We start from the raw sequence: 227,594 nt of genomic DNA on the forward strand, positions 1-227,594 counted from the left end.
GCGCCGCGCAGGTGCATCCGCCGGTACGGGGCCGCCTGCGACACCGCCCAGCGTTCCACGGTCACCCCGGCCGGCAGGGTCACCGACAGGTTCTCCGCCGCCCGCCAGAAGTTCTGGGTGGCGTTGCCGCCGAACCAGGTGGCCTCGGCCCGTACGTGACCGTTGAGGTTCACGTCGTCGGGGGAGAAGCCGAGCCCGGCGACCTGGGTGAAGAAGCCCAGGTTGACGTCGGCGGTGTAGGTGCCGGGCTTGAACAGCACCGCGTACCGCTCCGGACCGAACTGGTTGGTCTCCTGACCGGCGAAGATCGTGTTCAGCCGGCTCTGGATGGTGCTGGTCGGCGTCGACGGGTCGAAGACGAAGGTGTTCGGCCCGAAGTTCGGGTTGCGCGGGTCGGTCGGCTCGACCGGGGTGCCGGTCACCGGCGGGGTGGTCGGCGGCGTGGTCGGCGGGGTGGTGCCGAACTCGCCGTACACCTGGAACTCCCACAATGAGTAGCCGTAGCCGGTGCCGCGGGTGGTGCCGTAGATCCGGACGTGGCGGCCGCTGCCGGTGACCGGGATCGTCTGCACGCCACCGGTGGCGGTGGTGGTCGTGTAGATCGTGGTCCAGGGCGCGGCGCCGGTCGGCGAGGTCTGGATCTGGAAGGCCCGGCCGTACGCCGCCTCCCAGCGCAGGACCACCTGGCTGAGGGCGGCGGTGGCGCCGAGGTCCACCGAGAGCCACTGGGGGTCGCTGAACGCGCTGGACCAGCGGGTGCCGGTGTCGCCGTCGACCGCCGCCGTGGCGACGAACGCGCCCTCGACGGACGAGGCGGTGGCCGGCTTGCCCTGGGAGAGCAGGACCGGCGCGGCCTGCGCGGCGGTCGGCCCGATGACGAACGGTACGGGCGCCAGCAGCGCGGCGACCAGGGCGGCGGCCACTGCCCATCTCGATCGGGATCGGGATCGGGATCGGGTCGAGGGTGTGCGGGTGGTGCGACGATGTACTTCCATTGGGCCCACCTGTCGGGGATAGGGCGCGGTGGGGCGGCCCAGTCGAGGCGTGGCAACGCCGGGCTGGGTGGGTACGGCCGGCCGCCGGGGGGTTCCGGCGGCCGGCCCGCGCCTGCGGGTTCTGACAGTGAGAGCGCTCTCCCGACGAGTGTTACGCCGCTGTTTCGGGCCGTCAAGACGCACGTCGATTCCTGCCTGGTTTGACGGCTAATCGGTTGATCGTCCCGCTTGGGCAAATTGGCAAGAATTGTCGGTAGCGATCTCTCGTGACGTGCCGACTTCCGGACTGACGGGGCCCACCGGGCCGACCGGGCGTGTCGTACACATCACGACGGCGGTACGCTTCCGGACGCGCGGTCGCTGATGCCCGCCACCCCGACGCCGCCCGGCGAGACGACACCCGCCGGACATCTGCGCACAGCGTGACGTTGGACGAGAATTCCAGAATCCGACAGGGTCGGCCCGTGGACCGATCTGGGAGAGAGACTAGCCTGATGGGCGTGACACGCCGCGCGAAAATCGTCTGCACGCTTGGCCCCGCGACTTCGACCCCGGAGCGCATCCGCGGTCTCGTGGAGGCTGGCATGGACGTGGCCCGGCTGAACTTCAGCCACGGCAGCCACGCCGACCATGAGCAGGTCTTTCACCTGGTCCGGCAGGCCGCCCAGGCCACCGGCAAGGCGGTGGCGATCCTGGCCGACCTGCAGGGCCCCAAGATCCGCCTCGGCAGGTTCGCCGACGGCCCGCACGAGTGGCGCACCGGTGACTCCGTGGTGATCACCGGTGACGACATCGTCGGCACCCGCGAGCGGGTCTCCTGCACCTACAGCAAGCTGCCCCAGGAGGTCCGTCCCGGCGACCGGCTGCTGATCGACGACGGCCGGGTCGCGGTCGAGGTCAGCTCGGTCGAGGGCAACGACATCCGGGTGCTGGTCACCGAGGGTGGCGCGGTCTCCAACAACAAGGGCGTCTCGCTGCCGAACGTCGCGGTGAGCGTGCCGGCGATGTCGGAGAAGGACGCCGACGACCTCCGGTTCGCGCTCGGCCTCGGGGTCGACATGATCGCGATGTCGTTCGTCCGCTCGGCCGACGACATCAAGCTGGCGCACAACATCATGCAGGAGGTCGGCGTCCACCGGCCGGTCATGGCCAAGGTCGAGAAGCCGGAGGCGGTGGACCACCTGGAGGCCATCGTCGCCGCGTTCGACGGCGGCATCATGGTCGCCCGGGGTGACCTCGGTGTCGAGCTTCCGCTGGACCAGGTGCCGCTGGTGCAGAAGCGGGCCGTGCAGCTCTGCCGGGAGAACGCCCGGCCGGTCATCGTCGCCACCCAGATGCTCGACTCGATGATCGAGAACTCCCGGCCGACCCGCGCCGAGGCCTCCGACGTGGCGAACGCGGTGCTCGACGGCGCCGACGCGGTGATGCTCTCCGGCGAGACCAGCGTCGGCAAGTATCCGGTGCTCACCGTGAGCACCATGGCGAAGATCGTCACCACCACCGAGTCCGGTTCGATCGGCGTGCCCCGGCTCCAGCACGACCCGCGTACGCACGGCGGCGCGCTCACCGTGGCCGCCTCGCAGATCGCCCGCGCCATCGGCGCCAAGGCCCTGGTCGCCTTCTCGCAGACCGGCGACACCGTGCGCCGGCTCTCCCGGCTGCACTGCGACCTGCCGCTGCTCGCCTTCACCCCGGTCCCGGAGGTGCGCGACCAGCTCGCCCTCGCCTGGGGCGTGGAGACCTTCCTGATGCCGTTCGTGCAGCACACCGACGACATGTTCCGCCAGGTCGACCAGGCCCTGCTCGGCCTCGGCCGGGGCAACCCGGGCGACTACGTGGTGATCGTCGCCGGCAGCCCGCCCGGCACCCCGGGCTTCACCAACACCCTGCGCGTACACCAGCTCGGCTCGCTCGTCGACGCGGCGGCGGCCCGCGCCCTGCAGTGACGTCCGGCGGGCCGGTCGGTGGACAGGTCGCGGTCGATCAGCTCCTTGAGGTGCTCGACCTGACCCGGATCGACGACATGACCTTCCGGGGGATGAGCCCACCGGTCGGCCCGCAACGGGTGTACGGCGGTCAGGTCGCCGGGCAGGCACTGGTGGCCGCCGGCCGGACCGTCGACCCGAGCCGGTTCGTGCACTCGCTGCACGGCTACTTCGTCCGTCCCGGCGACCCGGTCGAGCCGATCGAGTACGAGGTGGAACGGATCCGCGACGGCCGCTCGTTCTCGGTCCGCCGGTCGGTGGCCAGGCAGCACGGCAAGACCATCTTCTTCATGTCCGCGTCGTTCCAGCGGACCGAGGAGGGGCTCGACCACCAGGCCCCGGTCCCGCCGAACGTGCCCGGTCCGGACGAGGTGCCGACCATGGCGGACCGGCTGGCCCGCTACCCGGAACGGCTCGGCATCTGGTCGCTCATCCCGCGCCCGATCGACGTCCGCTACGTCGGCGAGCCCGGCTGGGTGCGCCCCGGCGACCGGCCGGCCGACCCGCACCAGCGGGTGTGGATGCGCCTGGACGGCAAGCTCCCCGACGACCCGCTGCTGCACGCCTGCGCGCTGACGTACGCCTCCGACCTGACCCTGCTCGACTCGGTGCTCTCGGTGCACGGTGAGGTCTGGGGGCCGGGCGGGGTGGTCGGCGCGAGCCTCGACCACGCTCTCTGGTTCCACCGCCCGTTCCGGGCCGACGAGTGGTTCCTCTACGACTGCTGGAGCCCGTCCGCCTCCGGCGCGCGGGGACTGGCGACCGGCCGGATGTTCACCGTCGACGGCCGCCAGATCGCCAGCTCGGTGCAGGAGGGCCTGCTCCGCCGGGTCGGCGCCTGACCGCTTCCGCCCCAGGTGACAGGGGGGTCGGCCGGTGCGGGATAAGCGTGGTTTCCGCCGGAAGTAGCACTCTGCGTGGCTTGGCACCCCCGGCACCGTTCACCGGGCGGAGCGGGGGCTAACCTTGCCGGCATGCGTCTCTCCGCACGGGTCGACTACGCACTGCGTGCCACGGCCGAACTTGCCGCCACGGCGGACGACACCGCCGCGGCGACCGGCCCCGCCCGACGCCCGACCCCGGTCACGGCCGAGCAGATCGCCCGCGCGCAGGAGATCCCGCCGAAGTTCCTGGAGAGCATCCTGTTGCAACTGCGCCGGGGCGGCATCGTGCACGCCCAGCGTGGCCCGGAGGGCGGCTACTGGCTGGCCCGCAAGGCGGCGGAGATCTCGCTCGCCGACGTGATCCGGGTGATCGACGGACCGCTGGCGCACATCCGGGGCCAGCGGCCGGAGGATCTCGGCTACCAGGGTGCGGCCCGCTCCCTACAGGAGGTCTGGATCGCGCTGCGGGCCAGCGAGCGGGAGATCCTCGAACTGGTCAGCGTCGCCGACGTGGCCAGCGGCAAGCTGCCCGACCGGGTCACCGAGCTGGTCAGCGACCCGAACGCCTGGACCTGAGGCACGACCCGCCGGCTTTCGCGCCGGGTGACGTCAGGCCGCCCGGACGTACTTCCAGTGGCCGTGGTCGGCGACCGCGAGCGGTTCGGTGTCGGCGAGGACCCGCTCCGGGCGCAGGAAGACCAGCGGCCCCTGACCCTTGCCGACCGGGGTGTCCGGATCCGGGCGGTCGTCGCCGGACGGGGTGGCGCGGTCGACGCCGGTCAGCACCGGACGACCGGTGCCGGGCTTCCAGGACGCTGTCAGTGCCATCGGATGCTCCATCCGTCGTGGGCCGGGGACCCGGGGCGGGCCACCCGCGACCGGGTCCATCACACCACCGCGCGCTGAGAGACACCTTCGTGAAACCTACGGGAATATTGAAGGTCGCGGAGCGCCCCGCTCCCGTCCGACGCGCGGGGGAGCGGGGCGGCCCGAGGATCAGGGCAGGGTGACGCCGTACGCGGCGAGGATTTCCTGGATCGGCTGGTAGTAGGTGGTGCCGCCGGAGGTGCAGTTGCCACTGCCGCCGGAGAGGATGCCGAGCACCACCCCGGTCCCGGCGACGTAGAGCGGCCCGCCGCTGTCCCCCGGCTCGGCGCAGATGTTGGTACGGATCAGGCCGTACACCGTGCCCTGGGCGTAGTTGACCGTCTGGTTGAGGGCGGTGACCGTACCGCAGCGGACGCCGGTGGTGGAGCCGCTGCGGCAGACGCTCTGCCCGACGTAGGCGTTGCCGACGCCGGGTGTCGGCAGCAGGCCGGGGTAGGTGTACGTGGCGATCGGGTGGAGCACGCCGTCGGTGTACCGGACCAGGCCGTAGTCGTTGTTCGGGAAGCTGCTGGCGACGCGGACCCCGAGCAGCGGCATCTGGGCACCGTTGGCGTACCAGTTGCCGCCCAGGATGATGCAGTGTCCGGCGGAGATGAAGTAGAGGCTGGCGCCCTTGCGGACGGTCGTGCCCAGCGAGCAGCGCCCGGCGGGGTTCTGGATGCCCTGACCACCGGCGATGAGGGTGGTCAGCCGACCCGGCTCGTGGCGGACGACCGCACCGGCGCGGGCCGCGGTCGCCCGCAGCGCGGCCACCCGGGCGGCGTCGACCGTGTCGTCGACGGTCAGGGTCATCGTCCCGGTGGCCGGGTCGAGGCCCCAGACCGTGCCGGTGGTGCGTGCCTCGGCCAGGGCCGCCGCCGCCCGCGCCGGATCGGCGGCGTCGGGGGTGGCGGGTCGGGCGTGGGCGGCCGTCGGGGCGGTGAGCAGGAGCGTCACCGTGAGCAGGGCGAGGAACGGGGAACGGCGCATGCGGACCTCCGCTGATCGACATCGATGGATGCGAGTACAGCATCCCCGTCGGTCGATCGACTAGCAATCATCCGGCCGATCCGGAGCACGATCACCGTCGCACATCGGGTCGACGGCGCCGGGTCAGTGGGCGGTCGGGAAGAGGGCGGGGGCGCCGGTGCTGGCCCGGACGGTCAGCCGGGGGTCGAGCAGGGTGCCGTCGGGCACCGGTGTGCCGGCCAGCTTCTCCATCAGCAGCGCCACCGCCCGTTCGCCGACCTCCTCCGCCGGAACGAGCACCGAGGTCAGCGCCGGGGCGGCCCGTTCGGCCAGCTCGTCCGGGCAGATCGCCACCACCGAAACGTCGCGCGGCACCGTACGACCCAGCGCCGGCAGCGCGGCCAGCACCTGTCCCACCGCCGCCTCGTTGTGCACCACCAGCCCGGACAGGTCCGGCTGACGGTCGAACAGGCCGGTCAGCTCCCGGCGTACGGAGTCGGCGTTCTCCTCGCACGGCTGGGCGGTCGCGGTCAGCCCGAGCCGCTGCGCGGTCTCGGTGAACCCGGCGCGGGTCCGGTGGGCGTAACCGGTGTCCCGGTCGTAGACCACCGCCGGGGCACCGAGCAGGGCGATCCGGTGGTGCCCGAGCCGGGCCAGATGCTCGACGCAGACCTGACCGGCCTGGTAGAAGTCGAGGTCTACGCAGGTCAGGCCGGTGGCGTCGGCGGGGAAGCCGATCAACACGCTGGGCCGCTCCAACCGGCGCAGCAGCGGCACCCGGGGATCGTGCATCTCCACGTCCATCAGGATCAGCCCGTCGACCATCGCGCTGGCCGCGATCCGGCGCAGCTCGGCCGGACCCTCGTCGGCGGTCATCAGCAGCACGTCGTGGTCGAACCGCCGGGCCGTGGTCACCACCGAGGTGGCGAACTGCATCAGCACCGGCAGGTGCATGCCCGCGCGCAGCGGCAGCACCAGGGCGATCACGTTCGACCGCCGGCTGGCCAGCGCCCGCGCCCCGGCGTTCGGGTGGTAGCCGAGCTTGCGCACGCTGGTCAGGACCCGTTCCCGGGTGGTCGCCGAGATGGCCCGCTTGCCGCTGAGCACGTACGACACGGTGCTCACCGCCACGCCGGCGTGCCGCGCCACGTCGGCGATGGTCACCATGTCCGGGCGCTTCGGCACGAGGTTCTGTTCGGACACTAGACGCCTCCGGCATCAGCCACGGACCGTCGACCGATCGTCGTGCTGGAAATTCAACCAGCTCACGGTAACGCCCGGGGTGTCGAACACGAGGTACAGGTCCCGTACCCCGGTCGCCGCGGCCGGCAGCCAGCGGCCGGTCACCTCGGCCCAGTCGCGTCGCCGGGCCGGATCCGGGTCGCGCAGACCCATCGCCGGCACCGGCACGGTCCCCACCACCGGCCCGTCGACCGGGTCGTCCAACCGCAGCGTGAGCCCCGCCGGTCCGGGCCGCCCGACCGGTTCCGGCCCGCGCGCGGACCCACCGGGTACGCCCGGCACCGCCCCGAACAGCTGCGGCGGTGGACTGGCGATCCGGGCGGTCAGGCCGGCGACCCCGGTGCCGAAGTCGACGGCGGCGAACCGGAGCCAGGCGCCCGCCTCGGTCGCCTCCACCGCGTCGCCGATCCCGCCGTCGGGCACCGCCACGATGCCGGCGTACTCGTCGTGGCCTTCGGCGCGCAGCGGGCCGCGCCGGGGATCGCGGGGACCGATCCGCTCACCGCGTACGGTCAGGGTGGTGCTGGCGAGCAGGTCCTGACTGGACCGTCCGACCGAGACGGTGTGCCGGGCCCGCTCCACCACGTACCGCCCCCGGGTCACGTCCCAGTGCGTGAGGTCGGCGGCGCGCAACGGCAGTCGTACGGTGGTCGTCTCTCCGGGGTCGAGGGTGACCCGGACGAACCCGCGCAGCTGGCGCAGCGGCTGCTTCACCCGCGAGCGCCGCTGCCGGGTGTAGAGCTGCACCACCTCGACGCCGGCACGGTCACCGGTGTTGGTCACCTCGACGCTGACCTCGACGGTCTCGTCCGGCTCCACCGCCTCGCGGTCGCACCGCAGACCGGTGTAGGCGAAGCTGGTGTAGCTCAGCCCGTGACCGAACGGGTAGAGCGGGTCGCCCCGGTAGTAGAGGTACGTCGCGTCGGTCGCGATCACGTCGTAGTCGAACAGGTCGGGTAGTTCGGTGGCGGACCGGTACCAGGTCTGGGTCAGCCGCCCACCGGGGTCGGTGTCGCCGCAGAGTACGGCGGCCAGCGCGTGCCCGTACTCCTGTCCGCCGTGCGCCGACCAGAGCAGGGCCGGCACATGCTCGTCGGCCCAGTTGACCGCGTACGGATATCCGCTGGTCAGCACGAGCACGGTACGCGGATTCACCGCCCGTACGGCGCGCAGCAGCGCCTCCTGCGCGGCCGGCAGGGTCAGGTCGAGCCGGTCCTCGGTCTCCCGCCCGTTGACCATCGGGTGGTTGCCGAGCACCACCACCGCCACGTCCGCGCCCGCCGCGAGGGTGGCCGCCGAGGCGGCGCCGTCCTCGACCGGCTCGACGGTGAACGGGGTCGCCGAGTCGGCGTCGGGGGCGTCGGCGCGCAGCACCCCGTCCGGGCCGACGGTGACGAACCGTTCGCCGGCCACGTGCCAGAACAGGGTTGTCCCGTCGCCCCGCTCGACCAGTCGGAACGTCTCCCGGACCAGCCAGCCGCCGGGACCGGGCCGATCGTTGACCAGGACGCCGGCCGGGTCGCCGCCGACGTGCCGGCCGTTGGCGACCGCACGCAGCGCCACCAGTCCGCGGCCCCAGTCGTACACCTCGAACCAGTTCACCGGCCCGGACCCGCCGCCGTCGGGCAGTCCGGACCCGCCGCCGGCCGGCCCGCTCCCGCCGGGGCCGTCGTCGGCGTCGCCGACCGGCCCGGGCGCGGCGTCGACGTCGACGGTCAGGGGTGCGCCGTCGGGGTCGATGGTGGCCCGCACGTAGCCGGCGTTCGACCCGGCCGGGCGCAGCGCGATCCGGTCGACGCCGGGGTGGTGGACGACGGCGTTGGCACCGAACCGCTCGGTCAGGCCGTCCAGCGCGGTCACCGCGTACGGCAGGGTGCCGCTGTACCAGTCGACGTGCAGGGTGCCGGCGAGCGGTCCGAGGACGGCGATCCGGGCGGTCCGGTCCGGGTGCAGCGGCAGCAGCCCGTCGTTGCGCAGCAGTACGAACGACTGCTCGGCGGCCTGTCGGGCCAGCCGCCGGTGGGCGGCGCAGTCGATGACCTCCGCGCCGATCCGGGTGTACGGGTTGCGCTCGGGCGGATCGAACTCGCCCAGCCGGAACCGGATGGTGAGCAGCCGCCGGACCGCGTCGTCCAGATCGGACTCGACCAGCAGTCCCCGGCGCAGCGCCTCGGTGAACCGCCAGCGGGACGGGGCGGTGTCGGTGTCGTCCTCGGTGACGTTGTCGACGCCGGCCCGCAGTGCGGCGGCGTACCCGCTCGGGTGGTCCGGCAGGTAGCCCTGGGCGCCGGCCAGGTTGGTCACCGCGCCCGCGTCGCCGACCACCACGATCTCGCCGGGGGCGCTGTCGCGCAGGTCCCGGTTCAGCAGCGGACTGAGGTGCGCCGGCCGCCCGTTGACCAGGTTGTACGACGCCATCACGGCCACCGCCGCACCGGTCGCGAGCGGGGCCCGGAAGGCCGGCAGTTCGTACTCGTGCAGGACCCGTGGCGGCAGGTTGCTGGAGCTGAGGCAACGGTCGGTCTCGTTGTTGTAGCCGAGGAAGTGTTTGAGGGTCGGCGCGGTCTTGAGGTAGTCGGGGTGGTTGCCGCGCAGCCCGGTGGCGTACGCGGTGCCGAGCAGCCCGGTCAGCCAGGGATCCTCGGCGTACCCCTCCTCGTTGCGTCCCCAGCGGGGGTCGCGCAGCGGGTTCACCACCGGTGCCCAGACGTTCAGCCCGATCCGGGCCGGGTCCTGCCGGTGCCGGGCGCGTACCTCGTCGCCGACCGCGTCGCCGACGGCCCGGAGCAGGTCCGGGTGCCAGCTGCTGGCGAGCCCGACGGCCTGCGGGAAGACGGTGGCCGGGCCGAGCCAGGCCAGCCCGTGCAGCGCCTCGGTGCCGGTGCGGAAGGTGGTGATGCCGAGCCGGGGGATGGGCGCCTGGTACTGGTGCAGCAGGCCGATCTTCTCGTCCAGGGTGAGTTGTCCGAGCAGGTCGGCGACGCGGGCGGGGAGGGGCCGGTCGGGGTCGCGGAAGTCCCGGCCGGGTGCGGTCCGGGCGGCGGGGGCGGCCAGGTCGGCGGGGACCCGCAGGCCGGCCGGGCTCGCCGGGACCGTCGGTCCGGGCAGGTCGGTGGGGACGGTGGGGACGGTCGGTTCGCCTCCGGCGGCGGGTGCACACACGGGTAGGGCCTCGCGCATGGTCGGCTGGCGCATGTCGATCACCTCTCGTGATCTGCGGGCGGCTCCACCGGCGCGGGCGGAACGCCTCGTGAGACCTCGGTTCGCGCATGGTGGGGTGGCGGTGTGGGGATCGGCCGCCAGCCCGGGAAGCTCGAAGCGCTTCGACGACCATGAGAAGACGTGCCCACCGGCACGCCGGACGCCGGGGCGTGGTGGCGGGGCACTTCGAGGCTTCCACCCGCCGCCGGGCGGGTCAAGGGATGACGTCGGTCGATCTGATCCGGGTCGGTCGGCGGCGGCATGGTTGTCGGGGGCGGTGGTTCAGGGCGGCGGGGCGGTGGGCAGCCGGCCGGCGTCGACCATGGCGAGGGCGCGGGCCGCGCCGCCGACCGCCGCCGCGCCCGGCCCGAGGGCGGAGGCGGCCAGCCGGGTGCCGCCGGCGTCCGGCGCCACCGTACGGGCGGCGAGTTCGGCCTCGGCCGCCGGCAACAGCCACGGGGCGAGGGTGACGAGGTAGCCGCCGAGCAGCACCACCTCGGGGTTGACCAGGTTGCCGAGCACGGCGATCCCGTGGCCGAGGTGCCGACCGGCCTCGGTGAGCGCGTCGAGTGCCGGCCGGTCGCCCTGTCGGGCCCGGCTGCGGATCCGTTCGACCTCGGGGGCGAAGTCGGTCACCGGCCCGTCCAACGCGGTGTCCGGCAGCACCCGTCGGATCAGCGCCGGGATGCCGGCCAGCGCCTCCAGGCAGCCGCGCCGGCCGCACGGGCAGTCCGGTCCGGTCGGGTCGAGGCAGAGGTGGCCGATCTCGCCGGCGAAGCCGCGTCCGCCGCGCAGCAGCCGACCGTCGGCCACCACCCCGGCGCCGATGCCGGCACTCGCGGTGAGGTGGACCAGGTTGGCGGTGCCGGCGTACGGGCCGTGCCGGAACTCGGCCAGCGCGGCGAGGTTGGCGTCGTTGTCGACCACCACCTCGAACGACGGCTCGCGCAGGGCCCGGCGCAGGTCGGCGCCGAGGGTGAGGTCCCGCCAGCCGAGGCTGGGCGCGACCCGGACGGTGCCGGCCCCGTCGATCAGCCCCGGTACGCCCACGGTGAGCCCGAGGACCTCCCGCCCCTGGTCGGCCAGCCGGGTGATCGCCCGGTTCGCCAGGGTGGCGATCGAGCTGACCGCCCGCGCGCCGGTGCCGCCGGCACCGGCGAAGGCCCGGCGCCAGCTGAGCAGTTCGGTCCCGCCGAGGTCGACCGCGACCACGGTGAGCTGGTCGGCGCCGACCTCGATCCCGATCGCCGCGTACGGCTCGCCGTCGAGGACCAGCATGGTGGCGGGACGGCCGATCCGGTTCTCGGTGAGGCCGGTCTCGCGCACCAGCCGTCGGTCGATCAGGTCGGCGACCAGACTGGACACGGTCGCCTTGTTCAACCCGGTCGAGGCGGCGATGTCCGCGCGGGAGCAGGGCGCGTGCGCGCGTACGTGACGCAGCACCACGGCGAGGTTGGTGGCCCGTACGTCGGCGAGGTCGGCCGGTTCGGCACCGGTCTGCATCGTGATCAAAGTCTTTCCCGCTCCCCGCGTGCTGGTGCGTGCTGCCCGGTCTCGGCCGGCCCGCGGCGGTGCACACATCATGCCGTACCCCGCCGGTGGTGGGCCATGTCGTGTCGGTCGACGCGCCGCGAGGTTCCCTTGTGGCAGCGGTCACCGTCGATTAACTTAGTTTAGTCACCCGACGAAATAACTCTACCTGTGCGTCGCTGTGCCGCACACCCACCGATTGAAGGGAGCGTGGCGTGGATCCAACGCATCCGATCGGGACCACCGACCGCCGCCGGTTCCTCACCCTGTTCGGTCTCGGCACCGCCGCGCTGGCCGGCGGCGGGCTGCTGACCAGCTGTAGCAAGGAAGCCGGCAGCCGGGGCAGCGCCACCAGGGCCGACGCGGTCAAGGGGGTACTGCCCAACTACAGACCGGTCGACCTGGTCAAGCCCGACATCCCCGGCGACGGGCCGATCCCGCAGGGCTTCCTCACCTATCCCCGCGACCTGGTCGTCTCGGTGCCGGCCAAGCCCGGCGCGGGCGGGCCGGAGATCAGGACGATGTCGCCGTGGTGGGGACCGACCCCGCCCGCGCTCGGGCGCAACTCCTACCTGGACGCGGTGAACGCCGAACTCGGCGTCCGGGTCAACCCGAGCCTCCAGGACGGCAACACGTACGCCGACAAGCTCAGCGCCGTACTCGGGGCGCGGGACGTACCGGACCTGCTGGTCGGGCCGAACTGGGAAATCGACAAGATCTCCCGGTTCTCGGACGCGGTGAAGGCGCTCTTCGAGGACCTGACCGACTACCTCAAGGGTGACGCGGTGCACGCGTACCCGAATCTGGCCGCGCTCTCCACCGGTGCCTGGGAGTATGCGGCCTGGGGTGGCCGGCTCTACTCGGTGCCGTTCCCGACCGACGGGCCGTTCGCGTACGCGATGTTCCACCGCAAGGATCTCACCGACGCCGCCGGGGTCGCGGCGCCGACCGGCACCGACGAGCTGTACCGGTTCGGGAAGGAGATGACCCGGGCCGACCGGGGCGTCTGGGCGTTCGGCAGCGTCTTCTCCATGGTGCAGCAGTACTTCGGCTGCCCCGGCCTGCAGAACGGCTGGCGGCGCAAGCCCGACGGCGGCCTGGTCCACAAGTACGAGCTGCCCGAGTACCGGGCGGCGCTGGAGTTCACCGCCCGACTGTTCGCCGAGGGGCTGGTGCATCCGGACACGGTGGCCAGCAAGGGCGCCGACGAGAAGCAGCTCTTCAACGGCGGCAAGATCCTGATGTACCAGGACGGCCTCGGTGCCTGGCAGGGGATGCAGGGCGAGCAGGTCAAGGTGACCCCGACGTTCAACATGCAACCGGTACCGCTCTTCGGCGCGGGCACCACCAAGCCGGTGGTCTGGGGCAGCGAGAAGCCGATCTTCTTCACCTTCGTCAGGAAGGGCCTGGGCAGGGCGCGTACCGAGGAGATCCTGCGGGTGCTCAACTGGGGTGCCGCCCCGTTCGGCAGCCGCGAGTACGAGCTGCGCGAGTACGGCGTGGAGGGCAGGCACTTCACCCGCGCCGCCGACGGCAGCCCGATCCCCACCGAGTTGGGCCGCAAGGAGAAGGCCTCCCAGTACGACTATCTCGGCGGCCGGGTGCCGGTCAAGGTGCGCAGCGGCGACACCCCGAACTACGTGCAGGACTACCTCGGCTACCTCCGGGCGACGATCACCCACCTCGAACCGGACCTGCTCGCCGGGATCAAGCTGGAACTGCCGGCGAACTACTCGAAGGTGCTGGTGCCCAGCGAAGACAAGATCAACGACATTCTCCGCGGCCGGCGCCCGGTCGGCGACATCGACCAGGTGGTGAAGGAGTTCCGGTCCGGCGGCGGCGACGAGGGCCGGGCCTTCCTGGAACAGGCCCTGGCCGACAACGGCCGATGAGCACGGACCTCGGCCGACAGCGGCGGCCGGACACGGGTACGGACCGACGCGGGCGACCGGGCCGGCGGGGCCTCGCCGACCGGCTGCGCCGGGACTGGCCGCTGCTGGTGATGGTCGCGCCGGCCGGGCTGCTGCTGCTGGTCTTCCACTACCTGCCGACGCTGGGCAACGTGATCGCCTTCCAGGACTACAACCCGTTCCTGGGCGACGACCCGCTCGGGGCGTTCCTGCACAGCGAGTGGATCGGCTTCGGCAACTTCGAGACCCTCTTCGGCGACCCCGCGTTCTGGGACGCGGTACGCAACACCCTCACCATCACCGCGTTCCAGCTCGTCTTCTTCTTCCCGCTGCCGATCCTGCTGGCGATCCTGCTCAACAGCGTGGTCTCCGGCCGGGTACGCGGATTCGTGCAGAGCGTCGTGTACCTGCCGCACTTCTTCAGCTGGGTGCTGGTGGTCACCTTCTTCGTACAGATGCTCGGCGGTGCCGGCCTGCTCGCGCAGGAGTTGCGCCAGGCCGGGTTCCAGCCGTGGGACGTGATGACCAACCCGGACACGTTCCTGGTGCTGGTCACGGCCGAGGCGGTCTGGAAGGACGCCGGCTGGGGCGCGATCGTCTTCCTCGCCGCGCTGTCGGCCATCGACCAGAACCTGTACGAGGCCGCCGCCGCCGACGGCGCGGGCCGCTGGCGGCGGCTGTGGCACATCACCCTGCCCGGTCTGCGCCCGGTGATCATCCTGTTGCTGATCATGCGGCTCGGTGACGCGCTCTCGGTCGGCTTCGAGCAGTTCATCCTGCAACGGGAGGCGGTCGGCCGGCAGGCCGCCGAGGTGCTCGACACCTTCGTCTACTACCAGGCGATCGTGCCCCAGCAGTGGGGACTCGGTGCCGCGGCCGGACTGTTCAAGGCCGCCGTCGGACTGGTCCTGATCCTGGCCGCGAACAAGGCTGCCCACCGGCTCGGCGAACAGGGGGTGTACGCGAAATCATGAGCGTCACGTCGACCCGGCACGGTGGACCGCCCCGGTCCGGTCCACCCCGGCGGCAGCGGTCCCGCAGCGGGCGGGGCCGCTGGCAGTGGTCCCGGAGCGGGCGGGACCGGCAGCGGTGGGAGCGGCGCCAGCGCGAGCGACGGGAGCGGGAGCGCCGGCCGGCCTGGGCCGAGCCGCCGACCCCGGTCGGCCGGTTCGGCAAGGGACTGCTGCTCACGCTGCTGGTGCTGGCCGTACTCGGGCCGATCTGGGCGGTGCTGGTGACCAGCCTCGCCTCCCGGGGCACGATCAACGAGGCGGGCGGCATCGTGCTCGTACCGCGCGAGATCGACATCTCCGCGTACGTGACGATCTTCTCCGGAGGTCAGGTCACCCGGGCGGTCTGGGTGAGCACCCTGGTCACCGTCGTCGGTACGGTGGTCAGCCTGGTGCTGACCGTGCTCGCCGCGTACGGGCTGTCCCGGCCGGACTCGCTGGCGCACCGGCCGCTGCTCTTCTTCTTCCTGCTCACCTTCCTGATCTTCCCCGGTCTGGTGCCCAGCTACCTGGTGGTCACCGGGCTGGGCCTGAAGAACAGCCTCTGGTCGCTGGTCCTGCCGAGCGCGATCAGCGTGTTCAACCTCGTGGTGATCCGCGCCTTCTTCATGAACGTGCCGGCCGAACTGGTGGACAGCGCCCGGATCGACGGGGCGGGGGAGTTCCGCATTCTCACCCGGATCATGCTGCCGTTGTCCCGGGCGGTGGTGGCGGTGATCGGGCTGTTCTACGCCGTCGGCTACTGGAACTCGTACTTCAACGCGGTGCTCTACCTGGACGACAACGACAAGTTCCCGATCCAGCGGGTGTTGCAGAGCTACCTGCTGGCCGGCCAGTCCCCGCACGTCACCGGCAACGTGCCGAACCTGCCGGGGATCAGCGCCTACCCGCCCTCGCTGGCGATCAAGATGGCGGTGGTGGTGGTCACGGTGGTCCCGGCGGTGGCGGTCTACCCGTTCGTGCAGCGCCACTTCACCAAGGGGGTGCTCACCGGTGCGGTCAAGGGTTGACCGCCGGGGCGGGTGGGACGGGGGCGGGGCGCCCCCCACCTGGGCACCCCGCCGGACCCGTGCCCTCGGGGTCCCAGTCGCCGAGACTCACCCCGTGAGCAGTGGGCCGACCGGCCAGCCGGTCTGTTCCGGTCCACTCGCACCGCCGAGCGGCCTGCCCTCTAGTTTCTTTGGTCTTCAAACAAACTGTCAATGCTTTGACAGCCATCAAAGCGTCGAACCAGCGCTTTCCTTCAGGTTCTCGTGGTGACAACTGATCACTACTTAGGTTGGGCACTAAACAAAGGGCGGGAGGCGATCGGATTGGCCGGGCCGAGGGGGATCGACGGGCTCTGTTACGGCGGGGACTACAACCCGGAACAGTGGCCGGCCGACGTCTGGACCCGGGACGTGGCGCTGATGCGGCAGGCCGGGGTCAACCTGGTCACCGTCGGGGTCTTCGCCTGGTCCCGGCTCGAACCGCAGCCCGGCCGGTACGCCTTCGACTGGCTGGACCGGGTGCTGGACCTGCTGCACGACGGGGGGATCCGGGTCGCGCTGGCCACCCCGACCGCGTCCCCACCACCGTGGTTCTCACTGGCCCATCCCGACGCGCTGCCGGTCACCGCCGACGGCGTACGGCTGCACCACGGCAGCCGGGACACCTACTGCGTGAGCGCCCCGGCGTACCGTGACGCCGCCCGGCGGATCGCCGCCGCGCTCGCCGCCCGCTACCGCGACCACCCGGCGCTCGCCCTCTGGCACGTGCACAACGAGTACGCCACCGACTGCCACTGTCCGCACGCGACCGAGGCGTTCCGGCGCTGGCTGCGCGACCGCCACCACGATCTCGACCGGCTCAACGAGGTCTGGAGCACGAGCTTCTGGAGCCAGCACTACGGTGACTGGGCGCAGATCTCCACTCCCCGGGCGACCCGCTACCTGGCCAACCCGGCGCACCTGCTGGACTTCCGCCGGTTCTGGTCCGACGAGTTGCTCGCCGCGTACGTCGAGCAGCGCGACCTGCTCCGCGCCGCCACCCCGGACGTCCCGGTGACCACCAACTACGTCTTCGGCGAGTGGGTGCCGGTCGACCACGCCCGCTGGTCGAGCGAGGTGGACCTGGTCGCGATCGACCACTATCCCTCGGTGGCCGACCGGGGCGCGGAGGAACAGATCGCCTTCGCCGCCGACCTGGCCCGCTCCTGGGCCCGCCACGTTCCACCGGCTCGGTCCGTTCCACCGGCCCGGTCCGTGCCGTCGGTCGAGACGGGAGCGGCCGCCGAGGCCGGCTCCGGGGTGCCGGTCGGCACGGGTGGGCCGGACTGGTTGCTGATGGAGAGCGCGCCGAACCTGATCTACACGCCGGGGCGGATGCACAGCCGGGAGCCGGGGCGGCTGCTCCGCAACAGCCTCGCGTACGTGGCCCGGGGGTCGCGGGGCGCGATGTTCTTCCAGTGGCGGGCACCGGCCGGTGGGGCCGAGCGCTTCCACTCCGCCCTGGTCCCGCACGCCGGGCCGGACAGCCGGGTGTTCCGGGAGACCGTCGAGCTGGGGCGGGTCCTGGGCGACCTGCCGGTGGCGGCGACCGGCGCGGTGCAGGCGCCGGTGGCGATCGGTTGGGACGCCGAGTGCTGGTGGGCGTTGACCGGCCCCGGCCTGCCCACCGACCGGCTCGACTACCTCGACGAGGTGCGTACGGCCCACCGGCTGCTCTGGCGGGCCGGGTTCGGCACCGACTTCGTCGGCCCGGCCCGGCTCACCCCGAGCGGTGGTCCGGATCCGCTGGCCGGGTACCGCCTGCTCGTCCTGCCCGCTCTCTATCTCGTCTCGGACGACACCGCCGCCCGGATCCGGGCCTGGGTCGCGGCCGGTGGTCACCTGGTGGTCGGCTACCTGAGCGGGATCGCCGACGAGCACGGCCGGGTTCGGCTGGGCGGCTATCCGGGCGCGTTGCGGGACGTGCTCGGCATCCGGGTGGAGGAGTTCCATCCGCTCCCCGACGACGAGCGGCAACCCCTCGTCACCGTCGAGCCCGGCGGTGACGGTGGTACGGGCGGGACCGGTCGACTGTGGACCGAGACGGTACGACCGGCCGGGGCGCGGACCGTGCTCGCGTACGGTGCCGGCCGGCTCGCCGGTCAGCCGGCGGTGACCCGGCACCGGTTCGGTTCCGGGGTGGCCTGGTACGTCTCCACCCGGCTCGACGACACCTCCCACCGGGGGTTGCTCACCCGTGCGGCCCGCGCGGCGGGGGCGGCGCCGACCTGTCCGACGGCGCCGGACGGGGTGGAGGCGGTCCGCCGCCGCTCGCCCGACGGCACGAGTTGGCTCTTCCTGCTCAACCACGACCCCGAGCCGCGATCGGTGTCGCTCGGCGGGACCCCGGTGACCGTGCCGGCCGGCGGCCACCTGGTCCGGCGGGAGAGCTGAGTCCGCGGCAGAACTGAAACCTTTAAATTCGGATCGGTCTATCTTGTAACCCGGTAGAGCGTTGTCCTACGCTCCAGGTGCGTACGGAGCCTCCGTCCTTCGTCGAAGCGGCCGTTGAACTGATCCAGTTTCGGCCGTTCCGCGGTGAGTTGAGCCGCCGGTCCGGGCAGGCCGGCAGCGCCCGTCCGGCCACCGGTCGGCGGCACCGCCGCGCACCCGTCCCCACGGAGTAGACAATGCCCAGCTCACGATCACGCTTTCCGTACCCGGCACGGGCCGGATCGGCGGGGCCGCGCTCCCGGCGTACGGCACTGCTCGCCGCCGTCACCGCCGGCACGCTCGCCTCCACCGTCGCGATGACCGCGGTGGTCGCCTCGGCCGCCGCCCCCGGTTGCCGGGTCGACTACCAGGTCACCAACCAGTGGCAGGACGGATTCGGCGCCGGGGTCACCATCACCAACCTCGGTGACCCGCTCACCGGCTGGACCCTCACCTGGTCGTACGCCGCCGGGCAACAGGTCACCCAGGCCTGGAACGCCACGGTGACCCAGTCCGGCGCGCAGGTCAGCGCCGTCAACGTCGGTTACAACGGGGCGATCGCCACCAACGGCACCGTCTCGTTCGGCTTCAACGGCTCCTGGACCGGTAGCAACCCGGTGCCGGCGGGTTTCGCGCTCAACGGCACCACCTGCACCGGTGGCGTCGCCCCGACCACCGGCCCGCCGCCGACCGCGACACCCACACCGACGGGCGTGCCGACCGGGACACCGAGCGGTACGACCCCGGCACCGACCACCGACCCGCCGCCGACCACACCGACCCAACCGCCGCCGACGACCCCTCCGGCGGGCGGGGCGAAGCAGGCCGAGGACCTGGACCGGGGCCTGGTCAGTGTCCGCTCCGGCAGCGCCAACCTGGTCTCCTGGCGGCTGCTCGGCACCGAGGGGCCGCAGGTCGCGTTCAACCTGTACCGGGGGTCGACCAGGTTGAACGGCTCACCGATCACCGGTGTCACGAACTTCCTCGACACCGGGGGAGCGGCCGGCACGGAGTACACCGTGCGGGCCGTGGTCGGTGGGACCGAGCAGGCCGCGTCCGCACCGGCGCTCCAGTTCGGCAACGGCTACCTCGACGTACGGCTCCAGGTGCCGCCGGGCGGGACCACGCCGTCCGGGGAGGCGTACACGTACTCGGCCAACGACGCCTCGGTCGGCGACCTGGACGGCGACGGCCGGTACGAGATCGTCCTGAAGTGGGACCCGTCCAACGCCAAGGACAACTCGCAGTCCGGGTACACCGGGAACGTCTTCGTCGACGCGTACACCCTGACCGGGACCCGGCTGTGGCGCATCGACCTCGGCCGCAACATCCGGGCCGGCGCGCACTACACCCAGTTCCAGGTGTACGACTACGACGGTGACGGGGACGCCGAGGTGGCGATGAAGACCGCCGACGGCACCCGCTCCGGCACCGGGCAGCTGATCGGCTCCTCCTCGGCCGACCACCGCAACGCAAGCGGCTACGTCCTGGCCGGGCCGGAGTACCTGACCATGTTCGACGGCCGGACCGGGGCGATCGCCTCGACGGTGGACTACCTGCCGGCACGGGGCACGGTCTCGTCGTGGGGTGACAACTACGGCAACCGGGTCGACCGGTTCCTCGCCGGCACCGCCTACCTGGACGGCCAGCGACCGTCCCTGATCATGTCCCGTGGCTACTACACCCGGACCGTGATCGTGGCCTGGGACTTCCGCAACGGCAGCCTGACCCGGCGCTGGACGTTCGACTCCAACTCCGCCGGCAGCCAGTACGCCGGCCAGGGCAACCACAGCCTGGCCATCGCCGACGTGGACGCCGACGGCCGGGACGAGATCCTGTTCGGCGCCATGTGCATCGACGACAACGGCAGCGCGCTCTGGAACACCGGACACGGTCACGGCGACGCCGCGCACGTCGGTGACCTGGACCCGAGCCGGGCCGGGCTGGAGTACTTCAAGGTCAGCGAGGACGCCAGCAAACCGTCGTCCTGGTTCGCGAACGCGCGTACCGGTCAGGTCCTCTGGTCCACGGCGGCGTCCGGCGACAACGGCCGGGGCGTGGCGGCGGACGTCCACGCCGGCAGCGCGGGGGCGGAGTCGTGGTCGTCGGCGGTCGACGGGCTGCGCAGCCCGAGCGGTGCGAACGTCGGCCGCAAGCCCTCGTCGGCCAACTTCCTGTCCTGGTGGGACGGCGATCCGGTACGCGAACTGCTGGACGCCACCCGGATCGACAAGTACGGCACCGGTGGCGACACCCGGCTGCTCACCGGCAGCGGGGTGGCCTCGAACAACGGCACCAAGGCCACGCCCGCGCTCTCGGCCGACATCCTCGGTGACTGGCGGGAGGAGGTGATCTGGCGGACCACCGACAGTACGGCGCTACGGATCTACAGCACGCCGACGCCGAGCAACATCAGGATCGCGACACTGATGCACGATCCGCAGTACCGGGTGGCGGTCGCCTGGCAGAACACCGCCTACAACCAGCCGCCGCATCCGAGCTTCTTCATCGGCAACGGGATGGCCACCCCGCCCCAGCCCAACATCTACCTGCGCTGAGACGCCCCGGGGTATGCGGGCCGGTGCCCCGTCTTGCGGCGCACTAGCCGACCGTGAGACGGGGCACCTGGAAGCGATCCGCGTGCTCGGCCGTCCACTGGGCAAACGTGCGCGCCGGGCGACCGGTCACCCGCTCGACGGTGTCGACGACGGTCGTGGAGGCATCGCTGGGAGCGGCGTACCAGCCGACGACATATTCGGCGTCCGCCCGGGACACACCGGTTGCCACCAGCCTGTCGACGGCCTGCCCGTGCGTGATCGGAACGAGGGCGATGTCGCGGCGGATCGCTCGGGACAGGAGTGCGATCCGTTGGCGCGGGGTCAGCGACTCGGGCCCGGTGAGGTTGTAGGCACGCCCCGCATGGCCATCGTCGAGGAGCGCGACCGCTGCCACCGCCGCTATGTCGGCCTCGTGGACCAGCGCGCTGGGAAAGTCGTACGGCTCGCGTACGTTCCCCTCGTCTCGGATCGACTCGACCCAGTTCAACGTGTTGCACATGAACTCCTGCGGTTCCAGGCGGGTCCACTCCACACCTGAATCCGCCACCGCCTGCTCGACCGGCCCCACGCCACCACCCCACACGACGGTGATGCGCCGCACACCGGCACCAACTGCCCGACGTACCAGGTCGGACCCGACCTCGGCGAGCCCCGCCGTCACCGTGACATGCAACCGATCGACGCCATCGAGGGCGGCGTCCAACAACTCCGGTGCGGTGTGCGTGCCGGCCACCAGTTCCACTTCGGCCGGAAGACTCCGCGCGGCGGCAACCGGATCCCGCGTCAGTGCCCGAACGGGCTCTCCTCGGCGGACCAGCTCCGCCACCACATGTCGGCCGGTGTTCCCGGTGGCACCCGTAACCAGTGTCGTCACAGTCGGCCTCCCTTCCTTGCCGACGACGCTAGAACCTCAACTGCACTTATGGTCAAGGAGTCACCCGAAGCCCAACAACGACAGAAGACCCCCGGCCACACCACAAGGCGTGCCGGGGGTTCGTTGTCTCAGGGGGATTGATGCGCGGCGTACCGCGGGCGCAGTCGTACCGGACCGGGTAGGGGCCCACCCCACCCGGCCCGGTACGACACACACCGCGACATAACGCGACCCGTCCCGACCGCGCATGTCGAACCACCACCGGTGATAACACTAGGCGGGGTTACGGGGCGTGCCGGTGACAGCCACGTGAAGATGCTGTTTCGTGGCTACCGGGACGGAGTGTTCCCGGTCACTCGGGGCGGCGCAGCCCGTCCGCGACGTGTTCGGCGATCAGCTCGAACGAGCGGATCCGCTCGTCGACGTCGTAGACCATGGTGGTCAGCATCAGCTCGTCGGCCCGGGTCTGTTCCAGCAGGTCGGTCAGCTGCTTGCGGACCGTCTCCGGGCTGCCCAGCGCCTGCCCTCGCATCCGTTCCCGGCTGAACTGCCGCTCGGCCTCCGAGAACGGGTACGCGGCGGCCTCCTCGGGGGTGGCCAGCGGCTCCGGTCGCCCCGCGCGCAGCCGCAGGAAGGAGAGCGCGGCCGGTCCGGAGAGCCACTGCGCGTGCTCGTCGGTCTCGGCGCAGATCGCGTTCACCGCGACCATCGCGTACGGCTTGTCCAGCCACTGCGACGGGCGGAAGTTCTGCCGGTAGAGCGCCAGCGCCGGCAGGGTGTTGGTCGAGCTGAAGTGGTGGGCGAACGAGAACGGCAGGCCGAGCATTCCGGCGAGCTGGGCGCTGAAGCCGCTCGACCCGAGCAGCCAGATCGCCGGCATGTTCCCCCGGCCGGGGGAGGCGGTGATCGGGCCGGGGCGGTCGCCGGTGAAGTAGTTGATCAGGTCGGCGAGCTCCTGCGGGAAGTTCTCCGCCGACAGCCCCTCCATGGTGCGACGCAGCGCCAGCGCGGTCACCTGGTCGGTTCCCGGCGCCCGGCCGATGCCGAGGTCGACCCGGCCCGGATGCAGCGCCTCCAGGGTGCCGAACTGCTCGGCGACCACCAGCGGTGCGTGGTTGGGCAGCATCACCCCGCCGGAACCGACCCGGATGGTCGAGGTGGCGGCGGCCAGGTGGGCGAGCACCACCGGTGGGGCGCTGCTGGCGATGGCCGGCATGTTGTGGTGTTCGGCCACCCAGAAGCGCTGGTAGCCCAACTCCTCGGTGCGCCGCGCCAGGGCGGTGGTGTGCCGCAGGGCCGCACCGGCGGTGGTGCCGGCCGCGACCGGGGCAAGGTCAAGAACTGACAGGGGTACGTCGATCACACGCTCGATCAACAGTCGGGCCGCCCATTTTGTTCCAGTCGGTGGATCCGGTGAGCTTGCCCACCGCCCGCCCGCCGGTCCCGGCGTCGACGGTCGGTGCCGGTCAGCCGATCAGGGTCCAGAGGTGCTGGGCCGAGGCCGACTCGAACTCGCCCCGGGCGGCCTGCCTGGCCAGCTCCTCGCGGCTGATCCCCAGTTCGGCGAGCTGCCCGTCGACGAAGCGGTTCCAGTCCTCGTCGGCCTGGCGCCGCTCCTGCTCGTCACCTGTCATGCCCCGGACCCTACCGCCCCGGTACGACGGCCGGGGCGGGTGGTCGCGGCCCCCAGCGGCCGGCCGTACGGGCGGATCGCATTGATCAAGGTATGTGTGGAATGGGACGAGACATTGGATGTCTTCGGATCTGGGATGAGGTTGACGCGAGCCGGCCTCTCTGTTCGGCACCCGCCGTGCGGTCAATAGTGCGTACCACCAGGGCTTTCTTGCTGGCGGGTCGGCTTGCGTGATCTTGTGATGGGCGGATACCTCCGATGTCTGGCGGCCCAAAAGGTTGACAGAGTTGTTTCATGGTGTAAACATCGCCGTTATCTGAACTCGATGGAAATGGATTCGAGTAACTCGAATGAGGAGCGGAAGAAAATCGTCCAGCGTCGATAAGGCATTCGAGCTGATCGGCGCGGTCTCCGAGGCTGGCCGGGCCGGACTGACCCTCGGCGAGCTCGCCGAGGAGGCCGGCATCGCGCTGAGCACCACCCACCGCTACACCACCTCGCTGCTGGAACTCGGCGTCTTCGAGCGGGATCCGGCCGGCGCCTACCACCTCGGCGTGACCCTCATCGCGCTCGCCGGGCAGTACCTCGAAGAGGACGGTCTGCGCGCGGCGGCCCGGCCGTACCTGGTCGAGCTGGTCGAGTTGAGCGGCGAGACCGTGCACCTGGGCATCCCGGTCGGCAACCACATCGTCTACGTGGACAAGGTGGAGAGTGCCAAGTCCGTACGGCTGGTCTCCCGGATCGGCAGCCGGGTCGCGATGCACAGCACCTCGATGGGGAAGGCCGTGCTCGCCACGCTGGACGAACGGCGACGGGCGGAGATCCTCACCGGCCCGCTGCCGGTGCGTACCGACCGGACGCTCACCGGCGCGGCCCTGCTCGACGAACTCGACCTGGTCCGGGCCAGAGGGTTCGCGATCGACGACGAGGAGAACGAGGAAGGCGTCCGCTGTTTCGGCCTGCCGATCCTGAGCGCCTCCGGTCAACCGGTCGGGGCGTTCAGCGTGTCGGCCCCCGCGCACCGGTTCAGCATCGACGACTGCCATCGTCTGGCGCCGACCGCGCTGGCCATGGCGGTCAATATCGGTCGGCGAATCGGTTACCCGGCCCATCGTCGCCGCCCCGGCGGATTGGCGCCCACCCGACCGTCGGTGGAAAACGAACAACCCGACCGGCCGGAACCCCGCACCCGACCCGAAGGCCAACCCCGACAGGTTCGACCGAGCGTCGGCGAGAACGCCCGCTGACCCAGCCCAAGGAGTGGAACGGATGTCCACCGTCACATCGTCACCTGGTTCCACCCCGTCCACCGGTGCCGTCGCCCCGGACGATTCACGCATCACCGTGCACAATCCGGGCACCGGGGCCCGGCTCGGCGAGGTCGAGTCGGCCACCGAAGAACAGGTGGTCGCGGTGGTCGACGCCGCCCAGGCCGGCCAGCGGTCGATGGCCGCGCTGCCCGCGTACGAGCGGGCCGGGCTGCTGCGCCGGGTCGCCGACCTGATCGAGGCCGAACAGGAGAGCCTGGCCCGGCTGCTCGCCGCCGAGAACGGCAAGCCGCTGACCCAGACCCGGGGCGAGGTCGAGGCGGCGATCCGGATCTTCCGTGGCCACGCGGGCGAGGCGACCCGGCTCTTCGGTCGGCAGATCCCGCTGGACGCCGTACCCGGAATGGAGCGGCACCTGGCGGTGACGCTGCGCGAACCGCTCGGCGTGGTGGCCGCGCTGGTCCCGTTCAACTACCCGGTCGAGCTGTACGCGCACAAGGCCGCCGCCGCGCTCGCCGCCGGCAACGCCGTCGTCGTGCAACCGCCCGCGCGCTGCCCGCTCAGCCTGGTCCGGATCGCCGAACTGGTCGAACAGGCCGGCGCCCCCCGGCACGCGCACCAACTCGTCACCGGCGGGGTACGGGTCTCCCAACTCCTGGCCGAACTGCCCGGCATCGCGGCGGTCAGCCTCACCGGCAGCACCGCCGCCGGACGCGAGATCGCGCGCCGGGCGGCGACCACCCTGAAGAAGGTCTTCCTCGAACTCGGCGGCAACGACGCGCTGATCGTCTGCGACGACGCGGACGTCGACGAGGCCGCGAGCGCGGTGGTGCTCGGCCGGCTGGCCCGGGGCAACGGGCAGATCTGCTGCGCGGTCAAGCGGGTCTACGTGCAGGACGGGGTGCACGACGCGTTCGTGGCGGCACTGCTCGCGCAGACCGCCGAGCTGACCGTCGGCGACCAGCTGCTGGAGCAGACCGACGTCGGTCCGCTGATCGCCGAGACGGCCGCCCGGGGCGTGGAGGAGGCGGTCGGCCGGCTCGTCGACGACGGGGCCCGGCTGGTCACCGGGGGCGGCCGACGCGGTGCCTTCGTCGACCCGACCGTCCTGGTCGACGTGCCGCGCGACAGCCCGGCCCTGGCCTCGGAGATCTTCGGACCGGTGGCCCCGGTGGCCCGGTTCGCCGACCCGCTCGACGCGGTCGCGATGGCGAACGAGTCGCCGTACGGGCTGCACGCCGCCGTCTTCACCCGGGACATCTCCCGTGCCTTCACCCTGGCCCGCGCACTCGACGTCGGCGGGGTGCTGATCAACGGCTCGACCGCCGTACGGGCCGAGAACCTGCCGTTCGGCGGAACCAAGGACACCGGCGGCTACCGCGAGGGCATCCACGACAGCGCGCTGGACTTCACCCGGCAGAAGACCATCGTGGTGATGGAGGCGTTCGGATGAGCCTCGAACTGCGCGGCGTGCACAAGGACTACGGGGGCGTCCAGGTCCTGCACGGGGTGGACCTTGTCGGCCAGCCCGGCGAGGTGCTGGCGGTGGTCGGGGCGAACGGCGCCGGCAAGTCCACCCTGATCAAGATCCTGGCCGGGGCGCAGCCGATGAGCGCGGGCGAGATGCGCGTCGACGGCGAACGGGTCGACCTGCGCTCGCCGCACGACGCGCACGACCACGGCATCCGTACGGTCTACCAGGAGCTGAGCCTGGTGCCCGAACTGTCGGTCACGGAGAACCTGCTGATGGGGAACTTCCCCCGGCGGGCCGGCCTGATCGACTGGGCCGCCGCGCACCGCCGGGCGGCGGAACTGCTCGACTCGATCGGCTTCGGCGCGATCAACCCCCGTACCATCGCCGGCCGGCTCTCGGTGGCCCGGCAGCAGATGGTCGAGATCGCCAAGGCGCTGGTCAGCGAGCCGAAGGTGCTGGTGCTCGACGAGCCCTCCGCGGTGCTGGCCGGCAGCGACCTCGACTCGCTCTTCGCCCTGGTCCGGCGGCTGACCCAACGCGGCGTGCTGGTGATCTACGTCTCGCACCGGCTGGCCGAGGTGCTCGAACTCGCCAGCGTCATCGTGGTGATCAAGGACGGTCGGGTGGTGGCCACCACCCGACCCGCCGAGACCAGCGAGGACGAGCTGATCCGGCTGATGGCCGGGCGGCGGCTGGCCCAGATCTACCCGGACCGGCGCGAGGGGCGCGGCGCCCCCCGGCTGACCGTGACCGGGCTCGGCCGGCCGGGCGAGTTCGCCGACGTCTCGTTCACCCTGCACGAGGGCGAGATCGTCGGCCTGTTCGGCCTGGTCGGCTCGGGCCGCAGCGAACTGGCCCGGTGCGTCTTCGGCGCCGAGCGGGCGGCCACCGGGCAGGTCCGGGTGGCCGGCGGCGGGGCGGACTTCCGCACCCCGGCCGAGGCGATCGCGGCCGGACTCGCACTGGTCACCGAGGACCGCAAGCGCACCGGGCTGGTGCTCGACCTGACCGTACGGGACAACATCGCCCTGACCACGCTGCACCGCAACAGCCGGGTCGGCCTGATCGACCGGGCCCGGCAGGGCCGCGACGTGACCGCGATGGTCGACCGGCTCGGCATCCAGCCGGCGCACTGCGCCTCGATGGCGGTGGTCAACCTCAGCGGCGGCAACCAGCAGAAGGCGGTGCTGGCCAAGTGGCTGCTGGTCGGCCCCCGGGTGCTGATCCTCGACGAGCCGACCCGAGGGGTGGACATGGCCACCCGGGTGGAGATCTACCGCATCATCGACGACCTGGCCCGGTCCGGGTTGAGCGTGCTGCTCATCTCCTCGGACCTGACCGAGGTGCTCGGCGCCACCGACCGGGTGCTCGTGATGCGCCAGGGCCGGCTCACCGGCGAACTCGCCGCCGACCGGACCACCGAGGACGAGGTGCTCGGCCACGCGATCGGACCGGTCGCGGGCCGGACGGAGGAGACCGGATGACCGGGTACGAGGAGAGGGCATGACGGGGCAGCTCACCGGCACCGCGCCGGACACCACGACCACCGGCGGGGGACCGGCCCGCCGGCCGTTGCGGCTGGTGGTCAACGGCCGGGACCGTACGGTCGAGGCGGTGCTCGGCACGCTCGTGATCGCCCTGATCGTGGTGGCCGCCCTGACCTCCGACACGTTCTTCACCCAGACCAACCTGACCAACCTGCTCAAGCAGATGGTGACCACCGGGCTGCTCGCCTTCGGCATGCTGGTGGTCATCCTCACCGGCGGCATCGACCTCTCGGTCGGCTCGGTGGTGGCGTTCGCCGGCATCGTGGGCGCCGGACTGGTCTCGGGCCTGCCGATCCCGCTGGCGATGCTGGTCGGCATCCTGGCCGGGATCGGGTTCGGGCTGGTCAACGGCACCCTGATCGCCCGGTTCGGGCTGGCGCCGTTCGTGGTGACGCTGGCCGCGCTGACCACCATCCGGGGGTTGGCCTTCGTCTACTCCGAGGTGCCGATCGCCCCGGACGACCCGGCGTTCTTCACCCTCGGCTCGGCGATGGTCGGCCCGATCCCGCTGACCACGGTGATCATGCTGGCGGTCTTCGGTGTGGGCGGGGTGTTCCTGTCCCGTACCCCGGCCGGGCGGTCGATCATCGCGATCGGCGGCAACCCGGAGACCGTACGGCTGGCCGGCATCAACGTACGCCGGCACGTGATCCTCGCGTACACGATCAGCGGGGCCTGCGCGGGACTGGCCGGGGTGATCCTGGCCAGCCGGGTCGGCATCGCCCAGCCGAGCGTCGGCGTCGCCTTCGAACTGGACGCGATCGCCGCGTGCGTGATCGGCGGGGCGAGCCTGGCCGGCGGACGCGGTACGGCGAAGGCGACCCTCGGCGGTGTCGTCGTCCTCGCTCTGATCAACAACCTGCTGAACCTGTACGGCGTGCAGAGCTTCTGGCAGCAGGTCCTCAAGGGACTGATCATCATCGCGGTGATCCTGCTCCAGCGGGTCAACCGGGTACGTCCCTGATCCGGGGCGCCCACCACCACCCCACCCACCACACCACGGGAGATGTTGGCATGAACGCGAACAAGCTGCGCCGACTGCTGGTCACCGGCACCCTCGCCGCCGCCCTCGGCCTGACCGGGTGCTCCGACTCCGGCGGTTCGGGCGGGGACGGCGGGGACGGCTCGTACACGATCGGCGTCGCGAACTTCATGTTGAGCGGCCCCTACTTCAGCGGCATGGACAAGGCCATCGCCGCCCAGGCCGAGAAGAAGGGGAACGTCGAGATCATCAGCACCGACGCGAACGGGGACGCCGCCAAGCTCGCCGCCAACGTCGAGGACCTGCTCAGCAAGAACGTCGACGCGGTGATCATCTCGGGTGGACCGCTGGAGTCGGCCCCGGCCGCGCTGAACGCGATCAACGCGGCGGGCAAGCCGGTGGTGCTGGTCGACCGGAAGTTCCAGACCGGCGAGTACACCAGCTGGATCGGCCCGGACAACAAGGCGATCGGCGTACAGAACGGGGAGTTCCTGGCCGAGAAGCTGCCTGATGGCGGCAAGGTCGCCATCATCAAGGGTGGCCCGGCCGACAACAGCATCGGGCTGGCCCGGACCGACGGGGTGAAGTCGGTGCTCGGCGCCAAGCCGGGGATCACCCTGGTCGAGGCGCCGGACTTCGGCAACTGGGGCTCGGACGGCGGGCTGACCGTGATGGAGAGCCTGCTGGCCACCAACGGTGACCTGGCGGCCGTGTTCTGCGAGAACGACGCGATGTGCCTGGGCGCGCAGCGGGCGATCGCCGACGCGGGCAAGGACAAGCAGATCATCATCGCCGGTGTCGATGGTCAGGCCGAGGCGCTCAAGGCCATTCTCGACGGCACGAACTACCTGGTCACCGGCTTGAACGACGCCGACATCATCGGCAGCCTGGGGCTGGACCGGGCGGTCGAGATCCTGGGCGGCACCAAGACGGAGAAGGACACCGTGGTCCCCTCGCCTCGGGTGACCAAGGAGAACGCGGCCCAGTACCTCGACCCGAAGGGCGACTTCTGAGCGTACGAACACGTACCCGACCGGTTGGCCGGTCCCGCGTCTGCGGGGCCGGCCAACCGCGTGTCGGTCACCGGCGGCGAACCGGATCGGCCGCCGGAGGGGCCCGCTACAGCGACAGGATCCGGGTGACCAGGGTGGCGATGGCGAGGACCAGGATCGTGCCCGGCGCGGCGGCGCCCTTGGTGTCGCCGGCGCGCAGGTGCGCGATGATCGCGCCGACGAAGTAGAGGACGACGCCGATGGCAGCGGCGACACCGAGCGGCGCGAGGAAGATCCCGACGATCAGCCCGACCGCGCCGATGATCTCGATGATCGCCAGCGGCGGGTACCAGTTGAGGGGGACCTCGGCGGCGGTGAGGCCCTGGACGATCTTCTCGTCCTTGGTCAGCTTGCCCCAGGCGGACATCAGGAGCATGGCGGAGAGCAGGATCGCGAGGACGACGTAGGCGATGGACATGGTGCTCCCTGGGTGGATGTGCCGTCGAGGCTGGGAGTGGACGGGTGCCGGAACTGCGTTCGTCACCCTAGATAGATCGTTGGTTGATGTCAACGATTAGCCGCCTCTGACTATCGATGTGGCAGCACATGTCGGTGCGTGTGTCGACGGCCACGGGGTCCGACCGTCGGCGTCCGGCTACCGGGCGGGAGGCGCCACCATCGCCCCGAGCAGGGCGGAAAGCGCGACGCTGGCGAATCCGACCCGGGCGTCACCGGCGCCGTACGGCAACCAGACCGTGTCACCGTGCAGCAGACCGCCGCACGAGTAGACGACGTTGGGCACGTAGCCGTCGCGTTCGCTGTCGTCGGGACGGAGCAGCGCCCCCGGCAACTCGGCGATCACCCGCTCGGGGTGCGCCAGGTCCAGCAGCATCGCCCCGATGGCGTACTGGCGCATCGGACCGACCCCGTGGGTGAGGACGAGCCAACCGGCGTCGGTCTCGATCGGCGAACCGCAGTTGCCGACCTGGATCAACTCCCAGCCCCGGCGCGGACCGTGCAACGGCACCGGGGTCTGCCAGCGGTTCTCCGCGTCGAGCCGGGACAGGCCGATGGTCTCGCCGTCGGACCGGCACAACGCGAGCCGCCGACCGCCGACCGTACGCGGAAAGAGCGCGATGCCCTTGTTCCAGGCCGCCGGCCCGCGCATCGGGGTCACCTCGAAGTGCCGCAGGTCCTCGCTGCGCAGCATCCGCGCGGCGATGCTCCGACCGTCGTACGCGGTGTAGGTCGCCTGGTACGCCGCCGTCCCGTCGTCGTCGACCCAGCGGACGAACCGGGCATCCTCCATCCCGTTGCACTCGGCCGGGGTCGCCGGCCAGAGCACCCGCCGGTGCAACGGCACGTCGACCGGGAAGGTCATGGCGTAACTGGCGGTGATCGTGCGCCGGAGCTGTTCGAGGGTGCGGTGCGCGGTGGCCCGGGTGAGCAGGTCGGTGGGGAGCTCACTGAGGGCCCGTTCGAAGGCGTCGTCGTCGAAGCGTTCGGGCAGGCAGCCCAGCACGGTGGCGGAGACCTCGTCGTCCCAGCCCTCCTCGGCCAGCCCGGCGGCCAACAGGTCGCGCCGGTGCAGTGCGCTGGTACGCCGCCCGGTGACCAGCGGCCCGCCCCGGTCCGCGACGCGCAGCCCGGAGTCCGGCCCGAGTACGGCGCTGGCGAACCCGATCGAGGACAGGTGCCCCTCCCCGATCTGCCGCAGGCTGATCGCGACGCGCAGCTCACCGGGGCGAAGGCCGCTCTGGTCCGGGTGCGTGACCAGGGAGGGGTTGCACAGGGCGGCGGCTTCCACCGCGTACTCGTGGGAGAAGTAGGCGCCGACCAGCAGGCGGGCCTCGGGCGACAGCTCGCTGGTCCGGGGCACCCGGTGGTGGACCAGGTCGTAGTGGTGCCGGAAGGTGGACACGAGGTCGTGGTGCCGGTCGGCGAAGCGGAGCAGGGTCTGCCGCAGCAGGATGCCGGTCTCCTCGGCGCCGAGGGCGGCGATCCGGTCGATCAGGGCGTGGGCGCGGGTCCGGGCGAGGATGGCGTCCTCGCCCGGCACGAAGAGTTTCACGATGACCCGCGCGGGGTCGGGGTCCAGCGTGCCGCCGACCCGGGTGGCCAGGTCCCGCCCGGCCCGGGTCGGGGAGGTTGCCTCGGTCATACCCGTGCTCGGCCGTGTTGCAGGGTGGAGACGAGGGCGAGGGTGGACTCGGCGCCCTGGTTCAGGTTGGGGCCGTGCGGGGTGAGGCCGTCGTACCCGCCGCCGGTCGCCGGATCCCACATCGCGGTGCCGACGTCGTTCTCACCGAGGAACCAGGCGACCGCCTGCCGGACGCCGACCTCCCAGCCGGGATCGCCGGTGGCCGAGGCGGCGGTGGCGCAGGCGTCCGCGAGCGCGGCGACCTCGATCGGCTGCTGGTCGTGGCGCAGCCGGGGGCCGTGCCGCCGCCAGCCGTCGACCGGGATGACCGACAGCCGGCCGTGCCGCAGTTGCACCTCGCGCAACCAGGTCAGCATCCGCAGCCCGGCGGCGAGCCGGTCGGCGTCGCCCCGAAGCTGGCCGGCGGCGATGACCACCTCGGCCAGGGCGGCGTTGGCGTAGGTCAGCCGGGCCCGCGGCCATGGCCAGTCCGGGCTGTTCTGCGGGGTGCCGACGGCGGTGGCGGCATCGTCGAGCAGGCTGCCCGCCGCCCTGTGGTCCGGGTGACCGCGCAGCACCTCGGCGGCGCCGAGCCCGGCGAAGGCCATGGCGTGCGGGTCGGGCGAGCGCTGGGCGGTGCCGATGGTGAAGGCGACCAGCGCCTCCTCGCGGATCCACGGTGCCGGACTGCGGGTCGCCGCGGTGCCCAGACCCCACAGCGCCCGCCCCCACCAGTCGCCGACGCCGGCGCCGTCGGTCCAGCGCCGGTCGTGCCCCATCCGGTTGTGGAACGCGCCGTCACTGTCCTGCGCGTGGGTCAGGAACGCCAGGTAGCACTCCGCGAGCTGGAGCACGTCGGCGGACGGATCGGGTTCGCGGCTGGTGACCACGAGGCCGCGCGCGACGTCGTCGGTGCAGTAGCCGTGCTCGCGACGGGGGATCGCGTGCCGGGCGTGCTCGAACAGTCCGGTGTCGTCGGTCAACCGGGCCAGGTGGGCGAAGCTCGGCACCGGCACGCTGCCGGTCCGGGCCAGAGCGGTGACGTTGTGGTGACCGGGGTGGCCGGCACCGCCGGGTCCGCCGCCGGTGACGCGGGCGCCACCGCCGATGACGCGTACGCCGGTCACGCCGGCACCGGCGGTGCGGCCAGGACCGCCGGGTTGGCGGCCCGCAGCCCGGCGGCGAGCGCGGCGTAGCGGGCCGCCACGGCCGGCCACAGCAGGGTCGGTGTCAGGGGACCGGTCCGGCCGGCGAGGCTGCCGGACAGGCCCGGTTCGGTCAGGATCCGCCGTACGGCGGCCGCCATGGCGGCCGGATCCTGGTGGGGTACGAGCAGCCCCGGACCGTCGGTGAGCAGCTCGACCGCGTGCGGGAAGGGCGTGGCGACCACGGGCACCCCGGCGGCCACCGCCTCGATCAGCACCCCGGAGGTGACCTGTTCCCGCGAGTCGTACGGCAGCACCACCACGTCGGCGGAGCGGATCAACCGGCTCAGCGCCGCCTCGTCGCGGTAGATCGGCTGGTAGCGGACGGCGTCGGCGATGCCCAGCAGCGCGCCCAGCCGTTGCAGGCTGGTCCGGTACGCCTCCCCGTGCTGTTCGAGCACCCTGGGGTGGGTCTTGCCGGCCACCGTGTAGAGCGGGGACGGCGTGAGGTCACGCAACCGGGCCACGGCGCGCAACGCCCACTCGATGCCCTTGCCCGGCCCGATCAGCCCCCAGGTGAGCAGGTGCGGACGCGCGCCGGACGTGGTCGGTACGCCGGTGTGGTCGCCGGCACCGTGCGGGATCACCGTGATCTTCGCGGGGTGGACGGTGTAACCGATGAGCAGTCGGTCCCGGGCGGTCTCGGTCATGGTGACCACCGCGCCGGCCGCGGCCACGACCTCTTCCAGCGTCGAGCGCTGCCCGGCGGTGGGCTGGGCCAGCACGGTGTGCAGGACCACGATCGCGGGCCGGTCGAGTGCGCGCAGCAGCGGCAGCACCTGTGCGCCGTCGGTACCGGGGTAGATGCCGTACTCGTGTTGCACGATCGCGACGTCGAACGCGTTGAGCGCCTCGGCCGCGTCCCGCCACCCGGTGGGGTGCCGCGGGGACCAGGTGTGCACCACGCCGGGACCGGCGCGTTCGTCTTCGCCGGCGGCGATCACCCGGACGATTCCGCCGGGTTGGCCACCGGCGGTGAGCTGGGCGGACAGGGCCGAGTTGAAGGTGGCCAGTCCGCACTGGGTCGGTGGGTGGGTACTGAGGAAACCGTAGCTGGCGGCCATGTGTGGCGCCTTCCGGTCATCGGCCGCGCCGCGTGCACGGCGTCGGCCTCACGCGATAACGGCGCTCACCCGGCCAGCGTGTGTGGCGGGTGGAACGGGTGCACGACGACCGCCGCCTGCCTGGGGGCGCGTCTGCCGGGCACCTGGCCGGACTCTGTGGCGAGTTCCCGGCGGGTGGAGCCTATCAGCACTCTGCGTTACTGAATCAGGACGCGATCACTCGATCAGGGTGCGGTAGACGTCGAGGTAGTCCTGCACCATCCGGTCCGCTCCGAACCGGAGCCGGGCCCGGTCGCGGCAGCCGGCCCGGTCGATCGCGCCGATCCGCTCGACGGCCGCGACGGCCTGGTCCACGGTCTGCACCAGGTACCCGGTCACCCCCTCGTCGACGACCTCCGGCATCGACCCGCGCCGGTACGCGACCACCGGCGTGCCGCACGCCATCGCCTCCACCACCGACAGTCCGAAGGGCTCGGCGAAGGTGATCGGGTGCAGCAGGGCGGCGGCGCCGCCGAGGATCTCGCCGCGCCGGTCGGGGCCGACCGCGCCGAGGAAGCGGACCCGGTCGCCGTCGACGTGCGGGGCGACCCGCTCGGCGTGGTACCGCTCGTCCTGGACGATGCCGCAGATGGTCAGGGGCCGGCCGGCCAGCCGGGCTATCTCGATCGCGGTGTGGATGCCCTTGTCCGGATGGATCCGGCCGAAGGCGACCAGTCCGGGGCCGCCGTCGCCGACGAACGGAAACCCGTCCAGGTCGATCCCGTGCGGCACGGTGGCGACGTAGTCGAGAGCGGGGAACCGGTCGGCGTCGGAGATCGAGACGTACGCCGACCTCGCCCGCGCGTACGCGGGCACGATGCCGGCGCCGGAGAAGCCGTGGACGGTGGTGAGCAGCGGGGCGCGGCAGTGCTCGGCGAAGGCCAGCGGCAGCCAGTCCAGGTGGTTGTGGACCAGGTCGAACTCACCCGATCGGGCCAGCGCGTGGGCGACGTGCATCGCCTCCCAGACCCGCCCGTCGAGGTCCGGGTCGTCGGCGTACCCGCGCGGGCAGACACCGTCGAGGGTGGCCGAGGTGACCGAGTCGAGCGTGGCGAAGAGCGTCACGTCGACGCCACGGGCGACCAGTCCCTCGGCGAGCAGGCCGGTCACCCGTTCCCACGGCCCGTAGTGGTGTGGTGGCGTACGCCATGCCACCGGCCCCAGCAGGGCCACCCTCACCTGGTCGGCTGGTCGGCGAACTCGGCCGGGTCGAGGTTGAGCGTCGAGAGCAGACCGGAGTTGCGTACGGTGTCGATCCGGTCGGGCATCTCCTTGGCGACCCAGTCGGCCCGGTGGTGCTGGCCGCGCCGGCGCAACGCCTCAAGGATCTTGTCCTTGTCGATTTCCATGTCCTGCTCTCTTCACACGCCTAGTCGGTCGGGAAATGCCGATCGTGCCCCGGCCCGTGGGCCGGATGGTCGATCGCCGCCGGGCGGAACGGACTCCGGGGCGTCGTCGCCACGCCCCGCCCGTTTCGGGCCGTCGAGCGGCGACCACCGTTGATCGAAAGAGAGCTTGCCGCGCCGGTGGCCGGCTGGATCGCCCGCCCCGCTCGCGCCGGTCCTCGAAGCCGGTGGTCGGGTCGGGACCGTCAGCTGACCGGCCCGATGGCCGGATTCCCACGGCGGCGCTGCCCACTCTACCCCGAGGGGACCCGCCCGCTCGGAGTAGACCGCGTCCCCGGTGCGCGTGAGCGCGGTGCAACCGGCCCCGTCTGCGGCGGGGGAGTAAGTCCGACATTCGGCCGCACCCGGAGCACAACGGGCGGGAGTAGGCTTCGGGAGTTGCCCTGGACCTCGGCGCCTCGGGTTTCGCGGACTCCGCACACCGCCGCCGAAACGAAGGTCCCGCCATGACGCGAATTGTCAGTCCGGCGCGGTCGGCCGACAGCCGACCTGCTCCTCCCGTCGACGTCCGCCCCCGGCCGGTACGCCGTACCGGCACGCTGGCGCCCTGGATCGCCTGCGCGGTCGCCGCCGCGGTCCTGCTCCTGCTGATCTTCGTGCTACAGAACGGTCAGCCGTCGGAGGTGCGTTTCCTGGGCCTGCACGGCCGGTTGCCGATGGGCGTGGCGATGCTGCTGGCGGCCGTGGCCGGGGTGCTGCTGGTCTCCGTACCGGCCGTCGTCCGCCTCGTCCGGGCGCGTCGGTCGGTCGCACGGGTCGCCCCGGAGACCACCATCCCCGCCGAGCCGACCGGGCCGACCGCATGACCACCGTCGCGGACCGCAGGATCTGGACCTGCACCACCGAACCGGCACCGGCCCGGATCCGGCTCACCACGCCCCGGTCCGGTCGGGCAATGCTCGACGGGAGCTGGTGGCCCGGCTCCCGCGACCCGGTACGGGAACTCACCGGCCTGATCCTCGCGCTGACCGCCGAGCGGATCGGCCCGATCGAACGCGTCATGCTGGCCCCGGTCTCCTGGGACGGGCGACCCCGGCGGATCGGGATCGGTGACCGGGTGCTGCGGGTCGGCTGGTTCGCCACCCTCGACGCCGGTCTGATCATCCTCACCGGGCCGGGCGACCTCCGGATCGACCTGGCGGTGGTGCCGCCGCAGACCGCGTTCGCCGTCGCCACGGCAGCGATGCAGGCGGCCTCCGTCCCCGGCACCCGGCCACCGGGACCGCGAGGGGCCGGTACGCCGTCGCCGTCCCGAGCGGACGACAGCGGGAACGGCCATAATCGATCCCGACGGCACACCACCGCACCGGAGCCGGATCTGAGCCCGACCACGCCGTAGCGGCCGGACCGGACGGTGCGGGGGTCACGACCCCGGTACGACGTACCGGGGTGTGCGGCAGGCGACGAGGACGGGACGTACCGACGGTGGACGACGCGCAGACCAGTCCCGGCACCACCCAGGTCGGTTGCACCCTGACGCTCGACGTCACCGCACCGGCCGGGGTGGTGCTCCAGATCGCGCCCGCCCGCCCGTCCGCCGGTGACCTCGACGAGCACCTCGACATCGTCGGCGACACCGGGCCGGTGCACGCCACCGAACTCGCCGGACCGGTCGGCGGCCGCTCGCACCTGTTCCGGGCCGGGCCGGGAAAACTGACCGTCGAGTACCGGGCGACGATCAGCACCGGCGGCGGCCCCATCGGGCGGGTCGGCGACGCCGAGCGGGTGGAGGCGCTGCGGCCGAGTCGCTACTGCCCCTCCGACCGGCTCGCCGGCTTCGCCCAGAGCCACTTCGGCGACCTGCCCGGTGCCGGCCAGCGGGTACGGGCGATCACCGACTACGTCTGGCGGCACATCGCGTACGTCTCCGGGGCCAGCGGTCCGACCACCGACGCGCTCGACACACTGCTCGGTGGGCAGGGGGTCTGCCGGGACTTCGCGCACCTGGTCGCCGCGCTGTGCCGGGCGGTCGACGTACCGGCGCGGATCGCCGCCGTCTACGCCCCCGGTCTGTCCCCGATGGACTTCCACGCCGTGGTGGAGACCGACATCGACGGCCGCTGGCAGGTCTGGGACGCCACCCGGCTGGCCCCGCGCCAGAGCCTGGTACGCATCAGCACCGGCCGGGACGCGGCCGACATCGCCTTCTGCACGGTGATCGACGGTCGGCTCGACCTGGAGACCCTGGAGATCAGGGCGGTCTCCGGTGGCGACCTGTCGCTCGACGACCACGAACGGCTGGTCACCCTGGCCTGACCCGGCCGCCGACCGGGAACCGGGTGCACCCGGCGCGGGTCAGCGCACCCGGCCGACGCCCGCGGCGACCTTGAGTCTGGTCGACGGGGCGTCCCCGTCGGGCGCCCACTGTCGCAGGTCGACCACGCCGGGCGGCAGCAGGTCGAAGCCGTCGAGGAAGCGCTCGATCTCGTCGCGGCGACGGAACGTCATCGGTGCGGGGGAGTTCGCCGAGATCTCCTCCAGCTTCGCCCGGGCGGCCGGGTCGCTGCCGTCGAGGCAGAACTGCGAGATGCAGACGTGGCTGCCCGGTGCCAACCGCTCGCGGAACCGGGCGACCAGCGCGGCCGGGTTCTCGGCGTCGGTGACCAGGTGGAACAGGCCGATGAAGAGGACCAGCACCGGCTGGTCGAAGTCCACCAGGCGCTCGTCGTGCAACCGGTCGAGGAGCTGCTCCGGCTCGCGGACGTCCGCCCGGATCGAGACGACGCCGTCGTCGGTGGCGAGCAGGGCGTTGTTGTGCACGAAGACGATCGGATCGTTGTCGACGTAGACCACCCGGGCGTCCGGGATGACGCCCCGGGCCGCCTCGTGCACGTTCGGCGAGGTGGGGATGCCCGCCCCCACGTCCAGGAACTGCCGGATCCCGCGCTCGGCACACATCCGCGTCACCCGGAGCAGGAACCGGCGCTGGGCCCGGCCGAGCGCGGGCAGGTCCGGCGCCAGCGCGATCACCTGCTCGGCCGCCTCCCGGTCGACCGCGAAGTTGTCCTTGCCGCCGAGCACGTAGTCGTACGCCCGCGCGTGGCTCATCCGGGTGGTGTCGATAACGAACGGTGCGTGGCGCTGCTGGGTCATGCCGACTCTCCCCGTGACGATGGTCGCCCCGCTGGCGCGGCACCGATCCTAGTCGCGGGCCCCGGCGGTCGTGGCCCCGTTCTCCTCCATCGTGGACGGCTCTGCTCCGGCCGGCACCTGCACCGGTGGCGCCGACCGGTGACGCAGGTAGCGGACCAGTTCGACGGTGACCGTGACGGTCAGCGCGATGCCGAGCCCGAGCAGCAGGCCGCGCAGCGGGTCCTGTTCGAACGCCATTCCGCCGACGTAGCCGACCACGGCGGAGTAGACCGCCCAGGACCCGGCGGCGAGCGCGTCGAACAGGGCGAAGGCGCGGCGCGGGTAGCCGACCGCGCCCATGGTGAGCGTGATCGCGGTCCGGCCGCCGGGAACGTACCGGGCCACCACCAGGGCCAGGCCGCCCCGGCTCAGCAGCGCGGCACGGGCCCAGGCGAACGCGGCGTACCGGCGGGTGCCGGCCGGCAGCCGCGCGTCCAGCCGGGCGCCGGAGGCCCGTCCGATCAGGTACGAGACATGGTCGCCGACGAACGCCCCGGTGGCGGCGACGGCGATCACCGGCAGCAGGTCCGGCTCGCCGGTCGCGGCGAACACCCCGGCGGTGATGACGGTGGTCTCGCTCGGCACGACCGGGAAGAAACCGTCGACCACCGCCACGGCGAAGATCGCCACGTACACCCAGGGCGAGGTCATGGTCTGGTGGAGCAGGTCGACGACGGCGTCCATCATCGGTGGCCGGCCGGACGGGTGTTGCCGGATACGTTGGTCATGGCACGACCCTCGCCGCACCACGACGTCCACCGCATCCGACGGTGGTCAGTCGACGACCCCTACCTAAGTAGGGGGTCACCGGCGACGTTCGCGTCGGGGAGGGTGGACGGCGGCGGCCTACGCTGGGCCGATGACGCACCACCGCCGCGCGCTCGCCCAACTGCGCGACCGGTACGCGGCCCTGCGGGCGCCCGGCGGCCACCACCGGCTGGTCCCGTACGCGTTGGCGCTGGTGGTCTTCGCCGGCTCGTGGATGTCGGCCAGCGGCGACATCGGCGTCCGCTCGTCCTGGCCCGGCCCCGCCATCGCCGGCCTGGCCGGCGCCTCGGCCCTGGCCGCCGGGTTCGCCCGGGTACGACGGGGACCGGTCTTCGCCATGGCCGCGGTCGCCTGGATCGCGCTGGCCATGTGGCCGGCGCTCGTGGCCGCCTCCTACTACGCCGGGACGAGCCTGTCGCGTGACCGGATCAAGCTCTACCTGTTCGGGGCGGCGGTGGTCATGGGCCTGTCGATTCCGGTCGGCATAGCGGCCGGCGGCCAGCGTTACCTCACCACGGTCGCGACCGGGAACTTCCTGATCATGTGCGCGCTGCTGGTCGTACTGCCACTGCTCGGCGGGCTCTGGGTCAACGCCCGCCGGGAGGTGCTCGGCGCCCTGCGCAACCGGGCCGACCAGCTCGAACGCGAGCAGTACGCCCGGATCGAGCGGGTCCGGGCACAGGAGCGCAACCGGATCGCGCGGGAGATGCACGACGTCGTCGCCCACCGGGTCTCGCTGATGGTCCTGCACGCCGGAGCCCTGGAGGTCAACGCCCCGGACCCGCGCACCGCCGAGGCGGCGGCCCTGATCCGGACCACCGGTCGGGAGGCGCTGACCAACCTGCGGGACGTGCTCGGCGTACTGCGGTCGGCGCGGGCGGTCGAGGCGGTGCTCGCACCACCGCCGGCACTCGACGACCTCGACCGTCTGCTCGACGCCTCCCGCGACGTCGGGGTCCCGGTCACCCGGCACGACGAGGGCACACCCCGGCCGTTGCCGGTCGCCGTGCAACGCGCGGTCTACCGGGTGGCCCAGGAGGCCCTGACCAACGTGCACAAGTACGCCCCGGACGGCGCGACCGACGTACACCTGCGGTACCTGCCGGACGGGTTCGAGGTCGCCGTCCGCAACGCGCCGCCGAGCACGGTCGCCGTACCGCTGCCCGGTGCCGGGCTCGGCCTGGTCGGGCTCCGGGAACGGGTCGAACTGCTGGACGGGCGGTTGGAGGCCGGCGCCGAGCCGGACGGCGGGTTCACCGTCCGGGCCCGGATCCCGTACCCGGACCGGGAGGCGGCGTGATCCGGGTCCTGGTCGTCGACGACGAGCACCTGGTCCGGTCGGGGCTGCGGCTGATCCTGGAGGCGGCCGGTGACATCAGTGTGGTGGGCGAGGCCCGTGACGGTGCCGAGGCGGTCGAGGCCGTGGCCCGGCTCGGCCCCGAGGTGGTCCTGATGGACGTACGGATGCCCGGCGTGGACGGGCTCACCGCCGCCGCCCGGATCGGTGCCGCCCCGCACCCACCGAAGGTAATCATGTTGACCACCTTCGACCTCGACGAGTACGTCCACCGGGCACTGCGGGCCGGCGCGGTCGGCTTCCTGCTCAAGGACACCCCACCGACGGAACTGGCCGCCGCCGTCCGTACGGTCCACGCCGGTCACGCCATGCTCGCCCCGACGGTCACGATGCGGCTGCTCAGCTCGTTCGTGGAGCGGGCACCGGCCCGCGCCCAACAGGCCCGCGACCGGCTCGCCACCCTCACCGGCCGGGAACGGGACGTGATCGACGCGCTCGCTCGTGGACTGTCCAACGCCGGGATCGGCGGCGAACTGGGACTGAGCGAGGCCACCGTCAAGGCGCACGTCAGCCGGGCGTTGGCGAAGCTCGGTCTCGGCAACCGGGTCCAGGCGGCGATCCTGGTCCGCGACGCCAACGACTGACCGGACCAGCCGCGCGTCACCGCGTACGGTGCGGTTTGTTGGTGTGCCGTCTCGTTGACCGCCGGTCCTGTGGTCCGCCGGCCGCCGCGTCCGCCCGGCGGGCGTCGCCGGGCGAGCGGCCGATCACCTGCGGGTGGCTCTCGCCAGGCCCACCAGGTCCATCACGATCTGTCCGGATCTCCACCAGGAGGCGACCGGTACCGCGGAGACGAACGCCGCCGCGGGCATCGCCGCGATGCCGGACACGGCGAGCATGTCGACCGCGTACATTCCGGTGGCGGTCCCGAGCAGGATCAGCGCGCCGAGTCGTATCGCCATGCCGGTGGACAGTTGGCCTCGCCAGGTGACGCCGACCAGGCCGAGGAGACCGACCGGGACGAGGCTGGCCTTCCAGATCGTCTGGGTCAGGACGGGCATCGTCTCGGTGACCGATGTCATGCGGGTGGGAAAGGTGAGCATCGCGATTCCGCATGCCATGGCGGCGAGCATGAACGTCACCTCGAATGGACGCCAGCTCGTGGCGACCATCGAGATGACCCGGCGATCCCAGTCATAGTCCGATCGGGGCTGAGACGTTTTGGCGACACCGGATGATTCGGTGCGGGTGGCGTCCGGATCCGACGGTCGCCTTCCCGGCATCATCACCCGGTCGAAGGCATTATTGAAGGTCCGCTTGTCGTTCATGCCCACATCTCTCTGCTGGCATGGCCCGGTGCCGGTGAATGCGCTCGGTGGTTCGGAACGGGGTGGTCGCGCCCGATGGCGCAGAAGCGGGTGCGGTTGGTGCGGAGTCGGGTGACGGAGCCTTCTTGCTCCCGTACACGCCCCGGCGGGAGGCGGTACTGATACACGTGCGACCGAATCATCCATTCGACACCTGCGCCGAAATGTTCTGGTCGATCAAATTCTCGACGCGAACACGTACGGGCAGAGCACTGTGATGATCGCTAATGTGATTCTGAAGAAGTCATGGGCCCCACCTTCGGATGCGAATCTCCATTGCCGAGGTCTGGGGCAACGTCCACTAATGGACGCGACCACGGTATCCCGGCGCCGAGATTTCTGTCAAGACGCGTCGACGGATCGCGACTGGAAGGGGCCGTGCCCGGTGTACGGGAGGTATTGTCCTGCTGGAATGATCCCGATGTCGCTTCCCCCGGCGACATCTCAGAGTGTTCCCGGAAGGTGCGCAATGTCGACGTCTTCCCGGGCACGCTCGCGTTCGGCCCACCCAGCCGCGCGTGGCGCGGCGGAGGCAGAGCGGTGAGTGGATCCACCGACCGCTGGGTCCGGGCGCTCGGGCTGATCGCCGAACAACCCTGGTCGGACGACGGAACTCCCGGCATCACGCAGACGCTGTCCCGGATCTGCCGGGCCGCCGTGTACGCCCTCTCCGTGACCGGTGTGGGCATCAGCGTGCTGGCGCAGGACGGGACACCGAGCTACGCGGTCGCGTCCGACGAACGCACGTACCTGCTCGCGGAACTGCAGTTCACCCTCGGGGAGGGACCCGGTGCCGATGCCTTCGACACGCGCCGTCCGGTTCTGGTCACCGACCTGGCCGCCGCGGAGTCGGTCAGCCGGTGGCCCGGCTACGTCGCCGCGATGGCGGAGGGAGGCGTCCGTGCCGCATTCGCTCTTCCGCTCCAGATCGGTGCGGCTCGCCTCGGTGTCATGGTCCTCTTCCGGGAGCAGAGCGGTCCGATCAGCTCGGACACGCTGGACCAGGCGCTCACCTTCGCCGAGATCGTCATGATGACGGTGATCGACGGTCAGGAGAACGCCGCGCGAGGGGCCCTGGCACTCGGATTCGACGAGTCGCCGGGCTATCGGGCCGAGGTGGCGCAGGCACAGGGCATGATCATGGTGCAGCTCGGGGTCAGCATCGGCGAGGCGCTGATCCGTCTACGCGCCCACGCCTATGCCGAGGCACGTCCGCTGCACCAGGTCGCACGCGACGTCGTCGACCGCAAGCTGCGATTCGACGGGACCGGAACATGAACGACGGCACCTCACTATGGACAGGCATGGAGATGTCATGACCGCAGTCTCACCGCAACGACTCGCGACGGTGTTCGTCGAGGTCTCCGACACTCTCGTGGACGAGTTCGACCTCATCGAATTCCTCCACATGCTGACGATGCGGGCCGCCGAAATCGCCGCCGCCAGCGTCGTCGGTCTGGTCCTGGCCAACCAGCACGGGCAGCTCCAGTTCATGGCGGGCTCCCGGGAGGAGGCCCGACTTCTGGAGCTGTTTCAGCTACAGAACGACGAGGGCCCCTGCCTCGACGCGTTCCGGACCGGGGTCGCGGTCGTCAACACCGACCTGCACAGCGCCGTCGGGCGTTGGCCACAGTTCGCGCCGCACGCCGTCGCCGCCGGATTCCGTTACGTGTACGCCTTTCCGCTCCGCCTGCGTACCCAGGTGATCGGAGCGCTGAACGTGTTCGGCACGGACGACGGCAGGCTGCTCGGAGCCGACGACATCCCGATCGTGCAGGCGCTGGCCGATCTGGCGTCCATCGCCATCCTCCAGGAACGTTCCATCAGCCGGGGTGAGGAACTCACCATCCAACTCCAGAGCGCCCTCAACAGCCGGGTCGTCATCGAACAGGCGAAGGGTGCGATCGCGCAGAACAGTGGCGTCAGCGTGGACGAGGCGTTCAAACTGATCCGCGGTTACGCTCGATCGACCAACCAGCGGCTCGTCGACGTGGCCCATGCCATCGTCACCGATCTTGCCGGCATACCGGAATTCGCCCGCCCGACCAGGTGATACGCCGGTTCCGGGTCCGGTCGGCTCACTCGCCGATCGCGACGTGGAGTTCGTCGAGGTCCCGGCCGGCCGGATCGTCCAGGTAGCGCTTGCTGGGGAAGACGGGGCAGACGTCGCCACACCCCATCGTCACCAGTACGTCGGAGGACTCGGCGGTGGCGTGGTCGAGTCGCCGGGGGCTGTTGGCGGTGATGTCGATACCGACCCTCCGCTTCGCCGCCACGGCGACCGGGTTGATCCGTACGGCGGGTTCGCTGCCGGCGGAGCGGACCTCGACGGTGTCCCCGGCGAGGTGGCTCAGCCAGCCGGCGGCCATCTGGCTGCGGCCGGCGTTGTGCACACACACGAACCGGACCGCCCACACCGGGCCTGCGGTGACTTCGTTCGTGCGGCGATTGGTGTCGGTGATCGGACATCCGGACGTCGTCGGGCCGCACCCGACGCGACTCGGAGCCGGGTCGCGTCGGGTGGAAGATCACACATCGGCACGGACTCGACGGCGGTATTCGCTGAGAGTGATTGGGTAACCACGCTGCGCTCTTGTGGTACCCGACGTGCCCCCGGTGGGATTCGAACCCACACTGTCGGAGGTTTGAGCTCCGTTTCTCTACCGGTTGGAATACGGGGACGTTGCCACGGACCTGACGAGTAGGCCCGGTCTAGGGTACCCACTACGCTGATGTCGGCGACACCCGGCCGGGCGGGTGTCGGACAAGCAGCGCTGGGGGTAGAGGTTCGTGGCCGACACGCAGGCGGGTATCGAGCGTAGGCGGGTGCTGATCGCCGAGGATGAGGCGCTCATCCGGCTGGATCTCGCCGAGATGCTGGTCGAAGAGGGCTACGACGTGGTGGGGGAGGCGGGCGACGGGGAGACCGCGGTGCGCCTGGCCGAGGAGCTCAAACCCGACCTCGTCATCCTCGACATCAAGATGCCGATCATGGACGGGTTGGCCGCCGCAGAGCGGATCGCCGCCGGCCGGATCGCCCCGGTGGTCATCCTGACCGCGTTCAGCCAGCGTGACCTGGTCGAGCGGGCTCGGGCGGCCGGCGCGATGGCGTACCTGGTCAAGCCCTTCCAGAAGAGCGACCTGGTGCCGGCGATCGAGATCGCGCTGTCGCGCTACTCGGAGATCGCCGCGCTGGAGTCCGAGGTGGCCGGGCTGACCGACCGCCTCGAAATCCGCAAGACGGTGGAGCGGGCCAAGGGCGCGCTGATGACGACGTACGGCATGACCGAGCCGCAGGCGTTCAAGTGGATCCAGCGCACCGCGATGGACCACCGGATGACCATGCGCGAGGTCGCCGAGCGGATCCTCGCCGAGGGAACCGGCGGCGAGCCGGTCGAGCCGTCCGCGCCGGCGTGAGTCCTGCGCCCCGGCCGAAAGTATGTCCCGGTGACGCCGGGGGATCGTTCTAGGATCGGGCCATGTCCATCCATCGGCGGCTGGTCGCGGCTCTCGTCGGGGTGACCCTGCTGCTGTGCGGGTGCGACCGGCCGGCCGGGAACGGTCCCGACGGCACGGGCGACCTGCTCCGGCCGGACTGGCGACCGCTGGTCCTGCCGATGCCGGCGGGCCCGGCCGGGCGGCTGATGCTGCGTGACGCGGTGGCCTGCGCCGACCACTGGTACCTGGTCGGCGCGATCGGTGCGGCCGACGGGGCGACCCGGCCGGCGGTCTGGACCAGCACCGACGCGCGTACCTGGACCGTCGTGCGACTCGCCCCGAGCAGCTACTACGGCGAGCGGGCGATTCTCTACGCGGCCGGCTGCCTCGACGGCCGGGTCGCCGTCATCGGCGCCAGGGCGGGCGGTGCGCACGGCAACCCGCGGGTCCGAACCTGGCGTCAGGTGCCGGACGGCTCGCTGGTGGAGGTATCGGCCGAATTCGAACTCTACGGCGGACCGAGCGCGGTCAATGTCAGCCGGGTGGCCGGCGGCCCGAAGGGCTGGCTGATCGCCGGCGGCCGGGAGAGCGGCGCGGCGGTCTGGCGGTCCCCGGACGCGGCCGACTTCCAACTGGTCGAGGGGGCACCCGGACTGGCGAGCGACGCGCGCGTGCGGACGTCGGCGACGGACGCGCTCGCGGTCGCCGACGGCTGGCTGGTCGGTGGCAACGGTCGGGCGCAGGGCCGGCCGGACCACGATCCACTGGTCTGGACCTCCCCCGACGGCCTGGCCTGGAGCCGGATCGCCCTGCCGGCCACGGACGAGGACGAATCGGTGCAAAGGCTGGTCCGGGTCGGGGACTCGGTGCTGGCGCTCGGGCTGCGGGGCAGGACGTTCGGCGCGTGGCGGGTCGACGGCCCGGCCGGCGGTGACGCGGGTGGCTGGCGGGCCAGCGGGCGGTTCGGGGTAGCGGGCGCCGGTGCGGTCGCGGGCGTGGAGGCGGTCGCGACGTACGCCGGGCGTCTACTCGCCGTATCGGTCGCGGCCGACGGTCACCGATTGTGGAGTACGGACGGGGCCGCGCAGCGGTGGTCGCCGGTGGCGCTCCCGGTCGACCTGCCGCCCGGCGGGGACACTGCGGCGGCGGTGGCCGCGATGGCTGGCCAGGCAGTGATGGTTACCGATGACGGGCGGGAGGCCCGTGCCTGGTGGTCGGCGTTTCCGGTTACTCCTTGATCGCGACCGACAAACCTCGCGGCTATGACATCGGAGCGCAAAAGTTGCCACGCTACGTAACGGTTGAGTCAACGCGAGCGATCAGACCTACCGGCGAGTCGGGCCAGTGGGATAACGTCCCCGGCCAGACCGGGTGAACGGTCTCGTTCGGCGCTGTCGTGGCTCACCCGCCCGTGGCACCGGACTCGTGGATGGAGGAGGGGTTTCAGCCTTGAGGCAAAACTTCGTACGCGTCCTCGGCGGTGTCGCCATGGCGGCGGTGCTCGTCGGCGGCGCTACCGCGTGCAAGCAGGACGAGGGTTCGAGCAACGGCTCCGGTAGCCAGGCGTGCGACCTCAAGATCGGCTTCTTCGGCGCGCTGTCCGGTGCGGACGCCGGACTCGTGACGCCGATGAAGCAGGGCGCCGACCTGGCCGTCGAGCAGTACAACAAGGAAAACGCGGACTGCCAGGTGACGGTGGCCCCGTTCGACTCGCAGGGTAAGGCCGACCTGGCCGGCGGTCTGGCCACCAGCGCCGCCGCCGACGAGAAGATCGTCGGGCTGATCGGCCCGGCGTTCTCCGGTGAGAGCGAGGTCGGTCTGCCGATCTTCGAGCAGGCCGGGCTGGCGACCATCACGCCGTCCGCGACCCGTCCGAGCCTGAGCGACAAGGGCTGGAAGGTCTTCCACCGCGGCGTCGGTAACGACTTCTCCCAGGGTCCGGCGATCGCCAACTACATCAAGAGCGTTCTGAAGGCGGAGAAGGTCTTCGTCATCGACGACCAGTCGGCGTACGGTGCCGGCCTCGCCGACGAGGCGAAGAAGGTGCTCGGCCCGCTCGTGGTCAAGACCGACAAGGTCGTCGACAACGCGCAGGAGTTCGGTGCCCAGGTCTCCAGCGTGAAGACCAGCGGCGCCACCGTGCTGATGTACGCGGGTTACACCGAGGAGGCGGCGCCGTTCCTCAAGCAGCTGCGGGCCAACGGCTGGACCGGCACCTTCATCGGCGGTGACGGCATCAACGACGCGAACATGCTGTCGGTGACCGGCCAGAAGGACGTCGAGGGCACCATCTCCACCTGCCCGTGTGGCCCGGCCACCGCGGCCAAGGGCACCTTCGTCACCGACTTCAAGGCGAAGTACTCGGTGGACCCGGGTGTGTACGCCGACGTGTCGTACGACCTCGCCAAGATCTACCTTGAGGCGATCAAGGCCGGCAAGACCACTCGCGCCGACATCCAGACCTTCCTCAGCACCTACAACAAGGCGGGTTCGGCGTCCGGTGTGACGTACAAGTGGGAAGCGAACGGCGAGCTTGACCCGGCTCAGGTCAAGGTGTGGGCGTTCAAGGCCACCGCCGGCGCCTGGGCGCCGGATGTGGAGATCCCGAAGGGCTGACCCGATCAGGGCGCCAGGCGCGAACCGGATCGGTGCGTAACGAACCACAAATGGTGCTGGTGTGGCCGGCGAACGTTGCCGGCCACACCCGTATCACGCAACCCCTCGGAGCTTTGGTGGACTTTGCAGAACTTATCCGGGGTTTCCCGGAACTGACCACGACCGGGCTGGTCCAGGGCGCGATCTACGCGCTCATCGCGCTCGGCTACACCCTCGTGTACGGCGTCCTTCGCCTCATCAACTTCGCGCACTCCGAGGTCTTCATGATCGGCACCTTCGCCGCCGTGTGGACCTGGGGTTTCTTCGGGCTCACCAGTGACACTGATGCCCCCTCGGTTCCGATGGCGCTGCTGCTGATCGTGGCGGCGATTGTCGTGGCCGCGGCCTTCTCGGGCGGAACCGCCCTCCTGATCGAGGTGACGGCCTACCGGCCGTTGCGTCGGCGCAACGCGCCGCCGCTGGCCTTCCTGATCACCGCCATCGGCGCGTCGTACTTCCTGATGGAACTGTTGGGGGCGTTCACCCAGCGTCGTCAGATCGGTGCGCCGCGCCTGCTGCCGACCGATCCGATCATCAGTATCGGCGGCTTCCGGATCACTCCGGTCCAGCTGCTGACCCTGAGCGTGGCGATCATCATGATGGTCGGCCTGGACTTCTTCGTGAACAAGACCCGGTTCGGGCGGGGTATCCGGGCGGTGGCACAGGATGCGAACACCGCAGCTCTGATGGGTGTCAACAAGAGCCGGGTGATCGGCCTGGTCTTCGTGCTCGGTGGACTGATGGCCGGTGTGGCCGCGGTCTTCAGCGACATGAAGAGCGGCAACACCCGGTACAACATCGGCTTCCTGCTCGGGCTCAAGGCGTTCTCCGCCGCGGTGCTCGGCGGCATCGGCAACCTGCGGGGCGCCGCGATCGGCGGCATCCTGCTCGGGCTGGTGGAGAACTACGGCTCGGCGGTCTTCGGCTCGCAGTGGCGTGACCTGATCGCCTTCGTCGTACTGATCACGCTGCTGATGTTCCGGCCGACCGGCCTGCTCGGCGAGTCGTTGGGAAGGGCGCGGGCATGACCGACTTTCGAACCCGGTGGCACGAGGCCACCAGCCGGGTCGGCCACGTGTTCGACACGCTGCCCAAGCCCGTACGGATCATCGGGCTGCTGCTGTTCGTGGCCTTCCTCTACGTGCTGCCGAACAAGTCGTTCTACGAGTACCTGAACATCCCCGGCGTGTGGATCCCGCTCTACACCACCAGCAACGACATGGCCGCGGTGCTGTTCTACTGCGCCTGGATCGTGCTGCTGTCGCTCGGCCTGAACGTGGTGGTCGGCTACGCCGGTCTGCTCGACCTCGGCTTCTTCGGCTTCTTCGCCGTCGGTGCGTACACGGTGGCGCTGCTCACCTCGCCGGAGAGCAAGCTGATCACCGAGTACAACTGGCTGGAGAGCCCGTGGCCGTGGTTGGTCACGGTGCCGATCGCGGTCGCGCTGGCGCTGCTCTCCGGGGTGTTGCTCGGGGCGCCGACCCTGCGGCTACGCGGTGACTACCTGGCGATCGTGACCCTCGGCTTCGCCGAGATGATCCGGATCATCGCGAAGAACCAGGACTGGATCCTCAACGGTGACCGGGGTATCCCGCAGGTGGCGCACCCGCCGGGCAAGTGGTCCGACGGTACGCCGATCTTCGGGTTGGCGTTCAAGCCGTACTACTGGCTGCTGCTCACGGTGATCATTATTTCGATCTTCCTGATCCGGAACCTCTCCCGTAGCCGGGTGGGCCGGGCGTGGGTGGCGATCCGAGAGGACGAGGACGCGGCCGAGATCATGGGCGTGCCGACGTTCCGGTTCAAGCTCTGGGCGTTCGCGATCGGCGCGGCGGTCGGTGGACTCTCCGGGTCGCTGTGGGCGGGGCAGGCGAACTTCGTCAACTCCTCCACCTTCTCGCTGGAGAACTCGATCCTGGTGCTGGCCGCGGTGCTGCTCGGCGGTGCCGGCAGTATTCCCGGCGCGATCCTGGGTGGCTTCCTGGTGATCTACATCCCGGAGTGGCTACGGTCGGTCGGTGACGTGTTCGGTCTGCCGGAGACGGTCAACATCGCGGGTCGGGCGTACGACGTCAGCCCCACCTCGCTGCGCTACGTGTTCTTCGGGGCGTTGCTGATCATTGTTATGGTCTTCCGGCCGCAGGGCCTGTGGCCGAACCGGCGGCGTGCCGCCGAGCTCAAGGACCGGCAGAAGGAGGTGGCGGTCGTTGAGTGAGCCGCAGATGGGCAGTGAGCGGGACGTGACCAGCGAGCGCGATCTCGCCCCGGACGCCCGGGTCGAGGTGGGTTCCCCGCCGGAGTCCGGCGCCGGAGCCGACGCCGCGGCCGAGCCGGCGGCGCAGATTCCCGCCCCGCGGGCCGAGTCGTCGGGTCCGCAGGTGCCGCCGGTCGGCCGCGAGCCACTGCTGGAAGTGGACAACGTGACCCTCCGCTTCGGCGGTGTGGTGGCGCTGAACAAGGTGAACTTCACCCTCTACAAGGGGGAGATCCTCGGTCTGATCGGACCGAACGGCGCCGGGAAGACCACCTGCTTCAACGCCATGACCGGTGTCTACACCCCGACCGAGGGCGAGATCCGGTTCCAGGGCCGCAAGCTGAGCGGTCAGAAGCGTTTCAAGATCACCAAGCTGGGCGTGGCCCGTACGTTCCAGAACATCCGTCTCTTCCCGGAGATGACGGTGCTGGAGAACGTACAGGTGGGTGCCGACGCGCACCACAAGACCAGCGTGCCCAGCGCGCTGCTGCGACTGCCCCGGCACTGGCGTGAGGAGAAGCAGGGCCGGGAGAAGGCGCGTGAGCTGCTCGACTTCGTCGGGGTCAACAGCCACACCGAGAACCTGGCCCGCAACCTCTCGTACGGCGACCAGCGGCGGTTGGAGATCGCCCGCGCGCTGGCCACCGACCCGACCCTGCTCTGCCTGGACGAGCCGGCCGCCGGCTTCAACCCGGCGGAGAAGGAGGCGTTGCTCCAGCTGATCCGCAAGATCCGGGACCGGGGTGTCACGGTTCTGCTCATCGAGCACGACATGCGGCTCGTCATGGGCGTCACCGACCGGATCGTCGTGCTGGAGTTCGGCCAGAAGATCGCCGAGGGTACGCCGGCCGAGGTCCGCGACGACCCGAAGGTGATCGCGGCTTACCTGGGGGTGTCGGAAGATGCTGCTTGAGATCGAAAACCTGACCCTGCTGTACGGCCGGATCCAGGCGCTGCACGGGATCAGCCTGACCGTCGCCGAGGGCGAGATCGTGGCCCTGATCGGGGCCAACGGTGCCGGCAAGACGACCACCATGCGGGCCATCTCCGGCCTGCACTCGGTCGCCGGCGGGTCGATCCGGTTCGACGGCACCGACGTCACCAAGCTCCGGGCCGACCTGCGGGTGATCCGCGGCATCGGACAGTCGCCCGAGGGCCGGGGCGTCTTCCCCGGTATGACGGTGCACGAGAACCTGGAGATGGGTGCCTACACCCGGCGGGACAAGGCGGCCATCGCCGAGGACCTGGAGATGGTGTACGGCCTCTTCCCCCGGCTGCTCGAACGCCGCAAGCAGCCCGGCGGCACCCTCTCGGGTGGCGAACAGCAGATGCTGGCGGTCGGTCGGGCGATGATGACCCGGCCCCGGCTGCTGCTGCTGGACGAGCCGTCGATGGGGCTGGCGCCGAAGCTGATCCAGCAGATCTTCGAGATCATCACGCGGATCAACCAGCAGGGCACCACGATCCTGCTGGTGGAGCAGAACGCGCAGCAGGCGTTGTCCCGGGCACACCGGGGCTACGTGCTGGAGACCGGCCGGATCGTCAAGGAGGGTTCCGGGCAGGACCTCCTGCACGACCCGGCGGTCAAGGAGGCGTACCTGGGCGTGGCGTGACCCGCCCGCACGTCAGCGGCCCGACGCGGAAGCGTCGGGCCGTTGTCGTGTCCCCCGTCCCGTTCATCCGGTTCCGCAGCCGCGTGGGCTGTGGCCGGGATGTCGGTGGGCCCGACTAGAGTCGGTCAGGTGACCGACGCACCCCGCCTCCTGTTGTTGGACGGCCACTCGCTGGCCTACCGGGCCTTCTTCGCGCTGCCGGTGGAAAACTTCTCCACCACCACCGGACAGCCGACGAACGCGGTGTACGGCTTCACCTCGATGCTGATCAACGTGCTCCGCGACGAGCGGCCGACCCACCTGATCGTCGCGTTCGACATCTCCCGCCGGTCGTTCCGCACCGAGCGCTACGCCGAGTACAAGGCTGGCCGGGCCGAGACGCCGACCGACTTCCACGGCCAGGTGAGCCTGGTCAAGGAGGTGCTCGCCGCGCTGCAGGTGCCGGTGGTGGAGAAGGAGCACTACGAGGCCGACGACGTCATCGCCACCCTCGCCCGGCAGGGGCGGGAGAGCGGGATGGACGTGCTGATCTGCACCGGTGACCGGGACGCCTTCCAGTTGGTCGGCGACCAGGTCACCGTGCTCTACCCCCGCAAGGGCGTCTCCGACCTGGCCCGGATGGATCCGGCGGCGGTCACCGACCGCTACGGCGTCGGCCCGGAGCAGTACCGCGACCTGGCCGCCCTGGTCGGGGAGAGCAGCGACAACCTGCCGGGCATCCCGGGGGTGGGGCCGAAGACCGCGGCCAAGTGGATCAACCAGTTCGGCGGCGTGGAGGGCGTCATCGCCCGCGCCGACGAGATCAAGGGCAAGGCCGGCGAGAGCCTGCGTGAACGGCTCGCCGACGTGATCCGCAACTACGAGCTCAACCGGCTCGTCGACGACCTGGAGCTGCCGCTGGGCACGGCCGACGCCCGCTGGGCCGGCTGGGACCGCGAGGCGGTGCACCAGGTTTTCGACACGCTCCAGTTCCGGGTCCTGCGCGACCGGCTCTACCAGTACCTGGAGGCGGTGCAGCCGGAGGCCGAGGCCGGCTTCGAACTGGCCACCGAGGTGCTGGGCACCGGCGCGGTGGCGGCCTGGCTGGCCGAGCACGCGCCGGTGGGCGTACCGACCGGGATGGCCGTGGCCGGCACCTTCGGTCGCGGCACCGGCTCGTTGACCGGGGTCGCGGTGGCCACCGCGAACGGCGCCGGCGGTTGGTTCGACCCGGCCGCGCTCGATCCGGCCGACGAGGCGGCGGTGGGCGAGTGGCTGGCCGACGAGGCGCGGCCGAAGGTCCTGCACGACAGCAAACCGGCGTCGCTGGCATTCGCCGCGCACGGCTGGCAACTGCGCGGGGTCACCCGCGACACCGCGCTGGCGGCCTACCTGGCCCGGCCGGACCAGCGCTCGTACGACCTGGGTGACCTGGCCCTGCGCTACCTGCACCGGGAGCTGCGGGTCGACCAGCCGGAGTCCGGGCAGCTCACCTTCGAGGGGCTCGGCAACGACGGCGAGGTCGAGCAGAACCTGATGCTGCGGGCCGCGGCCACCCTCGACCTCGCCGACGCGATCGACACCGAGCTGGCCCGCGACGGCGAACTCTCGGCCCGGCTGCTGGCCGACGTGGAGCTGCCGCTGGTGCGGGTGCTCGGCGAGATGGAGCGGGTCGGCATCGCCGCCGACACCGACTACCTCTCCGAGTTGGAGGCGCACTTCGCGGGCGAGGTGAAGGCGGCGGCGCAGGCGGCGTACGAGGTGGTCGGGCGGGAGTTCAACCTCGGTTCGCCCAAGCAGCTCCAGGAGATCCTCTTCACCGAGCTGGGGCTGCCCAAGACGAAGAAGATCAAGACCGGCTACACCACCGACGCGGACGCGTTGCAGTGGCTCTACGCGCAGAACCCGCACCCGGTGCTGGGCCACCTGCTCCGCCACCGGGACGTGGCCCGGCTCAAGTCGACCGTCGACGGGCTGCTCAAGTCGATCTCCGACGACGGCCGGATCCACACCACCTACAACCAGACGGTGGCGGCCACCGGGCGGCTCTCGTCGACCGACCCGAACCTGCAGAACATCCCGATCCGGACCGAGGAGGGGCGGCGGATCCGGCGTGCCTTCGTCGTCGGCGCCGGCTACGAGACCCTGCTCACCGCCGACTACAGCCAGATCGAGATGCGGATCATGGCGCATCTCTCCGTCGACCAGGCGCTTATCGAGGCGTTCAACTCGGGCGAGGACTTCCACGCCGCCACCGCGTCGTTCGTCTTCCACGTGCCGGTCGCGGAGGTCACCGCCGACCAGCGCCGCAAGATCAAGGCGATGAACTACGGCCTGGCGTACGGCCTGAGCGCCTTCGGTCTGGCCCAGCAGCTCAACATCGCCCCGGACGAGGCGCGCGGCCTGATGGAGGAGTACTTCAGCCGGTTCGGGGGGGTCCGCGACTACCTCCAGGAGGTGGTGAAGCGGGCCGTGCGCGACGGCTACACCGAGACCATGCTGGGCCGGCGGCGTTACCTGCCGGACCTGGTCAGCGACAACCGGCAGCGGCGCGAGATGGCCGAGCGGATGGCGCTCAACGCCCCGATCCAGGGCTCGGCCGCCGACATGATCAAGGTGGCCATGCTGCACGTGGAGGCGGCGCTGCGCGACTCCGGCCTGCGCTCCCGGATGCTGCTGCAGGTGCACGACGAACTGGTCTTCGAGGTGTTCCCCGGTGAGCGGGAGCAGCTGGAGGAGCTGGTCCGGCGCGAGATGGGCAACGCGCACCCGCTCTCGGTGCCGCTGGAGGTCTCGGTCGGCGCGGGCCAGGACTGGAACAGCGCCGACCACTGAGCCGGCGCAGGCGTCACCTCAGCGGGTCGTGGCCCAGTTACCTCAGCGGATCGTGGCCCCAGTTCATCAGCGAGAAGCGCCACCGGGTGCGGCTGACGTCGCCCCGGGGGCGCTGCGCCATGTGCCGGTGCACGTACCCGACCACCTTGCGCATGTGCGCGTAGTCCCGGTCGGTCAGCTCCGCCCGCTTGCGGCGCAGCAGCGCGATGATCCGCCGTCCCGACTCGTGGCCGACCGACTCACCGCCGCCGCGGGAGTGCTGCCCGACCGCCTTGGAGTCGTCGGTCGCAAGCCACGTCTCCAGCTCACCGGGCTTCATGTTGACCGCGTCGGTGAAGTCCCGGTAGACGTCGGCCCGGTCGTCACCGTGGGGCACGACGCAACGCCCCCGGCTCGTGTACCGCCTCCGCGCCGGAGTCGGTCCGGACCCGGTACTGCGGCTCCTGCTCGCTGGCGTCGACCGTACGTCTGGCGGCTGTCGTCCGTTTTGTGATCTCCTCCTGGACGGTGCCGTACGCGGTACCGCCGTGGCTGCGCCAGCTCACCCGATCGCCCTTGTGCAGCTTCTCGTCCTTGTCCATGACCCGGTCTACCCGGCCCGCCGGGCCGAAAACCGGCAGCGGTGGCGGCGGGGAGTCAGGCCGTGACGGGCGGTTTGTCGCTGACGAAGATCGCCGTGCCGGGGAAGAGGCGGCCCCGCAGCGGGCTCCACTGCCCCCACAGTTGCTCGTGCCCCTGCGGCCACTCCGGTTCCACCACGTCACGCAACCGGAACCCGGCGCCGACCAACTCCCGGACCCGGTCGCCGAGGGTGCGGTGCTGCTCGACGTAGCTGGGCACCCCGTCGGCGTCCTGCTCGACGTACGGGCGCCGGTCGAAGTAGGAGTGCACCGCCTTGAGACCGCCCTCGCCGGGGTCGTCGAGGAAGATCCAGCGCATCGGGTGGGTGACCGAGAAGACCCACTGGCCGCCGGGGCGCAGCACCCGGAACACCTCCCGCATCACCGCCGCCGAGTCGGCGACGAAGGGCACCGCGCCGAACGCCGTGCAGACGATGTCGAAGGTGTCGTCGGCGAACGGCAGGGCGAGGGCGTCGGCCTGGACCAGCGGCACCCGTACGCCGGATGTGTCGGCCGCCCGGGCCGCGTGCCGCAGCATGCCGGCGGACAGGTCCAGGGCGACCGGCCGGGCTTTCTCGGTGGCCAGCCAGCGCGACGCGGACGCGGCACCGCAGCCGAGTTCGAGCACCCGGCGGCCGGGCAGTTCGCCGAGGAGCCGGGCGTCGGCCTCGCGCAGCCGCTCCGGGCACCAGACGAAGTCGACGTCGCCCAGGAATTCGCCGTGCTCGGCCTGGTAGTCGTCGGCGTCCCGGTCCCACCACTGCCGGCTCGCCCGGCGGGTCTCGATGTCGCTGACCGTGCGCCGGGTCACACCCTCGGCCTCGTCGTCACTCATCCCGGCCACGCTAGAGGCCGGGTAGGCGCACGTCGCGGGCGGCCTCGACGACGCGCCGCGCAAGCTCGCGAACGGGCGAGTTCCCGCGTCGTGGACGGCGTGTCGCATCAGGTGGCAGGAGGGCTTGCATGCTGTGGTAATGCGCACGGTAAGCTGTTCGATGCGCTCGCGGATCGTGTGCCTCGGCAGGGAGCAGGTCCGCGGTCGACGGGCATATCCCACGGTCTCACGCATGATCGTTAGGTGTGTACGGCGACGGATCCGCTGGCGCAAACAGGTCACTGCGACACAAACGCCTGCTGTGACACCCATCCGACCGGAGCAACCGCCCACATGACGAGCAGCATCGAGGCCCCCTCGAGCGCCAACCGGGTCACCCACGACGATCTCGGCTCCGAGGAAGCTTTCCTCGCCGCGATCGACGAGACCATCAAGTACTTCAACGACGGCGACATTGTCGAAGGCACCGTCGTCAAGGTCGATCGGGACGAGGTCCTGCTCGACATCGGCTACAAGACCGAGGGCGTCATTCCCTCGCGCGAGTTGTCGATCAAGCACGATGTCGACCCCGCCGACGTGGTCTCCGTAGGTGACCACATCGAAGCCCTGGTTCTCCAGAAGGAGGACAAAGAGGGCCGGCTGATCCTCTCGAAGAAGCGGGCGCAGTACGAGCGCGCCTGGGGCACGATCGAGAAGATCAAGGACGAGGACGGCGTTGTTCGCGGTTCCGTCATCGAGGTGGTCAAGGGTGGCCTCATCCTCGACATCGGCCTGCGGGGCTTCCTGCCCGCGTCGCTGGTGGAGATGCGTCGGGTGCGGGACCTGCAGCCGTACGTGGGCCGGGAGCTCGAAGCCAAGATCATCGAGCTGGACAAGAACCGCAACAACGTGGTCCTGTCCCGCCGGGCCTGGCTTGAGCAGACCCAGTCCGAGGTGCGCACCGAGTTCCTCAACAAGTTGCAGAAGGGGCAGGTCCGCAAGGGCGTCGTCTCCTCGATCGTCAACTTCGGTGCGTTCGTCGACCTCGGCGGCGTCGACGGTCTGGTGCACGTCTCCGAGCTGTCCTGGAAGCACATCGACCACCCCTCCGAGGTGGTCGAGGTCGGCCAGGAGGTCGAGGTCGAGGTCCTGGACGTCGACCTGGACCGCGAGCGCGTCTCGCTGTCGCTGAAGGCGACCCAGGAGGACCCGTGGCGGCAGTTCGCCCGGACCCACGCGATCCAGCAGATCGTGCCGGGCAAGGTCACCAAGCTGGTCCCGTTCGGTGCGTTCGTCCGGGTGGACGACGGCATCGAGGGCCTGGTCCACATCTCCGAGCTGGCCGAGCGCCACGTGGAGATCCCGGAGCAGGTCGTCCAGGTCGGCTCGGACGTCATGGTCAAGGTCATCGACATCGACCTGGAGCGGCGGCGGATCTCGCTCTCGCTCAAGCAGGCCAACGAGGGCTTCGTCGAGGGCGAGGAGCACTTCGACCCGACCCTCTACGGCATGGCCGCGACGTACGACAACGAGGGCAACTACATCTACCCGGAGGGCTTCGACCCGGAGACCGGGGAGTGGCTCGAGGGCTTCGACAAGCAGCGGGAGACCTGGGAAACCCAGTACGCCGAGGCTCGGACCCGCTGGGAGGCCCACACCAAGCAGGTGCAGACCTCCCGTGCCGCCGACGCCGAGGCCGCTGCCAACCCGACTCCGGTCAGCACCGGTGGCGGCGGGGCGACCTCCTCGTCCACCCCGGCACCGGCCCGTCAGGCCGAGGAGCCGGCCGGCACCCTGGCCACCGACGAGGCGCTCGCCGCACTGCGGGAGAAGCTCGCCGGCGGCAAGTGAGCCGACTCGCGGGTGAACCCACCCGCGAGTAGAACACACGCGGCGGCCCCGCCTTCCCCTCCGGGAAGGCGGGGCCGCCGCCGCATCCCCCCACCCCACCCCCACCCCCACCCCACCCCCACCCGGTTGATCATGAAGTTAGCGCAGGGTTTGCGGACCTGGGCCTGCGCTAACTTCATGATCAACGAGGCGGGAGACGGGGGCGGGGTGGGTGGGGTGGGTTGCTGGGGGGTGGGGTGGCGGGGTTGACTGGGTCCGTGTTGATGGTGGGACTCACCGGTGGGATCGGATCGGGCAAGAGTGTGGTGGCCACCCGGTTGGCCCAGCTCGGCGCGGTGCTGCTCGACGCCGATCGGATCGCCCGCGAAGTGGTCGCGCCCGGCACCGAGGGGCTGGCCGAGATCGTGTCGACCTTCGGCGACCGGGTGCTCGCCGCCGACGGCAGCCTTGATCGGGCCGCTCTCGGTGCGCTCGTCTTCGACGACGAGCCGGCCCGGCGAAGGCTGGAACGGATCACCCACCCGCGGGTCCGGGCCCGTACCGCCGAACTCGCCGCCGGGGCACCGGCCGACGCGATCGTGGTCAACGACGTACCGCTGCTGGTCGAGGCGGGGCTCGCGCCGACGTACCAGTTGGTGATCGTGGTGAGCGCGGACCGGGCCACCCGGGTCGACCGGCTGGTCCGCGACCGGGGGATGACCGTCGAGCAGGCGGAGCAGCGGATCCGGGCCCAGACCGGGGATCAGCAGCGGCGGGCCGTGGCGGACGTCGTGCTCAGCAACGACGGCGAGCTGACCGACCTGCACGCGAGCGTGGAAACGCTCTGGCGGGACCGGTTGGTGCCGTACGAGCGGAACCTGCGCGACCGGATCGCGGTCCGGGGCGGGACGGTGAAGCTCACCGAGGCCGACCCGGACTGGCCGGTGCAGTACGCCCGGCTCGCCGCCCGGATCCGGCACGCGGTACGCCCCGCCGACCTCCGGATCGACCACGTCGGCTCCACCGCGGTCCCCGCACTGGCGGCCAAGAACGTGATCGACATCCAGCTCACCGTCGAGTCCCTGGCCCAGGCGGACGCGCTCGCCGGGCCACTCGCCGACGCCGGCTTCCCGCGCTGTTCCGGCGACTGGTGGGACCAACCCCGGTACGCGGGCGGCGGCGCGCGGTGGGAGAAGCGGCTGCACGGCAGCGCCGACCCGGCCCGGCCGGTCAACCTGCACCTGCGGGTGGGTGGCTCGCCAGGGTGGCGTTACGCCCTGCTGATGCGCGACCACCTGTGTGCGGACGAGCAGCAACGCGCCGGTTACCTGGCGCTCAAGCGGGGGCTGGCGGCCGGCGGCCCGGACACGGCCAGCTACGCCGCGGCGAAGGAACCCTGGTTCGACAGCGAGCACCTCGAAGCCGAGCGGTGGGCCACCGCCACCGACTGGCGCCCCTGACTGAGCTCGCCGGTACCGCCGGTACCGGCGATGGTGGCGCAGCGGTGCCTCCGGTCGGGTCCGCGCAGGGGCACGGGCGGGTCAGCGCAGCGGCACGGTCGGCAGCTCCGGCACCGGGCCGGGGGCGAGATCCAGCTGGGCGAACGCGCCCGTACGGGTACGCAGCTCCAGTCGGCGCAGCAGCCCCGAACCGTCCACCCAGTAGCGCATCCGGGCCTGGCCCCGGCCGACCCGCGCCTCGGCCTCCTTCGGGACCTCGAACACCGTCACCGGCCGCTCGTCGAGCCGGTCCGGCCGCAGCCAGGTCGCCGAGTCGCGCAGACGTTGCACCGGTCCCAGCCCGGCACCGCCGATCGCCAGTGCCTCGTTCACCAGCAGGTCCAGGTCTGCCGCGCCGAGGGTGTCGGTCCGCCGCTGCCAGCTCAGGTGCTCCCACTCCCGGTCCCGGGGCGGGGGAAGCGGAGGCGGTACGGCACCCGCCGCGGCCGACCGGACCCGGGCGTCGGGGCCCGAGGGCTCGGCCGCCGAGCCGGGTGACTGCTCGGACGGGACGTCGCGTACGGCCACGCCGGCCCGGTTGGCCCGCATCAGGGTTCGTTCGCCCGGCCGGTCCAACTCGTGTACTGCGAGGTAGGCGACGCTCTCGGACCAGTCGACCCAGCCCGCCGCCCGGAAGTTGACCGCAGGCAGCTCGGGTACCGGCTGGGTGGTGGGCACCGCGAGGGTGATCTCCGCGCCGCCGAGCGCCCGGTTCGCCGACCGTACCCGCGCGAGTAGGTCGACCTCGGCCCGGCTGGCCGCCCGTGGCCGTACCGGTGCGCCGCCGAGCGCGGCGACGGCGGTCAGTTCGGGCTGCTCGGCCCGGTCGAAGTCGACCTGGACCGGCACGTCACCGGCGAGCAGTGCCTCGAACCGGTGCAGCCGCCCGTCGCGGTCCAGCCAGTACCGCACGGCCCCGCCGGCCAGCCCGCCGATCGACGACGCGGGGCTCACCCCGTCGGCACCGGGCTCCGGGCTCGCGTCACCGGGCTCCGGGCTCAGGGTGTCGGGCCGCCGGTTCTGGCCGCCGGCGTCGGGGTTGGTGGCGTCGGGGTTGATGGTGCCGGGGCTGATGGTGCCGGGGCTGATGGTGGCGGGGCTGATGGTGGCGGGATCCGGGGTCGGGGTGAGCGCGGGCACCGCGGGGCCGAGCAGGACGTCGACGGTTGTCCCACCGGCCCGGTCCCGGCCCAGCCAGCGGGCGGTGTCCCTGCCCAGGAGCGGTCCGGTCGGGTCTGGCCGGTCGGCGGCGACGGCGAAGAGCAGGGTGAGGAAGGAGTCGACCGCGGCGGGCACCGGCCCGCTGGTGACCATCCGGCGGACCCGCCAGCCGTCGGTCGGTGGGGTCACGGGTGGTGTCGGTGCCGGGTCCGGCGGCACCAGCGCCGGGCGCGGGCCGGGTCCGTCGTCGGTCCGGTCCGGCCCGGCCGACGGTTCCGGCCGGCTGAGCACCAGTCCGGGTACGGCCTGGAGCAGTCCCCGCTGGGTGCCGGCACCCGGACCGGCGACGTTCAGGTAGGCGAGCCCTCGTGGCCAGTCGACCGTGCCGGCGAGTTCGATCTGGGCGCCCGGGGTGCCGAGGGTGGCGTGGACGCCGACCCGTCCGGCCCGGTAGTTGGTGATTCGCATCGCCGCCAGCCGCTCCGCCTCGGCGGCGGTGAGCGCTCGGGCCGGGTCGGTCGGGCCGGGTGCGGCACAGGAGACCAGACCGGCGGCGAGGCCGGCGCCGGAGCCGAGTGCGAGGCAGCCGAGTACGCCCAGCGTCACCAGCCGGGCGCCCGCGGTGCCGCCGCGTCCGGGTCTGCCGACCGGCGGACCGAGCGGGATGCTCCGGGTGGGGGGTCGGCGGTCGGCGGTCGGTGGCGGCCCGGTGGCGGATCGTCGGCGCCCGGCGGGGGGCAACGAGGTGCTCACGCGTGGTTGAACGGCGAATCCGGGGCAAAGTGACGTACGGCCGTCGGGACGTGCCGGGATGCGAGGGGCGCTCGCGGCGGCCGGTCTGCGCGTTGGCGCGACCGCGTCGGGTGCGCACGCCGACGAGGGCCGGGGCTGCAACCACTGCGCCGGGTGCGACCGGCCGTTGTGGAGGCCTGGTCGCGAACCCGGTCGGCCGCCGCGAGCGGCCTACTCCAGAACGGTATCGCGGTGATCTCGACCACACAATGCGTATATCGAAGCCGATCGTGTACCCAGGGTTGCCCACCGTGGCGGTGACAACCGTGTCCACCAGGGCTGTCACACCTGCGGCGTACCGTTGTCGGCATGGCGCTCGACATCCCACGACTCGACGGCCGGTTTGAGGTCATCAGCGAATTCCGACCCTCCGGCGACCAGCCGACGGCGATCAACGATCTTGAGCAACGGGTCCGGCGGGGCGATCGTCATTCGGTGCTGCTCGGCGCCACCGGCACCGGCAAGAGCGCGACCACCGCCTGGCTGGTCGAGCGGTTGCAGCGGCCCACCCTGGTGGTCGCGCCGAACAAGACGCTCTGCGCGCAGCTGGCCAAGGAGTTCAGCGAGCTGCTGCCGAACAACGCGGTCGAATACTTCGTCTCGTACTACGACTACTACCAGCCCGAGGCGTACATCCCGCAGACCGACACCTACATCGAGAAGGACTCCTCGATCAACGAGGAGGTGGAGCGGCTGCGACACTCGGCCACCATGTCCCTGCTCACCCGCCGTGACGTGATCGTGGTGGCGACGGTGTCGGCGATCTACGGGCTGGGCACCCCGGACGAATACCTCGACCGGGCCGTCCGGATCAAGGTCGGTCAGGAGGTGGAGCGGGACAAGCTGCTCCGCCGGCTGGTCGACATCCAGTACACCCGCAACGACATGGCCTTCAACCGGGGCACCTTCCGGGTCCGGGGCGACACGCTGGAGATCATCCCGGCGTACGAGGAACTGGCCCTGCGGGTCGAGTTCTTCGGCGACGAGGTGGAGAAGCTCTACTACCTGCACCCGCTCACCGGCGAGGTGGTTCGCGAGGTCGACCACCTGCTGATCTTCCCCGCCACGCACTACGCGGCCGGTCCGGAGCGGATGGAGCGGGCGATCGCCGGCATCGAGGCGGAGCTGACCGAGCGGCTGGCCGACCTGGAACGACAGGGCAAGCTGCTGGAGGCGCAGCGGCTGCGGATGCGGACCAGCTACGACATCGAGATGATGCGCCAGGTCGGCTTCTGCTCCGGCATCGAGAACTACTCCATGCACATCGACGGCCGCGAGCCCGGCAGCCCACCGCACTGCCTGCTCGACTACTTCCCGGACGACTTCCTCACCGTCGTCGACGAGTCGCACGTGACCATCCCGCAGATCGGCGGCATGTTCGAGGGCGACGCCTCCCGCAAGCGGATGCTGATCGACCACGGTTTCCGGCTGCCCAGCGCCGCCGACAACCGCCCGCTGCGGTTCGACGAGTTCCTGGAGCGGGTCGGGCAGATGGTCTTCCTCTCCGCCACCCCCGGCAACTGGGAGATGGAGCAGGCCCAGGGCGAGTTCGTCGAGCAGGTCATCCGCCCGACCGGGCTGGTCGACCCCGAGGTGATCGTGAAGCCCACCAAGGGGCAGATCGACGACCTGATGCACGAGATCAAGCTGCGTACCGACCGGGACGAGCGGGTGCTGGTCACCACGCTGACCAAGAAGATGGCCGAGGACCTCTCCGACTATCTGCTGGAGCACGGTATCCGGGTCCGCTACCTGCACTCCGAGGTCGACACGCTGCGCCGGGTCGAGCTGCTGCGCGAGCTGCGCAAGGGCGACTACGACGTGCTGGTCGGCATCAACCTGCTCCGGGAGGGGCTGGACCTGCCCGAGGTGTCCCTGGTCGCGATCCTCGACGCGGACAAGGAGGGCTTCCTGCGCAGCGGCCGGTCGCTCATCCAGACCATCGGCCGGGCCGCCCGGAACGTCTCCGGCCAGGTGCACATGTATGCCGACAAGATGACCCCGTCGATGGCGAGCGCGATCGACGAGACCAACCGGCGGCGGGCGAAGCAGGTCGCGCACAACGAAGCCAACGGGATCACCCCCGAACCGCTCCGGAAGAAGATCCACGACATCCTGGACGACATCTACCGCGAGGCCGAGGACACCGAGAACACCCGGGTCGGCGGCGCGGTGCGGCAGCTCTCCCGGGGCAAGGCGCCGGTGCCGGAGACCCGGAGCAAGGGCGGCGGCAAGGCCGCCGGTCCGGTCCGGGCCGGCATGGCCCGCGCCGAGATGGCCCAGCTCATCCAGGAGCTCAACGACCAGATGCTGGCCGCCGCCCGGGAGTTGCAGTTCGAGTTGGCCGCCCGGATCCGGGACGAGGTGCAGGAGATGAAGAAGGAACTGCGCGGGATGGACGCCACCGGGGTGCAGTAGCGCGCGGGCGGGGAGACCGGATCAAACCTCGACGGTCTCCCCGTCGGCCACCGGCTGGTACGTCACCCCGGTCTTCGGGCCACCCCCGCCGACCAGCATCTGCACCATGTTCCGGCCGATGTCGCTCAACCCGCCGTCGTGCACCGGGATGACCCGCCCCGGCGCCACCGCGCGGACGTACTCGATCAGCTCGGCGGTCTTCGACCACGGTGCGTGGGCCGGCAACAGCAGGGTGCCGATCGGCCGGTCGGGTACGGTCAGCGCGTCACCGGGATGGAAGAGCTCACCGTCGACCAGGTAACCCACGTTGGTGATCCGGGGGATGTCCGGGTGGATCACCGCGTGGAGTTCGCCGTAGACGGCGATGTCGATCCCGTTGACCGAGAAGGTGTCACCCTCGCCGACCACCCGCAGCCGTTCGCCGAGCCCGTCCAGCTTCGCGCCGACCGCCCGGTTGGCGAAGACCCGCAGTTGCGGTTCCCGCTCCACCGCCGCCCGGATCCGCTCCTCGACGAAGTGGTCCTGATGCTCGTGGGTGATCAGCACGGCGTCCGCCCCGGCGAGCGCGTCCGGATCGCTGAACCCGCCCGGATCGAGCACCAGCGTGGTCCCGTCCTGCTCCAACCGGACGCAGGCGTGCCCCTTCTTGGTCAGTCGCATCGCTCTCCTCCGCCGACCTGGTCTGCCGCGGCGTACGCACCGGGCGTTGGTGGGATCCTTCGCCACACCGTACCGAGGGGGCGGGCGGCGGCGACGGAAATCGGTGGGCATCCCGGCCGCGCCGGCCTAGGCTGCCCGGTCGTGGACATCGAACCGAGCTGGCGGACGCTGACCGCCGAGGACCTGCCGGCGGTCGCCGCCCTCGCCGCGCGCTGCCTGGCCACCGACGGCGGGTTGCCCCTGGTGGCGCAACCGTCGTTCCTGGCCCGCCGGTTCGCCGCCGACGGCGGGGTGGCCCGGGGCGCGGTCGACGCGGCGGGCACGCTCGTCGCCGCCGGCGCGGTCCGACCGCAGGAAACCAACGGGGTACGCACAGCCGTCGCCACCGGCCTGGTCGACCCGACGCGACGGGGGCGGGGCCTGGGCGGCACCCTGCTCGACTGGCTGCTCGAACCGACGCGGGTCGGCACCGACCGGATCACGCTGGAGACCGAGGCGCTCACCGATCCGGCGCGGGCCCTGTTCACCGCCCGTGGCCTGCGCCAGACGTTCGCCGAGGACGTGCTCCGGTTCGACCTGGCCGGCACGCAACCGCCCCGGATCGACCTGCCGGCGGGGCTGACCGTACGGCCGTGGACGGCGGAGCTGGCCGACCGCTTCTTCGCCGTCTACCACGACGCGTTCGCGCAGCGGCCCGGCTTTCCCGGCTGGTCGGTCGGGCAGTGGGTGGAGTGGACCACCGACGACGAGGACTTCCGGCCGCAGTGGAGTCTGCTCGCCACCGACCCGACCGGTACCGACCTCGGCTTCGTCACCGCCGGTCTGGGCTGGATCGTGCAGGTCGGCGTACGACCGCAGGCGCGGGGCCGGCGGCTCGGCGCCGCACTGGTGGTCGAGGCGCTGCGCCGGATGCGGGCCGACGGCTCGGCCGAGGCGCTGCTCGACGTCAACGTGGACAACCCGGCGGCGCGCCTCTACCGACGTCTCGGCTTCACCGACCTGGGTCGCCGGGCCCGGTTCGAACCGGCCGGGTAGGACCACCGCCCCGACGCGGGGAGGTGTCCCGCACCACCGAATCCGGCAGCCAGCGGGCCCTTCCGCCCGCCCGCACGACGGGCGGTGTGGATGGGTGAGGATGTCGTTCCGGCTTGCTATGGTGTCGCCCGCCCGCATCCCCAGCGCTCGGGAGACCGCGTCCATGACCATCAACACCCACGTCACCGAATTCGCCGGCCGGCCGGTGGTCGACTTCGACCCGTCGGCGGAACTGCCGGCCGATCCGGCCACGGTGGCCTGGCGGCTGGCCGCCGACTACGACTCGTCCACAGGGGACTTCGCCGCCCTGGTCGAGCAGTTCCTCGCCAAGGTCGAGCCGGCCTCGGTCCAGGCCCTGATCATCGGCCAGTGGGGTTCCGCGTACGAGGAGGAGGCGCCGGTCGAGCTGCTGGTGGGGCTGGCCGGCCGGTTGACCGGACTGCGGGCCCTCTTCCTCGGCGAGATGACCTTCGAGGAATCCGAGATCTCCTGGATCAAGCAGACGGACGTGACGCCGTTGCTGGTCGCGTACCCGGAGTTGGAGACGCTGCGGGTGCGCGGCTCGGACGGTCTGGTGCTCACCCCGTCCCGGCACGAGGCCCTGCGTGAGCTGGCGTTCGAGTCCGGTGGCCTGCCGGCGACGGTGGTCCGCGCGGTCGCCGAGTGTGACCTGCCCGCGCTGACCCACCTGGAGCTGTGGCTCGGCACCGACGAGTACCTGGGTGACGCCGGAGTGGAGGATCTGGCGCCGATCCTGGCCGGGACCCGGCTGCCGGCGTTGACCTACCTGGGTCTGCGGGACGCGGAGATCGCCGACCAGGTGGCGGCGGCGCTGGCCGGGGCGCCGGTGGTGGCCCGGCTGCACACCCTGGACCTGTCACTGGGCATCCTCTCCGACGTCGGCGCGGCGGCGCTGCTGGCCGGGCAGCCGCTGACCCACCTGCACCGGCTCGACCTGCACCACCACTACCTCAGCCCGGAACTGACCGCCCGGCTGGTCGAGGAGCTGCCGGGGGTCGAGATCGACCTCTCCGACGCCAAGGAAGCCGACAGCGACGGCGACCGGTACGTGGACGTCGCCGAATGATCGGGCGGCACCTGACCGAGTTCGCCGGCCTGCCGGTGCACGAGTTCGACCCGGGCGCGACACCACCGGCCGACCCCTCGGCGGTCGCGTGGCGGATCGAGGCGTTCGAGGAGGACGGCAACTGGGAGGAAAAGCCCTCGCCCGCCTTCGCGCAGCGCTTCGAGCAGTTCCTCGAAGTGGTCGACCCGGCCTCGGTCACCGCGCTGGTGCTCGGCGCCTGGGGTTACGCCGCGTTCAACACGCCGCCGTACGCCCAGCTCTGCGCGGCGGCGGACCGGCTCACCGGCCTGCGGGCGCTCTTCCTCGGCGACATGCTGAGCGAGGAGTGCGAGATCTCCTGGATCAAGCAGACGGACGTGACGCCGTTGCTGGTCGCGTACCCGGAGTTGGAGACGCTGCGGGTGCGCGGCTCGGACGGTCTGGTGCTCACCCCGTCCCGGCACGAGGCCCTGCGTGAGCTGGCATTCGAGTCCGGTGGCCTGCCCGCGACGGTGGTCCGCGCGGTCGGCGAATGCGACCTGCCCGCGCTGACCCATCTCGAACTGTGGCTCGGCACCGACAACTACGGCGGCGACGCCACCGTGGAGGACCTGGCGCCGATCCTGGCCGGGACCCGGCTACCGGCGCTGACCTACCTGGGTCTGCGGGACGCGGAGATCGCCGACCAGGTCGCGGCGGCGCTGGCCGGGGCGCCGGTGGTGGCCCGGCTGCACACCCTGGACCTGTCCCTGGGCATGTTCGGCGACCGGGGCGCGGCGGCGCTGCTCGCCGGGCAGCCGTTGACCCACCTGCGCCGGCTCGACCTGAACCACCACTTCGTCACCGACGACCTGGCGGCCCGGCTGGTCGACGAACTGCCCGGCGTGGACGTCGACCTGACCGAGGGCAACGACGCCGACGACGAGGACGAGTACTACGTGGCGGTGGCGGAGTGACCACCGGCACGCACCGCCGGGCCGGGGCGCCATGACCACCGACGTACGCTCCGGGTCCGGGGCGGCATGACCGGCGGGACCCCGCTGGTCGTCGTCGGCAATCCGGACAACCGTCGGGTCGGGATGTTCCGGGCCGCCGCCGCGCACGCCTGGCCCGGCCCGGTCGAGACGCTGCCGTGGCGGCGGCTGGCGCAGGGCCCGGTCCGGCTGCCCGACGGGGCCGTCGTCCGGATCGACTCGCCCGGCGAGGAGCCGGAGGTCGACCGGCTGCTGCGCGGCGCCGACCGCCCGGCCGCGCACGGCGAGATCGGCGGCTCCGCAGCCTGGTACGCCGGGCTGCGGGCGGCCCTGGACCGTCTCGTCACCGCCGCCCGGGATGCCCGCGCGACCCTGCTCAACGATCCCGACGACATCGCCGTCATGTTCGACAAGCGGACCTGCCACGACCGGCTGACCCGGTCCGGCGTACCGGTTCCGGCCGCCCTGCCGGTGCCGCCGGCCGACTACGACGAACTGCGCGCGATGCTGCGTACCGCCGGCTGGGCGCGGGTGTTCGTCAAACCGGCGCACGGGTCGTCGGCGTCCGGCGTACTGGCCCTGGAGGTCGCGCCGGGGCGGGTGCAGGCGACCACCTCGGTCGAGCTGGCCACCGACGGGCGGCTGTTCAACTCGCTGCGGGTGCGCCGCTACCGGACCGAGCGGGAGGTCGCCGCGCTCGTCGACCGGCTCGCCCCGGACGGCCTCCAGGTGGAGCGGTGGTTTCCCAAGGCCGGGCTGGGCGGGCGCACCCTCGACCTGCGGGTGCTGGTGGTGGCGGGCGAGCCGGGTCACGTGGTGGTCCGGTCCAGCCGCGGCCCACTGACCAATCTGCACCTGGGCAACAACCGTGGCGACCTGGCCGAGGTCCGGGCGGCGATGGGAGAACCGGCGTACGGCGCCGCGCTCGCCACCTGCGTACGCGTGGCCGCCCGCTTTCCGGGCAGCCTGCACGCCGGGGTCGACCTGATGATCGGCACCGACTGGCGGCGGCATATGGTGGCCGAGGTGAACGCGTTCGGCGACCTGCTGCCCCACCTGCTCGACCGGGCGGGTCGGGACAGCTACGCCGCCCAACTGCACGCGCTGACCAGCGGGCGCTTCGACCGCTGGCGGGCCGGACGGCCCACCGGCCCGGCGGAGTCGCCGCTGGTGTCGACCACCGGCGGGAGGGGGCGGGTCGGATGAGGGACCTGATCGGCAGTCACGACCTGCTGTTCGTCACCCTGGACACGCTGCGCTACGACGTGGCGGCCGAACTCGCCGAGACCGGTCGGACCCCCAACCTGACCCGCGCGCTGCCCGGCGGGTGGGAGCGGCGGCACAGCCCGGCGAGCTTCACCTACGCCGCACACCAGGCGTTCTTCGCCGGCTTCCTGCCCACCCCGACCACCCCCGGCCCGCACCCCCGGCTGTTCGCGGCGGCCTTTCCCGGCAGCGAGAGCACCGGTGACGACACCTGGGTCTTCGACGCCCCGGACGTGGTGACCGGGTTGGCCGCCGCCGGCTACCACACGGTCTGCGTCGGCGGGGTCGGCTTCTTCAACCGCAAGCCGCCGCTCGGCGCGGTCCTGCCGGGACTCTTCGCCGAGGCGCACTGGGAACCCGAGTTCGGGGTGGCGGCACCGGGTTGTTTCGAGGCGCAGCTCGACCGGATCGCCACCGTCGTACCGGCCGTCCCCGAGGAACAGCCGCTGTTCCTCTTCGTCAACGTGGCCGCGATGCACCAGCCGAACCGGCACTACCTGCCCGGTGCCGAGCGGGACAGCCGGGACAGTCACGCCGCCGCCCTGGAGTACGTCGACCGCCACATCGGTCGGCTCTTCGCCCTGGCCGGCTCCCGTGGCCGCAACTGCCTGGTGGTGCTCTGCGCCGACCACGGCACCGCGTACGGCGAGGACGGCCACAGTGGACACCGGCTCGGCCACGAGGTGGTGTGGACGGTGCCGTACGGGCAGTTCGTGCTGGAGCCGGGCGCCTGGGGCAAGCCGGGGGACTGGGCGTGAACGAGGTGGACGGGCTGGACGGCTCGCCGTACCAGGGTTACCTGTACGCGTACCCGCACAAGACGGCGTACCGGCCGCTGCGGCCCCGGCCGGCGCTGCGCGACGTCTGGGCCGGTGAACGCACCGACGCCCTCTTCCTCTACCTGCACCTGCCGTTCTGCGAGATGCGGTGCGGCTTCTGCAACCTGTTCACCCGCGCCAACCCGCCGGCCGAGCAGGTCCGCGCCTACCTCGACCAACTGCGCCGCCAGGCCGACCGGGTACGTGACGCGCTCGGCGCCGACACCGACTTCGCCCGGTTGGCGATCGGCGGCGGCACCCCCACGTACCTGACCGCCGCCGAGCTGACCGAGATGTTCGACGTGCTGGCCGGGTTCGGTGCCCGGCTCGGTGCGGTGCCGATGGCGGTCGAGACGTCCCCGGCGACCGCGACGCCGGACCGGATCGCGGTGCTCGCCGAGCGCGGCACCACCCGGATCAGCATCGGGGTGCAGAGCTTCCTCGACGCCGAGGCACACGCGGCCGGCCGCCCGCAGCGCCGGGAGGAGGTGGAGCGGGCCCTCTCCACCATCCGGGCGCACCGGACGGTGGAGCTGAACCTCGACCTGATCTACGGAATACCGGGGCAGACGGCCCGGACCTGGGCGCAGTCGCTGACCGCCGCGCTGCACTGGCGACCGGAGGAGATCTTCCTCTACCCGCTCTACGTCCGCCCGCTCACCGGACTGGGCCGGCGCGGCGGCACGGCCGAGGCCGTGCACCCCGACGGCGCACCGGGCGGCCCCGCACCGCTGGACGGCGCACCGGGCAGCCGGGACGAGAGCTGGGACAACCAGCGGCTCGACCTGTTCCGGCAGGGCCGCGACACGCTCCGGGCGGCCGGGTACACGCAGCTGTCGCTGCGCCACTTCCGCCGGGCCGACCTGCCCACCGAGGACGGAACCGGTGCCGGCGCAACCGGTGCCGATCGCACCGGATCCGATCGCAGTGTGGCGGCGTCGGCCGGTGCCCGCCCCGACTACTGCTGCCAGGACGACGGCATGGTCGGGCTCGGCTGCGGCGCCCGCTCGTACACCACCGACCTGCACTACTCCTTCGACTACGCGGTCGGCATCGGGCAGGTCCGGGCCATCATCGACGACTACCTGCGCCGCCCGGCGAGCGACTTCGACGTCGCCGAGGTGGGCTTCCGGCTCGACGGGGTGGAGCAGCGGCGGCGGTGGCTGGTGAAGTCGTTGCTGCGGGCCGAGGGCTTCGCCCCGGTGGCGTACCGGGACCGGTTCGGCACCGCCGTCGGTGACGACTTCCCGCAGCTCGGCCTGCTCGCCGACCGGGGCTGGCTCGGCGGCGACCCGAATGGCGACGGCCGGCTGGCGCTGACCGACGCCGGGCTGGAGCGGGCCGACGCGATCGGCCCGTGGCTGGTCTCCGGTCCGGTACGCACCGCGATGGCGGAGTACGCACTCCGGTGAACCTCTCCGTCCTCTACCGTGGCCCGCTGGCGAGCTGCAACTACGACTGCCCGTACTGCCCGTTCGCCAAGCGCCGGGACAGCCCGGCCCAGTTGCGCGCGGACCGGGCGGCGCTGCACCGGTTCGTCGACTGGGTGCGACGCAACCCGGACGACGACCGGATCTCGGTGCTGTTCACCCCGTGGGGCGAGGGACTGACCCGGTCCTGGTACCGGGACGCGATGGTCGAGCTGTCCCGGATGGAACAGGTGGACCGGGTGGCGATCCAGACCAACCTCGCCGGCCGGGTGGAGTGGCTGGCCGACGCCGACCGGCGCGCGGTGGCGCTCTGGGCGACGTACCACCCCGACCAGGTACGCCGGGAGACCTTCCTGGGCCGCTGTGAGCGGCTGCGCGAGCTGGGGGTGCGTTACTCGGTCGGGGTGGTCGGACTGCCGGCCCACCTGGACGAGGCGCGGGTGCTGCGCGCCGCCCTGCCCGCCGAGGTGTACCTCTGGGTCAACGCCGCCGACGGCCTGTCGTACACCGAGGCCGAGGAGGCCGACTGGACGGCGATCGACCCGCTGTTCGGTTACAGTGTCCGGCCACACCCGTCGGCCGGTGCGCCGTGCCGGGCCGGGGAGAGCGTCATCTCCGTACGCGGGGACGGCGAGGTGCGCCGCTGCCACTTCGTCGACACCCCGCTGGGCAACCTCTACGACGGCTCGTACCGCTCGGCGTTGGGGCCGCGCCCGTGCCCTAACGCGGCCTGCGACTGCCACATCGGCTACGTCCACCTGCGAACACTGCCGCTGTACGAGGTGTTCGCAGGTGGGGTGCTGGAACGGATCCCGGCGCCGGGCGCGGCCGGTGCCCGGTGGGGCGTACCGGCCGGCGCCCTGCGCTGAGCCGCCGCCGATCAGGTCTGGACGAGCGGGGCGTACTCCTGCTCGGTCAGGCCGAAGGTCCAGGCCACCCCGCCCCGCGCGGTACGCGTCTGCGGCGGCACCCGCAGCCAGTAGGTGCGGCTGGTGCCGTCCGGCTCCGGGGTGGCGTTGACCACCTCGACCATCACCAGCGGCTCGTCCTGCGGCAGCTCGATCCGCCACAGCACCCCGAACTCGTCACGGTGGACCGCCCTCGCATTGCTGTCGCGCAGGTAGCGGTCGTAGCCGAAGTGTTCCAGCATCACCCGCCGGACCTCGGCGTTGCGCTCGGCCCGGATCCGCTCGACGGTCAGCCGGGGCAGCTCGGCGGCGACCTCGGCCGGGATCGGCATGCCCCGCCAGGCGTGCAGGCCGAAACCGTCCGGGTAGAGCAGCGCGGGCCCGTCGCCGTGGTGCAGCCGGCCGAGATTGTCCCGCTCGACCCGCACCGGCCGCTCGGTCAGGATCACCACCCGCTCGTACGGCCACCACCAGCCGGCCGCGCCGGACACCGAGGCCAGCCCGGTCAGCGTCGGCTCGTCGTCGAACGCGCTCAGCCAGGCCGCGTCGTGCTGGCCGAACACCACGTCGAGCAGGGCGGCTCGGGCCCGGCGGGCGAACGGCGCCGGCACCCCGTCGGTCAGCTCGTCGGTGAGCCGGGTGCGCAGCGGGGTGACCACCCGGTCGTTGAGCAGGTGCCAGGTGCGTTGCCCACCGGCCGCCCAGTGGGTCGCCCAACCGGTCGCCCCGAGTCGGGCGACCGCACCGGCCCGCGCCGCCGCCCACGGCGCGGTACGCAGCCGGGACCGGACCGAGCGGCCGGTGGCGGCCGGGGTCGGCTCGTACCCCTGGGCCCGCAGCGTCGCCACCACCTCGGCCAGTGCCCGGCCGACCGGGGTGGTGTCGTCGGGCCGGTCGGCCGGGTTGTCGGCCGGGGCGACGGGGGAGGGGGAGGGCCCGCCGGGCCCGGCGGCCCCGAACCCGCCGGGTCCGGCGGTGCCGGAGGAGGAATCGGTGAGCAGTGCCGCCGCGAGTGCCCCGGCGTACGGCGAGCCCAGCCAGAGCACCGTTTCGGGGGCGGCCAGGCCGGCGGCGGCGTACGCCTGCCGGACGGCGGCCTCGGCGGCCGGTCGGTCCGCCGGCCCGGTGCTCAGGCCCCGGGCCAGCCAGTTGTCGGCGACACGGGCCAGCCGGGCGGCGGTCTCGTCGAGCGCGCCGGTGGCCGGGTCGGCGGATGCTACGCGCCGGTCGGTGGTCGGGTCGGCGGACGCTGCGAGTCGGACGGTGGTCGGGTCGGCGGTGGTCGGGGGCGCGGCGGCGGTCGACGGTGTCGTGGTTGTCATCAGTCGGCCACCGGTCGCCAGCTGCCGGGCAGGTATTCGCGCTGGCGGACGACCCGGTAGGCGCCGGCGGGCAGCGGGATCGGGCCGTGCTCCTCGTGGCCGAGCCGGCCGTAGCCGTCGACCAGCAGGATCGTCGGCTCGGTCTGGTCGGGCAGCGTCCAGAGGCTGACGCCCGCGCCGCTGACCACGTGGGCGTGCCCGGTCGCCTCACCCCGGGCGAGGACCAACCGGCCCCGCGCGTCCCGGCCGGCGGGAACCAGCCCGGCCGGGACCTCGTCCGGGTCGATCGGATGGACGAGGACGTCGCCCTGTCGGTACATGCGTCGGCTCCCTCGGGTCGCTCGTGGACGACGAGAGGCTAGCGGTGCGGTACGACAGAACGCCTTCGGCTCAGGCCGGTACGTCGGTGAAGTGCTCGACCAGCGGGGGTGCGGCGAAGAACGGGCCGATGAGTCCGCGCCAGACGGTGAACCGTTCGGTGGCGCGGAAGTTCTCCTCGTGCGCCGCGACCGAGTCCCACTCGACCAGCAGCACGAACCGGGAGGGCGACTCCACACCCCGGGTCATCCGTACCGACCGGAGGCCGGGCGTGCTGGCGAGGACCTTGTGGCCCTCGGCGTACGCCGCGGCGAACTCGTCCTCACGGCCGGGAATGACCTCGATCAGCGCAACCTCAAGCACCATCGGGCCAGCCTCCCACGCCGCCACCCGTCGATACGGACCGGGGCCGGCGCTAGATCACCCATAACACCTAGCCTCCTAGGAAGCCCTACGGGGTGTGCGGTAAGCCCTACGGGGTGTGCGCCGGCCGGCAAGGGCGACAGGCGCCCGGTCGAGGGTGGGCAAGAACGCATCCGGCCGAGGTGCCCGATCGCTGCGGGATGGGGGATGATGGCGGCAAGGAGGGGAGTATTCCCTCGCGGCGGCGTCGTCAACACGGTTGTCCCCGGCTGGTCCGGTGGTCCACCCGGCCCGTCGGTCGGTGGCAGGCGGAGGTTTCCGGGTGCCACCGGTGGAAGAGACCTCCGACAGTCACCCAGGTTCGGCGACACCAGCCACGGCACGCCCGTACGGGTGTGCCGTTTCGGGTGTGCCGAGTGTCTGCCGGAGGAATGATTTGAACGTGTCCACCTGGGTGTGGGTCGTAACGCTGGTCGCGCTGGGTGTGGTGCTGGCGGTTGATCTGCTGATCATCGGGCGGCGACCGCACGAGCCGAGCATCCGCGAGTCCAGCCTCTGGGTCGGCTTCTACGTCGCCCTCGCCCTGTTGTTCGGCGTGGGGCTCTGGCTGACCACCGACCTCTCCACGGCGGGCGAGTTCTACACCGGCTGGCTGACCGAGTACAGCCTCTCGGTCGACAACCTCTTCGTCTTCGTGATCATCATGGGCCGCTTCGCCGTGCCCCGGGAGTACCAGCAGAAGGTGCTGCTCATCGGCATCGTGCTGGCGCTGATCATGCGGGGCGGCTTCATCGCCGCCGGCGCGGCCCTGATCTCCCAGTTCTCCTGGGTCTTCTACATCTTCGGCGCGTTCCTGGTCTACACCGCGATCAACTTCTTCCGGCAGGGCGAGCCGGACGAGGAGGAGTTCAAGGAGAACCTGCTGATCCGGTGGAGTCGTCGGGCGCTGCCGATCACCTCGGACTTCGCCGGCGGCAAGCTGACCGTACGGGAGAACGGGCGGCGGATGTTCACCCCGTTGCTGATCGTGATGATCGCGATCGGCACCACGGACCTGATCTTCGCCCTCGACTCCATCCCGGCGATCTTCGGAATCACCCAGAACCCGTACCTGGTCTTCACCGCGAACGTGTTCGCGCTGATGGGGCTGCGGCAGCTCTACTTCCTGCTCGGCGGGCTGCTCGACCGGCTGGTCTACCTCAACATCGGCCTCGCCGTGGTGCTCGGCTTCATCGGGGTCAAGCTGGTGCTGGAGGCGCTGGCCGACAACAACCTGCCGTTCATCAACGGCGGCGAGCACGTCGGCTGGGCACCGCACGTACCGATCTGGCTCTCCCTGGTGGTCATCCTCGGTACGCTCGGCGTCGCCACCGTGGCCAGCCTGATCAAGTCCGCCAGCGACCGGCGCAAGCAGCTCGCCGAGGCGGGGCACTAGCCAACCTCACTGGCACGGCCCGTCGGGCAACCGGCACGGCTCCGTCGGCACCTGCCGGCGGAGTAGCGGCCCCGCCCATCGACACCTGGTCACGCGGCACCCGCTGATCAGTCGGCGCAGGGCCGCACCCGGTGCACCCCGACCAGGGTGGCCTGCCGGTCCTCGGTCAGCGACTCCTCCAGCACCCGCCGCTGGCTGTACGAGGCGTGCAGCATCCGCCGATTGTCGCCGTAGCCGGGTTCGGCGGTGACGATGCCGATGTGGTGGATGTTGCAACCGGGGCGGGCGAACAGGTACAGGTCGCCGGGGCGTTCGGCACCGAGCGGTACGGGTGTGGTGGCGTTCGCCTGGTCGTCGGCGTCGCGCGGTAGCCGTACCCCGAACCGGCGCCAGGCCAGGTGCACCAACCCGGAGCAGTCGATGCCGTACGCGGACACCCCGCCCCAGAGGTAGACGACGTCGAGCAGGCGGGTCGCCACCGCGAGCACCTCGACCGCGTTCGGCGGTCGGTTCGGGATCGGGGCGAGGTGGTCGGCCGGCAGCCAGAGCGGGTCGTCGTGGCCGGGGGCGTACACCGGGCTCCAGCCGGCGCGGGCCGGGCCGGCCGGGGTCAACCGGGTGCCGAGGATGACACCGGGCAGGATCACGTCGCCGGCCGGGGCGACGTGCAGCGCGGTGGCGGTGGCGTCGACGACGACCGGCTCCCCGCCGACCGGGTCGGGCGCGGCGGGGGTGAGCTGTTCCACCGGCAGCCAGCCGGGATAGCCGCGGGGGTCGAGTTTGGCGGCGGGTTGTTCGGTCGCGATCAGGCGGGCCCAGCCGTCCGGCCGGATCTCCTCGATCAGCACCCGTTCGCCGAGCAGCAGTTGGCTGAGCACGCAGTCGCCGACCTGTTGGTCCGCGGTCATCGCCGAGATCCAGGCCGGAATGTCGGTGTTCCGGGGCGCCAGCGCCGGCTCGTCCACCGGCCGGACGGCCTCCGGACCGGCCCAGAGGGTGGCGACGGCCACCCGGACCACGGCCTCCTGGCCGGCCTGAAGTGTCAATCCAGCCTGCGGCATCAGCGGGGACCCACCTTCTCCCGGTCTTACCGGCCGACCCTACGGAACACCCCGAGGGGCGGCAACATGTGGTCGTGCGCAGTAGCGGTGGCGGTTCGCCGGGCCGGTCGTGCGCAGTAGCGGTGGCGGTTCGCCGGGCCGGACGGGCGCAGTAGCGGTGGCGGTTCGCCTGGCCGGATCGGACGGGCCAGTAGCGGTGGCGGTTCGCGGGGCCGGACCGGTCAGCCCAGGCCGCTGACGCCCAGGCCGGGTGTGTCGGGCAGGAGCACGCAGGCGCCCTCGTACCGGATGCCGCCCTGGACCGGCGAGGAGGCGAGCCACCAGGCGGCGTCCAGGTCGGAGACGGCGGTGGTGCCGTAGGCGGCGACCAGGCTGGCGGCGGCGCCGACCCCGATCTGGCTTTCCATCATCGAACCGACGATGGTGCCGATCCCGTGTGCGGCGGCCAGTTCGAGCAGGCCACGGGCGACGCCGAGGCCACCGCACTTGGCCAGCTTCACGTTGACCATGTCGGCCGCCCGCCGCTGGATGACGGCGACCAGGTCGCGGAGCCCGAAGACGGACTCGTCGGCGAGGATCGGGACGGTGACCCGGTCGCTGACCCAGGCGAGCCCGTCCAGGTCCCAGCGGGACACCGGTTGCTCGACCAGTTCCACGTCCAGGCCGGCGTCCTCGACGCCCCGGATGACCCGGACCGCCTCCCGTGGGGTCCAGCCCTGGTTCGCGTCGAGCCGGATCCGGGTGTCCGGTCCGGCCGCCGCCCGGACCGCCCGGACCCGGGCGAGGTCACCGGCGGCGTCCGCGCCCACCTTGATCTTCAGGACGGTGAAGCCCTCGGCCACCCGCCGGGTCGCGGCGGCGGAGAGGGCGCCGGCCTCGCCCGCGGCCAGGGTCACGTCGGTCGGTACCCGCAGGGTGGTGCCGCCGAGCAGCCGGACCAGGGGTACGCCGAGCCGGCGCGCGGCCAGGTCGTGCAGGGCGGTGTCGGTGGCGGCGAGGGCGGCCTCGTTGCCGGCGACCGCCCGGCGGACCTCGGCGCAGCGGGCGACCAGGTCGTCGGGATCCCGGCCGACCAGCAGCGGGGCGAGCATCTCGGTCACGCACGCCTGCGCACCGGCGACCGAGGCACCGGTCACCTGCCAGACCTGTGGCGCCTCGCCGAAACCGGACCGCCCGTCGGTGTCGACGACCTCCACCACCAGCGTCTCCACGGTGGTGGCCCGGCGCAGCGCGGTGACGAACGGGGTGTGCAGGGCGGCGGAGAGCCGGTGGGTACGGACCGAGGCGATGGCCATGCCCGGCACCCTATCGGCCGGCGATCACCGGCTCAGGCGTGTTCGCCCGGGGCGAGATCCCGCCGGCTGGCCCAGACCGTGGCGGAGACCCGGGCGATCAGCCGGCGGGCTGCCGCGTCCGTGTCGCCGCCGTCCGGGTCGGCGCTGGTGCAGACCACCACCGTGTACGGGGGCGCGTCGTCGGGGAAGACCACCCCGGCGGCGTGCCGGATGCCGCGTACCCAGCCGTTCTTGTGCGCGACCCGGGTGCCGGCCGGTAGTCCGGCGGCGAGGTCCTCCCGGCGTTCCTGGCCGAACAGGACCCCGAGCATCGTGGCGCAGGCCGCCGGGCTGCCGAGCGGGCCGGCTGTCCCGGTGCCGGGGGCGATGGTGCCGAGGGCGATGGTGGCGAGCAGGGCGGCCAGGTCGGCGGCGGTGATCGGGTTGTCGATGCCGGCCTCGCGGGCGGCGAAGTCCTCGATGCCGCGTCCGGTGCGGCTGTGCCGGGCACCGGCCAGTGCCCAGGCGGTGTTGACGGCGGGCAGGCCGACGTGGCCGAGGACCAGGTTGGTGGCCAGGTTGCTGGATCGGACGATCATGCGTTCGGCCAGCCAGCGCAGGGAGGCTTCGCCACCGACCCGGGCCCAGACGGCCGGGTCGTTGTCGTAGCTCGGGTCGCACCTGAAGCGCGCTGCGCCGGGTTGGGCGGAGTCGAACCCGTTCTCGACCGGGACCGGGGCGTCCGGGTCGAGGACGCCGGTGTCGGCCGCCCGGTAGAGGGCGGCGAGTACGGCGATCTTCATCGTGCTGGCCGCGTAGTGGGTCTGCTCCGGCAGCCGGGTGTACGCGGGCGCGGCGTCGAGCCGGCCCGCGTACACCGAGACCGTGCCGGCCGTTGCGGCCAGCTCACGGTCGAGCCTGTCCCAGGTCATGCCGCCGACCGTAGTCGATCCGCGGATCTTCCGGGGTGCGGTGTGTCGCCGGTCAGCCGGCGTGCTTGCGGCGGGCGGCGGCCCGACCGCGGGCGTTCTGGTCGAGGACGACCTTGCGCAGCCGGACGGCCGCGGGGGTCACCTCGACGCACTCGTCCTCCCGGCAGAACTCCAGGGCCTGCTCCAGCGACAGCTTGCGCGGCGGGATCAGCTTCTCCGTCTCGTCACTGGTGGAGGAGCGCATGTTGGTGAGCTTCTTCTCCTTGGTGATGTTGACGTCCATGTCGTCGGCGCGGGAGTTCTCACCGACCAGCATGCCCTCGTAGACCTCGCTGGTCGGTTCGACGAAGAGGGTGCCGCGTTCCTGGAGGTTCATCATCGCGAACGGGGTGACCACGCCGGCCCGGTCGGCGACCAGGGAGCCGTTGTTACGGGTACGCAGCTCGCCGAACCACGGCTCGTAGGACTCGAAGACGTGGTGCAGGATGCCGGTGCCCCGGGTGTCGGTGAGGAACTCGGTCCGGAAGCCGATCAGGCCACGGGCCGGGACCAGCCACTCCATCCGGATCCAGCCGGTGCCGTGGTTGACCAGTTGCTCCATCCGGCCCTTGCGGGTGGCGAGGAGCTGGGTGATCGCGCCGAGGTACTCCTCCGGGGCGTCGATGGTGAGCCGTTCGACCGGTTCGCAGGTCTTGCCGTCGATCTCGCGGGTGACCACCTGGGGCTTGCCGACGGTCAGCTCGTACGACTCGCGGCGCATCTGCTCGACCAGGATGGCCAGCGCCAGCTCGCCCCGGCCCTGCACCTCCCAGGCGTCCGGCCGTTCGGTCGGCAGGACCCGCAGCGAGACGTTGCCGATCAGTTCCTTGTCCAGCCGGTCCTTGACCATCCGGGCGGTGACCTTGGAACCCTTGACCCGGCCGACCAGCGGCGAGGTGTTGGTGCCGATGGTCATCGAGATGGCCGGCTCGTCGACGGTGATCAGCGGCAGCGGGCGCGGATCCTCCAGGTTCGCCAGCGTCTCGCCGATCATGATGTTGGGGATGCCGGCGACGGCGATGATGTCACCCGGTCCGGCCGATTCGGCGGGCTTGCGCTCCAGGCCGTCGGTCATCAGCATCTCGGAGATCCGGACCCGCTCGGTGGTGCCGTCGGTACGGCACCAGGCGACGGTCTCGCCCTTGCGGATGGTGCCCTCGCGGACCCGGCACAGTGCCAGCCGGCCGAGGAACGGCGAGGCGTCGAGGTTGGTGACGTGCGCCTGCATCGGGGCGCCCTCGGTGTACGACGGCGGCGGGATGGTGTTCAGCAGGGTGTGGAACAGCGGTTCCAGGGAGGTGCTGTCGCCGGGGACGGTGCCGTCGGCGGGCTGGGTCAGCGAGGCGACGCCGTCACGGGCGCAGGCGTAGATGATCGGGAAGTCGATCTGCGCCTCGTCGGCGTCCAGGTCGAGGAAGAGCTCGTAGGTGTCGTCGAGCACCTCCTTGATCCGGGCGTCCGGCCGGTCCACCTTGTTGATCACGAGGATGATCGGCATCCGGGCCTTGAGCGCCTTGCGGAGCACGAACCGGGTCTGCGGCAGCGGGCCCTCGCTCGCGTCGACCAGCAGGATCACGCCGTCGACCATGGTCAGGCCGCGCTCGACCTCGCCGCCGAAGTCGGCGTGGCCGGGGGTGTCGATGATGTTGATCACGACCGGGTCGGAGCCGTCCGCCGGCACGTAACGCACGGCGGTGTTCTTGGCGAGAATGGTGATGCCCTTTTCTCGCTCCAGGTCCATCGAGTCCATCACCCGGTCGGCCATCTCGGCCCGGGCGCTGAACGCCCCGGACTGCCGCAACATGGCGTCGACCAGGGTTGTCTTGCCGTGGTCAACGTGAGCGATAATGGCGACGTTGCGTAGGTCGGCGCGGGTCTGCATGACACTATCCTCCCTCCTCCTCCGCCGCCGTTGCGTCGGGGTCACCCCGGAGGTGGTCGGGATCTCCCCCAAACCGCTGTCATGGGGTTGTTCCGGACTGGCATGCTGGCCGGCGTGGTCCGGGGGTGGATATGCATACGGTGGTGACGCTGCTTGAGCAGTTGCCGCCGCTGCTCGTCTACCTGGTGGCGGCGGCGCTGGTCGGGGGCGAGACCGGGTTCCTGGTGCTGGGGCTGCTGGTGCCCAGCGAGGCCACCCTGCTGCTGGTCGGGTTCCTCGCCTACACCGGCACGCTGGACCTGGGTACCGCGCTGGTGGTGATGATCTCCTCGGCGCTGCTCGGCGACTCGGCGGCGTTCCGCAGCGGTCGGCGGCACGGGCCCCGGTTACGGGCCAGCAAGTGGGGTCAGCGGATCGGGGCGAAACGCTGGGCCAAGGCCGACGAGATGCTGGAGCGGCGGGCCGGGCGCGCGGTGCTGGTGGCGCGCTGGATCGCGTACGCGCGCACGCTGGTGCCCCGGCTCGCCGGCAGCGCGGGCATGCCGTACCGGCGGTTCGCCCCGTGGAACCTGGCCGGGGTGGTGAGCTGGGTCGGCGGCTCGATCCTGGTCGGCTACCTCGCCGGCGAGTCGTACGAGACTGTGTCCAGCTATCTGGGCAAGGCGACCACGGCGGTGCTGGTGCTGCTGGTCGCGGTGCTGGTGATCGTGCTCGGCGGGCGGTGGCTGGGTCGCAACCCCGATCCGGTGCGCGCACTGCTGGGGCGGGCCCGCGCGCTGCCGCCGGTGCGCTGGCTCGCCGGCCGCTACGGGGTGCTGTTCTTCCTGCTCGCCATGCACATCGGCCCCGGCTGGACCTTGTTGATCAACCTGCTGGCCGGGCTCGGCCTGCTCTTCGCCACCGGTCTGGGGTTGGCCTACCTGGTCGACGTGGTGGTCCACCAGAGCGGCCTGTACGTGGTCGACCACGCGATCGCGCAGTGGTTCGCCGAGCAGCGGGCCGCTGGTACGGCCGACGCGGCGATCACCGTGCTGAACGTGTTCCGCGGCTCGTTCCTGATCATCGCGGTGGCCCTGGTCGCGGTGCTGGTCGGCTGGCGGTCCCGGCCGTGGCAGGCGGACCTGGTCAGCGTGGTCGGCACGGTCGGGGCGTCGCTGCCGCTGGTGCTGCTGGCCCTGGTCGCGGACCTGACCCAGCCCGGTCAGCGCACGCCGGACGGGGCGGGTGCGGCGGTGGCGGCCTTCCCGAACCAGAACGCGATCGTCACCGCCAGCCTCTGCACGCTCGCCTGGTTGCTGGCCCGGCAGAACCGCTGGCCGTTCGCGGTGGCGGCGTGGACCGGGGCGGCGGTCGTGGTGCTCATGGTCGCGGCCGCGCGGCTCTACGTGGGGTGGAGTTCGGCCAGCGAGACGGTCACCTCGATCCTGCTCGGGGTGCTCTGGACGGCGGTGTTCATGGTCGCCTGGGCCACCCGCGACCGGGCCGTACGCGGGGCCTCACCACCGAAGCATCAACCGATCGGTTCGTGATCCGCACCCGTTGGACCGGCATTCGGTGCCGGTCGGAGCGTCCGATCGGCTGTTGATCCTTGTTAGGGTGCGGCTCGGACTCGACGGGGGAGGGCTCCGATGACTGTTCGGACACGGCGGATCGGGACGGTCGCGGCGGTGTTGTCGCTCGTCGTGGCGATGGCCGGGTGTGGCGGTGATCGGCCGGTGGCCGATCCGGTCGCCGCGTCCGCCGGTGCCGAGACCTCGGCCGGTACGCCGAGCGGGCCGCCGCCGACCGCGTCGCTCGCCGAGGGACTGGGCGCCGGCCCGACCCGGTCGGCGTCGCCGTCGCCGTCCCCGTCCAGGACGAGCGCCAAGCCCAAGCCGACGAAGTCGAAGGTGCCGCCGAAGCCGGTGCCGAAGAAGGACATCCCGCCGCCGCCGGCGGTCCGGCCCGCCCCGGCCGGCTGCACCGGCCCGAAGTACGTGGGCGAGCAGGCGAGCCGGGCCGAGGCCAAGGCGGCGCTGACCGCCGCCGCCGCCGTCACCTACTGGCCTACCTCGGCCCCGGAGATCAAGGTGCCGCTGGATCTGGTCAAGGCGATCGCCTGGCAGGAGAGCGGCTGGCAGTCCAACATCGAGGCCTGCGACGGCGGCGTCGGGCTGATGCAGGTGATGCCGGGTACGGCGGAGCAGGTCAACAACCGGTTCGGTCAGTCGTACGACATCCGCCGGTACCAGGACAACGCGAAACTCGGCGCCAACTACCTGGCCTGGTTGATCAAGTACCTGGGTGACCTGAGTGGGCTGGGTTACGAGGTCAAGGCTACGGACTGTGTCGATCATGTCGACCCGTGTCTGCTCAACGCGGTGATCTCGGCGTACAACATGGGGCCGGGAACGGTCCTGGCGCAGCAGCCCGACGGGACGTACGACCTCAGGGTCTCGAACATCCGTTACACCGACAACGTGCGGACGTTGATGACCGGGTGCGAGTGCCTCGGATTCTGATCCGTACGGCTTTCCCGGTTCACCGTCGCTTGTGATCGAACCGTTGATAGATCGACTGCCGGCAGTGTGTCGGCGGTTGATCTGACGCGCGCCTGACGGAAACTGACACCTATTTTCCCTGGTCGGTGGCGTGTGGACGACGATACGCTCAAGTCGGACAGGTTGGACGATCGGCACTGTCAATCCATTTCGGGTAAGACGCGCCGATAGGAGAAATTCAATGGCACTCTGGACCGACCTCGCCACCTGGCGTGGCCCGACCGTCAACTCCGGCGACGGTGACAGGAACCCCAACGAGGCCAGCGACCGGATGGTCGAACACCGAGGCATCGTGCTGCACATCGCCGAGGGCTACTTCGAGGGCACCATCGCCTGGCAGAAGAACCCGGCCGCCCGGGTCTCGTCACACTTCGTGATCGCGAAGGACGGCCGGATCGCCCAGATGGTGGACACCGACATCCGGTCCTGGGCCCAACGGTCCGGAAACCCCACGTGGCTCAGCGTCGAGAACGAGGGCTTCGTCCCGGGCGAACTCACCGCGCAGCAGATCGAGGCGAACGCCCGCCTCCTGGTACGCGCCCACCAGATCTACAACATCCCACTACAGATCGCCACCAGTCCCTCCGGGCGCGGTCTCGGCCACCACAGCATGGGGGCGGAGAACGGCGTCAACTGGGGCCACCCCCAGTGTCCCGGCCCCGCCATCATCGCCCAGAAGCCGGAGATCGTCTCCCGGGCGAGGGAGCTGAGCGGCATCGGGCCGGCACCCGTTCCGGTCCCGGAACGGCGCCGGCCCAGATGGATCATCGAACCCTAGGAGATCGACGACCAGAAAGGTACGTCCCATGTATCTCATCTCAAGCACCCAACAGAACCCCAACCCGGTCTTCCTCGTGCACGACAGCGGGAAGGTGCGGCACATCGGCCCGGTCGAGTTCAACTACCTGCGCTCCCTGGGCGGCGGCGCGACCGTACCGCTGCTGGTGGAGGGGGACGCCGACGCGTTCGCCCGGCTGCTCGCCGAGGCCCGCGTCTCGCAGGGCTACCTGCAGAACTGAACCGTGACCGGCGGGCAGCGCGCGGCCCGCCGGTCAGCGGTGCCGGGCCAGCCAGGCGTCCTCGGCGGCGTAGTCGAAGTAGTCGGTCCGGTACTTCGTCAGGTCGGTGAACACCGTCCGCCAGTCCCGGCCCCGGGCGGCGTCCACCAGCCAGCTCACCGTCTCCGGCAGCGCCCCGAGATAGTCGGTGACCGGGCGGTAGCCGAGCTGCCGCTGGGCCACGCTCATGTCCAACACCACCGGATTCGCCGTCGACCAGGGCGTCTCGCCCACCGGCGGTGCCGGCGAGGGCCCGTGGATCAGCACCTCGTCGGCCGAGTGGTCGAGCACGGAGTGGATGGCCGCGCCGATCTCCCGTACGGTCGGCGCCTCCGGATCGGCGGCGTTGAGCACCCGGGCGCCCGGCTCGGCGGCGGCCAGCCGGACCAACTCGGCCAGGTTGGCCGTCGAGACCGGGTGGAACCGGCTCTCCCCGCCGTACGCGAGCACCCGCGCCGGCCGGCCGTCCAGGGCCCGCTTGACGAAGTGCCACTCGCGCGGATGCACGGTGTGCGGGCCGTGGATGGCGCCGGCCCGCAACAGCGTGGTGGGCAGCAGTGCCCCGGCGGCGAGCAGTTCCCGCTCCAGGGCGGCCTTCCCGGCCGCGTAGTCGCCGGTGCCGGCGGCGGTGGTGGGCTGGGTCTCGGCGATCGGTACGGGGAACGACACCCCGTCGGCACCGAACCCCAGCCCCCGGTCGTCGAGGTAGACGGCGGCGCTGGAGACCACCACCGCCGAGCCGATCCGGTCGGCCAGCCCGATCAGTTGCCGGGCGTGCCGGGCGTCGTAGGCGACCGTGTCGACGACCAGATCGCACCCGTCGCCGACCGCCTCGGCCAACTCGTCGTCGTTCTCCCGGTCGAGCGGCACCGGGTGCACGAACCAGTCCAGCGGCCACAGTGGCCCGCCCCGGCCGCCCCGGGACCCGGCCCGCACCTGCCAGCCGTCGCGCACCAAGGCACGCACGGTCGCCCGGCCGACCTGGCCGGTCGCCCCGATCACCAACGCAGTCCTGTCCATGCGCCCACGCTAAACGCCCCCTCGGGCCGGTCGGCGCCCCTTCTGCCGACGGCGAATACGCCGACAGCTCAACCGGGTGCGACGATGCCGCCGGCGGTCGTCGCGCCGCTGTCCGCGAGCACCCCGGCTCGTCGGTCGGGCCCCTGCCCCGGCCCGGCGTCCGCGACGTCGCCCCGGTCGCCGCGTACCGGATCAGTGCAAGCGGCCGGGGTGACGGGTCGGGAGGATGCCCGAGTCAGTGGAAGCGGCCGGGGGCGACGTGTGTCGGGTCGATGCCCGGAGCGGGCGCGGCGGCACCGGTGGCCAGCGACGCGAGCAGGCGGCCGAGGCTCGGCGCGACCTGCATGCCGTACCCGCTCAACCCGGCCAGCCAGAGAAAACCCTCCGCGTCCGCGGACCGGCCGACCACCGGCACGTCGTCGGCCGCCGCCGTGCGCAACCCGGCCCAGGCGTGGTGCACCCGGCGGATGCGCAGGGTGGTCGCCTCCTCCACCCGGGCCGCCCCGACCGCGACGTCGAGGTCGTCGGGGCGGACGTCGCCGGGCGGGGTCGGGGTGGCGTCGGCCGGCGAGATCAGCAACCGCCCCGCCTCCGGTTTGAAGTAGAACGTCTCCGCCACGTCCGAGACCATCGGCCACCGCTGGGCGCTGACCCCGTCCGGCAGGTCCACCAGGAACGCCGTCCGGCGCAACGGGGTCAGGCCGACCGGACGTACCCCGGCCAGCTCGGCCACCTCGTCGGCCCAGGCGCCCGCGGCGTTGACCACCTGCCCGCCGGTGAACCGGCCGGTGTCCGTCTCCGCCCGCCAGCCGCCGACCACCGGAACCAGCCCCCGGACCCGGGCCGACCGCACCACCCGACCACCGCCGGCCCGGATGCCCCGCAGAAAGCCCTGGTGCAGCGCGTCCACGTCGATGTCCTGCGCCGGGCGGAGCATCGCCCGGTGGTAGCGGCCGGGGCGGACGACCGGGCAGTACGACGGCACCTCGGCCAGGTCGATCTCCCGGGCCGGGATCGGCGCGGCGAGTTCGTCGGCCAGTGCCGCGTCGAAGCTCGCGTCCTCGCCGGCTGGGCAGAGCGCCAGCACCCCGCGCGGGGTGAGCAGCGGGGCGGTGCCGAAACCCGGCGGCGGATCGTCCAGGAAGGACCGGCTGGCCGAGGTCAGCGCCCGCACCACCGGGCCGCCGTAGTACTCGGAGAAGAGAGCGGCCGAGCGGCCGGTCGCGTGGTAGCCGGCGACCGGCTCCATCTCCAGCAGGATCACCCGACCGTACGCGGCCAGGTGATAGCCCGCGCTGGCGCCGGCTATCCCACCGCCGATGATGAGGAAGTCAGCGTCCACGGCCGCTGACCGTAGCCGGTCAAGGCGGAGACGGCAATCAATGCTGAGACAGTTTCGGGTGTGATCGGGAAATCGGGGACCACCCTGAGTGGGATCAGGGATTTCCGGGTGTGATCGAGGGGTTCGCCCCGGAGGTTTCTGTTGGCGGACCAATCTACGGTGAAGCCATGGCGCAACGGGGGTGTGAGCATGGCGGACTGGTTGGCGCAACTCGGTGAACTTCCGGGAGCGCTCTACCTGACGGGGCTCGGCGTGATCATGTTGCTCGACGCCATCCCGTTGGTGGGCGTGCTGGTGCCCGGCGACATCGCGGTGCTCGCCGTGGTGGGCACCGGCCGACCGGGCGGACCCGCCGGTGCCTACCTCAGCGTGATTGCCGGCTGCGTGGTCGGCTGGTCGTTGAGCTTCCTCGCCGGTCGGCTCTTCGGCGACCGGATCCGGCGAGGTCGGATCGGTTCCTGGATCGGCGAGGCACGGTGGGCCGCCGCCGAGGGCATCCTGCACCGCGGTGGCGGCCGGATGGTGATGGTGGCTCCGTTCCTGCCGGTGTTCAACGCGTTGCTGCCACTGGCCGCCGGTGGCCTACGGATGTCCTACCGACGCTTCGTCGCCTGCGCGGCACTCGGTGCCGCCCTCTGGGCCGGGCTGTACGTGCTGCTGGGCACGGCGGCGAACTCACTCGGTGGACTGTTGCCCGGAGAGTCCTTCACGATGCTCGCCACGGTCGGAATCGGCCTGACCGTCGGCTGGGTCGTGCTGTACGGTGCCCGCCGCCGTTGGCTCAGCGCGGCCGGACATTCGCTGCCTGCGGACCCTTCTGCCCCTGGGTCACCTCGAACTCGACCTGCTGGCCCTCGTTGAGCTCCCGGTAGCCCTGGCTGTCGATGGCGGAGTAGTGGACGAAGACGTCCGGTCCTCCGCCGTCCTGCTCGATGAAGCCGAAGCCCTTTTCTGAGTTGAACCACTTCACGGTGCCGGTTGCCATCCAAATCTCCTTAACGGGTGTGCGACGGTGGTCGTCCCACACCTCACCGACACTAGCGTTCCGACCCGGTTGATGCGGCGCGAAGTCGCGGCTAGGCGACAGGTAGTCGATATCGGGGGCCCGAAGGGCCGGTCTACGGCATGCTGGACCGGTGACGAGACGGACGGCGGGCCCGCTAGCCGATCTCGAACGCAAGATCTCCGCGACGGATGCCGGCGGACTGGACCGGCTCCGGCTCGTCGAGGTGCCGTTCGTCCCCGAGGTACGCCTGCATCTGGCCCAGGACGCGATCGTCTGGTGGGCCAGGATGGAGGCCGAGGCCGGGGCGGTGCTGGCGCCGCCGTACTGGGCGTCGGCGTGGCCGGGCGGGCAGGCACTCGCCCGTTACGTGCTGGACCATCCCGAGGCGGTCACCGGTCTGCGCGTACTCGACCTGGCGGCCGGCTCCGGGTTGGCCGCGATCGCCGCCGGGCTGGCCGGGGCGGCGACGGTGACCGCGAACGACATCGACCCGTACGCGCTGGCCGTGATCGGGATGAACGCGCGGGCCAACGGGGTGCAGGTGCGCCAGGCCGACGGGGACCTGCTCGACGGCGACGGAATCGATGCGGACCTGGTCCTGGCCGGTGACGTCTTCTACCGTCGGGTGCTGGCCGACCGGATGCTGCCGTTCCTGGAGCGGGCCGCCGCGCGGGGTGCCCGGGTGCTGGTCGGCGACCCCGGGCGGGTCTACCTGCCGGCGGACCGGTTCCGGGTGCTGGCCAGCTACCACGGTTCGGCCAGCGACTCGGTCGAGGACGCGGAGATCAGTCGGATGGACGTGCTCCAGCTGCTGAGCTGACCGGGGGCAGGTCGAGAACCCACGAGTCGCCGTCGCGCCGGAAGCCGAGCCGGTCGTAGTACGGCGCCACCATGCCCGGCGGGCTGACCACCCGGCGGAAGCCCCGGTCGGTGAAGAGCCGGCTGCGCCGGTAGACGAACTCGCCCGGGGTGAAGTCCCGGAACCTCGGGGTCACGTAGTCCAGCACGATCCGGGCCACCTCGGGGTCCCGGCCGTCGACCAGCACCACCCCGACCACCTCGTCGGCGCGTACGACCAGGAAGGCCGTCCGGTCCGGTTCGGTGCCGTGCCACTCGAAGCCCGGGTTGAACCGGGCGATGTCGGCGCCGTGCACGCGCAGCGTGTGGGCCAGGAAGCCGTCCCCGGTGCCGACCTCGACGACCTGGTAGGCCCGTTCGTCGTGCCGGGTGGCGAGCATCCGGCGCAGGTACCAGATGTTGATCGCGGCGATCACCACGTTCAGCCCGACCCCCGGCCAGACCGCCAGGGCGGCGTTGTAGCCGATCAGCACCAGGGAGCCGACCAGGTTCAGCGCGCGCAGCCGCAGCACCCGGGTCTGCAACAGGGACCAGACCAGCACTGCGGAGCCGAGCCAACCGATGATGTCCAGCCATGTCACCCGGCGAGGGTAGCCCCTGGTCAGCCGGGCTGCCCAAATGCGGACGCCGGTCTCGGGTACCGGGTGGAGATCCTCTGGCGGCGGACCCACGCGCAGCGGCTCACCTCGGGCACCGCCATCCGGCAGGCGATCCGTACCGGGCAGCGGTGGGAGCACCTGGTGCCGGCCGCCGTGGCCGCGTACCTGCGCCGGTCGGCGGTGCCGGGGCCGGATCGGTGACACGCGCGGCCGTACGCTCGTCCGATGAGACGTACCACCGGCGATACCACCACGAGTATGGTGCTTCGTATGGCAGACAAGGTCACGTTGAGTCTGAACCCGGACACACTGGCCCGGGCGCGGGCCGCCGCCGGCCAGGAGGGGATGTCCCTGTCCGCGTGGATCGACCGGGCCGCCCGCCGGGAGGCGATGCGCGACGCCGCCCGCCGGCAGGACGAGTGGCTGGCCGCCAACCCGGACGTACGCGACGAGCTCGACGGGTTCGACCGGCTCGCCGACAACCTCGAAACGGGCTGGAATGACCTGGCCGAGGCGGCGTGAACCGCGGTGAGATCTGGACCGTCGGCGATCCCAGCCAGGTGCGTTACCGGGTGATCGTGCTCTCCGGTGACGCGCACAACGACCGGCCGAGCGCGTCGCCGTACTGTGCGCCGATCGTCCGCCAGCGCGGCTCGGCGGAGTTGCCGCCGTTCGTCGTACCGCTGGCCGAGACCGACCCGATGACCGGGGTGGTGGTGGTCAACCGGATGCGCCGGGTGCCGGCCGTCGCCGGGGTTGAGCGGGTCGGCATGGCCACCGGGGCGAGCATGTCCCGGATCGTCGAGGCGTTGAAGGACCTCTTCGAACTCTGACCCGGGACATGCCGCGTCGGACTACCAGCCGCGGGCCCGCCACTCGCCGAGCGCGGGACGTTCCGCGCCGAGGGTGGAGTCCCGCCCGTGTCCGGGGTAGAACCAGGTCTCGTCCGGCAGCCGACCGAAGATCTTGGTCTCCAGGTCGTTCATGATGCTGTCGAAGTGGGCCGGATCGGTGGTTTTTCCCGGGCCACCGGGAAACAGGCTGTCGCCGGTGAACAGGTGCGGGATGCCGGCCGGGTCGCTGTAGAGCAGGGCGATCGAGCCCGGGGTGTGCCCGACCAGGTGGATCACCTCCAGCGCGCAGCCGCCGACCCGTACGGTGTCGCCGTCGACCAGCGTCTCCGAGTCGATCGGCAGGCCCTCGGCGTCGGCGGTGTGGGCCAGGCTGATCGCGCCGGTGGCCGCGACCACCTCCTCCAGCGCCACCCAGTGGTCCATGTGCCGGTGGGTGGTGATCACGTGGCTGAGCCCGGTCTCGCCGGCCAGTTCCAGCAGCCGGGGCGCCTCGTTGGCCGCGTCGATCAACACCTGGTCGCCGGTGGAGCGGCAGCGGACCAGGTAGGCGTTGTTCTCCATCGGCCCGACCGACACCTTGGTGATGGTGAGGTCGTCCAGCTCCCGTACGTCGGGTGCGCCCCCGGGCGAGACATCTCCGCGGTAACTCATCTCGTACCTCTACATCCAGTCCGGTGGGGTGGGCAGGTGGCCGGTCGGGGTGACGGTGAGCCCGGCACCGGTCGACCGGCCGATCAACCAGCCGGCGAGCAGGTGCGCCGGGCCGGTGACGGTGGGTCCGGCCCCGGCCGGGCCGAGGGTCAGGGTGCGGCCGGCGTCGGTCGGCGCAAGCGTCAGCGGCGGTACGTCGTCCCGGGTGGCCAGGTCGCCGGCCGCCTCGTTCAGCAGCCGCTGGGCGAACCCCTCGGGCCAGTCGATCGGCTCGTAGCCGGCGGCGAGGTCGACGTGGTGCACCTCGATCTCGCGCAGCCGGGTCCAGACCAGCACCGCCGCCACCCGGTCGCCCCGGTGCGACTTCACCACCGCCGCCCAGGCGTCCACGGGCATCGCCGCACACGCCTCGGTGAACCGCTTGGCGCCGGCGCGTACGTCGTCCAGGTGCTCCTCGATCGGCCGGCCGGCGCCCGCCTCGATGTCGGCGTCGCGGGCCGCCGCGCTCGCGTACGGCGGGATGTTCCGGCCGGTACGGGCGGCGGTGAGCAGGTTCACCAGCGCGTCGCCGCCGCGGGCGAGGTGGGTCAGCACGTGCCCGCGGCTCCAGCCGGGCAGTCGCGACGGTTCGGCCAGGGTGGTTCGGTCGAGCGTGCCGGCGGTCCGGAGCAGCCGCTCCGTGGCGCGGTCCACCTCGGCGATCAGAACCAGAGGGTCAACGGTCACGTTTCGACCCTAGCCGTCCCGGCCCCGCCGGTGGCCATCGGCGGGGCCGTACCCGGAAATGGCTTTCGTTGGATCGCCGGCAGCCCTTACCGTTCGAGTTGAACGCGTCACCCGGGAGTCGGAGGGAGGTGGGGGCCATGCCGGTCGTCGTGCGCGTCTTCCGCATCCCGGTTCACCACTTCTGACAAGGGCTGACATGAGGTTCGATCTCGCGTCCCTGGGCTGGGACGCCGCGCAGGAGCGCGCGTACTCCAGGCATGACCTGCGGCCGGGCCGGGTGGTCCGGGTGGACCGTGGGGTGTGCGCCGTACTCTGCGCCGACGGGGCGTACCGGGCCAGTCTGGCCGGGGCGGTGCTCGCCCGTGCCGCCGCCGATCCGTCCCGGTTGCCGTGCGCCGGGGACTGGGTGCTGGTCCGGGTCTGGCCGGACGACCGGGTCACCGTCGAGGCGGTGCTGCCCCGGCGTACGGCGATCGTGCGCCGGACCGCCGGCAGGGCGGCCACCGGTCAGGTGCTGGCGGCCAACCTCGACGCCGCCGCGGTGGTCGAGCCGATGCACCCGACCCCGGACATGGCGCGGATCGAACGGATGCTCGCCCTGGCCTGGGCGTCCGGTGCCGAGCCGCTGGTGGTGCTGACCAAGTGCGACCTGGTGCCCGATCCGGCGGCGGTGGCCGCCCAGGTGGCCGAGGTGGCGCCCGGCGTACGGGTGCTGGCGGTGAGCGCGCAGACCGGTGCCGGGCTGGCGCAGCTGCGGCCCCGGGTCGCCCACGGCCGTACGCTGGCGCTGCTCGGCCCGTCCGGTGCGGGCAAGTCGACGCTGGTCAACGCGCTCGCGGGGGCGACCGTGATGGTCACCCAGGGGATCCGGGGGGTGGACGGCAAGGGCCGACACACCACCACCCACCGGGCGTTGATCCCGATTCCCGGCGGGGGAGCGGTGCTGGACACCCCGGGCATCCGGGCGGTGGGGCTGCTCGACGCGGCCGGTGGCCTGGACCACGCCTTCGCCGACGTCGCGGAGTTGGCGGCGGCCTGCCGGTTCGACGACTGTGCGCACCGGGTGGAGCCCGGCTGCGCGGTCCGGGCGGCGCTGGAGGACGGCGAACTCACCCCGCGCCGCTGGGAGAGCTGGTGCAAGTTGCAACGCGAGGTGGCGTTCGAGACCCGGCGCCGGGATGCCCGGCTGGCGGCGCAGGCGCGGGGCACGCGGCGGCGCGGCCGGTCGGAGCGGAGGATCCGGCCGTAGTGAGGGGCGGGCCGCCGCGCTGAGCAGGCCGGATGTGTGGTCGGGAGAAAGTGTCGTACCCCGGGGCTAAAGTTGCCGAGGCGCATTCTTGGCGTCTGCACGACCAGTGACCATCGGTGGCAAGATCATCGAAACTGGGCAGAACCCCAGAAGCTCGACATAACCGTAGAACTTTTCACATCGCAGTAGCTTGTCCGCGCGGACAGGTTCTCGCTTTCTTCTCCCGGGAGTACACGGACAGTGGCCGACCGCATGATCATCCGCGGCGCGCGCGAGCACAACCTGCGTGACGTCAGTCTCGACCTGCCACGGGACGCAATGATCGTCTTCACCGGGCTCTCCGGCTCGGGTAAGTCGAGCCTGGCCTTTGACACGATCTTCGCCGAGGGCCAGCGGCGCTACGTGGAGTCGCTGTCGTCGTACGCTCGGCAGTTCCTCGGTCAGATGGACAAACCGGACGTCGACTTCATCGAGGGGCTCAGCCCGGCGGTGTCGATCGACCAGAAGTCCACCTCGCGCAACCCCCGCTCGACCGTCGGCACGATCACCGAGGTCTACGACTACCTGCGCCTGCTCTACGCCCGCGTCGGCGAGCCGCACTGCCCGGTCTGCGGCGAACGGATCTCCAAGCAGAGCCCGCAGCAGATCGTCGACCGGGTGCTGGCGATGAAGGAGGGCACCCGGTTCATGGTGCTCGCCCCGGTGATCCGCGGCCGCAAGGGCGAATACCTCGACCTGTTCGCCGAACTCCAGGGCAAGGGGTACGCGCGGGCCCGGGTCGACGGCACCGTCTACCCGCTCACCGAGTTCATCGGCGAGGCACCGGCGACCAAGCTGAAGAAGCAGGAAAAGCACACCATCGAGGTGGTGGTCGACCGGCTCACCGTCAAGTCCTCGGCCAAGCAGCGGCTGACCGACTCGGTGGAGTCCGCGCTCGGCCTCTCCGGCGGGCTGGTCCTGCTCGACTTCGTCGACCTGGCCGAGGACGACCCGGACCGGGAGCGGCGCTACTCCGAGCACCTCGCCTGTCCCAACGACCACCCCCTGGCCATCGAGGACCTGGAGCCGAGGGTCTTCTCCTTCAACGCCCCGTACGGCGCCTGCCCCGAGTGCACCGGCCTGGGCACCAAGAAGGAGGTCGACCCGGAACTGGTCGTGCCGGACCCGGAGCGGACCCTGCGCGAGGGCGCGATCCAGCCCTGGTCCTCCGGCCAGACCCTCGAATACTTCCTGCACCTGCTGGAGGCGCTGGGCGAGTCGGAGCACTTCGACCTCGACACCCCGTGGCGCAAGCTGCCCTCGCGGGCGCAGAAGACGATCCTGCACGGCACCGGTGACCAGGTGCACGTGCGCTACCGCAACAAGTACGGCCGCGAGCGCTCCTACTACACCGGCTTCGAGGGTGTGGTGCAGTGGATCGAGCGCCGGCACACCGACACCGAGTCGGAGTGGTCGCGGGACAAGTACGAGGGCTACATGCGCGACGTGCCCTGTGCCGCCTGCGGGGGCGCCCGGCTGAAGCCGGAGGTGCTCGCGGTCACCCTGGGCGGGCGGAGCATCGCCGAGATCTGCGCCCTGTCGGTGGGGGAGTGCGCCGAGCTGCTGGCCGTACTGACGTTGACCGACCGGCAGAAGATGATCGCCGAGCGGGTGCTCAAGGAGATCAACGCCCGGCTGCGCTTCCTGGTCGACGTCGGGCTGGACTACCTCTCCCTGGACCGTCCGGCCGGCACCCTCTCCGGCGGCGAGGCGCAGCGCATCCGGCTGGCCACCCAGATCGGCTCCGGCCTGGTCGGCGTCCTCTACGTGCTGGACGAGCCGTCGATCGGCCTGCACCAGCGGGACAACCACCGGCTGATCGAGACCCTGGTCCGGCTGAAGAAGCTCGGCAACACCCTGATCGTGGTCGAGCACGACGAGGACACCATCCGGGTCGCCGACTGGATCGTCGACATCGGTCCGGGGGCGGGCGAGCACGGCGGCCGGATCGTGCACAGCGGGTCGGTGAAGGACCTGTTCGACAACCCCGAGTCGATCACCGGCGCCTACCTCTCCGGTCGGCGCAAGATCCCCACCCCGAAGCAGCGCCGGCCGCAGACACCGGGGCGGGAACTGGTCGTACACGGTGCCCGTGAGCACAACCTGCGCAACCTGACCGTGCCGTTCCCGCTCGGCCAGCTCACCGCCGTCACCGGGGTCAGTGGTTCGGGCAAGTCGACCCTGGTCAACGACATCCTGTACGCGGTCCTGGCGAACCAGATCAACGGCGCCCGGCTGGTGCCGGGTCGGCACACCCGGGTCTCCGGCCTGGAGCACGTGGACAAGGTCGTCGGGGTGGACCAGTCGCCGATCGGTCGTACGCCCCGGTCGAACCCGGCGACGTACACCGGGGTCTGGGACCACGTCCGCAAGCTGTTCGCCGAGACCACCGAGGCGAAGGTGCGCGGCTACGGTCCGGGCCGGTTCTCGTTCAACGTCAAGGGCGGGCGCTGCGAGGCGTGCAGTGGCGACGGCACGATCAAGATCGAGATGAACTTCCTGCCCGACGTGTACGTGCCGTGCGAGGTCTGCAAGGGGGCCCGGTACAACCGGGAGACCCTGGAGGTGCACTACAAGGGGCGTACCGTCGCCGACATCCTGCAGATGCCGATCGAGGAGGCGGCCGACTTCTTCTCGGCCATCCCGGCGATCCACCGGCACCTGAAGACGCTGGTCGACGTCGGCCTCGGTTACGTACGGCTGGGCCAGTCGGCGCCGACCCTGTCCGGCGGCGAGGCGCAGCGCGTCAAGCTCGCCTCCGAGCTGCAGAAACGCTCCACCGGCCGGACCGTCTACGTGCTCGACGAACCGACCACCGGCCTACACTTCGAGGACATCCGCAAGCTGCTCGGGGTGCTGGAGGAACTGGTCGACAAGGGCAACACGGTGATCGTGATCGAACACAACCTGGACGTGATCAAGACCGCCGACTGGTTGATCGACATGGGCCCGGAGGGCGGCCACCGGGGCGGCCTGGTGCTCGCCGCCGGCTCCCCCGAGGAGTTGGCCGAGGTGGCGACGAGCCACACCGGCCAGTTCCTGCGCCCGGTGCTCGGGCTCAAGGGCGCGCCGAAGGGCTCCCAGGCGGCGACCGCGCGGGCGGAGAAGGCCAACGGTGCCGCCGCGAAGCCGAAGGCCGCGACTGCCACTGCGGCCAAGACGGCGGCTAAGACCGGCAAGACCACCGCCACCAAGACCGGTACGCCGACGGCTCGGGGGCGGCGGGCCGCCTCCGCAGTCTGAATCATGCCCAACTGAACCATTGCCGGCGACCCTGCGTGTCTACAGTCGTGGCCGTGGTACCAGTCCGGCGCGGCCGCCACAGTCGAGAGGAAAGGCTAGGCATGAGTGACGACCAGATCGTGACCGGTCAGGTGCAGACCCGCCGCGCCCTGCTGTTGGGTGCGGGCGCCGTCGGCGCGACCGTGGTACTCGCCGCCTGCGGCACCGACAACTCCACCGGGCCGGCGGCACCGCCGGCCGAAGGCGAGGAGGGTGGGTCCAACACCGGGACCGACGTCCTGGCCAAGACCGCCGACGTGCCGGTCGGCGGCGGGTTGATCTTCGCGGCCAAGGACGTCGTGGTGACCCAGCCGACCCAGGGCGAGTTCAAGGCGTTCAGCGCGATCTGCACCCACCAGAACTGCCCGGTGACCAACGTCGACGGCGGCACGATCAACTGCACCTGCCACAACAGCAAGTTCTCGATCACCGACGGTTCGGTGAAGAACGGACCGGCCACCCGGCCGCTGCCGGCCAAGGACGTCAAGGTCGACGGCGAGAACATCACCCTCGCCTGATCCACGGGCCGGCCCGGCGCGGAGCACACCGCGCCGGGCCCGGATCCGGCTCTGTCACCGGGCAGTGCGACATTCCGGCCTACGATGCGGCCATGCGGCTGACCGTTCTCGGCGCCTGCGGTGCCTGGCCGGAGGCGGGGCAGGCGTGCAGCGGCTTCCTCGTCGAACAGGACGGCTTCCGACTCCTGCTCGACCTCGGCTACGCCACCCTGCCCCGGCTGCTGGACCGGATCGGCGCCGAACAGGTCGACGCGGTCTTCGTCAGTCACGGCCACCCGGACCACTGCGCCGACCTGAACCCGCTGCTGCGGGCGCGACACCTGCGGGCCGAGAAACCCCCACCCCTGCCCGTGTACGCGCTGCCCGGCGCCCTGGACCCGGTGCTCGCCCTAGACCGGCCCGGCATGCTCGACGACGCGTACGTCCTGCACGAGTTCACCGCCGGTGACCGGCTGCGGATCGGCCCGTTCGAGGCGCGGACCCGGTTGCTGCCGCACTTCGTGCCGAACGCCGGGGTGCGGCTGAGCGCCGGTGGGCGGGTGCTCGCGTACACCGGTGACACCGGGCCGAGCCCGGCGGTGGTGGAACTGGCCCGGGACGCGGACCTGCTGGTGGCCGAGGCGAGTCACGTCGACGAGGTGCCGGCGGACTCGGCGAACGATCTGACCAGCGCTCGCCAGGCCGGCCGGTGGGCCGCCGAGGCCGGCGTCGGGATGCTGCTGCTGACCCACTTCTGGCCGGGCACCGACCGGACCGCCGCGCAGGTCGCGGCGGCCGACGCGTACGCCGGGGAGGTGGCCGCCGCGATCCCCGGCCTGACCGTGGACCTCGGCTGAGCCCCGCCCCGGCCCCCGACGGGCTCGGCCGGGAATGACAGGGGTGCGGACTAGGCTTGCTGGCGTGGCTGACCCCTCGACCTACCGACCCGCGCCGGGCACGATCCCGGAGGCTCCGGGGGTTTACCGCTTCCGTGACCCGACCGGCCGGGTGATCTACGTCGGCAAGGCGAAGAGCCTGCGCAGCCGGCTCAACTCCTACTTCGGCGACACCTGGAACCTGCACCAGCGCACCCAGCAGATGGTCACCACCGCCGCCTCGGTCGACTGGGTCACCGTCGGCACCGAGGTCGAGGCGCTCCAGCTCGAATACTCCTGGATCAAGCAGTACGACCCCCGGTTCAACGTCCGCTACCGGGACGACAAGTCGTACCCGTACCTGGCGGTGACGCTGGACGAGGAGTACCCGAGGTTGCAGGTGATGCGGGGCGCCAAGCGCAAGGGGGTGCGCTACTTCGGTCCGTACTCGCACGCCTGGGCGATCCGCGAGACGCTGGACCTGCTGTTGCGCGTCTTCCCGTCGCGGACCTGCTCCTCCGGGGTGTTCAAACGGGCCGGCCAGATCGGCCGGCCGTGCCTGCTCGGCGACATCGGCAAGTGCTCCGCGCCCTGCGTCGACCGGGTCTCCGCCGACGAGCACCGGCAGATCGTCGACAACTTCTGCGACTTCATGGCCGGCAGGACCGACACCATGGTCCGCCGCCTCGAACGGGAGATGCTCGACGCCAGCGAGAAACTGGAGTTCGAGCTGGCCGCACGGCTGCGCGACGACGTCGCCGCGCTGCGCCGGGCGATGGAGAAGCAGACCGTGGTGCTCGGCGACGGCACCGACGCCGACGTGGTCGCGTTCGCCGAGGACCCGCTCGAAGCCGCGGTCCAGGTCTTCCACGTCCGCGACGGCCGGGTGCGCGGCCAGCGCGGCTGGGTGGTGGAGAAGGTCGAGGACCTGACCACCGGCGACCTGGTGCACCACTTCTGCACCCAGGTCTACGGCGGCGAGCAGGGCGAGTCCGACGTGCCCCGCGAGCTGCTGGTGCCGGCGCTGCCGCCGGACGCCGACGCGCTCGCCGACTGGCTGTCGGACAAGCGGGGGAGCCGGGTCAGCCTGCGGGTGCCGCAACGCGGCGACAAGCGGTCGCTGCTGGAGACGGTCGGGCGCAACGCCGGTGAGGCGTTGACCCGGCACAAGTTGCGCCGCTCCGGCGACCTGACCACCCGGAGTAAGGCCCTGGACGAGATCACCGAGTCGCTCGGGCTGCGTACGTCACCGCTGCGGATCGAGTGTTACGACATCTCCCAGATCCAGGGCACCGACGTGGTCGCCAGCATGGTCGTCTTCGAGGACGGGCTGCCCCGCAAGAGCGAGTACCGCAGGTTCATCGTGCGCGGCGCCACCGACGACCTCTCCGCCATGTCCGAGGTGCTGCGCCGACGGTTCGCCCGCTACCTGGAGACCAGGGCGGAGACCGGGGAGCTGGGCGAGGAGAGCACCATCGACCCGGACCGCCCCGGCATCGACCCGACCACCGGGCGGCCGCGCAGGTTCGCGTACCCGCCGCAGTTGGTGGTGGTCGACGGCGGGCAGCCACAGGTGGCGGCGGCCTCGGCGGCCCTGGCCGAGCTGGGCATCGACGACATCGCGCTCTGCGGCCTGGCCAAGCGGCTGGAGGAGGTGTGGCTGCCCGACGACGAGTTCCCGGTCATCCTGCCGCGCACCTCGGAGGGCCTCTACCTGCTCCAACGCGTACGCGACGAGGCGCACCGGTTCGCCATCGCGTTCCACCGCGAGCGGCGCTCGAAGCGGATGACCGTCTCCGGCCTGGACACCGTCCCCGGTCTCGGCGAGGTGCGCCGCAAGGCGCTGCTGCGGCACTTCGGCTCGGTCAAGCGGCTCGCCGCCGCCGGGGTGGACGAGATCGTGGAGGTGCCCGGCATCGGGCGCCGTACCGCCGAGGCGATCATCGCGGCGCTGAACCCGGTCCCGCCGTCGGCCCCACCGACCTGAGTCGCGCCCCGGCATCTCTGCGAGATCCACCGTCAACGGATGCGGTCGCTGTGAAATCCGTCCTGTCCGGCGCCAAACCCTTGCCGGACACGGGAAAGCGGAGCGATGGCATTGATAGCGACAAATCGGAGACATCTGGTTGTGTTCATGTCGGGTCGGTCGAACACTGGTAGGGAAGCGATCCGACCGATGCGACGGGGTGGCATGGATGATCGAGAGCGTGTTTCAGAGTGAGGATCTTCCTGTCGCGGACAGGTTTGATTCCTGGCGTGACCGCATCGGGCGGACACACGCGCCGACTGAGATGAGCAGCGAGCACGCCGCCAATTTTCTCGCGTACCAGCGCATGCTGACACTCGGCGTGGCGTACGTTTGGCCGACGGCCTTCCAACCAGTGATCTTCCGGCGCACGCCGAAACTGATTCGTCAGTCGGACCCCGAGGTGATCCACTTTTCGCTGCCCGTGCGCGGCAGGTTGACGGTCAGTTGGGACGACCGGGAGACGGCCTGTGGACCGCACGATCTTTTGGTTCTCGACTCCTCGCAGCCTCATCAGGTCCGCACCGACGACTGGCCCAGCCTGCACCGTGGCGTGGGGGTCGAGATCCCCAAGGCGTTGCTGCCGTTTCCCAGGAGAAGGGTCGACCAGATGATGGGGCGGTGTCTGCCCGGACGCGACGGCATCGGCAACCTGCTGACCGGATTCCTCTCCGGGCTGACCAGCACCGCCGCCTCCTATCGCCCCGCTGATGGCGCACGCTTGGAGACGGTTCTGACCGATCTCGTGTCGGCGCTGTTCGCCAACGTACTCGACGCGGAGAGCAGTCTCCCGGCGGAGTCCCGGCAACGAACCCTCACCCTGCGTATTCAGACCTATATCCAGCATCATCTGCACGATCCCCACCTCACTCCGGGAGCGGTTGCCGCCGCGCACCACATCTCGACCAGCTACCTGCACCGACTCTTTCAGCAGGAGCAGCTCACGGTCTCGGCGTGGATCCGCCACCAGCGCATGAAACGGGTCCGCACGGACCTGGCCGATCCCACCCAGCGCGCCGCTCCCATCCATCAGGTCGCGGCGCGCTGGGGGTTCATCGACCAGGCGACGTTCAGCCGCGCCTTCCGTGACGCCTACGGTCTTTCGCCGAGGGACTACCGGCATCGGGCACTGCGCCTCTGACGGGTCGCGAGTTCGGCAGCCGGACTGGGCGAATGCCTCCGGCACACCCGCCCGGCGCGCTGGCTAGCTACAGTAGACCGGCCCGATCTCCGCTCCCAGATCCCGGTAGACGACCTGGATCATGATGCACTTCCCGGCCGTGCCGGTGACCCGGACCGCGCCGGCGAAGTACTGGAAATTGCCGGAATCGGTGTCGACCGCCGTGGGGTTGCAAGCGGCGTTCGGGTTGCCCGTGGCGCACCGGTAGAGTGCGATGCCGAGCGGTTGCGCGGTGTTTCGGTTGACGTTCTTCTGTACCCACGCACAATTGGTTCCGCCACTGGCGCTGCTGTAGTAGACGAACACGGAGACCTGCTCACCGATTTCGTCGAAGTGCGGGAGTTCGCCGGTGCCGCAACTCGGCTGAGGGTTGAGTTTGCTGTGCGCGGCTGCCGGAGCGGTGGTCATGGTGAGGGTTGCCGCCAGTGCGATGGCGACGAGGGTTGTGCCGGCGAGAAATCGTCTCGCGAGTCGGTGCACTGGTTGGATCATGCCACTTTCCTTCCTGGATCGTGACCCGGCGCTGTTGCCGGGCGTCGGCCGGCCGATTGGGAGGATTTCCGATTACGACCGGCTCGATTCAACGATGCCGAAGCGTTGGAAGAATGTCGTTGACAGCGGGTCCACAGTCTCTTGTCAATGCGTCTACAACTTGGCGGTCGTACATGCCGTCGGTCCTCGTGCAGAATCCACGGAGATCGCCGGCCAGATCCGATACGCCCGGCCGCCGGTCGGCTCAGTCTTCGAGGCGGCGTTTCTGCGGGTAGACCGTCTCGCCCCGGGCGAGCATCTCGACGAACTGGGCGATCCGGCGGGTCCGCGTCTCGGCCCGCTTGGCGCTGCCGACCCGGTAGATCACGGCGAAGCGGTTCTGCTTGGTCAGGATGTCGAACATCGCCCGCGCCCGGGGCTCCGCGTCCAGCGCGGCGGCCAGGTCGGCCGGGACCTCGGCCGTCGCCGGTCCGGCGTACGCGGCGTCCCACCGACCGTCGGCCTTGGCCCGTTCGATCTCGGCGTGTCCGGCGGGGCGCATCCGGCCGGCCGCGATCAGGTCGGTGACGAGGGTGACGTTCCGGGCCGACCAGGGGCTCGCCGACCGGCGCGGCGTGAACCGCTGGTGGTACGTGGTCTCGTCGCGGCGGCGGGCCTGGCTGTCGATCCAGCCGTGGCAGAGCGCCTCCTCCACCGCCTGGGCGTAGGTGAGGCTGGTGGGGTCGGTGCTGCCCTGCTTGGCCAGCAGCAGCCACACCCCGTCCGAGTCGCCGTGGTGCGCGTCGAGCCACCTGCGCCATTCGTCCTGGTCGGCGACGGTCAGTTCGGGCTGCTCAGGGCTCACGGTCGGCTCCTTCGTGGGGGTGGTCGCCGGCTGCGGTGCCGGACTGGTCGGGGCGTGGTGTCGCCGGGGGTCGTTCGGCGACCAGCATGACCCGGCGGAGCAGGTCGGCCAGGGTCCGGCGTTCGTCCGGGTCGAGGGCGTCGAGCAGCCGGTGGTCCTCGTGGCCGAGCACATCCATCGCGCCGAGCCAGGCGGCGTGGCCCTCCTCGGTGAGCTGGATGTCGACCCGGCGGCGGTCGGTCGCCGACGGGATCCGGCGGACAAAACCGCGCCGTTCCAGCGCGTCGAGGCGGGCGGTCACCGACGGTGGGGCCATCTCCAGGTCGGCGGCGAGTTCGGACGGGGTGGCCCGGCCCCGCCGCCCGGCGAGCACGTGCAGGGTGTCGAACTCGTGCCGTTGGAAGTCGAAGTCGACCAGGTAGCGCTCCTTGACCCGGCGCAGGTGCCGGGCCAGCCGGGTGGCGCGGGTGACCACGCCCTCGACGTCGGGGTCGAGACCGGGCAGGACCGGAAGCCATCGGTCCACGTGGTCGTCGGTCCAGTCGCGCTGCTCCACGGACGTACTCTACGTCACTATCGAATTATTCGGTGGCGAAAGATTCGACATCGAATTAAGTTTTCGGCCGTGAACCATCCGCTCCGGCTCCGTGCCTTCCGGCTGCTCTTCGTCGGCCGTACGCTCTCCGCGCTCGGCGACGCCGTGGTGCCCGCCGCGCTCGCGCTCGCCGTACTCCGGGTCACCGGCTCGACCTCGGCGCTGGCCCTCGTCCTCGGCTGCGCCCTGGTCCCCAAGCTGCTGCTCCTCCCGCTCGGCGGCGTGGTCGCCGACCGGTTCGACGCCCGCCGGGTCGCCCTCGTCACCGACCTCGTCCGGGGCGCCGCCCAACTCCTCGTCGGCCTCGAACTGCTCGGCGCCGACCCGACCCTGACCCACATCGCCGCCGCCTCGGCGATCGGCGGCATCGCCTCCGCGTTCGCCGTGCCGACCGCGTCGCCGCTGGTCGCCGGCACCGTCGAGGGACCCGCCCGGCAACAGGCCAACGCCCTGATGGGGGTCGCGTCCAGCGCCACCCGACTCGGCGGGCCGGCGCTCGCCGGACTGCTGATCTGGACCGCCGGACCGGGCTGGGCGTTCATCCTCGACGGTGCGACGTTCGTCGCCAGCGCCGCGTTGCTGGCGATCATCCGGGTACGCCGCACCCCGGTCGAACGCCGGTCACTCCTTGCCGACCTGGTCGAGGGCTGGACCGAGGTACGGTCCCACGACTGGTACTGGACCAGCCTGCTCGCCCACGCGGCCTGGAACGGTGGCGCGGCCGTCCTGGTCACCCTCGGTCCCGCCGTGGCGGTCGACCAACTCGGCGGCGAGGGCGTCTGGGTGCTGATGCTGGAGGCGGGAGCGGTCGGGCTGCTGCTCGGCTCACTGCTCGCCGGACGGGCCCGGCTGCGCCGGCCGATCCTGGTGGCGAACCTCGGTCTGGCGACCTACGCCCTCCCGCTGATTCTGCTGGCGGTCGCCGCACCCGCCCCGGCCGTGATCGTGTCGTACGGGCTCGCGCTGGCCGCGCTCGGCTTCCTCAACCCGGTCTGGGAGACCGTGGTCCAGACCGAGATACCGCCGCACGCCCTGGCCCGGGTCACCTCCTACGACTGGCTGCTCTCGCTCGCCGCGATGCCGGTCGGCTACGCCCTCGCCCCGCTCGCCGCCAGCCTCTGGTCGGCGCAGACGCCCCTGGTGGCGGCCGGGATCATCGTCGCGCTCGGCTGCCTCGGCACCGCCGCCGTCCCCGGCGTACGCCGAATCGGCACCGCAGGCGCCGCCGGTACGCCCGGCCCGTCGGACAACGACCCGGAACACCTGCCGGACCAACGACCGCTTGCGGTAAACCGTCCCTGATCAACCGCTGATCGGTGCCGGCTCCGGGGCGTACATACGTCGAAGCCGTACATCAGATTCGACGTATGTACGCCGCTGGGTATGTAGGAGCCGACGACGTCGTCGCCGTCCGAGCACGCCACTGATCGAGATCCACCTGGCCGGCCGGCTCGGATCCACGGCAACGGGTTGCTGCTCGTTACTCTCTTGCCATGCCACCTGGTCACTCTCCGATGTTCCGGCGCAAGCGTCTCGGCGAGGAACTGCGCGAACTCCGCGAGTCGAAGGGGTACCGCCTCCAACAGCTTGCCGCCGAACTGGGCTGGAGTCACACCAAACTGTCGCGCCTGGAGAACGCCAAGGTCCGGGCGGACGTCGGAGAGGTGATGGATCTGCTGGATGTGCTCGGGGTGAGCCCGGAGCAGGAGCGCCGACTTGTCGCTCTCGCCCGGCAGGCCAACCAACGCGGGTGGTGGCGGGCGTACGCGGAGATGCCGCAACGGCAGGCAGCTTTCGCGGAACTGGAGGCATCCGCGCTGTCGATCCAGCAATTCGGTCTTGTCTACCTGCCCGGCCTGCTACAGACGCCCGGCTACGCGCGTACCCGCTTCGCGGATCGCGAGGCTACGGCGGAGTTCGATGTCGAGGCGGCAATCAAGGGGCGGACCCGTCGTCAGGAGGTGCTGACCGGTGAGAATCCGGTGCGGTATCAGGCCGTGTTGGACGAGGGTGTCCTGCGCCGGCGGACGGCCGACCCCGTGGTGCTTCGCGGGCAGCTTGAGCATCTGGTGACGATGAACGAGCAGCCCAACGTCAGTATCCGAGTGCTGCCGTTCGACGCCGACACGCCGTACCTCTCGCGTCCGTTGACGTCGTTCACGCTCTACCGCTTCGCCGATCCGGACGAGCCGGATCTCGTCGTGACGGAGACCGAGACCAGCGATGTCCAACTCGGCGACCCGGAGGATGTCGCTCGGTACGTCGTCATGCTCGGCCGGGTCAGCGCATCGGCGTTGGATGAGGCCGCCTCGTCTACGCTCATCCGCAGGATCGCGCGAGAGTGAGTAAACCTATGGAACTGACCAACTGGCACAAGAGCAGTCGCAGCGGCAACCAGGGTGACTGTGTCGAGGTCGGACACACGGTGGAGGGTCATCTGGTCGGCATCCGCGACTCGAAGGATCCGGGAACAGTTCTCCTCGTCGGTCGAAATGCCTGGGTGGCGTTCCTCGATGACCTCCGGCTGGGTCTGCTCTGAACTAGGCCGACCACCATCCGAGGCCGGGCGCGTAGCGCCCGGCCCTTTGCGTGTCCAGACTCTTGTGTGCCAACTCGCACATGTGCGAATTCTGTTCATGTGCGAGGAGGTGTATCGTGATCTATCTCGTTCCGGCTGTCCTGGCCGTCGGCTTCGTCTCAGGCTTCTTCACCTTCAGGGTGTCGCGAAGGTGGTGCCCGACCTGCGGCGCGACGCTTGGCTGCCCCGAGTGCTCGTCACACGGACGGAGGTGGTGATGTCCGGTCCATTTGCCGACGAACCCCTGAGCCTGTCCGATCGGCTACTGACGTACTACCGGGAAATGCTTGTCCTGCACACAGATGACCCCACCACCCGAGCCTGTCCGATCTGCGGTCGCACGCGCTGCGCCGACTTTCGGTTCGCCTGGGAACGGCTGGTTTGCGCCGGGGAGTTGCAAGGATGACGGCCCACCCACGAAGCGCGACGGCGAGGATCATTCCGCGTTATCGAGCCGCCGGGGCAGGGCGATGGGTTGCTGCCGGTCGCGATCCGGAGTCCTCACTCGTGCTCTGGGCATCCAAACGGGCAATCGCCCAGCACAGGGAGATCGCCAACCCGGATCGGGCCAGTGGGACCTGCAAGCAGTGTCGGCACGACGGGTGCGACCTTCTGAGCTGGGCGATCAGCAACGTCAAGACGCACCGTCAGGCAGCCAACCGGCCGAACCGCTACGAGGAGCGGCCGTGAACATCTACACCGGACCCGACATCTGCTTCCGCTGCCGCAAAGCCTTGGATCGAGGTGACCCGGAGCATCGATGCATCGATGCGGGCGACGGCGGTCCGTACCGGATCGAGCGGGACTGGCGTTGTGACTGCCCGTGCACAGGGCCGCCGGACGAGCAGTTACCAAAGATCCGCCCGTCCTGATCTTCAGGCGGGGGAGGGGGCGATCAACTGGTAGATCGCGTGGTCCTGCCACCGGCCGGCGATGTTGAGGTAGTTCGGGGCGACGCCGAAGCGGACGAATCCGGCGCGCTCCAGCACCCGCTGCGAAGCGGCGTTGTGCAGCAGGACGGACGCCTCGATCCGGTGCAGCCCCAACTCCTCGAACGCCACCCCGATGATGGTGCGTACGGCGGTGCTCCCGACACCCCGACCGTTGTCGGCGGCGTTCACCCAGTAGCCGAGGCTGCACGACTGGAACGGGCCCCGGACGATCGTGTTCAGGGTGATCCGACCGACGACGCGTCCCGAGTCGAGGATCACGTGCGGCAGCGCGGCGCCGCGCTGGTGCTGTTCGAGCACGGTCTCGATGGCGGCGCGCTGGCCCTCGACCGTGAAGTAGTCCTCGTCCCGGATCGGCTCCCACGGGGCGAGGAAGTCACGGTTGACCCGTGCGAGTTCGGCCAGGACCGGCGCGTCGTCGAGCTGAAGGAGGCGCGTGGTGATCATTCGAGGATGATCTCAAATCGGCGGAGCCCGATGTCGACGGTGAAATCGTCGTCCGTCTCGACCCGCGCCGGCCGACGGTCGCATAGGGTGGTCCGCCGTGGAACTGCGCGGTGTGCTGCTGGACCTCGACGGGACGCTCGTCGACCACGAGAGCGCCGTCACGGACGCACTCGACGCGTGGTTGCCCACGATCGGCGTGCCGGCAACCGCCGAGGTCCGGGACGTCTGGGCCACGGCGCAGGAGCGCCACCTGGTCGGCTGGCGCGAACGACGAATCAGCTTCCAGGAGCAGCGGCGGCGCCGGTTGCGGGACTTCCTGCCGGCCGTCGGTGTGCCCTTCGGTGACGACGAGCACCTGGACCGGATCTTCGACGGTTACCTGTACTGGTACGAGAGATCCTGGCGGGCCTACGACGACGTCGAGGAGGCGCTCGACGCCATCGGTCGAGCGGGTCTGCGGACGGCGGTGCTCACCAACGGGACAACCGAGCAACAGACCGCCAAGCTCGCCAGGGTCGGGCTTCTCGGGCGGGTGGGACCCGTGTACGCCGCCGAGGACCTGGGCGCGGCCAAGCCCTCGGTCGCCGCGTACCTCGCCGCCTGCGAGCGGTGGGGGCTGCCGCCGGCGGCGGTGGTGAACGTCGGCGATCGCCACGACCTCGACGTCGAGCCGGCCCGGGTCGCCGGCCTGCGGGCGATCCACCTGGACCGCCACGACCGGGGCCCGGCCGACGACCCGTCCCGGATCACGTCCCTGCGCGACCTCGCCGGCCTGCTGTCGTCGCTCTGACGGGTTCGCGTCGGCGACCCGGGGGAGTCGGATCCGTGGGGGTCATCGGCGTTACCTGGCAGCCCTTAATCGAACGGACTAGTCTGTTCGATTAAGGGAGGGATCATGGTGACGAAGACCAGGAAGACGACCACCGAGGAGCGGATCCTCAGCACGGCGGCGAAGCTCTTCTACGCGAACGGGCTGCGTGGCGTCGGCATCGAGCAGGTCATCGCCGACTCCGGGGTGGCGAAGTCGACCCTGTACGTGCACTTCCGGACCAAGGACGAGCTGGTGGCCGCGTACCTGCGGCGTACCGACGACTCCTGGATGGCCCAACTACAGGGGGCCGCCGAACGCGCGGGGGAGCGCCCCGTGGATCGGCTGGTCGGGCTCTTCGACGCCCTGACGGACGCCTTCGACCGACACGGGTTCTTCGGTTGTCCCTTCGTCAGCGCGGCGGTCGAGGCGCCTCTGGACTCGGAGGCCCGCGCGATCACCGTCCGCCACATCGAACGCCGGCAGGCGTGGCTGACCGAGCTGGCGGCCGCTGCCGGCGCCGAGGACCCGGCGGCCCTGGCCCGGCAGATCGGGCTCCTGATCGACGGTGCGCTGGCCTCCGGTCGGCTGCTCCAAGACCGGGCGGTGGTGGACGAGGCGAAGGTCGCCGCCCGGACGCTGGTCGCGCCCCACCCGACCCGACCGTAAACCGCATATAAGCGCAACGAACTAGAAACTGGAACCGAGGTAACACCATGCGTGCCGTACTGCTGAGGGAGTTCGGTGGCCCACTGGCCCTGGAAGAGATCGACACACCCGTACCCGGTCCCGGACAGGTGCTGGTGCGGGTCGAGGCGAGCGGGGTCAACCCGCTGGATGCCAAGATCCGGGCCGGGAAGGCGGCGCACGCGCGCACCCGGCTGCCGGCCGTACTCGGTATGGACCTGGCCGGTGTCGTGGCGCAGGTCGGTCCGGAGGTCACCGGCTTCGCCCCGGGTGACCCGGTGTACGGACTCACCGGCGGCGTCGGTGACCTCCAGGGATCCCTCGCCGAGTACGTGGCCGTGGACGCCCGGCTGCTCGCCCGCACCCCGGAGGCGCTGACCCTGCGCGAGGCGGCCGCCCTCCCACTGGCCTTCATCACCGCCTGGGAAGGGCTGGTGGACCGGGCCCGGGTGAGCGCGGGACAGCGGGTCCTGATCCACGGCGGCGCCGGTGGCGTCGGGCAGGTGGCGATCCGAATCGCCCGTGCGCGCGGCGCCGAGGTCTTCGCCACCGGCTCGGTCCGGAGCCTGGAGACGATCCGGACGCTCGGGGCCACCCCGATCGACTACACCACCACCCCGCCGGAGGACTACGTCGCCGAGCACACCGGCGGTGAGGGCTTCGACGTCGTGTTCGACACCGTCGGCGGCGCCACCCTCGACCTCTCCTTCACCGCGGTCCGCACCTACACCGGTCACGTCGTCAGCGCGCTCGGCTGGGGCACCCACAGCCTCGCGCCGCTGTCGTTCCGCGCGGCGAGCTACTCCGGTGTGTTCACCCTGCTGCCGATGCTGACCGGTCGCGGACGGGAGCAGCACGGGAGGATCCTGCGCGAGGCGAGCGCCCTGGCCGACGCGGGGCAGTTGAAGCCGGTGCTCGACCCCCGGCGCTTCACCCTCGCCACCGTCGCCGCCGCCCACGAGGTGGTGGAGACCGGCACCGCCACCGGCAAGGTCGTGGTCGACGTTAGGGAATGAGCGTCCGGGCGACGCGGAACGCCGGCCGTGGTTCGCCGAATGTCCGCTCCGGCGGCACCGGAAACGTGAGAATGAGGAAACGGCGCGGTCGAGGGTGGCCGGTCGTGGGTGATTCCGGCAGCGGCGGTGCGGCGACGGGGGTTGGCACGATGCGCGAAACCATCGAACCATGATCACCGTTGGTGAGCTGCTGCTGAGCCGGCTGCACGACCTCGGCGTACGGCACATCTTCGGCCTGCCCGGCGACTACAACATGGAGTTCCTCGACCAGATCGAGGCGTTCCCGGGAATCGAGTGGGTGGGCAGCTGCAACGAGCTGAACGCCACCTACAGCGCCGACGGCTACGCGCGCCTGGCGGGCATCGCGGCGATCGTCACCACCTTCGGCCCCGGTGAACTCTCGGCGGTCTGCGGGCTGGCCGGGGCGATGGCGGAGTCGGTGCCGATCGTGTCGATCGTGGGCGGGCCACCGGTGCGGATCATGGAGCAGCACGCCGCGATGCACCACTCGCTCGGAGACGGCGATTTCGACCGTTGGGTCCGGGTCGGCCGGGAGGTGACCGTGGCCCAGACCAGCCTGACCGCCGAGAACGCCGGCAGCGAGATCGACCGGGTGCTGCGCGAGGGCTGGCTGGCCCGCCGACCGGTCTACGTACGCCTGCCCGGCGACGTCGCCCGGCAGGAGGTGGCGGCGCCCTCGTCGCCGTTCGTCCGGCCCGAACCGCAGTTCGACCAGGATCGGCTCGACGCGTTCGTCGGCGTCGCCCGGCGGCTGCTCGCCAACGCCACCCGGCCGGCACTGCTGGTGGGCAACCTGGCGATCCGGTACGACCTGCGGGACCTGGTGAACGCGTTGCTGGTCGACCGGAACTGGCCGGTCGCGACACAGAGCATGGGGCGCGGCTTCATCGACGAGTCGAGCCCGCACTACGTCGGCATCTACAACGGTGGCGACAGCCTGGAACCGGCCCGTACGGCGATCGAGGGAGCCGACGCGCTGATCTGCGTCGGCACCAAGTTCTTCGACTGGGATGGACTGTTCACCGCCGACCTGAACCTGTCGCTCATCATCGGGCTCAACTCCACCTCCGCCACCGTCGGGGAGACGGTGTTCCCGTCCGTGCCCCCGGCCGTGGCACTGCGCGCGCTGTACGAGATCGCGCCCGTACGCGAGGCCGACTGGGAGGTGACCATCGAACCGGGCCCCACCCCGCTCGACTCGACCAGTGCCGAACCGCTCCGGCAGGCGCGGCTCTGGTCGGCGGTGGCGGCCATGCTGCGTCCGGGCGACGTGCTCGTGCCGGAGACGGGCACCTCGTCGTTCGGTGTGGCGAACTTCCACCTGCCGTCGGAGACGGACGTCCTGCTGGCGCCGCTCTGGGGGGCGATCGGGTACGCGACGCCGGCCGCGTTCGGCGCGGGGATGGCGGACGCCGGGCGTCGGGTCGTCCTCATCACCGGCGACGGCTCGCTCCAACTGACCGTGCAGGAGATCAGCCGGATGCTCGCCACCGGTCAACGCCCGATCATCATCGTGCTGAACAACGGCGGCTACACCGTGGAGCGGGCGGTCGACGGCCCGCACCAGCCGTACAACGACATCGACAACTGGCGGTACGCCGAGCTGCCGTCGGTGTTCGCCCGGAACGCGCCGATCAACTCGCACGTGGTCAGCACCGAAGGGGAGCTTGCCCGGGTCTTCGCCGGCCTGTCCGGCCGACCCGACCGGTTGACCATCATCGAGGTGCGGCTCGACACCGAGGATGTGCCGTCGGGAATGCCCCGGTGGGGCAAGGAGACGACCGCCCTCGACTACCAGGCACGGATGTCCATGGACCCGCCCCGGTTACCGTGGGGTGGCCTGCCGGGGCACCCGGCGACCTGACCCGGGCCGGGGTGACCGTCGGGGCCACCCCGGCGGCGGGGACCGGTCAGGTACGGGTGGCGATGACCAGGTGGTCGGCGTCGGAACGGGTCAGCATCCGTTCCTCCGGGTCGCCGAAACCGGCCGAGGTGAGCAGCTTCGCCAGTTCGTCGAAGGCGTACGCCCTGCCCCCCTGGGTGTGGAACAGGTTGAGGCTGAAGGCGCGTACGAACGCGTCGGCGACGCCCGGCGGACGCTCGGGGACCTCGGCGAGCGGCTCCAGCAGCACCACCCGGCCACCGGGGTTGAGCGCGGCGGCGACCCGGTCGAGCAGGGCGGCGACCTGACGGTGGTCGTACCCGTGCACGATGTTGAAGAGCAGGACCAGGTCGTACCCGGTGCCGAGGTCGGCGGTGAGCAGGTCGCCGGGTCGCAGCTCGACCCGGGCGGCCAGACCGGCGCCGTCGACCACCGCCCGACCCTGGGACAGCGCGCCGGGCAGGTCCACCACCGTGGCGGAAAGCTCCGGGTACGCCGCGCAGAACGCCGCCGTGTAGCCGGCGTGCCCGCCACCGAGGTCCAGCAGTCGGCCCCCGCTCGGCGGGGCCGGGACCAGGGTGATGACCTCCTCGCTGAGCCAGCCGGCGAGCCGGCGCAGCATGGTCTGGAAGTCGGCCAGGGTCTCCGGGCGCCGTTCCAGCCAGGCGTAGAAGTCACCGGTCGGCCCGCCCTGGCGGACCGAGGTTTCCAGGTCGCCCCAGAGTTCGGTCAGCACCGTGGTCCAGAACGACAGCACCGGGGCGAAACTGTCCGGGGTGTCGCGCAGCAGCCACCGGCTGGTGTTCTCGCTGTTCGCGTACGCGGCGCCGGGCTGGACCAGGTAGCCGAAGCCGACCAGGGCGTCGAGCAGCAACCGCAGCCCGAGCGGGTCCGCGCCGATCTTCTCGGCCAGTTCCTCGACCGACTTCGGGCCGTTGGCCATCGCCTCGAACACGCCGAGTCGCAGCCCCGCGCCGGCGGTCCGGAACGAGATCGCGTTGAGCATGTCGAGGTGGGCCGACGGGGCCTCGTCGGTGTCGATGAACGCGCGGACGACCTCGGGCGGCAACGGCACCGGCATGCTGCTTCTCCTTGAATCGAAACGAGGTGGAACGACGGGGGCTCGGGGCGCGGTCAGCCGCGTACCGGCTCGGCGGGTTCGGGCGCCGGTTCCGGCGCGGGCGTCGGCGCCTCCGGCTCCAGGGCGTCGGGCAGGTTGTCCACCTCCCGCAGCGAGCGGCGCGACCAGGCGAACGCCACCAGCAGCACCATGAGGGTGCCGACGACCGCGAAGACCAGGGCGGTGCCCCGGCCGTCGCCGGTGCCGACGATCGTGCCGACGCTGCCGGCGAGGGCGCCGTCGGGGCGCATCAGCGGTTCGAAGACCTGGTCGGCGAGGGGGCCGGCGAGCAGGTACGACACCGGGATGCTGGCGTCGCCGACCACCCGGGCGGCGGCCAGCACCCGGCCGAGCACCTTCGGCTCGGTCTTGGTCTGGATCAGGGTCATGGTGGAGCTGTTCACGATCGGCAGGGTGAACAGGAACAGCGGTGCCACGATGGCGATCAGCCACGCTGACGGGCTCAGCGAGTGCAGCACCAGTGCCACTCCGCCGAGCGCCAGCCCGCCGAAGACGGCGTGGATCCGCCGGGCCGGGCCACCCCAGGCGGTCATCACCAGGCTGCCGGCGAAGAGCCCGGCCCCACCGGCGAACATCAGCACCCCGAGGGTGTCCGCCGAGGCGAACGACAGGATCAGCGGCTGCACCAGCACACCGGCGAACCCGAACAGGAAGTTGTACGCCCCGAAGAGCACCATCAGCTGCCACAACCCGGCGTGCGCCCGCAGGTAGTGCCAGCCGGCGGCGGCGTCCCGCAGCACCGTTTCGCGGGTCCGTTCGGCCGCCGGTCGGGTTGCCTCGGCCGGCAGCCGGACCAGCAGCAGGGTCAGCGACGCGACCGCGAAACTGCCCAGGTCGATCGCGAGCACCCCGTCGATGCCGATCGTCACCACCAGCACCCCGGCGACCAGCGGGGCGGCGATCTGGGCGGCCCGGCTCACCTGCATCAGCCCGTTGAACCGGGCCAGATGCGCCTTGCCGACCAGGGCCGGTGTCATCGCCTGGTAGCTGACCTGGTGCACGGTGGACGACGCGGCACTCAGCGCGGTGGCCAGGTAGATGTGCCAGACCTCAAGGTTGTCGGTCGCCACCAGCAGGGCCAGCGCGGCGGTGCCGATCGCGGCGCCGAGGTCGCTGAACAGCATCACCCTCCGCCGGTCGAACCGGTCGGCGATCACCCCGGCGAACGGGGAGACCAGCACCGCCGGCAGGCTGCTGGCCAGGAAGATCAGCGAGAACTGGGTGACCGAGCCGGTTTCCTGGTAGACCCAGACGCCGAGCACGAACCCGGTCAGGCTGGAGCCGACCAGGGAGACGAGCTGACCGACCCAGACCGCGATCAGCAACCGGGCGCGGATCCGTTCAGCCATGCGTACTCCCGAGATCGGTGCGGCCGGACGTCGGCGGGTCGAGGAACCCGGTGCGGACGTACCAGGCCAGGTAGGTGTGGAGCAGCGCCGGGTCCGCCGGTGGGCAGGCGATGCCGGCCGGCGCCAGCGCCGCCTCGGTCCGGGCACAGTCGAAAACCGGCTGGGTACGCCGGGGCGCCTGCGCGCCGAACAGCGGGGTGAACGGTGCCAGGGCCACATCCGGCCGGGCCAGCAGGGCGGCCCGCCACCGCTCGTACGGCACCGGCTCGACCGGGTAGCCGAACCCGCTCAGCGCGCCGGCGAGGTCGGCGAAGGAGATCGTGTGGTTGTTGTAGTAGTGGAAGTCGTCGTTGCGGCACCCCGGCTGCCGGGACAGATGCCCGATCGCCCGCCCCACGTAGTCGACCGGGGCCAGGTCGGCGTGGTCGTCGGGGATTTCCGGCACCGCACCGAGCTGCACGAACGTCTTCAACAGCCGACTGAAGTAGTCGTCGGCGTTGCCGACCCCGGTGCCGGCGTGGCCGGTGATCCGGGCCGGCCGGTGCACCCCCACCGTCAGCCCGCGCGCCCGCGCCTCCCGGACCAGCGCGTCCGCCGCCCACTTGGTGGCGTTGTAACCGTCGCCGAGCCCGGTCGGGTCGTCGGGCGCGTCCCGCTCGTCGACGACCCCGCCGACCCGGTCCGGGGTGAGGAACACCCCGAGGGTCGAGACGACCTGTACGGCGGTCGGGCGCCCCGCCGTGGCCAACCGCAGCATCTCCAGGGTGCCGTTGACGTTCGCCGGCCGCAGCCGCTCGTACGGCATCAGGAAGTTGACCAGCCCACCGTTGTGCAGCACCAGATCGGTCCGGTCGGCCAGCGCCTCGAAGTCCCGCCGGTGCAGCCCGAGCCCCGGCTCGCCGAGGTCCCCCGGTACGCCGACCAGGCGGCCGGCGTACTCGTCGCGCCAGAGGCCGTAGCGGAGCAGGTTGTCGCGTACCCGGTCGAAGGCGGCCTGTCCGGTGGCGGCCCGGACCAGGCAGTGTAGTTCCGCCCGGCTGTGGTCGAGCCAGTCGGCGAGCAGGTGCGCGCCGAGGAAGCCGGTGGCGCCGGTGATCAGCACCGTCTCCGGTACCGCCGCCGGCTGTTGCGCCGGCAGCCCGGTGGCGATGTCGTCGGGGAGCAGGGCGTCCCGGCGTACCCGATCGGGGTCGAGCCGGCGCCCGACGTGCCCGGCGCGGGCCCGGTCGACCCGGTCGGCCAGACCGGCCAGGTCGGCGGTCTCGAACAGCGCCCGCAGCGGCAGGTCGACGCCGAGGTCGGCGGTGATCCGGGCGGCCAACGGGCCGGCGAGCAGCGAGTGTCCACCGAGGTCGAAGAAGTTGTCCCGGGCACCGATCCGGTCGGAGTTCAGCAGCGCGGACCAGATGCCGGCGAGCGCCCGTTCGGTCGCGGTCCGGGGCGGTACGTGATCGGTGTCGGCCGGCTGATCGGCCGGGGCGGGCAGGGCCGCCAGGTCGAGTTTGCCGTGCGCGTTCAGCGGCAGCTCCGGCAGCAGCACCACGTGCGCGGGGACCAGGTAGTCGGGCAGCCGCTCGCGCAGCCCGGCCCGGACCACGGCCGGCGTCGGCGCCGGACCGGCGGCCGGCACCAGGTACGCCACCAGGCGCGGCCCGCTCCCGTCGTCGCGGACCGTCACCGCCGCCCGCGCCACCCCCGGTTGCGCCGCACAGGCGACCTCCACCTCACCGAGGTCGATCCGGTGCCCCCGGATCTTCACCTGCCGGTCGGTGCGCCCGAGGAACTCCAGCGTCCCGTCGGGGCGGTGCCGGGCCAGGTCCCCGGTCCGGTACAGCCGCGACCCCGGCGGCCCGTACGGGTCGGCGACGAACCGCAGCGCGGTCAGCCCCGGCGCGCCCAGGTAACCCCGGGCCGGGGCGGTGCCGCCGACGTACACCTCGCCGGTGAAGCCGACCGGCACCGGGCGCAGCCGGGCGTCGAGCAGGTGCACCCGGACCCCGGCCAGTGGACGCCCGATCGGCAACTGGCCGAGTCCGGGCAGCTCAGTCGCGTCCACGGTGTCGTACGTGGTGGCGCAGACGGTCGCCTCGGTCGGACCGTAGTGGTTGTACACCCGTACCGTGCCGCCGGTGGCGTCCGCCCAGCCGCGTACCGCCCCGGTCGGGGCCGCCTCGCCGCCGATCATCAGCGCCCGCAACCCGGTGTCCGTACGCGGTGCCGCGTCCGCCAGGTCCGCCACCCAGCGGGCCCAGAGCGCGGCGGCGGTGTCGACCAGGGTGATCCCCCGCTCGGCGCAGAACGCGAGCAGGTCCGGGCCGGTGAGTTCGGCCGGTCGTCGGTGCACCACCAGGGCGGCACCGGCGGCCAGGGCCGGGAACAGGTCGCCGACCGAGGCGTCGAAGCTCAGCGGCGGCAGCATCAGCAGCCGGTCGCCGGGGCCGATGCCGTGCAGGTCGACGAAGGCTCGGGTCAGGTTGACCGCCGTCCGGTGGGTGACCATCACCCCCTTCGGCGTACCGGTGGAGCCGGAGGTGTAGATGACGTACGCGAGCTGGTCCGGCCGGTTCACCGGCAGCGGGGAGTCGTCGTCATCGGTGTCGCTCGGCACCGTGTCGTCGTCGGTGTCGGTGTCGTCGACGGTCAGCACCGTGCCTGGGTGGTCGGCGAAGCGTGGCGCGTCGGCCGGGTCGACCAGCACCACCGGTGCCCCCGCGTCGGCGAGCAGGGACAGCAGCCGGGCCGGCGGATGCCCCGGATCCAGCGGCAGGTACGCCCCGCCGGCCCGGAGGATGCCGAGGATGCCGACGACCGCAGCCGTACCGGCGGGAAGGACCAGACCGACCGGGACCTCCGGTCCCACCCCGGCCCGGCGCAGCCGCCGGGCCAGCCGAACCGACCGCCGGTCCAGTTCGCCGTAGCTGAGGGTGTGTTCGCCGTCGACCACGGCCGCCGCGTCCGGTGCGACCAGGGCCCGCGCCCGGATCAGCTCGGCCAGTCCGGCTCCGGCCGGGGCGTCCCCGGCGCCGTTCCAGTCGGTCAGCCCGGCCCCGGAGGGCGCGTGTCCGGTGTCGTTCCAGTCGGCCAGGTCCCGCCGGTCGTCCGGGCCGAGCAGGTCCAGCTCGGACAGGCGCCGGTCCGGGTCGGTGGTGAGCGCCCGCGCGACGAGTTGCAACCGGTCGGTGAAGCGGCGCACGGTGGAGGCGTCGAACAGGTCGGTGTTGTAGTCGACCACCCCGGACAGGGTCGGGGCGGTCTCGTAGAACAGCACGGTGAGGTCCATCCGGGCGGTGTCCCGACCGAAGCTCACCGGTCGGACCGTGAGCGCCGTCGACTCCCGCCCCTCGATCGCCGGGTTCACCACGCACATCACCTGGAACAGCGGGTTCCGGCTCGGGTCGCGGGGCAGCCCGGCCAGCTCGACCACCTGGTTCAGCGGCAGGTCGGCGTGGTCGAGCGAGTCGACGCAGGTACGCCGTACCCGCTGCAACGCCTCGGCCAGGGTCGGATCACCGGACAGGTCCGTACGCAGCGCCAGGCTGTTCACCATCAGCCCGACCACGGACTCCAGCTCCGGGGTGGACCGGGTCGAGACGGGTGAACCGACGCAGATGTCGTCCTCGCCGGTCCACCGCTGCAACAGCACCTGGAGCGCGGTCAGGACCAGCATGAACCGGGTGCAGCCGGTACGCCGACCCAGCGCGTCGAGCGCGGCGGTCAGCTCCGCCGACAGCTCGAACCGGTGGGTCGACCCGGCGAACGTCTGCACCGGCGGACGCGGTCGGTCGGTCGGCAACTCCAGCGCCCCCGACGCGCCGGCCAACTGCCCGGCCCAGAACTCGCGCTGCTCCCGGGTCACCCCGGCGTCGAGCGCCTGCTGCCGCCAGAGCACGTAGTCCGGGTACTGCACCGGCGGCGGAGCCGGGGCCGCACCGCCGAGCAGGCCGTCGAGGATCTCGGCGAAGACCGTCGACAGTGACCGTTCGTCGGCGATGATGTGGTGCAGACTCAGCACCACGAGGTGTTCGTCCGGCTCGGTTCGGGTCAGCTGGACCCGGACCAGCGGCCCGCGTTCCAGGTCGAAACCGCTGTCGATGCAGGCTCTGGCGAGGTCGTCGGCCCGCGCCCCCCGGTCACCGGGTTCGGCGGAGACGTCGTTGACCTCGATCGGAATCCGGATCCTCGGGTCACCGGGCGGCAGCACCACCTGCTCGGTCCGGCCGCCGTGCAGCACGAAGACCGTACGCAGCGCCTCGTGCCGGGCCTGGACGGCGTCGACCGCGCCGCGTAGTGCGGCCGAGTCCAGGTCCCCGGTGAGCACGGCCGCGACCGCCAGCGAGTACGCGCCGCTACCGGGGTCGAGCCGGTCGAGGAACCAGAGTCCCTCTTGGAGCGGGGAGAGCGGGATCCGGGTACCGGGCGGCCGGGTCGGGATCGTGCTCGGCCGGCGGGCGGTGCTCACCCCCCGCCGGGCGAGCAGTTCCCGGATCAGCCGCTCCCGGGTGGCGGAGTCGACCTCGGTCACGACGCCTCGCCCAACAGGTCGCGCAGCTGTTCGGTCGACATCCCGTCCAGGTCCCGGCGGAGTTCGGCGACGGTCACCACGTGCCCCGGTACGGGCTCCCGGGCGATCATCGCGTCGGTCATCCCGGCGACGGTCGGCGCCTCGAACAGCACCCGCAGCGGCAGCTCCATCTCGAACGCGGCGCCGATCCGGCTCAGCACCTGCGCGGCGAGCAGCGAGTGGCCGCCGAGCTGGAAGAAGTCGTCGTGCACACCGACCCGCTCGACGCCGAGCACCTGCTGCCAGATGTCGGCCAGGGTCTGCTCCACCGGGTTACGCGGCGCGGTCTGTTCCACCGTCGACGCGTCCCGCCAGTCCGGCTCCGGCAGCGCGCCCCGGTCGGTCTTGCCGTTCGCGTTGACCGGCAACGCGGGCAGGGTGACCAGGGTCGCCGGCACCATGTAACCGGGCAGCCGGGTCGCCAGCCACGGGCGCAGCACCGCCCAGAGGTCCGGGCCGGCGCCGCCGGTCGGCACCACGTACGCGACCAGCCGGGCGTCGCCCGCACCGCCGGCCCAGGTGCCGACCACCGCGTCGGCAACCAGGTCGTGCGCCCGCAACTGCTCCTCGATCTCGCCCAGCTCGATCCGGAAACCCCGGATCTTCACCTGGTGGTCGGTCCGGCCGAGGAACTCCAGCCGACCGTCGGCGCGCTGCCGGGCCAGGTCACCGGTGGCGTAGAGCCGGGCACCGGGTCGACCGCCGAACGGGTCCGGCACGAACCGGGAGGCGGTCAGCGCCGGCCGACCCGGATAGCCCCGGACCACCCCGTGGCCGCCGATGTGCACCTCGCCGACGACCCCGACCGGCACCGGTTGGCCGATCCGGTCCAGCACGTACAGCTGGGTGTTGGCGATCGGCGTACCCAGGTCGATGGCGGCCGGCGACGGCGCCACCGGCGTCGCCGCCGACCAGACCGTGGTCTCGGTCGGGCCGTAGCAGTTCCACAGCGTCGCGCCGTCGGCGATCAGCGCGTCGGCGAGGTCGCGGGGCAGCGCCTCCCCGCCGCAGAGCCGCAGCCGCAGGCCCTCCGGTACGCCGCCGGTGGCCAGCAGCAGCCGCCAGGTGGCCGGGGTGGCCTGCATCGCGGTGATCCCGTCGGCGACCAGCCGCTCCCGCAGCGCGTGGCCGTCGCCGGTGACGGCGGCGTCCACGATGGTCAGCGGGACACCACACAGCAGCGGCACCAGCAGTTCGAGCACGGAGATGTCGAAGGAGAGGGTGGTGACCGCCGCGAACCGGTCGGCCGGGGTGAGGCCGAGGTCGTCGTGGAACGAGGCGACCAGGTTCAGCACCGCCCGGTGCGGCACCGCGACGCCCTTCGGCCGCCCGGTCGAACCCGAGGTGTAGATCAGGTAGGCGAGACCGTCCGGGTGCGCCGGCACCGGGTCCGCGTCGGCCGGGGCCGCGGCCAGTTCGGCGGCGTCGTCGTCCAGACAGATCACCACGGGTACGTCGGCCAGCAGGTCGGCCAACTCCGCCCGGACCGACCGCTGGGTCACCACCACCGTGGCCCCGGAGTCGGCGAGCAGGTAACGCAGCCGGTCCACCGGCAGGGTCGGATCCAGCGGCAGGTAACCCGCCCCGGCCTGCCAGGCGCCGAGCACCCCGACCAGCATCCCCACCCCGCGTTCGAGGCAGATCCCGACCGGGCTGTCCGGTCGCACCCCACGGGCCCGCAGCACGTACGCCAACCGCGCCGCCCGCCGGTGCAGCTCGGCCGGGTCGACCACGCCGTCCGGGCCGCTGACCGCCGGCACCGGTCCCGCCTCCGAGTCGTCGGTCGGCAGCAGCTCCAGCACCGAGGCGACGTCCGGCAGCCCCCGCGCGGTGTCGTTCCAGTCGACCAGCGAACGCCAGCGTTCCACCCCGGCCAGCAGCGGGATCTCCGCCACCGGCCGGCTCGGGTCGGTGAGCGCCACGTCGAGCAGGGTGGTGAGCTGCCGGGCCAGCCGGGCCACGGTGTCGGCGTCGAACAGGGCGGTGTCGTACTCGATCGCCATGTGCATGACCCCGTCCGGGGTCATCTCGCCGACCAGGGAGAGGTCGAACTTGGCGGTGCCGCTGTCGACCAGCAGCGAGGTGGCGGTCGCCTCGCCCAACCGGAGGATGGCCGGCGGGGTGTTCTGCACGATCAGCTGGGTCTGGAACACCGGGGCGTGGCCCAGGCTCCGCTCCGGCGACAGCTCCTCGACCAGCTTCTCGAACGGCACGTCGGCGTTGGCCAACCCGCCGAGGGTGGCCTCGCGGACCCGGTCGACCAGCTGCCGGAAGGTCGGCAGACCGGCGACCGACACCCGCAGCGGCAGCGTGTTGACGAAGAAACCGATCAGCGGCTCCAGGTCGGCGTGGTTGCGCCCGGCGACCGGGGTCCCCACCACCAACTCGTCCTGACCGCTGGACCGGGACAGCAGGGCGCTGAACGCGGCCATCAGGGTCATGAACATGGTGGCGCCGCTGCCCTGGTTGAACTCCTGGATCCGGCGCAGCAGCGGGGCGGAGAAGTCCCAGTAGTGCACCGCGCCCCGGTAGGACTGGGTCGGTGGGCGGGGCCGGTCGGTGGGGAGGGTGAGCAGCGCCGGGGCGCCGCGCAACTGGCCCAACCAGTAGTCGAGCTGTTCCCGCAGCGCCTCGCCGGCCAGCTTCTCCCGCTGCCAGATGGCGTAGTCGGCGTACTGGGCCGGGAGGTCGGGCAGCTGTGGCGACCGTCCCTCGCGCAGGGCCGCGTACGCGGTGCTCAGCTCGGAGAACAGCACACCGAGCGACCAGGCGTCGGAGACGATGTGGTGCAGGCAGAGCGACAGGTGGTGGTCGTCGTCGGCGGTGCGGACCAGCCGGGTCCGGAACAGCGGGCCGTGGGCCAGGTCGAACGGGCGGCGGGCCTCCTGCCAGAGCAGTTCGGCGGCCTCGTCGGCCGTCGCGCCGGGCAGGTCGGTGATCTCCAGCACCACGTCGGCGTCGGCGCGGACGACCTGCACCGGTTCGCCGCCGGAGTCGGCGAAGGTGGTCCGCAGCGCGTCGTGCCGCCGTACGATCAGCGCCAGGGCGGCCCGCAGCGCGTCGACGTCGAGCGGGCCGCGCAGCCGGAACGCGACCGGGATGTTGTAGACCGGGTCACCGGGCTGGAACCGGTCGAGGAACCACAACCGCTGCTGCCCGAACGACACCGGGTACGTCCGTGGCGCGTTCGCCCGCTCGGTCAGCATCCGCGCCAGCAGCGCCCGCTTGTTCGTCGCCGGTGCGCCACCGCCTGCTCCGGTTCCGGTTCCGGTTCCGTTTCGCTCGGTCATGAGACTGCTCCTTGCTGATCGGCCAGTTGGGGCACCGGCGACCGTGAGGTCACCGGTTCCGGGTGCGGCACGGACAGGCCGAACTCGTTCGCCGCGGCGGCCACCCGGCTGCGCAGGGCCGGCGGCGTGTTGGCGCCGAACAGGCGCAGGTAGGTCGCGACCGAACCGGGGTCGTCGGCGAGGAACGGGAAGTCCGACGAGACCATGTGCCGGATCGCGAGCAGCGGCACCGGGCTGTATAGCGGCCGGAAGTCGAGGTTCCACAGCCCCGCCTTGTCCGGTGGGCCACTGTGGAACTCGCCGATCATCAGCCCCTCCGCGACGTACTGCGGCTTGAGCCGTTCCTGGGTGGCGTCGACGACGGCGTTCGCCTCGTCCTCCGGTACGTCCGGCAGGGTGAGCAGGATGGTCTTGAACTGGGCGGCCGGGCCGGTGGTCGGCGGCAGTTGACGGAACCAGTCGCGGTAGGTCATCAGCAGTTCGTCGAGCGCGCCCGGCTCCACCGTCTCGCCCCGGTGCACCGCCAGGTAGAACATGCCCCGGTCCAGGGACGCCTGGGCGAACGGGCAGACCGGTCCCTTGCGGCCGAGGTCGGGATGGGGGCGGCAGAGGTACTCGCGGGCCCAGCGCAGCACGCTGAGCAGTTTCTCCTCGACACCGTGCAGCAGCGGGTGTACCGCCCCGGTGGTCAGGTCGAACTGTTCCACCAGCGCGCAGGCCGGTTGTTCGGGGTGAATCAGCACGGCTCCGTCACCGCCCCGAGCTGCGTCGGGCGCGTACGGACCGGTTCGCCGCGTACGCCAGTGCGGTGCCGAGCGCCAGCGCACCGCCGGCCGCGGCGGCGCGCAGCAGCCGGTCCTGCCGGCCGGACCGGGCCAGCGCCTCGGCGTACGGGGTGGTGGTGTGCGCGACCATCGTGTAGAGCGGTGTCCAGTGCTCCGGCAGCAGGCGGCTGAGCAGCCGGTCGGCGCCGGCCCGCAGCGCGTACGTCGGCCGGTGCACCCGGTCGCGCAGCTCGACGAAGTTGCGGGTGGACAGGTCGGCGAGCACGTCGGTGTGCGGTCGGCGGGCGGCCTCGTACGCGGCCAGCGCCGCGCCCCGGTCGGCGTGCCGGTCCAGGCACTCGTCGAGCACCAGGCAGTCCTCGAAGGAGGCGTTCATGCCCTGCCCGTAGAACGGGTAGACGGCGTGCGCCGCGTCACCGACCAGCACCACCCGGTCGGTGTGCCGCCACGGGCTGGTCCGGACGGTCACCATCTGACCGGTCGGGTGGTCGAGCACCTCCTCGACCAGCCGGGGCATCAGCTGTTCGGCGTCGGGGAAGTTCGCCCGGAAGAAGGCGCGGACCGCCTCCGGGGTGGTGAGCGTGGCGAAACTGTGCGGGCCCTCGAACGGCAGGAACAGGGTGCAGGTCAGCGAGCCGTCGACGTTCGGGTGGGCGACCATCAGGCCGTTCTCGCCGGGCCAGACGTGCAGCGCCTCCAGGCGTACCCGGGGTTGGCCGTCGTCGCCGACCGGGATGGTCAGCTCCTTGTAGCCCCAGTCCAGGAACTCCTGGGCGTGGTTGGCGCGCTGCCCGTGGTGCAGTTGCTGCCGTACGGCGGAGAACGCGCCGTCGGCGCCGACGACCAGGTCGGCGGTGACCTCCTCGGTGGTGCCGTCGGCGAGCCGGGTCACGGCGACGCTGGGCACCTCCCGGTAGAGCCCGTGCAGCCGCCAGCCGAAGTGGAACCGCACCCCGGGCTGGGCCTCGGCCGCGTCGACCAGTACGGCGATCAGCTCGTCGCGCAGCACCGAGTGCAGGATCTGGTGGCCGTGCACCCCGTACGGCTGGAAGCCGACGGTGCCGTCGGGGGCGTGGACCACCCGGCCGCGCATCGGCACGCTCCGCTTGAGTACGTCGGCGAGCAGCCCCACCTCCTGCAACGCCCGCATGCCCCGGGCGGAGAGCCCGAGGTTGATGGAACGTCCGGCGGCACCGGCCGGGGCGAGCCGGGGGTCGTCGCGCCGTTCGTAGACGTCCACCTCCCAGCCTCGGCGGGCCAGGTAGACGGCGGCGAGTGAGCCGGCCAGGCCGGCACCGATGATTACGGCACGGTCCCGGCGGTCGGTCGGTGACGGCGTGGCCGTCATGATCCCTCCTCGGCGATCAAGGTGTCCAACAGCTCGTCGATCTCCCGGTCGGAGAGGTCGTCGAGCGAGGCGAGCAGGTCCTGGGCGCTCGGCCCACCGGCGGCGACCCGGTCGGCGGCACCGTTCGGGTGGGCCCCGGCGGTGGCCGGGTCGGCGACCAGGGGGGTGAGTTCGGCGATCGTCGGTGCGGCGAAGAGCAGCCGCAGCGGCAGGTCGACGCCGAACGCGGCGCGGATCCGGGCGATCAGCCGGGTGGCGGTGAGCGAGTGCCCGCCGAGGGCGAAGAAGTTGTCGTGTACGCCGACCTCGGCCAGTCCGAGCACCTCGCGCCAGAGCAGCGCCAGCGCCTCCTCGGCCTCGGTACGCGGTGCCACCGACCCGGCGCCGACGGTCTCCCGCCACACCGGCTCCGGCAGCGCCCGACGGTTGATCTTGCCGCTGCCGGTACGCGGGAACCGGTCCATCGGCACCAGCGTCGCCGGCAGCATGTACTCCGGCAGCTGACCGGCGAGCGCGGGGCGCAGCCGGGACCAGAGCGCCGCCGGATCGGCCTCGGGCTCGGTCGGCACCACGTACCCGACCAGACGGACGTCCTCGGCGCTGGCCTGCCAGGTGACCACGACCGCGTCCCGGATCTCGTCCTGGGCCCGCAGCGCGGCCTCGATCTCGCCGAGTTCGATCCGGTAGCCGCGCAGTTTGACCTGCTGGTCGGCGCGGCCGAGGTATTCCAGCCGACCGCCCGGCAGCCAGCGGGCCAGGTCGCCGGTGGCATAGAGGCGGGCACCGGGCCGGGCACCCCACGGGTCGGGGCGGAAGCTCGCCGCCGTCCGCGCGGCACTGCCGTGGTAACCCCGGGCCACCCCGGGCCCGCCGAGGTGCAGTTCGCCGACCGCGCCCACCGGCACCGGCTGGCCGGCCGGGTCGAGTAGGTAGAGCCGGGTGTTGGCGACCGGGTCCCCGAGGTCCACCGGGCCGTGCGCGCCGACCGGGCCGGCGGTGGAGTAGATGCTCGTCTCCGACGGGCCGTACCCGTTGACCAGCGTGGCGCCGTCGGTCAGCAGGGCGTCGGCGAGGTCGCGGGTGAGCGCCTCACCGCCACTGATCCGCAGCCGTACGCCGGCCGGCACCCCGCCCGCGGCGAGCAGCATCCGCCAGCTCGCCGGGGTGGCCTGCACGACGGTCACCGCCCGGTCGGCCAGTTCGGCCCGCAGCGCCGCCGCGTCGACGGCGAGCCGGCTGTCGACCAGTTCGATCCGGGCCCCGGCGAGCAGCGGCAGGATCAGCTCGACCACGGAGATGTCGAAGGCGATGGTGGTGATCGCGGCGACCCGGTCGGCGGGCGCGAGGCGCAGCAGCCGCTCGAAGCCGACCAGCAGGTTGACCACCGAGCCCTGGGTGACCGCCACCCCCTTCGGGACGCCGGTCGAGCCGGAGGTGTAGAGCAGGTAGGCGAGGCTGTCCGGGTGGCCGGTGTGCTCCGGGGCGGTGACCGGCAGGGTCCGCAGCCGGCTCGTCACCTCGGGCTCGTCGAGGTGGATCACCGTGGTCCCGGCCGGCCAGCAGTCACCGGTGCGCGCGGCGCTGGCCAGGTCGGTGAGGACGACCGGGGCGCCGGCGCCGCTCGCCATGCCGGTCAGCCGGGCGACCGGCAGCTCCGGGTCCAGCGGCAGGTAGCCGCCACCGGCCTGCCAGACCGCCAGCATCGCGGTCAGCATCCCGGTGCCCCGGGACAGGCAGAGGCCGACCGGGACGTCGGTGTCGACCCCGTGTTCGCGCAGCAGGTGGGCGAGGCGGTTGCGGTCCGCGACGAGCTGCCCGTACGTGAGCCGGCCGTCGGCCGAGGAGACCGCCACCGCGTCCGGGTCGGCCGACGGGTGCCGGTCGAACAGTTCCGCGACCGAGGCGTACGGCGGTGGGGTCGACTCCTGCGCCCGCCAACCGGCGACGATCGCGTCCCGGGCGGCCGGCCCGAGCAGCGGCAGCTCGGCGATCCGGGTCGCCGGTCGGGTGACCGCCGCCGCCAGCAACGCCAGGTACGCGTCCGCGAGCCGGTCGATCCGGTCGGCGTCGAACAGCTCGTCGCGGTACGTCAACCGCCCTCGGTACCCGTCCGGCCGCTGCTCGATCGTGAGCGTGAGGTCGAACTTGACGCTGCCGTTCTCGTACAGCTCCGGGGCGATCCGCAGCCCCGCGACCTCGACCGGCGGCGGCGTCTCCTCCAGCGCGAACATCACCTGCACGACGGGGGAGTAGGCCAGGCTGCGCTGCGGGGCGAGCAGGTCGACCAGTTCCTCGAACGGCACGTCCTGGTGGGACTGGGCGGCGATGGCGCTGCTCCGGGCACCGCGCAGCACCTCGGTGAAGGTGGTCCGCTCCTCGAACCGGCCGCGCAGCGCCAGGGTGTTGGCGAAGAAGCCGACCACGCCCCGGGTCTCCGGCCGGCTCCGGCCGGCGACCGGTACGGCGACCAGCAGGTCCTGCTGGCCGCTGAGCCGGTGCAGCAGGGCCTGGAACCCGCCGAGCAGCACCGCGAACTCGGTGGTGTCGGCGCCCCGGGCGAGGTCGCGTACGCCGGTGGCCAGGGTCGGCGACAGGTCGAACGTGACCAGCCCGCCGGCTGCCGACTGCTCCGCCGGGCGGGGCCGGTCGGCGGGCAGGTCGAGCAGGGTCGGCGCACCGGCCAGTTCGTCGTGCCAGAAGGCGAGGTCGTCGGCGAAGGCGGACCGGGCGGCCTGTTCGCGTTGCCAGACGGCGAAGTCGGCGTACTGGATCGGCGGCGGGGGCAGGTCCGGTGCGTCCCCGGCGACCGCCACCCGGTAGCCGTGGGACAGCTCCCCGAAGATCGTTTCGAACGACCAGCCGTCGGCGATGATGTGGTGCACCACCAGGACGAGCAGGTGTTCCGCCGGCGCCAGCCGGACCAGCCGGGCCCGCAGCAGCGGCCCTGCGGCCAGGTCGAACGGCGCCCGGCTCTCCGCCTCCAGCACCCGCGCCGCCCCGGCGGCCGGGTCCGTGTCCGGTTCGTCGACCGGTAGCCGCACCGGCCACGCCGGACTCACCAGCTGCGCCGGCTCGCCGTCCACCGAGGTGAAGGTCGTACGCAGCACCTCGTGCCGCTCCACCAGCCAGCTCAGCGCGGACTCCAGCGCGTCCACCCGCAGCTCGCCGGTCAACCGCACCGACCAGGCGATGTTGTACGCCGCCGAGTCCGGATTCAGTTGGTCCAGCATCCACAGCCGACGCTGGGTCGACGAGGCGGGCAGGACGAAGGTCTCACCGGTGGTCATCAGGTCTCTCCTCGGTGCCTGTGGTCGGGAGGTGGTCACCCGTGCTCACGTCACGCTCCCGGTCCGGGTGCCGGCGTGTCCGGCCGGCGGGTGTCCACCGCGACCAGGCGGAACTCGGCGGTTCGCCGACCGCCGTCGGGGTTGGTCAGCCAGAGCTGCTCGGGAGTGGGCAGCATCTCGCTCAGTCGCAGGGTCGCGTCCGGTCCGGCGCCCTCGACCGTGCGGCGGACCGCGCGGGCGAAGCCGTCGACCGAGGCGAGGCTGGCGAAGTCGAGGAAGAACGGCTTCTTCTCCACCGGCGTCTTGACGAAGACGTACCGGGGCAGGCCGGCTTCGCGTTGCCAGCGGCGTACCTCGCGGAACCGTTCCGCCTCGTCGACGGTCCGGGCGAACTCCAGCGCGGCCGCGCCGAACCGCCAGTTCTCCCGGGCGATCACCACGTTGTCGACGGTGATCCGGGGCCGGTGGTCGGCCGGCGGGAGCAGGTCGAACCGTTGGATCACCTGGAGCATCAGGGCCTCGCCGACGACCTCGGTGAGCGGCAGGGCGAACTTCCCGTCGCGGGTCCGGACGACCAGCGTCCCGTCGCGCGACTCCAGTACGCAGTCGGCCACCGCGACCGCGGTCCTCGGGTCCAGGCCGCAGCTGTCGTGCCCGAAGACCAGACGCAGGTCCCGCTCGATGATCAGCTTGTCGGTCAGCCGGGACGGTGCCCCGCCCTCCTCACCGGTCGCGGCCAGCACCACCCGGGGGCCGGGCAGGTCCGTCCACATCGCCGAGACCAGTTCCGCGGGCTCCGGGTGCTGGGCCATGAACAGGGCCGCCCGGAGCGTGTTCACACCCGGATGGACCTCGCCGACCACCCAGTGGAAGTCGCCCCGGGCGATCGCCTCGGGCCCGTCCGCGACCAGCATCACGTCCGGCGAGTGCTGGTACGCGCCGATCCAGCCGGGGCGGGGCGCCGCGAACGCGGTCGCCACCCGGTCGGCGATGCTGGCCGAGTCGAGCTGGATCCGGCGCTGCCCGTCGAGGTCCGGCAGGATCCGGCTCCACCGGTCCTGCAACCCCCGGATCACCGGTGCGATCAGCCGCTCCGGCAGGTCGAACAGCAGGTCGTTGGCCCAGAGCCAGAAGTCGGCGAACGGGACAGTGGTCTGCGCGTTGCCGGTGCGACCGACCAGTTCGGCGTACCGCTCCCGGCAGGCCCGGCTGAACAGCGCGGTGCCGGCGAAGGTGAACCAGCGGGCGCTCTCCAGCAGCAGGCTCAGCGCCGGCCAGAGGGTGCCGACCAGGTCGGTGGAGAGGGTGACCCGGTTGCTGGCCCGGGTGTCCTCGTACACCAGCGTGCGGCCGGCGTAGACCCGGCCGGCCCGGCGGGTCGGCGCGGCACCGGTGAGCGTGGTGAACGTCGTCTCCAGGTCGGCCAGGGCCGCGCCGAGCCGGTCGGCGTCGCCGGCCGCCGCGGCGACCGCGTCGCGGGCCCGGACCAGGTCGTCCAGGGCGGTCAGGGCCGGTTCGCGTACGGCGGGGTCGGTGACCGCGTTCAGCCGGTCCCGGACCGACCGCTCCGGGAACAGGTCCTCCTTCGGCACCTCCAGCGACCAGGTCACCCGGTGGGCGTCGCGCAGCTCGGCCAGCAGCCGGTAGACCTCCTCCGGGGAGTGCAGCCCGCTGCTCGGGTCGGCCACCAACTCGGCCGCGATGTCGTACGCGGTGCGGGTCCCGTCGGCGGCGGCGAGCAGCCGGGCGGTCACCGGTGGCAGCGGTGCCGGCGGGGTGAGCGGCAGCAGCAGCTGGTCGTCGAGCACGCTGAGGAACGGCAGCCGGCGCGGGATCAGCCACGGGGCCAGCCGGGGGTCGCGTTCGGTGAGCGCGTCCGCCAGCCCGGCCATGGCCCAGTTCTCGAAGTAGACCGTACGGACGGCCAGCGGGGTCGGGCCGTGCTCGATCCGCAGCGGGATGTCGCCGGGTGCGACGGTGGCCCAGCCGACCGGTCCGAAGAAGCCGATGGTGTCGTTCTTGACGCAGTACCGCTGGAGGTAGGTGGCGACCAGTGCCTCGTGCTGCCGGTGCTTGGAGTCGCGGGCCGCCGGTGGCTCCCCCTCGCCGGGCCCGGCCCGGTGCAGCAGCGGATCGAGGCCGGTCCGCAGGGCGTGCCGGTTCTGCCAGGTCACCGCCTCGCGCAGGAGCGGGTCGGCGGCGGCGGCCCGCAGTCCGGCGCTGCGCCGGGCGCTGGCCTGTTCGTGGGACCGGGCGAAGGCGAGCCGGTCGGCCGCCACCCGTTCGACGGCGTCGGCGAGGGCGGCCCGGTTCTCGGCCAGCAGCGCCGCCAGCGCGGGGTCGGCCACCGCCGGCAGTTCGTCCGGCACCGCCCCCTGGCGGACCTGCCGGTCGGCCCGGTTCCAGCGGGACCGCTGCTCGGTCGGGGCGGCCCGCCGGGCCTGGTGCAGGTTGTCGGCGAGCGCGCGACGTACCTGCGCCAGCCGGTCCTCGGCGGCGAGCACGGCGTCGGTCCGGAGTACGTGCTCGGGGTCGCCGAGCCGGGTGAGCGGCCCGACCGGGAAGCCGGCGGCGCGCAGCCCGACCCAGCGCCACATCGCCCACGGTCCCGCACCGGGTCGCACCAGGTGCCCGGTGCCGGTGCCGGGCACCGGGGCCGGATCCGTCGTCGACACCGGCCGGGTGCCGGTGGTGGCGGTCGGGTGCGAACCATTGACGACGGTCGGACGCGAACCGTCGGTGGCGGTCGACGTCGAACCGTCGGCGGGCCGTGCGGCCTTGGCGGTCGGCTGTGAGCCGTTCCCGGCCGGCGGTGCACCGTTGGTGGTCGGCTGTGGGCCGGTGCCGGCGTTGCGGTACGCGCCCCGGTCGCGGGCGGTGATCCGGACCGGTGCCGGTTCGGGGGCGGCCCGGCGCCGGTCGATCTCGGCTGCCAACCCGGCCAGATCGTGCTGGTCGTAGACCGCGCGGACCGGCAGCTCGACACCGAACCGCTCGGCGGCGAGGAAGGCGAGCCGGGTGGCGAGCAGCGAGTTGCCGCCGAGGGCGAAGAAGTCGTCCTCGGCCCGGCCCACCTCGGCCCCGAGCAACTCGACCCAGAGTGCGGCGAGCCGGACCTGGGTGGGATCGGTCAACGGCCGCTCGGGGGCCGGCCGGGTCGGCGCGGTCGGGGCGGGCAGGGCACCCCGGTCCACCTTGCCGTTGCGGTTGAGCGGCAGCTCCGGCAGCAGCACGTACCCGGCCGGGCGCAGGTACACCGGCAGGTGCGCGACCGCGTACGCGTCGAGTTCCCGCTGGTCCAGCTTGGCCGCCGGGCTGACGTACGCGACCAGCCGGCGGCGCTCGCCCTCGCCGTGCACCGCCACGGCGACCTCGCCGACCAGCGGGTGGGCCCGGAGCACCGCCTCGGCCTCGGCCGGTTCGACCCGGAAGCCCCTGATCTTGACCTGTCGGTCGATCCGACCGAGGAACTCCAGCGTCCCGTCCGTGCGCCAGCGGACCCGGTCCCCGGTGCGGTACATCCTGGCTCCGGGCCGGTGGTCGAACGGGTCGGGCAGGAACCGCTCGGCGGTCCGGCCGGGCTCGCCCAGGTAGCCCCGGGCCAGCCCGTCGCCACCGGTGTATAGCTCACCGGGCACCCCGACCGGCACCGGCCGCAGCAGCTGGTCCAGGACGTAGACGGTGGTGCGGGGCACCGGCCGCCCGATCGGCACCGGCGCGGGTACGGCCGCCGGGTCGGTCATCGGGTAGCAGCAGGTGAAGGTGGTGTTCTCGGTCGGCCCGTACCCGTTGACCAGGGGACGACCGGCGCGGACCCGCAGGGCGGCGCGGACCGCGCCGGGGTCGAGCACGTCACCGCCGGCCAGGAGCTGGTCCACCCCGGCCAGCGCGCCCGGGTCCTGCTCGACGACCTGGTGGAACAGTCCGGCGGTCAGCCAGAGCACGCTGATCCGCTCGGCCCGCAGCAGCCCGGCGATCTCCACCGGTCCGAGCGGGTCGGGTGGGGCGACGACCAGTCGGGCGCCGTTGAGCAGGCTGCCCCAGAGTTCGAGGGTGGCCGCGTCGAACGCCGCCGAGGCGAGGTGCAGGACCGTCTGGTCGGGGCCGAGCCGCAGGTATCCCGGCTCGTGCACCAGCCGGAGTACGGCCCGGTGCGGCACCGCCACGCCCTTGGGTGTCCCGGTGGAGCCCGAGGTGTAGTTGACGTAGGCCAGGCTCTCCGGCGAGATCGGGGGCTGCGGCGCGGTGGTCGGCAGCTCGGCCAGCTCGTCCCCGATCCGGTCGAGGTCGATCGTCCGGGCACCGGCCGGCAGGGTCGTCGGCGCGATCCCGGTGCCGGTCGGGTCGGTGCCGGTCGCGGTCAGCACCAGCGGGTCGCCGGCGGCGGCCAGCAGGTCCCCGGTCCTGGCCGGTGGGTTCGCCGGATCGAGCGGCAGGTACGCCGCCCCGGCCCGGACCACCGCCAGCAGCGTCAGCACCAGCCGGACCGACCGGGGCAGGGCGACCGCCACCGGCTGGTCCGGGGTGACCCCGCGCCGGATCAGCAGATGGGCGAGCTGGTTGGCGCGGGCGTCGAGTTCGCCGTAACTGAGCGTCCCGTCCACCCCGGTAACCGCAACCGCGTCCGGCCGCAACCGCACCTGCTCGCCGAACCGCTCCCCAATCGTCCCGCCGCCGCTCACCCCGGTCGTGTCCGTCCGCCTCTTGGAGAGAATGAGTGGTAATTCCGGCGCGGAAAGGGCCTCTTTCTCTACAAGAGGCGCGGTGGTGGGGGTGGGGTGGCCGGCCCAGGTGCGGGTGAGGTGGTGGTGTTCGGTGGGGGCGAAGAGGGGTAGGTCGGCTACCGGGGCGTCCAGGCCGGTGGCCAGTCCGACCAGGAGGTTGGTGAAGTGGCGCAGCATCGCGGCGGCGGCGTCGTCGGTGCACCGGCGCCGGTCGTGGTAGAGCAGTACCCGCAGCGTCGGCTCACCGAAGACGCAGACGGTGACCGGCGGTCCGGGGTGCCGGTGCACCCGCGCGGTACGCCCGTTCCACTCCGGAACCGAGCCCCGCAGCGCGGTCTGCAACTCGCGGTGCTCGTACATGAGCAGGCTCTCGAACAGCGGCTCGGTCGGCGGCAGCCCGCTCCAGCCCTGCACGGCGGTCAGCGGCGCGACCTGGTGCGCCCGGACCGCGTCGATCTGGGCCCGTACCTCGACCAGCCAGTCCCGTACGGTCGCGTGCGGACGGACGTCGATCCGCAGCGGCACGGTGTTGATCAGCATGCCGACGATCGTGTCCGCCTGCTCGATGCTGCCTCGGCGGCAACTGCGGACCGCGCCGAACACCACGTCCCGTTCACCGCTGTAGCGGTGCAGCAGCACCGCCCAGGCGGCGTTGACCAGTGTGCTCAGCGGCACGCCGACGGCCTGCGCGGTCCGGTTCAGCGCCGCGCTGTCGGATTCGTCGAAGGTGAGGGCGAGTTCGCGTACGGAGTCCGGCTCGCGCGGCGGGGTGTCGGCGGCCGGCCGCAGCGGCAGCGGCGTGGGCAGCGTGACCCCGCTCAGCCGGGTACGCCAGAACCGTTGGTCGTCGGCGAGCGGGCGCCGCCCGGCCCAGCGTGCGAAGTCCCGGAACGACCGGCGGGCGGGGGGCGTGTGCGACGTGCCGGCGACGGTCGCGGCGTACTCGTTGAACACCTCGCTGAGCAGCAGGTGCACCGAGCGGCCGTCGAGGATCACGTGGTGCAGGCTGAACACGATGGTGTGCCGGTCGGGTCCATGCTGGATCAGCCCGACCCGGACCAGGGGGGCGGTCGACGGGTCGAACTCTCGGGACCGGTCGATGGCGAGGAACCGGTCCAGTCGGGCCTGCCGGTCCGCCGGGTCGCCGGGATCCTCGGTACGCCAGTCGTACCGGTGCACCGGTATGGTCGCCTCGGGGTAGACCCGCTGGGTGGCCCGGTCCTGACCGAGCCAGCTGAACGCGGTCCGCAGGACCGGGTGGCGTCGGGTGGCGGCCTGCCAGGCGGCGGACATCGCGGCCGGGTCGAGTGGTTCCGGCCAGTCGATCACGACCTGGAGGATGTCGACGCCCGAGCCGGGTTCGAAGTGGTTGTGGAACAGCAGTCCCTGCTGGAGTGCCAGTAGGTCGTAGCTCTCGCCGTCGGGTTCGGCCGTGTTCGGCTGGTCGTCCTCGACCTCGGCTGCGCTACTGCTGGTCGACCGCACGGTCTGCTTTCCTCCGTTAGTGGTGGGCCCGCTTTGTCGGCGCACCATGAAATGTCGCCGGTTAATGCACTCCGGCGCTCGTTCGGGGCGCGCGGAAGCATGGCAGGCGGTCGGAAGATGGGGAATTTCGCGCTGCGCTCGGGGGTGCCCAAAAAATACGAGAGCCATTCAGATCTGTCAACACTGGGGCGCGACCCGGCCAGCGGGGCCCCAGCTGGGGCGATAGGGGCCGATTTGACCACATTCTCTATGACAAAAAGCCACGAAGTTGTCGTTACCCGGTCCTGCCCCGTTAGGACTACGCATTCATGCCACTCGGCTCGCGAGGGTGGTCCATTCGGCCACTGGCGCCGTGTCCGTCGAAGTCATTCGTTGCAAAAAACAAAAGAAGATTAATGCAACCGTACGGATTCAAGGTGCATCGCGGGCGCCCTGCTCAAACCAGTCGTGGCAGACAAAAGCGGGCGGCTCGAACAATCGAGACGCCCGTTCGTACGGCAAAATTGATCATGCTTGGCGGCCGGGGCGGTCGCCCGCTGACCCCTCGGCGTCGACTCTCGGCCAACCCGGTGGCGGATCGGAGCCGACCGGCCGGATAGAGTGACTGCTCTTCGTCGTTGACAACTACGTGATAGCGACGCCGATCCTCGGCCTGCTCGCGGGCACCCCCTCCGTAAACGGGGGGCTCAGCGGCCCGGGGACGGTGACTGATGACTATACATCGATCCCGTGCGCCCGGTGCCGACCGACGATCGGCGGTCGGCGGACGCGTGCGGCTATGGGGGGAACGAGTGAGCGAGCGCGGCGGCGCGCACGGATCACGCTCGGACGAGACCGCGGTCGACGCGGCGCCGAGCCGGTCCGAGACCGATCTGGTCGTGGTCACCGGGGTCTCCGGCGGCGGTCGCAGCACGGTCGCCCGAGCCCTGGAGAACGTCGGCTTCTACGTGGTGGACAACCTGCCGCAGGCGCTGATGCTGGACATGGCCGAGCTGGCCTTCCAGGCCGGCGGAACCACCCGGCAGACGGCGATGGTGCTGGACGTGCGCAGCCGCGCCTTCTCGACCGACCTGTCCGGGGCGATCCGGGCACTCAAGGAGCGCGGCTTCCAGCCCCGGGTGGTCTTCGTCGACGCGGACGACGAGGTGCTGATCCGGCGCTTCGAGAGCGTACGGCGCTCACACCCGCTCCAGGGTGACGGGCGGCTGGCCGACGGCATCGCGGTCGAGCGCGGCCTGCTTGAGGAGGCCCGCGAACAGGCCGACGTGATCATCGACACCAGTCACCTCAACGTCAACCAGCTCCGCAGCCGGATCGAGGAGCTCTTCGGCGGCGAGGACGCCCGACGGCTCAAGGTCACCGTCCTCTCCTTCGGCTTCAAGTACGGGCTGCCGCCGGACGCCGACTTCGTGCTCGACGCCCGGTTCCTGCCGAACCCGTACTGGGTACCGGAACTGCGCGAGCACAACGGGCGGGAGGAAGCGGTGAGTCGGTACGTACTGGGCCAGCACGGCGCGGTGACCTTCGTCGAGACGTACGCCCGCCTGATCAACGCGACCGCGCCCGGCTTCGAGCGCGAGGGCAAGCGGTACCTGACCGTGGCCGTGGGCTGCACCGGCGGCAAGCACCGCAGCGTGGCGATCGCGGAGGAACTCGCCAGCCGGCTGCGCCAGGCCCGGCTGGCCGCCAACGCCCAGCACCGCGACCTGGGTCGCGAGTGACGGCGATCAAGGTCGTCGCGTTCGGTGGCGGCCACGGCCTGTCGGCGTCCCTGCGGGCCCTGCGCCGCTGCGCGCCCGACCTCGAACTCGACATCACCGCCGTGGTGACGGTCGGCGACGACGGTGGCTCCAGCGGCCGGCTGCGCGCCGAGCGGGGCGCGCTGCCCCCCGGCGACCTGCGCCAGGCGCTGGTCGCACTGGCCGCCGAACGCCCCGCCACCCGGCGCAGCGCCGAGCTGTTCCAGCACCGGTTCGCCGACGGGGGTGTCCGCCCGCCCGGCGAGGATCCGCTGGCCGGGCACGCCGTCGGCAACCTGGTGCTGCTCGGCCTGATGGAACAGCTCGGCGACCCGGTGGCGGCACTGGACCACGCCGGGGCGATGCTCGGCGCGATCGGGCGGGTGCTGCCGATGTCCTGCCAGCAGATCGGCATCGAGGCGCGGGTACGCGGCACCGACCCGGCCCGGCCGGAGGCGGTGCGGACCGTACGCGGCCAGCACGCGGTGGCGGTGACCCAGGGGCGGGTGGAGTCGGTGCGGTTGACCCCGTCCGGGCCCCGGGCCTGCCGGGAGGCGGTCGTCGCCGTCGGTGAGGCCGACTGGTTGATCTTCGGTCCGGGCAGCTGGTACACCAGCGTGATCCCGCACCTGCTGGTCCCGGAGCTGGCCGCCGCGATCGTGGCGAGCCCGGCCCGGCGGCTGGTCACCCTCAACCTGGCGACCGAGCAGGAGACGCTCGGGCTGTCGGTCGCGGACCACCTGGCCGCGCTCCGGTGGTATCTGCCGGAGCTGAGGGTAGACCTGGTTCTCGCGGACGGGAAAGCGGTAGGTGACCCCGAACCGGTCGATCGTGCGGCAGAATCGCTGGGTGCGCGGCTGGTGCTCGCTCCGGTGGCTGTTCAGGACGGCAGCCCACGACACGATCCCACCGCTTTGGGAGCCGCACTGGTGCCTGTCCTGGGCGCCGATCGTTAAGCACGTACGAATCACCGGCATCACGCCGGAACCGGCCACGAGGTGACGACAATGGCGATGACGGCTGCGGTCAAGGACGAGCTGAGCCGGGTCGACGTGCCCAAACCCTGCTGCCGCCGGGCGGAGATGGCCGCCCTGCTGCGGTTCTCGGGCGGCCTGCACATCGTCTCCGGACGGGTGGTGGTGGAGGCGGAGCTCGACACCGGGGCGGTCGCCCGGCGACTGCGTCGCGAGGTGGCCGAGGTGTACGGCTACCCGAGCGAGATTCACGTACTCGCCTCCGGTGGGCTGCGCAAGGGCAGCCACTACATCGTGCGGGTGGTCAAGGACGGTGAGGCGCTGGCCCGGCAGACCGGGCTGCTCGACGTCCGGGGCCGACCCGTACGCGGGTTGCCGCCGCACGTGGTGGCGGCGAACGTCTGCTGCGCGGTCGCGGCCTGGCGGGGTGCGTTCATGGCGCACGGCTCGCTGACCGAGCCGGGCCGTTCCTGCGCGCTGGAGATCACCTGCCCCGGCCCGGAGTCGGCGTTGGCGCTGGTCGGCGCGGCCCGCCGGATCGGGATCACGGCGAAGGCCCGCGAGGTGCGCGGGGTCGACCGGGTGGTGGTCAAGGACGGCGACGCGATCGCCGCCCTGCTGACCCGGATCGGCGCCCACTCCAGCGTGCTGGCCTGGGAGGAGCGTCGGGTCCGGCGCGAGGTGCGGGCCACCGCCAACCGGCTGGCCAACTTCGACGACGCCAACCTGCGCCGGTCGGCGCGGGCGGCGGTGGCCGCCGCCGCGCGGGTGACCCGGGCCCTGGAGATCCTGGCCGAGGAGGCGCCCAACCACCTGACCTCGGCCGGGCAGCTGCGGCTGGAGCACCGTCAGGCGTCGCTGGAGGAGCTGGGCGCGCTGGCCGACCCGCCGCTGACCAAGGACGCGATCGCGGGTCGGATCCGGCGGCTGCTGGCGCTGGCCGACAAGCGGGCGCGGGACCTGGGCATCCCGGACACCGAGGCGGCGGTCACGCCGGACATGCTGGCCGTCTGAGGTGCGCGCGTCGGTGGGCCGGCACACGCCGTCCCACCTCGACAGTGCCCGAATCGTCCCCCGACGGTGGTGGGTTTACGCCCCGACGCAACGGGGCCCTTTCCGCTCCGATAAGGTACCGAGCGTACGGCGACGGGGCCGGAACCGGTTACTCGCGCCGTATTCACCGCCTCGGGCGGTCAGGTCCTCGGACCGCGGCGGGGTGGCCGATTACTATCGGCGGCCGACTCCTGCGGTCGGCGCGCACATCTCCGACGGCGATCGGGCTGAACGCCGCCGGACCAGACTGCGAGGAGATGGCCTGTGACCATCCGGGTTGGCATCAACGGCTTTGGCCGAATCGGCCGTAACTTCTTCCGTGCGGTGCTCGCCTCGGGCGCCGACATCGAACTGGTCGGCGCGAACGACCTGACCGACAACGCCACGCTGGCGCACCTGCTCAAGTACGACAGCATCCTGGGCCGCCTGCCGCACGAGGCGAAGGCGACCGCCGACGAGATCACCGTCGGTGGCCACACCTTCAAGGCGTTCGCCGAGCGGGACCCGAGCAAGCTGCCGTGGGGCGACCTGGGCGCGGACGTCGTGATCGAGTCGACCGGCTTCTTCACCGACGCCACCAAGGCCAAGGCGCACATCGACGGCGGCGCCAAGAAGGTCATCATCTCCGCTCCGGCGAAGAACGAGGACGTCACGGTCGTGATGGGCGTCAACCACGACCAGTACGACCCGACCAAGCACAACATCATCTCGAACGCGTCGTGCACCACGAACTGCCTCGCCCCGATGGCGAAGGTCCTCAACGACACGGTGGGCATCGAAAAGGGTCTGATGACCACGATCCACGCCTACACCCAGGACCAGAACCTCCAGGACGGTCCGCACAAGGACCTGCGCCGGGCCCGCGCCGCCGCGCTCAACATCGTGCCGACCTCGACCGGTGCCGCCAAGGCGATCGGCCTGGTCCTGCCGGAGCTGAAGGGCAAGCTCGACGGCTTCGCGCTCCGGGTGCCGATCCCGACCGGTTCGGCCACCGACCTGACCATCACCGCCCGCCGCGAGACCTCGGTCGAAGAGGTCAACGCCGCGCTCAAGGCGGCCGCCGAGGGCCCGCTCAAGGGCATCCTGGTCTACACCGAGGACGAGATCGTCTCCACCGACATCGTCACCGACCCGGCCTCCTGCATCTTCGACGCCGGCCTCACCAAGGTGATCGGCAACCAGGTGAAGGTCGTCGGCTGGTACGACAACGAGTGGGGTTACTCGAACCGGCTCGTCGACCTGGTCAAGCTGGTGGGTTCCTCGCTGTGAGCATCGGTACCCTCGACGATCTGCTGGCCGAGGGGGTGTCCGGTCGGCGGGTGCTGGTGCGCGCCGACCTGAACGTCCCCCTCGACAAGGCCAGTGGGGCGATCACCGACGACGGGCGGATCCGGGCGGTGCTGCCGACCCTGACCGCCCTGCGGGACGCGGGCGCGGCGATCATCGTCTGCTCGCACCTGGGGCGGCCGAAGGGCGCCCCGGACCCGCAGTACAGCCTCGCCCCGGTCGGCACCCGGCTGGCCGAGCTGCTCGGAACGCCGGTGACCTTCGCGACCGACACCGTGGGCGACTCGGCCCGTGCCGCCGTCGACACGATCGCCTCCGGTGAACTGGTGCTGCTGGAGAACCTGCGGTTCAACCCGGGGGAGACCAGCAAGGACGAGGCCGAACGGGGCGCCTTCGCCGACCAGCTCGCCGGGTTCGCCGAGGCGTACGTCGACGACGCGTTCGGCGCGGTGCACCGCAAGCACGCCAGCGTGTTCGACGTGCCGGCGCGGTTGCCGCACGTCGCGGGCCGGTTGGTGCTGCGTGAGGTCGAGGTCCTCTCCCGGTTGACCGGTGAGCCGGACCGGCCGTACGTGGTGGTGCTCGGCGGCTCCAAGGTCAGCGACAAGCTGGCCGTGATCGAGGCGCTGCTGCCGACGGTCGACCGGCTGCTCATCGGCGGCGGGATGTGCTTCACCTTCCTCAAGGCCCAGGGCCACGGGGTGGGCACGTCGCTGCTGGAGGAGGAGATGGTCGACACCTGCCGGGACCTGCTGGCCCGTGCCGACGGCAAGATCGTGTTGCCGCTCGACGTGGTTGCCGCGACGGCGTTCGCGCCGGACGCCGCGCACGAGACCGTGCCGGCGGAGTCGATCCCGCAGAACCGGCTCGGCCTGGACGTCGGCCCGCGTACGGTGGCGGCGTTCGCCGAGGTGATCAGCGGCGCCAAGACCATCTTCTGGAACGGTCCGATGGGCGTGTTCGAGATGCCGGCGTTCGCCGCCGGCACCCGGGGGGTCGCCGAGGCGATCACCGCGGTGGACGGGTTCACGGTGGTCGGCGGCGGTGACTCCGCCGCCGCGGTACGCGCGCTCGGGCTGGACGAGTCGTCGTTCGGTCACATCTCGACCGGCGGGGGAGCCTCGCTGGAGTACCTGGAGGGCAAGACCCTCCCCGGTATCGCCGCCCTGGAGAAGTGATGGCCACACCCGTACGCCGGCCGCTTATGGCCGGCAACTGGAAGATGAACCTGAACCACTTCGAGGCCAACAAGCTGGTCCAGGACCTGGCGTTCCGGTTGAACGTGCAGCAGCTCACCGACGTCGAGGCGGTGGTCCTGCCTCCGTTCACCTCGCTGCGCAGTGTGCAGACGGCGATCGAGGGCGACAAGCTGCTGATCGGGTACGGCGCGCAGGACCTGTCGCCGTACCCGCCGGGGGCGTACACCGGGGACATCTCCGGGCCGATGCTGAGCAAGCTCGGCTGCCAGTACGTGGTGGTCGGGCACTCCGAGCGGCGGGCCTACCACCACGAGGACGACGCCCTGGTCAACGCCAAGGTGGTGGCCGCGCTGGGCAGTGAGATCACGCCGATCCTCTGCATCGGCGAGGGCCTGGACGTCCGCGAGGAGTCCCGGCACGTGGTGCACTGCTGCGACCAGCTCGACGCGGCCCTGTCCGGGCTCACCCCGGAGCAGGTCGCACAGGTCGTGGTCGCGTACGAGCCGGTCTGGGCGATCGGTACCGGCAAGACGGCGACCCCGGAGAACGCCCAGGAGGTCTGCGGCGCGGTGCGTCAGCGGATCTCCGAGACGTTCGGCCAGGCCACCGCGGACCAGGTGCGGGTCCTCTACGGCGGCTCGGTGAAGTCGTCCAACATCGCGGCGATCATGGCTCAGCCGGACGTCGACGGTGCGCTGATCGGCGGGGCGAGCCTGGATGCCGAGGAGTTCGCTAAAATCTGCCGGTTCCCGGAGCACATCAACGTATAGCCGGCCGCTATTGTTGACGAGCCCGTCACGAGAGGACCGATCCTTACCATGCTTCCGATCCAGTTCGCATACACGTTGATCGTGTTGCTGGTTATCACGAGCGTGCTGCTCACCATGCTGATCCTGCTGCACCGCGGCAAGGGCGGCGGGTTGTCGAGCATGTTCGGCGGCGGGGTGAGCTCCAGCCTTGCCGGTTCGTCGGTGGCGGAGAAGAACCTCGACCGTTACACGGTTCTGGTGGGCGTTGTCTGGTTTGCGTGCATTGTCGGCTTGGGTCTCTGGCTCAAGCTCGCGATGGCCAGCTGACCTGCCTGCCGCAACTCGCAACATCTGCGCGCGGTCCGTACCAACGGGCCGCGCGCAGCCGTTTTCTCGCACCCCGTCGCAACACGCCGCCACCACACCGGTGGTGGTTCCCCTCCGACGACAGGAGCGAACAGCGTGAGCAGTGCTATCCGTGGTACCAGGGTCGGCGCCGGACCGGCCCGCCCGACCGGCCGGTCCGAGCCGGCTCCCCGCCGCCCGGTCACCTACTGGTGTGCCAACGCGCACATGGTGGAGATCCTGCTGGCGGCCGAGGTGGACCCGCCCGACACCTGGGACTGCCCGCACTGCGGCCAGCCGGCCGGGCAGGACGTGCAGAACCCGCCGGGGCGAGTCCGGGCCGAGCCGCACAAGTCCCACCTGGCATACGTGAAGGAACGCCGCAGCGACGCCGACGGGGCGGCCCTGCTCGACGAGGCGCTCGCCGCGTTGCGTCGCCGTCGCGGCGAGCACTGACCGAAGTCCCGCTCCGACACCGGTACAAACCGGTCACGGCGGACGGACCTCATCGGCACAATGGCCGGGCCCCGGCTCACACCATCGGGCCCGGCCGTGCCGGTCGGATCAGCGCAGGCTGCGGAAGGTCGGCTTGACCTCGGCCGCGGCCGCCCGGTCCAGCAACCACCGGGTACGTTCCACCCCGTGCACGCCGGCCGCCGGCAACTGGAGCGCTCCGGCACCGGCCAGCGCCATGCCGACCGCCCGTGCCTTGTCGGCCCCGCCGGCGACGAGCCAGACCTCTTCGGCCGTGTTGATCGCCGGCAGGGTCAGCGTGATCCGGATCGGTGGCGGCTTCGGGCTGCCCCGTACCGCGCTGACCGGACGGGTCTCGTAACCCACCGGGTGCTCCGGGAAGACCGAGGCGACGTGCCCGTCCTCGCCCACCCCGAGCATCAGCACGTCGAAGTGGGGCAGGGAGGCCGTACCGGGGCCGGCCGAGGTGGCCAGGATGTCCGCGTACCGGGCCGCCGCCGCCTCCGGGTCGGGCCCGTCCGGGCCGTCCGACGGCGGCATCGGGTGCACCCGGGCCGGATCCAGCGGCAGCGCGTCGAGCAGCGCCGCCCGTGCCTGGGTCTCGTTGCGTTCCGGGTGACCGGACGGCAGGAAGCGTTCGTCTCCCCACCAGACGTCGACCCGGGACCAGTCGATCGCGTCCCGTGCCGGCAGGTCCCGTACCGCGAGGAAGACCGCCGCGGCGATCCGCCCCCCGGTCAGCACCACCCCGGCCTCACCCCGGTCGGCCTGCGCGTCGATCAGCTTGACCACCAACCGGGCCGCCACCACCTGGGCGAGTACGCCCGCGTCGGCGTGCACCTCCACCGCGGTTTCGCTCACTGTGCCGGTCCCCCGGATCCGGCCGGTGTCGTCGCCGGGGTGTCGCCCGACGCCCCGGCGGGTACGGCGGCGCGCCTCGGCGCGGTCGGGTCCTTCCAGATGTGCACCCGCTGGCCCGGCCGCTCGTCCAGGCCGGTGAGGCCGGTGGTCGAGCTCAGCGCCTCGGCGTAGATCTGGTCGGCGTCCAGCCGCCGCAACTCCTCGGCCAACTCGTCACCGAGCGGGCGACGGGTCAGCGGGAGGTGCCGGTCGGCCTGCCCGGTCCGCTCGAAGATCGCGGTGTTGTTCTCCCGGGTGAGCACCAGCCGGTCGCCGTTCGCGCAGTCGAGTTCGACCGAGCGCATCCGGGCGTGGTCGTTGGTGTCCTGCCACCTCGGCGCGATCCCGAGCCGGGCGCTCAGCCAGCCGATCATCAGGGCGGCGGTCGGGTCGGTGCTCGGCGCCACCACGGTGGCGTCGGTGACCCGCGCGGCGGTGGTGTCGAACGCGCCCGCCACCAGGGTGCGCCACGGGGTGATCCGGGTCCAGGCCAGGTCCGTGTCACCGGGGGCGTAGTCGACCGCCCGCTGGCGCAGCGCGTCGACCGGGTTGACCGCCTGGGCGGCGTCGGTGATCCGCCGGTCGGCGACCACACCGAGGAAGTCGTTCGCGATCTGCGTCGGCGGCTCGCTGTGCCACCAGGTGACCACCGGAACGTCCGGCACCAGCAGCGGCATCACCACCGACTCGGCGTGCAGCGCGAGCCGGCCGTACATCCGCATCACGACGGCCTCGCACGGCCCGAGCCGGCCGCCCACGACGATCTCGGCGTCCAGCCGGCTCTGCTCCCGCTCCACGTCGGAACGGACCACGACCAGCAGCCGGCACGGGTGCGCGGCGGCGGCGATGGTCGCCGCCGCCTCGGCCTCCCGGACCCGCTTCTCGTCCACCACCACGATCAGCGTGAGCGCCATGCCGCTGGCCACCCCGCCCGCGCTGCGGCGCTCGGCGGCCAACGCCTTGACCACCTCGTTGCCGGTGGTGTCCCATAGGCCGATCAAAGGAGCCTCCTGGTCTGCTCGCCGGAGCGGCCGCGCGCGCTCACGCCCGCCGCCATGCCCGGCCCTCTCGTTCCAGCATCTCGTCGGCGGCCCGCGGGCCCCACTCGCCGGCCCGGTACGGCTCCGGCCGGGTGCCCCGCCAGGCGGCTTCGAGCGGGTCGATGACCTGCCAGCTCTGCTCCACCTCGGCGGCGTCCGGGAACAGGGTCCGGTCCCCGATGAGCACGTCGAGCACCAGCCGCTCGTACGCCTCCGGGCTGGACTCGGTGAACGCCTCGCCGTACTGGAAGTCCATCGCGATGTCGCGGACCTCCATGGTGGTGCCCGGCACCTTGGCGCCGAACTTCAGCACCACGCCCTCGTCCGGCTGGACCCGCACGACGAGCTGGTTGTTGCCGAGCATCTCCATGTCGGTGGCGTTGAACGGCAGGTGCGGTGCCCGTTTGAAGATGATCGCCACCTCGGTGACCCGGCGGGGCAGCCGCTTGCCGGCCCGGATGTAGAACGGCACCTCGGCCCAGCGCCGGTTCTGGATACCCAACCGCACCGCGACGTACGACTCGGTGGTCGAGTCCGGCGGGATGTCTTTCTCCTCCAGGTACCCGACGGCCCGCTGTCCGGCCACCCAGCCGGGCAGGTACTGCCCGCGTACGGTGCCGGTGGCGACGTCCTTGGGGATGGTGATCGCCCGGAGCACCTTGAGCTTCTCGGCCCGGATCTCGGCGGCGTCGAAGCTGGTCGGCTCCTCCATCGCCACCAGGGCGAGCAGCTGCAACAGGTGGTTCTGGAGTACGTCGCGGGCGGCGCCGGCCGAGTCGTAGAAACCGGCGCGGGAGCCGATGCCGACGTCCTCGGCCATGGTGATCTGGACCGAGTCGACGTACTTCGAGTTCCACAGCGGTTCGAACAGGTTGTTCGCGAACCGCAGCGCCAGGATGTTCTGGACGGTTTCCTTGCCCAGGTAGTGGTCGATGCGGAACACATCGTCGCGGGTGAAGACGTCGTCGACGAGGTCGTTGAGCGACTTCGCCGACGGCAGGTCGGAGCCGAACGGCTTCTCCACCACCACCCGCCGCCAGCCGCCGGACTTGGCGTTGTCGGCCATTCCGGTCCGGGCGAGCTGCTTGAGGACCACCGGGAACGCGGCGGGTGGGATGGAGAAGTAGAACGCCGCGTTACCGGCGATCCCGTGGGTGCTGCGCAGTTCGTCCAGGGTTTCGGCGAGGGAGTCGAACGCCTCGTCGTCGTCGAACGAGCCGCCGACGAACTTGATGTTGCCGGCGAGCCGGGCCCAGACCTCGTCCCGCCACGGCGTACGGGCACCCTTGCGGGCGGCCTGGTAGGCCAGCGACTCGAAGTCACCGTCCCCCCAGTCCCGCCGGGCGAATCCGAGGACCACGAAGCCCGGCGGCAGCAGCCCCCGGTTGGCCAGGTCGTACACGGCCGGAATCAGCTTCTTCTGGGCCAGGTCACCCGTTACGCCGAAGATCACCAGAGCGCACGGCTCCGGGATGCGCGGCAGCCGCCGGTCCTGCGGATCGCGCAGCGGATTCACGGCGTCCCCCTCGTTGCTCAACCCTGGGCCCATCTCAGCTCCGCAGCTCTCGGAGCGCGTCGAGGAGCTGGGCCAGACCCGCCGCCCGGTCGGTCAGGTGCAGGCGCAGCACCGGTCGCTCCCGGCCGGCCAGGGCCTGCCGGTCGCCGGCCGCCTGGGCCGCCTGGAGTTCACCGAAGGTGTACGGCTTGCCCGGCACCGGCAGGTCCTCGGCGACCGCGCCGGTGATCTGGAGGTACGAACCGACCTGCGGTCCACCCTTGTGGTACTGGCCGGTCGAGTGCAGGAACCGGGGTCCCCAACCGAAGGTCACCGGGCGGCCGCCCGCCTGCGCGAGCAGGGGCCGGACCTGGCCGGCGTCGGCGTCACCGAACCGGTCGAGGTACGCCATCACGGCCAGGTAGCCGTCCGTACCGAGCCCGTCGAGCAGCCAGCGGAGCACACCGGGCAGGTCGCCCGGGGCGCCGGTGGGCGCGTACACCTCGATCGCGTCGGCGGTGAACGACGGCGCCTCGTCCGGCAGTCCGCCGTCGAGGATCCGGTTGGTGTTCTCCTTGGACTCGGTGACGTTCGGCTGGTCGAACGGGTCGATGCCGAGCACCACCCCGGCCAGCGCGGTGGCGTACTCCCAGGCCAGGAACTGGGCCCCGAGCGGGCCGTTGACGGCCAGCTGGGGGTTGATCCCGGCGCCGGGCGAGGTGCCCGGCGTCAGCGACCCGCCGTAGGTGACGGTGAGGACGTCCGGTCCGGTGGCACCGGGTGCCTGCGGCGACTCGACCACCACCGGCAGGATGCCGACGCCGCCCTTGCCGGTCGACTCGGCGATGAGCTGTTCGGCCCAGTCGCCGAGCCCCTCGATGCCGGTGCCGTCGGAGATCAGCGAGACCTTGTCCCGGCCGCCGGTGGCGGCGGTGCCGAGGGCGGCACCGAGCGCGAGGCCGGGGTTGTCCTTGTCCCCGGCGAGCGACCCGGCCAGTTCCTCGGCCTGGTCGAGCAGTTCGACCACCTCGACCCCGGCCAGGGCCGAGGGGACCAGGCCGAACGCGGTCAGCGCCGAGTAGCGGCCACCGACGAACGGGTCGGCGAGGACGACGAACGCACCCATCTGGGCGGCGGTGTCGGCCAGCGGCGAGCCGGGGTCGGTGACGATGACGAAGTGCCGGCCGGCCTCGGCCTCGGTCAGGCCGGCGTCCAGGAACGCCTGCCAGTAGGCCCGCCGGTGGCTGTCGGTCTCCACGGTGGAGCCGGACTTGCTGGCGACCACCACGACGGTGCTCAGCAGCCGGTCGCGCAGCGCGGCCCGGACCTGGCCCGGATCGGTGGTGTCGAGCACGGTCAGCGGCCGGCCCAGGGTACGTGCGATCACCTCGGGGGCCAGCGACGAGCCGCCCATCCCGGCCAGGACCACGTGGTCGAGGTCGGCCAGTTCGGCCTTGAGCTCGGCGAGCTGGGGGAGGAGTTCGCGGCTGTGCCGGTGGGTGTCCACCCAGCCGAGCCGCTTGGTCGCCTCGGCTTCGGCGTCCGGCCCCCAGAGGGTGGCGTCCTTGGCCGCCAACCGCTGCGGGGCGTTGTCGGCGACCAGGGCGGCGCGGGTGGAGCCGGGCGCGGAGGCGTCGATCGCCTCCGCGCCGTGGACCGTCAGTCCGGCCGCCGCCTCCGCGCTCCCCAGGTCCTGGGTCACGGTCACGCGTTGCCTCCCGCCTGCTGGGCGGCCTCGGCGTTGCCCTGGGCCGCCGCGTTGGGCTGGCTGGCGCCCTTGGCCGCCGCTTCGAGCGACTTGCGTACGCCGTCGAGCAGTTCCTCCCAGCTCGCCTCGAACTTCTCCACGCCCTCGCGCTCCAGCGTGTTGATCACGTCGTCGAAGTCGACCCCGACGGAGATCAGATCGGCGAGAACCTGACGGGCGGCGTCGTACGCGCCCGTGATGGTGTCGCCCCGGGTCTCGCCGTGGTCGGCGTACGCGTGGATGACCGCTTCCGGCATGGTGTTGACCGTACCGGGCGCGACCAGCTCCTCGACGTAGATCACGTCGCGGTAGTCCGGGTTCTTGGTGGAGGTGGAGGCCCAGAGCGGGCGCTGCGGGTGCGCACCGGCGTCGGCGAGCGCCTGCCAGCGGTCGGAGGAGAAGACCTCGGTGTACCGCTCGTAGGCGAGCTGCGCGTTGGCGACGGCGGCCTTGCCCTTGAGTGCCTTCGCCTCGGCCGAGCCGATCTTCTCCAGCCGCTTGTCGACCTCGGAGTCGACGCGGGAGACGAAGAACGAGGCGACCGAACCGATCTTGGTCAGGTCGTGCCCGTTCGCCTTCGCCTGCTCCAGCCCGGCCAGGAACGCGTCCATCACCTGCGAGTAGCGGTCCAGCCCGAAGATCAGGGTCACGTTGACGCTGATCCCCTCGGCCAGGGTCGCGGTGATCGCTGGCAGGCCGGCCTCGGTCGCCGGGATCTTGATGTAGAGGTTCGGCCGGTCGACCAGCCACCACAGCGACTTGGCCTCGGCCACGGTCTTCTCGGTCTCGTAGGCGAGCCGGGGGTCGACCTCGATCGACACCCGACCGTCCACCCCGGCCGAGCTGTCGTACGCCGGACGCATCACATCGGTCGCCCACCGGACGTCGTACGTGGTCAGCATGCGTACGGCCTCTTCCACGGACACCCCGCGGACGGCCAGGTCACGCAACTGCCAGTTGTACTCGTCGGCGTCGCTGAGCGCCTTGGCGAAGATCGTCGGGTTCGTGGTGACCCCGACCATGTGCTTCTCGCGGCGCAGCTGGTCCAGCCCGCCGGAGCTGAGTCGCACCCTTGAAAGATCATCGAGCCAGACCGCGACGCCCGCCGCGCTGAGCTCACCCAACCTGTCCGTCATGTGCTGACCCTCTCTCAGTTACCGGTGGTCGAACCAGTGATCTCGCCGACCCTCGCCAGCGACGCGTGGGCGGCGGCGACGATGTGGTCGGGAGTGAAGCCGAACTGCTCGAACAGGACCGTGTGCGGGGCGCTCGCGCCGTAGTGTTCCAGGCTCACGCTCTCGCCCAGTTCGCCGACCAGTTCCCGCCAGGACATCGCGATGCCGGCCTCGACGCTGACCCGGGCCCGGACGGCGCGCGGCAGCACCGACTCGCGGTACGCCGAGTCCTGCTCGTGGAACCACTCCTGGCACGGCATCGACACCACCCGGGTGGGGGTGCCGGCCGCCTCCAGGCGCTCCCGCGCGGTGATGCAGAGCTGCACCTCGGAGCCGGTGCCGATGAGGATCACCTCGGGCTGCGCGGTGGACGCCTCGGCCAGGACGTAGCCGCCCTTGGCCACGCCCTCGGCGGAGCCGAGCGTCTCCCGGTCGAAGGTCGGCAGCGGCTGCCGGCTCAGGGCCAGCGCGGCCGGCCGGTCGGTGTTGGTCAGCGCCTGCCGCCAGGCCCAGGCGGTCTCGTTGGCGTCGGCCGGCCGGATCACGTCCAGGCCGGGGATGGCGCGCAGGGTGGTGAGGTGCTCGACCGGCTGGTGGGTCGGTCCGTCCTCGCCGAGGCCGATCGAGTCGTGCGTCCAGACGTAGACCACCGGCAGCTTCATCAGCGCGGCGAGCCGCACCGACGGGCGCATGTAGTCGCTGAAGACGAGGAAGGTGCCGCCGTAGGGGCGGGTGCCGCCGTGCAGCGCGATGCCGTTGAGGATGGCGCCCATGGCGTGCTCACGGATGCCGAAGTGCAGCGTGCGGCCGTACTCGTGACCGGGGAAGTCCTTGGTCGCGTACTCGGCCGGGATGAACGACGGCTCGCCCTTCATCGTGGTGTTGTTGCTCTCGGCCAGGTCGGCCGAGCCGCCCCAGAGTTCGGGCAGCGCCGGGGCGAGCGCCTCCAGCACCTTGCCCGAGGCGGCCCGGGTGGCGACGCCCTTGGCGTCCGCCGGCCAGGTCGGCAGCGCGTCGGTCCAGCCGGTCGGCAGCGTACGGGTGGAGAGCCGGTCGTGCAGCGCCTTGCGCTCCGGGTTGGCCTTGGCCCAAGCGTCGTACGCCGTGTTCCACTCGGCGTGCTCGGCCTGGCCGCGCTCGACGATGCCCCGGGCGTGCGCCAGCACCTCCGGGTCGACGGCGAAGCTCTGCGCCGGGTCGAAACCGAGGATCTTCTTGGTGGCCGCGGTCTCGTCGGCACCGAGCGCCGAACCGTGGATCTTACCGGTGTTCTGCTTGTTCGGCGCGGGCCAGCCGATGATGGTGCGCAGCGCGATGAACGAGGGCCGGTCGGTGTTCTCCCTGGCGGCGGTCAGCGCGGCGTAGAGCGCCTCCACGTCCTCGTGGTAGTCACCCTGGTCGGCGTCGCCGGCCCGCCAGTCGACGGTCTGCACGTGCCAGCCGTACGCGGCGTAGCGGGCGGCGACGTCCTCGCTCTTGGCGATCCGGGTGTCGTCCTCGATGGAGATCTCGTTGTCGTCGTAGATCAGTACGAGGTTGCCCAACTTCTGGTGCGCGGCCAGCGAACTCGCCTCGTGGCTGATGCCCTCTTCGATGTCGCCGTCCGAGGCGATGCACCAGATGTGGTGGTCGAACACGGACTGGCCGGGCTCGGCGTCCGGGTCGAGCAGACCGCGCTCGCGCCGGGCGGCCATCGCCATCCCGACCGCGTTGCCGAGCCCCTGGCCGAGCGGGCCGGTGGTGGTCTCGACGCCGACGGTGTGGCCGTGCTCCGGGTGGCCCGGGGTCAGCGAACCCCACTGGCGCAGCGACTTCAGGTCGTCCAGGCCGAGCCCGTAACCGCTGAGGTAGAGCTGGATGTAGAGGGTGAGGCTGGAGTGTCCGGCGGAGAGGACGAACCGGTCCCGGCCCGGCCAGGCGGCGTCGGTGGGGTCGTGCTTCAGCAGCCGGTTGAAAATCAGGTACGCGGCGGGCGCGAGGCTCATCGCCGTACCGGGGTGGCCGTTGCCGGATTTCTCCACGGCATCCATGGCCAGCACGCGAACGGTATCGACGGCCCGACGATCGAGGTCGGTCCAGTTCAGCGGAGATTGCGCGGGTCGTTTGGCAGCCACGATGGTTTGTGCTCCTCGGCAGTGGTCGGAACCCTCTGGGATGACCCTAGCGACCCGGGCTAAACGTGCGCCCGGGGATCCAGATGCCGATACTCTCGGACCCGGCTGATCCGCTGACACGCATGCGGCCCGAGATGTGACCGCCCGCACCCTTGACGGGTCGCCCGGTCAGCCAAAAGGGCGACGCGTAGGCTGTCGCTCGGCGTGCTGACCCGGCCCGGTCGCCGCCGAATCCGATCTCCGCCTCGATGCCGGAAGGTGGCAATCCGTGAGCACGATCACCGAGCGACCGGTCGCCACCAGCCCTGCGGGGGAACCGGAGGCCGTAACGCCGGCCGGTTCGACCAGCCGGGGCCGTGACATCGGTGCGGTGGTCCGGTCGTACGTCTCGCTCACCAAGCCCCGGATCGTCGAGCTGCTGCTGGTCACCACCGTTCCGGCGATGATGCTCGCGGCCGGTGGAGTGGGCTCGGTCTGGCTGATCGTGGTGGTGCTGGTCGGCGGCTCGCTGGCGGCCGGTGCGGCGAACGCGTTGAACTGCTACATCGACCGTGACATCGACCAGTTGATGCGGCGTACGAAGCGGCGTCCGCTGCCGACCCACACGGTGGCGCCGCGCAGCGCGTTGTTCTTCGGTCTGACGCTGGCCGTGGTGTCGGTGGCGCTGATGGCGGTCTTCACCAACTGGTTGGCCACCGCGCTGACCCTGGGGGCGATCGCCTACTACGACCTCGTCTACACCATGTGGCTCAAGCGCACCACGCCGCAGAACACGTTCTGGGGCGGCATCTGCGGGGCGGCCCCGGTGCTGATCGGCTGGGCCGCGGTGACCGGTTCGCTGTCGCCGGCCGCGTGGGCGCTGTTCGCGCTGGTCTTCTTCTGGCAGCTGCCGCACTTCTACGCCCTGGCGATCAAGTACAAGGACGACTACGCGCGGGCCGGTATCCCGATGCTGCCGGTGGTGGCGTCGATCCGGCGGGTCGGCATCGAGATCGTCGCCTTCTCCTGGCTGACCGTGGCGGCGTCGTTGTCGGCGTGGCCGGTGAGCGACGAACTCGGTCCGATCTACGGCGGTACCGCCGTCGTGGTAGGGGCGATCTTCCTACTGGAGGCACACCGCCTACAGGCCCGAGCCCGCCACGGCGAGCCCCTCAAGCCGATGCGCCTGTTCCACTGGTCGACCACCTACCTGACGATCCTCTTCGTCGCCGTAGCCCTCGACGCCCTGATCTGACCCCCCCCACCCCACCCCCACCCCACCCCGGTCAAGATCCGCACTCTTGTAGAGAAGGAGTGGGAATTCCGTCGTGAATTCCCACTCCTTCTCTACAAGAGGCGCCTCTGGGGGAGCGGGGTGGATCGAGCGGGTTAATCACAAGTGGGTTGTATGTCGGGAATTTTTTGTGGGGGTGGGTCGGGGTGAGTCGGGGTGGCTCAAGGGGAGGGGTGGTTCGTCCTGGTTTGTTCTACAATGATGGACGCCTATAACGGATAAATGGGCATAAAACACCTGTGTTTTTCCTTAACCCGATAGGTAATTGGCGTCACAAATTCCCGACAACTGGGCGGCACGTGAGGTCACCTCTGCTTAGGCTTCCGTTCATGGCAGATGGTTCCGATACGACGCTGACGAGTGAACAGACCGTCGCGACCCCGGCTCCGAGCGGTCTGGTAGCCGGCATCAAGACGTTCGCCGCCGGACACGGCGGCGCGAAGGCGGTCATCGAGTACGTCGGCAAGCGGGGAGCGCGCATCGTCCTGGTCGGCGAGGACGGCGTGTGGGCGGACCAGTTCGCGGAGGGGACCGACGTCGCCCGGCTGGCCTGCGAGAAGGCGGGCGTCGCGGTGGAGAACGAATGGGAGCGGGAACTGATGGACCAGATGCGGCCGAGCAACGACCTGTGGCGGTCGATGGCGCGGCGCGTGATGGCCCGTTGAGCAACTTGTCCGAGCACCACACCGCGACCCGGGGGGAGCCCCGGGTCGCTCTCGTTACCTGCGCCGAACTACCCGACCTGGACCCGGACGACCGGTTGCTGCTCGGGTCGCTGGCCGCCCGAGGGGTACGGGCCCAACCGGTCGTCTGGGACGCGCCGGAGGTCGACTGGGCCGCGTACGACCTGGCGGTGCTCCGTTCGGCCTGGGACTACGCCCCGCGCCGGGAGGAGTTCGTCCGCTGGGCGGCCAGTGTGCCCCGGTTGGCCAACCCGGCCGAGGTCGTGCGCTGGAACACCGACAAGCGCTATCTCGGCGAACTCGCCGGAGCGGGTGTGCCGACGGTGCCGACCGAGTGGGTGGCGCCGGGCGGGAGCTGGCTGCCGCCGACCACCGGCGAGTACGTGATCAAGCCCGCGATCAGCGTCGGCAGCCTCGACACCGGCCGGTACGACCTGTCCGACCCCGGCGTACGTGACCTGGCGAGGCGGCACGTCGAGCGGCTCGGGGCGGCCGGTCGGCTGACCATGGTGCAGCCGTACCTGAGCGCGGTGGACACCGTCGGGGAGACCGCCCTGCTCTTCATCGCCGGCCCGGACGGGCTCGCCTTCAGTCACGCGATCGGCAAGGGCGCGATGCTGACCGGACCGGACCCGGGAACGGTCGAGCTGTTCCGGGCCGAGAAGATCACTCCTCGTACCCCGGAAGCGGCCGAGCGGGACGTGGCCGACCGGGTGCTGGCCGCCCTGCCCGGCGGGACCGACCGGCTGCTCTACGCCCGGGTGGACCTGATTCCCGGCCCGAGTGGCGCCCCGGTGCTGGTCGAACTGGAGCTGACCGAGCCGTCCCTGTTCCTGTCGCACGCCTCCGGTGCCGCCGAGCGCCTCGCCGACGCCGTCCTGCGCCACCTTCCCTGACCCGTGCCACCGCCCGTCCGGGCGGTACGCGTCCGACCCAGAAACGAGTGCCCGTCCGGACCCGGACGGGCACTCGTTTCGTGAAAGTGGGACATCGCCCCGGCCGGTACGGGAGGGTGGGCGCAAACGGCCGTAGTCAGCGGGACAGGGCGGGGGCGGGTGTGGCGGAGTCGGCGGCGTGCTCGACGGGGACGGCCAGCGAGGCGGGCTGCCGTTGCCGGGTCGACCAGAGCACCGACAGCGTCGCCAGCCAGACCAGGCACGCCCCGAGCATGTGCGCGCCGACCAGGAGCTCCGGCAGGTGGGTCAGGTACTGCACGACGCCGATCAGGCCCTGGCCCAGTTCGACCACGAGCAGCACCGTCGCGGCGCGTACCGCGACCGCCGGGGCGCCGAGCGCGCGCAGCGCCAGGAGCAGGCCGATGGTCAGGCCGACGAGCAGGAACACCAGGTCGGCGTGGAACTGGGCGATGGCCTGTGGGTCGAGGCCGTTGCGGGCGGCCTTCACGTCACCGGCGTGCGGGCCGCTGCCGGTGACCAGCACCCCGATCACGATCACCGCGCCGCTGACGGCCAGGGTGAGCCAGGTCAGCGTCCGGGCCGGTCGGGGCACCGTCGGTCGGGCCGGCCCGTCGGGCTCGTCGACCCGACGCCAGAACGCGTACGTGGAGAGCAGCAGCAGCATCGACACGATGAAGTGGACGCCGACGACGCCGGGGTTCAGGTGCATCCGTACGGTGATCCCGCCGATCACCGCCTGGGCCGCGACGCCGAGCAGCACCGCCCCGGCGAGCAGCACCAGCGAGCGGCGGCGCGGCCGGTACAGCAGTGCGGCGAGCAGGCCGGCGAGGGCGATCAGCCCGACCACGCCGGTGAGCGTACGGTTGCCGAACTCGATCGCGCCGTTGATCCCGAGCGCCGGTGTCGTGGTGTACGACTCGTCGGTGCAGCGGGGCCAGGTGGGGCAGCCGAGTCCGGAGCCGGTGAGCCGGACGGCGCCGCCGGTGACCACGATGCCGACGTTGGCGACCACCGAGGCGAGCGCGAGGCGGCGCAGGAGCGGGATGCTGACCGGAGGGCGGCCGATTCGGTTCACGGCGGTAATCCTACGTAGCGTAGTGGTGGGCCCCGTCGGCGACCGGCGCAAACCGGTGGTCCGGATCACTCGCGGTACGGTTTGCGGTCGTCTCGGGAAATACGTAACGTTGGCGTAGTGAAAAACATGGCGGCGCTCTCCGAGCACGATCCGGTGGCCGATCCGGCCTCCGGTGCCGCCGTGCCCCCGCACGCCCCCTCCATGATCGCTGATCGCACCCGGGACCGGGTCACCCGCCTCCTGCTGGCGCACGGCGCCTCGACCGCGGCCGATCTCGGCACGGCGCTGGGGCTCAGTCCGGCCGCGATCCGCCGGCATCTGGACGCGATGCTGGCCGACGGTGACGTGATCTCCCGCGAACAGCCCCTGCGCGGTCACCGGGGCCGGGGCCGTCCGGCCCGGGTGTTCATGCTCACGGATTCGGCGAAGGTCCGTTGCGGCACCCACACCTACGACGGCATGGCCACCGCCGCGCTGCGCTGGATCGCCCGCCAGGGTGGCCCCCGGGCGGTGGACGCCTTCGCCGCCGAGCAGGTCTCCGGCCTGGAGACCCGCTGCCGGTCCGCCCTGGAGGGCGCCGGCGACGACCCGCTGGCCCGCGCGGAGGCGCTTGCGGGTGCGCTCACCGCCGAGGGTTACGCTGCCAACGCGTCCACGATCGCCACCGGTGGCCAGCTGTGCCAGCACCACTGCCCGGTGGCACACGTGGCCGCGGAGTTCCCCCAGCTGTGCGAGGCCGAGACGGCGGTCATCTCCCGCCTGATCGGCACCCACGTGCAGCGGCTGGCCACCATCGCGCACGGCGACGGGGTGTGCACCACGCACATTCCCGCTCAGTCCAGGCGCGCCCAACCCGGAAATCCCTCCACCACTGTGAGGACAGATAGATGACCGAGCAGATCGTTGCGCCCGTCTCCCAGGAGGAGCACCTCGCAGCCCTGGGCCGATACGAGTACGGCTGGGCCGACACCGACACCGCTGGCGCGACCGCTCAGCGTGGTCTGTCCGAGGCGGTGGTGCGCAATATCTCCGCGCTCAAGAGCGAGCCCGAGTGGATGCTCGACCTGCGGCTCAAGGGGCTGCGCCTGTTCGGTCGCAAGCCGATGCCGGCCTGGGGTGCCGATCTCACCGGGATCGACTTCGACAACATCAAGTACTTCGTCCGCTCGACGGAGAAGCAGGCCGCGAGCTGGGACGACCTGCCCGCGGACATCAAGAACACCTACGACAAGCTGGGCATCCCGGAGGCCGAGAAGCAGCGGCTGATCTCCGGTGTGGCCGCCCAGTACGAGTCCGAGGTCGTGTACCACAAGATCCGTGAGGACCTGGAGGAGCAGGGCGTTCTCTTCCTGGACACCGACACCGCGCTCAAGGAGCACGAGGAACTCTTCAAGGAGTACTTCGGCACCGTGATCCCGGTCGGTGACAACAAGTTCGCCGCCCTGAACACCTCGGTCTGGTCCGGCGGCTCGTTCATCTACGTGCCCAAGGGCGTCCGGGTGGACATCCCGCTGCAGGCGTACTTCCGGATCAACACCGAGAACATGGGCCAGTTCGAGCGGACCCTGATCATCGTCGACGAGGGTGCGTACGTGCACTACGTCGAGGGCTGCACCGCGCCGATCTACTCCTCCGACTCGCTGCACAGCGCGGTCGTCGAGATCATCGTCAAGAAGAACGCGCGCTGCCGCTACACGACCATCCAGAACTGGTCGAACAACGTCTACAACCTGGTCACCAAGCGGGCCGTGTGCCACGAGGGCGCGACCATGGAGTGGATCGACGGCAACATCGGTTCCAAGGTCACCATGAAGTACCCGGCCGTCTACATGGTCGGCGAGCACGCCAAGGGCGAGGTGCTCTCGGTGGCCATGGCCGGTGAGGGCCAGCACCAGGACGCCGGTGCCAAGATGGTGCACGCCGCGCCGCACACGTCCAGCACGATCGTCTCCAAGTCGATCGCGCGGGGCGGCGGCCGCACCTCCTACCGGGGCCTGGTCCAGGTGCTGGAGGGCTCGCACCACAGCCGGTCCACGGTCAAGTGCGACGCGCTGCTGGTCGACACCATCTCCCGGTCGGACACCTACCCGTACGTCGACATCCGCGAGGACGACGTGTCGATGGGGCACGAGGCGACCGTCTCCAAGGTCAGCGAGGACCAGCTCTTCTACCTGATGAGCCGGGGGATGAGCGAGGACGAGGCGATGGCGATGATCGTCCGTGGCTTCATCGAGCCGATCGCCAAGGAACTGCCGATGGAGTACGCGCTGGAGCTCAACCGCCTGATCGAGCTGCAGATGGAGGGCGCGGTCGGCTGACGCCGCCCGCCATCCCGCCACCGGACCTCGCCAGAGAAGACTCAAGGAAGAGATGACTACCGAGGCTTTCGCGCCGCCCACGACCAAGTCGCAGGCGCTCCGCTCGTACGACGTCGCCGACTTCCCGGCCCTTACCGGGCTGGAGGAGGAGTGGCGCTTCACTCCGCTCAAGCGCCTGCGGGCGCTCGCCGGTGACCCGACCGGTGCCGCCGCTCCGCTCGGCCACGAGGTCGGCGAGCTGCCGGCCGGGGTCAGCACCGGCACCATCGGCCGCGACGACCCACGGGTCGGCAGCGTGCTCACCCCGTTCGACCGGGTGAGCGCGCTCGCGTACGGCGGTGCGTCGGACGCGTTCCTGATCTCGGTCGCCCCGGAGGCGGTGGTGACCGAGCCGGCGCTGATCCGGGTGGTCGGCGCGGGCGCGGCACAGGTGGCCTACGGGCACACCTTCGTCGAGGTGGGCCGGTTCGCCGAGGTCACCCTGGTGCTGGAGCACACCGGTAGCGCGCTGCTGGCCGACAACGTCGAGGTGGCCGTCGCCGACGGGGCGAAGCTGACCCTGGTGACGGTGACCGACTGGGCGCCGGACGCGGTCCACGCCCAGCACCTGCGGGTCCGGCTCGGCCGGGACGCGAAGGTGGTGCACGTGCAGGTCTCCCTCGGCGGCGACCTGGTACGCCAGTTCACCAGCGTCGACTACACCGGCCGGGGTGGCGAGGCCGAGCTGTACGGGCTCTACTTCGCCGACGCCGGGCAGCACCTGGAGCACCGGCAGCTGGTCGACCACACCGTGCCGGACTGCCGCAGCTACGTCGGTTACCGGGGCGCGTTGCAGGGCGTGGACGCGCACACCGTCTGGGTCGGCGACGTGCTGATCCGGGCCGCCGCCACCGGCACCGACACGTACGAGATCAACCGCAACCTGGTCCTGTCGGACGGGGCGCGGGCGGACTCCGTACCGAATCTCGAAATCGAGACCGGCGAGGTGGGGGGGGGGGGGGAGGGGAGGGGGGGGGGGGGGGGGGGGGAGGGGGGGGGGGGTGGGGGGGGGGGGTGGGGGGGGGCGGGGGGGGGGGGGGGGGGGGGGGGGGGGTGGGTTTGTAGTTGTGGGGGGTTTTTTTTTTTCCGCCCCCCCCCCCCCCCCCCCCTCCCCCCCCCTCGCCCCCCCCCCCCCCCCCCCCCCCCCCCCCCCCCCCGCCAGCGCGACCGGTCGCTTCGACGACGAGCAGCTGTTCTACCTGATGGCCCGGGGCATCCCGGAGTCGGAGGCGCGCAAGCTGGTCGTTCGCGGCTTCTTCGCCGAGTTGATCAACAAGATCCCGGTGCCGGAGCTGCGCGAGCGGCTCGGCGACGCGATCGAGTCCCGGCTGGTCAAGGCGGGCTCCTGATGGTTCGCGTCTGTGCCGTCGACGAGGTGCCCAAGGGCGCCGTCGTGCGGGCGGAGATCGACGGCACCGAGATCGCCCTGGTGCACGCCGACGACGACGCCTTCTACGCCATCCGGGACGAGTGTTCGCACGCCACGGTCGCCCTCTCCGAGGGCGAGCTCGACGGCTGCACGCTCGAGTGCTGGCTGCACGGCTCCCGGTTCGACCTGCGTACCGGTGAGCCGAGCGGACTGCCCGCCACCGAACCCGTGCCCGTTTATCCCGTCGAGGTCCGCGACGGCGATGTATTCGTCAGTCTTACGCCAAGCAATGGAGTTACCCCGTGAGCGTTCTGGAGATCCGTGACCTGCAGGTGTCGGTCAAGCTGCCCGAGGGCGAGCTCAAGCCGATCCTGGCCGGCGTCGACCTGACCGTGCGGGCGGGGGAGACCCACGCCATCATGGGCCCGAACGGCTCGGGCAAGTCGACCCTGGCCTACTCGATCGCCGGTCACCCGAAGTACCAGATCACCGGCGGCTCGGTGACCCTCGACGGCGTCGACGTGCTGTCGCTGACCGTGGACGAGCGGGCCCGCGCCGGCCTCTTCCTGGCCATGCAGTACCCGGTCGAGGTCCCCGGCGTGTCGGTGGCCAACTTCCTGCGTACGGCGAAGACCGCCGTCGACGGTGAGGCGCCGAAGCTGCGCACCTGGGCCGGCGAGCTGCGCGGCGCGATGGAGCGGCTCCAGATGGACCCGGCGTTCGCCCAGCGCAACGTCAACGAGGGCTTCTCCGGTGGCGAGAAGAAGCGGCACGAGATCGTGCAGCTCGAACTGCTCAAGCCGAAGATCGCCATCCTCGACGAGACCGACTCCGGTCTCGACATCGACGCGCTGCGCGTGGTCAGCGAGGGGGTCAACCGGGTCCGCGAGACCGGCCAGACCGGCCTGCTGCTGATCACCCACTACACCCGGATCCTGCGCTACATCAAGCCGGACTTCGTGCACGTCTTCGTCGGCGGCAAGATCGTCGAGCAGGGCGGCCCGGAGCTGTCGGAGAAGCTCGAAGCCGAGGGCTACGAGCGGTACGTCGCCGGAGCCGGCGCAGCCCGCGCCTGAACGAGAGAGAGCTGCCGGAGATGACCACGATCGCGATCCCGCCGGGCATGCCGCAGTACGACGACGTGCCCCGCTTCGACGTGTCGAAGGTGCGCGCCGACTTCCCGATCCTCGATCGGGAGATCAACGGGCACCCGCTGGTCTACCTGGACAGCGCCAACACCTCGCAGAAACCGCGCCAGGTGCTCGACGTGCTGCGGGAGCACTACGAGCGGCACAACGGCAACGTGTCCCGCTCGGTGCACACGCTGGGCACCGAGGCGACCGAGGCGTACGAGGGGGCGCGGGCGAAGGTGGCCGCGTTCATCAACGCCCCGAGCCCGGATGAGGTGGTGTTCACGAAGAACTCCACCGAGGCGATCAACCTGGTCGCGTACGCCTTCTCGAACGCCTCCGCCTCCGCGCACGGTGACCCGAGGTTCCGCCTCGGCCCCGGCGACGAGGTGGTGATCTCCGAGATGGAGCACCACTCGAACATCGTCCCGTGGCAGTTGCTCTGCGAGCGGACCGGCGCCACGCTGCGCTGGTTCCCGCTCACCGAGGGCGGCAGGCTGGACGAGTCCGAGCTGGACGACCTGGTCAACGAGCGCACCAAGCTCGTCTCGCTGGTGCACGTCTCCAACATCCTGGGCACCGTGAACGCTACCGCGCGGATCACCGAACGGGTCCGCGCGGTCGGCGCCCTGCTGATGCTCGACTGCTCGCAGTCGGTGCCGCACATCCCGGTGGACGTCGTCGACCTCGACGTCGACTTCATCGCGTTCACCGGGCACAAGATGTGCGCGCCGACCGGCATCGGGGTGCTCTGGGGTCGGGCGGAGCTGCTCGCGGCGATGCCGCCGTTCATGGGCGGCGGCTCGATGATCGAGACCGTCTCCATGGGCGGTTCGACGTTCGCGCCGCCACCGGCCCGGTTCGAGGCGGGCACCCCGCCGATCGCCGAGGCGGTGGCGCTCGGCGCGGCGGTCGACTACCTCACCGGTATCGGGATGCGGTCGATCCAGTGGCACGAGAAGGAGCTCACCGCGTACGCGTTGGACGCGCTCGGGACCGTACCCGGGTTGCGGGTCTTCGGGCCGGTGGTGCCGATCGGCCGGGGCGGCACGATCTCGTTCGCGCTCGACGGGGTGCACCCGCACGACGTCGGTCAGGTGCTGGACGCCCAGGGCGTGCAGGTACGGGTCGGGCACCACTGCGCCCGTCCGGTCTGCGTGCGGTACGGCGTACCGGCCACCACCCGCGCCTCGTTCTACCTGTACACCACCACCGCCGAGATCGATTCGATGGTGGCTGCTCTCGAGCAGGTGCGAAAGGTTTTCGGCTGATGCAACTCGACCAGCTCTACCAGGAGATCATCCTGGATCATTACAAGCACCCGCACGGTCGCGGGCTGCGTGACCCGGCCGACAACGCGGGCCAGGTCGCGGAGGCCCACCACGTCAACCCGACCTGTGGTGACGAGGTGACGATGCGGGTGTCGGTGGCGCGGGACGTGCTGTCCGACATCTCGTACGACGGTCAGGGCTGTTCGATCAGCCAGGCGTCGGCGAGCGTGCTGCACGAACTGCTCAACGGTCGGGGTGCCGACGAGGCGTTTGCCGTGCATGCGGCGTTCGTCGAGCTGGTCTCCGGTCGCGGGCTGGTGACGCCGGACGAGGAGGTGCTGGGTGACGGGGTGGCTTTCGCCGGTGTCGCCCGCTACCCGGGCCGGGTGAAATGTGCGCTGCTGCCGTGGATGGCGTTCAAGGACGCCGCGGTACGCGCCGGTGTGGGCGTGAGCCCGGAGGTGAAGGCATGAGCGAGCGCAGCGAGGTGCTGGAAGGCATGAGTTCCGAGGAGACCGTGGGCGCCACCGGGGCGGCCGAGGTCGCCGCGACCGGTGCCGCCGACGCGGCGCCCGACAAGGGTGAGGCCGTCGAGGCAGTCGAGACTGTGGCCGGCGGAACGGTGGTCAGCAAGGCCGCGATCGGTGAGATCGAGGAGGCGATGAAGGACGTCGTCGACCCCGAGTTGGGTATCAACGTGGTCGACCTCGGCCTGGTCTACGGCGTGCACGTCGGTGACGACAACATCGCCACCCTGGACATGACGCTGACCTCGGCGGCCTGCCCGCTGACCGACGTCATCGAGGACCAGACCCGGCAGGCGCTGACCACCGGCCCCGGTGGCGGCCTGGTCGCCGACTTCCGGATCAACTGGGTTTGGCTCCCCCCGTGGGGCCCCGACAAGATCACCGACGAAGGCCGCGACCAACTCCGCGCCCTGGGCTTCAACGTCTGACGCGTCGTCCCCCGAAGGCGCGGTTGTAGAGAATGAGTGGTTGTCCGGGTACGGACAACCACTCATTCTCTGTATGAGGCGCGCCTCAGTGGGCGTAGGTTTCGAACTCCCAGAGGGAGAAGCCGAAGCCGGTGGCGCGGGTGAGGCCGTGCATGCGGACGTAGCGGGCGGTCGTGGTGGCGAAGGCGATGGGGTCGGTGCCGCCGTCGCCGGTCGTGGTGGACCAGACCGGTTGCCAGGTGGTGCCGTCGGTGGAGACGTCGATCCGGTACGAGCGGGCGTACGCCGCCTCCCAACTCAGCACCGCTCGGCTGACCGGGCGGACCGAGCCCAGGTCGACCGTGATCGACTGGTTGTCCGACCACGCACTCGCCCAGCGGGTGCCGGGGTCCCCGTCGACCGCGTGGGCGGCGCCGTTGCCGAGCTGACTGCTCGACGCGGTGACCGTACGCCCGGCGGCCAGGTTGCTCACGTCGTCGCCCCGACCGGCCGGAAACGACACCACCTGCTGGTACGTCGGCCGGTTCTGCCAGGCGATGGTGGCGTGCTTGATCCCGCCCAGCGGTGACTGGATGATCGCGTCGGCGCACCACTGGTCACCGGCCGCGCAGCTCGCGTCGCCGGGATAGACGGTCGACGCCGGCTGGGCGGCGGCGGTGCGCAGCGTGTCGAGCAGAATCTGCCGGCAGGAGGCGAGGACGCCGCCACCGCAGTAGGTGCGGCCCAGCCCGCCCCGCACCGGATCGCCGAGGACCGCGCGCAGGTCCTTGTCGACCCAGCCCCACCAGCCGTACTGGAACGACGATCCCTTGTGCGACTGGGCTGCGTTCGCCGATCCGGGCAGGTCGGAGACGTCGCCGCGCTGGTGGCCCGACGGCGACTCGTTGACCTGGAGCGCGTTCACGAGTGCCTGGTAGAGATCGGGACCGAGCGGCGCCCTGAACTGGCCGTTGACCAGCAGCGGCCACCAGGCGTCGAAGACCCGGATCGCCTCGGCGTGCTGGTAGACCTTCGACCCGCTGGCGGTCTCGACCCGCAGCGCGCCGGCCTGCCGCCAACTCTTCAACCGGCCGATCACGGCGGCCAGGTCGGTGTCGGTGACCGGTTGGCTCTCCAACACCCGGATCAGCTCGTCGAGCACCTCGATGCCGCGCAGGTCGGTCAGCCCGGCCCGCTGCACCAGGCTGGTCAGCGAGGCACGGTCGAACTTCTGGCCGGCGGCGAGCGCGGCCCGGATCGGCTTGTCGAGCAGGTCGGCCCGGTGCACCGCACCGAAGCTGAAGTTGCCGTCGGCCGCCCCGAAGTCCTTGGCCTGCTTGTTGTTCCAGCTCACGTAGTAGTCCTGGTCCACCGAGTTCGGGTGCGCCGAGGCCGGGGTGTAGCTGGCGGTGTTGGTCGCCGGGTCGAAGCCGGGCCACTCGTACGCCGGTTCGGCCTTCTGCGGCAGGTTCGGGTTCGACCCGGCGGCGCGTACCGGGTTCAGTCCGGAGGTGAAGTACGCCGAGGAGTCCGAGTTGACGTAGAACCAGTTGAACGCGTACCCGATGGTGGCGGCGGCGTCGGTGAACCCGGTGGCGGTCCCCATCGCGGCCGGGTCGTTGAACATCTGGAACCCGATCGCCGAGTCCGCCTCGTGCCGGTACGTCGACCGCAACGACGTGAACGCGTACGGCTGGCCGCCGACGGTTCCGCGCCACCCGACCAGGCCGAGCGCGGTACGCCGGGCGACGATCCGGTACGACCCGGCCGGGGTGCCGTCGGCGACGCTCGGCGTCCAGGAGTTGACGTGCGACAGCTCCTCCATCGCCAGGCACTGCCCCCGGAACCGGTAACGGTTGCTGGCCAGCGTGGGTGCGCTGCCGTCGGTGGTGCAGAGCGGGACCGCGTACGTGTCGGTGATGTCCTGGTTGGACGAGGTGGCGCTCCACGCGTAGTCCTGACCCCGGCCGAGCAGGACGTAGAGGTTGACGCCGGCGAACGCGGCGCCCCGGGCGCTGATACCCGGCCCCTGCAACTCCTGCACCATCAGCAGTTGCGGGCTGAAGTAGCCGGTCTGTGGGCCGAAGACGGCGACCGGGTGACCGGTGGCGGAGTGTTCGGCGGAGATCACGGCCGCGTTCGACATGCCCCGGCTGGCCGCAGTGATGGTCAGCCCGGACAGTGCGGCGGCCAGCTCGGACGGGCCACCCGTGCTGCTGGTCGCCGAACCGGTCTCGTCGGTGACCACCGGTTCGACCCGGCTGCTGCCGGCGTCGGGCAGGACCACGCTGGGTGCGTCCGGCGAGGCACCGCCGTACGGGAAGCTCTGGCCGTCGTGCAGGGTCAGCACCGCCTCCGGGTCGTTCTCGGCCCGGAACGCGGTCCACACCCGGTCTCCCTCGACGGTGCCGTACTTCGCCCGTGCGGCGATCCGGACCAGCGCCGACTGCATCTCCGTGCCGCCCCCGCCGCCGAAGAGCCCGCCGACCACCCCGGCGATGGCGATCAGGTCGGTCATCCGGAACGGCTCCGGGCCGCCCTCGTTGGTGATCGCGTCCAGGTGCCCGGTGAGCACGTACTCGCCGGGGCAGTTGCGGCCCGCCATGCAGACCCCGATGTACGCGTTGATCCCGTCGATGTACTCGCGTACGTCGGTGTAGAGCTGCTCGCCGCGCGGGCCGCGCTGGCGCAGTGCCTCGACCTGCGCCTGGAGGTCCGCCTCGGTGTACGGCGAGTTGCGCCAGACGCTCTGCTCCAGGGCCCGGTTGCCGGGGGCGCCACCCGCGAACGGGGTGAGCGTGCCGCGCCCGACGTGCCGCAGCAGGTCCATGGTGAACAGCCGGTCCTCGGCACCGGCGAAACCGGCGCCGTACATGGTGCCGCCCCGGGTGGTGCCGGTGATGTGCGGGACGCCGGTGGACCGGTCCCGGACGATGGTGACGTCGGCGCGCGGCGAGTAGGTCCGCTCGGCCTGGCCCGGCGGGACCCCGAAGGCGGCGTCGTTGAAGAAGTTCCCGATCTGGTCCTCGCGCAGGCCGGCGTACCCGTAGACCAGGTTGGCGTACTTGCCGAGCTGGTCGCCGGAGTGCCGGGGCAGGGTGCCGAGCGCCTGGTTGCCGAGGATCTCTACCAGGGTGGCGTTGCCGTTCTGGCCGGGCGGCAGGATGTCCGCGCACTCGCCGAGGCAGTAGTCGCCGGCGGCGAACGAGGTGGTGCCGGCGCCGCCGACCGGCGCGCCCGGTGCGGCAGCGGCCGTGACCGGTTCCGGGGCGGCCTGCGCGGAGGTGGGACCGGCGACGAGGGCGGTGGCGGTCGTGACCAGGACGGCGAGGGCCGCCGTCACCCGTCGGTTCAGGACATGTGGGCGCATGGCTGATCCTCCTGCCGGTGGGATCATTACATGAAGAAACTTCGGGTACCGGATGCTAACCGGTCACTCAGGACGTTGGAAAGACCTAACAACGTCGATACATCACCGCCATATTCGCGTGTTGACGGGCCCGCGTCGCTCGCCACTGCGGCGAAAACAGGTCGACGGGTGCCCGCGCTACCCGCACACTCTGGCGGATGAACGAGTCGATCAACGCCCTTTTCGCCGGCCTGGTCGCCGGTTACGGGGTCGCTATTCCGGTGGGTGCCATCGCCGTACTGGTCGCCGCCCTGACCGCCCGTACGTCGTTCCGGGTGGGTGCCGGCGCCGCGCTCGGGGTGGCCACCGCCGACGGCCTCTACGCCGGGGTGGCGGTGGTCGGCGGCACCGCGCTCGCCGGTGTGATCGAACCGATCGCCGGACCGCTGCGGGTGCTGGCGGTGGTGATCCTGCTGCTGCTGGCGGGCCTGACCGTGCGCCGGGCGCTGCGCCAGTACCGCAACCCCGACCCGGCCGCCCGGGACGGCCGGGGTCTGACCACTCCCGGTCGCGCGTTCGGCGCGGTGCTCGGCCTGACCCTGCTCAACCCGACCACCATCCTCTACTTCGGTGCCCTGATCCTGGGCCGGCAGACATCCGAGCCGTTCGCGCCGGGCGGCGCGGTGATCTTCGTGGTGGCCGTCCTGGCCGCCTCGGCGAGCTGGCAACTGCTGATCGCGGGCGGCGGCTCGTTGCTCGGCCGGGTGCTGACCAGCCCTCGGGGCCGACTCGGCACCGCGCTCGTGTCGAGCACGCTGATCGTGGTGCTGGCCGTGGGTGTGCTGCTGGCCGACTGAGTCGGTTGCCGTACGGTCGGGGGATGAGCAGCCGACCCGCCGCTGGCGGCGGCCGGTGGGTCGACGTCGAGCCGGCCCGCGTGGCCCGCTGGATCGACGGCTTCACCGCGCGGCACGGTCCGCCCGACGCCACCGCGACGACGTACGGTCTGCTGCTCGCCGCCCCGGACGGCGCCAGCGCCGAACTGCACCACCCACCGGGTACGCCGCCCGCCACCGACCTGACCACCTTCCTGGAACTGGTGTGTGCCGCCCGCCGGTTGGGGCTGCTGCTGGCCCGCAAGGGCGCGGTGGCCGTCGGTGTCGCCGACGGGGCGACCCTGGTGACGTCCAAGGTGGACACCCGGTACGTGCAGGGGCGTACCGCCGCCGGAGGCTGGTCCCAGCAGCGCTTCGCCCGGCGCCGGGACAACCAGGCCAAGGCGGCGATGGCGGACGCCGTCGAGCTGGCCCTGCGGTTGCTGCTGCCGGTGGCCGGCAGCCTCGACGCGGTGGTGGCGGGCGGGGACCGCCGGGCGATCGACACGATCCTGGCCGACCGACGGCTCGCTCCGCTCGCCGCCCTGCGCGCCGACCGGCTGCTCGACGTCCCGGAGCCCCGGCACGCGGTGCTGGTCGACGCGATCGCCGCCGCCCGGTCGGTACGCGTCCTGGTCCGCGACCCCGACCCGACGCCGGCCTGACCTTCCGCCGGTGCCGGGCGGTTCGGTGGCGCCGGTCTGACCTTCGGGCGGTGCCGGTCTGACCTTCGGGCGGTGCTGGGTGGGTCGGGTGGTCCCCGGATGGCGTCGGCGCGGGGCGCTGGCTACCCTCCCGCCATGGCTCCGCGCGCCCACACCCGTCGCCGTTCCGCCCCCGCGTGGCCACGGCCGGACCGGGAACTGCACCGGCCGCTGCTGCTCGTCGCCGGGCTGGCGGTGCTGCTCTGCCTGACCGGGCTGGGCATCGGCGGGTTCTTCTGGTTCCGGCCGGGACCCCAGCCGGAGGCGGCGGCCCGGATCGCCATCGACTCCTTCGTCCAACGCCTGGTCGCCGGCAACTACGGCGGGGCGTACGATCAGCTCTGCACCGAAACGAAGGAGCGGTTCGACCGGGAACAGTTCGCCGCCGACGTCGGTGGCCGGCCGGCGGTGCGGTCGTACCAGATCGACACGATCCAGCGGTCCGGGCCGGCGTTCTCGGTCGGGGTGACCCTGGTCGACCCGAGCGGGGCCAGCGCGCCGCAGGTCTACCGGGTGATCGAGGACCGGGGTAGCTGGCGGATCTGCGGCGACCCGCTACCGGCCTGACCTGGCACCCGTCGGCCGCGCCGATCATGGGCGGGAATCCGACCGGGGGTTGGGCCGGTGGCCCGGTACACTTGGCCCCGTGCTGCTCTGCGAAGGCTGATCCGCCCCGCACCGGGGGGACATCGTCCCCGCCGGTGCGTCCGCGTGCCTGAGTCAGCCTTCGACCCCGAGAGTGAGTCCAAACCATGATCACTGTTACCGGCCTGGAACTGCGCGCCGGCGCCCGGATCCTGCTCTCCGACACCACGCTGCGGGTGCAGCCGGGTGACCGGATCGGCCTGGTCGGGCGCAACGGTGCGGGCAAGACCACCACGCTCAAGGTGCTCGCCGGTGAGGGTCAGCCCTACACCGGCGCGATCGACCGTCGGGGTGCGGTCGGTTACCTGCCGCAGGACCCGCGTACCGGCGACCTGGACGTGACCGCCCGCGACCGGGTGCTCTCCGCCCGAGGGCTGGACGTGCTGATGGCCCAGATGGCCGAGGTCGAGGCGCAGCTCGCCGAGAGCCCCGACGACCGGCTGGTACGCCGCTACGGCGCGCTGGAGGACCAGTTCGCCTCGCTCGGCGGGTACGCGGCGGAGGCCGAAGCGGCCCGGATCTGCGCCAACCTCGGGTTGCCCGACCGGGTGCTCGCCCAGACCATCGGCACCCTCTCCGGCGGTCAGCGGCGGCGGATCGAGCTGGCCCGGATCCTGTTCCGGGACGCGGCCGAGAACAACGGCGGCATCCTGCTGCTCGACGAGCCGACCAACCACCTCGACGCCGACTCGATCACCTGGCTGCGCGGCTTCCTCGCCGGGCACAAGGGCGGGCTGATCGTTATCAGTCACGATGCCTCGCTGCTGGAGGCCGTGGTCAACAAGGTGTGGTTCCTGGACGCCACCCGTTCGGTGGTCGACATCTACAACGTCGGCTGGAAGACGTACCAGGAGCAGCGCGAGACCGACGAGCGGCGCCGGCGCCGGGAGCGGGCCAACGCGGAGAAGAAGGCCGGCGCGCTGATGGCGCAGGCGGACAAGATGCGGGCCAAGGCCACCAAGACCGTCGCCGCCCAGAACATGGCCCGCCGGGCGGAGAAACTCCTGTCCGGGCTGGAGGAGTCGCGGGTCGCCGACAAGGTGGCGAAGGTCCGCTTCCCGAGTCCGGCACCGTGCGGCAAGACCCCGTTGACCGCCGCCGGCCTCTCCAAGTCGTACGGCTCGTTGGAGATCTTCACCGACGTCAACGTGGCGGTCGACCGGGGTTCCCGGGTGGCCATCCTCGGCCTCAACGGTGCCGGCAAGACCACCCTGCTGCGGATGCTGGGCGGGTTGTTGAAACCGGACACCGGGGAGATCCGGCCCGGACACGGGCTGCGCCTGGGCTACTACGCCCAGGAGCACGAGACGCTCGACGTGGAGCGCAGCGTGCTGGAGCACATGCGCAGCGCCGCGTTCGAGCAGTCGGACACCGACCTGCGCAAGATCCTCGGGGCCTTCCTCTTCTCCGGCGACGACGTGGACAAGCCGGCCGGGGTGCTCTCCGGCGGGGAGAAGACCCGGCTGGCCCTGGCCACGCTGGTCTGCTCCGGCGCGAACGTGCTGCTGCTCGACGAGCCCACCAACAACCTCGACCCGGTCAGCCGGGAACAGGTGCTGGACGCGATCGCCAACTACCCCGGTGCGATCGTGCTGGTCACCCACGACCCGGGCGCGGTGCTGGCGCTCAAGCCGGACCGGGCGATCCTGCTGCCCGACGGTGACGAGGACGCCTGGAGCGACGACCTGCTCGAACTGGTCGAACTGGCCTGACCCCGGCCCGGCCCGGCCCGTCGGTCGGCCCGGCCCGGGTCAGTCCAGGCCGGTCAGCCGGCCGAGCACGCCGGAGCCGACCAGGATCAGCACGCCGATGGCGATGAACACCACCGGCACCAGTCGGTGTCCGGCCCGTTGCACCAGCCGGACCACGCCCGGATGGCCGCCCAACCGGGCCGCCACGGCGCACCAGAGCGCGATCAGCGCCGCGAAGACGAGTAGGGAGACACCCGTGTCGGCCGGCCCGAGGGTGCGGAACACGGGCACGTAGACGGCGATGTTGTCGGCGCCGTTGGCGATCGTCACCCCGGCCACTCCGATCGTGCTCGCCACGACCGGTGTGTCGTCATCGTCGTCGTCGGCCAGCAGGGCGCGTACGCCCAGGGCGATCGGGAGCAGGCCGAGCAGTCCCGTCCACGGGTCGGGCACGACCAGGAGCCCGGCGGCGGCCACGAGGCTCGCCCCGACGAGCACCGCGATGCCGGCGTACTGGCCGAGCACGATCTGCCAGCCGCGTGGGCGCCCGGTGCCGTGGGAGGTCACGAAAAGTACGGTCAGGATGAGGATGTCGTCGATGTTGGTGCCGGCGAACACGACCGCTGCGGCGGCGGCCGTTCCGAGATAGTCGGTCACGGAGTGCAGCGTACGGACATACACCCGGAACCCCCACTGGGCCGGGACGAGGGCTTTCGCCAAGGGCGCAATCGCTGAATCGGGAAATTGACACTGCTGTGCGTGTCGGTTGGCGAAGAGTTGATATCTGGCGCATGATCGTTCGAGGCGGTCTAATAGGTGGGACCGTATCGAACCGCACAGTCTGGGACGTGAGGAATCAACATGGCAGCCACCGGCACAGCCACCAGCACTGAGAAGGGTCGCCGGATCGTCGGAGCCGAGCGCCAGACGCTCGCCAAGGACCTGGTCAAGCGGTACACGTCCGGCGAGAGCATTCGCGCCCTGGCGGCCTCGACCGGCCGTTCCTATGGGTTCATCCATCGGGTGCTCACCGAGTCCGGCGTTCAGTTGCGCCAGCGCGGCGGCGCTCGCCGTCGCAAGAAGGCGTGAGCCGCTTCTCAGCCTGGTCCGCGCCCCGCGCAGTGGAGACCCCTTGGTGACCGCTGTCGGCGGGGTGCGGCTGGAATGCGACGGGCCGGTGGCGACGGTGACGTTGTGCCGGCCCGACGTGCTCAACGCGCAGACTCCCGCGATGTGGCGGGCGCTGCGCGCATTCGACCGTGACCTGCCCGGGGACGTGCGGGTCGTGGTGGTGCGTGGCGAGGGCAGGGCGTTCTCCGCCGGCCTGGACCGGTCCGTCGCCGGTGCCACCGGCCCGGACTCGTTCGCCGCGCTCTCCGCGCTGCCGCCTGCGGAGGCGGCCGGCCGGATCGCCGAGTTCCAGGCCGGCTTCACCTGGTTGCACCGCCCGGATCTGATCTCGATCGCGGCGGTGCAGGGGCACGCGATCGGCGCGGGTTTCCAGCTCGCGCTCGCCTGCGACCTGCGGGTGCTGGCCGACAACGCCAGCCTGGCGATGGCCGAGGTGACACTCGGTCTGGTGCCGGATCTGGCCGGCACGAAGCGCCTGGTCGACCTGGTCGGTTACGCGCGGGCGCTGGAGATCTGCGTCACCGGCCGGCGGCTGGACGCGGTCGAGGCCCAACGGATGGGGCTGGCCACCGTGGTCGTGCCCGTGGCGGAGTTGGACGGTGCCGTGGCCGACCTGACCGCGGCCGTACTGGCCGGGGACCGCAACGCGGTGGTCGAGATCAAGGCACTGCTCGCCGGTGCGTCCGGACGCACTCCGAGCGAGCAACAACGGGCCGAACGCGAGGCACAGATGCGCCGTTTAGGCGATCTCACCGGCCGCGGCGAATAAAAAAGCAAATGGTAAGGAGCAACTGGGAAGAGAACCACTTACCTCTCGGGTTGACTTAAGCGTCGGTGGAATCGGATCGGTAAGGTCCGCGACAATTAGCGACACGGAGGTGACGGGTGTCCAACCCGATGGCGGGCGGTGGCATGGGCAGCATGGGTGGATGGAGCACGCTGCGCTCGATGCGGAGCCGGGACGAGGTCCGTGGCCACCAGCTCAGTAGCGGCGCCACCCGACGGATCGTCGCCTTCGCGCGGCCGTACCGGCGGGACATCGTCGTCTTCCTGATCACCGTGGTCCTCTCCGCCGTGATCGGCGTGGCCACCCCGGTGCTCGCCGGTGACGTCATCAACACCATCACCAAGGGTGGCTCCGACGCCGGCGGCATCGTGGTCCGACTGGCCCTGTTCATCGCCGGGCTCGCGGTCGTCGACGCGCTGCTCTCCCTGGCCCAGCGCTGGTACTCGGCCCGGATCGGCGAGGGCATCATCCTGGACCTGCGCACCAGGGTCTACGACCACGTGCAGCGGATGCCGTTGCAGTTCTTCACCCGTACCCAGACCGGTGCGCTGGTCAGCCGGCTCAACAACGACGTGACCGGCGCGCAGCGCGCGTTCACCTCGACCCTGTCCGGCGTGGTCAGCAACATCATCCAGCTCGTCCTCACCGCCGTCGTGATGTTCACCCTCTCCTGGCAGATCACCGTCATCTCGCTGGTGCTGCTGCCGATCTTCGTCGTCCCGGCCCGCCGGGTCGGCAAGCGGCTGGCCGAGATCACCCGGGAGGCGTACAACCTCGACGCCAAGATGAACGCCACCATGACCGAGCGGTTCGGGGTGGCCGGCGCACTGCTGGTCAAGCTCTTCGGCAAGCCCGAGGAGGAGGCCCGCCGGTTCGCCGAACGGGCCGACCGGGTACGCGACATCGGCGTACAGACCGCCATGTACTCCCGTACCTTCTTCGTCGCCATGCTGCTCGTCGCCTCGCTGGCCCAGGCGCTCACGTACGGGCTCGGCGGCTGGTTGGCCGTCAACGGCTCGGTCAGCGCCGGTACGGTCGTCACCCTCGCCCTGCTGCTCACCCGGCTGTACGGGCCGCTGACCGCGCTGTCCAACGTCCGGGTGGACGTGATGAGCGCGCTGGTCTCCTTCGACCGGGTCTTCGAGGTGCTCGACCTGAAGCCGTCGATCGCGGAGAAGCCGGACGCCGTCACCATCCCGCGCGGCAACGGCCGGCTGGAGTTCCGCGACGTGCGGTTCCGCTACCCGAGCGCCGCCGAGGTGTCGCTCGCCACGCTGGAGGACGTCGCCGCGCTCGACCGTACGGTCTCCGAACCGGTACTGCGCGGGGTCTCCTTCACCGTCGAGCCGGGACAGATGGTGGCCCTGGTCGGCCCCTCCGGCGCCGGCAAGTCCACCACCTCGATGCTGGTCTCGCGGGTCTACGACGTCACCGACGGCGAGGTACGCGTCGGCGGTGTCGACGTCCGCGACGCCACCTTCGACTCCCTGCGCGACGAGATCGGTGTGGTCACCCAGGACTCGCACCTGTTCCACGAGACCATCGCGGAGAACCTCCGCTACGCCAAGCCGGACGCGACCGACGACGAGCTCTGGGCGGCGCTGCGCGGTGCCCAGGTGGAGGAACTGGTCCGGGCCCTGCCTGAGGGCCTGGAGACGATGGTCGGCGAGCGCGGGTACCGGTTCTCCGGCGGCGAGAAGCAACGCATCGCGATCGCCCGACTGCTGCTCAAGGCACCGTCGATCGTCATCCTCGACGAGGCCACGGCACACCTCGACTCGGAGTCGGAGGCGGCCGTACAGCGGGCGCTGGCGGTGGCGCTCAGCGGGCGTACCGCGCTGGTCATCGCGCACCGGCTATCGACCGTGCGGGACGCCGACCAGATCCTGGTGCTCGACCACGGCAAGGTCGTCGAGCGGGGCCGGCACGACGAACTCGTCGCGGTCGGCGGGCTCTACGCCGAGCTGTACCGCACCCAGTTCGCGGTCGCCGACTCCCCGAAGCCCTACACCGACGCGGTCGGCCCGGAGCCGGTGACCACCGTGGCCCGGCGCGACTTCGACCCGGCCTGATCCACGGGCCCCTGCTCACCGGCCCGGCCGGCCAGGACCGCCGCGCGTAGCTCGGCGAAGGTCCCGGCCAGCCGGTCCGGCGTGTAGTGGGCGTTGAGGCCGCTCGGGTTCGGCAGCACCCACAGTCCCGCCCCGCCGAGCCCCTCCGGCTGGTGGCCGAGGGCGGCCCCGCGCCGGTCGAACGCCACCCGGTACGCGGTCACCCCGACCACCGCCACCCACGCCGGCCGGTATCGCCGCACCTTCGCCCGCAGCCGCCGCCCGCCGAGGGCGAGCTCGGCCGGGGTCAGCTCGTCGGCGCGGGCGGTGGCCCGCTCCACCAGGTCGGTGATGCCGAGGCCGTAGCCGAGCAGTTCCTCCTGGTCGGTCGGCCCGAGCAGGCGCGGGGTGAAGCCGCCCCGGTGCAGCGCCGGCCAGAACCGGTTGCCGGGACGGCCGAAGTGCCGGCCGATCGCCGCCGAGTAGAGGCCGGGGTTGATGCCGCAGAACAGCACGTCCAGTCCGGGCGCGATCAGGTCGGGGATCGTTTTGCCGTACGCGGCGGCCAGCTCCGCCCGATCCGGCCGCCGGACCGGGCGGCGTGGACGAGGTGGCACGGTCAGAGGCCGCGCAACGCGCCACCGTCGACCGGGATGGTGATCCCGGTCAGGTAGCTCGCGGCGGGGGAGAGGACAAACGCGGCGACCCGCCCGAACTCGGCCGGATCACCGAGCCGGCCCATCGGGATCGCCGACTCCGCGTCGAGGCGGGCGCGCTCCGGATCGCCGCTGGCGGCGAAGATCTGCCGGTTCCGGTCGGTCATGATCCGTCCGGGGAGCAGGCTGACGAACCGTACGCCGCGTGGGCCGTAGGAGTCGGACATCTCCTTGGCCACCGCCGCCAGGCCGGGACGCAGCCCGTTCGAGATGCCCAGGTGGGGGATGGGCACCCGGACCGAGCTGGACAGGACCAGCCCGATCGCGCCGCCGTCGGGCAGCGCCTCGGCAATCGTACGGATGGCGCGGATCGTGCCGAGGAAGACGGTTTCGAACGACTCCCGCCACTGCTCGTCGGTCACCTGCGCGGACGACCCGACGGGTGGCCCGCCGACCGAGACGAGCGCTCCGTCGAGCCGGCCGAAGTGCTCACCGGCCGCGTCGACCAGACGCGCAGCGGTGTCCGGGTCGCCGAGCGTGGCGGTCAGGCCGGTCGCGTACGCGGGACCGCCGAGCCGCTGCACCGCCGCGGCGACCCGACCGGGGTCACGGGCGGCGAGCACCACCCGGGCGCCCTCGGCCACCAGTTGTTCGGCGGTGGCGAAGCCGAGCCCGTTCGACGCGCCGGTCAGCACGTACACCCGGTCGGTGAGTCCGAGATCCATGGCGACGATCCTGCCGTACGCCCGCAGGTCGCTGCTACCCGCGCCCGTCGCGCAGCACCCGGACCCGCCCGGCCACCCGGAGCACCAGGGTGCCACCGGCCCGGCCGAGCGCCGGACCGCGTCGGGGCCGGGGGTGGGAGTCGCCGTCGTAGCGCCAGGTCGCCTCCCGGACGGCCAGCTCCTCGGCCGCCGGTCCCGGTAGCCGGCCACCGGTCGCCAGCTCCCTCGCCAGGTCCCAGCCGTCGCGCAGGGAGCCGTTGGTCGGTCGGGTGGCGGCGAAGGCCCGGAACGTGGGCAGCCAGGCGGCGCCCAGTCCGGCGACGAGCAGCGGCCAGTGCCGGCCGACGTCACCGGCCCGCTTGTTCAGCAGCGCGTCGCGGGCCGCCCCGACCAGCCGGGTGTCGAAGCCGGTGGGCACCGGCGCCCCGGACACCAGGGTCGCGACCAGCTCCGCCTGCCGGGCGGCGAGCCGCTCCCTGCCGGGCGGCTCGTCCCCGCTGACGAGATCGCCGGGCGGCTGGTCTCCGCTGACGGGATCGCCGGGCGACTGGTCTCCACTGACAGGATCGCCGGGCAGCCGGTCCCCGCTCACGTGATCGCCGGGTAGCCGGTGGCGGCGGCGATCGCGTCGAGCTCGTCGCGCAGTGCCTGCGCCGGTGGGTAACGCCCGTCGCGTTCGAGCAGCAGCGCCGGTGGCCGGTGCCGGGCGCACAGCTCGCCGACCAGGTCGAGTACGGCCGCCGGGGTCGCCTCGGTGTGCGTGTCGTGGTAGATCCCGTCGTGCTCGGCACCGCCGGCGACGTGTACGTACGCGACCCGGTCCAGGGGCAGCCGGTCGAGCAGGTCGACCGGGTCGGTGCCCCGGTTGCGGGCGTTGGCGTAGACGTTCGCGACGTCGAGCAGGAGCAGCGCACCGGTCCGGTCGAGGATCTCGGTGAGGAACTCGGCCTCGCCCAACTCGTCGTCCGGCCAGTCGAAGAGCGCGGCGATCGGCTCCAGCGCGAGCGGCACCGGCAACTCCGCCTGGGTCCGGGTGATGTTCTCCACCAGCGCCTCGACCGCGTCGCGGGTACGCGGCACCGGCAGCAGGTGACCGGCCTCGACGCCACCGGCCCGGACGAACGCGATGTGCTCGCTGACCAGCGGCGCGTCCAGCAGTTCGGCGACCCGGGCCAGGTGGGTGACCCGGCCCGGTTCCACCGGCTCGGCGCCGCCGAGGGAGAGCCGCACCCCGTGCGGTACGACCACCGCGCCGTGCTGGCGCAGCGCGGTCAGGGCCGCCGGTGCCGGACCGCCGGCCGCGACCGATTCGGCGACCACCTCGACGAAACGGAGTCCGGGCAGCTCAGCGATGAAGCCGGAGATCTCCGGCCGCCAGCCGATGCCGACGCCGTACCCGGGCAGGTTCATCCGCCGCACCCTCCGCCACCGCCGCAGCCACCGCCACCACCCCCGCAGCCGCCACCCCCGTCGCCGCCACTGCTGCCACTGCTGCCACCGTCGGAGGAACCGCCGGTGCTGCCGCTGGCGAGGTTGCGCTGCACCTCGGCCTCGGCGGCGAAGGCCGGGTCGAGGGCGTAGAGCGCGGCACCGCCGAACAGCGCCACACCGAGCGCGGCGCTGGTGGCGCCGTACGTGTGGTACGACGGCTGGGAGCTGGGGGAGAGGTGAGCGTGCTGCCCCTTGAGCGTCTTGATGGCGGTCCGGGCGGCGCGGGTCTGCCTCGGCACCGAGCCCAGCAGGATCAGGGTGGTCACCGCGAGCCCGATGAGCAGCACCAACAGGTACAGCACCGGCTTGTCCCCGATGATCCCGGCGATGAACCGGGCCACACCGACCGCCAGCAGCCCGAGCAGCAGCAGCGGGAACAGACGTGCGGCCCGGCGCTGCTCCACGGTCGGCGCCAGCCCGACGTGTTCGAGTTGCCGGCGGATGTCGTGCAGGGCGGCCCGTACATAGTGGTCGCCGGCCAGGTCACGGGGCCGGATCCGCCGTCCGGCCGCGTTGTAGACGGCCTGGTCCAGGCGGGTGGCTCCGGCCGGCATCGACCCGGCGGCGGTGAGCGCGCGGCCCTTTGTGGTGGTGCCGACCGAGCCCGCGGCACGCAGGCCGCCGAGCGAGGCGTAGACGGCGAGCCGCTCGCCGCCGTTGAGGTAGGCGGCCTGCTCGGGGGTGAGTTGGTTCGCCGCCAGCTCGCGCCGGCCGGCGAAGACGATGGAACGTTGGACCACGGCGGCGAGGATCAACAGGCCGGCTGCGGCCAGGTACAGGAACAGGAAGGTCGGCCCGGAGATGCCCCAGGTGTCCGCCGGGGCCGCGGCGCTGATCAGCATGGGCCCATTGTGGAACAGCACCGCCACCGGCGGGGGGTCAGCCACCACCGCCACCACCGCCCCCGCATCCGCCTCCGCCGCTGCCGCCCCCGCAACCTCCTCCTCCGCCACCGCCCCCGCATCCGCCACCGGACCCGGAGTCACCCGATCCCGAGTCGCCGGACCCGGAGTCACCGGATCCGCCGCCGGACCCGACGGCGCCGGCCGCCCCGCTGTACGTCGACTCGTGCTCGTCGCGCGCCTCCTGCGCCATCTCCGGGTCCAGAGTCGACATGACGCTCACGCCGTACAGCGCGACGGCCATCGCCACCAGGCTGGGGTCCTGCGTGCCGAGGTCGGGTTTTGCCGCCGGGGCGAGGTGCCGGTGACCGCGCCGGAGCTGGACGAGCATGGCATCGGCGGCGAGGCTGCGGCGGGGGATCCGGGCGATCAGCACCAGGTACGCGATCACGACCAGGGCCAGTGCCGTCCAGAGGTAGTCGACCGGGGCGCCCCGGCCGAGTCCGATCCCGAGCCGGGCGGCGCCGACGGCGACCAGCGCCAGCAGGAGCCACGAGCCCCGGCGGGCGGACCGGCGGATCTCCCGGCCGAGCAGCAGGTTGGCCTGCTCCAGTGCGCGTTTCACGTCGGCGACGGCGGCCAGGACCGCCGGGTCGGCGCGCAGCCACTGTTGCGACAGCCCGCTCTCGGCGGCGGCGTACACCGCTTCGTCGAGGCGGCTGGCCCATGGTGGTAGCGGGCCGGTGGTGGTCAGCCGCCGGTCGGCGGTCACCGCGACGGCGTCCACCCGACGCAGGGCGGCCAGCGACGAGTAGACCGCCAGCCGCTCACCGCTGTCGAGGTACGCCGCCTGGGCCGGGGTGATCTCGATCAGTCGCAGGCCGGGCGGCTGGTCGAGGACCCGGCGCCGGTGCAGCAGAGCGACGACGACGATGACCGCCGCCGTGCCGAGGTAGTACCAGATGAACGCAGGGATGGTGGGCATCGGGAGCTGCTCCTCGTCGTACGGGGAGGTGAGGGCTCCTCAGTGTGCGCCACCGCTGCCAGCGGGTCGACGTACCGCCTCCTCGACCAGGTCGAGGACCGGCCCGAGGTCGCCGGCCGGGCGTCCCATGGCCAGGTGCAGCACCAGCCCGTCGTAGGCGAGTTCGAGGAACCGGGCCAGCACGTCGATCGGTACGTCGTCGCGCAGCACCCCGGCGTCGCGCTGGCGGCCCAGCCGCTCCCGGGTGGCCTCGGCGATCGCCGCCGAGCGCTCGGCCCACCGCTTGGCGAACTCGGGGTCGGTACGCAGCCGGCGGGACACCTCAAGCTGGCTGCCGAGCCAGCCGGCGGTCTCCGGGGAACTGGCGCTGGTGAGCAGATCGCGCATCACCTGGACCAGGCCGTTGCGGGCGACGGTGGAGACCATCGCCACCGCGTCGTCCTCGGCGACGGCGAGGAAGAGCGAGTCCTTGTCCCGGAAGTGGTGGAAGATCGCGCCCCGGGAGAGCCCGGTCGCTTCTTCCAGCCGACGGACTGTGGCACCCTCGTATCCGTAGCGGGCGAAACAGGCCCGCGCCGCCGCGAGGATCTCGTGGCGGCGAGCGTCGAGCTGGTCCTGGCTCACTCTGGGCACCCGTCGATCGTGTCAGGTGCCGCGGCATGATGCAAACCGTACGTACGGCTTGGTTTGGGAGGGGCGGGATAGGCTGCCGCCCGTGAGCATCCCCGACGCGCCGCCCGGCCCGCTGACGGTCGCCGCGATCCAGGCGCAACCGGTCGCCGGTGACCTGACCGGCAACACGAGGACCGCCGCCCGGCTGGTGCACCGGGCCGCCGACGAGGGCGCCGAACTGGTCGTACTCCCGGAGTTGTTCCTGCCCGCGTACCATCCGCCGACCCTGCGGGCCGACCCGGCCGGAACCGACCTGGCCGCGACCGACGGCGGCCGGATCGACGACCCGAGACTGGACCCGCTGCGGGCCGCCGCCCGCGACCGCCGCGCCGTGGTCGTCGTCGGCGCCGCCATCCGGTACGTCGACCAGCGCCGCACCTGCGCCGCGATGGTCGTCGACCGCTCCGGTACGGCTCACGCCGCTTACGACAAGCAGCAGCTCTGGGGACCGGACGAGCGGGAGCTGTTCGTCCCCGGCGAACGCGGCGCCACCCTGCTGGTCGACGGCTGGCGGCTCGGCCTCGGGATCTGCTACGACGGCTGTTTCCCGGAGCACGCCCGCGCCGCCGCCGCCGACCGGGCCCACGGCTACCTCTGCCCGAGCGGCTACCTGGCCGGATCGGCCCACCGCCGCGACCTCTACTACGCCGCCCGCGCCCTGGACAACACCATGTACGTCGCCTTCGCCAACTCGGTCGGCGGCGAACCACCGTGGCGGTTCAACGGCGGCGCCGCCCTGTACGACCCGGAGGGTCGCCCGCTGGGCCGTGGTGGCGACGACGGCGAGGCGGTGGTGGTCGGCGTGTTCGACCCGGTCGAGTTGGTCCGGGTCCGGTCCACCCACCGGATGCTCGCCGACCGGCGGACCGGGTTGGGCGGCGAGCGGGCCGTGCTCACCGGCTGATTCGACCGGTCACAATATGGGAAAGCTGTTAACACCCGGGGTCTGTTGTCGGACACCGCGGTTCCCGTAGGGTGCGCGAGTGCCACTGCTGCTCCTCGACCTGGACAACACCCTGCTGGACCGGGCGGGACCGTTCCGCGCCTGGGGGCAGCGTTTCCTGGACGAGATCGGCGCACCCGACACCGACATCGACTGGCTGCTTTCCATCGACGCGGACGGGCTGACCGACCGGTGGGACGTGGCCGACGCGATCCGGGACCGCTACCGGCTGCGTACCCCCTCCATCGACCTGGTCGAGGCGCTGCACGACGGGGTCGTGGAACACACCCGGCTCGACCCGCTGATCGCCTGCGCGCTGCGGATCGCCGACGACGCCGGCTGGGTGCCGGTGGTGGTCAGCAACGGCACCGTACGCCAGCAGGACGCGATCATCCGCAAGACCGGACTCGACCGGTACGTGGCGGACTGGGTCATTTCCGAGGAGGCCGGGGTCAGCAAGCCGAACCCGCGCATCTTCGTCCTCGCCGCCCAGCGGGTACGGATGCAGCTGCGCGGATCCTGGGTGGTCGGTGACAGTCCCGAGGCCGACATCGGTGGCGCGGCGGCGGTCGGCCTGCCCAGCGTCTGGCTGCACCGGGGGCGGAGCTGGATGGAGTCCCGGTTCGCGCCGACCAGGACCGCCGACGGCCTCATCCCCGCCGTCTCCGCCGTCCTCGCCGGCTGAGCTGCTACTGAACCGGTCGCCGGTGAGAACTGGACCGGTCGCCGGTTAAATCGGTTGACGGCCGGACCGGTCGCCGGTGAGCATGGTCCGGTCACGTCCGCAGGGTCCGGCTGAGTCCGGGTCGAGGAGAGAAGGAGGTCGAGTAAATGGCTGTCGTCGCTGTCGCTGTCGCGCGCCCGTACCCGTCTTCTTCCACCTCGATCGAGGGATTCCTACCTTGCGTGAGCACGACCATGTCCCACCGGCGCGGGAGCGCCGTACCCGTCGCTTCGACGACGACGAACCGCAGTTTCTGAAGCGGTCCCGGCACGCACTGCCGGCGGCCGGCTTCGACACCAACACCGACACCGACGCGCCCGAGGTCGGCGACCGCTGGTCGAGCTGGGACCAGGCGGTACAGGGCCCGGAACCGCACCCCGACTGGCTGGTCACCGAGCTGGCCGCGGTCGACAGTGAGCTGGGCGTACTCAAGACGGGCAAGGAAGCCGACGTGCACCTCGTCCGACGGTACGTGCCCGGCACCGACCGGTCCTGCCTGCTGGCCGCCAAGCGCTACCGGGACGCCGAACACCGGCTCTTCCACCGCGACGCCGGTTACCTGGAGGGGCGCCGGGTGCGCCGCTCGCGGGAGAACCGGGCGATGGAGGGGCGGACCGCGTTCGGCCGGCAGATGATCGCCGGTCAGTGGGCCGCCGCCGAGTTCGGCGCGCTGGCCCGGCTCTGGGAGATCAGCCGGGAGATGGGCAGCATCTCGGTGCCGTACCCGGTGCAGCTGCTCGGCACCGAGCTGATGCTGGAGTTCGTCGGGGACGCCGAGGAAGGGCAGGCCGCGCCCCGGTTGGCCCAGACCCGGCCGGAGCCGGCCGAGCTGCGTGGCCTCTGGGACCAGATGCTCGACGCCCTGGTGGTGCTGGCCCGCGCCGGGCTGGCCCACGGCGACCTGTCGCCGTACAACCTGCTGGTGCACGAGGGCAGGTTGGTGCTGATCGACCTGCCGCAGGTGGTGGACGTGGTCGCCAACCCGCAGGGTCGGGAGTTCCTGGCCCGCGACGTACGGGTGGTGTCGAACTGGTTCCGGTCACGGGGGCTCCCCGGCGAACTGCTCGACCCGGAGGCCCTGACCGGCCGGCTGCTCGGGGAGGCGGGGATACGGTGACGTGTTCCCGGCCCAGCGCCGGGTCGGCCGAACGGTCCGGCCCGGCGCTGTGTCGGAGTGTGGCCAGCTGCTGGAGGTAGCTCTGCCGGCTACTGGAGGTAGCTCTCCACCTCGTTCTTGCTCCGGTCGCCCACCGTTTCCGGGTCGTTACCGGCGCTGCGGGCGGCCCGCCGACGGCGGAGCAGGTCCCAGCACTGGTCGAGGGACTCTTCCAGGGCCCGGAGCCGCGCGCGCTCCTCGTCGGTGGTCTTGTGGTTGGCCTGTTCCTGGCTGCGGAGCTTGTGCTCCTCGTCGACCAGTTCGTTGATCCGGCTCAGAATCGTGCTGTCGTCCATGCGGAGAGCCTGTCACAGGCCCGGCGGCGGCGTCCGTATTCCCCGGCCCGGGTGTGCTTTGCCACCGGGGGCGCGGGCCGTCCCGTTCCCGGCTGTACGTTGCCTTGGCGCCGGCCGTGACTTTGCTAACGATCCCGGCCCGGTCGGTGATGGTTCGTGACCTCGCAGGCACTGTTGACCGGTGACGGAGAAGACCCGGTTGGGCAAGGCGGCGCGGCTCCTGTTGTACGGCGTACTGGCTGGTGCGGTGCTTGCCGCGTCGGCCCTGCCGGCCAGCGCGCTCGCCGGTGTGGTGCTGAAGGCGGCCAGCGACTCGTACGAGGACCTGCCGAATGACCTGAAGGTGCCGGCGACCGCCCAGCGTTCGTACCTCTACGCCAACGACGGCAAGACGCTGCTGACCACGTTCTACGACGAGAACCGGGTCGACGTGCCGATCACCGAGATCGCGACCAGCATGCAGCAGGCGATCGTCGCGGCCGAGGACACCCGGTTCTACGAGCACGGCGGCGTCGACCTGCGCGGTGTGGTCCGGGCGTTCGTCGCGAACCAGAGCAACGGCGAGGTCGAGCAGGGCGCGTCGACGCTGACCATGCAGTACGTCCGCAACGTGCTCAAGTCCGACCCGAACCTGACCCCGGAGCAGCGGGCCGCGGCGACCGCCGAGACCAAGGGTCGCAAGATCCAGGAGATGCGGTACGCGGTCGCCCTGGAGAAGAAGCTCTCCAAGCAGGAGATCCTGGACCGGTACCTGAACATCGCCTACTTCGGTGCCGGCGCGTACGGGATCGCCGCCGCGAGCCAGCGGTACTTCGGCAAGTCCGCCTCGGCGTTGACGCTGGCCGAGGCGTCGTTGCTGGCCGGGCTGGTGCAGTCGCCGGACTCGGACAACCCGATCAGCGGGGACAAGCAGGCGGCGCTGGACCGGCGGTCGTACGTGCTGGGCGCGATGGCGAAGATGAAGGTCATCACGGACGCCGAGGCGAAGGCGGCCGACGCCGAGGAGTTGGCCCTGCACCCGACCCAGGCGCCGAACGACTGCGGCAGCATGCCGGCCGGGCACGACGACTGGGGCTTCTTCTGCGACTACTTCCGGCAGTGGTGGAACGCCCAGCCGGCGTTCGGCGCCACGGTCGCCGACCGGCAGCAGGCGCTGCGTCGTGGTGGGTACACGATCGTCACCTCGCTGGACCCGAAGATCCAGGCGTCCGCGTTGCAGCAGACGCTGACCGTCTACGGGTACAGCAACAAGCGGGCCGCCCCGATGGCGGCGGTGCAGCCGGGCACCGGTCGGGTGCTGGCGCTCGCGGTGAACCGGCACTACAGCCTCGACCCGAACCCGGCCGGGCAGCAGAACTACCCGAACACGGTGAACCAACTCGTCGCCGGTGGTGGCGCGATCGAGGGTTACCAGGCCGGTTCGACGTTCAAGATGTTCACCATGCTGGCCGCGCTGGAGTCCGGCCGTACCCTCGACACCGGCTTCGTCTCCCCGGCCAAGTTCCCCAGCAAGTACCCGGACGGCGGGCCGAACAGCTGTAACGGCGTCTGGTGCCCGGGCAACGACAACCCCGACTGGATGGACGGTTACCGCAACATGTGGACCGGCTTCGGCCGGTCGGTCAACACCTACTTCGTCTGGCTGGAACAGCAGGTCGGCGCGGAGAAGGCGGTGGAGATGGCGCAGCGGCTCGGGATTCAGTTCCGGGCGAAGTCCGACGCCGACCTGGCCGCCGACGGTGCCGAGGGCTGGGGCGCCTTCACCCTGGGGGTGGCCTCGACCACCCCGCTCGACCTGGCCAACGCGTACGCGACGCTGGGTGCGGACGGGGTCTACTGCAAGCCGTTGCCGGTCAACTCGATCACCGGTCCGGACGGCGCGAAGGTCGACGGGGTCGGGCCGTCGTGCAACCGGGTGGTGAGCGCCGACGTGGCGCGGGCGGCCACCGACGCGGCCCGCTGCCCGGTCGGCCAGCAGTCCAGCCTCGACACCTGTGACGGTGGCACCGCCACCCAGGTCACGGGCATCCTGGGCGGTCGTCCGGTCGCCGGCAAGACCGGCAGCTCGGAGGAGAACGCGACGGAGACCTTCGTCGGTTTCACCCCGCAGCTCGCGGTGGCGTCGATCGCGGCCAACCCGGACGACCCGGGTGACCACGTCGGCTCGGCGGTGCAGTCGAAGGTGGTCGACGCGGTCGCCCGGACCATCGCGGCCGGTCTGCAGGGCAAGCCGAGGACGGACTTCCCGGCGCCGAGCCGGGAGATCGCGTACGGCGCTGACGGCCCGAACCAGCCGCCGGCCCAGAACAACCCGCCGGCCCAGAACAACCCGCCTCGCGGGGACGGAAACGCGGCCGGAACCAACCAGCCGCCGGCCAACCCGAACCAGCCCGTCATCCCCGGCCGCCGCAACCGCTGACCCTCGCCTCATCCCGCCGCGCTGGTCGGGAGTCGGCCACTGTGTGATCCACGCGCGCTGGTCTGTCGAGCGGGAACCTTCCGCGACAGCTCGGCGCGCGTGGATCAACGGCAGCGGTCGGCACGTTTATCGTATCGATATCGGTCATTGACACGACGGAATACGCTCCTTGGGTGCGCCGGGACACCGGTCGGTGGCGGCCGCCGTGACGGGTTAGCCTCGTGCGGTGACGGGACAATCCACTCAGAGCCTGCCCTCCCTGCCGTTCGACGCCGCGTTCGTCGCCGATCCGTACCCGACCTACGCACGGTTGCGGGAGGCCGGGCCGGTGCACCGGACAGCGCTGCCGGACGGAAGCCCGGTCTGGTTGGTGACCCGCTACGCGGACGTACGCGCGGCACTCGCCGACCCGAGACTCTCCCTGGACAAGGCGAACTCCGACGGCAGTTGGCGCGGCTTCTCGCTGCCCCCGGCGCTGGACGCGAACCTGCTCAACATGGACCCGCCCGACCACACCCGGATCCGCCGGCTGGTCAGCCAGGCGTTCGGGCCGCAGCGGATCGCCGGTCTCCGGCCCCGGATCGAGGCGGCGGCCGAGGAACTGCTCGACCGGATCGCCCCGCACGGCCACGCCGACCTGGTCGCCGACTACGCCGGCCCGCTCCCGGTCACCGTCATCTCCGACCTGCTCGGGGTGCCGGAGGCCGACCGGGCCGCCCTGCGCGGCTTCACCGACGTGATGCTCAGCCCACCCGCGGACGACCCCCGGGCGGCCGGTCGGGTGGTCGTGGCACTACAGGAGTTCATGGTCCGGCTGATCGCCGACAAGCGCCGCGAGCCCGGCGACGACCTGCTCAGCGCCATGATCGCCGCCCGGGACACCGGGGCGGACGGCGGCACCGACCGGCTCGGCGAGGACGAACTCACCTCGCTCGCCTTCCTGGTGCTCTTCGCCGGCTACGAGAACTCCGTCCACCTGATCGGCACGAGTCTGCTCGCCCTGCTGCGCCACCCCGAGCAGCTCGACGGGGTGCGCGGCGCACCCGAACCGCCGGCCGCCCTGGTCGAGGAACTGCTGCGCTACGAGCCGCCGTCGCCGGTGGCGCTGCGCCGGTTCCCGGTCACCGACGTCGAGATCGGCGGGGTGACCATCCCGGCCGGGGCGAGCGTGCTGCTCGGCGTCGCCCTCGCCAACCGGGACCCGCGCCGGTTCGACAACCCGGAACTGCTGGACCCGGACCGGACCGACAACGGCCAGCTCACCCTGGGCCACGGCATCCACTACTGCGTCGGCGCCCCGCTCGCCCGGCTCGAACTCCAGGTGGCGATCGGTGCCGTACTGCGGCGCTTCCCGAAGCTCGCACTCTCGGTCGACCCGGCCGAGTTGGACTGGCGCCCCAACTTCCGTACCCGAGGGCTGCGGAGCCTGCCGGTCACCTTCTGACCGCTCGCCGAGCGGGTACGCGAAGGGGTCCCCGCCATCGGCGAGGACCCCTTCGTCGGCTGGGCTGTGACGTCAGCTGGCGATCATCCGACGCAGCACGTACTGCAGGATGCCGCCGTGGCGGTAGTAGTCGGCCTCGCCCGGGGTGTCGATCCGGACGACCGCGTCGAACTCCACGCCGGTGTCGGTGCTGACCCGGACCGTACGCGGGACGTCGCCGTCGTTGAGCGCGGTCACGCCGGTGATGGTGAACGTCTCCGTGCCGGTGAGGCCGAGCGTCTCGGCGGTCACGTCGACCGGGTACTGCAACGGCAGCACGCCCATGCCGATCAGGTTCGAGCGGTGGATCCGTTCGTACGACTCGGCGATGACCGCCCGTACGCCGAGCAGCATGGTGCCCTTCGCCGCCCAGTCGCGCGACGAGCCGGAGCCGTACTCCTTGCCGGAGAGGATGACCAGCGGTACGCCCGCCTCCTGGTACGCGACCGAGGCGTCGAAGATCGAGCTCTGGTCACCGGTCAGGTGGTTGACCGTGAAGCCGCCCTCGACGCCCGGCACGAGCTGGTTGCGCAGCCGGATGTTGGCGAAGGTGCCCCGGATCATCACCTCGTGGTTGCCCCGGCGGGAGCCGTACGAGTTGAACTCGTGCCGGGCCACGCCGTGCTCGGCCAGGTACTTCCCGGCGGGGGAGTCGGCCTTGATCGAGCCGGCCGGCGAGATGTGGTCGGTGGTGACCGAGTCACCGAGCTTGGCCAGCACCCGGGCGTTGGTGATGTCGACGACCGGCTGCGGCTCGCGGGACATGCCCTCGAAGTACGGGGGCTTGCGCACGTAGGTCGAGTCACCGGCCCAGGCGAAGGTGTCACCGGTCGGGGTGGGCAGGCCCTGCCAGCGCTCGTCACCGGCGAAGACGTCGGCGTAGTCGGCGGTGAACATCTCGCTGCGCACCGCGCTGGCGATGACCTCCTCGATCTCGGTCGAGTTCGGCCAGATGTCGCGCAGGTAGACCGGCTGACCGTCGGAGCCGAGCCCGATCGGCTCGTTGGCCAGGTCGATGTCCATCGTGCCGGCCAGCGCGTACGCGACCACCAGCGGCGGCGAGGCGAGGTAGTTCATCTTGATGTCCGGGTTGATCCGGCCCTCGAAGTTCCGGTTGCCGGAGAGCACCGAGACGACCGACAGGTCACGCTCGTTGACCGCCGCCGAGACCTCCTCGGGCAGCGGGCCGGAGTTGCCGATGCAGGTGGTGCAGCCGTAGCCGACCAGGTGGAAGCCGAGCTTCTCCAGGTACGGGGTGAGGCCGGCGCGCTCGTAGTAGTCCATGACCACCTTCGAGCCCGGCGCCAGGGTGGTCTTCACCCACGGCTTGCGGTTCAGGCCGCGCTCGACGGCGTTGCGGGCCAGCAGTGCCGCGCCGATCATCACCTGCGGGTTCGAGGTGTTGGTGCAGGAGGTGATCGCGGCGATCACGACCGCGCCGTGGTCGAGTTCGAACTCGGTGCCGTCGTCGCCGGTGACCCGGATCGGGGCGCTGGCCCGTCCCTTCGCGCCGGTCGCCGCGGAGACGAGGTCGCGGGGCGCGTCGTCGGGGTCGTTGATCCCGTTGGCCGGCGGGTCGCTGGCCGGGAACGACTCCTCGCTGGCCTCGTCGGCCGGGCCGTGGGCGACCGGGTTGTCCTCGCCGACGTAGTTGATCAGGGCGGAGCGGAACATCGTCTTGGCGTTGCCCAGCGGCACCCGGTCCTGCGGGCGCTTCGGCCCGGCCAGCGACGGCTCGATGGTCGACAGGTCGAGTTCGAGCCGTTCGGAGTAGTTCGGCTCGGCGTCCGGGTCGTGCCAGAGGCCCTGCGCCTTGGCGTACGCCTCGACCAGCGCTACCTGCTGCTCGCTGCGGCCGGTGAGCTGGAGGTAGCGGATGGTCTCGGCGTCGATCGGGAAGATGGCGACGGTGGAGCCGTACTCGGGCGACATGTTGCCGATGGTGGCCCGGTTGGCCAGCGGCACCGCGCTCACGCCGGGGCCGTAGAACTCGACGAACTTGCCGACGACGCCGTGCTTGCGCAGCATCTCGGTGATGGTGAGCACCAGGTCGGTGGCGGTGGTGCCGGTCGGCGCCTCGCCGGAGAGCTTGAAGCCGACGACCCGGGGGATGAGCATGCTGACCGGCTGGCCGAGCATGGCGGCCTCGGCCTCGATGCCGCCCACGCCCCAGCCGAGTACGCCGAGGCCGTTGACCATCGTGGTGTGCGAGTCGGTGCCGACCACGGTGTCCGGGTAGGCCTGGCCGCCCCGCTCCATGATGGTCCGGGCCAGGTACTCGATGTTCACCTGGTGCACGATGCCGGTGCCCGGCGGGACGACCTTGAACTCGTTGAACGCGGTCTGGCCCCAGCGCAGGAACTGGTAACGCTCGCGGTTGCGCTCGTACTCCAGCTCGACGTTGCGGGCGAAGGCGTCCTCGCGGCCGAACAGGTCGGCGATGACCGAGTGGTCGATCACCAGCTCGGCCGGGGCGAGCGGGTTGACCCGGGTCGGGTCGCCGCCGAGGTCGCGGACGGCCTCACGCATGGTGGCGAGGTCGACGACGCAGGGCACACCGGTGAAGTCCTGCATCAGCACCCGGGACGGGGTGAACTGGATCTCCACGCTCGGGTCCGCGTCCGGGTCCCATCCGCCGAGCTGCCGGATGTGGTCGGCGGTGATGTTCGCGCCGTCCTCGGTGCGGAGCAGGTTCTCCAGCAGGATCTTCAGGCTGTACGGCAGGCGGTCCTGACCGGCCACCTTGCTGATTGAGAAAATCTCGTAGCTCGCGTCTCCGACGCGTAGCTGGCTCTTCGCACCGAAGGTGTCGAGGCTCGCCACGTCGTACTCCTTCACGCTGTGTTCGTTCCGGCCGATGCCTTCCGGCCGAAGGGCGACCGTGAATAGTCCTGAGCAGTCTTTCGTATGTGTTACCGCCGCGCGCGGGTTAGGTAACACTTACCGACCGGCTCCTTCGGCTATTAAAACCGTACGTCCGTCTTGCTACTGACGCAAGCTGGCCCCGCACCGGGTGGTGGGCCCCGGACACCAGCGGGCGGCGGAGGGTCGGACCCGGTACAGGCGTCGGTGCTAGGGTGCCGCGAGTGACCGACGCAACCGTCCAGCTCGCCGCCCAGCCGCGCATCGACACCGTGGCCACCGGATTCTTCACCGACGCCCGGCGCCTGCGCAGCGACTACGCCGGCATCGCCTGGATCGGCGGTCAGCCCGACGCCGACACCGGGCTGATGGGGCCGGAGTACAAGCGCCGCCGGGTCGACTCCCGGCTCTTCCTGCCGGACACGCACTGGTACGACCTGGACGCCCTCGAAGACGTCGAGGTGCAGCTCAGCGTCGGCCTGTTGCAGATCCCCGGCACCGCCCAGGGCACCCAGGGTCTGGTCGGGGCGATCGCCGACCCGGTGGTCGAGTTCTACGAGCACCCGGACGGCGGTACGGGCGTGGGTCTCTGCCTCTGGGTGCACGGCGACATCTGGTCCAACGTCGGCCTCTCCTACCGGGTGACCGTGCTCTGCGCCCCCGACGCCGTACGCGAGCCGGGCGCCACCGTCGACGAGATCGGCAACGACGGCTCCGGCCCGGTCGACGGTGGCCTCGGCGAGGTCGTCTGACCCGCGTACACGACGAGGGGCCAGCTCGGGTGAGCTGGCCCCTCGGTCCTACTGTCCTGCTATTCGGTTGTCACCAGCGTCAGGCCGAGTAACCGCGGGTGGCGATCCAGTTGGCCATGTCGATGGTGGTCATCCAGTACGACGAGTCGTTCGGGTTGGCCGGGTCGGAGATCTTCACCTGCCGACCGTCGTCCTTGTAGCCGACCACGGCCAGGTAGTGGCCGCCCTCGTAGGAGTGCGTGACCCCGTCGGTGTCGGTCCCGGTGCCGATGATGTTGGCCACCACGGCACGGTTGTCGTCGACCGCGCTCTTGACGTCGGCCTGGAGCTTGTCCATCTGCTCCGGCTTGGCCTTGCTGTCCGGGATGGCCGTGGTCTTGTACTTGTGACCGCCGACAACGTCGTTCAGCACCCGGGTGGTGTCCTCGGCCGAGTTGGTGCCCTCGACCGTGGTACCCAGCTTCTTGGCGACCTCGTCCTGGCTCAGGTTGTGACCGTCCGCGCTCAGCGCGATCCGGGTCGAGGCCGGGCCACACCAGAAGAAGTTCGGCTGCGCCTGGTAGTCGACCTTGAGTTCCTTGGCCGACTTGCCCTGGTCCTTGCCGTGACCGCCGTCGTCGTGACCACGGTCGGACGTCACCTGGGCGACGGTCGTCATGGCCGGGGCCGGGTGGGCCGGAGCCGCTTGCGCGGTGGCACCCAGCGGGCCGGCGATGGCTCCGCCGACGAACGCGAAACCTGCGACGGTCAGCGCGCCCTTACGAATTGCGGGGGTCTTTGCGATGGCCGGTAGCCACTGACTGAAGGTAGTCATGATGGTTGCCTTCCATTGGGGGTGTCCCGTACCGGGGGAGAAGCACGGGGATAAGCCACACGCCCTGGCCAAGGGGGCTGGTCGGGCGTGCTCGGGGATGTAACCGATCGGGCCCGTCATGCATTCCGGGGAGGCGTCACCCGTCGGGCCGATCTCGGAGGCGACCCGCTCGGGGTGCTCCGTCGTTCAGGGGGATGTAACCGGGCCGGCCCGTCAATCATTCCCGGGGGCGTGCCACCCGGTGGGCCGGTCAAGGAGGTCACCCGGTCGGGGTGCTCCGGCGTACGTGGGTATAACCGATCCGGGGCCCCGGGCATTCCGCCGGGGGGCACCCGGGTCAGTTGATCAAGCCAATCCGGGTCCGGCCCGCCGACACCGGGTCACACACCGGACATCCGGTCCGAAACCGTCAGCTTTCCTTGGTGCCGAGGGCGTTGGCCTCCGCGTGCCGGTCGCGCAACCGGGTCCGGATCTGGTCCGGGGTGTACGCCCGCCGCCGACGCTCGGCCCGCGCGACCACCACCCCCGTGGCCGCCACGCCGACGACGCCTGCCAGGCCAACTATCTTCCACCAACGCATCCGCCTAGGGTAGTCGAGTGGTTGATACGAGCATCAGCCTCGACGAGGCCGTCGACGTGACCCGTACCGGGGATCTGTGGGTCTTTCGCGGACGAAGCATGCCGGACCGGGCCATCCAGTTCACCACGAACAGCCCGGTCAACCACGTCGGCATGGCGGTGGTCCTGGACGACCTGCCGCCGCTGATGTGGCATGCCGAACTGGGTCGGTCGCTACCGGACATGTGGTCCGGCACCCACCAGCGCGGCGTCCAACTGCACAACCTTCGCGACGCCGTCTGCGTCTGGGCGAACCGGTACGGACAGCGCGCCTGGCTGCGCCAACTGGAGCCGCCCGCCGGCCGTGAACACGAGGACGCGGTGCTGCGGACGATCGCCCGGCTCGACGGCACGCCGTTCCCCTCCACCGCCCGGATGGCCTGGCGCTGGCTGCGCGGCCGGGTGCCGGACGTGCGGCGTACCGGCCTGTTCGGGGCGGGTGCGCCCGCTGGGGTCACCGGGTCGGGCGAGGACCCTGCGCCGGCTGGTCCGGATCGTCGGGAAAGCGACCTGGAGACCGCCTACTGCGCCGAGGTGGTGGCCGTGACGTACGAGGAGATGGGCCTGCTGCCGGCCGGGCGGCGGCCGAACTGGTACGACCCCGGCCGGTTCTGGAGCGGCGACGACCTCGACCTCACCAACGGCGCCCGACTCGGCACGGAGATCACCGTCGAGATCCCGCCCCGCTGACCCACCCACCCCACCCCTGAAGATCCGCACTCTTGTAGAGAAAGAGGGGCTTCCCGCTCGGGGAAAGCCCCTCTTTCTCTACATTTGCGCGATCTTGGGGTGGGGTGGGGTGGGGTGGGGTGGGGGTCAGCCGCGTTGGGCGCCGGTGGGCCAGAGGACCGTTACGGGCAGGCCGCGTTCGCGGGCGACGTCGACCACGTGGGCGGTATCCCCGACGTGGACCGAGGGTCGGCCGTCCCAGACCGCGAACAGCAGCTCGCACCGGTTCAGCAGCTCCTCGCTCGCGGCCATGTACGCCCGCCGGTCGGACCGGTCGTACGGCATGTAGTCCACCCGCACCGCCCGCTCCAGCAGCTCGTCGAAGGTGGCCCGGTTCTCCCGCTCGACCGCGCACCGCCGGTAGTCGGCCGCCGGGATCACCGCCTCGTAGGTGCCGTGCAGGTTCAGGATCTCCCGAGCGAAGAGCTGGTCGGCGCCGTTGGCCAGACAGGTGATCCCGTGCAACCCCGGCCCGGCGTACGGCCGCAGGTGCTCGGCGAGACACGCGGAGACCAGCTCGGCGGTGCCGCGGGCGAGGATCACATGACCGGTGACTCCGATCCGCGGCACGACCCACCGTCCGTTCATCGTCACCCGTGCTGCCCCAGCCGAACGATCCGGAACCCGGCGTCGGCCAGGATGGTGGGCATCGCCCGGATCACGTCGTGATTGCGCTCGCGCATCTCCGGACCGAGCTCCTCCCACGGAACCAGGGCCGGGTGCAGCCGTCGCCCGTCGTCGCGCGGCTCACCGTACCGCCAGCCGGCGGCCGTGCGCTCCCGTACCCAGCGCCAGTGTTCCAGCATCGCCAGCCGGGCGACGTCCGGCTCGGTCAGGACGTACTCCTCGGCCGGACCGACCCGGGGGGCGAGGACGCACCCCAGCTCACGCAGCTTGCCGCCGAAGTCCTCGGACTGGGCCCGGTTCGCGATCCGCAGCGTCTCGCTCAGTTCCTCCCACGGCATCAGGGTCGGCGGGTCCGAGGGTTGCCCACCGCGCCGCCGCCGGGCGGCGACGTAGCCCTCGTGGATCACCCGGGCCAGATGGTCGCCGATCAGCTCGGGGTCGCAGGCCGCCCGGACCACGCCGTACAGGCGCAGGGTGCCGGACAGGTCGTCGAGCAGGTGTTGACCGGAACCACCGAACGCGTCCCGGAGGCTGGCCAGCCGGTCCAGCCGGACCACCACCGAGCCGGGCTCGCCGTGCCACACCTGCTCCGCCGTCAGCGCGGTCTTGAGCGCCCACTGCTCGTCGTCGTAGCAGATGAACACCCGGTCGGGCGGCATCGGGAGCCCGCCGGCGGCGAGGAGTTCGTTCAGTGTTCCGTCGTACGCGGTGATCCGGCAGACCCGCGACAGCAACGGGAAACGCTCGATGAGCTGGTCACGGGCCCGGCTGGCGAACTCGTCGACCAGGGCGACCGGTACGGGCCGGTCGTCGCGCGGGTCGCCCAGCCGCCACCGCCGGGCCAGTTCCACCAGTACGGCCCGGCCGAAGTTGGTCGCGCCGAGCACCGCCACCCTCGGCGGTTCACCGTTCACCGGGACCGGCGGTTCCTGACGGAGCAGCTTGCGGGCGGCCAGGTCGTCGATGTGGAAGAAGTCCACCCGCGCGCCCGGCTGCCCGCCGAGGCCGAAATGCCGCGCCTGTAGGGCGAGGCAGAGTTCCGGGTCGGCAACCTCGGCGTAGACCGAGAGCGGGCTGCGCCGGCCGTACCTGCCGTGGCGGGCGGCGGCGAGGGCGATCGCGGTGTTGGCGGCGCTGTCGTCGGTGCAGGCGTACAGCGCGCGGGCCCGCCCGACCCCGGCCGCGGCCAGCACGTCCGGGTCCCGGGCGGCGCGGGCGACCCGACGGGTGCCCGGCTCGGTGGCCACCGCGCCCGAGGGGACCGACACCACCCGCTCGCCATCGGCCCGCAGCCGCCGGGCGAGGGTGCTGGCGATCATGCCGTCGCCGCAGACGATGACGTGGTTGCGGGCCCGGCGGACCCGCAACCGTCGCAGTTCGGTCTGGAAGACCAGCCGCCCGGCCTCGATGAAGGCGTAGACGGTGACGGCGGGAGCGCTGAACCGGGCGATGTCCAGCAGCAGCGGGAACGGCCCGCCGTCGTCCAGTGGCGGTGAGCCGAGCACGAACAGTTGCAGGTCGTAGTAGAGCAGGTCGAGCGGATGTGCGGGCTGCTTCAGGTGGTAGCGGAAGTACCGGTCGAAGCCGAGGTAGCCACAGACGACGGAGGCGACGCCGATCACGGCGAAGACCACCCGGAGCACGTCCATGGTCGGGGCGCGCGGGGGTTCGCCGAGACTCCTGCCGGGCACGACGCCTCCCGTGGGGATCGGGCGTGGACGCAGCGTCATCGTACCGTTGCGGTTCGACCCCATGGAAGATCGTCAAGTGCCGGTCGCCCGGCCCGCCGTCAGCCCGGCAGCCGGTGACCCGCCTCGCGCTGGGCGGCCAGCCAGGTCTCCACCTCGTCGGCCTGCCGGGGCAGGCCCGCCGACAGGTTGACCGCGCCGGCCGGGGTCACCAGGACGTCGTCCTCGATCCGGATGCCGATCCCGCGCAGCTCCGCCGGAACCAACTCGTCCTCCGGCTGGAAGTACAGACCCGGCTCGACGGTCAGCACGTAGCCCTCGCCGAGCGGACCGTCGCGGTACGTCTCCTTGCGCGCGTTCGAGCAGTCGTGCACGTCGATGCCGAGCATGTGGCCGAACCCGTGCAGCGTCCAGCGCCGGTAGACCGTCGACGTCTCGTCCATCGCCTCGTCCACGCTCACCGGCAGCAGTCCCAGTTCGGACAGCCCCTCGGCGAGCACCCGCATGCAGGTCCGGTGTACGTCCTTGAAACTCACGCCGGGCCGGATGAACTCGATCCCGGCCTGCTGGGAGGCGTACACGATGTCGTAGACCTGGCGCTGCAACGGGGTGAAGGTGCCGGAGACCGGCACCACCCGGGTGACGTCGGCGGTGTAGAGGTTGCGCCCCTCCACCCCCATGTCCATCAGCAGCAGCTTGCCCGGCTGGGTCACGCCGGTGTTGCGGACCCAGTGCAGGATCGTCGCGTGCTCGGCCGACCCGACGATCGAGCTGTAGCCGACGTCGTTGCCGTCGTGCCGGGCCCGGAGCGCGAAGATCCCCTCCAGCAGCCGTTCGGTCACCGGCCGGTCGGCCGGCAGCACCCGGGCGACGTCCTCGAAGCCGCGTACGGTGGCGTCGATGGCGTCCTGGAGCTGGGCGATCTCCCACTCGTCCTTGACCAGCTTCAGCTCGGCGATCACCGCGGCCAGCTCCCGGTCCCGGCCGAGCCGGGCCGCCGCCTGGTCACCGGCGGGAGCCGGCGGGTCGTACGGGCGGACGCCCGCGTCGACCGAGGCGTCCAACCCGCGCAACACCCGGGTACGCCCCGGCGCGCAGTCGGCCAGCGCGGCGGCCAGGTCGGTCAGCGGTGCCGTCTCGACGCCCAGCTCGGTCGACTTCTCGGCCAGCGTGTGCCGGCGGCCCACCCACAGCTCACCGTTGCGGCTGCGGAAGAACTCGTCGGTCTCCTTCGAGTTGCGCGGCTGGGTGTAGAGGATCGCCTCGTGGCCGGACCCGTTTGGCCGCAGCACCAGCACGTCGTCCGGGTCGTGGTCACCGGTCAGGTACGCGAAGTCGCTGCCGGGCCGGAACGGGTGGTCGGTGTCGTTGGCCCGTACCTTCTCGGTGCCGATCGGGATCACCAGCGTCTCGCCGGCGAACGCGGCCGAGAGGGCGGCCCGACGCTTGGCGTAGTTGGGCGCCTCGGGGCGGGGGGTCACGGCCAGGGCGGAGTCCCGCCAGCCCTCCCGCATGAACGCGAGGAACTTCTCCGGAAAGTCGGGATCGTGCGACTCGATCCGCGCGGTCTCCGCCGTGTCCTCGTTTGCCGTGTCCTCGTTCCGGTCGCCGCTCATGTCCCGCTCCTCCCAGGCCCGTCCAACCTCTCAGACCGTACCGCGCGGGCGGGGTCCGGATCTCCCAGCGGTGCCGGCACACGCGCCCGGCGCGCGTGGAAAGATGACCGCCATGTGCGGACTCCTGGCCTTTTTCAGCACGCGCGGCGACGCCGGCGCGCACCGAGACGCCCTCGCCGGCGCATTGGAATGCCTGCACCACCGGGGACCGGACGAGACCGGGGTGGAGGTCATCGTCGACCCGTCCGGCGCGCGGTCGGACGCGGTCTTCGCGCACAAGCGGTTGTCGATCATCGACGTGGCGCTCAGCCACGAGCCGCTGCCGTACGCCGACGGTCGCTACCTGTTGACCTTCAACGGCGAGATCTACAACTACCTGGAGCTGCGCGAGGAGCTGGCCCGCGACTTCGGCGCCCAGTTCGCCACCCAGGGTGACGGCGAGGTGATCGTCGCCGGGTTCCACTACTGGGGCGAGCAGGTGCTCACCCGGTTGCGCGGCATGTTCGCGTTCGTGATCTGGGACCGGCAGGAGCGGCGGGCGTTCGGCGCCCGTGACTACTTCGGCATCAAGCCGCTGCACTACCTGGAGACCAACGACGGGGTCTACCTCGCCTCGGAGAAGAAGGCGCTGCTCCCGTTCGCGCCGGCGGCGCACGCCGGGGACGCCGGGGTGGACGCGGCGAACCTGTCGCACTACCTGACGTTGCAGTACGTGCCCGAGCCAGGCACGCTGCACCACGGGATCCGCCGGATCGGTTCGGGGGAGTACCTGACCTGGACGCCGGGCGGGCGGATCGACGTCCGTCGGTGGTACCGGCCGGTGTTCCGGCCCGCCCCGGTCGACGACCAGCAGCGACTCTACGACCAGATCCGGGAGACGCTGCGCGAGAGCGTACGGATGCACATGCGGGCCGACGTGCCGGTCGGCTCGTTCCTGTCCAGCGGGATCGACTCGACCGCGGTGGTGGCCCTGGCCCGGGAGTTCAACCCGAACATCCTGACCTTCACGGTCGGCTACGACGTGCCCGGCTACTCCGAGATCGACGTGGCCCAGGAGTCGGCCCGGCACCTCGGGGTGACCACCATCCCGACGAAGATCGGGCCGCAGGACATGATCGACGCCCTGCCGAAGATCATCTGGCACCTGGACGACCCGGTCGCCGACCCGGCCCTGGTGCCGCTCTACTTCGTCGCCAAGAAGGCCGCCGAACACGTCACCGTGGTCCTCTCCGGCGAGGGCGCGGACGAGTTCTTCGGCGGCTACACGATCTACCGGGAGCCGCTCTCCCTCGGCGCGGTCAACAGCCTGCCCGGCGGCATGCAGAAGGGCCTGCGCGCGGTCTCCAAGGCCATCCCGCAGGGGGTCAAGGGCAAGAGCTTCCTGGAGCGCGGCACCACCCCGATCGAGGAGCGCTACTACGGCAACGCGCGGATGTTCACCGAGGAGGAAAAGCAGAAGCTGATGCGCCGCTACGACCCGAGCGTGCGCTACACCGACGTCACCGCGCCGATCTACGCCGAGGCCACCGAGCTCGACGACGTGACCAAGATGCAGTACATCGACCTCTACACCTGGCTGCGCGGCGACATCCTGGTCAAGGCCGACCGGATCTCGATGGCGCACTCGCTGGAGGTACGGGTGCCGTTCCTGGACCGCGAGGTCTTCGACGTCGCCGCCGGTATCCCGGTGGACCTGAAACTGCCGCCCCGCTCCGACGCCACCAAGTACGCGATGCGCCAGGCCCTGCGCAACGTGGTGCCGCCGGCCATCGTCAACCGGCGCAAGCTCGGCTTCCCGACCCCGACCCGGGTCTGGCTGCGCGGCGAGATGTACGAGTGGGCCCGGCACATCCTCTCCACCTCCGGCGCGGGTGACCTGCTCGACCTGTCGTACGCGATGCGGCTGCTGGAGGAGCACAAGCGGGAGGAGGCCGACCACTCGCGCAAGGTGTGGACCGTGCTGATCTTCTGCATCTGGCACGCGATCTTCGTCGAGCGGTCGCTCGACCCGGGCATCCAGCGCAACCAGTCGGCCCTGCTCACCAAGCCGGTGGTCGGCTCGATGGTGGCCTGACCCCGCGAGGTCGACCGGCACGGGAGTGACGGACACGGGCCGGGCCCGACGCCATCGCGGCGCCGGGCCCGGCTTTTCGCGTACGGGCGTTACGGACTGCTACAGCTCACCGTCGGTGCGGTGTTGGTGGCCCCGCTACTGCCGGTGAAGCCGTACGTGGCGGTGCCGCTGGCGGCCAGACTGCCGTTGTGACCGGCGTTGCGTACGGTCACCGATGATCCGCTCTGGGTCAGGGCGCCGTTCCAGAGGTTGGCGATCGTCTGACCGTTCGCCCAGGTCCAGCGGGTGGTCCAGCCACTGATCGCCGACGTGCCGGTGTTGCGTACCGTGACCTCCGCCTGGAAGCCCCCGGACCAACTGCCGGTCACCCGGTAGGTGGCCTCGCAGCCGGCGGTGCCCGGCGGCGGGGTGGTCGGGTTCGGCGGCGGCGTGGTCGGGTTCGGCGGCGGGGTGGTCGGGTTCGGCGGGGGCGTGGTCGGGTTCGGCGGCGGGGTGGTCGGGTTCGGCGGGTTGGAGCCGCCCGGTCCGACCCCGGTGACCTCGCCGTTGCCACCGTCGAAGACCACGTCCGAGCAGCCGAAGAAGTTCTCCTGGCTGTCCGAGCGCACCCAGCGGGAGTAGATGATGTGCTTGCCGCTCTTGCCGGTCGGCAGCCGCCCGCTGAAGTAGTAGTGCCCCTCGTTGGTGCCGACCCCACCGCTCTGCGGCGGGTTGGTCACCGTCAGGAACGGCTCCTCCAGGTCACTCCAGGCCAGCGCCCGGGTCGGGCTCCAACTGTCCTTCGTCACGTAGAAGTAGAAGGTGCCCGGGTGGTGGGCCCAGTTGCTGTACTTGAAGTTGAAGTTGCCACCGGCGGTCAGGTGGGTCAGCGGCCAGTCGTTGCGGGCCAGGTTGTAGCCGGCGAAACTGGCGTTGCCACCGCTGCACAACTGCCCGTCGGAGACGAAGCCGGTGGTCCGGCCGCCCGCGTCGGAGCGCAGCACACTGAACCAGTTGTAGAGCGAGTTGGCCCCGCTCTGGGCGACCGCGGCGGCGCACGCCGGGTTGTTGGGTTGGATGTCGCCGCGTGGGCTGAGCCCGTCCTTCCAACACAGGAAGGTACGACTGCCGGGCGCCATGGCGGCACCGTGGGCGAGCGCCGCATTGGGCGTCACCACCGTGACGATGCCGGCGGTGAGCATGGCCGCGCGGCGAACACCGCGACTCTGCGGAAGGGTTTCACCGAGTAACTCCTTTACGTGGGGCTAGAGCCGCAGGCGGGTGGGTACGCCGGTGCTGCGGACTACCAGCGGGTCCCGCGGAGTGCGGGCACCCGGGTCGGACACCGGGTCGTGGTGTCGCGCGAGCCGTACGCGGTGATGGCGGGAAACTTCGCGACGGGCAGGCGGCGACACAGACGCTGCGTCCGATCATGGACGGGTGTGCTGCTCGCGCGGCCCCCTGGCGGCATCCGGCACAGCGCGTTAGCCCCCGCGCTGTCTCGGTACGCGCCAGTGCATCACGGATCCGGGCCCGACGCAATAGGTCGACGTCGATTGAAAACCCTCACCCGCCGGACGCCGTTGACCCGTCCGGACCCGGACCCGGCATGCTGTCCGGGCAGGATCCGACGGCAGGGAGGAACCCATGGGGTACGCGGTGGTGCTCGGCGAGGCGCTGGTCGACCTCCTGGAGGGGCGGGCCGACGGGGAACCGGTCTACCGCCCGGCGATCGGTGGTGCGCCGCTGAACGTCGCCGTCGGGGTGGCCCGGCTCGGCGCCCCGGTGGAGTTCGTCGGGTCGGTCGGTGACGACGTCCTCGCCGGACGGATCCGCGACTTCCTCCGTGATCGCGGGGTGGGGCAGCGCGGTCTGGTCACCGTGCCGGTGCCGACCACCCTCGCCGTCGCCACCTTCGCCGGGGCCGAACCCGACTTCCGCTTCTACGGCGAACCGCCGTCCTACGCCCTGCTGGAGGCCGACGCGCTCGACCCGGACCTGATCGGCCGGGCGGCGGTGCTCTACTGCGGCTCGATCGCCCTGCTCCGGCCACCGGTGCTCGCGGCGGCCCGCCGGGCCTGGTCGCTCACCGCCGGGCGGCGGGTCTTCGACCCGAACGTACGCCCCCGGCTGCTGCCCGACCCGGCCGCGCTGGACGGGCTCCGGGCCGTGGTGGCCGAGTTCGCCGCCACCGCCGACCTGGTGAAGCTGAGCGCGGTCGACGCCGAACTGCTCTACCCCGGCGAGTCACCGGACCGGGTGGCGCAACGCCTGCGGGCGCTCGGCGCGGCGGTCGTGGTGGTCACCCGTGGGGCGGCCGGCGCCCTGGTCGCCGCCGGGGCGGAGCCGGTGGCGGTACCCGCACCGGTGGTCCGCGCCGTGGACGCCACCGGCGCCGGGGACTCCGTCATGGCCGCTCTCGTCGCCGACCTGCTCCTGACCGGCCCGCCCGCACCGGACGGCTGGCCGGCGCGGGTCGCGTACGCGCTGCGGGTCGCCGGGCTGGTCTGCGAGGCGCCCGGCGGTGCGACCGCCATGCCCACCCGCGACCAGGTGACCGCCCGCTTCGCCACCTGACCCGCCCAGCCGCCACCTGTCACCGTCGACTCAGGTGTCGCCGGAGAGTTCGGCGTAGCCGAGGCGGACTGCGGGCATCGTCGCCGTCGGGCCGAACGGGGCTCGGGCCGCGACCCGTTCGGCCGGGGCGCCGTCGGCGTGCCCGTCCCGGATCAGCCAGGCCAGGGTGGAAAGCTGCTCGTGCTGGGCGCGTACGCCGTCGACGTCGAACACCGGGCCGTGCCCCGGCACGACGACGGTCCCCGGACCGGTCAGCCGGAGCAGCTCCGCCACGGTCTCCGGCCACTCCAGCGGGTAGCTGTCGTCGAACGACGGCGGGCCGCTCGACTCGACCAGATCCCCGGCGACCAGCAGGTCGGCGTCGGGCACCCGGACGATCAGGTCGCCGTCGGTGTGCCCGCGCCCGAGGTGGCGCAGGACCACCGTCCGGCCGCCGATGTCCAGGGTGGATTCCAGGTGCACCGGGTGGGTGGGGGCGAGGATCGTGGTCCGGGCCAGTTCGGCGGCGAGCAGCGGCTCGGTGGCGTGCATCTCGTCGTACGCCTGCTGTCGCACCAGCTCGGGTTGCTCCCGCAGCCGGGCCGCGGCGGCCCGGTGGGCGTAGATCGGCCGGGCCGGCTCGCCGACCAGGGTGGCGTTGCCGAAGCAGTGGTCGAAGTGGTGGTGGGTGTTGACCAACGTCCACGGGTACGGCGTGACCGCGCGCGCGGCGGCGGCCAGCTCACCCGCCTGGGTCGCGTTCGACAGCGTGTCCACCAGCAGCGCCTCGCCGTCACCGACCACCAGGGTCACGTTGACCTGGAGTGCGGGGTGCCGCAGCAGGTGGACTCGGTCGGCGATCTCCTCGAACCGGATCGTCATGGTGTCCGCGACGCCCTTTCCACGAACCGGAGCCGGTCGACCAGCGCCCGCTCCACCCGGCCCTGGGCGACGGTCGCGCCGCCGTCGGTCACGCTCACGTCGAAGCGCAGCCGCCGGCCGTTGACCTCGGTGAGCCGGGCCTGGGCGACCACGGTCCGGCCGACCGGGGTGGGGACCGTGTGGTCGAGTTCCACCCGCAGGCCCACCGTGGTCATCCCGGGCAGCATCCCGGCGGCGGTGGCGGCCACCGTGGCCGCCTCGGCCAGCGCGAGCACCCTCGGGGTGCCGAGCACCGGTACGTCGCCGGAGCCGACCGCCAGGGCGGTGTCGGCGTCGCTCACGGTGAGTTCGACCCGGGCGGTCAGGCCGGGCGCAAAGCCGGAATCCGGCGGTTGTTCCATGGGTGCAGCTTAGGCGCTGACCCGCCACCGGATGATCGGCATGGCCGGCCGGCGAGCGAGGTGTGCGGCCGGCCGTGCGCCCCGGTGGCCCGGGCCCGGCGAGAGCACCCGGCTCGGCCGGCGAAAACGCCCGGCTCAGCCGGCGGTGCGGGCGGCCCGGGCGCGGGCGGTGAGCTCCGCGGCCAGTGCCCACGCCTCGGCCAGGTCCCGGTCCAGTGCGGCGGCACCCGAGCCACCGGCGGTGTCGGCGTGTACGGTCGCCAACCGCAGCCGACGCTGCACCGGCCCCTGCACCACCCGCACACTCTGGATCCGCGCGTACGGCACCACCATGAGTTGCCGGGTCAGCAGCCCGTGCCGGACCGCGAACACCCGGTCGGTCAACCCGGCACCGAGCACCGGCTGGGCCAGCGGGTGCACCCAGCGGGCCCGTCGGGGCGGTGGCGGCAGCGCCACGCTGAGATCCACCCCCGGCAGCACCTCCGCCATGATCATCTGTGCGGTCGGCAGGTCACCCACCGGCAGCAGCTGGTCCGCCCGCTGGTTCGCGTCCGCGTCGGTGGAGAAGCCGGCCACCTCCAGCCGCAGCCGCAGCCAGCCCTTCATCCGCCAGAGCAACGGCCAGGTCGCCCCCACCGCCTGCAACCGGTCCAGTGGCACGGTCTGCGCGCGGGTCTCCAGCAGGCCGTGCCGTACCCGCAGGCCGGCGTCGTCGCGGGCGAGCTGGAAACTCCAGTCGGCGAGCACCCGGCGCAACGGTTGCAGCAGCACACCGGCCATCGCGGTCAGGGTGCTGGCCACCGCGATGAACGACCACGATCCCTCGGAGAGGAACTGGATCACGACGAACGCCACCCCGAACGGGAGCAGCATCGCCTGCGGGGTGAGCAGTTGACTGATCAGCAGGTCCCGGTTGGCCACCGACGCCAGGTGCCGGCGGGCCGGCTCGACCGGGACGCCCACCCCGACCGGCTCCGCACCCGGCCGGGCCGGTGCCGGCGTACGGGCGGCGAGGCCGAGCAGCCGTTCCCGCAGCGCCACCGCGTCGGCCACCGCCACGTACGCCAGCGGCGCCTCCGTCTTGCCTCCGCCGACCACCTCCAGCCGCAGTTCGGCCAGGCCGGTGAGCTGCGCCAGCAGCGGACGGACCACCTCGACCGACTGGAGCCGCTCCAGCGGGATCGCCCGGGTACGCCGCCACAGCAGGCCCTCGTGGATCCGCAACTCGCGGCCGACCACGTGATAGCCGGTGTTGTACCAGCTGACCAGGGAGAGTACGACCGCGCCGAGCAGCAGCACCGCCACCATGCCGGCGTACCAGCCGGGCCCCACCCGGCCCAGGGTCTGCCAGGAGAGGGCGGCGACGATCACCACCAGCGAGTTCGCGCCGTGCAGCAGCGGACTCAGTGGATGCAGCCGCTGCCGGGGCTCCTCGGCCGCCACCTGTTCCCCGGCCTGCGGCGGCTCGGTCACAGGCCCTCCGCCCGGTCTTCGCCGAGCGCGGTGAGCCGGTCGCGCAGCCGGGACGCCTCGGCCGGGCGCAGCCCCGGCACCCGGGCGTCACTGGCCGCGGCGGCGGTGTGCAACTGCACCGTGGCCAGGTCGAAGGCGCGTTCCAGCGGACCGGCGCTGACGTCGACGAACTGCATCCGGGCGTACGGCACGATCGACAACCGGCGGACCAGCAGGCCGTGCCGGACCAGCAGGTCGTGGTCGCGCTCGGCGTACCCCCAGGCGCGTACGGCCCGGACGATGGCGTAGGCCCGCCAGCCGGTGAGCAGCGCGGCCAGGCCGAAGGCGAGCCCGAAGAGCCAATGGCCGGTCAACGCCCAGCCGACACCGAGCCCGACGAGCACCACCGCCATGCCGGCGGCCAGCCGCAGCAGCTCGACCCAGATCAGGTCACCGGAGACCGGCTGCCACCGCACCGTCTCCGGCCACGGCTCCAGCGGACTGATCGGCCCGGTCGCCGGCCCGGACGGCGGGTTGACTGCCGGCCCGGACGGCGGGTCGGATGGTCCGGGCCGGTCCGGCCCGCTCGCGACCGGCGTCGGTTCGGGTAGGCCCGCAGGACTCACCGGGTCACCCGGATCGAATACGCCCGCAGGACTCATCGGGTCACCGGGATCGGGGGCGGCCGGATGGCTCACCGGGTCACCGGGATCGGTCGCGTGCGGTTGGCTCACCGGTTCACCCGGTTCGGCCTCGGTCGGGTGGCTCACCGCGTCGCCCGGCCGGGTCGGTGCCGGCCGTCAACCGTGGCATCGCACCGGAGCAGATCGTTTCGCTCGCTCACGGGTCGAGCGTAGGCGATGGGTCCATCGGTGCCACCTCGCGCAGGAATCCGCGCGCGTCCAGGAATTCGGCGAGGTGCTGTCGATGTGCGGCACAGGCGAGCCAGGTCTTGCGCCGCTGCGCGTCGTGCAGCCGAGGATTGTTCCAGCGCAGGGCCCAGATCGCGGTCGCCCGGCAGCCCTTCGCCGAGCAGATCGGGATCATCGGGGCAGGCGCGGAGTCGGTCACCCGGCGAGTGTACGGACGCCCGGCGTCCGCTACGTCGAAGCACGGTGGGGAGGGGCACCCGGAGATCGACACGGGCATTAAAATCGCCGGGCGACCACGGGGGGAGCCGCCCGGCGACGGCTGAATCGTACACGTCACCTGCCCGGTCGTGTCTACCCACGGGCGACGTTTTGTGCGCTGCCGATGGGTGCGATGGCGGCCCGGTGGCGGCCGGAAGGTCCCGCCGCGCCCGGTGCGCGATAAAACGTCTTTCCGCCACCCGGTCTCTCAGCCGGACGTGCGAGGCTTGGTGCGGCAGTCCCTCGCCGAACCAATCGAACACGCGACCCCGCTGTGGAGGACCGGTGGCCCAGCCGATCACGCCCGATGCACCGACACCGACCGAGTCCGCCAACGGCGGTCCCGCCAACGCAACCACGCCGGCCGAGGATGCGACCCTGCTCGAACGCGCGTTGTTCGAGGTCAAGCGGGTGATCGTGGGTCAGGACCGGATGGTGGAGCGGATGTTCGTCGCCCTGCTCGCCCGCGGTCACTGCCTCCTGGAGGGGGTGCCGGGGGTGGCCAAGACCCTGGCGGTGGAGACCCTCGCCAAGGTCGTCGGCGGCACCTTCTCGCGAGTCCAGTTCACCCCGGACCTGGTGCCGGCGGACATCGTCGGCACCCGGATCTACCGGCAGTCGAGCGAGAAGTTCGACGTCGAACTCGGCCCCGTCTTCGTCAACTTCCTGCTCGCCGACGAGATCAACCGGGCGCCGGCCAAGGTGCAGTCGGCGCTGCTTGAGGTGATGTCGGAACAGCAGGTGTCGATCGGCGGCCAGACCCACCGGGTGCCGAACCCGTTCCTGGTCATGGCCACCCAGAACCCGATCGAGCAGGAGGGGGTCTACCCGCTGCCCGAGGCGCAGCGGGACCGCTTCCTGATGAAGATCCTGGTGGGCTACCCGACCGACGCCGAGGAACGCGAAATCGTCTACCGGATGGGGGTCAGCCCGCCGGAGCCGGTGGCGGTGTTCAGCCCGACCGAGCTGATCGCCCTGCAACGCAAGGCCGACCAGGTGTTCGTACACAACGCGCTGGTCGACTACACCGTACGGCTGGTGCTGGCCACCCGCGCCCCGGCCGAGCACGGCATGCCCGACGTGGCGCAGCTCATCCAGTACGGTGCCAGCCCGCGCGCCTCGCTCGGCATCGTCCGGGCCACCCGCGCCCTGGCCCTGCTGCGCGGACGCGACTACGCGCTGCCGCAGGACGTGCAGGACATCGCCCCGGACATCCTGCGCCACCGGCTGGTGCTCAGCTACGACGCGCTCGCCGACGACGTACCCGCCGACCACATCGTCGGCCGGGTGATGTCCACCATTCCGCTGCCCTCGGTCACCCCCCGGCAGAACGCCGTTCCGGCCCCGCCCACCTCCGTACAACCGGCCGGTGCCTGGCCGGGACGGTTGCCGTGACGGCTGCCGCCGGATCGGCGACCTCGGGCGTCGGGTCGGCCACCGCCGCGGCCACCTCGGCCCGGGCCGAGGCGGTGCTGTCGCGGCTGCAACTGTTGGTCACCCGCAAGCTCGACGGCCTCCTCCAGGGGGACTACATCGGCCTGCTGCCGGGTCCGGGCAGCGAGGCGGGGGAGTCGCGGGAGTACCGCCCGGGTGACGACGTACGCCGGATGGACTGGCCGGTGACCGCCCGGACCACGCTGCCGCACGTGCGCCGTACGGTCGCCGACCGGGAGCTGGAGACCTGGCTGGCGGTGGACCTGTCGGCCAGCCTGGACTTCGGCACCGGGCAGTGGCTCAAGCGGGACTTGGTCGTCGCGGCGGTGGCCGCGGTGGCGCACCTGACCGTACGCGGTGGGAACCGGATCGGGGCGGTGGTCGGCACCGGCGGGGTCGGCGGGGACACGCGTCCGGTGCCGGGCCGGGCCGGGGCGGCCGGCGCCGCGCCGAACGTGCTGCGGCTGCCCGCCCGTCCGGGGCGCAAGGAGGCGCAGGGCCTGCTGCGGGCGATCGCGCACACCGAGATCAGACCGGGCCGCAGTGATCTCGGCGCCCTGGTCGACATGCTCAACCGGCCGCCGCGTCGACGTGGCGTGGCGGTGGTCATCTCCGACTTCCTCGCCCCGCCACAACAGTGGGGCCGGCCGGTGCGCAAGCTCGCGGTCCGGCACGACGTGCTGGCGATCGAGGTGGTGGACCCGCGCGAGTTGGAGCTGCCCGACGTCGGGGTGCTCGCGCTGGTCGACCCGGAAACCGGCGAACTGCACGAGGTGCAGACCGCCGATCCCCGACTGCGGCGACGGTACGCCGAAGCCGCGTCGGCCCAACGGGCGGCGATCGCCCACCAACTGCGGGCCGCCGGGGCGGCGCACCTGCGGCTGCGGACCGACTCAGACTGGCTGCTGGACATGGTGCGTTTCGTCGCCGCGCAGCGGCACGCACGTACCAGGGGGACGACGCGATGATCCGTTTCTTGCAACCGTTGTGGCTGCTGGCGTTGCTGCCGGTGCTCGCCGTCGCCGGGGCGTACGTCTGGCGGCAGCTGCGCCGCCGCGAGTACGCCGTCCGGTTCACCAATGTGGACCTGTTGCGCACCCTGGCGCCGAAGGGGCTGGGCTGGCGCCGGCACGCCGCCGCCAGCGCGTTCCTGCTCAGCCTGGTGATCCTGGCCACGGCGATGGCGCGGCCGTCGATCGACACCGAGGAGCCGTTGGAACGGGCCACCATCATGCTCGCCATCGACGTGTCGCTGTCGATGGAGGCCGACGACGTGGCGCCGAACCGGCTGGAGGCGGCCCAGGAGGCGGCCAAGCAGTTCGTCGCCGAGCTGCCGCCGACGTACAACCTGGGGTTGGTGGCGTTCGCGAAGTCGGCGAACGTGCTGGTGCCGCCGTCGAAGGACCGGCCGGCGGTGACCCAGGCGATCGACGGGCTGGTGTTGGCCGAGGCGACCGCGACCGGTGAGGCGGTCTTCACCTCGCTGGAGGCGATCCGGTCGGTGCCGGCCGACGGTGCCGAGGGCATCCCGCCGGCCCGGATCGTGTTGCTCTCCGACGGTTTCCGGACCTCTGGCCGGTCGGTGGAGGAGGCCGCCGCGGCGGCGCAGGCGGCGAACGTACCGGTGTCGACGATCGCCTTCGGCACCGACTCCGGTCAGGTCGACATCGGTGGCCAGGTCCAGCGGGTGCCGGTGGACCGGATGGCCCTGGCCCAGTTGGCGGAGACCACCCGGGGCTTCTTCTACGAGGCCGCGTCGGTGACCGAGTTGAAGCAGGTCTACCAGGACATGGGTTCGTCGATCGGGTTCCGGACCGAGGCTCGCGAGGTCACCCAGTGGTACGCCGGCTTCGCCCTGCTGTTCGCGCTCTGTGCGGCGGCGATGAGTCTGCTGTGGACGTCCCGGCTGCCCTGACGACGGTGCGTACGGGCCGGTCGACCGTCACCGGTCGGCTGGCCCGTTGCCGTTGCCGCCCGCCCACGGTTGGTGGGGCGCGACGGACCGTGCCGATGATCGGTCAGGGCGTGCCGCTGACCAGGACGAACAGGACCAAGACCCACATAGCGGCGAGGGTGAAGCCCAGTGGGGCGACAAAACGGTGCATGGCTGACTCTCCGGTGGCGGCTCAGATGGCCCACGCCGGGTCGGACCGGCGGGGCCTGAGGAAAAGGACGCACACACGAAGTCGAGACCGGGCGGCTCCACGCACCCCGACGCCGACCGGCGGCGGGGATCACACCACGCTGCGCCACCCCCGGCCGGTGCCGGGACTGGCGGAGTGGTGCGAAAAGCGGGGCTGGGTCAGTTCACCGGCTGAGTCGTGGCTCAGCGGGGCTGACGAGCGGCCCGGCCACGACTAGGAGGATCGCTACTTCGCACAGCGATCACCTCCACCTGTCGAACCGGACCGGAACGCACCGATCGTACACCCGCCCGGCGCGAGGACGAATTCGGCCGATCATCCGGTCCGCGCCCTCCCGAACGGCCTGCCGACGCCTCGCCCGGTCACCGGTCGGCCGGTCCCGGCAGGCCCCGTGGGCCGGGTCGGCGGTGCGGCCGGAGCGGTCCGGAACCCGCTGACCAGCAGGGCGAGCACCGTGGCGAACAGCGGCAGCCAGAGCAGCCGGGCGGCCACCCAGAACGGCTGGTCCGGTGCGGTGTGCAGACCGGCTACGGCGGCGCCGCCGGAGAGCCGGGCACCGAGCACGGTCACCGTGACCAGCGCCGTCTGGTGCCACAGGTACACCGGTGTGGCCGCGCCGTTGAGAAGCCGGACCGGCGCCCACCACCGGGGCCGAACCAGCAGCCGGGCCAGTCCCGGCCGGACCAGCAGGCCGCCGCCGACCTGGGCGAGCGCGAGACAGACGGTGAACAGCGACGGCGGGTCGAGGTTGGACCGGCCGGCACCGGGCACCCCCACCGCGCTCGCCGGGTAGTCGGCCAGCAGGACCAGCGCGGCCATCCCGGCGACACCGCCGAGCAGCAACCGGATCCCGGTCCGTCGGCGACGCAGCCGCCCGTCGGCCAGCGCCACCCCCAGGGCGTACGGCACCAGCCAGGCGCCGAGCACCCCGAGCGCCACCGCCCAGCCCGGTACGCCGTCGGGGCGCAGCCGCCCGGTCAGGTCCACCGCCGCGACCAGTGCCACCGCCGGCAGCGCGACACCGGCCACACCCGTGCGGTTCAGTGCCCGGCGCAGGGGCCGGGTGAGCAGCACCAGCGCGACGAACGGCAGCAGGAACCAGAGCGGGCTGACCACCAGCGTCGCCACGGTCCGCAGCGTCGTCACCGGGACACCGGCCACCACCGCGACCGCCAGTACGGCCGCCCAGCAGCCGAGCAGCGTACCGACCGGACCGATCAGCCGGCCCAACCGTCGCCCGAACCAGCGCCGGTAGCCGTCACCGGTCCCCGCCGGCCGCCGCCCGTTACCGGGACGGGTGTCGAGGGAGCGGGCCGAGGCGTAGCCGCCGGTGAAGAAGAACAGGCCGAGGGTCTGGAACAGCCAGCTGACCGGCACCAGTGTCGGCATCGCGGCCAGCGGGCTGGCCTGGGCCAGTGTTCCCGCCGGGCCGAGCACCAGCGCGGTCACCAGCCAGTGGCCGAGCACCACCCCGCCGATCGCGTACGCCCGCAGCCCGTCGATGCCCCGGTCCCGGCTCACCGGGACACCTCCGCACCCCGGCCGAGCGCGATCAGGGCGATCGCCCGCACCGTGCCGGTGCCCGGTTCCAGGTACCCGTCGTGCCCGGTCACCCGGTCCACGGGCAGCGGTCGGGCACCGAAGGTGGGATCGGCCGGCCGGGTGCCGTGGCCGAGTCCGAGCAGCCGTACCTGCGGGATCCGGCGGATCCAGTCGGCCGGTGCCTGGGCCGCCCAGACCCGGGCGCCGGTGCCTAGTTCGTCGACCCGGTCGACGCCCATGCCGACCCCGCCGACCGTCACCAGGTCGGTCACCCCGGCCGGTAGGCGGGGTGCGGCCAGGCCGAGCACCACCGCGCCGTAGCTGTGCCCGACCAGTGTGATCGTCGCCGAGGGCCGCCGGGCCGCCAGCAGTTCGGTCAGCGCGGTCAGCGCCCTCGCACCGGCCCGCGCGCTGCTCTCCCGGACGGCGGCCCAGCCCAGCCCGTTCGGCGGGTCGTAGCCGAGCCAGGCGAGCACCGCCACCCGCGCGTCGGGATCGTCGGCGCGCAACTCGTCGTACACGTGCCGGGCCTGGACCGCCGGGGCGCGGCGGGCGACGCCGCCCAGTCCCCGGTCGAAGTCGCGCAGCGTGGTGTCCACCCCCGGCACCAGCAGCACGATCCGGTCGGCGGTGGCGAGGTCGCCGAGCACCTCGACGGCGAGACCGTCCCCGCGCGGGTCGAAGGCGAGAAACCGGCGGCCGTCCGCCACCCAGCCGGCGTACGGCGCACCGGCCGCCCGCATCGCCGTCGCCACCGCCGGGTACGCCTCGACGAAGCCCCGCACCGGTGCCACCGCACCGGCCGCCGCCGGTGGTGGGCGCAACGGGCCCGGTACGGGGCCCAGCAGGCCCAGTCCGAGCAGCAGCACCACCGACCCGCGCAGCGGCAGCCGCAGTTGTGTCACCCGTCGCCTCATCGTCGAACCCCGTCCGGTCGTCGCCGACCGGGGCCGGTCGGCGTTGACCGGAACAGTGCGGGTTCGACCACCGGGGCCGCGTCACTCCGGGGAGCGGTCTGCGGCGTACCACCGGGGTCTGACGGGCCCCTCCCGGGGAGCTACCCGGCGCGCGGTCCGGGGCGGCCGGGCGGTGGCGGGGCAGCGGTGATCAGCGCGGGACGACCCACATCGTGTACGCCCGCACCTCCGGCGAGACGACCTGGCGCAACGCCGTCCCCTGACCGGCGTACTTGGCCCGGTACGCCTCGTCCACCCGGCGGATGACCGACTCGTCGTCCAGGTTCCCGACGGTCACCGGGTACCGGTGCGGCCCGTCGACAAAAACGGCCTCGCCGGCGCGCTGCACCCGGCGGTACCACTTCGACCCGGCGCCGTACGCGCTGCGGACGTACGGCACGTCGTCCACCACCACGGCCCAGATCGGGGTCACCACCTCGGTCCCGTCGCGCCGCTCGGTGGCGATGTGCACGGTGTCCGTGCCGGCCAGGTAGTCGATGGCTGCCATGGGTCACATCATGCTCCCGCCCGGCCCCGGCCGGGTCTCATTCGCCGGCGGCGACCAGGCCGGACTCGTACGCGACGACCACCGCCTGGGCCCGGTCGCGCAGCCCCAGCTTGGCCAGGATCCGCCCGACGTGGGTCTTGACCGTCTGCTCCGCCACCACAAGGTCGGCGGCGATCTCGGTGTTCGACCGGCCGCGCGCGATCAGCCGGAGCACCTCGGTCTCCCGTGGGGTGAGCGCGGCCAGCGAGGTCGGCCGGGGCCGGTCCGGCGCGGGGCGGGCGGCGAACTCGGCGATCAGCCGGCGGGTCACCGCCGGGGCGAGCAGGGCGTCACCGGCGGCGACCACCCGGACCGCGTGCACCAGTTCGGCGGCCGGCGCGTCCTTGAGCAGGAAGCCGCTGGCCCCGGCGCGCAGCGCCTCGAAGACGTAGTCGTCCAGGTCGAACGTGGTCAGGATGAGCACCCGTGGGCGGTCGGCCACCCGGTCGCCGAGCAGTTGGCGGGTCGCGGCCAGCCCGTCGAGGACCGGCATCCGTACGTCCATCAGCACCACGTCCGGGTCGAGCCGGCGGGCGGCGGTGACCGCCTCGGCACCGTTGGCCGCGTCGCCGACCACCAGCAGGTCCGGCTGGGCGGCGAGCAGGGCACCGAAGCCCTGCCGGACCATCGCCTGGTCGTCGGCGATCAGCACCCGGATCATCGGGCCTCCTCCTCGGTGGCGTCGTAGGGCAGCACGGCGGTCACGGCGAACCCGGACCCGGTCGGCCCGGCGGTGAACGTACCGCCGAGCAGCCGGGCCCGTTCCCGCATCCCGATCAGCCCGTGCCCGGTGGCCGGCTCGGCCGGGCCGGGCGTACCGCCGGGGTTCTCGACCCGTACGCCGAGATCCCGCCGACCCGGTCGCAGGGTGACCCGGACCGGTGCGCCCGGAGCGTGCCGGGCGGCGTTCGCCAGCGCCTCCTGGACGATCCGGTACGCGGCCAGCCCGACCGCCTCCGGTGTCGGCGTGGCGCCCTCCGGTGGGTCGTCCCGCTCCAAAGTCACCGTCATGCCGGCCCGTTCGGCGGTGCCGACGAGTTCCGCCAGGTCGGCGAGGCCCGGCTGCGGTGCGGTCTGCGGGGTGCCGGACTCGCTGCGCAGCACCCCGAGCAGCCGCCGCATGTCGGTCAGCGCGCCCCGGGCCGAGGCGGCGATCGCGGTGAACTCGGTGCGCGCCGGCTCCGGCAGCCCGTCCAGCCGGTACGGCGCCGTCTCCGCCTGCACCGCGATCATCGACATGTGGTGGGCGACCACGTCGTGCATCTCCCGGGCGATCCGGGTGCGTTCCTCCAGCACCGCCCGCCGGGCCTGGGCCAGCTCGCTGAGTTCGGCCTGCTCGGCCAGGGCCTGCTGGCTCTGCCGGCGACGCCGGACCTGGTCGCCGACGACGAGCACGGCGACGACGAGCACCACCACCCCGTAGGCGTTGGCCCGCTCCGACACGGTCACGAAGACCGGGACCAGGGTGAGCAGACCGGCCCAGGCGGCGACCCCGGTCGGCACCCGGGCCGCGAGCACGATCAGCACGAACAGGAAGCCGAGGAGCTGGACCGGGTTCCACGGCCAGGCTTCCTTCGGGGTGGCGCCGACGGTGCCGAGGAACAGCAGCGGGTAGGCGATCCGCCAGGCCAGGAGCGGTCGGCGCAGCGCCAGCGCCACCGGCAGCGTCGAGCCGACGGCCAACGCGATCGCGTACGGGCCGCCCAGGTCCCGGGTGTCGATCAGGTACCCGATGGCGGCGAAGGTCAGGCCGGTCAGCGCCAGCAGGGAGACCGGAACCAGCACGGCCCGCAGTCGGGCCCACCGCCGTGGCGACCGCCGGGGTCGGGGCGGCCGGTCCGGGCCGACGAGCAGCCGGCGCAGGTCACCCAGGGCGGCACGGACCGGCTCGGCGGGTTGCTCCATCCTGCGCAGCGTACGGCGCGGGCTGCGCGTGGTCGTCCCGCTCGGGTGCGATCCTGCTCGTCGTACCCCGGTATGACGGACCGGGTCGCCGGCGGTACCGGGGCGGCGTGCCGCATCCCGGTCTGACCTGGCCCTCGTTACTGCTTACCTGCCGGTAGCGCCTAATCTCCAACCCGCACCACCCGTACCGGGAGCAGGATCACGCACCACCCGTACGCAGAGCAGCTCCGTACAGCAGAGCAAGGGGGAGAGACCATGGCCCGCACCGTGCTGGTGACCGGGGGTAACCGCGGCATCGGTTTGGCCATCGCGCAGGCGTTCGCCAAGCAGGGCGACCGGGTGGCGGTCACCTACCGGGGCACCGCCCCGGCCGACCTCTTCGGCGTCCAGTGCGACGTCACCGACGCCGCCGCCGTCGACGCCGCCTTCACCGCCGTGGAGGCCGAGTTCGGTCCGGTCGAGGTGCTGGTCGCCAACGCCGGCATCACCAAGGACACGCTGCTGATGCGGATGTCCGAGGAGCAGTTCACCGACGTCCTCGACACGAACCTGACCGGCGCGTTCCGGGTCGCGAAGCGGGCGGCCACCAAGATGGTACGGGCCCGCTGGGGTCGGATGATCTTCATCTCGTCGGTCACCGGCCTGTCCGGCAACCCGGGTCAGGTCAACTACGCGGCGAGCAAGGCCGGTCTGGTCGGCGTCGCCCGTTCCATCACCCGCGAACTGGGCACCCGTAACATCACCGCCAATGTGGTCGCCCCCGGTTTCGTCGACACCGACATGACCGCCGAGCTGTCCGAGGACGTCAGGGCGGCGTACCGCAAATCGGTGCCGGCCGGTCGGTTCGCCTCCCCGGACGAGGTCGCCGGTGTGGTCACCTGGCTGGCCAGCGACGCCGCCGGGTACGTCACCGGCGCGGTCATCCCGGTCGACGGCGGCCTCGGCATGGGCCACTGAGTCGTACCCGCACAGCGGGCCCCGCGTCACTCACGTACACAACCTTTGGAGGAGCTACACGTGTCTGGACTCCTGGCCGGTAAGCGGCTGCTCGTCACCGGTGTCATCACCGACCAGTCGATCGCCTTCTCGGTGGCGAAGCTCGCCCAGGAGAACGGCGCGACCGTCGTCCTCACCGGCTTCGGGCGGCTCTCGCTGGTCGAGCGGATCGCCAAGCGGCTGCCCGCGCCGGCACCGGTGATCGAGCTCGACGTGACCAACGCCGAGCAGCTGGCCGGCCTCGCCGACCGGGTACGCGAGCACGTCGACGGGCTCGACGGCGTGGTGCACTCGGTCGGTTTCGCCCCCGCGAGCTGCCTCGGCGGCGGTTTCCTCGACGCCCCCTGGGAGGACGTGGCCACCGCGCTGCACGTCTCCACGTACTCGTACAAGTCGCTGGCGATGGCGGCACTGCCGTTGATGTCGCCCGGCGGCTCGGTGGTCGGGCTCACCTTCGACGCCACCAAGGCGTGGCCGGTCTACGACTGGATGGGCGTGGCCAAGGCCGGGCTGGAGTCCGCCTCCCGCTACCTGGCGCTGCACCTGGGCCCGAAGGGGATCCGCAGCAACCTGGTGTCGGCCGGCCCGCTGCGGACCATGGCGGCCAAGTCGATTCCCGGCTTCGAGCAGTTCGAGACCGCCTGGGCCGAGCGGGCCCCGCTGGGCTGGGACCTGACCGACCAGGAGCCGGCCGCGCGGGCCTGCCTGGCGCTGCTCTCCGACTGGTTCCCGGCGACGACCGGCGAGATCGTGCACGTCGACGGCGGCTACCACGCCCTCGGCGCCTGAGGGGTCCGGCAGGGCTCCGGGTGGCCGCGCTCGCGGTAGCCCCGGGGTCCTGCCACGGCGCGCCGACGGCCGCGCGAGAATACGTTCCATGGCGTACGAGGCACTGCTGCTGGTCGGATTCGGTGGCCCGGAACGGCCGGAGGACGTACTGCCGTTCCTGGCGAACGTGACCCGTGGCCGTGGGGTGCCGCCGGAGCGGCTGGCCGCGGTCGCCGAGCACTACCAGCACTTCGGCGGCGTCTCCCCGATCAACCAGCAGAACCGGGACCTGCTGGCGGCGATCCGGGACGACTTCGCCGCCAACGGGATCGGCCTGCCGGTCTACTGGGGCAACCGGAACTGGCACCCGATGCTCGCCGACACCGTGGCGCAGATGCGTACCGACGGGATCGGCACCGCCCTCGCCTTCGTCACCAGCGCCTACGGCGGCTACTCCTCCTGCCGGCAGTACCAGGAGGACCTGGTCGCCGCCCGCTCGGCGGTCGGCCCCGAGGCGCCGATGATCGACAAACTGCGCCAGTTCTGGGACCACCCCGGTTTCGTCGAGCCGCACGCCGACGCGGTCCGGGCCGCGCTGGCCACCCTCGACCCGGCCCGCCGGGACAGCACCCGGCTGGTCTTCACCGCCCACTCGGTGCCGACCGCGATGGCCGCCGCCGCCGGACCCCAGGGCGGGCGGTACGAGGCACAGCTGCGCGAGACCGCCCGGCTGGTGGCCGGCATCGCCGCCGCCGACCTGCCGTACGACCTGGTGTGGCAGAGCCGGTCCGGCCCGCCGCACGTGCCGTGGCTGGAACCGGACATCAACGACCATCTGGCGGTGCTGGCGGCCGACGGGGTCAGCTCGGTGGTGGTGAGCCCGATCGGGTTCGTCTCCGACCACCTGGAGGTGGTGTGGGACCTGGACACCGAGGCGGCCGCGACGGCCAAGCGGCTCGGGCTGGACTATGTCCGGGCCGGCACCCCCGGCACCGATCCCCGGTTCGTCTCGATGGTCCGCGAGCTGGTCACCGAGCGGGTTAACCCGCCGGATACGTCACCGCGACGCCGCCTGGGTACGCTCCCGGTCTGGGACACCTGCCCGGCGGGTTGTTGCGTGCCGGCCCGGCGCCCCTGACCGCCGGTCGGGACGACGGGTGCGCGCGGATGCGCACCGGCAGCGCGGCCGTGGGCGGGACGAGGCGTAGCGAGGGGACGGCATGAGGGAACGGAAGCCCGTGCAGAGCTGGCTCACCGACATGGACGGTGTGCTGGTGCACGAGGGACAACCGGTGCCGGGGGCGCCCGAGTTCATCAACCGGCTGCGCGCGTCGGGCAAACCGTTCCTGGTGCTGACGAACAACTCCATCTACACCCCTCGCGACCTGCAGGCCCGGTTGGCCCGGATGGGCTTCGAGGTGCCGGAGCAGGCGATCTGGACGGCGGCGCTGGCCACCGCGCAGTTCCTCGCCGACCAGCGCCCCGGCGGCACCGCGTACGTGATCGGCGAGGCGGGTCTGACCACGGCGATGCACGCGGTCGGGTACATCCTCACCGACTACGCCCCGGACTACGTGGTGCTGGGGGAGACCCGCACCTACAGCTTCGAGGCGATCACCAAGGCGGTCCGGCTGATCGAGGCCGGAGCCCGGTTCATCTGCACCAACCCGGACGTGACCGGACCGTCGAACGAGGGTCTGCTGCCGGCGGCGGGTTCGGTCGCGGCGATGATCTCGAAGGCGACCGGGGTGGCGCCGTACTTCGTCGGCAAGCCCAATCCGATGATGATGCGGTCGGCCCTGAACACCATCAACGCGCACTCCGAGTCGACCGCGATGATCGGGGACCGGATGGACACCGACATCCTCTGTGGACTGGAGGCCGGGCTGGAGACCATCCTGGTGCTGACCGGGATCAGCACGAAGACCGAGGCGGAGCGGTACCCGTACCGGCCGTCGCGGATCATCAACTCGGTGGTCGACCTGATGGACGAGATCTGACCCGACCGGGGGTCGGAAACGGTCAGGCGGTCAGCGGGGCGTTGCAGGCCGCCACCAGAGCACGCCGGCAGGCGGCGGTCAGTGGGCGCAACGCGGCGTCGCGCTGCTGTGCCTCGTAGCCGTTGACCGCCCCGCCCGGCGCGACGTGTTCGGCCAGCGCCAACACCTGGTCGAGCACGCTGGCCCGGGCGAACAGCCGGCGGGCCCGGGGGTCGAAGCCCGGCGGCAGGTCGGTGCCGCCGTCGGGGCGGCGCAGCGCGGCCAGCGCCCCGGCCAGCTCGGGCCGCCAGTGGGCGACGTCGAGCCGGGTCAGGGCGGCGGTCGCCTCGGCCAGCGCGGTGGACAGGTCGGCCTCCGCCTCGGCCGGACCGGGGCAGCCCTTCGCCGAGGCGAGCGCGTTCTCCGGCAGCGGGTAGACCCGCCACAGCACGGTCTCGAAGGTCACCCCGGAGCCGGAGGTGTGCATCCGCACCTCCGGGATCAGTCCCAGGGTGCCGGCGACCACCGCCTCGCCCGCGACCAGTGCCGCACCGGCGAACGGTCCGGGGCCGGGCAGGCCGCGCGGGTCGCCGGGGGCCGGCAGCACCAGCCGGATCTCGTCCGGGGAGAGCTTCGACAGGGTGGGCAGGGCGTCGGCGAGCGGCACGTCGGTCCAGGTGCCGGGGGCGTCGGCGACGAGATGTTCCTCGTCGCCGGCCACCTCGTCGGCGACCTCGTCGTACGGCACCAGCCCGGCGCGCCATGCGCGTACCCAGGCCACGAACCGGCTCGACCGGCGCGGGGCAAGGGTCGCCGCGCCCGTTGCGGGGGACATGCAGGCAAGGGTACGTGTTCACCACGCCCCTGTCTCGGCCCCCGGCCCGGCGGCGCGTCTGCGTCACCGGTCACCCGGATCGGGTTAGCGTCGCCGACATGGGGAGGATGTACGGCAAGGATGTGCTCGCCGGTGACTGGCGGCGACGCAGGACGGTTCCCGAGGTGGACGCCGAACCGGACCTGGTGGTGGAGGACGCCGACTCGGGGTTCTGCGGCGCCGTGGTCGGGTTCGAGTCCGGTGCGGTGGTGCTGGAGGATCGGCACGGCCGGCGGCGTAACTTCCCGTTGCTGCCGGCGGCGTTCCTGCTGGACGGTTCGCCGGTGACGTTGCGCCGGCCGCCCCCGGCACCCGTACCGGCCGCGCGCCGACGCACCGCTTCCGGTTCGGTCGCCGTCGCCGGGGTACGCGCCCAGGTGGCGAAGGCCAGCCGGATCTGGGTCGAGGGGATCCACGACGCCGCTCTGGTGGAACGGATCTGGGGCGACGACCTGCGGATCGAGGGGGTGGTGGTGGAGCCGCTCGACGGCATCGACGAACTGGCCGCGCGGGTACGCGAGTTCGGCCCCGGTCCGCAGCGCAGACTCGGAGTGCTGGTCGACCACCTGGTCGCCGGCTCGAAGGAGAGCCGGATCGTGGCCGGGGTGACCTCCCCGCACGTGCTGGTGACCGGGCATCCGTACGTCGACGTGTGGCAGGCGGTGAAGCCGGCGAAGCTGGGCATCCGGGCGTGGCCGGTGGTGCCGCCGGGGCAGCCGTGGAAGGAAGGCGTCTGCGCGGCGCTCGGGGTGGCCGAGCCGGCGCAGATGTGGCGGTTGATCCTCTCCCGGGTGTCGAGTTTCCAGGACGTGGAGACACCGTTGATCAACGCGGTCGAGCGGATGATCGATTTCGTGACCGTGCCGCAGGACTGAGTCGTACTCGTTACGCCACCGGTCGGCGCCCGCTCGACCGCGGACCGAGACTGGTGCCCATGCGTACGGGGCAAGCGCGGCAGGACACCGGAGCACGGCGGCTCGGCCTCGGCTGGCGGCTGGCGATCGTGTTCGTCGCCGGGGTGGCGATCTGGCGATCGGTCTACCAGGTCGCCGAGCAGATCTTCGGACCCGGGTACGACCACGGCACTCACCTGTTCCGGGCGGTCACGGTCACCGCGCTGGTCGTACCGATGGTGGTGCTGGCCCGGCGGTTCCTGGACCGGCGGCCCTGGGCCGGCCTGCGACTCATCTCGCCGGACGAGGGCTGGCGGCCGTTGCTGGCCGGCGCCGGCGCCTACCTCGTGCCGCTTCCGGTCGGCCTGGCCGTGGTCCTGGCGCTCGGCTGGGTGACGCTGAGCGTGCACGCGCCGGCCGGTGAGGTGATCGGGGCGGTGGCCGGACTGCTGCTGCTCGTCCTGCTCTACGAGGCGCTGCCCGAGGAGCTGATCTTCCGGGGTTACCTCTACCGGAACCTGGTCACCGTGCTGCCGGCCTGGCTGGCGGTCGGTGCCCAGGCGGTCCTGTTCACCCTCTTCGGACTGGCGGTCGGTGCCCCGCTCGGGCGGGCGGTGGTGTTCCTCGCGTTCGGGTACGTGCTCGGCCTGATCCGGATGGTGACCGGCAACCTGTGGGCGCCGATCGGGTTCCACCTGGTGTTCCAGACCTGCGCGCAGCTCGTCGGCCCGGACTGGGACCTGGTGACGGTGACCAACCCGGACACGCTGGCGATCGTCGGCCTCGGCGCGATCCCGATCACCCTCGGCGCGGTGGCCATCCGCTACCTGCACCGGGCCCCGTCGGTCGACCAGGGCGCCCGCGAGCCGGACCCCGCCCCGAACTGAGCCGGACCGCCCCGACCGGGCCGGAGCTGGGTCGACGTAGAGGTCGGGGTCGGGGTCGGGGTCGGTCGGGGGTCAGTCGAGCCGGTCCGGGTCGCGGGTGAGGACGAAGGTGGCGATGTCGAGCGCCCGGACCGCACCGGCCGGGTCCCGGCGTACGGCCAGGATCTCGCCGTCGTTCATCCCGGACCGGCCGCGCCAGTGGTCGGCGTCGACCCGGCCGAACCGCCACGGCACCGTCCCGGCCGGGCGGAGCGGGGTGAGGACCAGTTCCTCCGCCTCGCCGTCCCAGGCCGCCTCGAACTCCCGCCCCATCCACCACCAGCGGCCGGTCAGCTCGGCCACCGCCGCCTCGGGTGGGCCGGCGGCGGGACGCCACGGCTTGACCGGTGCGGGTTCGTGGTCGAGCACCTCGGTCAGCAACCGCCGGGTGAGGGCGCGGATCGAGCCGGTGCGGAAGCCGTACGCGTTGGCGAAGGTCACCACGGCGGTCCGGGACGGCCGGTGCACGGCCAGCCCGGCGACGTAGCCGGGCATCGAGCCACCGTGGCCCACGTAGATCCGCTCACCGCTGCGGTAGAGCTCCAGACCGAGCCCGTGTCCGGTGGTCCACGAGTCCGGGTCGCCGATCGCCACCGGCACACACATCTCGGTCACCGTCTCGCGCGCGAGCAGGGCCGGGTCCGGGTCGGCCAGGAAGGCAGCCCACCGGGCCAGGTCGGGCACGCTGGCCCAGAGCTGCCCGGCGGGCGCCATCGCCCCGGTGTCCGTACGGGGTTCCTCGCGTAGCGTGCCGTGCCACGGGTGGACCAGGTAGCCGCGGGCGAACGGCTCCTGCGGCAGGTACGACGTACGGGTCAGGCCCAGCGGGCCGAGCAGCCGTTCGTGCAGCAGGTCCCACCACGTCCGCCCGGTGAGCCGTTCGAGTACACCGCCGAGCAGCCCGTACGCCAGGTTCGAGTAGTGGTAGGTGTGGTGCGGCGGGTGGGTCAGCTTCGCCGGGGTGAGTCCGGCGAGCAGGGTGGCCAGGTCGACGCCCTCGGTCCGTTCCCACCAGCCGTCGCTGTCCGGTTCGCGTTGCAGGCCGCTGGCGTGGCCGAGCAGTTGCCGCAGGGTGACCCGGCCGACGGGGGTGCCCGGCAGGTGCCGGTCGAGCGGGTCGTCCAGGTCCAGCCGGCCCTCGTCGCGGAGCCCGAGCACCAGGGCGGCGGTCATGGTCTTGGTGATCGAGCCGATCCGGAACTGGGTGGCCGGATCCGGCGGCGGTTCGCCGGCACTGCTGGCGTGGGTGAGCACCCCGTCACGGACCACCCCGGCGACGAGGGTCGGCACCGCCGCGTCCGCCTGGGTCCGGGCAACCAGGGTGTCGAGGCGTCGGGTGGTCTCCAGCAGCAGTGCCATGATCATCGGCTCCCGGGGTCGACGCTGGATGCTCGGCACCGGCCCCGCAGCCACCGCCGGACGGCGACCGGGTACGGCAAGCGGTGATCCTACCGGCCCGGACGATCTTCGCCGGTCGGCACGACGTGCACGGCCGTGACAGGATTCAATGGTGGAACCCCTCCTGTGGATCATCCTGGGCGTCGGGTTGCTGGTGGCCGAGATCTTCACCACGACGCTCTTCCTCCTCATGTTCGGCGTGGCCGCGCTCGCCACCGCCGGCGTCGCCGCCCTCGGTGCGCCGGTGGCGGTGCAGGTGCTGGTCTTCGCCGTGGTGTCGGCGCTCAGCGTGGTCGCCGTCCGGCCGGTGATCAAGCGGCACCGGCGCTCCGCCCTGGAGAGCGGCGAGACGGCCTTCGGGGTGGAGGCGATCGAGGGGTCCGACGCCCTGGTGCTGGAGCAGGTGGACGCCGACCACGGGGTGGTCAGGATCGACGGGGAGATCTGGACCGCCCGCTCCTACGACGTCACCCAGGTCTTCCAACCGGGCCAGCGGGTCCGGGTGATCGAGGTCAAAGGCGTGACCGCCCTGGTCTGGCGGGACGATTCCCCTACTGACGCGTTACCAGATACGAAAAGGTGAGCGGTATGGATTTGGCGATAGCGGTGCTGTTCGCCGCCGTGGCTCTGCTCGTGGTGATCACGTTCGCCAAGGCGGTACGGATCGTCCCGCAGCAGCGACAGGACGTGGTCGAACGGCTCGGCAAGTACAAGCGCACGCTCAATCCGGGACTCAACCTGCTGGTGCCGTTCATCGACGCGGTGCGTACGAAGGTCGACATGCGGGAGCAGGTGGTCAGCTTCCCGCCCCAGCCGGTGATCACCTCGGACAACCTGGTCGTCTCGATCGACACCGTCCTCTACTTCAAGGTGGTCGACTCGGTTCGGGCGACCTACGAGATCTCCAACTTCCTCCAGGCGATCGAACAGCTCACCGTCACCACGCTGCGTAACGTCATCGGCTCGCTCGACCTGGAACGGGCCCTGACCAGCCGCGAGGAGATCAACCGGCACCTCTCCGGGGTGCTGGACGAGACCACCGGTCGGTGGGGCATCAAGGTCACCCGGGTCGAGATCAAGGCCATCGAGCCACCGGCGAGCATCCGGGACTCGATGGAGAAGCAGATGCGCGCCGAGCGGGACCGCCGCGCCGCGATCCTCAACGCCGAGGGGCAGAAGCAGTCCCAGATCCTCACCGCCGAGGGGGAGAAGCAGGCCGCCGTACTGCGCGCCGACGGTAACCGGCAGGCCCAGATCCTCCAGGCGGAGGGGCAGGCGAAGGCCATCCGTACCGTCTTCTCCGCGATCCACCAGTCGAATCCGAGCCAGAAGGTGCTCGCCTACCAATACCTCCAAGCGCTGCCGCAGATCGCCAACGGTCAGGCCAGCAAGATCTGGGTGGTACCGGCCGAGCTGACCAAGGCGCTCGAAGGGCTCGGCGGGGCGCTCGGCGGGCTGGCCCAGGCCGCCGGCGACGTACCCTCCCCGGAGGCGGAGCACGACGCGAGCGCCGTCGAGCGCGAGGCGGCCGAGGCCGCCCGGGCCGCCGCCGCGGCCGCCCAGGAGGTGCACGACCAGGTACGCGCCGCCGAGGCGCAGGTGACCGCCCGCCCGGCCGCCCAGCCGCAGCAGGGGCTGCCCGCCCCCGAACCGGTTCCGCCGTCGAGCCTGCTCGGTGACACCAGCTCCAGCCCGGAGCCCAACGACCGGGCCTGACCACCCACCGGAGATCCGTCAACCGCCCCGGCCGGGTAGCCGGGACGATCAGTCGCACGCATCCCCGTACCACCACTGCCCCGCAGGTCATCGAACCTGCGGGGCAGTTCGGCTCCGCACGACAACGGAACCCACCGGGGTACGAAACCGGCGCGGTACGGGAAACGAGGGTCGCCGAAAACGCCGAAGCCACGCGCCGCCGCTCGCGGGTTTGCCACGATCGGGCTAGAGCCGGGCGGCGACCGGAGTTCGGGGCGCCGGAACGGATCCCGGCCCGACGTCCCGGCTCGTGAGGCGAGGTCGCGACGTCCCGGCTAGTGGAGCGAGGTGACGCATGAGCCGCGCGATGAAACCCAAGCGACCGGTGACCGGGCCGTCGACCGTACCCCGTGTGCTGGACCGCCCGACCCGGCCGGCCGGCGGGTTCCACCTGCTTCCCTTCTTCGAGGAGGGTGCCGAGCCGCAACCCGCCACCGACACCACCTGGGCCTGGTCGTTGCGCCGCTTCGCTCGGGGCGCGGTGTGGATCCTGCCCGGATCCGCCGTCCTGTACGGCATCGTCACCCTCGTCGGCGACGGAGCCATCCCGGCCTCCGCCGACGGCCACTCGTTCCCGCTGGTGCTCTGGGTGCTCGCGACCTGGCTCGGCCTGCTCGGACTGATGGCGGTGACCGGGCTGCTGGTGACCGCGCGCACCCGGGGGACCGCGACCGCCGGACTGCTGGTGGCTCTCGTCGGCGCGATGCTGATGCTGCCGTTCGCCGGACTGCCCGAGGGGACCTCGCTGTACGGCGGCGGCGCCCGCACGTTGACCCTGGTCGGCGCCAGTTTCTACACCCTGGGTTGGGTGCTGTCCGGTTGGGCGGTGCTGCACTCGGGTGTCTTCAGCTACTCCGACGGCTGGTTGCTGATGTTCGCCGCCCCGATGATCGGTGTCGGCGGAATGCTGGTCGGGCTGCTCCAGACCCTCGGCGCGGTCCTGGTGCTGGCCGCCGGCATCGGCATCGCCTGGCGGGCAGGCCGACTACTGCCGGCGGTCGGCCGGCCCCGACTGGTGGAGGCCATGGCCGACGGCGCCGAAGCCGTCGCGGCCAAGGTCACCCCCGGCAGCCAACTCGCAGGCCCGTAACCACTAGCGCCGAGTCGGCTCCCCCCTTCCACCCGTCCCCCCTCCACCTCGCCCAGTCCTCACCTCCCGAACCAGCCGAGGAAACGGAAGTTGATCATGAAGTTAGCGCAGGGTTTCGGCTGTTGAGGGCACGCTAACTTCATGATCAACCGCGTTCGTCGGGGGCGGGGGGCGGGGGGGGGGTGGACGGGCTCGATGTGGTGTGTAGGTGGTGTCCCGTGGTGCCGCCCGCCGGGGTCAGCGGTGGGCTTGGCGCTCAGGCGTCGGGCTGGTCGGCCGGGGTTGCGGTGGACTCGACCGCCGGGTTGGCGGACGTCACGGTTATCCGTCGCGCTCCGGTTCCGGCGTACGCGCCGACGACCCGGACGTTCAGCACACCCGCGTCGTACGACGCGCTCACCGCGTCGGCCGTCACGTGCGTCGGCAGGGTGAACGATCGGCGGAACGAGCCGTAGCGCAGTTCGCGCAGGCTCCGGCCGTCCCGCTCCCCGGTCCGCTCGTCGCGCCGCTCCCCGCTCACCACGAGCAGGCCACGGTCGACCTCGACCGAAACGTCGTTGGCGATGTCCAGTCCGGGCAGCTCGACCCGGACCAGCGCGTCTTCCCCGTCCCGGCTGATCTCGGCGGCCGGGACGAACCGGGCCGGCTGATCGGTGGGCCGCGTCGCGACCGGGCCGAAGGCGTTCCGGACCAGGGCGTCGAACTCCGCGAACGGATCGCGCCGGGTCCACAACGAGATAGTGCTCATCGGTTTCTCTCCTCGGGTCCCACTGGGCCGGTCCTGTTCGACCGGCACCCGGTACAACTTGAGTCGACCCGACTCAATTCCCGCCCGTCGGGGTCCCGCCCGTGGTCCCCGTCACGACCCTCCATCATGGCCCCATCGGAGTTCCGCCCCAGCCGTCCGGCCATCATGGCGTCCCGGCTCAGTCGTTAGCGAGCATCGGCTCGTACCGCCCGTGCTCGCTCACCGGCAGGTACGCGTGGTCGGCGGCCGCCGCGTGCAGCCGTTCGAGCACTCCGTCGGCGGGTGGCAGGTGCAGTGCCTCCCGCAACCGCGCCCGCAACGCGTCGAGCTCCGGCTCCTCGTCCCGGATCTCCTGATCGGCCTGTGCGAGCCAGGCCCGCAGAGCGGCGCCCCCGTCCTCGTCGTACGGAACCGCCAGCGCGTCGTGCAGGCTGGGCAGCTCGATCGCGACGGCCAAGGCGTCGGCCAACCCGATCGCGACCAGCGTGCCCTCGCCTTCCGAGCCGGCGTACACCACCGGCCGTTCCTCGCCGCCGCTCCCGGCGAACAGGTACGCGCCACCGGACGCGTCTCCGGCGAACATCTCCAGCGACTCCCCGCTGGCCAGGCGGACCGGCTCCACCGGCCCCTGCGACACCCGCGAGAAGTCCAGGTCGCAGAGGCTGGACAGCAGGTCGGCGATCCACGGGGTGGTGGTAATCAATGTCAGTCGTTCGAGCTCGGGCATTCCGGGACCGTACAACCGTGGGCCGGACGTGTCTCGGGTGGACCCTCGGGACGGATGCGGTGGCCGCGAGGGTGGGCCGACGCGGTGTTGGCGGGATGAGTGCGCTAGTGTTCTGTCCAGCGACGCGGGGTGGAGCAGCTCGGTAGCTCGCTGGGCTCATAACCCAGAGGTCGCAGGTTCAAATCCTGTCCCCGCTACAAATGAAGGTGCAGCTCCGTGCCCGATCCTCAGATTGTGGGGGCCGGGTTTTTTTGATCTCCTTTTGGGTGCCGTCCGGGTAGACGGAACACCGCGAGGTGACGGGGGATCCCGCACTATCGATCCTGCGGGCACCTGGGCCGCGATGATCTCCATCCGTGTCGCCCAACATCAACAATTACCCCAGGTATCGGAACTAGTGGTCCGTCTCTCGCGCTCTGTCGGCTGGATAACGCTGTCAGCTCGAGTAAGCGGGGTCCGTTGCCGGGGCGAGCGGTGGCTCGCGAGCCTGTGCGGACCGCACCCGCGAGTTGAATTCGATCAACAACTTCGCACTCCAGGGAGCGGGTGCCGAAATGTGATCCGACCCGCTCGCCCTCGGGTCGGTAGCTTTCCGGGCCACTTGACCGCGATTTAGTCCGTACCGGTTCAAGCGCTCAGGGAATTGGCAGCCATGGTTGCCTTGACAGCGCATGGCAGCATCGGCAATCTAGGTACAGCACTCGTCACGGGGGTGAGCGAATTTGAGTGCACCTATCGCTGTGCGACGTCTCGTGTTCCCCAATGTGGAACGTCTGGCTGTCGCCTTCTTGAGCGGGCGCCCCGAGCTTACGGGTGTCATGGTGGCGATGCGTCTCCCCAACGACTACGACGGCGCGACGCCCGCCGTGATCGTGACCCGGGTCGGCGGCGAGTTCACCGTGGACGACCATCTCGATCACGCCCTCGTCCGGATCGACGCCTACGGCCCCGAGAAAGCGGCTGCGCTCGACCTGGCCGGGACGGTGCGCGCTCTGGTGTGGCTCATGCCCGACGCCGCGCACGTCGGTGGCACCGTGGTCAGCGACGTGACCGAGGAGCGCGGTCCGAGCTGGTTGCGCGATCCCGCCTTCTCCGGAGTCAACCGGTACACCACGCGATATCTGCTGTCCGTCCGGGTCGCCGCGGACCCGGAGCCAGCCGTACGAGAGTCAAACTCAAGGTGAGGAGCCTTAGATGCCCCTGAATGCCAGCGAAATTCGCGTGGCCGGGACCGGCCGTGTCCTCGTCGCCCCAGCCCACACCGCACCACCAGCCAACCTCAACACGGACTGGGCGGCCCCCTGGGTCGACCTCGGCTACACCTCGTCCGACGGGGTCAAGTTCACCAAAAAGGACAAGCTTGACCCGATCGACACCTGGCAGACGGTGGCCGCGATCCGCTTCGTGTACAGCGACCGTGACTTCTCGGTGAAGTTCGCGCTGTTGCAGGTCAACGCCGACACGCTGCCGTTCTTCTTCGGCGGCGGCTCGGTCACCTCCGGGGCTGGCGGGCTGAGCTACGAGATTGCCGCGTCGCCCCGAGTGGACGAGCGGGCACTGGGCATCGAGTTCCGTGACGGCCCGGCCATCACGCATCGGTTCGTGGTGCCGCGCGGGGTGGTCACCGAAACCGACGAGGCGTCGTTCACCCGTACCGCGGCGGTCAAACTCGGGGTCACGTTCACCGCCCTGACCCCCATCGACCGTCCCGAGCAACTCGCGGTCTGGACGATGAACGCCACCACGCCCGGCGCCGCGACGGCGACCGTCGGCTCGGACAAGGACCCGAGGTAGCCGCGATGGGACGCTACAACGTCAATGCCGCACGGGCTCAGCGACTGGAAGCGCTCGGCGAGCGATGGGAGTTCGAACTCGACGGCGAGGCATTCAGCCTGCCGACGGAACTGCCGAGAGACGCGGTACGCGCACTCGCCGGGCTCGACCCTTCCGACCTGGACGGGCTGCTTACCCTGCTCCTCGGCGATGAGCAGTTCAAGCGGTTCGCGGAGCACAGCGTGAGCGTCCAGGACGTACAGGGCCTGCTCGAGGCGTACGGCCGGGACACCGGCATGTCGTTGGGGGAATCCTCGGCCTCGACGCGCTCCTGACCGAGCACGCCGAGGCCCTGGAAGCCGACCTGCTACGCCACTACGGCGTGGACCTGCTCGACCACCACCGCGGTCAGCTCTCCGCTCGTCGGCTGCGGGTCCTGATCCAGCATCTGCCCCGGGACTCCGCACTGGTGCGCGCGCTGCGAGGCGAAGAGGCGGACTGGGGGCTCGGCGAGCACCTGCTCGCTGCGGCCGTCGACCAGCTCGCCACCGGCAACTGGATGTACGCCGCGACACACACATCCGAGAACGGCGACCCACCGAAACGACCGGAGCCGATCCCGCGCCCTGGTCTGGAGGTGGCGGAGTCGGACCCGCCGGCGGCGACGCCGGCTGAGATAGCCGCGTTCTTCGGCGGTCGGTGACCGGTGCCGGTCGGCCGCCGCCGGCCAGAAGGGGGAAAGCACCTTGACGTATCCCGCGGTGCCGATCGTCACCATCGTTGCGCAACTGCAACAGGCGGTGAACCAGGCGGTGGCCGGTCTGATCGCCGGAGCACAGGAGGTAGCCAAGGCAATCGATTACACCGTTGTGAAGGCCGAGGCCACCCTGCTGAAGGCGGAAGCGACCGGCGCGAAGGCCGAGGCCCAGGCGGTGAAGGCTGACGCGGGCATCGTCTCGCTGGATGCCGCGCTGTTCCAGCCCGACATGGAAAAGGTGCTGGAACCGATCCGCAACAAGGTGGCCGATGTTGGCAAGCAGGCACGAACGGCGTTCAAGGACCTCGGGGACCGGGCGACGGCGGCCGGGAAGGATCTCGCAAAGAGCATGCGGGAAGGTGTCAGCGGCCTGACCGGGCTCGCCTCCGGCTTCGGCACTGCCGGGTCACGAGCGACGGTCATGGCGACGCAAACAGCCGCGGTGGGAAGGGTGGCCAAGACAACCAGCATTGCTCAGGCCGCGCTCAACCTGGTGATGAAGATGAACCCGATCGGCCTCGTGATCGTCGCGATCACGCTGCTCGTCGGCGCGCTGGTGCTCGCGTATCAACGGAGCACCACATTCCGCAACATCGTGAACGCGGCGTTCAGCGCGGTACGCAATACCGCGCTGAACGTGTTCAACACGATCCGCAGCGCGGTCGCGACGGTGTGGCCGTACATCTCCCGCGTCGTCCAGATCGCGGTGACGGTGATCCGCACCTATGTGACGACGTACTTCACCGTCGTCCGAACGGTAATCACCACCGTCTTCAACGCGGTACGGGCGGTGGTCACCACGGTCTGGAACGGCGTCCGCGCGGTGATCACGAGCGCGGTCTCCGCGGTGGTGAGCACGGTCAGACGGGTCGGCCAGGTCGCCACGATCGTGCGTGACGCGTTCAGCCGGGCCCGGTCCGCGGTCGGCGACGCTATCGGCGGTGTGGTCAGCTTCGTCCGAGGCATGCCGGGACGGGTGGTGAAAGCGATCGGCAACATCGGCCGCACGCTCTACCAGTCCGGCCGTGACCTGATCCAGGGATTCATCAACGGCCTGCGCGACATGGCCGGGCGGGTCGTCAGCGCGATCCACGATTCGATTCTCAGCCGGATACCCTCGTCGATCAGAAGCTTCCTCGGCATCAGCTCACCGTCCCGCCTCATGGCCGGGTTCGGCCGCAATGTCGGCGAGGGCCTGGTGGTCGGCATCGACGGCAGTCGCGACATGGTCGCCGAGGCGATGAATCGGCTGGTCCCCACACCCCGGGCGGCGGTCATCCGCCCCACCATCGCCGGGCTCGCCCGGGCGACGGTGGCCGGTGCGACCCCTGGTGCCGGCCCGGTGAGCCCGCGCCGCCCCGGCAGCGTGGCGGAAGCGGTCACGGTGAACGTCTATCCACGGGCCGGTCAGTCCGAGTACGAGATCGGGCAGGTCGCCGCCCGAGAGCTGGCTTGGGCGGCGAAGAGCTGATGGCCGAGACACTGCAACTACCCGTATTCGCCCTGAACGACTGGTCCGGGAACACGGTCGACGACCACGGGGTGGAGTGGTGGGTCACTGCCGAAAGCGGCTGGTCCGACACGCCACCCGTACGGCTGGACCTGGCCAACCGGCCCCAGCGCGATGGCGTGTTCGACGCCCCGTCGTTCCGGGGTGCTCGCGTGATCACCATCGAAGGGACCGCCGTGGCCCCGGATCCGGACACCAGAGAGCGGGCGAAGGATCGTCTGGCCGCGGTACTGGCCGACGGGTCCACGCTGTTCCCGCTCACCGTCAGGGAACGGCTGACGGTACGGCAGGCGCTGGTCCGGCTCTCCAGCGAGACGAAGATCGCCGACCGGACGCCGTACACGTTCACCTGGTCGATCCAGCTCGTCGCGCCCGATCCGCTGCGGTACGGCATCGAGCAGTACAGCGCCCGGTGCGGGCTCCCGCTGCCCGGCCTCGGCATTCCGTTTCCCATCGCAACATGGCCTATCGACTTCGGTGAGCCGTCTGACGGGTCGATGACACTGGCCAATGCCGGGACGGTCACCACCTGGCCGGTGTGGACGGTCAGCGGCCCCTGCGTGCAACCGGTGATCCGCAACGCGGTCACCGGCGAAGCGCTCGGATTCGGGCTCGTGCTGAGCGGAGGCGATGTGCTGGTGGTCGATGTGGCGGCGCGCACCATCCGGCTCAACGGCGCATCCCGGCGAGCCGCGTTGCTGCCCGGCTCGACCTGGTTCGGCCTGCCGGCGGGCACCACCGGCATCGAGTTCGACGCCCGGCACACGGACACCCCGGCGGTGCTCTCGGTGGCCTGGCGCGATGCGTGGATATGAGGGGAGTGTCATGCCCGAGCGCCACCCAGGATGGGTGACCGGCATCAACGATTTCGAGGCGCGGCTCGCCACCGGCACATTGATCGCCGCCGAACAGTTCAACGACCAGCTCGACCCCCTCCGGGCGAGGTCCGGGATTCGGGACTCGGCGGCCAACCCGGGCCGGATCACGCTCGGTACGAACAAGGTGACCGTCAACCCGTTCCAGGCGGTGATCCAGGACCCGGCCCGTCCGGCGCTCGGGGCGTACGTGGTCACCCTGGACGCGGCGAAGGATCTGCCGCTGACCGCGTCCGATCCGTCACTCAACCGAACCGATCTGGTCATCGCCGAGATCGTGCCCGACGATCCGGGATTCCTGGTACGTGT

At 71.7% G+C, this 227,594-nt stretch carries 202 protein-coding genes, 2 tRNA genes and 2 pseudogenes (2 of these 206 cut by a window edge); 118 read left to right on the forward strand and 88 right to left on the reverse strand.

What is annotated here, in order from left to right:
• Window positions 1-995, reverse strand: partial view of a galactose-binding domain-containing protein gene (locus tag ACZ6QQ_RS03280; protein WP_465873931.1) — the 5' portion only. 1,279 nt of this gene lie to the left of the window's left edge; 995 of the gene's 2,274 nt are visible here — the first part of the coding sequence; its start codon is at window positions 993-995; its stop codon lies beyond the left edge, outside the window.
• Between the two features lie 494 nt (window positions 996-1,489).
• On the opposite strand from ACZ6QQ_RS03280, the gene pyk reads away from it, so the two are divergent.
• The 3 genes from pyk to ACZ6QQ_RS03295 all read left to right on the forward strand — a co-directional run bounded on the left by pyk (window position 1,490) and on the right by ACZ6QQ_RS03295 (window position 4,440).
• Window positions 1,490-2,941: a pyruvate kinase gene (pyk, locus tag ACZ6QQ_RS03285; protein ID WP_465873933.1), complete on the forward strand. Its 1,452-nt coding sequence runs from the start codon at window positions 1,490-1,492 to the stop codon at window positions 2,939-2,941.
• Window positions 2,938-3,822 (forward strand): acyl-CoA thioesterase, encoded by an 885-nt coding sequence (locus ACZ6QQ_RS03290; protein ID WP_465873935.1) that lies wholly within the window; start codon window positions 2,938-2,940, stop codon window positions 3,820-3,822. The genes pyk and ACZ6QQ_RS03290 overlap by 4 nt, the downstream gene beginning before the upstream one ends.
• Before the next feature lie 132 nt (window positions 3,823-3,954).
• Window positions 3,955-4,440, forward strand: a complete 486-nt coding sequence (locus ACZ6QQ_RS03295) for an RrF2 family transcriptional regulator (protein ID WP_465873937.1) — start codon at window positions 3,955-3,957, stop codon at window positions 4,438-4,440.
• Window positions 4,441-4,473: 33 nt separating this feature from the next.
• Here ACZ6QQ_RS03295 and ACZ6QQ_RS03300 read toward each other — a convergent pair whose 3' ends face one another.
• The 5 genes from ACZ6QQ_RS03300 to ACZ6QQ_RS03320 form a co-directional block, all read right to left on the reverse strand.
• Window positions 4,474-4,692, reverse strand: coding sequence for a hypothetical protein (locus ACZ6QQ_RS03300; protein WP_465873939.1), 219 nt, complete (start codon window positions 4,690-4,692; stop codon window positions 4,474-4,476).
• A gap of 168 nt (window positions 4,693-4,860) precedes the next feature.
• On the reverse strand, window positions 4,861-5,721 hold the full coding sequence (locus tag ACZ6QQ_RS03305; protein ID WP_465873941.1) for a S1 family peptidase: 861 nt from the start codon (window positions 5,719-5,721) through the stop codon (window positions 4,861-4,863).
• A gap of 123 nt (window positions 5,722-5,844) precedes the next feature.
• Window positions 5,845-6,903 (reverse strand): LacI family DNA-binding transcriptional regulator, encoded by a 1,059-nt coding sequence (locus ACZ6QQ_RS03310; RefSeq protein ID WP_465873943.1) that lies wholly within the window; start codon window positions 6,901-6,903, stop codon window positions 5,845-5,847.
• 15 nt (window positions 6,904-6,918) lie between these two features.
• A complete protein-coding gene (locus ACZ6QQ_RS03315; RefSeq protein ID WP_465873945.1) occupies window positions 6,919-10,137 on the reverse strand; it encodes a glycoside hydrolase family 3 C-terminal domain-containing protein in 3,219 nt (1,072 codons plus the stop codon).
• A 288-nt stretch (window positions 10,138-10,425) separates the two neighbouring features.
• Complete coding sequence (locus ACZ6QQ_RS03320) at window positions 10,426-11,646, reverse strand: ROK family protein (RefSeq protein WP_465873946.1); 1,221 nt, start codon at window positions 11,644-11,646, stop codon at window positions 10,426-10,428.
• A 242-nt stretch (window positions 11,647-11,888) separates the two neighbouring features.
• Between ACZ6QQ_RS03320 and ACZ6QQ_RS03325 the strand changes: the two genes are divergently transcribed.
• The 5 genes from ACZ6QQ_RS03325 (at window position 11,889) to ACZ6QQ_RS03345 (ending at window position 20,612) form a co-directional block, all read left to right on the forward strand.
• Window positions 11,889-13,565, forward strand: coding sequence for an extracellular solute-binding protein (locus ACZ6QQ_RS03325; protein ID WP_465873948.1), 1,677 nt, complete (start codon window positions 11,889-11,891; stop codon window positions 13,563-13,565).
• Window positions 13,562-14,557, forward strand: a complete 996-nt coding sequence (locus ACZ6QQ_RS03330; protein WP_465873950.1) for an ABC transporter permease — start codon at window positions 13,562-13,564, stop codon at window positions 14,555-14,557. The genes ACZ6QQ_RS03325 and ACZ6QQ_RS03330 overlap by 4 nt, the downstream gene beginning before the upstream one ends.
• A complete protein-coding gene (locus ACZ6QQ_RS03335; protein WP_465873952.1) occupies window positions 14,554-15,603 on the forward strand; it encodes a carbohydrate ABC transporter permease in 1,050 nt (349 codons plus the stop codon). Before ACZ6QQ_RS03330 ends, ACZ6QQ_RS03335 begins: the two co-directional genes overlap by 4 nt.
• 303 nt (window positions 15,604-15,906) lie before the next feature.
• Window positions 15,907-18,015 carry a beta-galactosidase gene (locus tag ACZ6QQ_RS03340; RefSeq protein WP_465873954.1) on the forward strand — a complete coding sequence of 703 codons (2,109 nt, stop codon included), beginning with the start codon at window positions 15,907-15,909 and terminating at the stop codon, window positions 18,013-18,015.
• A gap of 236 nt (window positions 18,016-18,251) precedes the next feature.
• Window positions 18,252-20,612 (forward strand): rhamnogalacturonan lyase family protein, encoded by a 2,361-nt coding sequence (locus ACZ6QQ_RS03345; RefSeq protein WP_465873956.1) that lies wholly within the window; start codon window positions 18,252-18,254, stop codon window positions 20,610-20,612.
• 43 nt (window positions 20,613-20,655) lie between these two features.
• On the opposite strand, the gene ACZ6QQ_RS03350 is transcribed toward ACZ6QQ_RS03345, so the two are convergent.
• The 3 genes from ACZ6QQ_RS03350 to ACZ6QQ_RS03360 form a co-directional block, all read right to left on the reverse strand.
• Window positions 20,656-21,486, reverse strand: a complete 831-nt coding sequence (locus ACZ6QQ_RS03350; protein ID WP_465873957.1) for an NmrA family NAD(P)-binding protein — start codon at window positions 21,484-21,486, stop codon at window positions 20,656-20,658.
• Between the two features lie 352 nt (window positions 21,487-21,838).
• Entirely contained in the window at window positions 21,839-22,861 is a 1,023-nt protein-coding gene (locus tag ACZ6QQ_RS03355; protein ID WP_465873959.1) for an LLM class flavin-dependent oxidoreductase, read from the reverse strand.
• Between the two features lie 91 nt (window positions 22,862-22,952).
• Window positions 22,953-23,120, reverse strand: coding sequence for a hypothetical protein (locus tag ACZ6QQ_RS03360; protein WP_465873961.1), 168 nt, complete (start codon window positions 23,118-23,120; stop codon window positions 22,953-22,955).
• 349 nt (window positions 23,121-23,469) lie between these two features.
• On the opposite strand from ACZ6QQ_RS03360, the gene ACZ6QQ_RS03365 reads away from it, so the two are divergent.
• The 5 genes from ACZ6QQ_RS03365 to ACZ6QQ_RS03385 are packed head-to-tail and all read left to right on the forward strand — an operon-like array spanning window position 23,470 to window position 29,403.
• Window positions 23,470-24,366, forward strand: coding sequence for an IclR family transcriptional regulator (locus tag ACZ6QQ_RS03365; RefSeq protein WP_465873963.1), 897 nt, complete (start codon window positions 23,470-23,472; stop codon window positions 24,364-24,366).
• A gap of 22 nt (window positions 24,367-24,388) precedes the next feature.
• Entirely contained in the window at window positions 24,389-25,840 is a 1,452-nt protein-coding gene (locus tag ACZ6QQ_RS03370) for an aldehyde dehydrogenase family protein (protein WP_465873964.1), read from the forward strand.
• Complete coding sequence (locus tag ACZ6QQ_RS03375) at window positions 25,837-27,345, forward strand: sugar ABC transporter ATP-binding protein (RefSeq protein WP_465873966.1); 1,509 nt, start codon at window positions 25,837-25,839, stop codon at window positions 27,343-27,345. The genes ACZ6QQ_RS03370 and ACZ6QQ_RS03375 overlap by 4 nt, the downstream gene beginning before the upstream one ends.
• Before the next feature lie 19 nt (window positions 27,346-27,364).
• Complete coding sequence (locus tag ACZ6QQ_RS03380; RefSeq protein ID WP_465873967.1) at window positions 27,365-28,372, forward strand: ABC transporter permease; 1,008 nt, start codon at window positions 27,365-27,367, stop codon at window positions 28,370-28,372.
• 50 nt (window positions 28,373-28,422) lie between these two features.
• On the forward strand, window positions 28,423-29,403 hold the full coding sequence (locus tag ACZ6QQ_RS03385) for a sugar ABC transporter substrate-binding protein (protein WP_465873968.1): 981 nt from the start codon (window positions 28,423-28,425) through the stop codon (window positions 29,401-29,403).
• Between the two features lie 106 nt (window positions 29,404-29,509).
• Here ACZ6QQ_RS03385 and ACZ6QQ_RS03390 read toward each other — a convergent pair whose 3' ends face one another.
• From ACZ6QQ_RS03390 to ACZ6QQ_RS03415, 6 genes are all read right to left on the reverse strand, one after another.
• Window positions 29,510-29,860 (reverse strand): DoxX family protein, encoded by a 351-nt coding sequence (locus ACZ6QQ_RS03390; RefSeq protein ID WP_465873970.1) that lies wholly within the window; start codon window positions 29,858-29,860, stop codon window positions 29,510-29,512.
• 177 nt (window positions 29,861-30,037) lie between these two features.
• Window positions 30,038-31,543 carry a glycoside hydrolase family 130 protein gene (locus ACZ6QQ_RS03395; protein ID WP_465873971.1) on the reverse strand — a complete coding sequence of 502 codons (1,506 nt, stop codon included), beginning with the start codon at window positions 31,541-31,543 and terminating at the stop codon, window positions 30,038-30,040.
• A complete protein-coding gene (locus ACZ6QQ_RS03400) occupies window positions 31,540-32,556 on the reverse strand; it encodes a glycosyltransferase (protein ID WP_465874509.1) in 1,017 nt (338 codons plus the stop codon). The genes ACZ6QQ_RS03395 and ACZ6QQ_RS03400 overlap by 4 nt, the downstream gene beginning before the upstream one ends.
• Window positions 32,557-32,645: 89 nt before the next feature.
• Window positions 32,646-33,791 carry a glycosyltransferase gene (locus tag ACZ6QQ_RS03405; protein WP_465873973.1) on the reverse strand — a complete coding sequence of 382 codons (1,146 nt, stop codon included), beginning with the start codon at window positions 33,789-33,791 and terminating at the stop codon, window positions 32,646-32,648.
• 216 nt (window positions 33,792-34,007) lie between these two features.
• On the reverse strand, window positions 34,008-35,009 hold the full coding sequence (locus ACZ6QQ_RS03410; protein ID WP_465873975.1) for a glycosyltransferase family 4 protein: 1,002 nt from the start codon (window positions 35,007-35,009) through the stop codon (window positions 34,008-34,010).
• Window positions 35,006-35,179 carry a hypothetical protein gene (locus ACZ6QQ_RS03415; protein WP_465873977.1) on the reverse strand — a complete coding sequence of 58 codons (174 nt, stop codon included), beginning with the start codon at window positions 35,177-35,179 and terminating at the stop codon, window positions 35,006-35,008. Before ACZ6QQ_RS03415 ends, ACZ6QQ_RS03410 begins: the two co-directional genes overlap by 4 nt.
• A gap of 503 nt (window positions 35,180-35,682) precedes the next feature.
• Here ACZ6QQ_RS03415 and ACZ6QQ_RS03420 point away from each other — a divergent pair.
• The 3 genes from ACZ6QQ_RS03420 (at window position 35,683) to ACZ6QQ_RS03430 (ending at window position 37,492) form a co-directional block, all read left to right on the forward strand.
• Window positions 35,683-36,042, forward strand: coding sequence for a LapA family protein (locus tag ACZ6QQ_RS03420; RefSeq protein ID WP_465873978.1), 360 nt, complete (start codon window positions 35,683-35,685; stop codon window positions 36,040-36,042).
• On the forward strand, window positions 36,039-36,575 hold the full coding sequence (locus tag ACZ6QQ_RS03425) for a DUF5994 family protein (RefSeq protein WP_465873980.1): 537 nt from the start codon (window positions 36,039-36,041) through the stop codon (window positions 36,573-36,575). Before ACZ6QQ_RS03420 ends, ACZ6QQ_RS03425 begins: the two co-directional genes overlap by 4 nt.
• Window positions 36,576-36,661: 86 nt before the next feature.
• Window positions 36,662-37,492 (forward strand): transglutaminase-like domain-containing protein, encoded by an 831-nt coding sequence (locus ACZ6QQ_RS03430; RefSeq protein WP_465873982.1) that lies wholly within the window; start codon window positions 36,662-36,664, stop codon window positions 37,490-37,492.
• Window positions 37,493-37,531: 39 nt separating this feature from the next.
• Here ACZ6QQ_RS03430 and ACZ6QQ_RS03435 read toward each other — a convergent pair whose 3' ends face one another.
• Together ACZ6QQ_RS03435 and ACZ6QQ_RS03440 are read right to left on the reverse strand one after the other, a co-directional pair.
• Window positions 37,532-38,329: an SAM-dependent methyltransferase gene (locus ACZ6QQ_RS03435; RefSeq protein WP_465873984.1), complete on the reverse strand. Its 798-nt coding sequence runs from the start codon at window positions 38,327-38,329 to the stop codon at window positions 37,532-37,534.
• 48 nt (window positions 38,330-38,377) lie between these two features.
• Window positions 38,378-39,052 carry a DedA family protein gene (locus ACZ6QQ_RS03440; protein WP_465874511.1) on the reverse strand — a complete coding sequence of 225 codons (675 nt, stop codon included), beginning with the start codon at window positions 39,050-39,052 and terminating at the stop codon, window positions 38,378-38,380.
• A 175-nt stretch (window positions 39,053-39,227) separates the two neighbouring features.
• Here ACZ6QQ_RS03440 and ACZ6QQ_RS03445 point away from each other — a divergent pair, with 175 nt between their 5' ends.
• On the forward strand, window positions 39,228-40,436 hold the full coding sequence (locus ACZ6QQ_RS03445; RefSeq protein WP_465873986.1) for a sensor histidine kinase: 1,209 nt from the start codon (window positions 39,228-39,230) through the stop codon (window positions 40,434-40,436).
• Window positions 40,433-41,077, forward strand: coding sequence for a response regulator (locus ACZ6QQ_RS03450; protein ID WP_465873988.1), 645 nt, complete (start codon window positions 40,433-40,435; stop codon window positions 41,075-41,077). The genes ACZ6QQ_RS03445 and ACZ6QQ_RS03450 overlap by 4 nt, the downstream gene beginning before the upstream one ends.
• Before the next feature lie 123 nt (window positions 41,078-41,200).
• Here ACZ6QQ_RS03450 and ACZ6QQ_RS03455 read toward each other — a convergent pair whose 3' ends face one another.
• Complete coding sequence (locus ACZ6QQ_RS03455) at window positions 41,201-41,761, reverse strand: hypothetical protein (RefSeq protein WP_465873990.1); 561 nt, start codon at window positions 41,759-41,761, stop codon at window positions 41,201-41,203.
• Window positions 41,762-42,340: 579 nt separating this feature from the next.
• Here ACZ6QQ_RS03455 and ACZ6QQ_RS03460 point away from each other — a divergent pair.
• Together ACZ6QQ_RS03460 and ACZ6QQ_RS03465 are read left to right on the forward strand one after the other, a co-directional pair.
• Window positions 42,341-43,078, forward strand: a complete 738-nt coding sequence (locus ACZ6QQ_RS03460; protein WP_465873992.1) for a GAF and ANTAR domain-containing protein — start codon at window positions 42,341-42,343, stop codon at window positions 43,076-43,078.
• 37 nt (window positions 43,079-43,115) lie between these two features.
• Window positions 43,116-43,853: an ANTAR domain-containing protein gene (locus ACZ6QQ_RS03465; RefSeq protein ID WP_465873993.1), complete on the forward strand. Its 738-nt coding sequence runs from the start codon at window positions 43,116-43,118 to the stop codon at window positions 43,851-43,853.
• Window positions 43,854-43,878: 25 nt separating this feature from the next.
• On the opposite strand, the gene ACZ6QQ_RS03470 is transcribed toward ACZ6QQ_RS03465, so the two are convergent.
• Both ACZ6QQ_RS03470 and ACZ6QQ_RS03475 read right to left on the reverse strand, forming a co-directional pair.
• Window positions 43,879-44,199, reverse strand: coding sequence for an arsenate reductase/protein-tyrosine-phosphatase family protein (locus ACZ6QQ_RS03470; RefSeq protein ID WP_465873995.1), 321 nt, complete (start codon window positions 44,197-44,199; stop codon window positions 43,879-43,881).
• 209 nt (window positions 44,200-44,408) lie between these two features.
• Window positions 44,409-44,482, reverse strand: a tRNA-Leu gene (locus ACZ6QQ_RS03475).
• Between the two features lie 108 nt (window positions 44,483-44,590).
• Between ACZ6QQ_RS03475 and ACZ6QQ_RS03480 the strand changes: the two genes are divergently transcribed.
• From ACZ6QQ_RS03480 to polA, 8 genes are all read left to right on the forward strand, one after another.
• The gene (locus ACZ6QQ_RS03480) at window positions 44,591-45,217 is read left to right on the forward strand and encodes an ANTAR domain-containing response regulator (protein ID WP_465873997.1); all 627 of its coding nucleotides are present in this window, start codon (window positions 44,591-44,593) and stop codon (window positions 45,215-45,217) included.
• A gap of 62 nt (window positions 45,218-45,279) precedes the next feature.
• A complete protein-coding gene (locus ACZ6QQ_RS03485; protein WP_465873999.1) occupies window positions 45,280-46,476 on the forward strand; it encodes a hypothetical protein in 1,197 nt (398 codons plus the stop codon).
• Between the two features lie 211 nt (window positions 46,477-46,687).
• Window positions 46,688-47,854: a branched-chain amino acid ABC transporter substrate-binding protein gene (locus ACZ6QQ_RS03490; RefSeq protein ID WP_465874001.1), complete on the forward strand. Its 1,167-nt coding sequence runs from the start codon at window positions 46,688-46,690 to the stop codon at window positions 47,852-47,854.
• Window positions 47,855-47,970: 116 nt separating this feature from the next.
• Window positions 47,971-48,921 (forward strand): branched-chain amino acid ABC transporter permease, encoded by a 951-nt coding sequence (locus ACZ6QQ_RS03495; RefSeq protein ID WP_465874003.1) that lies wholly within the window; start codon window positions 47,971-47,973, stop codon window positions 48,919-48,921.
• On the forward strand, window positions 48,918-50,108 hold the full coding sequence (locus ACZ6QQ_RS03500; RefSeq protein ID WP_465874004.1) for a branched-chain amino acid ABC transporter permease: 1,191 nt from the start codon (window positions 48,918-48,920) through the stop codon (window positions 50,106-50,108). The genes ACZ6QQ_RS03495 and ACZ6QQ_RS03500 overlap by 4 nt, the downstream gene beginning before the upstream one ends.
• Window positions 50,101-51,060 (forward strand): ABC transporter ATP-binding protein, encoded by a 960-nt coding sequence (locus ACZ6QQ_RS03505; protein WP_465874006.1) that lies wholly within the window; start codon window positions 50,101-50,103, stop codon window positions 51,058-51,060. The genes ACZ6QQ_RS03500 and ACZ6QQ_RS03505 overlap by 8 nt, the downstream gene beginning before the upstream one ends.
• Window positions 51,050-51,760, forward strand: a complete 711-nt coding sequence (locus ACZ6QQ_RS03510) for an ABC transporter ATP-binding protein (RefSeq protein WP_465874007.1) — start codon at window positions 51,050-51,052, stop codon at window positions 51,758-51,760. Before ACZ6QQ_RS03505 ends, ACZ6QQ_RS03510 begins: the two co-directional genes overlap by 11 nt.
• A gap of 99 nt (window positions 51,761-51,859) precedes the next feature.
• Entirely contained in the window at window positions 51,860-54,574 is a 2,715-nt protein-coding gene (polA, locus tag ACZ6QQ_RS03515; protein ID WP_465874008.1) for a DNA polymerase I, read from the forward strand.
• A gap of 40 nt (window positions 54,575-54,614) precedes the next feature.
• Here the strand turns inward: polA and ACZ6QQ_RS03520 are convergent.
• The 3 genes and pseudogenes from ACZ6QQ_RS03520 to ACZ6QQ_RS03530 all read right to left on the reverse strand — a co-directional run.
• Window positions 54,615-54,950 (reverse strand): annotated as a pseudogene (locus ACZ6QQ_RS03520) (DUF3140 domain-containing protein); the annotation flags it as partial.
• On the reverse strand, window positions 54,937-55,155 hold the full coding sequence (locus ACZ6QQ_RS03525; RefSeq protein ID WP_465874010.1) for a hypervirulence associated TUDOR domain-containing protein: 219 nt from the start codon (window positions 55,153-55,155) through the stop codon (window positions 54,937-54,939). The pseudogene ACZ6QQ_RS03520 and the gene ACZ6QQ_RS03525, both read right to left, overlap by 14 nt.
• Before the next feature lie 55 nt (window positions 55,156-55,210).
• Complete coding sequence (locus ACZ6QQ_RS03530; RefSeq protein WP_465874011.1) at window positions 55,211-56,029, reverse strand: class I SAM-dependent methyltransferase; 819 nt, start codon at window positions 56,027-56,029, stop codon at window positions 55,211-55,213.
• A 333-nt stretch (window positions 56,030-56,362) separates the two neighbouring features.
• On the opposite strand from ACZ6QQ_RS03530, the gene rpsA reads away from it, so the two are divergent.
• Together rpsA and coaE are read left to right on the forward strand one after the other, a co-directional pair.
• Window positions 56,363-57,859 carry a 30S ribosomal protein S1 gene (gene rpsA, locus ACZ6QQ_RS03535; protein ID WP_329102247.1) on the forward strand — a complete coding sequence of 499 codons (1,497 nt, stop codon included), beginning with the start codon at window positions 56,363-56,365 and terminating at the stop codon, window positions 57,857-57,859.
• A gap of 257 nt (window positions 57,860-58,116) precedes the next feature.
• Window positions 58,117-59,298, forward strand: coding sequence for a dephospho-CoA kinase (gene coaE, locus ACZ6QQ_RS03540; protein ID WP_465874013.1), 1,182 nt, complete (start codon window positions 58,117-58,119; stop codon window positions 59,296-59,298).
• Between the two features lie 81 nt (window positions 59,299-59,379).
• Here the strand turns inward: coaE and ACZ6QQ_RS03545 are convergent, their stop codons facing one another.
• Entirely contained in the window at window positions 59,380-61,251 is a 1,872-nt protein-coding gene (locus ACZ6QQ_RS03545; RefSeq protein ID WP_465874015.1) for a hypothetical protein, read from the reverse strand.
• A gap of 348 nt (window positions 61,252-61,599) precedes the next feature.
• Here ACZ6QQ_RS03545 and uvrB point away from each other — a divergent pair, with 348 nt between their 5' ends.
• Window positions 61,600-63,708, forward strand: coding sequence for an excinuclease ABC subunit UvrB (uvrB, locus tag ACZ6QQ_RS03550; protein ID WP_465874017.1), 2,109 nt, complete (start codon window positions 61,600-61,602; stop codon window positions 63,706-63,708).
• Window positions 63,709-63,729: 21 nt separating this feature from the next.
• On the opposite strand, the gene ACZ6QQ_RS03555 is transcribed toward uvrB, so the two are convergent.
• On the reverse strand, window positions 63,730-64,368 hold the full coding sequence (locus tag ACZ6QQ_RS03555) for an MBL fold metallo-hydrolase (RefSeq protein WP_465874018.1): 639 nt from the start codon (window positions 64,366-64,368) through the stop codon (window positions 63,730-63,732).
• 141 nt (window positions 64,369-64,509) lie between these two features.
• Between ACZ6QQ_RS03555 and ACZ6QQ_RS03560 the strand changes: the two genes are divergently transcribed.
• The 7 genes from ACZ6QQ_RS03560 (at window position 64,510) to ACZ6QQ_RS03590 (ending at window position 71,826) form a co-directional block, all read left to right on the forward strand.
• The gene (locus tag ACZ6QQ_RS03560; RefSeq protein ID WP_465874020.1) at window positions 64,510-65,403 is read left to right on the forward strand and encodes a GNAT family N-acetyltransferase; all 894 of its coding nucleotides are present in this window, start codon (window positions 64,510-64,512) and stop codon (window positions 65,401-65,403) included.
• A gap of 163 nt (window positions 65,404-65,566) precedes the next feature.
• Complete coding sequence (locus tag ACZ6QQ_RS03565; protein WP_465874021.1) at window positions 65,567-66,490, forward strand: STM4015 family protein; 924 nt, start codon at window positions 65,567-65,569, stop codon at window positions 66,488-66,490.
• Window positions 66,487-67,425, forward strand: coding sequence for an STM4015 family protein (locus ACZ6QQ_RS03570; RefSeq protein ID WP_465874023.1), 939 nt, complete (start codon window positions 66,487-66,489; stop codon window positions 67,423-67,425). The genes ACZ6QQ_RS03565 and ACZ6QQ_RS03570 overlap by 4 nt, the downstream gene beginning before the upstream one ends.
• A gap of 66 nt (window positions 67,426-67,491) precedes the next feature.
• Window positions 67,492-68,649, forward strand: a complete 1,158-nt coding sequence (locus ACZ6QQ_RS03575) for an STM4014 family protein (protein WP_465874024.1) — start codon at window positions 67,492-67,494, stop codon at window positions 68,647-68,649.
• Window positions 68,646-69,467, forward strand: a complete 822-nt coding sequence (locus ACZ6QQ_RS03580; RefSeq protein ID WP_465874025.1) for an STM4013/SEN3800 family hydrolase — start codon at window positions 68,646-68,648, stop codon at window positions 69,465-69,467. The genes ACZ6QQ_RS03575 and ACZ6QQ_RS03580 overlap by 4 nt, the downstream gene beginning before the upstream one ends.
• Window positions 69,464-70,939, forward strand: a complete 1,476-nt coding sequence (locus ACZ6QQ_RS03585; RefSeq protein WP_465874027.1) for an STM4012 family radical SAM protein — start codon at window positions 69,464-69,466, stop codon at window positions 70,937-70,939. Before ACZ6QQ_RS03580 ends, ACZ6QQ_RS03585 begins: the two co-directional genes overlap by 4 nt.
• Window positions 70,936-71,826 (forward strand): STM4011 family radical SAM protein, encoded by an 891-nt coding sequence (locus ACZ6QQ_RS03590; RefSeq protein ID WP_465874028.1) that lies wholly within the window; start codon window positions 70,936-70,938, stop codon window positions 71,824-71,826. The genes ACZ6QQ_RS03585 and ACZ6QQ_RS03590 overlap by 4 nt, the downstream gene beginning before the upstream one ends.
• Before the next feature lie 11 nt (window positions 71,827-71,837).
• Here ACZ6QQ_RS03590 and ACZ6QQ_RS03595 read toward each other — a convergent pair whose 3' ends face one another.
• The 3 genes from ACZ6QQ_RS03595 to ACZ6QQ_RS03605 form a co-directional block, all read right to left on the reverse strand.
• On the reverse strand, window positions 71,838-73,187 hold the full coding sequence (locus tag ACZ6QQ_RS03595) for a DUF6745 domain-containing protein (protein ID WP_465874030.1): 1,350 nt from the start codon (window positions 73,185-73,187) through the stop codon (window positions 71,838-71,840).
• Window positions 73,187-73,507, reverse strand: a complete 321-nt coding sequence (locus tag ACZ6QQ_RS03600) for a hypothetical protein (protein ID WP_465874032.1) — start codon at window positions 73,505-73,507, stop codon at window positions 73,187-73,189. The genes ACZ6QQ_RS03595 and ACZ6QQ_RS03600 overlap by 1 nt, the downstream gene beginning before the upstream one ends.
• Window positions 73,508-73,577: 70 nt before the next feature.
• Window positions 73,578-73,871: an antibiotic biosynthesis monooxygenase family protein gene (locus tag ACZ6QQ_RS03605; protein WP_465874033.1), complete on the reverse strand. Its 294-nt coding sequence runs from the start codon at window positions 73,869-73,871 to the stop codon at window positions 73,578-73,580.
• Window positions 73,872-74,304: 433 nt separating this feature from the next.
• On the opposite strand from ACZ6QQ_RS03605, the gene ACZ6QQ_RS03610 reads away from it, so the two are divergent.
• Entirely contained in the window at window positions 74,305-75,303 is a 999-nt protein-coding gene (locus tag ACZ6QQ_RS03610) for a TerC family protein (RefSeq protein WP_465874035.1), read from the forward strand.
• 107 nt (window positions 75,304-75,410) lie between these two features.
• On the opposite strand, the gene ACZ6QQ_RS03615 is transcribed toward ACZ6QQ_RS03610, so the two are convergent.
• The 4 genes from ACZ6QQ_RS03615 to typA all read right to left on the reverse strand — a co-directional run bounded on the left by ACZ6QQ_RS03615 (window position 75,411) and on the right by typA (window position 80,491).
• On the reverse strand, window positions 75,411-76,364 hold the full coding sequence (locus ACZ6QQ_RS03615; RefSeq protein WP_465874036.1) for a C40 family peptidase: 954 nt from the start codon (window positions 76,362-76,364) through the stop codon (window positions 75,411-75,413).
• Window positions 76,365-76,585: 221 nt separating this feature from the next.
• Entirely contained in the window at window positions 76,586-77,659 is a 1,074-nt protein-coding gene (locus tag ACZ6QQ_RS03620; protein ID WP_465874037.1) for a mandelate racemase/muconate lactonizing enzyme family protein, read from the reverse strand.
• Window positions 77,660-77,691: 32 nt separating this feature from the next.
• Complete coding sequence (locus ACZ6QQ_RS03625; protein ID WP_465874039.1) at window positions 77,692-78,570, reverse strand: serine hydrolase; 879 nt, start codon at window positions 78,568-78,570, stop codon at window positions 77,692-77,694.
• Between the two features lie 52 nt (window positions 78,571-78,622).
• Entirely contained in the window at window positions 78,623-80,491 is a 1,869-nt protein-coding gene (gene typA, locus ACZ6QQ_RS03630) for a translational GTPase TypA (RefSeq protein WP_465874041.1), read from the reverse strand.
• A gap of 131 nt (window positions 80,492-80,622) precedes the next feature.
• Between typA and ACZ6QQ_RS03635 the strand changes: the two genes are divergently transcribed.
• From ACZ6QQ_RS03635 to ACZ6QQ_RS03650, 4 genes are all read left to right on the forward strand, one after another.
• Window positions 80,623-82,020, forward strand: a complete 1,398-nt coding sequence (locus tag ACZ6QQ_RS03635) for a DedA family protein (protein WP_465874513.1) — start codon at window positions 80,623-80,625, stop codon at window positions 82,018-82,020.
• Between the two features lie 99 nt (window positions 82,021-82,119).
• Window positions 82,120-82,992 carry a lytic transglycosylase domain-containing protein gene (locus tag ACZ6QQ_RS03640; protein ID WP_465874042.1) on the forward strand — a complete coding sequence of 291 codons (873 nt, stop codon included), beginning with the start codon at window positions 82,120-82,122 and terminating at the stop codon, window positions 82,990-82,992.
• Between the two features lie 220 nt (window positions 82,993-83,212).
• Entirely contained in the window at window positions 83,213-83,809 is a 597-nt protein-coding gene (locus ACZ6QQ_RS03645; RefSeq protein WP_465874043.1) for an N-acetylmuramoyl-L-alanine amidase, read from the forward strand.
• 28 nt (window positions 83,810-83,837) lie between these two features.
• Window positions 83,838-84,050 (forward strand): hypothetical protein, encoded by a 213-nt coding sequence (locus tag ACZ6QQ_RS03650; RefSeq protein ID WP_465874044.1) that lies wholly within the window; start codon window positions 83,838-83,840, stop codon window positions 84,048-84,050.
• Window positions 84,051-84,083: 33 nt separating this feature from the next.
• Here ACZ6QQ_RS03650 and ACZ6QQ_RS03655 read toward each other — a convergent pair whose 3' ends face one another.
• Together ACZ6QQ_RS03655 and ACZ6QQ_RS03660 are read right to left on the reverse strand one after the other, a co-directional pair.
• The gene (locus ACZ6QQ_RS03655) at window positions 84,084-85,109 is read right to left on the reverse strand and encodes an NAD-dependent epimerase/dehydratase family protein (RefSeq protein WP_465874046.1); all 1,026 of its coding nucleotides are present in this window, start codon (window positions 85,107-85,109) and stop codon (window positions 84,084-84,086) included.
• Window positions 85,110-85,344: 235 nt separating this feature from the next.
• Window positions 85,345-86,451: an NAD(P)/FAD-dependent oxidoreductase gene (locus ACZ6QQ_RS03660; RefSeq protein WP_465874048.1), complete on the reverse strand. Its 1,107-nt coding sequence runs from the start codon at window positions 86,449-86,451 to the stop codon at window positions 85,345-85,347.
• 189 nt (window positions 86,452-86,640) lie between these two features.
• Between ACZ6QQ_RS03660 and ACZ6QQ_RS03665 the strand changes: the two genes are divergently transcribed.
• Entirely contained in the window at window positions 86,641-87,312 is a 672-nt protein-coding gene (locus tag ACZ6QQ_RS03665) for a DedA family protein (RefSeq protein WP_465874051.1), read from the forward strand.
• On the opposite strand, the gene ACZ6QQ_RS03670 is transcribed toward ACZ6QQ_RS03665, so the two are convergent.
• The gene (locus ACZ6QQ_RS03670) at window positions 87,233-87,436 is read right to left on the reverse strand and encodes a cold-shock protein (protein ID WP_121155518.1); all 204 of its coding nucleotides are present in this window, start codon (window positions 87,434-87,436) and stop codon (window positions 87,233-87,235) included. The genes ACZ6QQ_RS03665 and ACZ6QQ_RS03670 overlap by 80 nt on opposite strands.
• 151 nt (window positions 87,437-87,587) lie before the next feature.
• Here ACZ6QQ_RS03670 and ACZ6QQ_RS03675 point away from each other — a divergent pair, with 151 nt between their 5' ends.
• Window positions 87,588-88,277: a class I SAM-dependent methyltransferase gene (locus ACZ6QQ_RS03675; RefSeq protein WP_465874052.1), complete on the forward strand. Its 690-nt coding sequence runs from the start codon at window positions 87,588-87,590 to the stop codon at window positions 88,275-88,277.
• On the opposite strand, the gene ACZ6QQ_RS03680 is transcribed toward ACZ6QQ_RS03675, so the two are convergent.
• Window positions 88,243-88,896, reverse strand: coding sequence for a hypothetical protein (locus ACZ6QQ_RS03680; protein ID WP_465874054.1), 654 nt, complete (start codon window positions 88,894-88,896; stop codon window positions 88,243-88,245). The genes ACZ6QQ_RS03675 and ACZ6QQ_RS03680 overlap by 35 nt on opposite strands.
• Window positions 88,897-88,959: 63 nt before the next feature.
• Here ACZ6QQ_RS03680 and ACZ6QQ_RS03685 point away from each other — a divergent pair, with 63 nt between their 5' ends.
• The 3 genes from ACZ6QQ_RS03685 to ACZ6QQ_RS03695 all read left to right on the forward strand — a co-directional run bounded on the left by ACZ6QQ_RS03685 (window position 88,960) and on the right by ACZ6QQ_RS03695 (window position 89,747).
• Window positions 88,960-89,115 (forward strand): hypothetical protein, encoded by a 156-nt coding sequence (locus ACZ6QQ_RS03685; protein ID WP_465874056.1) that lies wholly within the window; start codon window positions 88,960-88,962, stop codon window positions 89,113-89,115.
• Window positions 89,116-89,184: 69 nt separating this feature from the next.
• Window positions 89,185-89,436, forward strand: a complete 252-nt coding sequence (locus ACZ6QQ_RS03690) for a hypothetical protein (RefSeq protein ID WP_465874057.1) — start codon at window positions 89,185-89,187, stop codon at window positions 89,434-89,436.
• Window positions 89,433-89,747, forward strand: coding sequence for a type II toxin-antitoxin system PemK/MazF family toxin (locus ACZ6QQ_RS03695; RefSeq protein ID WP_465874058.1), 315 nt, complete (start codon window positions 89,433-89,435; stop codon window positions 89,745-89,747). Before ACZ6QQ_RS03690 ends, ACZ6QQ_RS03695 begins: the two co-directional genes overlap by 4 nt.
• Window positions 89,748-89,768: 21 nt before the next feature.
• On the opposite strand, the gene ACZ6QQ_RS03700 is transcribed toward ACZ6QQ_RS03695, so the two are convergent.
• Together ACZ6QQ_RS03700 and ACZ6QQ_RS03705 are read right to left on the reverse strand one after the other, a co-directional pair.
• A complete protein-coding gene (locus tag ACZ6QQ_RS03700) occupies window positions 89,769-90,419 on the reverse strand; it encodes an MBL fold metallo-hydrolase (protein WP_465874059.1) in 651 nt (216 codons plus the stop codon).
• Window positions 90,420-90,428: 9 nt separating this feature from the next.
• A complete protein-coding gene (locus tag ACZ6QQ_RS03705; protein ID WP_465874060.1) occupies window positions 90,429-91,145 on the reverse strand; it encodes a maleylpyruvate isomerase family mycothiol-dependent enzyme in 717 nt (238 codons plus the stop codon).
• A 196-nt stretch (window positions 91,146-91,341) separates the two neighbouring features.
• Here ACZ6QQ_RS03705 and rsgA point away from each other — a divergent pair, with 196 nt between their 5' ends.
• The 6 genes from rsgA (at window position 91,342) to ACZ6QQ_RS03735 (ending at window position 100,254) form a co-directional block, all read left to right on the forward strand.
• The gene (gene rsgA, locus ACZ6QQ_RS03710; RefSeq protein ID WP_465874061.1) at window positions 91,342-92,394 is read left to right on the forward strand and encodes a ribosome small subunit-dependent GTPase A; all 1,053 of its coding nucleotides are present in this window, start codon (window positions 91,342-91,344) and stop codon (window positions 92,392-92,394) included.
• A gap of 240 nt (window positions 92,395-92,634) precedes the next feature.
• Entirely contained in the window at window positions 92,635-95,676 is a 3,042-nt protein-coding gene (uvrA, locus tag ACZ6QQ_RS03715; RefSeq protein WP_465874063.1) for an excinuclease ABC subunit UvrA, read from the forward strand.
• Between the two features lie 101 nt (window positions 95,677-95,777).
• Window positions 95,778-96,233, forward strand: a complete 456-nt coding sequence (locus tag ACZ6QQ_RS03720) for a Rieske (2Fe-2S) protein (RefSeq protein ID WP_465874065.1) — start codon at window positions 95,778-95,780, stop codon at window positions 96,231-96,233.
• 92 nt (window positions 96,234-96,325) lie between these two features.
• On the forward strand, window positions 96,326-97,069 hold the full coding sequence (locus ACZ6QQ_RS03725) for an MBL fold metallo-hydrolase (RefSeq protein WP_465874067.1): 744 nt from the start codon (window positions 96,326-96,328) through the stop codon (window positions 97,067-97,069).
• Window positions 97,070-97,133: 64 nt separating this feature from the next.
• Window positions 97,134-99,074: an excinuclease ABC subunit UvrC gene (gene uvrC, locus ACZ6QQ_RS03730; RefSeq protein ID WP_465874069.1), complete on the forward strand. Its 1,941-nt coding sequence runs from the start codon at window positions 97,134-97,136 to the stop codon at window positions 99,072-99,074.
• A 208-nt stretch (window positions 99,075-99,282) separates the two neighbouring features.
• Entirely contained in the window at window positions 99,283-100,254 is a 972-nt protein-coding gene (locus ACZ6QQ_RS03735; RefSeq protein WP_465874070.1) for a helix-turn-helix domain-containing protein, read from the forward strand.
• Window positions 100,255-100,317: 63 nt separating this feature from the next.
• On the opposite strand, the gene ACZ6QQ_RS03740 is transcribed toward ACZ6QQ_RS03735, so the two are convergent.
• From ACZ6QQ_RS03740 to ACZ6QQ_RS03750, 3 genes are all read right to left on the reverse strand, one after another.
• Window positions 100,318-100,785, reverse strand: coding sequence for a hypothetical protein (locus ACZ6QQ_RS03740; protein WP_465874071.1), 468 nt, complete (start codon window positions 100,783-100,785; stop codon window positions 100,318-100,320).
• A gap of 244 nt (window positions 100,786-101,029) precedes the next feature.
• Window positions 101,030-101,629, reverse strand: coding sequence for a YdeI/OmpD-associated family protein (locus ACZ6QQ_RS03745; protein WP_465874073.1), 600 nt, complete (start codon window positions 101,627-101,629; stop codon window positions 101,030-101,032).
• Window positions 101,619-102,185 carry a MarR family winged helix-turn-helix transcriptional regulator gene (locus ACZ6QQ_RS03750; protein ID WP_465874075.1) on the reverse strand — a complete coding sequence of 189 codons (567 nt, stop codon included), beginning with the start codon at window positions 102,183-102,185 and terminating at the stop codon, window positions 101,619-101,621. Before ACZ6QQ_RS03750 ends, ACZ6QQ_RS03745 begins: the two co-directional genes overlap by 11 nt.
• A 69-nt stretch (window positions 102,186-102,254) precedes the next feature.
• On the opposite strand from ACZ6QQ_RS03750, the gene ACZ6QQ_RS03755 reads away from it, so the two are divergent.
• The 4 genes from ACZ6QQ_RS03755 to ACZ6QQ_RS03770 all read left to right on the forward strand — a co-directional run bounded on the left by ACZ6QQ_RS03755 (window position 102,255) and on the right by ACZ6QQ_RS03770 (window position 105,674).
• Window positions 102,255-103,526, forward strand: a complete 1,272-nt coding sequence (locus tag ACZ6QQ_RS03755) for an MFS transporter (protein ID WP_465874076.1) — start codon at window positions 102,255-102,257, stop codon at window positions 103,524-103,526.
• 212 nt (window positions 103,527-103,738) lie between these two features.
• Window positions 103,739-104,569, forward strand: a complete 831-nt coding sequence (locus ACZ6QQ_RS03760; protein WP_465874077.1) for a helix-turn-helix domain-containing protein — start codon at window positions 103,739-103,741, stop codon at window positions 104,567-104,569.
• Window positions 104,566-104,763, forward strand: a complete 198-nt coding sequence (locus ACZ6QQ_RS03765; protein WP_465874079.1) for a DUF397 domain-containing protein — start codon at window positions 104,566-104,568, stop codon at window positions 104,761-104,763. The genes ACZ6QQ_RS03760 and ACZ6QQ_RS03765 overlap by 4 nt, the downstream gene beginning before the upstream one ends.
• Window positions 104,764-105,488: 725 nt before the next feature.
• Window positions 105,489-105,674, forward strand: coding sequence for a hypothetical protein (locus ACZ6QQ_RS03770; RefSeq protein ID WP_465874081.1), 186 nt, complete (start codon window positions 105,489-105,491; stop codon window positions 105,672-105,674).
• A gap of 3 nt (window positions 105,675-105,677) precedes the next feature.
• Here ACZ6QQ_RS03770 and ACZ6QQ_RS03775 read toward each other — a convergent pair whose 3' ends face one another.
• The gene (locus tag ACZ6QQ_RS03775; protein WP_465874083.1) at window positions 105,678-106,199 is read right to left on the reverse strand and encodes a GNAT family N-acetyltransferase; all 522 of its coding nucleotides are present in this window, start codon (window positions 106,197-106,199) and stop codon (window positions 105,678-105,680) included.
• 97 nt (window positions 106,200-106,296) lie between these two features.
• On the opposite strand from ACZ6QQ_RS03775, the gene ACZ6QQ_RS03780 reads away from it, so the two are divergent.
• The 4 genes from ACZ6QQ_RS03780 to ACZ6QQ_RS03795 all read left to right on the forward strand — a co-directional run bounded on the left by ACZ6QQ_RS03780 (window position 106,297) and on the right by ACZ6QQ_RS03795 (window position 110,595).
• Entirely contained in the window at window positions 106,297-106,989 is a 693-nt protein-coding gene (locus ACZ6QQ_RS03780; protein WP_465874085.1) for an HAD family hydrolase, read from the forward strand.
• 105 nt (window positions 106,990-107,094) lie between these two features.
• Window positions 107,095-107,676: a TetR/AcrR family transcriptional regulator gene (locus ACZ6QQ_RS03785; RefSeq protein WP_465874086.1), complete on the forward strand. Its 582-nt coding sequence runs from the start codon at window positions 107,095-107,097 to the stop codon at window positions 107,674-107,676.
• A 47-nt stretch (window positions 107,677-107,723) separates the two neighbouring features.
• Window positions 107,724-108,710 (forward strand): zinc-dependent alcohol dehydrogenase family protein, encoded by a 987-nt coding sequence (locus tag ACZ6QQ_RS03790; protein ID WP_465874087.1) that lies wholly within the window; start codon window positions 107,724-107,726, stop codon window positions 108,708-108,710.
• Window positions 108,711-108,879: 169 nt separating this feature from the next.
• Entirely contained in the window at window positions 108,880-110,595 is a 1,716-nt protein-coding gene (locus tag ACZ6QQ_RS03795; protein WP_465874089.1) for an alpha-keto acid decarboxylase family protein, read from the forward strand.
• A gap of 46 nt (window positions 110,596-110,641) precedes the next feature.
• On the opposite strand, the gene ACZ6QQ_RS03800 is transcribed toward ACZ6QQ_RS03795, so the two are convergent.
• From ACZ6QQ_RS03800 to ACZ6QQ_RS03835, 8 genes are read right to left on the reverse strand one after another with little or no spacing between them, the layout of a single operon-like run.
• On the reverse strand, window positions 110,642-111,694 hold the full coding sequence (locus ACZ6QQ_RS03800; RefSeq protein ID WP_465874090.1) for a methyltransferase: 1,053 nt from the start codon (window positions 111,692-111,694) through the stop codon (window positions 110,642-110,644).
• A gap of 53 nt (window positions 111,695-111,747) precedes the next feature.
• Window positions 111,748-113,103: an MFS transporter gene (locus tag ACZ6QQ_RS03805; RefSeq protein WP_465874091.1), complete on the reverse strand. Its 1,356-nt coding sequence runs from the start codon at window positions 113,101-113,103 to the stop codon at window positions 111,748-111,750.
• Window positions 113,096-117,625, reverse strand: a complete 4,530-nt coding sequence (locus tag ACZ6QQ_RS03810; RefSeq protein WP_465874093.1) for a non-ribosomal peptide synthetase — start codon at window positions 117,623-117,625, stop codon at window positions 113,096-113,098. The genes ACZ6QQ_RS03805 and ACZ6QQ_RS03810 overlap by 8 nt, the downstream gene beginning before the upstream one ends.
• Window positions 117,622-120,954, reverse strand: a complete 3,333-nt coding sequence (locus ACZ6QQ_RS03815; RefSeq protein WP_465874094.1) for an amino acid adenylation domain-containing protein — start codon at window positions 120,952-120,954, stop codon at window positions 117,622-117,624. The genes ACZ6QQ_RS03810 and ACZ6QQ_RS03815 overlap by 4 nt, the downstream gene beginning before the upstream one ends.
• Window positions 120,951-121,697 (reverse strand): DUF6875 domain-containing protein, encoded by a 747-nt coding sequence (locus ACZ6QQ_RS03820; RefSeq protein WP_465874096.1) that lies wholly within the window; start codon window positions 121,695-121,697, stop codon window positions 120,951-120,953. Before ACZ6QQ_RS03820 ends, ACZ6QQ_RS03815 begins: the two co-directional genes overlap by 4 nt.
• A gap of 7 nt (window positions 121,698-121,704) precedes the next feature.
• Entirely contained in the window at window positions 121,705-123,087 is a 1,383-nt protein-coding gene (locus ACZ6QQ_RS03825) for an FAD-dependent oxidoreductase (protein ID WP_465874097.1), read from the reverse strand.
• The gene (locus tag ACZ6QQ_RS03830) at window positions 123,084-126,374 is read right to left on the reverse strand and encodes an amino acid adenylation domain-containing protein (protein ID WP_465874099.1); all 3,291 of its coding nucleotides are present in this window, start codon (window positions 126,372-126,374) and stop codon (window positions 123,084-123,086) included. Before ACZ6QQ_RS03830 ends, ACZ6QQ_RS03825 begins: the two co-directional genes overlap by 4 nt.
• A gap of 50 nt (window positions 126,375-126,424) precedes the next feature.
• A complete protein-coding gene (locus ACZ6QQ_RS03835) occupies window positions 126,425-132,583 on the reverse strand; it encodes an amino acid adenylation domain-containing protein (protein ID WP_465874100.1) in 6,159 nt (2,052 codons plus the stop codon).
• A gap of 791 nt (window positions 132,584-133,374) precedes the next feature.
• On the opposite strand from ACZ6QQ_RS03835, the gene rapZ reads away from it, so the two are divergent.
• From rapZ to ACZ6QQ_RS03875, 8 genes are all read left to right on the forward strand, one after another.
• Window positions 133,375-134,304: an RNase adapter RapZ gene (gene rapZ / locus ACZ6QQ_RS03840; RefSeq protein WP_465874101.1), complete on the forward strand. Its 930-nt coding sequence runs from the start codon at window positions 133,375-133,377 to the stop codon at window positions 134,302-134,304.
• On the forward strand, window positions 134,301-135,278 hold the full coding sequence (locus ACZ6QQ_RS03845) for a gluconeogenesis factor YvcK family protein (protein ID WP_465874103.1): 978 nt from the start codon (window positions 134,301-134,303) through the stop codon (window positions 135,276-135,278). Before rapZ ends, ACZ6QQ_RS03845 begins: the two co-directional genes overlap by 4 nt.
• A gap of 51 nt (window positions 135,279-135,329) precedes the next feature.
• On the forward strand, window positions 135,330-136,310 hold the full coding sequence (gene whiA / locus ACZ6QQ_RS03850) for a DNA-binding protein WhiA (RefSeq protein ID WP_465874104.1): 981 nt from the start codon (window positions 135,330-135,332) through the stop codon (window positions 136,308-136,310).
• Window positions 136,311-136,613: 303 nt separating this feature from the next.
• On the forward strand, window positions 136,614-137,618 hold the full coding sequence (gap, locus tag ACZ6QQ_RS03855; RefSeq protein ID WP_465874106.1) for a type I glyceraldehyde-3-phosphate dehydrogenase: 1,005 nt from the start codon (window positions 136,614-136,616) through the stop codon (window positions 137,616-137,618).
• Entirely contained in the window at window positions 137,615-138,814 is a 1,200-nt protein-coding gene (locus ACZ6QQ_RS03860) for a phosphoglycerate kinase (RefSeq protein ID WP_465874108.1), read from the forward strand. The genes gap and ACZ6QQ_RS03860 overlap by 4 nt, the downstream gene beginning before the upstream one ends.
• Window positions 138,814-139,605 (forward strand): triose-phosphate isomerase, encoded by a 792-nt coding sequence (tpiA, locus tag ACZ6QQ_RS03865; RefSeq protein WP_465874110.1) that lies wholly within the window; start codon window positions 138,814-138,816, stop codon window positions 139,603-139,605. The genes ACZ6QQ_RS03860 and tpiA overlap by 1 nt, the downstream gene beginning before the upstream one ends.
• Window positions 139,606-139,653: 48 nt before the next feature.
• The gene (gene secG / locus ACZ6QQ_RS03870) at window positions 139,654-139,911 is read left to right on the forward strand and encodes a preprotein translocase subunit SecG (RefSeq protein ID WP_121155430.1); all 258 of its coding nucleotides are present in this window, start codon (window positions 139,654-139,656) and stop codon (window positions 139,909-139,911) included.
• A gap of 135 nt (window positions 139,912-140,046) precedes the next feature.
• Window positions 140,047-140,385: an RNA polymerase-binding protein RbpA gene (locus ACZ6QQ_RS03875; RefSeq protein ID WP_465874112.1), complete on the forward strand. Its 339-nt coding sequence runs from the start codon at window positions 140,047-140,049 to the stop codon at window positions 140,383-140,385.
• Window positions 140,386-140,493: 108 nt separating this feature from the next.
• On the opposite strand, the gene pgl is transcribed toward ACZ6QQ_RS03875, so the two are convergent.
• Genes pgl through tkt form a run of 6 tightly spaced genes read right to left on the reverse strand, consistent with a single transcriptional unit; the run spans window position 140,494 to window position 148,874 of the window.
• Entirely contained in the window at window positions 140,494-141,264 is a 771-nt protein-coding gene (pgl, locus tag ACZ6QQ_RS03880) for a 6-phosphogluconolactonase (protein WP_465874114.1), read from the reverse strand.
• Complete coding sequence (locus tag ACZ6QQ_RS03885) at window positions 141,261-142,304, reverse strand: glucose-6-phosphate dehydrogenase assembly protein OpcA (protein ID WP_465874115.1); 1,044 nt, start codon at window positions 142,302-142,304, stop codon at window positions 141,261-141,263. The genes pgl and ACZ6QQ_RS03885 overlap by 4 nt, the downstream gene beginning before the upstream one ends.
• A gap of 40 nt (window positions 142,305-142,344) precedes the next feature.
• Window positions 142,345-143,892 carry a glucose-6-phosphate dehydrogenase gene (gene zwf, locus ACZ6QQ_RS03890; RefSeq protein ID WP_465874117.1) on the reverse strand — a complete coding sequence of 516 codons (1,548 nt, stop codon included), beginning with the start codon at window positions 143,890-143,892 and terminating at the stop codon, window positions 142,345-142,347.
• Window position 143,893: 1 nt separating this feature from the next.
• The gene (locus ACZ6QQ_RS03895) at window positions 143,894-145,540 is read right to left on the reverse strand and encodes a glucose-6-phosphate isomerase (RefSeq protein ID WP_465874515.1); all 1,647 of its coding nucleotides are present in this window, start codon (window positions 145,538-145,540) and stop codon (window positions 143,894-143,896) included.
• 2 nt (window positions 145,541-145,542) lie between these two features.
• Complete coding sequence (gene tal, locus ACZ6QQ_RS03900; RefSeq protein WP_465874120.1) at window positions 145,543-146,721, reverse strand: transaldolase; 1,179 nt, start codon at window positions 146,719-146,721, stop codon at window positions 145,543-145,545.
• Between the two features lie 14 nt (window positions 146,722-146,735).
• Entirely contained in the window at window positions 146,736-148,874 is a 2,139-nt protein-coding gene (gene tkt, locus ACZ6QQ_RS03905; protein ID WP_465874122.1) for a transketolase, read from the reverse strand.
• Window positions 148,875-149,142: 268 nt separating this feature from the next.
• Here tkt and ACZ6QQ_RS03910 point away from each other — a divergent pair, with 268 nt between their 5' ends.
• The 3 genes from ACZ6QQ_RS03910 to ACZ6QQ_RS03920 all read left to right on the forward strand — a co-directional run bounded on the left by ACZ6QQ_RS03910 (window position 149,143) and on the right by ACZ6QQ_RS03920 (window position 151,726).
• Complete coding sequence (locus ACZ6QQ_RS03910; RefSeq protein WP_465874123.1) at window positions 149,143-150,108, forward strand: heme o synthase; 966 nt, start codon at window positions 149,143-149,145, stop codon at window positions 150,106-150,108.
• Window positions 150,109-150,476: 368 nt separating this feature from the next.
• Window positions 150,477-150,812, forward strand: coding sequence for a hypothetical protein (locus ACZ6QQ_RS03915; protein ID WP_465874125.1), 336 nt, complete (start codon window positions 150,477-150,479; stop codon window positions 150,810-150,812).
• Window positions 150,813-150,817: 5 nt separating this feature from the next.
• On the forward strand, window positions 150,818-151,726 hold the full coding sequence (locus tag ACZ6QQ_RS03920) for an ATP-grasp domain-containing protein (RefSeq protein WP_465874517.1): 909 nt from the start codon (window positions 150,818-150,820) through the stop codon (window positions 151,724-151,726).
• 136 nt (window positions 151,727-151,862) lie between these two features.
• On the opposite strand, the gene ACZ6QQ_RS03925 is transcribed toward ACZ6QQ_RS03920, so the two are convergent.
• Window positions 151,863-152,822: a COX15/CtaA family protein gene (locus tag ACZ6QQ_RS03925; RefSeq protein ID WP_465874127.1), complete on the reverse strand. Its 960-nt coding sequence runs from the start codon at window positions 152,820-152,822 to the stop codon at window positions 151,863-151,865.
• Window positions 152,823-153,023: 201 nt separating this feature from the next.
• Between ACZ6QQ_RS03925 and ACZ6QQ_RS03930 the strand changes: the two genes are divergently transcribed.
• From ACZ6QQ_RS03930 to ACZ6QQ_RS03970, 9 genes and pseudogenes are all read left to right on the forward strand, one after another.
• Entirely contained in the window at window positions 153,024-153,713 is a 690-nt protein-coding gene (locus ACZ6QQ_RS03930) for a helix-turn-helix transcriptional regulator (protein WP_465874518.1), read from the forward strand.
• Window positions 153,710-155,140: a Fe-S cluster assembly protein SufB gene (gene sufB / locus ACZ6QQ_RS03935; protein ID WP_465874129.1), complete on the forward strand. Its 1,431-nt coding sequence runs from the start codon at window positions 153,710-153,712 to the stop codon at window positions 155,138-155,140. Before ACZ6QQ_RS03930 ends, sufB begins: the two co-directional genes overlap by 4 nt.
• Window positions 155,141-155,192: 52 nt before the next feature.
• Window positions 155,193-156,158 (forward strand): annotated as a pseudogene (locus ACZ6QQ_RS03940) (SufB/SufD family protein); the annotation flags it as partial.
• An 88-nt stretch (window positions 156,159-156,246) separates the two neighbouring features.
• Window positions 156,247-156,528 carry a SufD family Fe-S cluster assembly protein gene (locus tag ACZ6QQ_RS03945; RefSeq protein ID WP_465874520.1) on the forward strand — a complete coding sequence of 94 codons (282 nt, stop codon included), beginning with the start codon at window positions 156,247-156,249 and terminating at the stop codon, window positions 156,526-156,528.
• Window positions 156,528-156,854, forward strand: coding sequence for a non-heme iron oxygenase ferredoxin subunit (locus tag ACZ6QQ_RS03950; protein ID WP_465874522.1), 327 nt, complete (start codon window positions 156,528-156,530; stop codon window positions 156,852-156,854). Before ACZ6QQ_RS03945 ends, ACZ6QQ_RS03950 begins: the two co-directional genes overlap by 1 nt.
• A complete protein-coding gene (gene sufC / locus ACZ6QQ_RS03955) occupies window positions 156,851-157,624 on the forward strand; it encodes a Fe-S cluster assembly ATPase SufC (RefSeq protein WP_465874130.1) in 774 nt (257 codons plus the stop codon). The genes ACZ6QQ_RS03950 and sufC overlap by 4 nt, the downstream gene beginning before the upstream one ends.
• A 20-nt stretch (window positions 157,625-157,644) precedes the next feature.
• The gene (locus tag ACZ6QQ_RS03960) at window positions 157,645-158,949 is read left to right on the forward strand and encodes a cysteine desulfurase (RefSeq protein WP_465874132.1); all 1,305 of its coding nucleotides are present in this window, start codon (window positions 157,645-157,647) and stop codon (window positions 158,947-158,949) included.
• Window positions 158,949-159,422 carry a Fe-S cluster assembly sulfur transfer protein SufU gene (gene sufU / locus ACZ6QQ_RS03965; RefSeq protein ID WP_465874133.1) on the forward strand — a complete coding sequence of 158 codons (474 nt, stop codon included), beginning with the start codon at window positions 158,949-158,951 and terminating at the stop codon, window positions 159,420-159,422. The genes ACZ6QQ_RS03960 and sufU overlap by 1 nt, the downstream gene beginning before the upstream one ends.
• A 26-nt stretch (window positions 159,423-159,448) precedes the next feature.
• On the forward strand, window positions 159,449-159,904 hold the full coding sequence (locus tag ACZ6QQ_RS03970) for a metal-sulfur cluster assembly factor (protein ID WP_465874523.1): 456 nt from the start codon (window positions 159,449-159,451) through the stop codon (window positions 159,902-159,904).
• 85 nt (window positions 159,905-159,989) lie between these two features.
• Here the strand turns inward: ACZ6QQ_RS03970 and ACZ6QQ_RS03975 are convergent, their stop codons facing one another.
• Window positions 159,990-163,253 (reverse strand): penicillin acylase family protein, encoded by a 3,264-nt coding sequence (locus tag ACZ6QQ_RS03975; RefSeq protein ID WP_465874135.1) that lies wholly within the window; start codon window positions 163,251-163,253, stop codon window positions 159,990-159,992.
• 197 nt (window positions 163,254-163,450) lie between these two features.
• On the opposite strand from ACZ6QQ_RS03975, the gene ACZ6QQ_RS03980 reads away from it, so the two are divergent.
• The 4 genes from ACZ6QQ_RS03980 to ACZ6QQ_RS03995 all read left to right on the forward strand — a co-directional run bounded on the left by ACZ6QQ_RS03980 (window position 163,451) and on the right by ACZ6QQ_RS03995 (window position 167,168).
• On the forward strand, window positions 163,451-164,089 hold the full coding sequence (locus tag ACZ6QQ_RS03980; RefSeq protein WP_465874136.1) for a LysE family transporter: 639 nt from the start codon (window positions 163,451-163,453) through the stop codon (window positions 164,087-164,089).
• 23 nt (window positions 164,090-164,112) lie between these two features.
• Complete coding sequence (locus tag ACZ6QQ_RS03985; RefSeq protein ID WP_465874138.1) at window positions 164,113-164,772, forward strand: acVLRF1 family peptidyl-tRNA hydrolase; 660 nt, start codon at window positions 164,113-164,115, stop codon at window positions 164,770-164,772.
• Between the two features lie 135 nt (window positions 164,773-164,907).
• Complete coding sequence (locus tag ACZ6QQ_RS03990; RefSeq protein ID WP_465874140.1) at window positions 164,908-165,378, forward strand: Rv0361 family membrane protein; 471 nt, start codon at window positions 164,908-164,910, stop codon at window positions 165,376-165,378.
• A gap of 185 nt (window positions 165,379-165,563) precedes the next feature.
• Window positions 165,564-167,168, forward strand: coding sequence for an ABC-F family ATP-binding cassette domain-containing protein (locus ACZ6QQ_RS03995; RefSeq protein ID WP_465874142.1), 1,605 nt, complete (start codon window positions 165,564-165,566; stop codon window positions 167,166-167,168).
• A 39-nt stretch (window positions 167,169-167,207) separates the two neighbouring features.
• On the opposite strand, the gene ACZ6QQ_RS04000 is transcribed toward ACZ6QQ_RS03995, so the two are convergent.
• Complete coding sequence (locus tag ACZ6QQ_RS04000; protein WP_465874144.1) at window positions 167,208-167,804, reverse strand: cadmium resistance transporter; 597 nt, start codon at window positions 167,802-167,804, stop codon at window positions 167,208-167,210.
• A 204-nt stretch (window positions 167,805-168,008) separates the two neighbouring features.
• Here ACZ6QQ_RS04000 and ACZ6QQ_RS04005 point away from each other — a divergent pair, with 204 nt between their 5' ends.
• From ACZ6QQ_RS04005 to ACZ6QQ_RS04015, 3 genes are all read left to right on the forward strand, one after another.
• The gene (locus ACZ6QQ_RS04005) at window positions 168,009-168,236 is read left to right on the forward strand and encodes a helix-turn-helix domain-containing protein (RefSeq protein ID WP_007462679.1); all 228 of its coding nucleotides are present in this window, start codon (window positions 168,009-168,011) and stop codon (window positions 168,234-168,236) included.
• A gap of 46 nt (window positions 168,237-168,282) precedes the next feature.
• Window positions 168,283-169,047: an enoyl-CoA hydratase/isomerase family protein gene (locus tag ACZ6QQ_RS04010; RefSeq protein ID WP_465874145.1), complete on the forward strand. Its 765-nt coding sequence runs from the start codon at window positions 168,283-168,285 to the stop codon at window positions 169,045-169,047.
• A gap of 128 nt (window positions 169,048-169,175) precedes the next feature.
• On the forward strand, window positions 169,176-171,137 hold the full coding sequence (locus tag ACZ6QQ_RS04015; RefSeq protein ID WP_465874525.1) for an ABC transporter ATP-binding protein: 1,962 nt from the start codon (window positions 169,176-169,178) through the stop codon (window positions 171,135-171,137).
• On the opposite strand, the gene mug is transcribed toward ACZ6QQ_RS04015, so the two are convergent.
• Genes mug through ACZ6QQ_RS04050 form a run of 7 tightly spaced genes read right to left on the reverse strand, consistent with a single transcriptional unit; the run spans window position 171,071 to window position 176,448 of the window.
• Complete coding sequence (gene mug, locus ACZ6QQ_RS04020) at window positions 171,071-171,739, reverse strand: G/U mismatch-specific DNA glycosylase (RefSeq protein WP_465874527.1); 669 nt, start codon at window positions 171,737-171,739, stop codon at window positions 171,071-171,073. The genes ACZ6QQ_RS04015 and mug overlap by 67 nt on opposite strands.
• Window positions 171,736-172,497 (reverse strand): SDR family oxidoreductase, encoded by a 762-nt coding sequence (locus tag ACZ6QQ_RS04025; protein ID WP_465874147.1) that lies wholly within the window; start codon window positions 172,495-172,497, stop codon window positions 171,736-171,738. The genes mug and ACZ6QQ_RS04025 overlap by 4 nt, the downstream gene beginning before the upstream one ends.
• 34 nt (window positions 172,498-172,531) lie before the next feature.
• Window positions 172,532-173,089 carry an SCO6045 C-terminal-like domain-containing protein gene (locus ACZ6QQ_RS04030; protein WP_465874148.1) on the reverse strand — a complete coding sequence of 186 codons (558 nt, stop codon included), beginning with the start codon at window positions 173,087-173,089 and terminating at the stop codon, window positions 172,532-172,534.
• Window positions 173,086-173,907: an MbnB/TglH/ChrH family RiPP precursor modification enzyme gene (locus tag ACZ6QQ_RS04035; protein ID WP_465874150.1), complete on the reverse strand. Its 822-nt coding sequence runs from the start codon at window positions 173,905-173,907 to the stop codon at window positions 173,086-173,088. The genes ACZ6QQ_RS04030 and ACZ6QQ_RS04035 overlap by 4 nt, the downstream gene beginning before the upstream one ends.
• Window positions 173,904-174,830 (reverse strand): TIGR04222 domain-containing membrane protein, encoded by a 927-nt coding sequence (locus ACZ6QQ_RS04040; protein ID WP_465874152.1) that lies wholly within the window; start codon window positions 174,828-174,830, stop codon window positions 173,904-173,906. Before ACZ6QQ_RS04040 ends, ACZ6QQ_RS04035 begins: the two co-directional genes overlap by 4 nt.
• A gap of 37 nt (window positions 174,831-174,867) precedes the next feature.
• Window positions 174,868-175,815 carry a TIGR04222 domain-containing membrane protein gene (locus ACZ6QQ_RS04045; RefSeq protein WP_465874154.1) on the reverse strand — a complete coding sequence of 316 codons (948 nt, stop codon included), beginning with the start codon at window positions 175,813-175,815 and terminating at the stop codon, window positions 174,868-174,870.
• A 39-nt stretch (window positions 175,816-175,854) separates the two neighbouring features.
• Window positions 175,855-176,448: a TetR/AcrR family transcriptional regulator gene (locus tag ACZ6QQ_RS04050; protein ID WP_465874156.1), complete on the reverse strand. Its 594-nt coding sequence runs from the start codon at window positions 176,446-176,448 to the stop codon at window positions 175,855-175,857.
• 82 nt (window positions 176,449-176,530) lie between these two features.
• Here ACZ6QQ_RS04050 and ACZ6QQ_RS04055 point away from each other — a divergent pair, with 82 nt between their 5' ends.
• The 3 genes from ACZ6QQ_RS04055 to ACZ6QQ_RS04065 all read left to right on the forward strand — a co-directional run bounded on the left by ACZ6QQ_RS04055 (window position 176,531) and on the right by ACZ6QQ_RS04065 (window position 179,271).
• Entirely contained in the window at window positions 176,531-177,391 is an 861-nt protein-coding gene (locus ACZ6QQ_RS04055) for a carbon-nitrogen hydrolase family protein (protein WP_465874158.1), read from the forward strand.
• A 79-nt stretch (window positions 177,392-177,470) separates the two neighbouring features.
• Complete coding sequence (locus tag ACZ6QQ_RS04060; protein ID WP_465874160.1) at window positions 177,471-178,115, forward strand: HAD family hydrolase; 645 nt, start codon at window positions 177,471-177,473, stop codon at window positions 178,113-178,115.
• Window positions 178,116-178,332: 217 nt separating this feature from the next.
• Window positions 178,333-179,271, forward strand: coding sequence for a serine protein kinase RIO (locus ACZ6QQ_RS04065; protein WP_465874161.1), 939 nt, complete (start codon window positions 178,333-178,335; stop codon window positions 179,269-179,271).
• Between the two features lie 89 nt (window positions 179,272-179,360).
• On the opposite strand, the gene ACZ6QQ_RS04070 is transcribed toward ACZ6QQ_RS04065, so the two are convergent.
• Complete coding sequence (locus ACZ6QQ_RS04070; protein WP_465874163.1) at window positions 179,361-179,606, reverse strand: DUF2630 family protein; 246 nt, start codon at window positions 179,604-179,606, stop codon at window positions 179,361-179,363.
• Between the two features lie 181 nt (window positions 179,607-179,787).
• On the opposite strand from ACZ6QQ_RS04070, the gene ACZ6QQ_RS04075 reads away from it, so the two are divergent.
• Together ACZ6QQ_RS04075 and ACZ6QQ_RS04080 are read left to right on the forward strand one after the other, a co-directional pair.
• The gene (locus tag ACZ6QQ_RS04075) at window positions 179,788-182,025 is read left to right on the forward strand and encodes a transglycosylase domain-containing protein (protein WP_465874165.1); all 2,238 of its coding nucleotides are present in this window, start codon (window positions 179,788-179,790) and stop codon (window positions 182,023-182,025) included.
• Window positions 182,026-182,275: 250 nt separating this feature from the next.
• Window positions 182,276-183,469 (forward strand): cytochrome P450 family protein, encoded by a 1,194-nt coding sequence (locus ACZ6QQ_RS04080; protein WP_465874529.1) that lies wholly within the window; start codon window positions 182,276-182,278, stop codon window positions 183,467-183,469.
• 72 nt (window positions 183,470-183,541) lie between these two features.
• Here the strand turns inward: ACZ6QQ_RS04080 and ACZ6QQ_RS04085 are convergent, their stop codons facing one another.
• Entirely contained in the window at window positions 183,542-186,346 is a 2,805-nt protein-coding gene (locus ACZ6QQ_RS04085; RefSeq protein WP_465874166.1) for an aconitate hydratase, read from the reverse strand.
• A gap of 248 nt (window positions 186,347-186,594) precedes the next feature.
• On the opposite strand from ACZ6QQ_RS04085, the gene ACZ6QQ_RS04090 reads away from it, so the two are divergent.
• The gene (locus tag ACZ6QQ_RS04090) at window positions 186,595-187,122 is read left to right on the forward strand and encodes a hypothetical protein (RefSeq protein ID WP_465874168.1); all 528 of its coding nucleotides are present in this window, start codon (window positions 186,595-186,597) and stop codon (window positions 187,120-187,122) included.
• 79 nt (window positions 187,123-187,201) lie between these two features.
• Here ACZ6QQ_RS04090 and ACZ6QQ_RS04095 read toward each other — a convergent pair whose 3' ends face one another.
• Window positions 187,202-187,936 carry a C39 family peptidase gene (locus ACZ6QQ_RS04095; RefSeq protein ID WP_465874169.1) on the reverse strand — a complete coding sequence of 245 codons (735 nt, stop codon included), beginning with the start codon at window positions 187,934-187,936 and terminating at the stop codon, window positions 187,202-187,204.
• 409 nt (window positions 187,937-188,345) lie between these two features.
• Window positions 188,346-188,516, reverse strand: a complete 171-nt coding sequence (locus ACZ6QQ_RS04100) for a hypothetical protein (protein WP_465874171.1) — start codon at window positions 188,514-188,516, stop codon at window positions 188,346-188,348.
• Between the two features lie 17 nt (window positions 188,517-188,533).
• On the opposite strand from ACZ6QQ_RS04100, the gene ACZ6QQ_RS04105 reads away from it, so the two are divergent.
• Window positions 188,534-189,244, forward strand: coding sequence for a hypothetical protein (locus ACZ6QQ_RS04105; protein WP_465874173.1), 711 nt, complete (start codon window positions 188,534-188,536; stop codon window positions 189,242-189,244).
• Window positions 189,245-189,370: 126 nt separating this feature from the next.
• Here ACZ6QQ_RS04105 and ACZ6QQ_RS04110 read toward each other — a convergent pair whose 3' ends face one another.
• From ACZ6QQ_RS04110 to ACZ6QQ_RS04120, 3 genes are all read right to left on the reverse strand, one after another.
• Window positions 189,371-189,853 (reverse strand): hypothetical protein, encoded by a 483-nt coding sequence (locus tag ACZ6QQ_RS04110; RefSeq protein ID WP_465874175.1) that lies wholly within the window; start codon window positions 189,851-189,853, stop codon window positions 189,371-189,373.
• Between the two features lie 20 nt (window positions 189,854-189,873).
• Window positions 189,874-191,601 carry an NAD-binding protein gene (locus ACZ6QQ_RS04115; RefSeq protein WP_465874177.1) on the reverse strand — a complete coding sequence of 576 codons (1,728 nt, stop codon included), beginning with the start codon at window positions 191,599-191,601 and terminating at the stop codon, window positions 189,874-189,876.
• Between the two features lie 98 nt (window positions 191,602-191,699).
• Entirely contained in the window at window positions 191,700-193,214 is a 1,515-nt protein-coding gene (locus tag ACZ6QQ_RS04120; RefSeq protein WP_465874178.1) for an aminopeptidase P family protein, read from the reverse strand.
• Between the two features lie 112 nt (window positions 193,215-193,326).
• Between ACZ6QQ_RS04120 and asnB the strand changes: the two genes are divergently transcribed.
• Window positions 193,327-195,288 (forward strand): asparagine synthase (glutamine-hydrolyzing), encoded by a 1,962-nt coding sequence (gene asnB / locus ACZ6QQ_RS04125; protein ID WP_465874180.1) that lies wholly within the window; start codon window positions 193,327-193,329, stop codon window positions 195,286-195,288.
• An 89-nt stretch (window positions 195,289-195,377) separates the two neighbouring features.
• On the opposite strand, the gene ACZ6QQ_RS04130 is transcribed toward asnB, so the two are convergent.
• Window positions 195,378-196,469 (reverse strand): lytic polysaccharide monooxygenase auxiliary activity family 9 protein, encoded by a 1,092-nt coding sequence (locus ACZ6QQ_RS04130; protein WP_465874182.1) that lies wholly within the window; start codon window positions 196,467-196,469, stop codon window positions 195,378-195,380.
• 445 nt (window positions 196,470-196,914) lie between these two features.
• Between ACZ6QQ_RS04130 and ACZ6QQ_RS04135 the strand changes: the two genes are divergently transcribed.
• Entirely contained in the window at window positions 196,915-197,844 is a 930-nt protein-coding gene (locus tag ACZ6QQ_RS04135; protein ID WP_465874183.1) for a carbohydrate kinase family protein, read from the forward strand.
• Window positions 197,845-197,874: 30 nt separating this feature from the next.
• Here the strand turns inward: ACZ6QQ_RS04135 and ACZ6QQ_RS04140 are convergent, their stop codons facing one another.
• The 5 genes from ACZ6QQ_RS04140 to ACZ6QQ_RS04160 form a co-directional block, all read right to left on the reverse strand.
• Entirely contained in the window at window positions 197,875-198,705 is an 831-nt protein-coding gene (locus ACZ6QQ_RS04140; protein WP_465874185.1) for an MBL fold metallo-hydrolase, read from the reverse strand.
• A complete protein-coding gene (locus ACZ6QQ_RS04145; RefSeq protein ID WP_465874187.1) occupies window positions 198,702-199,106 on the reverse strand; it encodes a thioesterase family protein in 405 nt (134 codons plus the stop codon). The genes ACZ6QQ_RS04140 and ACZ6QQ_RS04145 overlap by 4 nt, the downstream gene beginning before the upstream one ends.
• Before the next feature lie 135 nt (window positions 199,107-199,241).
• Window positions 199,242-200,579: a PH domain-containing protein gene (locus tag ACZ6QQ_RS04150; RefSeq protein ID WP_465874188.1), complete on the reverse strand. Its 1,338-nt coding sequence runs from the start codon at window positions 200,577-200,579 to the stop codon at window positions 199,242-199,244.
• Entirely contained in the window at window positions 200,576-201,184 is a 609-nt protein-coding gene (locus ACZ6QQ_RS04155; RefSeq protein WP_465874531.1) for a PH domain-containing protein, read from the reverse strand. Before ACZ6QQ_RS04155 ends, ACZ6QQ_RS04150 begins: the two co-directional genes overlap by 4 nt.
• Window positions 201,185-201,398: 214 nt before the next feature.
• Complete coding sequence (locus ACZ6QQ_RS04160; RefSeq protein ID WP_465874190.1) at window positions 201,399-201,629, reverse strand: hypothetical protein; 231 nt, start codon at window positions 201,627-201,629, stop codon at window positions 201,399-201,401.
• A 344-nt stretch (window positions 201,630-201,973) separates the two neighbouring features.
• Between ACZ6QQ_RS04160 and ACZ6QQ_RS04165 the strand changes: the two genes are divergently transcribed.
• From ACZ6QQ_RS04165 to ACZ6QQ_RS04175, 3 genes are read left to right on the forward strand one after another with little or no spacing between them, the layout of a single operon-like run.
• Entirely contained in the window at window positions 201,974-203,083 is a 1,110-nt protein-coding gene (locus tag ACZ6QQ_RS04165) for an AAA family ATPase (RefSeq protein ID WP_465874191.1), read from the forward strand.
• Window positions 203,062-204,090 carry a DUF58 domain-containing protein gene (locus tag ACZ6QQ_RS04170; protein ID WP_465874533.1) on the forward strand — a complete coding sequence of 343 codons (1,029 nt, stop codon included), beginning with the start codon at window positions 203,062-203,064 and terminating at the stop codon, window positions 204,088-204,090. Before ACZ6QQ_RS04165 ends, ACZ6QQ_RS04170 begins: the two co-directional genes overlap by 22 nt.
• Complete coding sequence (locus tag ACZ6QQ_RS04175; protein WP_465874193.1) at window positions 204,087-205,037, forward strand: VWA domain-containing protein; 951 nt, start codon at window positions 204,087-204,089, stop codon at window positions 205,035-205,037. The genes ACZ6QQ_RS04170 and ACZ6QQ_RS04175 overlap by 4 nt, the downstream gene beginning before the upstream one ends.
• A gap of 544 nt (window positions 205,038-205,581) precedes the next feature.
• On the opposite strand, the gene ACZ6QQ_RS04180 is transcribed toward ACZ6QQ_RS04175, so the two are convergent.
• From ACZ6QQ_RS04180 to ACZ6QQ_RS04200, 5 genes are all read right to left on the reverse strand, one after another.
• Entirely contained in the window at window positions 205,582-206,787 is a 1,206-nt protein-coding gene (locus ACZ6QQ_RS04180) for an acyltransferase family protein (RefSeq protein WP_465874195.1), read from the reverse strand.
• A complete protein-coding gene (locus ACZ6QQ_RS04185; RefSeq protein ID WP_465874197.1) occupies window positions 206,784-207,713 on the reverse strand; it encodes an alpha/beta hydrolase in 930 nt (309 codons plus the stop codon). The genes ACZ6QQ_RS04180 and ACZ6QQ_RS04185 overlap by 4 nt, the downstream gene beginning before the upstream one ends.
• A gap of 202 nt (window positions 207,714-207,915) precedes the next feature.
• Window positions 207,916-208,272, reverse strand: a complete 357-nt coding sequence (locus ACZ6QQ_RS04190) for a DUF2255 family protein (RefSeq protein WP_465874198.1) — start codon at window positions 208,270-208,272, stop codon at window positions 207,916-207,918.
• A 37-nt stretch (window positions 208,273-208,309) separates the two neighbouring features.
• Window positions 208,310-208,972: a response regulator gene (locus ACZ6QQ_RS04195; RefSeq protein WP_465874200.1), complete on the reverse strand. Its 663-nt coding sequence runs from the start codon at window positions 208,970-208,972 to the stop codon at window positions 208,310-208,312.
• Complete coding sequence (locus ACZ6QQ_RS04200) at window positions 208,969-210,216, reverse strand: sensor histidine kinase (RefSeq protein ID WP_465874201.1); 1,248 nt, start codon at window positions 210,214-210,216, stop codon at window positions 208,969-208,971. Before ACZ6QQ_RS04200 ends, ACZ6QQ_RS04195 begins: the two co-directional genes overlap by 4 nt.
• Window positions 210,217-210,471: 255 nt before the next feature.
• On the opposite strand from ACZ6QQ_RS04200, the gene fabG reads away from it, so the two are divergent.
• The 4 genes from fabG (at window position 210,472) to ACZ6QQ_RS04220 (ending at window position 213,980) form a co-directional block, all read left to right on the forward strand.
• Window positions 210,472-211,173, forward strand: a complete 702-nt coding sequence (fabG, locus tag ACZ6QQ_RS04205) for a 3-oxoacyl-ACP reductase FabG (protein WP_465874202.1) — start codon at window positions 210,472-210,474, stop codon at window positions 211,171-211,173.
• 60 nt (window positions 211,174-211,233) lie between these two features.
• Window positions 211,234-212,001 carry an enoyl-ACP reductase FabI gene (gene fabI, locus ACZ6QQ_RS04210; protein ID WP_465874204.1) on the forward strand — a complete coding sequence of 256 codons (768 nt, stop codon included), beginning with the start codon at window positions 211,234-211,236 and terminating at the stop codon, window positions 211,999-212,001.
• An 88-nt stretch (window positions 212,002-212,089) separates the two neighbouring features.
• A complete protein-coding gene (locus ACZ6QQ_RS04215) occupies window positions 212,090-213,118 on the forward strand; it encodes a ferrochelatase (RefSeq protein WP_465874206.1) in 1,029 nt (342 codons plus the stop codon).
• Window positions 213,119-213,200: 82 nt separating this feature from the next.
• Window positions 213,201-213,980 carry an HAD-IIA family hydrolase gene (locus tag ACZ6QQ_RS04220; RefSeq protein ID WP_465874208.1) on the forward strand — a complete coding sequence of 260 codons (780 nt, stop codon included), beginning with the start codon at window positions 213,201-213,203 and terminating at the stop codon, window positions 213,978-213,980.
• Window positions 213,981-214,002: 22 nt separating this feature from the next.
• Here the strand turns inward: ACZ6QQ_RS04220 and ACZ6QQ_RS04225 are convergent, their stop codons facing one another.
• On the reverse strand, window positions 214,003-214,794 hold the full coding sequence (locus ACZ6QQ_RS04225; RefSeq protein WP_465874209.1) for a hypothetical protein: 792 nt from the start codon (window positions 214,792-214,794) through the stop codon (window positions 214,003-214,005).
• Between the two features lie 98 nt (window positions 214,795-214,892).
• Between ACZ6QQ_RS04225 and ACZ6QQ_RS04230 the strand changes: the two genes are divergently transcribed.
• Window positions 214,893-215,708 (forward strand): DUF3097 domain-containing protein, encoded by an 816-nt coding sequence (locus tag ACZ6QQ_RS04230; protein ID WP_465874210.1) that lies wholly within the window; start codon window positions 214,893-214,895, stop codon window positions 215,706-215,708.
• A gap of 59 nt (window positions 215,709-215,767) precedes the next feature.
• The gene (locus ACZ6QQ_RS04235) at window positions 215,768-216,613 is read left to right on the forward strand and encodes a lysostaphin resistance A-like protein (RefSeq protein ID WP_465874212.1); all 846 of its coding nucleotides are present in this window, start codon (window positions 215,768-215,770) and stop codon (window positions 216,611-216,613) included.
• 72 nt (window positions 216,614-216,685) lie between these two features.
• Here ACZ6QQ_RS04235 and ACZ6QQ_RS04240 read toward each other — a convergent pair whose 3' ends face one another.
• The gene (locus tag ACZ6QQ_RS04240; RefSeq protein WP_465874214.1) at window positions 216,686-218,011 is read right to left on the reverse strand and encodes a serine hydrolase domain-containing protein; all 1,326 of its coding nucleotides are present in this window, start codon (window positions 218,009-218,011) and stop codon (window positions 216,686-216,688) included.
• A gap of 151 nt (window positions 218,012-218,162) precedes the next feature.
• On the opposite strand from ACZ6QQ_RS04240, the gene ACZ6QQ_RS04245 reads away from it, so the two are divergent.
• The 3 genes from ACZ6QQ_RS04245 (at window position 218,163) to ACZ6QQ_RS04255 (ending at window position 220,895) form a co-directional block, all read left to right on the forward strand.
• Window positions 218,163-218,633, forward strand: a complete 471-nt coding sequence (locus ACZ6QQ_RS04245) for an NfeD family protein (protein ID WP_465874535.1) — start codon at window positions 218,163-218,165, stop codon at window positions 218,631-218,633.
• Between the two features lie 5 nt (window positions 218,634-218,638).
• The gene (locus ACZ6QQ_RS04250) at window positions 218,639-219,766 is read left to right on the forward strand and encodes an SPFH domain-containing protein (RefSeq protein ID WP_465874216.1); all 1,128 of its coding nucleotides are present in this window, start codon (window positions 218,639-218,641) and stop codon (window positions 219,764-219,766) included.
• A 334-nt stretch (window positions 219,767-220,100) separates the two neighbouring features.
• Window positions 220,101-220,895 carry a hypothetical protein gene (locus ACZ6QQ_RS04255; RefSeq protein ID WP_465874217.1) on the forward strand — a complete coding sequence of 265 codons (795 nt, stop codon included), beginning with the start codon at window positions 220,101-220,103 and terminating at the stop codon, window positions 220,893-220,895.
• 256 nt (window positions 220,896-221,151) lie between these two features.
• On the opposite strand, the gene ACZ6QQ_RS04260 is transcribed toward ACZ6QQ_RS04255, so the two are convergent.
• Together ACZ6QQ_RS04260 and ACZ6QQ_RS04265 are read right to left on the reverse strand one after the other, a co-directional pair.
• Entirely contained in the window at window positions 221,152-221,643 is a 492-nt protein-coding gene (locus ACZ6QQ_RS04260; RefSeq protein ID WP_465874219.1) for an Hsp20/alpha crystallin family protein, read from the reverse strand.
• Window positions 221,644-221,821: 178 nt separating this feature from the next.
• Window positions 221,822-222,370, reverse strand: coding sequence for a hypothetical protein (locus ACZ6QQ_RS04265; RefSeq protein WP_465874221.1), 549 nt, complete (start codon window positions 222,368-222,370; stop codon window positions 221,822-221,824).
• 123 nt (window positions 222,371-222,493) lie between these two features.
• Between ACZ6QQ_RS04265 and ACZ6QQ_RS04270 the strand changes: the two genes are divergently transcribed.
• The 8 genes from ACZ6QQ_RS04270 to ACZ6QQ_RS04305 all read left to right on the forward strand — a co-directional run.
• A tRNA-Met gene (locus ACZ6QQ_RS04270) sits at window positions 222,494-222,567 on the forward strand.
• Between the two features lie 630 nt (window positions 222,568-223,197).
• Window positions 223,198-223,554: a hypothetical protein gene (locus tag ACZ6QQ_RS04275; RefSeq protein ID WP_465874223.1), complete on the forward strand. Its 357-nt coding sequence runs from the start codon at window positions 223,198-223,200 to the stop codon at window positions 223,552-223,554.
• 10 nt (window positions 223,555-223,564) lie between these two features.
• A complete protein-coding gene (locus ACZ6QQ_RS04280) occupies window positions 223,565-224,164 on the forward strand; it encodes a phage tail tube protein (RefSeq protein ID WP_465874224.1) in 600 nt (199 codons plus the stop codon).
• Between the two features lie 5 nt (window positions 224,165-224,169).
• The gene (locus tag ACZ6QQ_RS04285) at window positions 224,170-224,478 is read left to right on the forward strand and encodes a hypothetical protein (protein ID WP_465874225.1); all 309 of its coding nucleotides are present in this window, start codon (window positions 224,170-224,172) and stop codon (window positions 224,476-224,478) included.
• Window positions 224,479-224,525: 47 nt separating this feature from the next.
• The gene (locus tag ACZ6QQ_RS04290) at window positions 224,526-224,846 is read left to right on the forward strand and encodes a hypothetical protein (protein WP_465874227.1); all 321 of its coding nucleotides are present in this window, start codon (window positions 224,526-224,528) and stop codon (window positions 224,844-224,846) included.
• A gap of 43 nt (window positions 224,847-224,889) precedes the next feature.
• Window positions 224,890-226,371: a phage tail protein gene (locus ACZ6QQ_RS04295; RefSeq protein ID WP_465874228.1), complete on the forward strand. Its 1,482-nt coding sequence runs from the start codon at window positions 224,890-224,892 to the stop codon at window positions 226,369-226,371.
• Window positions 226,371-227,225 (forward strand): phage distal tail protein, encoded by an 855-nt coding sequence (locus ACZ6QQ_RS04300; protein WP_465874230.1) that lies wholly within the window; start codon window positions 226,371-226,373, stop codon window positions 227,223-227,225. Before ACZ6QQ_RS04295 ends, ACZ6QQ_RS04300 begins: the two co-directional genes overlap by 1 nt.
• Window positions 227,226-227,259: 34 nt before the next feature.
• On the forward strand, window positions 227,260-227,594 hold the 5' end (the start) of the coding sequence (locus tag ACZ6QQ_RS04305) for a hypothetical protein (protein ID WP_465874232.1). It continues 622 nt past the right edge of the window; the window shows 335 of its 957 coding nt (coding positions 1-335); the start codon lies at window positions 227,260-227,262; the stop codon falls past the right edge of the window.

It is taken from the genome of Micromonospora sp. NPDC049529 (genome assembly GCF_055586685.1).

What these genes read in the sequence shown, in the direction of transcription:
- ACZ6QQ_RS04285 (WP_465874225.1), top strand. Translation starts at nt 224,170, where the DNA reads ATGGGACGCTACAACGTCAATGCCGCACGGGCTCAGCGACTGGAAGCG.
- ACZ6QQ_RS03795 (WP_465874089.1), top strand. Translation starts at nt 108,880, where the DNA reads ATGATCACCGTTGGTGAGCTGCTGCTGAGCCGGCTGCACGACCTCGGC.
- ACZ6QQ_RS04255 (WP_465874217.1), top strand. Translation starts at nt 220,101, where the DNA reads ATGAGCCGCGCGATGAAACCCAAGCGACCGGTGACCGGGCCGTCGACC.
- ACZ6QQ_RS03970 (WP_465874523.1), top strand. Translation starts at nt 159,449, where the DNA reads ATGAGTTCCGAGGAGACCGTGGGCGCCACCGGGGCGGCCGAGGTCGCC.
- ACZ6QQ_RS03655 (WP_465874046.1), bottom strand. Translation starts at nt 85,109, where the DNA reads ATGGACAGGACTGCGTTGGTGATCGGGGCGACCGGCCAGGTCGGCCGG.
- ACZ6QQ_RS03415 (WP_465873977.1), bottom strand. Translation starts at nt 35,179, where the DNA reads ATGGAAATCGACAAGGACAAGATCCTTGAGGCGTTGCGCCGGCGCGGC.
- ACZ6QQ_RS03530 (WP_465874011.1), bottom strand. Translation starts at nt 56,029, where the DNA reads ATGAGTGACGACGAGGCCGAGGGTGTGACCCGGCGCACGGTCAGCGAC.
- ACZ6QQ_RS03580 (WP_465874025.1), top strand. Translation starts at nt 68,646, where the DNA reads ATGAGGGACCTGATCGGCAGTCACGACCTGCTGTTCGTCACCCTGGAC.
- ACZ6QQ_RS03465 (WP_465873993.1), top strand. Translation starts at nt 43,116, where the DNA reads ATGACCGCAGTCTCACCGCAACGACTCGCGACGGTGTTCGTCGAGGTC.
- ACZ6QQ_RS03800 (WP_465874090.1), bottom strand. Translation starts at nt 111,694, where the DNA reads ATGCCGGTGCCGTTGCCGCCCGAGGTCGTCCGCGCGTTCATCGACACC.
- ACZ6QQ_RS03665 (WP_465874051.1), top strand. Translation starts at nt 86,641, where the DNA reads ATGGCGGACTGGTTGGCGCAACTCGGTGAACTTCCGGGAGCGCTCTAC.
- ACZ6QQ_RS03645 (WP_465874043.1), top strand. Translation starts at nt 83,213, where the DNA reads ATGGCACTCTGGACCGACCTCGCCACCTGGCGTGGCCCGACCGTCAAC.
- ACZ6QQ_RS03620 (WP_465874037.1), bottom strand. Translation starts at nt 77,659, where the DNA reads ATGGCCATCGCCTCGGTCCGTACCCACCGGCTCTCCGCCGCCCTGCAC.
- ACZ6QQ_RS03805 (WP_465874091.1), bottom strand. Translation starts at nt 113,103, where the DNA reads ATGGCTGAACGGATCCGCGCCCGGTTGCTGATCGCGGTCTGGGTCGGT.
- ACZ6QQ_RS03635 (WP_465874513.1), top strand. Translation starts at nt 80,623, where the DNA reads ATGCATACGGTGGTGACGCTGCTTGAGCAGTTGCCGCCGCTGCTCGTC.
- ACZ6QQ_RS04240 (WP_465874214.1), bottom strand. Translation starts at nt 218,011, where the DNA reads ATGGCACTGCTGCTGGAGACCACCCGACGCCTCGACACCCTGGTTGCC.
- ACZ6QQ_RS03320 (WP_465873946.1), bottom strand. Translation starts at nt 11,646, where the DNA reads ATGCAGACCGGTGCCGAACCGGCCGACCTCGCCGACGTACGGGCCACC.
- ACZ6QQ_RS04215 (WP_465874206.1), top strand. Translation starts at nt 212,090, where the DNA reads ATGGCGTACGAGGCACTGCTGCTGGTCGGATTCGGTGGCCCGGAACGG.
- ACZ6QQ_RS03735 (WP_465874070.1), top strand. Translation starts at nt 99,283, where the DNA reads ATGATCGAGAGCGTGTTTCAGAGTGAGGATCTTCCTGTCGCGGACAGG.
- ACZ6QQ_RS03930 (WP_465874518.1), top strand. Translation starts at nt 153,024, where the DNA reads ATGATCGCTGATCGCACCCGGGACCGGGTCACCCGCCTCCTGCTGGCG.
- ACZ6QQ_RS04040 (WP_465874152.1), bottom strand. Translation starts at nt 174,830, where the DNA reads ATGCTGATCAGCGCCGCGGCCCCGGCGGACACCTGGGGCATCTCCGGG.
- ACZ6QQ_RS03420 (WP_465873978.1), top strand. Translation starts at nt 35,683, where the DNA reads ATGACGCGAATTGTCAGTCCGGCGCGGTCGGCCGACAGCCGACCTGCT.
- ACZ6QQ_RS03440 (WP_465874511.1), bottom strand. Translation starts at nt 39,052, where the DNA reads ATGGACGCCGTCGTCGACCTGCTCCACCAGACCATGACCTCGCCCTGG.
- ACZ6QQ_RS03725 (WP_465874067.1), top strand. Translation starts at nt 96,326, where the DNA reads ATGCGGCTGACCGTTCTCGGCGCCTGCGGTGCCTGGCCGGAGGCGGGG.
- ACZ6QQ_RS04005 (WP_007462679.1), top strand. Translation starts at nt 168,009, where the DNA reads ATGGCAGCCACCGGCACAGCCACCAGCACTGAGAAGGGTCGCCGGATC.
- zwf (WP_465874117.1), bottom strand. Translation starts at nt 143,892, where the DNA reads ATGGGCCCAGGGTTGAGCAACGAGGGGGACGCCGTGAATCCGCTGCGC.
- ACZ6QQ_RS04280 (WP_465874224.1), top strand. Translation starts at nt 223,565, where the DNA reads ATGCCCCTGAATGCCAGCGAAATTCGCGTGGCCGGGACCGGCCGTGTC.
- ACZ6QQ_RS03510 (WP_465874007.1), top strand. Translation starts at nt 51,050, where the DNA reads ATGCTGCTTGAGATCGAAAACCTGACCCTGCTGTACGGCCGGATCCAG.
- ACZ6QQ_RS03425 (WP_465873980.1), top strand. Translation starts at nt 36,039, where the DNA reads ATGACCACCGTCGCGGACCGCAGGATCTGGACCTGCACCACCGAACCG.
- ACZ6QQ_RS04070 (WP_465874163.1), bottom strand. Translation starts at nt 179,606, where the DNA reads ATGGACGACAGCACGATTCTGAGCCGGATCAACGAACTGGTCGACGAG.
- ACZ6QQ_RS03720 (WP_465874065.1), top strand. Translation starts at nt 95,778, where the DNA reads ATGAGTGACGACCAGATCGTGACCGGTCAGGTGCAGACCCGCCGCGCC.
- polA (WP_465874008.1), top strand. Translation starts at nt 51,860, where the DNA reads ATGTCGGTGGGCCCGACTAGAGTCGGTCAGGTGACCGACGCACCCCGC.
- ACZ6QQ_RS03670 (WP_121155518.1), bottom strand. Translation starts at nt 87,436, where the DNA reads ATGGCAACCGGCACCGTGAAGTGGTTCAACTCAGAAAAGGGCTTCGGC.
- ACZ6QQ_RS03615 (WP_465874036.1), bottom strand. Translation starts at nt 76,364, where the DNA reads ATGCCGCAGGCTGGATTGACACTTCAGGCCGGCCAGGAGGCCGTGGTC.
- ACZ6QQ_RS03485 (WP_465873999.1), top strand. Translation starts at nt 45,280, where the DNA reads ATGTCCATCCATCGGCGGCTGGTCGCGGCTCTCGTCGGGGTGACCCTG.
- ACZ6QQ_RS03295 (WP_465873937.1), top strand. Translation starts at nt 3,955, where the DNA reads ATGCGTCTCTCCGCACGGGTCGACTACGCACTGCGTGCCACGGCCGAA.
- rpsA (WP_329102247.1), top strand. Translation starts at nt 56,363, where the DNA reads ATGACGAGCAGCATCGAGGCCCCCTCGAGCGCCAACCGGGTCACCCAC.
- ACZ6QQ_RS04220 (WP_465874208.1), top strand. Translation starts at nt 213,201, where the DNA reads ATGAGGGAACGGAAGCCCGTGCAGAGCTGGCTCACCGACATGGACGGT.
- ACZ6QQ_RS03775 (WP_465874083.1), bottom strand. Translation starts at nt 106,199, where the DNA reads ATGATCACCACGCGCCTCCTTCAGCTCGACGACGCGCCGGTCCTGGCC.
- ACZ6QQ_RS04035 (WP_465874150.1), bottom strand. Translation starts at nt 173,907, where the DNA reads ATGAACCTGCCCGGGTACGGCGTCGGCATCGGCTGGCGGCCGGAGATC.
- whiA (WP_465874104.1), top strand. Translation starts at nt 135,330, where the DNA reads ATGGCGATGACGGCTGCGGTCAAGGACGAGCTGAGCCGGGTCGACGTG.
- ACZ6QQ_RS03990 (WP_465874140.1), top strand. Translation starts at nt 164,908, where the DNA reads ATGGCTCCGCGCGCCCACACCCGTCGCCGTTCCGCCCCCGCGTGGCCA.
- secG (WP_121155430.1), top strand. Translation starts at nt 139,654, where the DNA reads ATGCTTCCGATCCAGTTCGCATACACGTTGATCGTGTTGCTGGTTATC.
- ACZ6QQ_RS04095 (WP_465874169.1), bottom strand. Translation starts at nt 187,936, where the DNA reads ATGACTACCTTCAGTCAGTGGCTACCGGCCATCGCAAAGACCCCCGCA.
- ACZ6QQ_RS03980 (WP_465874136.1), top strand. Translation starts at nt 163,451, where the DNA reads ATGAACGAGTCGATCAACGCCCTTTTCGCCGGCCTGGTCGCCGGTTAC.
- fabG (WP_465874202.1), top strand. Translation starts at nt 210,472, where the DNA reads ATGGCCCGCACCGTGCTGGTGACCGGGGGTAACCGCGGCATCGGTTTG.
- ACZ6QQ_RS03565 (WP_465874021.1), top strand. Translation starts at nt 65,567, where the DNA reads ATGACCATCAACACCCACGTCACCGAATTCGCCGGCCGGCCGGTGGTC.
- ACZ6QQ_RS03760 (WP_465874077.1), top strand. Translation starts at nt 103,739, where the DNA reads ATGTTCCGGCGCAAGCGTCTCGGCGAGGAACTGCGCGAACTCCGCGAG.
- ACZ6QQ_RS03395 (WP_465873971.1), bottom strand. Translation starts at nt 31,543, where the DNA reads ATGACCGAGGCAACCTCCCCGACCCGGGCCGGGCGGGACCTGGCCACC.
- ACZ6QQ_RS03605 (WP_465874033.1), bottom strand. Translation starts at nt 73,871, where the DNA reads ATGGTGCTTGAGGTTGCGCTGATCGAGGTCATTCCCGGCCGTGAGGAC.
- ACZ6QQ_RS03390 (WP_465873970.1), bottom strand. Translation starts at nt 29,860, where the DNA reads ATGTCCATCGCCTACGTCGTCCTCGCGATCCTGCTCTCCGCCATGCTC.
- ACZ6QQ_RS03315 (WP_465873945.1), bottom strand. Translation starts at nt 10,137, where the DNA reads ATGCGCCAGCCGACCATGCGCGAGGCCCTACCCGTGTGTGCACCCGCC.
- ACZ6QQ_RS03345 (WP_465873956.1), top strand. Translation starts at nt 18,252, where the DNA reads ATGCCCAGCTCACGATCACGCTTTCCGTACCCGGCACGGGCCGGATCG.
- ACZ6QQ_RS03435 (WP_465873984.1), bottom strand. Translation starts at nt 38,329, where the DNA reads ATGACCCAGCAGCGCCACGCACCGTTCGTTATCGACACCACCCGGATG.
- ACZ6QQ_RS03995 (WP_465874142.1), top strand. Translation starts at nt 165,564, where the DNA reads ATGATCACTGTTACCGGCCTGGAACTGCGCGCCGGCGCCCGGATCCTG.
- ACZ6QQ_RS03455 (WP_465873990.1), bottom strand. Translation starts at nt 41,761, where the DNA reads ATGAACGACAAGCGGACCTTCAATAATGCCTTCGACCGGGTGATGATG.
- ACZ6QQ_RS04260 (WP_465874219.1), bottom strand. Translation starts at nt 221,643, where the DNA reads ATGAGCACTATCTCGTTGTGGACCCGGCGCGATCCGTTCGCGGAGTTC.
- ACZ6QQ_RS03790 (WP_465874087.1), top strand. Translation starts at nt 107,724, where the DNA reads ATGCGTGCCGTACTGCTGAGGGAGTTCGGTGGCCCACTGGCCCTGGAA.
- ACZ6QQ_RS04025 (WP_465874147.1), bottom strand. Translation starts at nt 172,497, where the DNA reads ATGGATCTCGGACTCACCGACCGGGTGTACGTGCTGACCGGCGCGTCG.
- typA (WP_465874041.1), bottom strand. Translation starts at nt 80,491, where the DNA reads ATGCAGACCCGCGCCGACCTACGCAACGTCGCCATTATCGCTCACGTT.
- sufU (WP_465874133.1), top strand. Translation starts at nt 158,949, where the DNA reads ATGCAACTCGACCAGCTCTACCAGGAGATCATCCTGGATCATTACAAG.
- asnB (WP_465874180.1), top strand. Translation starts at nt 193,327, where the DNA reads ATGTGCGGACTCCTGGCCTTTTTCAGCACGCGCGGCGACGCCGGCGCG.
- ACZ6QQ_RS03815 (WP_465874094.1), bottom strand. Translation starts at nt 120,954, where the DNA reads ATGACCGAGCGAAACGGAACCGGAACCGGAACCGGAGCAGGCGGTGGC.
- ACZ6QQ_RS04200 (WP_465874201.1), bottom strand. Translation starts at nt 210,216, where the DNA reads ATGGAGCAACCCGCCGAGCCGGTCCGTGCCGCCCTGGGTGACCTGCGC.
- ACZ6QQ_RS03825 (WP_465874097.1), bottom strand. Translation starts at nt 123,087, where the DNA reads ATGACGGCCACGCCGTCACCGACCGACCGCCGGGACCGTGCCGTAATC.
- tpiA (WP_465874110.1), top strand. Translation starts at nt 138,814, where the DNA reads ATGGCCACACCCGTACGCCGGCCGCTTATGGCCGGCAACTGGAAGATG.
- ACZ6QQ_RS03370 (WP_465873964.1), top strand. Translation starts at nt 24,389, where the DNA reads ATGTCCACCGTCACATCGTCACCTGGTTCCACCCCGTCCACCGGTGCC.
- ACZ6QQ_RS03960 (WP_465874132.1), top strand. Translation starts at nt 157,645, where the DNA reads ATGACCACGATCGCGATCCCGCCGGGCATGCCGCAGTACGACGACGTG.
- ACZ6QQ_RS03335 (WP_465873952.1), top strand. Translation starts at nt 14,554, where the DNA reads ATGAGCGTCACGTCGACCCGGCACGGTGGACCGCCCCGGTCCGGTCCA.
- ACZ6QQ_RS04145 (WP_465874187.1), bottom strand. Translation starts at nt 199,106, where the DNA reads ATGGAACAACCGCCGGATTCCGGCTTTGCGCCCGGCCTGACCGCCCGG.
- ACZ6QQ_RS03950 (WP_465874522.1), top strand. Translation starts at nt 156,528, where the DNA reads ATGGTTCGCGTCTGTGCCGTCGACGAGGTGCCCAAGGGCGCCGTCGTG.
- uvrB (WP_465874017.1), top strand. Translation starts at nt 61,600, where the DNA reads ATGGCGCTCGACATCCCACGACTCGACGGCCGGTTTGAGGTCATCAGC.
- ACZ6QQ_RS03330 (WP_465873950.1), top strand. Translation starts at nt 13,562, where the DNA reads ATGAGCACGGACCTCGGCCGACAGCGGCGGCCGGACACGGGTACGGAC.
- ACZ6QQ_RS03785 (WP_465874086.1), top strand. Translation starts at nt 107,095, where the DNA reads ATGGTGACGAAGACCAGGAAGACGACCACCGAGGAGCGGATCCTCAGC.
- ACZ6QQ_RS04140 (WP_465874185.1), bottom strand. Translation starts at nt 198,705, where the DNA reads ATGACGATCCGGTTCGAGGAGATCGCCGACCGAGTCCACCTGCTGCGG.
- ACZ6QQ_RS04235 (WP_465874212.1), top strand. Translation starts at nt 215,768, where the DNA reads ATGCGTACGGGGCAAGCGCGGCAGGACACCGGAGCACGGCGGCTCGGC.
- ACZ6QQ_RS03640 (WP_465874042.1), top strand. Translation starts at nt 82,120, where the DNA reads ATGACTGTTCGGACACGGCGGATCGGGACGGTCGCGGCGGTGTTGTCG.
- ACZ6QQ_RS03915 (WP_465874125.1), top strand. Translation starts at nt 150,477, where the DNA reads ATGGCAGATGGTTCCGATACGACGCTGACGAGTGAACAGACCGTCGCG.
- ACZ6QQ_RS03375 (WP_465873966.1), top strand. Translation starts at nt 25,837, where the DNA reads ATGAGCCTCGAACTGCGCGGCGTGCACAAGGACTACGGGGGCGTCCAG.
- ACZ6QQ_RS03555 (WP_465874018.1), bottom strand. Translation starts at nt 64,368, where the DNA reads ATGCGACTGACCAAGAAGGGGCACGCCTGCGTCCGGTTGGAGCAGGAC.
- ACZ6QQ_RS03595 (WP_465874030.1), bottom strand. Translation starts at nt 73,187, where the DNA reads ATGACAACCACGACACCGTCGACCGCCGCCGCGCCCCCGACCACCGCC.
- ACZ6QQ_RS03985 (WP_465874138.1), top strand. Translation starts at nt 164,113, where the DNA reads ATGAGCAGCCGACCCGCCGCTGGCGGCGGCCGGTGGGTCGACGTCGAG.
- ACZ6QQ_RS04190 (WP_465874198.1), bottom strand. Translation starts at nt 208,272, where the DNA reads ATGGCAGCCATCGACTACCTGGCCGGCACGGACACCGTGCACATCGCC.
- ACZ6QQ_RS04265 (WP_465874221.1), bottom strand. Translation starts at nt 222,370, where the DNA reads ATGCCCGAGCTCGAACGACTGACATTGATTACCACCACCCCGTGGATC.
- ACZ6QQ_RS03830 (WP_465874099.1), bottom strand. Translation starts at nt 126,374, where the DNA reads ATGACCACCGGTGAGACCTTCGTCCTGCCCGCCTCGTCGACCCAGCGT.
- ACZ6QQ_RS03365 (WP_465873963.1), top strand. Translation starts at nt 23,470, where the DNA reads ATGAGGAGCGGAAGAAAATCGTCCAGCGTCGATAAGGCATTCGAGCTG.
- tal (WP_465874120.1), bottom strand. Translation starts at nt 146,721, where the DNA reads ATGACGGACAGGTTGGGTGAGCTCAGCGCGGCGGGCGTCGCGGTCTGG.
- ACZ6QQ_RS04250 (WP_465874216.1), top strand. Translation starts at nt 218,639, where the DNA reads ATGGATTTGGCGATAGCGGTGCTGTTCGCCGCCGTGGCTCTGCTCGTG.
- ACZ6QQ_RS04275 (WP_465874223.1), top strand. Translation starts at nt 223,198, where the DNA reads ATGCGTCTCCCCAACGACTACGACGGCGCGACGCCCGCCGTGATCGTG.
- ACZ6QQ_RS03405 (WP_465873973.1), bottom strand. Translation starts at nt 33,791, where the DNA reads ATGGCCGCCAGCTACGGTTTCCTCAGTACCCACCCACCGACCCAGTGC.
- rsgA (WP_465874061.1), top strand. Translation starts at nt 91,342, where the DNA reads ATGAGGTTCGATCTCGCGTCCCTGGGCTGGGACGCCGCGCAGGAGCGC.
- ACZ6QQ_RS04120 (WP_465874178.1), bottom strand. Translation starts at nt 193,214, where the DNA reads ATGAGCGGCGACCGGAACGAGGACACGGCAAACGAGGACACGGCGGAG.
- ACZ6QQ_RS03600 (WP_465874032.1), bottom strand. Translation starts at nt 73,507, where the DNA reads ATGTACCGACAGGGCGACGTCCTCGTCCATCCGATCGACCCGGACGAG.
- ACZ6QQ_RS04225 (WP_465874209.1), bottom strand. Translation starts at nt 214,794, where the DNA reads ATGTCCCCCGCAACGGGCGCGGCGACCCTTGCCCCGCGCCGGTCGAGC.
- ACZ6QQ_RS03575 (WP_465874024.1), top strand. Translation starts at nt 67,492, where the DNA reads ATGACCGGCGGGACCCCGCTGGTCGTCGTCGGCAATCCGGACAACCGT.
- ACZ6QQ_RS03385 (WP_465873968.1), top strand. Translation starts at nt 28,423, where the DNA reads ATGAACGCGAACAAGCTGCGCCGACTGCTGGTCACCGGCACCCTCGCC.
- ACZ6QQ_RS03625 (WP_465874039.1), bottom strand. Translation starts at nt 78,570, where the DNA reads ATGACCTGGGACAGGCTCGACCGTGAGCTGGCCGCAACGGCCGGCACG.
- ACZ6QQ_RS03445 (WP_465873986.1), top strand. Translation starts at nt 39,228, where the DNA reads ATGACGCACCACCGCCGCGCGCTCGCCCAACTGCGCGACCGGTACGCG.
- ACZ6QQ_RS04300 (WP_465874230.1), top strand. Translation starts at nt 226,371, where the DNA reads ATGGCCGAGACACTGCAACTACCCGTATTCGCCCTGAACGACTGGTCC.
- ACZ6QQ_RS03650 (WP_465874044.1), top strand. Translation starts at nt 83,838, where the DNA reads ATGTATCTCATCTCAAGCACCCAACAGAACCCCAACCCGGTCTTCCTC.
- ACZ6QQ_RS04100 (WP_465874171.1), bottom strand. Translation starts at nt 188,516, where the DNA reads ATGCGTTGGTGGAAGATAGTTGGCCTGGCAGGCGTCGTCGGCGTGGCG.
- ACZ6QQ_RS03525 (WP_465874010.1), bottom strand. Translation starts at nt 55,155, where the DNA reads ATGGACAAGGACGAGAAGCTGCACAAGGGCGATCGGGTGAGCTGGCGC.
- ACZ6QQ_RS03740 (WP_465874071.1), bottom strand. Translation starts at nt 100,785, where the DNA reads ATGATCCAACCAGTGCACCGACTCGCGAGACGATTTCTCGCCGGCACA.
- ACZ6QQ_RS04175 (WP_465874193.1), top strand. Translation starts at nt 204,087, where the DNA reads ATGATCCGTTTCTTGCAACCGTTGTGGCTGCTGGCGTTGCTGCCGGTG.
- ACZ6QQ_RS03305 (WP_465873941.1), bottom strand. Translation starts at nt 5,721, where the DNA reads ATGCGCCGTTCCCCGTTCCTCGCCCTGCTCACGGTGACGCTCCTGCTC.
- ACZ6QQ_RS03570 (WP_465874023.1), top strand. Translation starts at nt 66,487, where the DNA reads ATGATCGGGCGGCACCTGACCGAGTTCGCCGGCCTGCCGGTGCACGAG.
- ACZ6QQ_RS03500 (WP_465874004.1), top strand. Translation starts at nt 48,918, where the DNA reads ATGACCGACTTTCGAACCCGGTGGCACGAGGCCACCAGCCGGGTCGGC.
- pyk (WP_465873933.1), top strand. Translation starts at nt 1,490, where the DNA reads ATGGGCGTGACACGCCGCGCGAAAATCGTCTGCACGCTTGGCCCCGCG.
- ACZ6QQ_RS03380 (WP_465873967.1), top strand. Translation starts at nt 27,365, where the DNA reads ATGACGGGGCAGCTCACCGGCACCGCGCCGGACACCACGACCACCGGC.
- sufB (WP_465874129.1), top strand. Translation starts at nt 153,710, where the DNA reads ATGACCGAGCAGATCGTTGCGCCCGTCTCCCAGGAGGAGCACCTCGCA.
- ACZ6QQ_RS04130 (WP_465874182.1), bottom strand. Translation starts at nt 196,469, where the DNA reads ATGCTCACCGCCGGCATCGTCACGGTGGTGACGCCCAATGCGGCGCTC.
- ACZ6QQ_RS04045 (WP_465874154.1), bottom strand. Translation starts at nt 175,815, where the DNA reads ATGCCCACCATCCCTGCGTTCATCTGGTACTACCTCGGCACGGCGGCG.
- ACZ6QQ_RS04015 (WP_465874525.1), top strand. Translation starts at nt 169,176, where the DNA reads ATGGCGGGCGGTGGCATGGGCAGCATGGGTGGATGGAGCACGCTGCGC.
- ACZ6QQ_RS03690 (WP_465874057.1), top strand. Translation starts at nt 89,185, where the DNA reads ATGGCAGACAAGGTCACGTTGAGTCTGAACCCGGACACACTGGCCCGG.
- ACZ6QQ_RS04195 (WP_465874200.1), bottom strand. Translation starts at nt 208,972, where the DNA reads ATGATCCGGGTGCTGATCGCCGACGACCAGGCGATGGTCCGGCAGGGC.
- ACZ6QQ_RS03360 (WP_465873961.1), bottom strand. Translation starts at nt 23,120, where the DNA reads ATGACAGGTGACGAGCAGGAGCGGCGCCAGGCCGACGAGGACTGGAAC.
- ACZ6QQ_RS03300 (WP_465873939.1), bottom strand. Translation starts at nt 4,692, where the DNA reads ATGGCACTGACAGCGTCCTGGAAGCCCGGCACCGGTCGTCCGGTGCTG.
- ACZ6QQ_RS03975 (WP_465874135.1), bottom strand. Translation starts at nt 163,253, where the DNA reads ATGCGCCCACATGTCCTGAACCGACGGGTGACGGCGGCCCTCGCCGTC.
- ACZ6QQ_RS04230 (WP_465874210.1), top strand. Translation starts at nt 214,893, where the DNA reads ATGGGGAGGATGTACGGCAAGGATGTGCTCGCCGGTGACTGGCGGCGA.
- ACZ6QQ_RS04135 (WP_465874183.1), top strand. Translation starts at nt 196,915, where the DNA reads ATGGGGTACGCGGTGGTGCTCGGCGAGGCGCTGGTCGACCTCCTGGAG.
- ACZ6QQ_RS03700 (WP_465874059.1), bottom strand. Translation starts at nt 90,419, where the DNA reads ATGAGTTACCGCGGAGATGTCTCGCCCGGGGGCGCACCCGACGTACGG.